Genomic DNA, 194026 nt, shown 5'->3' with positions numbered 1-194026 from the left:
GAACAAACACTCTAAACAGCGACCTATTGTAAATCATCACCATAAGATATCATTATTTTAGCCCGGTATCGGTTAGTATTAATCCACATTTACAGGCTCGATCACTTCGAATAAAAATGGATTACCATTTAAATATTCTCTTATGTATGCTTGGGCATACTTTTGTTCTTCGATTAAACTGGTTGTTTCTCTTGGATCAGAGGCGTGATGGCAGCAGTTCTCGATCATGAACATGACAAAAAAACATTCCAGATCCCGGATATAGTCGGTTTCCAACTTCCTAATACTCTCATAACCTTGGATAAGCATCCATCGATGCTTTGGCCAAAGCTCCAATATGGTGCCTGCCATATCGTAGAGATAATATCCGTACCCACATCTTCCAAAATCAATCGGATAGGGTTGATTATCCTCAAAAACCATATTACCGGTATGTAAATCAGCATGAATGAGCCCATAGTTATGTTCACTTGGATGCATCGTGGTAAGTTGGGATACAACCTTCTCAGCTGCATCTTGATACAGCTTCCATCCCTCTTCGGATAAAAAACGCTCATAGTAACGTTCCAACTTAGCCATTTCACGTTTAAAACTTTCTACTCCCCAAGTAGGTCTTACAAAATCAGAAGGTGGATTGAAATCCTTTGCTGCTTCATGGAGCCTGCTCATCAATACACCTATATTATATGCTTGACTATCTGTAAATTCACCTACAACTTTTTCACCCTCTATCCCATCGCATCATCGTTATATAAGGGCGCCTATATCCTGTCTCTGTTTCGATGTCCAATACATAAATACTATCACAATTTGCCATCCCTTCTGGTACTTTTAGATCTTTCGATTTGTTCAGTGCTTGTAACAGTAGGAGTTCCGAACGAATTTCCTCTCTGCTTAATCGGTCCGAATGAATGCGAAGTAAATAATTGTTATCTGTACTGGTTTCGATTTTATACGTGATCGTATCGCCGGATAGTTGAATAAACTGGATGTTATCCCATTCTACGTCATACTTTCGAATTGCAGATAAAGCGACTTTCCTTGCTCTGATTAATAACGCCCGCCGTTCTTCATCAGTATCAAATCTAAAAAAATCATTCATTTGTTATCCCCCTGCAATTTTTATATGAAGTAAATTAACTACTTCTCTTATATGTTATTATAACGATAGTAAAAGCTTGGAAATATGTAATAAACAATTTAATTTAAACTATACTTACGACAGATTATCAAACCAAGTGCGACAGTTCCTCTGTGAAAGATTCGTGAGCGGTTCTCCAACCCAAGCATTTTCGTGGTCTGTGGTTTATTAGATCTAGTGAACTCAAGATCTTCATCCTCGACTTGAGCGAGATCGGTGCCTTTCGGGAAAAACTCTCGAAGCAATCCATTCGCATTCTCATTGGAACCGCGTTGCCAAGACGAATATGGATCAGCAAAATAAACGTGCAGGTCATGGCTTGTTTCCAGATTGGCATAGCATGCAAACTCCTTTCCCCGGTCAGCCGTGGCTGTGAGGAAAGTGCCTGTGGGATACTGTGAGATGGCTACACCAAGCGCAATTTCCATAGACAGAGCAGTGCGATCAGGCATGAGAATGGCGGTATATAGACGGGTTTTGCGTTCAATGAGCGTGGCTATGCATCCTTTACTTTTCCCACGACTAGATACGACGGTATCCAGTTCCCAGTGCCCAAACGTTTCACGAGAACGAACCTCTTGGGGACGATCCGAAATGGATCTGCCAATGGCAAATTTACCGCGAGTTTCTGCGGGTTTCTGACGCTTTCCTTTGTGCCGAAGAACCTGTAACGTACCTTGAACCAGTCGACCTGCGTAGATCCAGCGATAGATCGTTTTGAAGGATAAGGGATACGATGAATTAGCACGATCTAGTTCGCGGCAAATCGTGGACGAATGTCTCCCCAGTTCTTATGCAATAGCTCTTGAGCTTTTGCCTTGTCTGTGGAGGATTTCTAGCTTGCTGCGTTCGATTATGCTAAGATGTGAATAACTCATGGACTGATTCTCCTTGTGTGAATGCTGGTGTGGTAACTTTCATTCTACACGAATCAGGCTGTGAGCCATTTTTTTATTTCAGTAGGGTGTCGCACTTCATATTACAATCCGTCATTTAGAAAAGAGCTTTTCACCGGACGTACCTCAGCCTGGCACGTACCAGGTGTTCATGAGCTGCATCGAGAGCGCCCGACACGCCGCCGCTCTCTTCGATCCGGACGAGATCCGCACAGCTCCATAGCGCTCACCGGCGCAGCTCACACCCAGGACGGCGATGGCCGTCTGTTTGCCGGTCTCCGGACGTTCCGCAGCCTGGTACGTGCCAGGTATTCACGAGCTGAAGCATTAGACTGGATGCTTTTTATTTTGATATAATAAGCCAAGAATATGTACTGCAATATACACCAGGAAGGTGATGAGGATATGACAAAAGTAAAAGAGTTTATAGCTCAAAATGACGGTGAAATAAGCATTCAGGCAAGCGGTGGTGAAGTATGGGCTATTGACGATAGTTGTTTACCAGATGTTATTGGGAAAATTGAGCGTATTGAATTATCTATCGAAGAGCCAGATGAAACACCAGGTGTATATCGTGTTGAGTATGTAATGATGTACGATGATAATGATGAAAGATTGCATGATGACCAAGATGTGGTAGATAATACCGAATATCATGATTACAATGATTTAATAGAAGCGCTTGCTACTAAGTATGGAGTTTCAAAGGATATAATAGATGTTGTATGATTCAAAATTTTAAATCTCAGTAGAAGTCCACTGAATTAGAGACCTTCTCTCTAATTCAGTGGACTTTTTTTAGTGCTAATCAACCTATCTAACGCTCTAATTCTGACCCTGATTTTGATTTTGGAAATTCAACTACATTGGATTTGTCTTGTCCTTTTGGTTTCTCATCTCGATCCGTAGATGCTGCGGCCACTTCTCTAGCTGCATCATCCATACGAGGAACACCAGGAACCATCTTTCCGTGAGAAACTACTTTTTCGTAACGATCAATATATTCGGCGAGAACCGCTCTCTTGGATTCGATTACTTCTGGTTTGTCCGATTTGAATATTTCATCATTAAGTTCTTGTCCTCAGCTTGGGACAAGAACTTGGTTCCTTAAAACAAAAAAGACGCTATAATAGCGACTTTGAATGGAAGAATGTTTTTGTCCCGCGACAAATTAGATATCAGCATCTATCAGACATATTGAAGAATTAGCTGGTAAAGCGCTATGGAAAGCCCTAGAAGAATGGCCTTCATTTTTGATGGTTGGTCTCTCTCTCTGTTTGATGGATACACCAAGCCGTAGACTTATCCATTGATGGGAATATTCAGACTGGTGGTTCTCCAGGCGAAGAACCTGTGGATATTTTGGATTACTTATGAGATCGCCGAGCAGATGTGCACATCACGATTTTCATTTTTGTTTCTATTTTTGGGCATGATGGATGAAAGCTATAAGCTGGCCCATTTTCTCATCAAGGTCTAGTTCCGAGAAATGCTTCTCTTCCCATAAAGCAGAAACAGCTCGAGCTATCTGAACTTTATCTACGTTTGATACACTTCTCACAACTGCATCAGTATATTCTTTGGTATCACTTTTTCGGGTATGGAGTTGGGCAAAGAATTGATCAAACGAGTGATTCCTACTAAAAATTTGGCAGTTTAATGAAGCAGGATCAGGATGGTGAAGTTTAACACGCTTGCCTCCATATTGAAAAAACTGCCGAACAACATTCTTCGTGAAAACCTCGATCATTAAGTCGTGTGGCACATAATTTTCAATTTCGCGTCCCTCAGAGATCCATAGCGATACATAACGTGAAAGTTCGGGCATTTGATCGAGACGCTCTTTGATTCTTAGTACACGCGGCTTCAATTTCATCCTGTTTCCACCAAGGTCACTGTCACACACGATAACCGAATAGCGGCTTGTCTTTAAAATATCAATAAAGCTATCTATATGGGTATCCTGATTATCGTCATCCTCAGCCAGCAGCCGGTAGTGATCAAGTAAAGCACCGCCATAATATACAAAACTGTAATCTTTGCCTTCTATAAAGCGAATGCCACTCATAGCAGCTTTACTTTCCAGCCACGTCTTAATGTATATCTTGTCACTCGGTCCCTCTACCCATATCACTACGTTGGATTGGAGCAGTTGCGAAGGTTTCATTCCTAGATCATCTAGGGCGCAGCGTAGATCAATTCGATTGGAGCAAAGGAATGCAGTAGTAGAACCATCTGTTCTTCTTTCTAGTCGATAGACTGTATAGTCATCAGAGATCCGATCCAATACAACCGAGGAGTGCGTAAGTAGGAAGAAACGGTGGTTTACAAAGTGATTTTCCAAAATCTGAATCAGTTGACTGAGCGCTCTGGCATGCATGTTGAGCTCAATCTCTTCTATGAAAATATTTAAATGCTCATCATGGTGCAAGTACAGTGCTGAAAGCAACAAGACAAATTGAAAAACACCCATGCCGAGATCATGAAGCTCAAACGGCTTCCAGTTGTTGTTGCGCAATAGATGAATTTCGAACTCAGCTCGCTCGGGGATATAATCAAACTTTAGCTCATCTATCCTTCTTTTAGTTGTTTCTACAACATCTCGAACTTCTTCTTCGCTTCCGTGTTCCTCGATATAAAAACCTTTAGTATTGGGGTTGAAAGATTTGACATTGAATAGCACTTCTTCCCCCAACAAGTCGGAGAGATGTACCTGCATTTGTTCTTTATAATGGTTAAACCATGCTCGATCATGGCGTGCTTTATCGAACACCCAATCGGCAGGACGATCACCGTCAATCTGCGGTTCGAGCTTATTTGCCGTATTTGTAACGTAACCTCTAGCGTCTGTAAAGACTTTAATATGCTCTCTAAAAAGATCCACCGCTGGTTCATTAGGTATTAATTCAGTAGGTCTCTTCTTTGTAATGATGGTTGCCCCATCGCTTCTTACATTATAGTTCATGCAAATTCCTAATTTAAGATCATCTGGCTTAACAAAAGTCATATCTGCGCTTATCGAACCTTCAACCTGCCATAAATCATTGGGATTATTTTTTTTATTTTCACGAATGAGATTCATAAAGCGACTCAAATTAGACTTTCCAATATTATTTGAGCCAATAATAAGATTCATTTTGCTGAATGAATTGAAGACTATGCCTGAATCCTCTGAGAAGGAGCGAAATCCACGAATAGCCAGCTGCTTAAGCCACATAAGGCAACTTCCTTTCCTAAATATCATGAATATTTTACTGAACAACTGTCGAGTTAAGAAATAATAAACGTGAATCTAGGTTTTAAGCTTTCCTTATTTATTATCAGTTTAAATCTAGAGTTTTACTATATTCTCCATTCAATACTACCCCCTATAGCATAGATTCGATTTACTTAACTGCACAGTCTTTTCGTAACCGGGTTTACATTCACAAGGGGTTCAAGTACATCTTCCTGTGTGAGTCCAATCCCTTCTGTTCTATAGAACCTACCCTCGTTCTATCAATTTCCCCTGCTTCGAATGTTTGGGTGTAATAAACTGTCTTCAAAGCCTCGTTGCCATCCCATCAGCAATGCCATGAAGTTTGCTTCTTAACCCATTTCGGAATCATCTACTGATCTAAAAACACTCCTCTCCTTTTCACTGAGTATATTAACTGTAGGTATATCCGCAGGAGCCCACCTTAAGTTTTCAATATCATCGCAAGAAACCCACTTTAAACGCTCATGTTCAGTTGCAATTGGAATCCCTGATATAAGTCTGGCATAATAAGTGACCAATCTAACTCTAAGGTTCGGATAGTCATACACAACTTCCTTAATGTGCTCACCAACTTGGATGTCGCAAAGCAGCTCTTCTCTAATCTCTCTAACTAGAGCTCTCTCCCTGCTCAATTTTACCACCAGGAAACTCCCAGTAGCCAGGCTGAGACATTTGTTGTGATCTAAGTGCACAAAGGACTTGAGGATGATCGTTGGTTATAACCGCCCTACTACATTAACTTGTTTCATCTTGTAAATCCTCCTGTAATGCAAGTTCACTAAGTTTGTTTACATCATCTTGTAAATCTAGAACGTGCATTTTTTTGTGGCAGTTCGGGCAGAGAGCTACCGTATTTTTAATAGTATCTTCTCCTCCCCTTGCCAACCAAATAATATGGTGAGTTTCTAAATAGGGTTCTCCCCATTTGTTTTGAAATGGAGCAGGTTGCTTACATAACTGGCATGTTCCTTTTGCTCGACGTTTTGCATATTCTGTAACATATGGGTCCCGTTCATACGTCGAGACCATCCCTTGTTTTTGAGCAGTGGTTTTACGGGAATGACACGCCCTCTTTTTTAGATCTGCGTTACTCATTTTTCTTGCTCTTTTCTCATGCTTTTCTTTAGCTGATCTCACTAAATCTTCAGAAGGCTTGTAATTCTCGGTTTCTCCAATGACGCTAACTGGAAAAATCCATACTTTTCTTAGTTCCCCTTTCTCGTCAGGCTGATTCTCCTGGTAAACCTCTTCAGCAAGCTCAACTCGTCCACGATATGTATACTCCATCTCTTTATAAACTTCAAAAAGATAAACTTCAACACCATTGGTTTTAGATTCATTCAGAGTTTTATTTTGAGTAGTTGTCTTGCTTTGATCTCCCCTAGTCCCCATGCCTGTGTAATGAAGAATATCATTTACCCATCGGTCATCATATAGAGACTTAACATGGTTCGATACGATTATTAATGAATTCTTTTTTAAGGATCTTCTCATCCCTCCTTGTGGAGAACATTGAAAAATCCCACATAATTGTTCGTTGTTAACTGTGTCACCAGCTCGAAGACCATGCCAACTCATTCTTTAATCTCCCTTCTATCTTCTGTACATATTATATATCATTTCCCGTTAAGCTATTACTGTAGGGGATGTAACTTATCTGTCGGTCTTTGGTTCATGCTTAGCTCTTTTACAGAGTCGAGATTTATAATTGGCAATCGGAACAAAAAAAGTCGCTAAAATAGCGACTCTAATGTGTCATGCTGTTGACCCTTGCATACATTTGTTCAAAGAGTAGGTAATACCTGTTTAACCATCAATGCCTGAACGGAAAACTTCTTTCCCTTTTGTATTAAAAATAACATACTTCTTGTTATTTCCCAGTAGAATCCCACTATACATGCCGTCTCCAAGGTAGTTTACAAATTCATACTTAGGAAATATCCGTTTACCGGTCTTAATATTGATAGCTGTAGTAATCGCACCATCTCTGGCTTTGGCCGCATAACGAATCGTTCCGATCGGATCAATATCGTGATAATAGTCGGCACGTTCAAAGACAAGATGTTCGTATTTCACATCCATCAGTATATTTCCGCGGCTGTCCACGATCCCATAGTTCTTTTTCAGTTTCACACGGTATAATGGATTATTCGTTGTAATTTTCTCTATACGGTTATTCATATAATTATCACGCTCGATAAGTGGTATAATTTCATCGTATTTGAGGGGCAGAATTGCTTCACCACGTTGCCCAATCAATCCATACTTGCCGTTCTTACGAACGATGGCACTTCCCTTTTGAAAAGGTTTGGTTTCTTCGTACTGAGCAGTTAGCCTGATGTCTCCTTCTTTCGAAACATAGCCCCATTTTTTATTGATTTTCACTGCTGCAAGGCCTTCCGAAAAAGCTTCAACCTCGGTATAATCACCCTCAAACAACGGCGTCTGATCTTTCTTGTAGAATTTCCATCTAGAGGATGGATCCTTCATATCTTTTAAAGCATAGCTACCATCTCCTGAAAGAATGACCTTTTGATCATCTAGAGGTTCAACGACTAAATGTCCGGATACATCAACGATTCCTTCGCCACTTTCTTGAATTTTCCAAAGCCCATTTTGTGGTTCACCCAACCGAAGGTAATATTTATCTAAAGGGAAAACTAAGCCATCTTGACGAACAATTGCACTGTAGTTGTCCCGATGAAGGCCCCAAGCTAATGTATTACTTGTAAACTCTATTTGATCTTGGAACTCTGCAGGTACGACCAGTTGGCCCTTATAATTCATGCTCCCCCACAGTCCATCTATTTTCACAGGAAATAACCCTGATTTACGATAATGTGTCCCATAATCCATGTCTTCTATGTTAAACGCCGTCAGCAATTTCCCTTTGGTATTGATTAGTGCCCACTTGCCATTCTTTTTCACTAACGCTGCTTGATTGTAGAAACTTGTTCCTTCCTCATATGTAGGCGGTATAACAAATTTTCCTTTGGTATTCAGATATCCGATTTTTCCGCTTTTCTTCGCTATTGCTAGTCCATCGTCGAACCACCCGATGTATTCGATCTTCTTGTCTTGAAATATCACTTTACCCTTACTGTTTATTAACTGGTTTCTATTTACGACTGCTACGTCTTGGTTAAAAGCATCTCTTGCTAATTGAAACTGTGGCTTAATTACAAACTTACCCTGGTAATTGATAAATCCCCAACTCCAGTTTTGACGAACGGGAATGCGTCCATTAGCAGCTCGGTCAGTGAACCATAGCTGGCTTAAGCCGACATGTTCCTGCTCCTTATCCCACTCATGATACTTTGGTTCAGTTGCTGCTAACGTGACTTTGGGCGAGATGAATATTGTCGCAACAAGAATTAAAATAAAAGCACAGATAATCCCTATTAGTCTTCTATACAATGGTTTTTTCTTCAACACACCACATTCCTCCAAATAAAAATTTCCAAATTAGCATAAATCAGAAGAACCCCCGGTACAAAGTGATGAGTTCTCTTTCTCATTAAAAACCACTTTTATCAGGGGGCACTTAGTCTAGTATAATAATTACTCAACTTCACTGCGTTTTACAGTAGTACCGTCATCGAAAATGATTTGGTCCATTTTAAATTCTACAGTGATCTTTTCCAGCGGAGTATCTCTAAGCTCGATATCTTCGTCCATAAATTGATTCACTTCAACGCTACCATCATAGGAAGTTGAATCCCCTGCTGTGATTACATTATCGTACTTCACGTTAAGTGATTTAATCTCATTATCAAACATGTCTTTGAATGTAATGATCCCTTGAAACCCCTTTACGGCCATGTCAGAATTATTACTTAGGTCAAGTGTCATATTGATAATGTCGCTGAATATCCATTTATCCGTATCCTTATACTTTACGTTTTTCTTAATCAAACTAACTTTTATCGACTCATCCAAAAGCTTTAACTGTGCTTGTTTTTCCTTCTCAGCTTCTTCCTGTTTTCGTTTAATCTCTTCCTGCCTTTTCTTCTCTTCTTCCTCAATTTTCAGCTGTCTTTCTTCTTCACCAGAGATGATTTGACTAACTGTTTTAGTGGAAAGATCTGTACTTTCACTGTTTGCATACTCAACCGCTTTACTGTAATAATCTTTCTCTTCTTGTGTGAGTTGAGTGCTCTCTTTCACATCTTGTGAGACAGTCTCCGAATACAGCTCTTCAGTGATGGGCTTACCGCAGGCTGACAATACAACGGTCATCAGGCCAATCATTATTGGTAAAGCTAAACTTTTCTTCTTAAACATCCCTTTCAAAACTACACAACCCTTCAATAATTTAAATTACTTGTAAGCAGTCCAACAAAGATATCCTCTACACTCTCCAATTTAGAAAAGCACTCCATCAGAGAGAAGCTCTCGCTTTACCTTTCACAGCCGATACCATCGCCATCTCGATCTAGTTTACGGCTGTATCCGGGTTCCCCTTTATAAATCGGATCTGCTCCTGCAGCTCTAACTGCATCACAATTTTTGTAATACACATCTGCTACCGCTGATTCTTCCTTTACTTTAACTTCAACTTTCTCTTCCACACTCGGCGCTTTAGTAATAACGATTGGTTCTTTAATTTCATGTAAAGGTTTAACAAAACCATTATCCTGCACATAATTCTCAATACTCCATATTCCTTTAGCTTCTGTACGTGCTTGCTTCTGGATTTCTTCAAATTGATCTACATATTTCGTATTCGGTGGATATATGTAAGCAACACGAGCTAATCCATATTCGAGTAACTGCTCATTCAGCATTTTATCGCCAATCCATACATAGGCTAGCAATCTTCCGTACTTATCCCGTTCAGAAACATCTAATTCAAGTGAGATATTCCCTTTTGCAACCTGCTTCTTAACAAAGTTAGATGCATCTTTACCAAACGGTTGTTCCTCCTTCTCAGGATGGACAGTTTCTGGTGTGTCAATAAGGAGTAAGCGAACCTTCTCCTCTTTACCATCTACCTTGACTTTCAAGGTGTCTCCATCTGTTACTTCAACCAAAGTAGCCGGAAGCCTATTGATTTGCTCTTGGGTTTCTTGAGTTGTTGTAGCAGCGGATTCTGATTTCTTCGATGCCGCTACAACTTCAGCAGCTTCGCTAGATGTCACAGTTTCGGTCTTCATTTCTTTTTTAGTTTCAACCACAGCTACCTGCTCTGTTGAATTCGCTGGCTCAGACGATAAAGAAACTAAAAAGAAAATGAGAAATAAACCTGCAAATGCACTGATGACATAGGTGAAAGTTTGTCTTCTACTCGTCTCTTGATTTTTCCTAAATTGCTTATATGCCCAGTATCCTAAAGCAGCAGCTACAAGAAGATAGAAAAACTTAATAATGACCGCGATGACGAGTACTGCAAGTACAACATATAGAATGGTTTTTCCCATTTTGTCCTCCTTAGTAAATTTGTACCGTTTGAATTATAACATAATTAGGTATTATGAAATATATATTTATAGGTCTTAAGGTTGATAGCAAAGTAGCTTTTCGTAATTTGTGAAAAAAAATCACTCATTTTTCTAAAGGTACTCTCTGAGCGTCAACTGCACACCACCAAAGAGGTGGGGTGCTTCTTGGTCAATAGAACAAACTGGTTCAAGTTTACCATTTAGTTGGCGAGTTGCAGCAGATTGTGGGCAGCATTCCGATCCCGATCATGTACGGTCTGGCTGGATGGACACAAAATAAAAAAGCATCGTATGAAACTTTGCTGGGAGTGTAAATCTCAACAAAATTCATACGATGCATTTCAATACTTAGACTGACAATATTAGCTCTAGATTATGTTTCACTTCTGTTGCGACGAGATCGATAATGGGCTGAAGATCCCCCTTATCACCTTGTTCTAAGGCTGTGTAATACTCCTCACGATTCTCGTTTCGTATGATTGCTGGTGGAAAGCCCTTTTTCATTAAAATTAAGTTCATAGCAAGTCTACTAACTCTGCCATTCCCATCTGTAAAAGGATGGATTGCCACAAGTCGGTGATGAAATAGTGCTGCTAACTCTATAGAGTGCATTTTCGTCTTCTGAGTATCGTACCATTTTATCAATTCTTCCATCTCTACTGAAACATGAATAGCCGGTGTATACTGGTGAATTTTACCTGAGATCGTCAATACGTGATTATCTTCCTTCTTATAGTCACCTGGAGAGAAGGTTATGTCTCTAACCCCTTGGAACAGAATCGCATGCAAATCTTTAATGAGACGTCCTGTAATATCCCTATCTATGATTACTTCCTGTAAGTAATCAATCGCCTCAGCATGATTCACGATTTCGAGATGTTCCCTGAGTGATTTTCCTTTTACAGTTAAACCTTCTCTTAGAAAAAATGCCGTTTCTCTATAAGTAAATGTATTACCCTCTATTGCGTTAGAGTGATATGTCCATTCTTCACGAAATTTTTGAGTAATAATATTCATCAAATCTGGCTGAAGTGGTCGTTTAGTATCTACTTCTTTACGCAGAGCATCAATCTTTTCAAACATGGCCTTTTCCCTTCCTACACAGTAATGATATTATTTTTTTAAAAATTACCCAGTTATGCTCTGTACTATACTCACTTCGACCAGAACAATCATCGGCTATTCAATGTCTATCGATTGAGTATAAGACACTTTCTAACCTACATTACAGCTGTCCCATCCCTAACAGGAGAATTCCTGTTGCTTTCCATACATCACAACTCGCAAGGAAAGAAACGATATACTTTCTTATAAAAAAGTCGCTAATTTAGCGACTTTAATAAAGCTATTTATCTCTTTAATTGAATGATTTCCTGTTCAGTCAATCCAGTTGCCTTGGCAATCGTTGATATATCCAATTTCAAATCCAACATATTTTTGGCCACTTCTGTGATACCCGCTTTCCGAGCTCCTTCTAGCATCGACGCTTCATCATGCAAATATTTCTGACGCGCTTCATACAAGCGACGCGCTTCGGAATCCTGGCTCAAAAATTGCAAGGTATCCATAGCCTTCTCTAATCCTGGTTCATTCATCTTCAGCACCTCCCAATGTCTAGTATCCACACCCTTCAGAAACAACAACCAGTTCTCTAGACCACCTTGTAACGGAATAACGTCATCTAACTTAGGTAATTCCAGAAAATGAATCTCGATATCATCAATTAGGGTTAAACCAGTCCGATCTTCTCGAAGATGAAATGTACTGTGGTAATCATCATTAGCTAAAAAAGCATAGTTCAGGATATTAATGGTGACGCATTTTTTCAACTCCTGGTACTTCTCTCCCTCATGAAGTTGACTGGAATAGCGTTTACTCCAATAAAATAAAGTTCTTTTCTCAATATCGTACTTATTAAATAGCTGCATTTCAATATCAATCAGTTTTCCCTCTGAAGTTTTAGCATAAACATCAAAGATGGATTGCTTATCGAGCGGGTCATCTTTGTCCGTGTAAGGATTCATGAGGATGATCTCTGTAAGTGGTGGATCTCCTGCTTCAGTAAGGACTCGATTCAGAAATGCGAGTAATACGTCTTTATTATTTTCACTGCCAAAGATACGTTTGAAGACAAAATCCACTCTCGGATCAAGCAATTCCATAACAGCAACTCCATTCTATATACACTTCCATTATACCAAAAATCAAAGCGTTCAAAGCAAATTTCATTCAGGCATCAACCTATTTATGCCTAGCCAGCATAAGGGTTGTTTCGCCAATTGCGTTCAAGGGAACATTTACGGTTGCCATAGCTCGTTTCTTTTGTTCATCATTAACGTATGTATAAATCATGTTTGTTTCAATCGAAGAATGCCCCATTAGTTCCTTCACAACGCGTATATCTACATCGTTCTTCCGTAACATAGTAGCGAAAGAGTGCCTTAATTTGTGCCATGAAAGTTTCATGTCACTAATGTTGGATTATTCAGGATTCCTCAAAACTTCACTCTGGTAAATAATCTCTAAGTCTCTCCACAATATTATGCAAGTCACTAAGCGCATCTTCTTAACTCGTTGCTTAAACGGACGTCCTCACTGAGTCAAGCGTAGAATGGCTCGAATTTCGTCATACGAGAGCAAAAGAAATGCAGATCTGTCTTTGATCATTTAATATCTTGAACCTTGTGCAATGGGATTTGGGACTTTAGAAACAATTCTTTAAAATCATCTAAATTATTATCAAATAACTATACAGTCAGATGTTTTGTTGTCAAATAAAAAATATTTGTGGTAATATTGTCCTAGTAAACCCTTTGATTCGACTACAAATTTCTACAAATAAAAGGAAGTGATGTGGTAATAAGCACTGTGAATAAAATACAATCCTTTTCGATGTATGCTGTATTGGAAAAACCTTTGAATGATTTTTTATCAGAGGGCGATGGCGTCAGTGTACTTGCAGTTTATGATGAGAGGTAGTTTCCCGAGGTCAAGGTGGTTGATGTAAGTCTCATTAATTTTATTAGGACAATTTCCACGGCATTCGGTCGTAAACGGATGCTGCAAGCCTATAAAATAATTGAACGTATCAAAGAGACAAATGGGAGAAAAAAAACGTTCCGTTTCCGTTCGCCACCTTCTCTTAACACGAATGGAACACCAAAAGACCAGAACTATTGCTTGATTAGTGCCATGGTGTATAGGAGATTCCTATCCTTCTTTATTTCGATGGTTTCAAGTAATAGGCAGAGATGAGATTCACCCATTGATTAGATATGATGAACTGGGAGATGCTCCAGTCCTTATTTACTAAAATGGTGAGGGCTTATTCAAAGAAGGAGTGAGGATCACTAATGAGAAGCTTACCCAAAACAAAACGCAGCGGGGTCCCATCATTTGCTGAACAGCAGCAGTTCATGGCGGAATCTCCCGCTATATTAAGAAGCATGCGTAAGTAAATAGCTATACTTCAGCAAATGACAAAAATTAAATGGCCCTTTATAGTCATCAATTAGAAGGAATCCATAAGCAAAACTATATTGCGGAGCGTCTCTTACATAAAGTTGACGAACTATTCCAGAACACCAAAGTCACAAATTTATTGCTTTCTTGCTATTCATCGAACGGTCGTTTCAGATGATACAGAGGGCCAGCGAGATTTTATTCTCGGTGAAGCACAGAGGCGCGCAAAAAAGGGGAATAAACTACAAGGTGGACAATTTATGAGGGGAAATACATATGTCTATATCTCTCAGAAGGAGATATGCAAATGAATAAAATTAAAATAGTCGCATTGATGATTATACTTTCCTTTGCGATGTATTCAACCAAAATATATGCCAATACTAGCATCAGTTCTTTTACAGCAACGGTTGAAAATTCTCAAAGTTCTTCTTGGTTTATGAAGTCAGTTAAACCAGGAGACGAAGTGAAAGTAAAAGTGAAGGTAAATAATATTAGTGAGCATGAAAAGGAGTTTACGATATATCCAACAGATGTGTTGTCCGATTTGAGGGGAGGATGGAAATACCCATTAAAGAATGTTACCCCATCTATATTTGGCACATGGATAAAAGAAGCTCCTGAAACCGTAAATCTCAAACCTTTGGAAAGTAAGGTTTTTACATTCACTGTGAAAATCCCAAAAGATACGAAGCCAGGTCAATACATTGCTGCGATAGTGTCTCAGGAATACACGCCTGCTGAAGAGGCAACCGCAACTACTGGCATGCGCACACAAACCAATTCTAACACTCAATTACCTTTGCAGATCGTATTGAATGTTGATCTAGAAAAGTCTGTTCGAAAAATTGAAATAGGACAGCTAACTCACATCATCAATAATAATGGATTGATAACTGTTTTGGTTCCCCACATCAATAAAGGTACTATTCTTGAGAAGCCTCAAGGTCTTCTAACCTTAAAGGACAAGAATGGTGCAGAAATCGTTAAAGAGATTTACACAATGGATTCTGTGTACGTCGAAACAACAGGTCTCTACGATTTAAATATACCCAATATTTTAATCCCTGGAACGTATTCTTTAGAGTACCTAGTTCAGTATGACCAAGAAATTTTAAGTGGTACATATGATTTCCAAGTAACCACTTCAGATCTAATGAACTCTATGGACAAAGCTGATAACGTAGGGAATACCTACGATTTAGGGTTTTGGGCATTCATTAAAGAGTTCTGGATTTGGATCATCGTGATTATATCAATCATTATTATTTTAATGATTGTCATAATAATATTGCTATTAAGGAGAAGAAAAAAGGATGAGACAGAAGAACATGTTAAAAAAGTTACCTAGCATCTTTTTATCAGCAACATTGGCACTGTCTTTGATCGGGTCAGGTCAAGCAGTTGCGGCAACGAATTTAATTCAAAATGGAGGGTTTGAGGGCCCTGCAGTTGGGGGTTCGGGAGCGAATTGGTCTTTTGGTACCATCGGCAATACGCCACAATCTATACAAGCCGCTGTGACTGGTGAAGATCCATTTGAAGGAAGTCAGGCCCAAATCTTAGCAGAAGATGGTGCTAGTTTGGCCGGTGATAATCTTAGAGTTATTAGCGATAGTTATCCAATCGCACAAGGTCAAGGTTTAACTCTTAAGTTTAAAAGTAAAATCGTAAATATAGCGGATGCAAGATTTAACTACTCAATCGCATTTTACGATAATGCCGATTCATTGGTAGGAGAAGTAACCAGCAGTCCAGTAACATCAGCTACAGTAGGTTACTCCGACTTCATTTTGAGAACAACGCCGCCTGCCGGCGCTACTAATTTCAAAATTAGATTTGATTCAATCATTTCACAAGACGGTGGCTCATATAAGTTATTTATAGATAACGTCGAAGTTAATTCAACATCCAACACTGTACCGGTATCAGGCGATACTCAGGTAGGAGTTATCGGGGGAGAACTTGAGTTTTACATATCAACAGGTACATTTAATGATGTGGAGTTGGATTACAATAAAACAATGATTAGCCAGACTTCAAGCAATGCTTCAGTGACAGACAATACTGGGGAAGCTAAAGGATGGAAGTTAAAAGTATCTTCAACTGATTTCATGAGTGGACCGCTCGTAGATCCTTCTGGAACTAATGCAACAATCGTTCTCAAGTTACCTGCCTCTGCGGTAATGTTGCAAGCAACAAACCTTACACACGTATCCGGTCAAGAAATAGATCCAAATTATGGTCCTAATGCAGGAAGCATTACACTGAGTAATGCAAGTAAAACTATAATTAGTGCTGATCCAGGGTTTGGATCGGGATCATATAATTATCGGATTGAAAATCATCTTACCCTACCTAAAACGTTAGAGGTAGTAAGCAAAGACGGCGACGGAAATATCCAAGTAGGACAGATGGTTGGTACTCGATCAGGAATATACAGAGCTACGGTTAACTATGTAATTGGGAATGGTTTATAAAAGGGAAATTCGTAAAATTGAAAGGTTAGCCTGCCAGCTATCCATTTGCTTTAGTTCATAATTATTTTGGATCAGTGATACGACCACTCTCTGCTTTATAGTGTTCAATACTTCGTTCTTCTGAACGAATGAAATGCTCATATACTCCCGTCCGTCAATGAAATGGTAGTTAACGCCTTTCCAAAAAAACTGAAACAGAGCCAAGTCTCTATTAGAGACTTGGCTCTGTTTTCAGTTTTGTCAATGTCCATGAACTCTTTTTGCCGATATTTATTATGGATTAACTTCTGATTGTATAGTTTGCTTTTCATTTTTGGTATGTTCTTAATATATCCAATAATCCGGAATTAAAATCCTCTTTACCCTTTTGACTAATTCCTCTGACTAAATTTTGAAGTTTTCCATCACCATAAATCGATGTCTCGTTTATATTTAAGGTATCTAAGACCTCTTTAACTTCATTAAAGCACTTGTAAGGAATGAATATTTTATACATGGATTTTCGTAAGATATTATAATCATCTAAAGATCTTACCTGAGTTCCATGAATGGTGAAGTTTCCTGATTGTCTGCAGATACGACGGTCTAATTCTCCACCTAAGGTACAAAGAGGGAAATTAAAATAGTTATCTGACTGATCAATGAAAGCTTTAAATATCCCATAATGTTTTTCATCAGCAATATTGAGAACATCTGTCATTTTTTCATTATTTTTTTCCCACACTACCTCAGAAGTTTCCTCATTTACTTTTTGTGGATTTATGATGTAAATAGCTGCCCCATATTCTGTATAAGAATTATCATGAAAATCTTGGATTGCTTCCTTTGGTGAGATATATAAAGATCGATCAGGTGTGCCTTGTGTTGCAAAAAACAAAGCTACTAATGGATCCGTAGTCCAATCTAAAAGAGTAGTTGGTATTCCATAGTGTTGAGCTAAAAAAAGCCATTCGAGATCATTTTTTGGCTCAATTCTAATTAGTTCCCCAAATTGCTCCATAGCAAGCGATTTAAAATCACGAAGCATTGCCTGATAAGGCAAAAATGCTACTGTCTCTCCTCTGCCTTTTTCATCCGAAGGATGTATTTTTTCACCAAATTGGTCACATAGACTATATTTTTCGCGCATAGCAGAAGGCAGTAACCGATTACTAGCTTTAAACTGCCCACGTAACCACACCTCTTCTTTTTCTAAGCTTTTAATCTCCTTAATAACTTTTATATAATCTGAAATACTCTGGATAGTGTACTTTTTGAAATCATAATTATCAGAATTCATAAAATTATTTCACTCCCTTTATATTTTTTTACATCATAGTCCCAGTAGTGGAGATAACACTTGAAAACAATATATATTCTCTCATTAAAGATTATCATTTTAATACTTTCAATATGATAATATTCTATTTTATTATTTTTTATTTGTCAACATGATATGAATCGACTTACTCCAGAAATCTTTCCGCATCTTAATCATCATTTTAAGATGGGGGTAGTCTACTTCATTCTGCTTTCTCTACAACTACCAACAATACTTGAAATAAAGGCTTATTAAGCAAAGGAGATGGTAATTAATGTGATGATCACCGGGTAATAATGGCTATATTCACGTGCTGTTATCTAACCATATGATCTCCATCATAATACTGTTTAGATATATAAGTAATCCGAAATGACACTATGTTCTTTTCCATTTCGGATTAGGAAGCAATCTTGTCCCCAGCTTGGGACAAGAACTCGGTTCCTTAAAACAAAAAAAGCCACTGTAATAGCGACCTTGAATGGAACAATGATCTTGCCCAAGTAAGATAATCAATTTTAGTCCACGTACCCCAACGGAGTGCGACAAGTAGAGGTAGAGTCAACATGTTGTTAGATGATATTTCAATCCGCGCACTCCATACAGAGTGCGACATGTATTTCTTCATCGCTAATTAACTTCAAAGGATTTCAATCCACGCACTCCATACAGAGTGCGACTCAAGATCACGACCGGGTCGCTCGTGCTTTTCGATATTTCAATCCACGCACTCCATACAGAGTGCGACAGCGAAAAGTGACGTAATAACTATGCTTCATAAACAGATATTAACGTATTTTCAGCATTTCTACTACTATACATTGATTACCTCTAGTTTTAGTGCTATATTTCATTGCCAAGAGGTCATGAATTAGAGCTTTTCGACAAAATTCGAGGTGCGAATCCCCCAGGGAAATCATGTGAGCTTGGCATTCGCACCTGTTAAAATGATCTCTGTAAGTGGTATATCTCCCACTGCAGTAAGGACTCGATTCAGAAAGGTAAGTAATACGTCTTTATTATTTTCACTGCCAAAGATACGTTTAAAGACAAAATCTACTCTGGGATCAAGCAATTCCATAACAGCAACTCCATTTTATATCACTTCCATTATACCAAAAATCAAAGCGTTCAAAGCAAATTTCATGCAGGCATCTACCTATTTATGCCTGTCCAACATAAGGGTTGTATTCGCCAATTGCGTTCAAGGGAACATTTACGGTTGCCATAGCTCTTTTCTTTTGATCATCATTTACGTGCGTATAGATCATGGTTGTTTCAATCGACGAATGTCCCATCAGTTCTTTTACAACGCGTATATCTACATCATTTTTCAGTAACATGGTGGCGAACGAATGTCTTAATTTATGGCATGAAAGTTTCATATCATTAACATTTGAATTGCCTTTCTTGAATGCTTCAAATGTGAGATTGACGATTTTCTGTATCTGCCTTATGGAGAGTCTTCGCCCTTTCTGAGATACAAAGAATGCTTCTTCTTGAAGCCTGTAAGGAGAAATCCTCTCCTTTTCTACCTTGAGTAGATATTTCAGTAATACGTCTGGTACAGGTATCTCATTCCACTTTCGACCTTTCCCAAACACTTCAATCGTTCCTCTAGTTTTTTTCAAATCTTTTAAATTCAACCTGTGAACTTCCCCTACTCGTAGTCCACAATAGGCCATTAGTAAAAATATCGCAGTGTTCCTGTTCTTATAGCGTCCCTCAATATATTTAAGGCTCTCGGATAGATCCTCTTCCTCTAGATAGATCGGTTTCTTATTTTTTTCGGTTTTAGACTTTTTTACTTCAGCAGCCGGATTTTTTGAAGCAAGTTCAAAATCAATCAGAGCCATATAGAATGTTCGAATGGCAGAAAGAGATCGATTACGAGTCTTATCACCAGCAGAATCCTGCTTATCACTTAGAAATTCCATGATGTGCAATTTCCCTGCATCTTGGGGTGACGATCCATTTAACGAGTTTAAAAAGATCAGGCTTTCTCTCATATACTCTTTCTGGGTTGATGCCGTATATCCGGATTGTTTTAGATAAATTCGAAAAGCCCGAATTTGTTCGCTATATAAATCCTCGAGTTCATATCGGTTACGCATTTCGCTCACTCCGATCTCGTTTAAACACTAATTTAGATGAAAATACTCGTTGAACGATTTCAAAAAAAAGCACATCTATTTAATACTATTAATTGAAATAAAAGGTCGTTTTCAAGAGCAAAGTTCGCCTATAATGAGTCTACTTCATACATTAAAATCAATTTAAAATAAAAGTGCGTCAAATTCATGTTTGGCGCTATTATTATAGCACATATGTTTCTAAATTATATGAAGTACATTAAACACATACTTAAAAATTTCCAATTAAATAACAAGAACATGAAATCAGTACGATATTTGAATATTCTCCTCCCTTGATTCAAAATCACATTCAGCTTCCTTTTCGTTGCTAAAGTGCTTGTAACGAACTTAATTATCTATTTCAAATAGGATTACAGTTCCAGTGAAAATACCTCTTAGCGTTGAAGCTAGTCTCTTGATCATACGATTATCTGTTAATCGCTCAAAAGAGACTCACTTCTACACGTAGATGTTTATCTAATCGGAAATGGTACCATGTTCCTTGCCTCGACAGATAACATATGACGCTTTCAGAGTTGTATTCCCCTTCAGAGACTATTTATCTCCTTAGTTCCTTGCACATAGCAAAAAACCAATTCCTAATTCTTTATGCAATTAGTTTTTTGTTTGATTATTCATACAGTTAACTAGTAATATTCGCTTCAATTAAATAAGCTTTACCATTAGGGGTTAACAATTGAGGCATTATTCTCTGAGGAAGTGGAATATCTTCAATAGGTTCTCCATCTGAAAATAATTCAAGTGCTTCTTAATCTTTCGATAGGTCCATACCTCAACCGTATGCAGACGAATGGCCCCTTGTTTGATCTTCTCCGAATACGTTTTAAACTTTTGTCCTTTAATCGCCATAAAAAATGCCCCCCCTAGAATTTCATCGGCTAAACCCAGAGGTTTTTCCAATGTCTATTCTAAGGGGGGCACTTCAGGCAAGATTAAGTCCATCTTAACAGATTTCTATTTTCTCTTGTCTACTAAAAGGGGATAATACCAAAATAGCGACTTCAATGTGAATATGTTCTTGTCAATTACTTTCAAACCTTCATCTAGTAGTCGTTTGTTTAGGACTAAAATGATATTATCGAGAATACTTATTAAAGAATATATTCAAGTTTACTATTAGTATCGTGAATGAATTTTGTGATTTTATTTTCCGGAAAGTTAACCTTCTGACCAATCACTCTTATACTGCAAATTTGAGCTCGAACATACATTATCTCGATGTTCCCTTCTGAACTCTCATCACCTTCAATATTATTCTCGATCCGGACTACATAATCACCTGACTTTGTAATTCCAGTAAGGTCCGCTTGAAATTTCTTTTGATTAGCTAGTTCTATCTCGATAATAAAGTCAGATAAGAAATAGAAGTAAAGTGTATAAATATTAGCGTACAATATACCATTAAAAATCGTTAAAGGAATTATGCTCTTTACAAGATCTATTGAAAACCAACCATTACTAATTAGCTCCCAGAGGTAATAAAAGAATAACCAGTCATTAATAAATACATAGGAGAAAAGAATTAATATCCAGATAGCTACTGATATTGGTGGTGGCAACTTATGTTCCCATTTACGATGAAGAACTACAATGATGATTCCGAAAATTATTAATCCCCATATCCCAATCACTATGTATTTTTGTACAATATTCATAATTTCATTGTGTTTAACCATCTGATTAAATAACTTAAATGATAAATAAAAGAATAGTAAAAATATAATTATAAAAAATAGCGTTGGTCCAGCTTTCCTTTTAATTTTCATTCTAGATTCTACTTTTTCAATTGGAGTCAAGTTAAGATCAATTTTACTAATTGCCTTAAGTACGGATGCCTCTAATGTTAATGCCATAAAGAAAACCCCATTCAATAATTTATGCTTGAATCTTCACAGTAATGTCTGTCGTTTGGATTGTACATAATACTAATTTTCCCTCGATCTGATCAATTGGACTTGTCCATTAAATATCAGTGCTTCCTTGAACTCGAGTGACTTCGTACGTTGTAATCTCTATCTCCACTGTTCAGAAGTAAACGCTGAACTCTTCACAATATACCTCCTTGTATTAAGAATTCATAAGTCGTCCTAAATTAATTTAATCGGAATTTCAACTTATATATTGAATGTGAAAAAAGTACTAAATAGAAATGTGTATTTGTGCACAAGCTTTTGGTAAAAAAGATTGTCCAGAATGCAAGCAACCGTTCTTCCCTTGAAACTTGGAGCAGAAACAAAAACGAAGAAAACAAGCAAAACTTCGCCCCCTAAGCGTTTGAATTGGATTACTGATCCATATGAAAGAAATAAACGAGGTCGACAAACCACCGATACTAGACGGCCCTCTTACTTTTCATACCAGATGCAAATCAGCTGGATGAGCAAACAATCACCGGTAAGCTCGTAACAAACCACGAAGATTTTGAGCTGGTTATGGTTGGAACTTTGTCCTACTCAGTTCCGGTTTCATCAATGATTTGTTCGTAGATCTCTGGTCCATGAGGCCGAGATCGAGGATAAAGTCGAGATTGCGGCCCACCAACGAAAGCGTCGTTTCATGGACGTCCCAAAGTAGAGAGACTTATGAATACTTGTGAGCAAAGCTAGAAAAACATTGTCAAACAAGATTCTGCTCCGGTTCGGTAATTCGATTCGAATAAGAGAGCTCCTCCTGCAATCACCGGTGAATGACGTTTGGTAACGTTAATACTTAACTCGGCTGCAAACCATCCTGAGCTGACAATTTGGGGTTTCCCAAGAGAAAGAGCACAGCGATTTCAGATCGGGATCGGGATGCGGCCCTCAATCTACTGCAACTCGCCAACTAAGTGGTATAAGTTGGGTGAGGAGCTCATCTGTGAGCATGGGTAAACTTTGGGGCAGTAGCTCTTGTGTCGATCTGTCATCAGGCTCCAACGCATCCAGGAAGATTGTTTCATACATTCCTATCTTCAGCAGCCTCCGAACGGGGTCGGAGGCTGCTTCGCCTTTTGATATTGAGTTTGCGAACATGTTTGTGGGTAATGTTTTTCCTAGCTTGAATAATCCGACGCGTTCATAGTACCTCTTTTGACACTGATAGCATAGGTCGTTCCTTCCGTTCTTAGATAGACATTCAGGAGCGCATCGGTATACGTACCAGAGGATGAAATAGAGAATCGCCCCGACGAATCGGTCTGCACTGGAGTTTTCTCAAGCATCTTCCCGCTTTGTACTTTATCCTTGTGTTGATCAATCTGAATCTCCAACTGCTTGTTCGCCTGATCAGCGAATTGTCCTTCCACCGACAGCGTGCCGTCCGTGTGGAATTCGACGATCAACGTCTTGCTGCCGAGGGCTGGTTTGATATACACTTCCGGAAACAGATGTTCAGGTAACTTCTTCTCGGACGTGACCGACTTTGGTGCGCCGACCAATTGCTTCATGCTGGACTGCAATTGCATCAATATCCCTGCAGCCTGTGCCCGAGTAACGATATCGTTAGAACCGAACATCCAGCTCTGATTGCCTTCGGTCCCGCGCATGTAATTATGAGCCAGCACGTAGTTCACCGCATTCGAAAAATCGAAATTCACGCCGTCCGCCGACGCGATCAGACCAGCCGCGCGATAACGGTTAATTGGCTTGTCCCGGAAGTCGCTTTTGCCCGGACTTGCACTGAACAGCAGCAGGTTGCGGCCCGTCGCCACTTTATAGGCGCCTTCCGCCCAGTGCTTCTTCTTCTTGGAAGCGTACGATTCGTCATCGACTTTGTAGGTACGCAGCAGCATGATGAGGAACTGCGCTTCGCTCACGGAATCTTCCGGGCGGAATTTGCCGTTTGCGTCCGCTCCAACGATGCCCGAACGAAGCGCCCACTCGATTGCCTCTTGATCGGTGCGTCCTGAGATATCTTTGACCTTAGTCGGATTAGTTGCTGGATAGCTCTTGCTCTTGAGGCGCTCAAATACCCGCACCGGCACCGTCCCTCGCACCGCCCCGGAGCTGAGCGTCACTTTGTAACTGCCGGGCTTAACCCCTTCGAGCGTGCCGTCCGCCGAGACTTTCAGACCGGCAGGCGAACTGCTGGAGTAGGCAACCGCCGTTTTTGGGGTCCCGAACGTGCCGTCGTCGTAAGAGGCCACAATCTGAATCGGCAACTTGTTTCCCGGATTCAGCACTAGTTCGTCATATTGGGCGGATAAGCCTTGAATCGTACGCCCTTTTCCTGTCGTGAACGTCCATGTCTTGCTGTGAAGCTGCGTCTCCTTATACAGCGTATAATTGAGCTTCACTGTATAGACGCTGTATCCGTCCAGCACGTCCTTCGGATAAAAGAACACCGTATCGCCTTGCAGTTCGCTGTTGTACGGGACTTCTTGCCCCTGTGAGTCCAGGATACTTGCTTCGAACGAATCGATGGCGAAGCCTGCTGTAGCCGAGATAATGCCACCCGAGTGTTCAACACCGAAGCGGACAAGCGGATTCGGCTTCTCGAATCCGTAGAATCCAACGTCGGCTCCTTTCATACCGTCATATGGATACACTTTGGCTTCCGGGCCCTTCTTCTGGAACTTCACGAAGGCCGGGTTCATAACCGCAGTACCTCCTTGCAACCCGATTCCGACCGATTTATATTGATCATCCAATATAATCCTGCGATGATAAGCGGTGCTTAGCCAGGAATCGATCGCTTCGCGTGTCGTTGCATTATTAAAAGACATGACTTCAGCTACCGAAGTGTTTGGCCATCCAGCTGCTTTGCCCCGTTCTCCGGCCGTCACTCCCGTAAATCCTACCGTACCCGGCTCCTCCCGATGGGCCGTCAGCCCTTCGAAGCGGGTGGTATTGTAATAAGCCGCGTGCGCCTGCGACGCCTGCGTCAATCTCGCATCCAGCTCCAATGGGCCTACGCCGACCTTCGCCCGAATCTCGTTCAGATAAGCCAATCCGTCAAGTTGATCCTGCGTGAATCCTCCTTGCAAGACCGTCGTAGCCGATGCCGCCGATGCGCGTTCTGTCGGATAAATCGGTACAACGACCGTTAGTGCCAAGACCGCGGCGAGCAAACAGGTTGCCCACCTGCGCCCCGGTCTCCGGCCGATCCCCCGATTCGGCCTGTTGTTCTTGCTGCGTTTGCTTGCGTTCATGGTGTTTCTCCCCTCATCTTCCCTTTTTAAAAATCTTGCTAAACGAATAGTCAGTATCGAGCTACTGATTGTCTTTCTCATTCAATCTTTGCGACTTACTTGATTGATGATAGCTACAGCGTAATCTTCCAAATCGCCATCGCTCAAAAGAACATAATCTGCCGAAGAAAGCTTGAACTTCGTGTAATCATAGTTCTCTACGAACTTTCCATATTGGAAGGGCTCCAAGCTACTTACTACTGGATAGTTATTCATTCCTGTTTTATCATCTTTATTTATAAAGCCGCATCAAGTACCTGACGCCCCTTTGTAAAACTATTCTTTACTAAGAACGAGATAGAATTTCCTCGGCTAATGGGAGATTCACCATTGGCCTGCCAAATTTCATAATCACCTTCTTGAGCCGAGGTGTATCTATTCCTTCAACTTTAACTTATTTTTGTTATATTTATTAATACCGCCTAATTTTGTTTATTGTATAGAGACAAAGCAGATCCATCATCCATATAGTACATACCAATTAACCCTTCTTGATCTATGTATTTGTTTTCTTTGATCCACAATTTCACACCTGAACTAGTACTATACTTTGCAAAGAACTGTTCTGATTTATAGGCTGGCAGCGTCAGGTAACCATATTTTTCAGGTAGTGAAGAAGGTGTAATTCTTTGTCCGCTCAATGCAGTTCTCAATCCAGTCCTAATATGATCAGAGCTAAAATTTTTCGCTTTAGGATAGATTGTGATTTCATGGAATACGGGAATAACATTAGTGTACTCTTTGTAGAAATCTTTATTTTCTTCCGATACAAAGAACGGTACATAAACGCTCTTTTTTTTTGTCCAATTAGTAGTGTTAATATAGATGGTTCGATGCAAGACTACTTTACCCGCACCATTTTTTAATGTTTTTGTTTTCCCAGAAATCACTGCATATGTTTTATCATTTGCTGTTGAAAAAGGTGTCACTTGACTCAAATTAGACTTAGTTATCCCAACGGCTCTTATCTCATTCAGATCAGAAAATGAAGAAGCCTGTTTACCTTCCATATTTGCGATTCTCAGCAATATTACAGAAGCTTCTGCGCGAGTGGTTGTTTTGGTCATCCCGAATGAGTTATCTGGATATCCAGTCATCACGCCTGTTCCGATAACCACTGAGATGTATGGAGCTTTAGCTTCTGAAATTCCTGGAGAGAATGATTCCTTAACTGGTACAAGCGTTGTTTTAGTATCTTCCAATGCTTTTTTGAAGTCAGTGTCGGCGGTTGCTAATCCAGAACTAATCCACTTAGCCATTTCTTCGCGGGTAATAGGAGTATTTGGTTTAAAACCATTTGGATAGTCTGCAGGATTTATGAATCCCAGAGAAACTGCACGATCAACTTCCTTTTTGCTCCAATGATTGGATAAATCATTAAATACATTGGATTTGTCGACGTTGGGATCTGCTTTAGACACACGTGCAAGCAACGAAGCAAATTCAGAACGTGTAACTGAAGCAGATGGTTTGAATGTCCCGTTGCTATATCCTTTGAAGTATCCTTTCGATACCGCTGAATCAATGGATGTTTTAGCCCAGTGATTGCTTGGAACGTCTTTAAACGATGTGGCTGTTTGTATGGATGCACCCCCCATTATTAGTGGTACAGCGGTCAGTCCCGCAATAAGAGTAACTAAGATTTTTTTCATGAATTATGTTCTCTCCTTATTTATCGGTTATCCTGGTTACTTACTTCAACATGTTTCTTCTCGAGTGCCGGTTGATCATGTGCCGGAAGAACGTACATTGCTTCTTGGCAACCTGCAGATAGCTCATTAAAAGCAGGGTGGCCATTTCGGGAACAGTCGGATCATCTCCCCATTCGATAGGGGAGTGTCGAACTGATGATCTCTTTCATTCAAAACATAGCCCTTATTTGAATGGATTGATGATGGCCACACCGTACTCGTCCAAATCTCCATCTCTTAAAAGAATATAATCTGCTGAAGAAAGCTTGAACTTCGTGTAATCATAATTCTCTACGAACTTTCCATATTGGAAGAGATCCAAGCTACTTACTACTGGATAGTTATTCATTCCTGTTTTATCACCATTATTTATAAAAGCCGCATCTAGCACGTGACGCCCCTTTGCAAAACTATTTTTTACTAAGAACGCGATAGGATTTCCTCTGACACTGCTTCTGATCTGTACCACATCTCCGCTACGTCCAGGACCTTTTACCAAATCAATGCTATATACTATTTGACTATTCGCTAGTTGGATGGGTAAATCACTCTCTTTGATGATCTTCACGCCAGGGTAAGTTTCATTTTTTATGTTTTTATAATATTCAATGCTTTGTGTATATGCTTTAAAATCACTTAACTTGGTTAACTTAAACGCCTTATCATCTGTACTCCGGAAGTCTTTGTTCCCGATCCATACCCAACGACCGATCTTATCCCACTCTACCTTCTGGCCAAGACCTTCACTCACCAGACGCAGGGGAACAAAGGTCCGGTTATGCTTCAGAATGATTTGCGTGCCATAGTCTTTCTTCTGGCCATCGACGAGGGCTGAAGTCTGCCCGATCGTCATATCTACCTTATGATCTTTGCTGACCATCCCAACCTTAGAAACTTTTCCTTCCTTGGAGTACGTCACTTTTGCACCCAGCGCTTCAGATACAAAGCGGATCGGAACCATGACACTACCTTGGCTATCCTGGAATGGCTTCGCATCTGGAAACTTCATTTTAACGGTATTTAGCAATACCTCTACTTGCTTCGGAGTACTTGCGGCTGCAACTGCTTCGTTTTCCGAACCTATCATGCTTACAGTCAACATACTTGCTATTACTGTTAATAAAAGTTTCTTCATGATGTAACTCCCTCTGCTTTCCATATGTACTACTTCTCACTTTCACTTCCCAGCAGCTTTTTCTTTAAAATTCTAAATATCAAACAAATCTACTACTGATGTGTCTTAAAACAAGAAAAGATTAGGACGGCTCGATGAATCACATCGAAAACCGACCTAAACTTTGTTGAATTGTTATTTAATGATATTAACTAGATTATAAATCATCATTGCTGCTTCTTCTCGAGTTAAGGAACGTTTCGGCATGAATTTGTTACCGGGGTACCCACTCATCACAGACTCTTGGGTCACAAGTTCTACACTCTCTTTTGCCCAAGTTGCGATGTTTGCTTGATCTTTATATTGAGCGGCAGACGACAGTGATGATCCATTTTTCAACAACACGTTTGAAAGCATGCTCGCAGCTTGCTCTCTTGAAATGACCTCATTTGGACGATAGGTATTATCATTGAACCCTTTAGTAATATTATGTTCAATGGCCGAGTTAAGCTCTGACACATACCAAGCTCCTGGATCGATATCTTTAAACGTTCCAGTATACGATGATGATGATGATGTGTACCCCAAGGCACGATTTAGGAAGATTGCAAATTCAGCTCTGGTTACTTCCTTCTTGACCCCAAAAGTCCCGTCGGCGTAACCTTTAACAATTCCTTTTGAAGCTAGAGAGAGAATTGCTTCCTTTGCATAACTACCATCTATATCAGAATAGGTTTTAGGCTCTGTTTCTTCTTCAGGAATAACATCAACGTCATGATCATCTTTGGATCCTGGAACCGCTACTGTTCCAGTAACTTCTGTTCCTCCATTGGCGTTGGTTCCACTTGGCGAACTCCCTCCGGACGATGGATTTGTAACCGCCCCACCAGTTCCTGGTGTTGCTGGAGTAGTCGGCGCGGTGCCACCACCATTACCAGTACCTGGGTTGGTTGGTGTGCCAGTACCCGGATCGACAATCGTTCCAGGAACAGTTGCCCCACCGCCATCTGCTGGTGCGGTGACACTGATGTCTTCTTTAGCTACAACTGATTCCGTTCCATCTGCATTCTTCACAACAGCAACGATCTCATAGTTGTATGTCCTGTTAGGATATACGTCTGTCTCGCTAAAATTCAGCTTGCCATTGACTGGGGAAACAATTCCATCGTCACGACTCTCACCAGTTGCAGAGTTAAGGAATGTTTTGCGATAGGTCCCGTCACCTAGAGGTGTGTACGTGGTTTGTGGGTTTCGCTCTACATATGTTACAGCACCCTCGATAGCATTAAAGTCAAAAGTAATCGTTCCTTCCATCGGTTGCGATGGCGTGATGACAATAGGCTTCGGTGCTGCTGGAGTGGTTACTTCGATGACGTTCGATTCCAATGTGCCATCAGCATTTCCAGCAACTACTTTATAGGAGTGGCTTTCTTCCGGACCCACATTCCCCACTGTCATTGAATTTATTGAACCGGTCCATACTTTGTTTGTGTCATCTTGAAATACATCGTAATACGTCGCGCCTGTAACTGTAGCCCAACTCAGTCCAACCCGATCATGGTAGACTCTATTCACCTTCAGTGCTAGATCACCACTCGGTGCTTGACCTTGCACTGGCTCATTGGGAATGGTGACGACCTTCATCGCAACTTTACCTTTAACACCTTTTCTAAGAGCAGCGACTCTGTAGGTGTAAGTTGCGCCAGACCAGATGTCTTCAAGATCCTCTGTCCACCATGTACCCATCGGAATACCAATAGTCATCCCGTCACGGGAGATCTCATATTCATCCGCTCCATCAACAGCATCCCAATCAACACGAATTTTATTATATTGTAATTCCGTCACTCGAAAGTTTTCAGGATACGGAAGTTGAGGTGGAATCAATGTTTTTACACTCGTATAGGCAGGTAAACCAGAGGTAAAATAATCCATTGCTAAGACAGAGTAATTATAGGTTTCACCTTCATTTAAACCCGTATCTACGAATGTAGTTAGAGGACCTTCATAAATGATTAATTTTCCACGCATGACCTTGTAAACGTCTGCTTTTTCAACAGCATCCCAAGATAGATTAACTGAAGTTGATTTAGGAATGGCTACAAAATTATTCGGTTCTGGTAATTTCTTTGTTACCCCCATGATCCTACCGGGCTCTCCCTGTATAGTAAAACTTGACGGAGATTTATTTAACCCGTACACATAAAGGGAATACGGATGATCCGGCTCCAAATCAGTGATCGTGTAAGACGTGTTCGGGCCTTCGTACAAAAAGCTATTGTTTTTTTGTACCCAGTATGTGTTCGCACCCTCAACAGGGTCCCATGAAAGTGTGATTGTGTTCCAAGTTGACTCCACCTTCAGCCCTTTGGGAGCGGGTAGTTTGTCTGGATCTTTTGTTGTTACAGTATCACGTTGTTCACCACTAGTTCCATGCTCATTTTCAGACCAAAAATCTACAACGTAACTCGTTTTTGGTATTAATCCTGTAAGGGTGTATGATAGATCAGTTCCACGATAAACTTCCTTGTTATCTACACGAACCACGTAACTTGTTGCTCTTTCAGCAGCTTCCCAACTTACAGTGAGGGAAGTTTCATCTGTAGTGACATTAAACTTTGGAGATTCAGGTGTTAACTTCTCTTTAGTTTTCGCGATCACTATTGATTTTTCACTTGCTGTACCGGCATGATCGATGGCCCAAACTGCGATTTCATAGGAAGTATTCGGAGGCATATATGTAATGAAGCTGGTTTCTTTATCTTCATAAACACGGTTTCCGTCTATGGTCATAATATACTTTTCTGCCCCATCTACTGCATCCCAAGTAGCATTGATTTCATGATCTGTTGTTTGTACTTGTAAGTTAGCCGGGCTCGATAATAGCACTCCTTCAGAAGTGACAGTATTCGTGTCCGCAGCGCTAACCTTCCCTTCCCCGAATGGTACACTTGCTACTAACATGCTAGCTGATAAAACTAATGATAATAACTTACTGAATTTCGCTTTCCTCATATTGCTGGTATCCCCTTTTTCTAATTTCGCATTTATGGTTTTGCGTAAACCTATTGAAAACTTCTAGTTAGAAGTTCACATAAAGCAAGAATCCAGTTTCTCCCTTTATGTCAATCTCTAAAATCCTACTTTTAGGCAAGTCGTTCATAGTTATGTAATCTTAAGTACTGCTAAAGCCTTTATCGAGTCCCAATCCACTGGCCACAGAAGTCGATGTTCCCGCCAATATACTAAAGAGGATCGCTAAAATAATGCTACTAAATTTCAACAGTTACCTACCCTCATAACATATGATGAGCGTAGGTAATTACGAATCCTAAATCCCACTTAAACTTGTCATTTATAAGAATATTTTACCATGTGCCATGTATAATAAATAGGTATTTTATCCCATTGTTTATTAAAAGTATATCTAAAGTCAGTAAACCAGCGTTAATTTATTGGCATTGCTAACTGCATTTTGCCTAAGGCCCAACATCTTTAGCAAAAAGGTGAAGAGTTTTTTTCCAAGCTAACAACTTTTTTCGATGAGACTAATCACTGTACATTTTTTAGTGAATCATGGTAGTCCTTATCTATGGCCAGCCAAAATCAGCTGGTGGGCTGAACACTTTAACAAATTTTTCGGCAAGATCATGAGTCACTTCCTGGTTACCCATACAAAACGGTACTAGTCTTTCATTACTGAGTCCTATTTCGCGAGATAAGTCATCCAAAACAATTCTGTTATCCGATAACAGTTCAATAACCTTATCCCCAAGAGAGATTACTTCAGGAGCAAGCATTCATTTTTCGCTTGTATTTTATCCCACTAAATTTAGTGACTAACTCTATTTTCCTTAAAGATGTGATTCGGGGTTCCTGACCAACACGATTGACGAACTCAATTACCCTAAATGAAGAAAAAACTGCTGAGAGCATCAGCAGTTTGATCTCTTCATTATTATTCTGACCTAATTACCATAATTCAGATCTTTTACTTCTTTTAGAACACCTTTTGTCCAATAATCTTCAGACCACACATAGTCAGGTTTAGCAATATCATCAACAAAATGCCTCTCAGCCCATGTACGGAAGCCGCTGCTGCTATTCCGCTCAATGAAATATGTAAAGAGTGAACGACTTCCCCGCGGTGGAGCGATGGAACCACTTGGATAATCAACTATTCTCGCCAGTCTCTTAACACCATAAAAATAATCCAATATGCAATATACAGATTCTTTACGCGACATATGGTATGCCAGCTTTAACCAATTGCTTGCTGCGCTAATCCTCTTCGTTACCCCATCCTCAACAATTTCTTGGGTGAAGGCAACCTCGAAGAAGGATTTAAATTCTTCTTTAAAGTTAATATATTCCTTACCCTTAATATGCCCAAAATACTTCTCGTTGAACTCATTTGAAACATTCACTCGACTATTTCTTAGGCGACCCATTGCTGTCGCAAAAACATGTACCTCTCCATGAAATTTGTCCCGCAAAGCTCCGTTCTCGATTCGAGCTAGCTCTTTAAGCTCTAGCTTGTATAGCTCCATCAGCTTGAACAAAGGTAGGCTAGGAATTATTTTATCAATATTATCGATTACCAAGTCGCTGATCTTATTGTTGGCTTCGGGCATAGGTGAAATCTTAGCTTCAAAATCGGCTTTAGCCTGAGTCTCTAGTCTGGCATCAAGAATCGGTTTCAAGTGAGCTTTAAACTTCTCTATGTACGTGCTGTTTACAAGGGAGGGGAATAAGATATCAAACCTATTCGCTTCAAAGGCTTCCTCGAACCCCCTATTAATGAGCGCGCGATACTTTTGGAACGCCTTCGGAATACGAATCTGTTCGTTGAACATCTCAAGATAAGATTCATATTCGCTGTTATCCGAGATGAATTTTGCACACCCCTCAACAGCATCGATACGACCAACATCAAGCTGTATCCAATCAGCTGACTGATCATTAACATAGAAGATGTGATCCCAAATACCTTCGTTTCTTGATATCCACTCAACTACCTTATCCTTCTCATTACTTTTAAGAGAAACGTCTGCTCGAAACTCGTCTATACGTTTTTGAATATCTTCTAACAGTGCTTTTTCAGCTTCATTCCTATTCGTTTTTAAATCTTGGTCGAGAGACAATCTTTCTCTGCAGAACACGAATAACTCATTCTGATCCTCATCTGCTAACACAGGGTCAGTATCGAAAGATGCTACACCGAGCGCTTCGGATAAAGCGGCAGAATCGGCTTCCACTAAGGCTATCTCTCCTGCTTCGGACTGAACTGCATTCGTAGCATTATTTTGAATAGCTTCCCACGCAGTCAGATAGTCATAAAGTTCGCTTACTCCCTGATCCTCAAGAGATTTAGAAAGTCGGGCGAGATACTTCTCTGCTTCACTTCTCATGGTCGTATACCGCTTCAAGATATCAGGCGATAAGATCGTGTTCCTTGAGGGTAAGTAGCTTAACATCGAACCAAGACAAGTGCCAATAGCATTGAGGAAGTTTAATGAACTCGTGTCAAAATAGCCAGAGCCAACAAGGAAGCAGTTGTAGATCGCTTCGCTCTTACTATTCAAACGATCAATCCGTCCGTAACGCTGCTCTAATGCCGATGGGTAAGCAGAGATATGGTAATTGACAATATGGTTATAACCTGGCAGATTGATACCCTGCTCTGCAATTTGATACGTCAAAATCAGAACGGTGGGAAGGTTATCTGATCTCGAGAAGTCTGTCAATTCTCGCGGATTACGTCCAGTGACCACATAATAAGTCGGCTTGTCAGGGAGTTCAGTAGTGGACTTCACGAAACCTGCTGAGTCCAGATACTCCGCAATGACGTCCACTTCTTTAACCAAGTATCTGGTGAATACTATAAAACGGTTATCATTAGACTTTTCATACAAGGTTTTCAAGTTCTCGGCTAGCACTTCATTCTTATTGCTACGCGATTGATAATGCCAAACAACGGACTCATACCGTTTAACATTTGTTTTATTATACCCCTCCGTCTCAAGGGATTTAATCGTATCCTTGAAGTAGCGTGTTACCGGAAACTTTACATCGAACTTGCTGCAGATCAACTGTTCAGGCTGCTTACCAATTGTCCGAAGTTGATCGATCCAGTCAGTATCGACCTGCTTCTTTAGTAAGGCGGATGCGATTTGTGGATAAACATGTAGATCAAGAACTCCCTGCTTTATCGGAGTTGCAGTTAGAAATACAACTTTCTTGGCAGTGATGTTATTTGTCAAGTTGTGATAACGCTGAGTCCCTTCACCCAAAAACAGGTGGGCTTCATCAATAATTACGAGACCATATTTTCTCGGAGTCTTGAATTTGGTATGGTGATTATTAACGACCTGAATCCTAGAGCCATACCTCAACTGTTGGAAAGGGAGCTTGTCAAACCAGTCATTGAGGAACTGACCCCTAGGTTTAACATCACTACTTCGAGCTAAAGCATTGGTCGTAATGACTAAAACATCTTCACCTGGATTGTGCTCCAGAAAATCAAGTGCCATGATACCGCTGCTTATTGTCTTACCGCTACCCACTTCATCAAATAAGTAAACTGCATCATTTCCATGATTGTTTAATCGTTCAGTATTAGCAAACTGAAGTGGATATAAGATCACTTCATTCGGATCAATCTGATTAATCCACTCTTTTTTGACAGCCAAAGTCACCCTATTTCCTCCTAGCTCTTTGTGGTGGTGAGAGATCTATATGAGCGAGACACTCCAACTTCGTCACCCTATTCTATTAATCGGTTTTAAATGATCTGTTTGATAGGGATGCCAGTTATACCCGTTAGTTATTTTCTCTTAAGGAAAAGAAACGTTTGCAATAAGCTTTTGCCACGCATGGACTGACCCACCGTTGATACTCGAATTTAGCCGTACTTCGCCATGGCTTAAGAGGTTCGTGTCCTTGGATTGGGACAAGAATTTGTAACGATAAATAAGCCGCTAAAAAAGTGGCTTCAATAAGGATTTTTTCGCAACTTACTCAATAATACATTCGATCCAATACTCATCATCTAATATTCTATACTGTTCCATGATCTTATCTTTGAATCTCTCGTTAATTTCAACTAGGTTGTCTCCACCAAAATACATGTGCTCTATGGCTCTATAGAGTAACCTACCTACCGAAGCTAAAATTGATACAGTATGCTGAGGATCATTATTATTGAGTTTCCTTATGTATTCGTATACACTTCGCAGTATTTTCTCAATTTCCAACATTCCATGGAGAACAACCAATGTACTTAGATTCTGTTCAGGATTAGTAATTACTATCATGATAACAAATGAATCACTGGTAAGAAACATACTCATTTCTGTAACCATTTTTAATACTAAAGGTGGATTAATTGACCAGTCAAAGTAGTTTGCCTGTTCGAGGGTCTTAAATCCCTCTATACGAAGATCAGCATATGAGCTCAAGTATTTATTTGTTAGTAATGTGATTTCCTCAGTCGTATTTATAAACATTTTCATATTAAATTCCTCCTATTTAAGCAAAAAAAGCACCACTTCAAACCCTTAGAGGGAATGAAGCGGTGCTTCCGCTTTTATAAGTATTAGATTGGATAGATCATAACAGCCAACTTAATTATTGTCAAACAAGATTCAGCTCCGGTTCGGTAATTCGATTCGAATAAGAGCTCCTCCTGCAATCACTGGTGAATGACGTTTGGTAACGTTAATACTTAACTCGGCTGCAAACCATCCAGTAAAAAATATTAAGGGTACACCTTATACTGTACTGGTTCCATATTTAACTGTTCAGCTAGGCTGCCTTGATAAATACAGAACTCGGGCTTGTTATTTATGTTGTAAACCCTGTATAAATAGTAGTTGTCTTTCTTTTCCTGAGAGAACAATACTTCTCTTAGTGTTAAATAGTACGGAGTGTGAACATCACCTACAGTTGTTTTAACTTCTATATATTTCACTTCTCCGTCAGGGGTATAGGATTTTATATCGTAACCCAAACCATCGCCAATAAGGTCTGAAGAATGCTCCACATCGTCTGCCAGGTCTGGTCTTCCAGCTTCTACAAGTTTATCTTTTTCGTACTGGACAACCAACTTTTCCCCGAGATCACCTACTATTTTATTCTTTGCATTAGTTTGAAGGAAATCAACTTTCCTTCCTCTAAAACTGTTCTCACCCTTTTTATTTCGTTTCTTATCAGGAGGCGGCGGAACTAAAGTAAGCTCTTGTACCAAACTGTCATGAACAATCGTTAAATCTGATATTTCATCAACAAGCTCTATCCCTAATAAAGATGCTCTATCTAGATCCCAATCAATTATCTGCCATTTAAAATATACTGGCTCTTCTTTCGTAGGATCATGCTCGACGTAAGCTAACTTTCCCATATAAATATATCTTGGATCATTGCCGTCTGTACGTAGTAACAAATAAATATTGCCTTTTTCATGATCGTGATCAATTAGCTTTTTTACGGTTTTAGAACTCAACTTTTGCTTAGGTTGAGATTGCCAATTCATTAGTCCATTAATGTTTATCTCTTCATCAAATGTATGGTGAGCTTCTTTTTTTCCATACGTTACAAATAAAACGAAATCGCTAGGTGTTTCTTTCAAAGGAATAATCCCTCTTATTCCCCATGTCCCTGTCTGTGGGGTAAATTTTGTATAAGGATCAAAAATGTCATGAACCTCTTTCCTGCTGTATTTCTCATATCTGACCAATGGTTTTCTCTCCAAAGTCATAAAATCACGAGAAAAATCACTTACGTTTGTGGAATTGAAATAGCCGTACTCCTCTAACAGAACCTGACTAGTCTCCGAATCAAGAACAGTAAACTTTTGAATCGGGTTAGCTATAGAATAACCAATGTGGCTGTTGAGTTCTTTCTTTGAAATATCTTGCTGGATAATATTATCTAGAAAATAAATGTATTCAAAAGGGTGCTCAGTTTTCGGCCACAACTCCTTTGCCAGATCAATATTATGTAGTTTTAAAGTTACTACTCCGGATGAGTAAATAGTCTTCCCTGCAAATAAAGCTACATCGCCTTTTTTAACTTTGTTCCACTGCCTTTTATTGCTTAGATCAGCGGACTTTGTTACACCCCATACTGGCACGCTGTTTTCCCCATAAATCTTTTGGACTTGGTGAAGCTCCTCTTTACTTAAAAATTCACCAAGAATGTTTTGGGGAACTTTTTGCTGAATTGTTTCGCTGAAATGTTTTAATGATTTTTCACTTGCTGCAGGCTGAAGTAAGATTTGAGTCATATTAATGTCCTCTCTAAAATTCGCTGTATTTCTTATTAGATCTAAAAAAAATCTGTCTACTGAGTACTTTTCGGCATTTTTTTGCAGTTTCTTAAGCAATGCTTCCTTTGGATCTACATCTATTTTATTGCAAATTAGAAGCACGTAATAAAGGACATCAGCCAACTCATCCTGTAGTTTATCTTGATTTTTCTCAATTGCCTCCCCACTACTCTTCCATTAAAAGAGCTCGAGCAATTCGCTTGCCTCCAGATTTAAAGAGATTGCAAGGTCCTTTGGATTATGAAACTGTCCCCAGTTTCTCTCATCTCTAAATGCTATTATTTTCCTGATTAGTTCATCCATGATTTACCACCTCTAACTACTCATTCGACAAACAGTGTCAAAATCCTCGCTTTTGAGATCACTAGTCTGAAGTTTAACTAAGGCATGTTGGCTCCTGTATTATGAAATATCACTTCGTGCTCAGCGACTTTAATGGAAATTCTTCTACACCTACCCCGTATACTTTTCTTTTCTTGTGTAAAGGAATAATTAAACTCTTATTGGGAATGCTCAATAAGAAGAAATTTTGTAAGGAGGAAAAAATGCTTAAAATAACTTTGGATATGTACTCAGGAAGACCTAACCCTGAGTATATACTTTCAGAAGATAAAGCTGTGCAATTACTAAAAGAGGTTGCATTAAATAAAGGGGCCATTACTGAAATTAACACAATCCCAAGTAGATTGGGTTTCCGTGGTGTTAAAGTTAATTTTCTATCAGACTACATCCCTCAATTTTATGATTTACCTTCTAGTTTTTCATTTGCTAATGGAGCTTCAATGCATGAATCCAAAGGCAGAGAAATCGCTGAACGATTAGTTAGTGGGTTGACAGGAGATCCATCAACTTTTGGTTATGAATCAAATTTCGAACTATTTCCAAGAGAATGGGTTTTAAAACAACTTAAAGTCTTGCCAGCATTAGCATTTCCTCAATTTAAGTCAAATGACATTAGACTTAAAACTGAAACGTTACCTTGTCCCTATGAAAAAGTGCAATTTGAGCCAGACTTTTGGAATGCACCAGAACATCTTCGAAAAAACAATTGTTATAATTTTGCAACTAACCGGAGAACAGATACCTTCGCGCAACCTGGACGTGCATCTGGCAAGCTTTACAGTAATATAAGCTGTGAAGAAGTTACAAACGGGGCGATCGCAGATGGTAGTCATAAAATAGATAATTGCTCCCCCGAAACAGAAATTCCAAGGTTTCTTATGGCATTAGTTGTTGCACCGGGGCCTGAGTTTGTAGATTATCATTGGTATCGTCAATGTAGCGACGGTAATTGGGCTCATAAGCCTGGGCAGACTCCAGCGCGATCAACGGACAATAGTAATCATCAAATAACTGATCCGAGTATCGCAGACAGGGGGCCATATAGTGAATTTTGCGGATATTTGTTGGCCCCGAAGAGTATGAACGTTAATTGAGCAGTAATAGCACGATCGTTAATTAATTGGATATGAGAGTTATGTAGTGTGATTCTTTAGAGTTATCAAGACAGAAAACGACTGCCTTCCAATACTGGAAGGTGGTTGTTGCCTATTCTTAACGGATCATACGCCCCCGAATTCCGGTTTACCGACTGATCAGACATTTCGCAGTAACGCATAAGTACCTACGATCAAGTCATCTTGGGGTCCTTACCTTCCCTTTATTAAAGGGAACCAAACCTCCGCAATTAGGGCGAAATAGCTTGTTCATCCTGGACAATACCTGTGGGCTGTTCTCCACAAATCGTCGCAATCAATACCTTGTTATCTTCTGTTACACTATCTTAACAATAAATTCCCTCAAAAAACGGTTTCCTTCCTTGCACTTATCGGAAGGTAAAATAAATAAACTGCTAGAATAGCGACTTTAGTGGTAATATGTTCTTGTTTTTTGCAGCTGGGATTGAAACCAGCGACCAAGCGGATAAAAGACGCTTATTTTTACTATCTAATTTAAATAAGTAGAGTATAAAAAAGTATTAAAACTAGGAATACTGAAGCAAGGAACCACGTACTATGTTCTATAGGCCAATCTATAAATGGGGGTATTATCATGAATTATCTAGCAGAGCTGCAACACGGTAACAAAACTTTCGCTATAAGCCACAACGGATTTCATTTGTTGTCTGCTAGTGGAAATGTAGAAAAAAGTTTCAGTTTTCAAGATGTAGCCATAAGTTCAGTCACAGACCTCAACCACTATCAAATTCATTTAATTCATGATAAAGAAGTTTATACTTCTAGTAATGACGAATTTCAAAAGTTTTTAGAAGTTTTTAATACACAAACAAAAAAAAATTAAGCACCAATTCGCCGCCTCTCTTTTATGGATAGGCGGCTTACCTATGTTATGGACGTCCAAATCATAGGTAGAGAGAATACCAGACTTATCAGTAACTTATCGCTCCTGAATAAAGTCTGCAGCTATAATCATTCAATCAAAAAGTAGTGATTTCTTTGAATCCAAAAAAACAATTCGCTGCTTGGATTTCTAAAGAGCTTGTCAGCATTGCTGAAGCCATGGAGATCCTTGACTGCACCCGTTAAAACCTGGACTCGTTTGTTAAATGAAAAAAAGAAACGAACGTAAACAGCTTTTCTGCGCTCTGACGACATTGTCGGTAATGAAAGAAGAAGCTGCGATCTACAATTATAAAGACCCGTCAATAGGCGGGGCTTTTCTTGTTCAATTGATTTTTTATTTAAAAGAAAAAGTATCCCGAAGCTGAACAAAAACAGCCGATTATGTTGGTCAGCTGTTTTTGAGTTCAGTGATTATCGTCCTTAGCCGATAGGCAGGACGTGAGGCAAGCACAGTCAGTTAATCCGAAGCGGTCAACCGTGTCCTACTTTACTCATCTTTTGTTTGTTTTACAAATGGAGTCAACTGGAACAGCCCTTCCCGAACCGTTGGATTTTCCCGGGTTGGCATGTCTTTTTGATCCTGGTCTTTTATCGGATAACTTGTCCATTCGTGCTTAGCAGAATTGGATCGCTCCTTCCAATGCCATTTACCAAATCGTTCACCAGGTTTAGGAAGCAATAACTGATAGTCATCTTTGTCCACCCCACACTTTTTGGTGGTAAGCAATGGCCCAGCATTGAAATAGACTTGAATTCTTTGCAGTGCTTCTTGTTTGAACTTTTGCGGGAGCTCGATTTCCTTCCATGGTAAACATCCACTCCTTGCATATACCTTAGCAAACGGGTCCATTAACATCGTAATGTACTGATTATGTTCTCGCCTGCTATCATTCAAGCTCAGTTTCACATAGGCTTCATCTTGCGTGCCGATCTGCTGGACATAATCAGTTTTCGCGCATGCTGGCTTCCCGTTCCCATCCAGTATTCGAAAGCATGGTTTTGCGACAGAATAAAATCGGGAGTATCCTTTATGGCCGGGTTTATAGAAACCCAGTAAACCATCCCGTTTCAACCAGATGTTTCCTAGATTCACTTCAAATTTCTTATCAAGGTAACGGTGATCTAAATTTTGGACGGAAGACATCGGTGCCCCGTACATTTCTAACGACAATTTAGCGTTCGCCAGTACTAACGGGCGGCCGATGTATGCTGCCATTGACTGATCAAACAACCTGTTTTTAAGGTCAATAACCCAGGAAGTTTCGTCGATCACGCTCATTAACGTTCCAAAGCCCTCATATTCAGAATCCAGTATCCCTTTCACAAACTGATATAACGCCGGGTATGTGCGCCTTAGTGCATCAGGAGTATCGTAATTGGTATCTGGTGCAGCATACCAGGCCACTTCTTGCCGATTTTCAATTCTTCCCTTAAATCGAATTTGTCCCAGCGGTTCTCCTTTTGGATTAAAAATAGCGAGGCCGCGGTCCAAATGGTTTGGAAGTACCCAACCATATACAGGACTTGATCCAGCCTCGAGCTGAATATCCTTACCTGTTTTTGTTGAAGCCCAATTATAGTTTAGCCTGGCCCCTTGCATCAGGCGGGGCTTTAATTCAGCCACACCGAGTTCTTCATTTTCGGTACGAAGCGCCTCACTGATCATCGGACTATGATCCCAATGCGTTAGACTAAGCGGGATATCTTCTACGCGACCAAATCCATCGATTACTCTCATGCGCTTGATGACGAACTGCCCGGAACGATACGGTTGAAAGTACTTGAAATCTCCATGATCGAAACTGTCCGCATCCGGCATCGAAAGTGGCTGATCCCCGAGTAACTTATTCAACTGTACCCAACTTTCATCAGGTAACGGGTGCATTCTCGTGTCCCTTTGTAGAAGGAGGTGTTGAAGCCCACCGAGCGTCTGGGATAGAACATCCAATTCAGTGAGATGATCAATAAATTGATAGACATGTTCTGGTGGTTTCTCAGCCAGCCCACTTGCAAATTTACACAACCGGTCTTTCAGAGAAAAGATGGCGTGAGGCCCAAGTAAAGTTCGACCTTTGTATATACGATCTGGAGTCTCATGATCACTGGCCTTTGCGTTTCGGTCATATCCGTCGAATGACCAGTTCTCATGTAAGATTGGTGTCCATACCACTTCCCATTCCAAGAATAAAGGAAGCCAGGGCTGCGTCCATACAGGAAATCCGGTCGTGTCTTGATGTTCGCAAAGCAAAGCAGATATTGCCTGAGGTACACGATCCAGCTTTAATTCCATACAGTTGTATGTTGTATCTGTTGTGTACGTCAAAATCGTGCAGAGGAGATTTCCTTGATCCGGTTCAAGGGATGACTTTTGTAATCCCGCTATCATGACGACAGGATCTTTTGGAGACCAGAATCTTGGCATAGCCGAATGCGTTAGCTTTTTCGGAGAGTTATGGTGCCGCTGATGTTGTATAATTTGCTCCATGTGCTCTTGAACGAGATACTCCAGTCGATCAACGCGTAATTGCTGCCTACTTAATTCTTCGAGTGGATGGTGATCCGGAATTCTATTTACAAATTTCCACCAAAGCTCATACGCATGCTGCTTTATCGTCTCGAGTTTACGTTTTTCTTTATCCAGTCGGACTTGGAGCCTGTTTAGATCCGCCAGCATTTCTTCTTCCTGTCGAACGATTCGCTGCACACGGGAAGGGTCCATGGTCTGGTCTTTATCTTCACGATCTTCAAATACCCAGACCGTTCCGCCACAGGAAGAGTGAAAGCCTGATTTATGTATTGACTCTTCCAAGGTTTCTTCTTCTCCAGGTTCGTCGAAGGTACGAAGTTGATTATATTGGTAAGCTTCTAATAGACGATCGATATCTTCGTTCCTATCTACATTATATGATCCTAACAGTTCTGCCATGGCATCTACAGAAGTAAGACCTACAACGACCTTCTGGTTGGGGTTAACATGGCTGGGATACAGGAGATGATTAACATCCCTTTTCCATTTCACCTGCTGCACGCCCCCAGAGAAGAAGGTCGATGTTATCGTATATGTGGTTTGATCCGCTGCTTGCCAGCCATATTCATCAGCAATCTTTCTCCATGCGTCAGGAGCGCTTGCTTGATTAAGCGGATCATATCGTGAATTCGAGTACCATCCTAACACGCTGTAGTCTACTTCAGCCTCTAGAATCTCATCATCATGTTGATCGAGTAGAGGATCGTGAATAGAGAACACATTATTGCAGTTAGGCTGGAAAAAGGAGAAAGTAACATCCCCTGCACCGCCAGCGGTTAAATACATCCTTTTATCTGGATCACGGTCTCCGTTCCATGAGGACAGAGGGTGTTTCTTTCCAATTTGAAAGGTTTCGATGCGTGAAGTACGTTCGTTGTACCGGCAAAAAGGGCTGCCGTCTGAGTTCCGATTATCGGTAATCCGCTCATCGCTCGTCACGATCCATGCCATCGTCTGGGTATTAGACCCAGAGGTGATTTTTCGAACAACCATCCATCGATTAGGAACGATTGGATATTCCATCGTGCCATCAGGATTCTTCTTTACTTCCGTTAAACCAGCAGGTAGATGCCAGTGAAGATATACGCCAATGTCAACCTGATCCTTTGGACGAGAGTCTGGATATGCTTTAGGCTCAGGTGACAAATGTTGATTCAACTTTCCATATTCCATCTGAAATCGGTTAAAGTTCGTTTCGTTTTGCACAAACGAATCCGTAACAAAGGCATGGACTTTTACAGGTACTACGAGAGCATGCTTCTGCAATGCAATAACCTCCTAGTTAAATTTAAATTCTCCGAGATCTGCTCCATTAATCATTTGAAGGACGAAATGAGCTGGCCGCCAAGGGTCGTGGGGCTGCGGCTGTACCATTGAATTCATATCTTGTTGAAGTTCGCGAATTTTGATGACCCCGATGTTATCCACGTAATTCATTATTGAGATACTAGGACCAGTAGGCTCCCCGAATTGTTGCTCGGAAATGTTTCGCAGCATAATCGTTCCGTCCGTATTCATTCCGTAAGTCAGAACGGTATGCGGTTCGATAATTTGGATACAATCCGGTACATCATCGAAAAAGTAGGCTGCGATCTGTTCTTGCAGTTGTACACCTGTAACCTTAAGATGTCTTGTTGTTCCTATCAACCCTTCGACCTGCAAACCTGGCCAACGGGAAACAAGTGAGGATCGAAGCAACATACCGAACTTTGGTCGGTCAGGATTAACCGAGCCTCGTATCCATCGGTTGATAAACACGTCAAACTCGTTCTGTACACCAAGGCTAGCTGCTCCATCTAGCAGAAATTCAATCCACTGCTGATCTACGTGAAAGAAACGGATTGCATTCATTGGGAGCATGCGCTCGTCCGATACAAAGTAGGGCAACAACAATGAATCAAGATTCGCCAGTTGTTCTAACCAGCTTCTTGCTTTATCAACATCATTCGTATTAGCTAAGCTAATTTTGGCGGCAATATCTTCGTTATCCGGATCTAAGTCTTCCATTACTCTTCGGATTCGTTCGATCGGATCTCCACGTTTGATCCTTTTCTTTTTCCTCCAAGCTTCTCTTTTAACTGTTGGTACTTTAACGTCTGAATTGTAGACCAGAGCTTGATGCACGTTTGATCCCCACCCACTATCACGGGTAAGGCCCTGAAGAAGATCAAGTTCTGGAGACGGTACTGGCGAAAGACCGTAAACAGACACCTGATCAAAATACTGTCCCCATAGCTTCCTCCAGTGTGCAAGTAACGCTGGAAAACTCTCATCGGCCAGCGCGATGCTTCTCCCCAACTGCCATGCTACACTCCAAGAATTATCAAACAATCCTACCTCCGGATCATAGATCATTCCTTCATAAGAGGTATAATTGGGCTTTTCAGACGGCCGCTCGATGTGATCTTTATTCGGAATTAGAGGACCTCGATACCATGTCATGGTCTCTTCCCCTGACCACGTATGGTAACACAAAGGTACATAACCGTCCTGCAGGCGAGGTCTAGCTTCCACTGGCAATTGATTAATTACTTCTTCGGGATATTTTAACCAAGCATCTTGCGGCTGCTCTTTCACACCCTTCAATAAGTGTTGCATCAACTCGCGAAACGATTCCCCTGATTCTGGCTGAGAAATAAACGACCAGTAATTGAGCACAATGAGCCCAATTTGCTTATCGTCTTCTGTTGTGGAGGTCAAGTGAGCCTCTTGCCCTTCTATAGAGACGAGATAGCATATAAAACGCTGTCCTTTCTCATAACTCTGGTCCACATAGGGCAGTCGTTTTGACAGAATAAGAGATACTTCCTGCTCTTTCGCTAACTGATCAGAAGGATCGCTGGCAAGCCGCGCTTGAGAAAGAAATTCCATCTCATCAGATTCAGGCAATAACGTTCTAGCTTTACCTAATGGCAACTGTACATATTTACAAATTTCACCGGGATCATAGTTGCCCTGTATAGAAGGAACTAAGATGTCATCACGTTTTAAAAACGTGCCGACCTCAGCAGATTCAGGCTGTCCTTCCTCTGTGTTCCACTCGTCTTCCCTAAGTACAAGCAGAGCCATCCAAGGCGTATTCTCGTAAGGTGCTTTGAGTTGACGTAACCATGGCAATTTAGGGTTTATAAATGTAATATTGGGTGTTACATTCCAATAGATGCCCTTTCCATATGGTTGTTTGGACTTAATTTCAAGCTCGTTGATTGAAAATCGCGGGCCATCGATTTGGAATTGCTGCTCCCTTACGCTAGAGGAAAATGGTACCTCACCAGTAATCTCTTGCGAATAAGTGACCGTATAGCTTCCTGCAGGAAGAGGGGGTCTGTTTTTGTCATATATCTGCACGTTACCGTTTTTAATTAATTTCTGGCTAGTTCGGGCCATCGTTTCACATCCTTATCGTTTTAGCAGAAGTGGGGGTTCAGTATAGACAAGATGTACTTGTTTCTTCAACTCTGACAATGGATCGTTTTTTCCGTTATAAATCTTTGCAGTCATAAGTTGTGAGATGAGATGATTCCTTTTCTTACGAACATCATCTCTATTTATCGTGTCTTGTATTATTTGAAGCATTTTATTTCCATCACTCTGGGCTTCCGGCTCACCTGGTGTTTGTCTGCTCCATACTTTATCAATCAAGCGGGTACCCAACTTATCGAAACCTAACCCATCTGGTAAAAGTAGTTCACCCACTTTTATGTCTTCAGGTTTCTTCGGCCATATGGTTATCTTGACGGTTCGTAGAATTTGGCTTTGAACCGGTCGCATTTCTTTTGGATCGATCGGCTCTCCCCAAAGAGCTTCCGGAACGTTCATACGCTCAAACACAAAATCCCAACATTTGTCATTTGTTCTGTCACTGTCGATATGAAGCACAGACACGGACAACGTAGAATCTTGCACATTGCTTACACCGAGAGGTCTGATACTAAGAGTTTTTTGACTTGGATCATTTTGATCACGCGCATCGTACGGATCTCCAAGAAACATAAGTTTGGTAAACGGAACACTTGTTTCGATTTCGAAGGACATGTCATCCGGTCTGACGATCCATCTATGATCGTTAGGCGTTTCTTTTAGCAACCCAGATTTAATGTGTGTGCCGACGAAATCTTCAGAAATTTTGCCTGTATTAGGAAGAAGCTCTAATAAACCTTCTATGCTTCCTTCTTTGGCACCACTCCGATCTGCCCCAAATCCTACCGTAAGTCGCAACGACTTAAATCGGATGCTTACTTTCCCTCCCGTTGGAGTCCCCCACATCTCCAAATCCGCTCCAAGCTCTACATGGAACGTTTTTGAGCCGACATGTTTGATACTAATCCGTAAACTAGCAGCGATTGTGACCCCGAACGCTGCTTCAAAATGAAATGGTTCCCACTGGATGAGGACATCTGCGTAAGCAGTCAGCGATAATTTAGCACCACTTTTGGCATACGATAATTCTAAATTTCCGCCTCCCATGGCAAATGAAGGCGTGAATGCAAAGTAGGATTCACCTTTAATTGTCCCTCCTGCGATAGGCCAATTTAGTGACAACCTTTGCACCTTGGGATAATGTTCAGGGATCAGAAAATGTGGATGGTATCCTCCAGAGGTTACAGCAAAATCTCCTTTATTCTCTTGGTCATACCAGAATGAAGCTGCAAACCCGCCCTTTATTTTGCTATTAGGATGAAGAAGGAAGGAATTATCCGTCAGTAGAGCTTCTCCGCCTACAAAGCCTTCTGAAGGTTTCCATGCTCCCTTTAGCGCAATTTCAATAAAGACATAAGGAGACGTATTGTTTTTTGGAATTTTTAGCTCTGATCGCCCTAAAAGTAACATTTCAAATTCTTTTGCAAATTGTCCGATTAGAAGTGCTTTAGATTCGATTAGACCAAAGCTAGTAAAATCCAATCCGACCGCAAGCCAATTCGTACCATGCTCTTCGACTATCCATTTCTTTCCTTCTAACTCAGAGAGAACCTTATCCGGTTCAAGATCGGAGAGCAATGGTACTTGGCTTACATCTTCAATTGCGGGCTCCAGAAACTTGCGGTTAATGCCAAAGCCAAGCCCTAAGCCTTTGACATATAAATAAGGCGGTCCACCCAGAGGCTGATTCGTTTTTGCGTATACAAATAAGGACGGAGTATGACCCGGGTTGGCCGAATAGGAACCGATTGCGGTTAGACTTCTGCCAAGCGTTTCTACAACTATTGCTCCTGCGTAAGATTCGTTGTCAGTATCGAGGATACTTTTGAGCAAACTGCCGGCCATGGATAGTGCTTCCATATCATAGCTTAAGTCAAGTCCAAGTAACTCCTGTTTTGGGTCCCAATAAAATAAAGGTGTTTTGACTCCGAGCCCTGCTAATTGCAATTTAATGCCGTCGTAAGCTAAAACAGCATCCAAAAGGAAGTGAAGATACCCTTGACTATATTTGAGCCCGATTCGCCGCAGTGTTATCGGTCCAAAAGTATATTGGGCATCTTGCCACAGTTCTCTTCGATAATCGGGTACATCCGAATTTAAATTGGAGAGGTTCATGAGCGACTTCTCTTCTCTAAAGCCTAGAAATAAGGATACCGAAGCGGCCAGGTTCGCAATATGCAGCGTTCCGAGTAAGCGTATCCCGTGAAATATCGCTTCATCTTCTGGTAAAGTGTACTCCTCTTGATCTGGTTCAGAGAGGATGATCTGATTCCACGCACGTATCGTGGCTGTACCAATTGGTGCGTTTTCTTCACTTCCATAAAGTGCTTCTGTCACGTCCAGAGAGATAAAGCCAAGCTCCTTGATCTCTTTGCCAAGTATCTTTACACGGTCTAGTTTGTAAGTCCCTTTAAATTTAAAAGAGAATACGTACTGATACTCAGTAGGCGATGTATTCGTCCGATTCGCACACAAGACAAATAAGCTACCGTGTTCAATCTCCTCAGCTGTGATAATCAGTTTTTTTCCGGAGTCAATATTTCGAATGCAGATGTTTTTCAATTCAATGTTCAAAAACTCGGTTGGAACGGATGGTAAACTGAAATCATCCAAATTCATTTGTTCCTTTAATAACTCGTTAAGTTTTTTTTGTATTTGTTCGCACGTGATCGTCATCGTCAATTCACCCACTGAAGAAGTTTTTTATATATTTTGGTTGAAAATAGCTGTATATATACATTAAATTTATCTATTTGTTGGGATAAAAGGAAAATTAATTTTTTAGCCATTGAAAGATAACTGTGAAGATTGCTATGTAAGCCTTAAAACCAGCAAGTAAGTGAATACATGCTACTTCTACAACCAGAACTGTTTTAGAAAAAACTAAACGACCGTTCCCCGGTTGAATACCAGGAACGGTCGCAGCTTAAATGTTATCTTTTTGACAGGATTCTGATCAGAATAGTTCGAAGCTATATACTCTTCATTTCATTCCCCCTTTGGGTCTTCTAAAATATCCCGTTAGCTAAATATAAGCAGCCAATCACATGGATCAGCTGCTTCCTTCATTTTTAGATATTATTCTAATAAAACCAAGCAGTCTTTAATGATGTCACCATGATATGATAAAGCACCTGGGTTTCATCATTGACAATAAACGTGATCGTATACACATCTTCAATATTTTGAATTGGATCATAGATCGAAATATCCTGATAGGTACCATCGTTCATCTTTATATAAAAATACTCTAAGATCCCTTGGCGGCTCACTCCAGCTGACCCATATCGTTCTATGATATCTGACAAAGTGCTTTTACCCAATACAATTTCTTTTTTGGTAAGTAGCGAAAAATCTCTAGTAGAAGAATCCTGAGTATCTGAATCAGTAGTCCAACCATCTAATTCCCCACTCTGGTTAAAGTGTGCATTGAATAACGGATAGATATTATAATTAAAGATATTCTGCTCTGTAGACTCTCCGAATTGTTCATCAATGGATTTTTTCGAGTCTCCAAATTTAAGATCTGAAAAACCGCCATGAATGAACAAATTCAAATCCTCATCAGTTACGGGCTCTGTACTGAAACCAGGAATCACTTTAGAAGGTAGATCAATTAGATCAGGAAGAAGGCTGAGGTCCGTAGGAACTTTTGGTCTTTCATAAATCTTAAGTTTTCCATGGAAAGCAAGCTGACGTATCCACTGAAGTGCTTCTGCCCTCGAAAGTGTGCTTTTCTCATCAAACTGCTCCGGAGAATTAGCTTTACTATTGGATAATCCATGTCCGATCAGATAGGTAACAGCATCTTGACCAGTATAATGAACACCTTGAGATGCACTGATAATTTCGGCAACACTTAGTTTTGTAATCGGCTTCATTCTCATCGAAAAGTTGTTTTCTCCCGCTGTCGGATGATTGTATAGTTTAGCTATCCTGTAGGGACCTTCTGTCCAACTCTCACTGGGAAGATATGCACTATTTGCACTTGCATTTGGAATGGCCACACCCATTGCTCTGTACAACATCTTAAGGAATTCAGCCTCTGTTATTACTTGGTCGGGCTTAAGGCTGTCATCAGAATATCCATTGATGATATTTTGAGAGATACCCCATTGAAATAGACGCTTGGCCCAGTGTTCGTTCATGTCCATCACTGGAATCCCCCTCCATTCCAGATTGGTCATATCGTTGTCATTCTGCTCATGTCTCTTGGATCCGGCTACTGCAGTTGTAGATCCCAATAGTAATGTGGCTAAAACTAAGCAAGCGGTCATACGTTTAAGACTTATCATTATCGTACCATCCTTCTTGGATATAATCCTAACTCTAAGTATTTATCGGGTGCTTGGGTTACTATGTAAAGAATCATATGAAAATAGAAGCGAATCAAGACTGAGAACAACTCCTTGCAATTGTTAATGGGTAACGTACCAGCTGGATTCACTAACTATATTCCCCTTTACATACCTACTCATTTCGGTTGCCTCTTCTCAAAATAGTGATGTAATGGCTGTGATGTATGAGCTAATCACCTAAACAGTAAACAGACTATGTGCTCAGGACACGCTTGATCTATAAAACAAAAAAAGTCGCTATTACAGCGACTTTGAATGGAACAATATTCTTGTCCTACGACATGACTGTCTAATCCCTTCCTTGGTTAACCCTCTTTTCACAACCATTAATCTGTGTGCTATTTCTGTTCCTGTTGCTCATAATGCTCATCTTCTGTAGAAATAGTAGATGCTCTTGGGGCTATTCGAAGAAATGCATCGACATCAACTCGGACTAATCCGAGTAAGTTACAATATGATGGATGCGGTGGATTTAAACGCTTGGTCAAATGATACCTCGCCTTTGATTTCTTAACGTGGAATACAAAGATTTCTTTAGGCGAATTGATCAGTTCTTCAAGAACCATTGCTGCCAGTTTAAAATACAACGGCAGAGGGAATTCATCTGGCATTCCCCAGGCTAATACAACGTAGTCTGAATCTTTTATTGTTTGGATAGCTAGTTCAATATTGGATTTAAGCAGTAGTTGCAAATACTCCTTCGACCGCTCATTGATAATAGTATCGAGGTCATTATTCAAACCCGTAGAATCGGGATTATATATAGATAATAAGTTCAAGATATTCAAGTACTTAATATCAGTTATCCTTCTGTTCCGTTCATTTAAAGGGGAAAGCGACGGTCCTATAAAAAAATCTATAACTTTGTTCACTGTTACATCTGACTTATCTGAATCGGCTTCTGATGGATTCATCATGATTACTGAAACAGATTTATTACCCTTCTTTTTCAATTCAATCTTTAATATTTCACGCTTCTCTATCAATTTAGCATCAGTCTGGACAATTACACCTCTATTGCAGATTGGTTTCCCAGAAATTTTGCTTACGTAGTTATAACTAACCAAGTATTTCACCCCTACTTTTATAAATGTCAGTAATATATTCACCAGAAGGTTACAGTGTGAACGTTGGTAAAATTCTTGTTTACTCACTTAATGTCTGAGAATGAGCTTCTTCCATCCCCGTTTGTAAATCGTGTATTTTCGTTGTAAGCTTTCTCGGACGGGATGATATACCAAATCGGTTCAACCATCAATACCTGAGCGGAATACCTCTTTTCCTTTTGCATTGAAAATAACATACCTACTATTGTTCCCTAGCGGAACCCCACTGTACATTCCGTCACCAAGGTAGTTTACGGATGCATATTTTGGGAATATCCGTTTACCCGTCTCAATATTGATTGATGTGGTGATCGAGCCATCCTTGACTTTTAATGCATATTGAATCGTTGCGATCGGATCAGGTGATCCTTATCACAAGCCTACACAGCAGTAAACAAAGCCTTTGTCCATAGACGAAGGCTTCATTTACTTTAACTTTATTCTGAGAACAAGTTAATTATTTTTGAATGAAAGCCCTGGAAATACAGCATAGGAATTGATATCTACAGTGCTTACCCGTCCCCAATTTTGTATTTTTCCTTTCACAATATCAAAATCCCAGATCTCTTCGCTTAGCTTCTCTTCATTAGATATAACCCGCACACGTACCTTGATACCATTTTTAGTAGTTTGGGCATCTATAATATTATAATCTATAATAGCCGGATAAATCCCACCAATCGGGATCATATCAAATCCATCAACTGTAACTGATTTGATTAACTCATCATTACGACTATCATAAGCAGCGATATAGACCGCAATAAGATTTTTAACGCCAGACCAACTACTTCCGCTTAGATCAAGTTCTTCTTTCCATACATCGTCCTGCTGAGGCTGATTGTTATCTGTAATGGTAACAGTTTGATTTTTTTGATTCCAACTTACATTAGCGCCTAATGCTTTTGAAACAAAACTGATAGGCACCATCACTCGGTTATCAATCATTCGTGGTGCTACATCAGGAGTAAGAGCTTGATTATCTACTACAATTTTAATAGTCCCTTTTGCAAAAGCTAGTCCTACTAATGCAGTAAGTGAAATAACGATTACAAAAAAGGGAATCAGAATTCTCTTCTTCATATATAACATCCTCCTCAAAATTAATTGGTTAAATGGCCTTTATATAGCCATTGATCCCCAGTTTTCACAAAATCAATATAGATGGCAACATTTCCATCATCTACTTTTGCCAAAAATAATTGAACCTCATTCTCACTCACTGGATCAAATCCGCGATACTCTAGGTTCCCTAACTCAATTGGTGATAAGAGAGAAACATTTTGCTTAGATTCATCATCTTGTAAAGTATACGTATCGTCCTGATCATCCCACGCTACTTCAGGGACAGATAATGTTGCCAAGGCTTCGTAATCTTTATTATTCATAGCGTCAATTATCCTGAATGCTGCATTCAAAGGGCCTCTAACTGTACTCATATCCATTTCATTCAAAGTATTCTGAGCCGCTTCTAATTCATCCTTAAGTTGATTGTTTTCCGCTTGAAGATCCTGAATTCCCTGATCATCTTGGGTAACAGGTAAATCTTCATTAGAATTATCACAAGCAGCCAATGCGAAAGCAAAAATAAACATCAATACAAATCTTCTCATTATATACCTCCTTGAATCAGTTGCCCTATATCTTGATAAACGAGCAATGAGCAAGTTTAGTTACACTAACCTGCCCGTTAACTTAAGAAAGCAGCCGATCATAATGACCGGCTGCTTTGTTGGTTTTATTGAGCCATCGGTTCTTTTAGTTTAACTTTTCTCCACAATCTATCCTTACCCTGACAGATCACACCTACACCTAGAATTTGTTTTTACTAAACTCAGGTAGTTTTAACGTAAATCCCAAATGTGAATCTTTGAAATCTTCATTGTTTGGTTTAGGCAATACAATTGTCAGCAGTCCGTCTTCAAATACATGTTCTGGTAGAGCTGCAGTTGTAAACTCATTACCTTTAAGTTTGATTGGGAGTACCATTAGAACCTTGCTATTGTCTGTACTGGTGATGAATACCTCTAAGGTCTCTTCGTAAGAATCAAATGGTGAAAAACTGATACTCAAGCTACGATTATGGTTTAGTACAGCTTTTACACCCTTGTACGTTGCACGATAGGAGCTGTTCTGCGTAAATGGAGTCTCTGTTGTAACAAACCCATCAGATCCATCCTCGGACTTTTTAAGCCGTTTTAGGATGGCTTGAAATTCAAGAGGTTCCCCCTTCATAGCAGCTTCTGTCTTTCTCAATTCGTCACTAATCTGGATCGTATAGCTAAACGCTCGCTTGCCTACCTGAGCTACTTTTAATCCCAGATCCTTATTCCATTGTCCCAGCGGAAGGAACACTTTACCATTAACAACAAGTCTCTTGCTCTGGCTCACAGCTAGTTTACTTGCTCGATCATTACGCTTAAATAGGTAATGCTTATCTTTCTCTTCATATTGGATATGGAATGCACTCATGAACTCCTTTAACGGAACGTAATAGAGTCCATTCATATAGAATGTGGGCTGTCCTTCATAATGAAGTACACCTTCACCAGACGTTATCGCAACTGGGAGTGTTAAAAAAAAGAGGTCATCATATGTAAAGGAATCCAAGTAATTCTCCCAATCTTGATATTGTGAGTACTCAATTTTAAAATGTTTTCCTTCCGGAATGTAGTAGAACGATGGCGGATAAGCACCTGGATTAGAAAAATAGTAGTCAATGATATAGAGATCATCTGAAAGCCACTGAATTCCTGTAACACCTGCATTATATAAAGAATTGTATTTCTGAACTTGTGCCATGGTTTTTAAATCATACACATATACCGTACTTGCCTTTGTCCGTTTAAAAGGGTTTGAAGGATCCACAATAATAACTAGATGCTTGCCACCAGGGGACACGAAGGTGTCCAATGATTGTGCCTTTCCTTTGAAGAAGGATATCGTTTTTCCGTTTCGAGTTCCAGATACATTCCATTGATACGGGGTGTTAATCTGAAAACTACTTTGGTTCCATTTTATTTTTGTGCCTCCTGCCATAAAGCTCTTGGAGGAAGCTTGCTTAGCATCATAAATTACGCTATTCTCAGTTACTTTTACTGCTTTACCTTTTACTCCGCCGAATTCGACGTTGTAACAGCTTGTATATTGGTATTTAGGACAGAAGACGCCAAATGTCTGAGAGGACGGAGCTGGTGAAAGACTAAAGCTGGTGTTGGTCACATCCTTGGAAGTGATAAGTCTACCTCCAGCCAACACTTGCTTGTTGTTTTCTAATGAGTAATATTGAAAACTGCCCTTTTCTGACTTCACGGAATACAATCCCAGCTGGGCTGCATCAAGATTTACCCTTTTCTCAGTAGGGATTTCTGTTACCTTTCTCAGAACGAGGTTGGAATAGTCAAATTCATAGATGATTTTGACTCCACTCTTTCCCTTTATGGTACTTTGTACTGCAACTGTGTAAGCCTTGATTCCCTTAGGTGTATCCACAACAATGCCATCCTGCTCATTGAAGCCGTTTGTGGAATCAAACTCGTAGTGTGATGGTAGCAACGCTGGATCGGTAAAGTTGTATTCGTTCATCTTTTGCATCCCGGTATCAAAACTGATCCGATTGGTTCGGATAGTAACTTGCTTGCTTTTTTCGTCAAAGCTGTAGGTTGACTTCTCTCTAATCTTATCTGTTCCTCCTTTAGCAGTCGGTGATTCAGTAATGTTCCCACTCACCCCCAAAGCATACGAATTACCTTCAAAAAGGGTGAATAGTGATATAATCAGCAGTACTACAGACGGTAAAAAAACTCTAGTAATCAATTTCATTATGTAGTTTCCTCTCCTATTCATGTGGTGCTTGGACATCATTCTTATATATTTGAGTTCCAGACTCATGTCAGAAGAGAAGTCTCTCTTCTCAAATTAGCCTATAACCCCTCCACTTTTATTATTTCATATCCAAATCCGTAAAACACCTATTGGGTATCGGTTACCTGGCACGGGCCTAAGGATGGTATGCGCTAGTCAATCTTAGGAGCAATGTAATAGTCTCATAATATGAAGGTAATCTGGTATTATACAACGGGCTCTGGGCTGGTATCTTGTCTGGGATTCCAGATGGACATTAGACTCCATAACAGACACTCATATAGAGTGCGACTTGGGTTACACCCGACAGATGACTGGAGCAGATATTTCAATCCACGCACTCTGTATGGAGTGCGACGACATGATTTGGTTGTTGCCGGTAATGATCTGCAATTTCAATCCACGCACTCCGTATGGAGTGCGACATGGCCCACTGGCGACAACATCGACACTCTGGCGTATTTCAATCCACGCACTCCGTATGGAGTGCGACTTTGCTAACTTTGCTGAAGGCATATTTGAGCACACAAAAATTTCAATCCACGCACTCCGTATGGAGTGCGACAGCGAAAAAAGACGTATCATCCCTATTACACAAATGATATTAACGTCTTTTCGGTATTTTAACTTCTCTAATTCCTTTGCTCAATCAACTTTGAGAATATTTCATTGCCAAAAGATCAAAAAATGGGTTTGTTCGACAAATTGTGAGGTGCGAATCCCCCGCGAAAATCATGTGAGCTTGGCATTCGCACCTGCTGCAGTATGAATAGATCACCCTTATCATAGGAATCTTTGGTTCCTACATGTTGGACTTTGCTTTTGTAATTATCACCTAAGTGTATAGCATCAAAGACTATCGGTCTCTTTATCCATTAACTCTTCTAGTTCATATCTTAAGCACCTGAACTACATAGCATCAAGTATACATTCAAACACCGAATTCTGCACTCGCTGACCGTGATTTACGCACTTTTGTGTCACTTATAGATAGCCTTCTTCGGCCTTCACTACCTATTTCATTCGTTACCAGCATAAGCAATCATTACACCTCACCAACTCCATACGGAGTGCGACAAGCAACAGTGGTAACACGCAACTGCCTGAATTTCAATCTACACAACATCGGAGCAGCAGGTTGGACATCTTTCTGGATCGCAACCTCCAACATCTGTTCGAATTGGACGTCACCTGGCGTCATATACTGGCGTAGACGAGTCAAAAATTCGAAACTTGTCGCTCATCCAGCATTCTAGGAACGCGTACTTGTCTTGGAAATGAGCATAGAACCACTAACCTGTCCGTTAGCCTAATCTCATTTGTTCCACAGTTGGTTTTAATTTTCCCGGGGCTATATATAATGCTTTCTTCTATCTTCTAAGACGGGCTCAACTTCAAGTGGACCGGGTATAGCCACATATTTATACTCTGCGTTATGACTATTCACTCTATCTGGATGCACCCTATACTTATCTGGGTTATTATTTAGATAATTGTTCACATAAGGGATACATGGGTGATCTACGAAGATCGCACTTTTTTCCAAACCCTTTTCATCAATTAAATAATCCATAATTCCATAGATCGAAGAATACTTAATACTTCGTAATCTTCGATCTTTTCGGCACCGAAAGTCATGAGGGAGTTCCTTTCTCTTAAAATACTCCTCAATGCTTTGTCCGTACTTCACTTCGAACTTTTTATATTCCAGATACCGATCCTGCCTACTTGGGGGCTGGTTCACATCTTTCTGAGAAACTGGTGTCTTCGGTAGTCGGTATTTTTTTGTGTGATCGAATAAGTACTCTTTATGTCGTCTAAGCAGCGGCAATCGAGCCTGAAGTAGACACTGAATCTCGCTTGGCAAATCCAGCTTATCCATATGCTCAAGAATAGACTGCGGCAAATTGATATCGTTCTGCTCAAATCTATGTAGTACCTCATCGAGTTCAATATTTATAGTATGTAGTCCCTTTGTTACGAGTCGTGCAATATGGTCAGGGATATCCAGTTCTCTTTGAAAGTGAGTCCTCCCGAGGCTAACGGAACGATTAGCACGTAAGTCTCTGAGAATGAACTCATAGCGTAATGACTTGCCACAAAGACACGTTACACGATCGCTGACCTCACCATGGTCGATAAAACCGTCAAAAGCATAGCGTTCAGTCCCTTTGTGCGAAGCGAGCACATTCGCAAAGTAAGACTTTTGAGATAGCTTTGAAAATACCCGCAATGCGTTTTTTTGGGGTTGAGTAAGTTTCAGTATAATTTCATGTCTTTCTTTAGAAGTCAGATACATGGTTGCTCCTCTCCCATCTCTTTGGCCCAACTGGCTTGAAGGCAACTATATACCATTTTTTCTCTCTTGAGAAGACATATGAAAACCACTTATTTTCACACGCTTTATCGATGAAAATAAGAATTTTGTTTGAAAAATAAAAGGATACATCATCTTACCATTGGACGGATTTTGAAGTGTAATGCCCGTTAGAGAACAAAAGCAGCTGATCACGTGGATCCGCTGCTTTAATCGTTCTATGATGCTATTAATTCCAAAAACAGCTTACGGCTGAGGAACAGCAGCGAGTTTAGCTAGAGGTTTTTATACAATTTATTACGAGCATGTTTTAATAGTTTATCGTACAATACTTCGCGATAATAAAGATTCACTTCTTCCATATATTCAATCCGTCGACGATCCGCTAAAGAAAGTAGCTCCTCAACACGATTAAAAGATGGATTATGAGTCCCTACTTCCTGGTAAACCTTCTCGCAAAGAGGAAACATTTCACGAAAAATCTCCTCATAACATTCCGCAAATTCAGGTTTGTTTTGTTTAACGAAAATTGTTGAGATATCAATATTAACTGCTTGTCTTAAAGCTCTAGGATAATAATTTTCTTGGTGAATATGTTGAAAATCAACAGCTTCTTCCTCAAACAAATAAAAGAATGAATTTGTTGCGAATATCCAAAACCGAAGTAAGTCATTAGCACTCCGTATTATTGGAAGATTCTGATCAAGATCAACGGACATGAATTTCCCAAATGAGCGTAATGTAGCATAAGCATCCGCGTCCATCTCTAGTGTTCTGCTTTCTAAGTGTTCCTCGTAGTCCAAATTCCTTTCAATCATTTTTCTGAATGGTCTAGAACAAGAATCAAATTCTAAGTGGCCGTGATAAAGGTGACCTAATTCATGAAGAATAATAAATTCGACTGCCAAAAACATCAGCACTTCTAACAATATATGTCGTTGCTTCTTTTCAACCACCCATTCAAAAATTCCGGTATTCAATGCTTTTGTAAAGTATGCTTCTAATTGATGAACTGTCCCGATATTCAAACCTATTACATCCGTTTTTTCATATATAAAGGCGAATGCATTTATCTCTGGGTTGTTGATATAAACAAATTCAAATTTGTGATCATGACTTCGAACTAATGCCTCAGGTTCATTGGCTGACTTCAGATGTTCGTAAGCCAAATTTTTATAGCTATCGTACACATATGAATTCGTAAAACCCGATGTATCAAGAATCGGATCTTCTCCATGATCCTTTAGGTATGTATACAAGTTGTTTGACATGTCATCTCCCCCTAACTCTTGTGCGTTCATCTATTGAGTCTATTACAGCTAATCTGAATCTGTATAGGGAAGAACAACGTTCGTATTATTCCTCTCTCTTACGGAAGATATATTTCCCATCTCTCTCAAGCCTAATATTTTTTCTTTCCTCAAGCATTGTCAACATTTTATATACGATGGAATAACTCCTCTCAAAAAGATTCGTGAGTGTTATCTCACCTCAACATTTTCTTGGCGAGTGTGATACACCGGTCTGGAATATGCAAAAAAGAAACTCGTTCCAGTGGGCTACTTCATTTCCAAAAAGCAGTGTTTTCCTACTGCTTGCCCTGTATAATGTACTAGATGACCTACGTAAATGACAAGGAGAGATACAATGGACCAGGATAGACAGCTTATAGAATCGGACATGGATTACATCATGGAACGTATTATGACCACAGAGGAAGCTGCGGAAGCTTGGGGTCTCTCTCCTGTTCGCATTAAGCATCTGTGCAGTAATGAGAAAGTTGTAGCACGTAAACGTGGCAAAACATGGCTAGTGTATAAAAACCAACCTAATCCAAAGCAAAAAGAGAGTGATTGAGATGACTAGACAAAAGAAGAAGAAAAACAATTCGATGCTCATCATGTGTATTTTATCAATATTCACTTCTGTAAGCTGTATGTTTATAGAAACCAGTAATGCATTTACAGGAGTAATCGTAAAGATAATCTGTTCTATTACTATTCTTTTATCTATATACAATTTATACAAATTCGGTAGACATAGCTAACAGTACATAAAGCCTAGCTATAATGGTTGTACGATATCGTGGATGATATGGATCAGTAGCTTAGAAGAAAGAACCCCGTTAGGCATAATATATGCGCCCTAACGAGATTCCTTTAAGTGAGGGGTATTTGAGAGAAAGAGACCACCTTTAGATTTGATTTAATCATCATTCAGGGGGCATCTAAACTAATCTTTAATATTTTTTCTTTTTATCTAATTGCATTAACATTTTTTCTCTTCTTGTTCGGTTATCTTTGAATATTTGCTCCTGATTCTTATGAGCCACTTTCTGAGGTTTTTGTAAAAAGGGTAAAATTTTATTTGTTTTCATTATGTACTAGCCTCCACATATCAAGTTTCCCAATGGCCGGACAGATCCGAATAATCTCTGCTTGGCTTGCTTGCGGACATTTCAGATTGAATCGATAGCCGGATCGGTTGATCACATACGTAAAGATGGATTTATCAACTTACGCGGGAAAATCCTCTACTTTACCCTCCCGCTGTCTTCGGCCACAGTTCCCGGATCTTTTATTTTTTGTGATGGGGCAGTAACCCCCGCCTCCCCCTGACTGAGAAGACAAATATATTGATTTTCCTTATACGCTGATTGAAACTCTTCAGAGTGGTTTTGCCCCATCTGAGTGAAAACTTTGGCTGTACCTGGTCTTAAGGGTTGTAGTTGGGCACCTTTTACTCCGATGATGTTGGGGTTAGAAATATTTTTTAGCTCTAGCTGTTTGTCTGAACTCTTCGCTTTTCTCATAAAGAACGTCAGGGTCAAGGTCCCCTTCATTGTCCCACTCTACAGCGCCAGCGTCTTCGATAACCCTAGCTGTCATAAGGAGTTCAACGTCATTGATCAACAAACGGAGATAATTTGCTGGTCAGATGTATGTTAGCATCATATATTCTATACTCTTCACCGTAATAAAGGATTAATTCAAATGTTTTTAGAGGATATACATTCTGAACTCTTTTGCCCATGTTATTCCTTCCCGCTAAATTTAGTCAATTTTGCGCTAGTCTGTCTGCATGATCAGTTGTGCTCAAGTGCGTTTGAATGCATTTGAATTCTTCCCTTTAAGAACTAATTACATATGGGGTGTATATAATGAAAAAATGTTAATGATTTGTCCTGTGGTTATTTACCATCTGAATCATCAACCTCTAGTTATAGTATATCATTCTCGGTTTTTTTGATGATTTACATAAAATCATCAAAATGATTAAGAAATGTATACTAATGTATATATTTTATCTTTTTCATGTAGTATTAACGATATTAAGGGTATAATAGATAAAAACATACCTAAAGGTGGTTTATACTCATGTTAAAGGCTAATGAGGTATTTATACCAGGAGCTTTTCCAACACATACCTACGTTACACGTTCATCACATACACTCCCGATTTCTTACGAATTGCGGTTAACTCAAGCATTAAGTACAACTGGTTACTTAACATCAATAATTGGGCCTTCTAAAACTGGAAAAACTGTCTTATGTGAGAGAGTGGTAGGTTTCCAAAGAATGATCTCACTATCTGGAGCAGATTTTAAAGGAAGTGAAGATTTTTGGTCTACAATAGCCAAAAAAGTTGGGATATCTTTAGAGAGCGGTTTAATAGACGAAAAATCTAAGGAAGGAAAAATTTCTTCTGGTCTCCAGGAGTCGAGAACAACATCCTTAACAGAATTCTATCGGTTAGGTAAGGATAAAATTATTGACTTCTTTAATCAGAATGACTTAGTGCTAGTTTTAGATGATTTTCACTACGCACCAGAGGCGATCCAGTTGGAAATGGCACATCAATTAAAAGATGCCATAAGGCAACGATTTACGACTATCGTTATTTCGCTTCCCTTCAGAGCAGACGATGCAATACGAAAAAATCCTGATCTGAGTGGCAGGCTTAGTCTAATAAACATTGAACCTTGGAATCAAGATGAATTAAGCGAAATTGCAATTACAGGATTTAAAGAGTTAGGTATGGAAATTGATATGTCATATGCAAAAAGTATGGCCGTCGAAAGCCTCGCTTCCCCTCAATTAATGCAAGCTATTTGTCTAAATCTTTCTCTAATTTTAGACATTGACAATAATAAGGATATAACAATTGAGGGACAGCAGCAGCTTATTAATGCATATAGATTAACATCTAGTAACCTTTCTTATGAGGAAGTCATTCGAAAGTTAAAGTTAGGGCCTTCGACAAGAGGAAATAAGAGGAAAGCTTACGTACTAGCCGAAGGGAACGAGGCTGACATCTATGAATTGGTCTTAAAATCGCTGGCAATTGATCCTCCTTCTATTAGTATTTCCTTAGAGAATATGAAGAAAAGAGTCGATGAGCTTGTAGATTCTCAATCTGAAAAACCAACCATGCAGAAGATTAAGGAGACACTATCACAAGTCCAAGCTATTCTACAGAGTAATGAGACGATTTATCAAGTACTTGAGTATAAAGATGATACCGTTTATATATTAGAACCTCTCTTCTTATTCTATCTACGTTGGGGAGTGCAATGATGGTTGCGAAAGTGCATTTTATCGGTGTCAAAGATGAGATCATTCAAAATATTCAGTCTCAGATTGAAGAAGGCTTGGCATTACAATCTAATGGTAATGATATGGAAATCAAGTTTGAATCTTGGGTGGCTTCAACCATTAGGATGCTTAATCAGACCTTTTCGGAAGATTCCATTGCAAGCGAATTTGCTATCCAAAGTATGGTATCGAAATCCCCAGGGGCCAGAGGCGCATTCTCAGGCCATCAGGTTAGTCTAAACATGGGGATTGCACACTTAGAAGGGTTGATTAGAGATATTGAGAAAGGCTATTTTGATAACGTTCCTCAAGAAGTGCTGAGGGATAATACGAGTCTTTATGATCCCATAACCTTTCATCGAATTATTTCCAGCATCATGCTCAATTTCATGAAGCATGTAGAGGAAATGTATCAAAAGCCTGTACACGGTAACGGTGGATTAAAAAAGGAAGATCTTGATAAGGTTGCTCTCGTAAATGAGTATGATGTCCAACGTATGTTATTCTCTTTGATCCGCCCTATTTTTCCGGATGCAAGACTTGAGGCAGACCAGGATGCCGGATACAAGGGAATCCGTTATGATATCTACTTGGGCAGCTATGATACTGTCATTGAAGTTAAGTGCACGAGGAAAACGATGAGAGAACGTGACTTATCCGAGGAGATAGGTTCCGATGTCTTCCACTATCCCCATAAGAACGTCTATTTTTTCATTTACGATAAAACAAAACTAGTCACAAACGTCGATGCATTTACAAAAAGATATTCTACCCCGCATGATGGAAAGAATATAAAGACTATTATTATCCAACCTCTCGTCATGTAAGGAATGAGGTGGCAACCTAGTGAGGTTGCCTTTTTTTATAGTGGGCCAGGTATCGCGAAACGGGGTGGCTGTACCGTCGTTTTTAATTTTTATAACTAAATCATCGTAACACTACTGCTATTTAAAACTAATTGCAAAGATGGTCGTTAAAGAAAGAAGCGGCAATCTAAGAATTGAAAAAGTCATAGATTGCCGCTTCTAATTGGATCTAATATCAAAAATAATAAAACATTAAACTGGAATATTTGTTTCATAATAGTCGAGAATATCGAGAATCAAGTTATTTAGTTCTTTTAAATATGTTTCTAATTCACGAATTTTATTTATTTCATCTTCTTTGTTTTTAAATGACCCGGTATGTACAAAATCACTTCTCATGCTATAACACTCTTTGAAGAAAATAAGTACATCCTTACCTAGATATTGCTTTTCAATACCGCATTTTACGATCAAGTTTCGGCATTTCTCACCTATGCTCTTTTTCTTAAGAGCGCCAATATCACTCTTTATTCGATTTATATATTTTTCAAGTTCAGCATCTGGGAGCTTTGACTTAATGTTATCTTTTTTAATCATTTTATTAAGTTGACTGATGATGTTACAATATTCTTCGTCTTTACGTTGCTCTTCTGGCACCAATGACTCAATTGCGCTAATCTTCAAAATAAAACTAACTCTCAGATCATTGACAACATTACTTGAGTTTATTAGTGAATAGGCGGTCTTAAGTTTGTCGTCTTCTTTATAGTCCACCATGTCAATAATTGGAGGCGGTATTTTCTTTAAAATTTGTATTTCTTGTCCTACAAATTTGACTTCGGAAATATCTTCATTGAAATGGTATATGCTCAATCCTAATATATCATTTTCCACTGTTTTATTAGTCAATTCAGGAAATTGCAACTTCATAATCTCTATGCCTTCTTCTGTTAATCCCCCAGTCATAAATGATTTTTGAGTTGTATCCAGAACCCGAAGTCCACCAGAAATATTTATAGGAATCCCAAGTTTAATAAAGCTCTTTTTCACATTAAAATAGAGCTTTTCGCCCTCTAGGAAAGCAATTTCTTTATTATCAAACCCGCCAAGGGTATATACAATCTGCACGTTCTCAAGTTCGCGCTTAACTTTAATCTTGCATACAGCGTCTTTTGTTTGAAACAAAATTTGCTCACCTTTAATGTCGAGGTCATAGTTATCCATAAGGAATAAACTAATTCGTACATAGAACATGGCAAGTATCACAATCCTCTCATTATCATCTTATTATTGAGTTCAATATACCATTTAAATGTCATCAGGTAATCGTACTACACACCCAGAAAACGCGCTGTTCGGTTTATTTAAAAGGATGGCATTACTTGGTGCTTCGGTCTAAACGATCAAAGTTATCATTTGCAAATTCAATGTTTTCCATGAGGTCAGTAAATGGACGGAAATCATGAATGTTAACTTTCACCAATATCATACTACCATGTTCTTTAAGAAAGAAACCTTTGTGACGATCGTTTTCTTCAGATTTTGGCACAATGAATGTCCAGGCGTAACCTCCAAACATAATGATATAAGCCATACTATGTATTAGTCCCGGTCGTTTATAAACTCTACCGTTAGTAATGAACTCATCGCATCTAAGGTTATCATCATCTGGGTCCATCAAGACTACGCCCACTATAGGAATAACGGATTCTGCAGGCGCTTGCCCACTTTTAATCGACTCCACAATAATAGCTGCTGTACTTTCATCTAATGTAATACCACCATGAAAGTTTTGAGCAATATGTGCCCTCCATAGAACGGAAAGTAGAAATATTTTGAGCCTATTGTAATCTAGTCCGGTCCAAATTATTTTCTCCTTATCCACATACGTCTCTTTATGCAAATCGTCTCTAATAACTTCAATTCCATACTTATCATATTTATTGCCTATAACATCACTATCACATTCTTTACATAAAAGCTTTTCTCTCTGACCCTTTTGCATTGTAATAAATGTACCTCTTGACTCTGATGAAAAATATACTCTTCGTTTATCATCATAAATCTTCTTATAAAACCCTTCAGGGACGATATGAGAATTTATTAGAATTTTATATTCACTACATAACCTACATTGTTGAAGCATTCGCTCTTCAGCCCCTCTGCTGAATTGAATTAGTTTCTATTTTTAGCTAATCACTCTCATTACTTTACCAGACCAATTTCCCCACAAGCTCATATCCATTCTCTTTCGACATACCTGGGATAATGATGTGGCCACTACATTATCTATTGTAGTGGCCACAATTCTATTTGAACATAGTGTTTAGTGCTGGATCAAGAGACAACATCCGGATAAGGAGCACAGTTGCCTCTGCTCTTGTAACCATTCCTTCAGGAACAAATTGATCAGCTTTCCGCCCCTCGATCAAGCCAGCAGCAAACGCCAATTCGATATTTCCCTGGTTCCAGGTATGATCAATATCGTGGAAAGGGACCGTCGTTGCTGTGAAGTTGTTAAGCTCAATAATTCTTCCAACCAACTCAACCGCTTCAGCTCGGGAAAGATACTGATCTGGCTTAAACGTACCATCCGCATATCCTTGAATAACTCCTTGCTCCGTGAGGTGGAGAATGCCCTCTTTAGCTCAGTGATTAGTCAGGTCGTCGTTAAACATTTTGGGTTGCGAGCTGCCTTCCGATGGCGAAAAGACGCGATCGATCATCATGCTAAATTCCGCTCTTGTGATAGCATGGTTTGGCCGAAAGCTTCCATCCGGATACCCGATTACACCCTGAACAGATTGGAGCTGCTGCACATATTGCTCTCCCTAATGACCAGGTAAATCAGTATAATCTCTACTTGGCTTGCTTGCGGTCATTTCCGATTGAATCGATTGTACTAAGCCGGATCGGTTGATCACATAGGTGAAGATTGACTTATCAAGCTTCTGCAGGTAATTCCTCTTCTTCAACCTCCCCGCCTTCTTCGGTCACAGTTCCCGAATCTTTTATATCTTGTGATGGGGCCGTGTAACCCCCGCCTCCCCCTGGCTGAGTAGGCAGAACTGTCGATTTAGCTTGTACACTGATTGAATACTCTTCAGAGAGGATTCCCCCAAACTGAGCGAATACTTCCACTGTACCTGGGCTCAAGGCTTGTAGTTGGCCATCTTGTATTCCGATGATGTTAGGATTAGGTTACTTTCTACGAAAAGCGCGGTTAAAAAGAAAATAAGTTCCATTCTTCTCTCTGTACACTCCAATAAAACATAGAACCACTAATTACGTTAGAAACACTGTACATACAAAGTCTTTTTTAATGAATCGTTACAGATCTATTCTAATCTATCGCTGTAACTGTATATTTGTTCCCGATATAACTCACTTCACACCCGAACTATTCAATTTTTTTGCGATAGAATCAGCACTCCGTATGGAGTGCGACATATGTGCCCATACAGTGTACAACAGGAGGTGTAGATTTCAATCCACGCACTCCATACGGAGTACGACGCTCTATTGGTTGTACTGGACATATAGGAGGGATAATTTCAATCCACGCACTCTATACAGAGTGCGACAGCGAAAAAAGACGTAACAAGGTTTCATTTCCATACCATTAATACGTGTTTCCGCTCTCTTTATCAATGAAAATCAGTCTCTAATCCAGATTATCGTTTCCAAAAGGTCACAAAAAAGACGTTTTCGACAAATTCCGAGGCGCGAATCCCCCAGGGAAATCATGTGAGCTTGGAGTTCGCACCTGCTTCAGACAGACTCATAACATTCTACAATATGAACCCAAATTCCGATGCCCGATCCTACATACACTCTGTTTAAAACCCCACATTGTTAAACAATCCGGATGACACAAGTCCTTTATACTCGCCACCCAGATCAATATCCTACTAAAACAATTTAATTTCCTTAAATCACATACACCTTTAGACCACATCGATCTGTCCACGGTCAGACATGTTTTCTGGCAGGTACGTTCATGGGACTACTTCAATTCTGATTTAGATCAAAGATTCCAAAGCATTGTACTACAAAACTAACGCAAGCCATTTGTAATTAACTCGCCGTACTCTATACAGAGTGGGACATCTGCCCGTTTGTAACCCTCTTCCTCCACCCAGCATTTCAATCCAGGCACCCCATACGTAGTGCGACGTCTGAACCGTGAAATCGATCATCTGAAATTATTTCAATCCACGCACTCGTATAGAGTGCGACTTGAACAACTCAAGGCAGACGTGAAGGCCCTTCAATTTCAATCCACGCACTCCATACAGAGTGCGACGATCCACTGTTGCAAGAGGCATCCGGTTTGATGGGGATTTCAATCCACGCACTCCATACAGAGTGCGACTGAGCCGCGCCGTATTGTTGTTGCTGGTATAACTTATTTCAATCCACGCACTCCATACAGAGTGCGACAGCGAAAAAGGACGTATCATCTCTATAACACAAATGATATTAACGTCTTTTCGGTATTTTAACTTCTTTAGTTCCTTAAATCGAACAACTTTGACAATATTTCGTTGCCAAAAGGTCACAAAATGGGCCTTTTCGACAAATTGTGAGGTGCGAATCCCCCGGGAAAAACATGTGAGCTTGGCATTCGCACCTGCAACAGTATGAATAGATAAATTGGACTTTACTTTTGTAATTTTTCAACTAAGTGTTTAGAATCCAAGACTATCAGTCTCTTTATCCATTATTTCTTCTACTTTAAATCTTCAACGCCTGAACTACTTAGTAACAAGTATACAATCTGACAACAACTTATGCACTCGCTGAGCGTGATTTACATACTTTTGTGTCACTTAGATAGCTCTCTTCGTCCCTCATGCCTACATCAATTCAGAGGACCGCACGCACTCCATACGGATTGAGATCTCACCGGTTATCATTGCAGGATACTACTTGCATGCATCTTCTCAGATTTAAACATCCTTAAATCAATTTGGTATATAAAATGACGTAAAGGAGTTACCGACCCTTATTGATGAACCGTTTAAAGTAACGTCCTCAGAACGATATCGATTGATAGATTGAGCCATCCAATATCGCCTAGAAACACCCTTCTTGAAAAATCCAGATTTCACATAATCTACTCTTGGTAAGTTTATTATGCCATATTTGTTTACAGCTCCACTTGTAAAATTACTAGCCGCACCACTGGTTAAGCGATATCCAGTTGAGTTAGCTAATGCTAGATTGCTAAGATTATCGCCATTAGGGGTAACTGTTACTTCCATAAAAACCATGTAGCGATCTTCATCAATGAATCTGTCAAAATCTTTATCGATAAACATTTTTCCATACATATTTCTCACAGTCTACGAAGTAGGTGCATCGGCTATTATCATTCGATGGACTATCATTTCTCCAAGATTATTACGAAGAGAAAAGGGTTTCTCCGTTATTAAGTCAAAAGTATTTAAATAGTTCGCGTTCTCATATTTACTGTAAACAAAAGGCGTGGCAGAAGTCAGATTCGTTCCTGTCAGACCAACTTCGCGCATTTCATTCAGATCTTTATACGTATCTGCTTTGCTCTCTTGAACCTGTGAATAACGTGATAAAATAACAGCTGCTTCTGCACGTGTCGTTGATTTCCCTGGACCAAAGGTACCGTCTGGGTATCCAGCCATCAATCCTGTGCCCAAGACCACCGATACATAAGGGTATGCAGCCTTCTTCAAGCCGCCTTTATAGAACTCTGCCACAGGCACCAACGTGTTTTTTGTATCCTTCAACGCCTGTTTATAATCTTCATCTTTCGCTGCAAGTCCTGAACTAAGCCACTTCGCCATTTCTTCCCGCGTCAACGTCGTGCCTGGCTTAAATCCATTCGGGTAATCCGAAGGCATGATGAAACCAAGGGATACTGCACGATTTACTTCTGCCTCACCTCAGTGACCGTTCAGATCCTTAAACACACTCGCTTGCGTCGTTTCAGGCGTTCCTTTGGCCACTCGGGCAAGCAATACTGCAAATTCTGCGCGCGTCACTGTTGCTCCAGGTTTAAACGTGCCATCACTATATCCTTTGAAATAGCCTTTCGCCACGGCCTCATTGATGGAGGCTTTCGCCCAATGACTCGTAGGTACATCTTTAAAAGAGGTAACTGCAGCCTGACTTGTACTTTCTGTGAAAGGGTATATACCTATTACCATTACACCGCTTAATAAGAGTTGAGTTATTTTTTTCAATTTTTTCACGCTCCTTAGATAAACATCAGACTGTTTTTCCTGAGATAAGTTATGTAATTCTTTTGGAGATAACCTTTAATTGGATTCAACCTTTTGTCCTCAATCAATATAGAAGGCTCGCAACGAAAGAAACCTTAATGATTATCTTATTTTCCGTCACCCACTGTACACACTCCCTCATATCTGCAAGCACTATCTTAAACCTATCTCGCTATTCACTCTCATTACTCTGTCAGATCAATTACTACACAAGCTTAACCTCATCAAAGTATCCGTTCTTTCTTCCAACCTACCCCGGACAAAAATGTGGCCACTACATATCTAACATGTAATGGCCATAATTCTATTTTAACATAGGGCCCAGATCTGGATCGAGGGATAACATTCGGATCAGGAGTGTAGTCGCTTCTGCCCTTGTAACCAACCCATCAGGAACAAATTGATTGGCTTTCCGTCCCTGAATTAGACCAGCAGTATAGGCTAATTCGATTTTCTCTTGGTTCCAAGTATGATTAATATCGCGAAACGGGCTGGCAGTATTCGTGAAATGATTTAACTCAACAATTCTTCCCACAAGTTCAACCACTTCTGCTCTGGACAGATATTGATCTGGTTTGAAGGTTCCATCCGCATATCCACGAAGTACACCTTGCTCTGCAAGCTGAAGAATACCTTCTTTTGCCCAGTGAGTATCAACGTCTTTAAACAGTACTGGCTGAGGGCTTCCCTCGGATGGCGAGAAGACTCGGTCTAACATGATGCTAAATTCAGCTCTCGTTATGGCATTGTTTGGCCTAAAGCTTCCATCTGGATACCCTATGATACCTTGCAGGGAATGAAGCTGTTGAATATAGGGCCCTCCCCAGTGATCAGCCAGATCCCGGTAATTTACTTTTGAAGGTTTGCCCTCTGTTAGTTCAGATTGAATGGTTTTCACCAAGTTGGATCGATTAATAACAAACGTAAAAATGGACTCTACACCTTGCGTGGGCACGTCCCCTTCTACACTTTCGCCAACGTCTTCGGTTACATTGCCCGGATTACTTATTTCAGTTGATGGAGAAGTATATCCTCCGCTTCCCTCGGTATGAGTAGGCAGCTCAGATGCTTTAGTTTGTACTGTGATCGAATACTCATCTGAATGTATGTCCCCGATCGTGACGGATAATTTAGCCTTACCTGGTCTCAATGCTTTTAATTGGCCCTCTCTTACTTCAACAATGGCCGGATTAGTTAGCTCCCACGTTAATTTGCTTGTGATTTCGGCTGTTGAGGAATCCGGAAAAGTGGCCTGCACAACCGGTTTGTTCGTTTCACCGACGATCATCGTTTGAGGCAATCCTGTAATCTGCAGCTTAGAGATATCATCGTCCGTCAAGGCTAGGACAGTTACTGTATACGACTGTACCGACCCATCCATTGCATGAATGGAGTAAATGACAGGTGAACTAAAGTCATTCTTGGTTTCCCCACTTACTTGTAAGTGTCCCGCCACCTCTGCGGAAACTCCATCCATTGTAAAGGTAGCAACCAATTCTTGGAGGTCGGTCCCATAGGGCATTCGGACACTAACGGTATGGTAATCTTCATCGATCGTTCCTTCAACCTCATTGATCTGGAAAGAGTGTAGCTGCTTATTATGACTGGTATCTGGCTTAACTTCGACCTGGATATCAATTGATGCATCATAGTAGTTCACAGTTATTGTAGATAATCCATCACGATGAGAAAGCACCGTACCATCTGACGCAATCGATGCAACATCAGGGTTGGAGGAGTTGTAAGACACAATACGGGTCAGATCCGCTTTACCGTTGTTGGAGTAATGCCCTTGAATATGTAGCTGCCGGATCTCTCCCGCGATGAGCTGAAGAGAAGGATCTCTGCTGGTTAAGGATTGAATTGGACTAGCAAGTTCGGGACGGAAGTCACGGATGACGGGCTCCGCTTCTTTCCCAACGGGATAATAGTTGTTTGAGTCATTGGATATTTGCCAAATGGAATATCCTTTAAACCAACTGTCTCCACCAAAAACATCTTGGTACGCTTCAAACGCATTCCGTTGTATTTCTTCATTAGGAACATCAGAAACAACTGGGTTCCAAGGAGCTGATGTCCCATAATTTACACTAGGAATTCCAAGCTCTCCAAAAAATATATCCCTTCCCCATACATCTGCAAAAGACCGGATTTCATCGTGAATCTTTTGATGCCTTGCATGGATACTTGAACTATTCAAATCTGTAATCAACTCTGCTGTGCTCGGGCCAGGTTTATCACTTAATTCGAAGTAGGCAGCAATGGTGATGAAATCAATGTATCCAAACATCAGATTACTCTTTTTTTCGTTGTAAGCATTCATCGTAGAGGAGTCCCAATCTGCCGTAACCCACCAAGACGTTTTATATGTTAACCTCCCTGTATATTCCTCTTTTATGTAATTGAATACACCGCGCCAGTACCACAGGTTGGATTCAAGTTTGGTGTAACTTGACCCAGCGATCACAGCATAAACATCTTTAGGTATCGCTATTTCCTGTAATAACGTGAACCACACTACCGTCTTATAGTTCCAAAAAAATTCATTCATGTCGGACGGATCATATTCAACTTCTGTGACAGTACCACCCGCAATCCACGGATAGGCTTCTAAAATGACGTTTACGCCTCTCTCATTGAGTACATCGATGAGAGCCTTCGCATGTTCTACATCGCCTGGATGCATGCTTAATTCATGGCTATGAGGATCCAGAACATCAAAACGTACTGGTACGACGACCGTATTCAAACCAAGTTTGTCGATGTTCGCGATGACTCGATCCGTATTTTCCAAGTCATCAGGTAAAACGGTTCCCGATTTCATTATGAGAATAGGTTCTTCTTCTACTTTTGACACGACGGTGTAAATGGTTTTTACCAGTTTACCCACACGTACATTAATGAATGTTTCTCCTTCACTGATCGCATGAATCACTCCAGTTGAACTAACATCAGCAATCGTTGGATCTTGTGAATCAAAGGTAGCTCTTGGTATAGCATCTTCTATGTAGTAATCATTCGTTAGGACGGCCTGTGCCGTAATTTGCGTAGAATCACCGATCGTTAACATATTGTTTGGAACTTGTGCTTCCAGCCTCAGATAGTCGACAATGCTTATTGAAGTCGAAGTGGTTTCGCCGTATACATCTACTGTAACTGTAACATCTCCTGGGGCTATCCCGAGTAGTAGACCAGGAGTACTGATCGTACCAATGGTGGCATCACTGGAAACCCAATTACTTAACGCAGTCACATCTTCAACACTGCCATCGTCATGAGAACGTACTGCCTTCAACTGCCGCTCCTCACCTACTAAAATGTAGTCCGGTGTTCCATGTTCAATAACCAAATTTGAGGTCGATTCTTCTGCAAATGCAAGCTGAGTAAAAGAAATACCACCAGACTGAAATATCATTATGAGAACAGTAGCTAGTATCATCATTTTAGTATAACGTTTCATCAGATTCTCTCTCCTTCTCCGTCAAAAAAAACCATAAAATAAGGGATCCACTCTATCAATCCCGCTTTTAAATGGTAGTAGTCTTTATTATATGAAGCCTATCAAAACATCCTAAATAACCAGTCGAAGGACTTTGTTCTACACTTCTAATGTCAGATCATCAGCTCAACCTAGCTGTAACGCTTTAATACTCAAATGATAATTCACTTTCGCGACAACCTGCTTAGATCTTGTTTATCAGAGCTGGCATGCTCAGGAAGTTTATTACTGCTCTTTTTCTACATGTTCCACTTCATGTACTGGAACCACGTTTCAAGCATTAGACTCGAACGCTTTGCTTTCAATCTTTGCTATTAATTCTATGTAGACTCTTTATGCAGTACTCCAAATTCTCCTTTGTTACGACTATCCTCCTCACTTTTTACAAACTAATTACTACTACCAAATGAATTTATTATCTCTTAAATTATAATTAAAAAACACTGTACATACAACACTTTAATATGTATTTTTAAAATTAACAATAACAAAATGTATAACATTTACCGAAAAATAAGTGTTTTATTTTAGGTGTTAATTTAGATCGGGAGTCATTTTTTCTCATCATTATTATCATTTCGCAAAGTACTCCATTTTCATTAAGACCTAAACGAAATGACGTATCTCGGGGTTTTCTCGTATGTCTATTGCCCACCCTGCAGCAAAAAAAGCAGCTAACCCTTTTATACTAGAGGGTAGCTGCTGAGTGCTTTTCATGGTCTATTATATTGAATAACTTCTATGGCTCAATCGATACTTTGGCTGAATAGCTTCATCGCCTAAGCCGTGTATGATCTAATGTTGCAGTGTATACTTACTTACACTACTTGCTTCCCAATTCAAAACGTATACTACTCCGTTTCCTCCATAGTATATTAGTCCGTCTTGTACATCCATTTTGAAATTGTATGAAGCTTTGTTCTTCAACGTTTTTCGATCCACAATTAGAAGTTTATCTTTTTCCTTGATGAGAAGTGACGTACCTTCATCCGATTCTTGAATGCTCCCCCACTTAGCTAACGCTTGAAGTGGTGGATTCTTGCGAACAGAAAAGGTTCCTCTTCTTTTTTAGCAAGCGATCCCTGCGTTCCCGCAGTTCTATCGTTTGGTTAGGTAGCGGTTAAACCGCTGCTTGTGCAATATTATGAGCGGCGTTTTCATCACGGTCATGAAGCGTACCGCAAGCGATGCACGTCCATTGCCGAACTGCAAGATTCTTTACTTCAGGGTGGATCATGCCACATACGTGACACCTCTGACTGGTCGGCTCGAACGGATCGGCGATCCGAAGGGTTCGTCCATACCAGAAGGCTTTGTATGTCAGTTGCCGTACCCACTCACTCCAAGATGCATCGGCGATGGATTTTGAAAGCTTGGGATTTTGAATCATACTGGCGACACGCAGATGTTCGATACTAATCGTTTGGTTTTCACGGATCAGTTTCGTCGTCAATTGATGAAGGAAATCATTTCGTTTATTCGCAATACGTTCATGAATACGAGCGACATGTTGCTTTGCTTTCTTCCAGTTGGAGCCGCCTGGAGTACGCCGAGCCATCCGTCGCTGCCAAAACGCCAGCGTTTTCTCATGTTGGCGGTAAAAGCGAGGATTAGCATACCGTTCGCCATTCGAGCATACAGCATATTCTTTCAAACCTAGGTCGATGCCAATATGTGCATCCACTTGCGGCAGAGGATTCTTTTCAACTTCGCAAACAAGCGAAACAAAAAATTTTCCACTGGCGTTTTGACGCACGGTAGCGGACAAGATCCGTCCTTCCAGTTTCCGGGAGTTTGCAAAACGCATCCAGCCAAGTTTAGGGAGCTTCAAGCGACTACCCTCAATGGCGATATTCCCGTTAGTGAATTTGGTTGTGTAACTTTGAATTGGATGCTTCCGGCTCTTGAAGCGTGGCGCTTGATTTTGCTTTTTGAAAAAGCGTTCATAGCTATCTGCTACATGACGAGCAGTCGACTGTAAAGCGATGCTATCGACTTCTTTCAGCCAGTCGTATTGTGCTTTTAATAAGGGGAGTTGTGTCGCACAAGCGTGATAGGACAAACCCTTTCCCGTTTCCGCATAGCTTTGAGTCCAAGTTTCCAAGAAGTAATTGAACACAAAGCGGCAGCAGCCAAACATACGCCTGATGAGTTGCTGTTGTTCCGGTTTGGGGTAGATCCGGTATTTATAGGCTTGATGAATCAGCATGTACGACATCTCCTGTATAGGGATCTTATCCATATTATAGCACATATGTTCTGATTGAAGTCGAAAACCGCTGATTCATCCCCACTCTATCGAGGGTGGAGTATTCTCAGCTTTTTTAGATAAATAACCATTAACGTATTTTCGATATTTCTACTTCTTTAAACGGTTATCACAAATTTCCAACCCTTAAATCATTGCCAAAAGGTCACAAAAATGACCTTTTCGATAACTTTCGAGGTGGGAATCCCCCATGAAATTCATGTGAGCTTGGCATTCGCACCTGCTACAGTATTAACGGATCACCCATATCATAGGAATCTTTGGCACCCACATGTTGGACTTTACTTTTGTAATTATCGCCTAAGTTATAGAATCGAAGACAATCTGTATCCTTATCAATCAATTCTTCCAGTTCAAATCTTAATCGTCTAAATTGAGTAGCGTCCAGTAACATTCAAATACCGAGTTCTGCACTCGCTGACCGTAATCCACACACTTTTTCGCCACTTTAGATAGCCTTCTTCGGCCTTCACTATCTATTGTGCTTACATCATACCTAATTAAAATAAGCAATCGTTACACCTACTTCCACAGAAACGGAGGATATTCATCCAGATCACCGCACGCACTCATATAGAGTGCGACGTTATCGGTGCTCCACCTCTCCCTAAAGAACTTCAATTTCAACTCACGCACTCCATACAGAGTGCGACTTGCAGATAAACCACAAAATATTGTGTAAAACGGAATTTCAATCCACGCACTCCATACAGAGTGCGACAGCGAAAACAGACGTATCATCTCTAATACACAAATGATAATAACGTCTTTTCGATATTTTAACTTCATTAAATTCCTTTACTCGAACAACTTTGACAATATTTCATTGCCAAGAGGTCTCAAAATGGGCCTATTCGACAAACTGTGAGGTGCGAATACCCCGTGCAAATCATGTGAGCTTAGGGTTCGCACCTGCTACACCATGAACAGATCACCAATGTCATAGGAATCTTTGGTTCCTACATGTTGGACTTTGCTTTTGTAATTATCACCTAAGTGTATAGAATCAAAAACTAGCGGTCTCTTTATCCATTAATTCTTCTAGTTCATATCTTAAGCACCTGAACTACTTAGCATCAAGTATACATTCAAACACCGAATTCCGCACTTGCTGACCGTGATCCACCCACTTTTGTGTCGCTTAGACGCCATAAGCATAGTCATGGTAGTCGGGCTACTTACGAGCTTAACGTTACAAACGCCATAAAGAGAATTTGTTAAGATTCGACATTGTGTTATGTTGATCGAAATGTCTAGTAGTGACGCTGAATACTGAGAATAAACCTTTTCGATCCTCGTTTTGTAAATTGTGTATTTATCGTTGTAAACTTTCATCGGTAAACCCTAATATTATTCGGCAAATCCATCATAGAAAATTTGTTCAGCATGGGTTCTAATGACACTTTATAGGTAAGGTTTCTCTTTACCCTATTTTTTCCTGATACCCTTCTCTTGTACACACCCAGCGTTGGAGAAAGGGCTGTACTTCCTCAAGGTAAGGACTAAATATCTGCTCCATCCACATCATTCGCTTCCCCTGCTTTTCCCAAATTGCAGTTGACGGTAACCAGCCGAGTGAACGAAAGACTGGGCTTGTTACCAAATGAACAGTACTACTGTAAGGAATTTTTTGTCCGTTAATATCCCTATACATATAGAACAGTTCTTACTACAGATAATACCTTCATTTTAATATTAACTTCTAGAAGTCGTCACTAAATTGATACAAAATAGGGAACGTTTTAGAGATTGATTCTCCCAAGAATTTTATATGAGCTCCACATTCACACTCTTATTGGAAACGATCAAGTCTTAAATTCATATCAACACGTTCTGGAGTCCATAACAGGACATCCGTAAGAAAGGTCAACGCATCCATTTCAGACAATCGATCCACAATGGATTCAATCAATACCCTAGCATCTCCTTGAGTTTTCTCGACGAGAATTATCCCTCCAGCATCTCCATTGATGTATATATTTCCTACGCGATCGACCTTGTACACATGGCGCAACCATAACGTACCTTCGTCAAGAAAGATGAAATAACTTTCATTCATAACGTATCCTTGATATAAGCTAAAATTCTCACCATCATCAAAAGAGTCAAGTATTAACGAAGCAAGTTTTAACTTTTTTGATGGTCTCATTGTTTCCCTACCTTATAAGAACTAAAATCTGAACTAAGCCCCGATTCACAAATCATAAACACGTTGTTACACGAATAAAAAGCGTCAATATGTAGGATCACTGCATTCTCCTCCTATTTGTACTTAATTCCTGTAATTCGAGGTACATTGCGAACGCTTTAGCTTTTCACAGTCAATTACTCTTTAAATAGATAATTTGTAGTTGCTAAAGACAGATCCTTTTGCTACGATTGGCCTAATAATCAGATTTTTTCCTTAAATGTCAACATGTTGACTAGCATTGTTTACACTCATCATAGTATCTTTTTGACTATATGTCAACATATTGTGCATTATATTTTTTCACTGGAGGCACTACCATGAATGAATTACTTATACGTTGTCGACTTGGCGACATCATGAAAGAACGTGGATTACAAAATAAAGATGTTGTAGAGCTGACTGGCGTAAGTCGAAATACTATTACTTCCCTGAAAGGCAACGCAACTAAGCGTATTGATTACGAAACTCTTGGTGCACTATGTAAAGGACTTAATGTTACACCCGGTGACCTTTTGGAATACATACAGTAAAATTATACGACTCTTTTATTCTGCAATTCTATGAAAAACTCTTTCATAAGAATATTAAGATTCCCTGCACTCGCCACCCAGATCAATATCTTGCCTAAAACATCTGCTTTTAACGCTCTTGCAGATAGCGGTCATAATGCATGCCTCCGGGCACGCTAACAAAAAAAGACTCCTTAACGGAGTTCTAAATTTTGTATGAGTTTCTTTGAAGCCACTTGGCCAGTGCTTCTACAGTCTAATCGTTCGTTGCTATTTTAATGGCTGTACTGAACAAGTCCTCGTCTGAAGCATCTAGTTCGTAACCATTGATATTTAAAAATACGTATGTACACAAGACTCCTGTGCGTTTATTAGCGTCATAAAAACAGTGTGATGTGATAAGTCCGGACATTAGAATTGCTGCCTTATTAAATAAACCAGAGTACTGTTCTTGTCCGAAAATTTCCGTGAACGGCTTTTCAGAAATGAACTCTAATACCCTGGTTCTTTAATTCCTGGTAATCCATTGGATGTAGCTAATTCTTGATCATGTATTGCTATGATTTGTTCCACCGTTAATCGTGTATACATTAATTTTTACTCAGACGATCTAACGTTTCTCTGTATTTGCTGGAACCTTTTTTTGCAATCTTCATTACGTCTGCATTGCTCAACACATTGGTTTTTTGTGCTTCTTGATGTTGTGTACTCATGTTCTCTTCATCCTCTCTTGACCGGTCCATATATACACCTCCAAGAATAACTTCTTGGTTAATAGTATATACCCCGTTTCGTAATCCCATAACTCTGTTCGAAGATATTTAACTGGTTATAACATAATATTCCTGTGCTATACAGCAAATATCAGATTAATAGTAACATCATAATTATTATGATGAGAACCATCAAAACTAATGTTTACCGCCGCACCCATAAAAAAGTCCATAACGCTTCAACTATAGGTTTTCTCTATGATCTGTGGCCAGTCTACTAATAGTTGTCCTCCACGGCCTTATGAAGCATACATACCCAGGCAGCGAGCCAGATCCGATTTGACCTATTTCTTATATAGCTTTGCCTTCTCCATCCCATCGTCTGTGAAATGATATAAAGCGATCTCTTGAAAATCTACAGATTGATCGTTACCCTTCAACTTTTTCGTGCGATAGATCTTCCAGGTAATGCGCGTTTATTGTTGCATGTCGGGACACGACTTCAATCTACGCGCTCCATACAGAGTGCGACGTGGGGGTATATTTTGTGTGGGTTATTTAGATCATACTTCAATCTACGCGCTCCATACAGAGTGCGACAGCGAAAACATACGTTATAAAGTCATAAACTTCAAAAGATATCACGTATCACCAGTAATTATAACAAATTCATATCTACATTTGTATTAAAAAACACCCTTCATCGAACACGAGTGTTGCCAAAAGGTCACAAATACGACGTTTTCGACAACATTTGAGGTGCGAATCCCCCAGGGAAATCATGTGAGCTTAGGGTTCGCACCTTCATATTTACTTTTCAAGCTGTTATTTATCTTCTGTAGACTTCAAAACCCAATCCGTTGGATACCCGCCTCCACTCGGCTTCCTGTTCAGATCTTTCCTTACTTCATTCATGTTACTCCAGTTCACATGGTATCTATCGGAAGATTTAAATTCTATTTCTATTCTACTTTGAACATACCGTTTGATATCCACTTGCTCCAACCTTGAGTCATGCTTCATCACTTCTCTATATGCCTTTACAAACAAAGAAGGGTCAACCTTACTTGCCTTAAACGGTGTAATGATTAATGACTCGAAACTATTCCCTTGCTCTTCCAGCATGATCTCCATCCGTTCGAACTGCACTTTGCCATAACCGTAGGCCTTCGCTCCGCCAATAAGCTCGTAGTATGGTTTCCCTTCAATATTATATTTTTCAGCATCAGGCAAAAGTTTAACATTCATAGCAAGTAATAGCAGCCCTAACTCAACGTCCGTTAAGTTTTTAAAATGTATTTTCCCCTCACAATGAAATGGCGATTGCGATGGATCATAGACTCGGCGTATACTATTACTTTTTGCTCCTTTTGAACCTTCCGGAAACGTTGGAATTGTCTTGGGTAACACATGATAATATTTGACTCCACGTAATGAATCTGGTGCATCTCCGTTCGGTTCTTTGTTCTTATTGCCGAATGATCTTTCATAGGTTGGAATTTCCCTGCCGTTAGACTTCAAGTACATCGCTTCGGCAGAAGCCTGTGGTGTTGCTAATAGAAACTCCTGTTCTTCCCCACGAATTTCTCCACACACACGAATGGGACTAAAGCGTAGACGCGACTTGTAGGCATATACTGCTTCATCATGAACCTGTTGGCTATCCATAGACACGTATCCAAACATAGCACTCGCAAAATCAATGCCTTCTGCGTCTTTCTCTCCTAACAACTCACTCAATTGGTAGTCATACGGTATTTTAAAGTAAGGAGTTCGGCCGACAGCAACCAGTTTATCTTTTGGATCATTTGTTTTACTAGGGTCCTGTTGTTCTAATTGATAAAAAACTACAAGAGGTTTCTCATATGAAGTATCTCCATCCTCATTAAATATATCGTAGTGATTTTTTTTCCCGATACGAATGTTCTTATAAGCACGCTTATAGCTTATGAGTATACTATCTGGCACATTAATTCTTACCGCATTTTCCTGCTCTTCTCCTATAAGATAATGAGAACGCTTTGATCCGACATTTGTGGAATTGAAGAGCACTCCGTCACTACCTCCTGGATCAGGAGAAGCAGCATCTTTAATGGACGTAACACTTTTTCCTGAAAGAAAGTATTTAACTTGCTTCTCATAAGGAGCCGAATTCTTTTTAAATGAAGACACACCTTTAGGTGTTTTTAGTTCATAGATATGAAACATGTGTGCTTTCAGTTTCCATCTTTCTGCATACTTTTCAGCTAATCCAATATCATACCCCTCTAGTATACCTTTAAGCTGTAAAAAGAGATTGCCGTGCAGATCCTCTATTCCTTTTTCTGAACCGCTTATTTTCTTTCCAATATTGTTTTCTGTAAAAGCAAATCTTTTGAACACTTTTTCGAGATATTCGGAGACAAGGTCCTTACCATTTAAACTGTATTGTTTCCTCAACTCACGAATTTCAATGTCCAGTTCTTTGATTCTACGGTTAAACTTATTCATAACTTGAAGCACATTCTCGCCGTTAAAAGAGTACCCCCAGTCAAATAATCGATGTGAGTTTGGTAGAACGTTACTCTTCATATTAATAATATCCAGTTCCTGCACTGACAGAAAATGTTGGTCTCTAATCATCACAGCAGGGATGATATAGAAACTGCCCTTGTCATCGCGATATAAGTACCCTGCCCTTACCGCTTGTTCTAGTCCTTGTTTATCTGTAATTCCGATCTTCTCTTTGTATCGCTTACCACCAGCAATTTTCCGATACAACATCTCGCTGTCATCCACAAATTCCGGGTAGCTGGCGCTTAACACTTCCACATTGGCGCGAAGCTTGCCTCGGATCTGACTTCCACTCAACCAATATTCTTTAGGGCCGTCAGCTTCAGACGTTTCGCGCAAGTCGAGAACAAGTGGCGAGTGCGGCTTGATCTGATAGGAGATGTAGCCAGACAGGTGCCCCGCTTCGTGCAGATCATGGCGGGGTGGTTTCTTGGCTTCATTCCGACGATGATATGGATAGTAGTATTCTGGCTTACCATTTTTACTCGGTAAGGAGATAAAATCGTAAGGCAGCGTAATCTCTTTTAACTTGGAATTATTCCCCTGTTCCTTGTTGTAGTTACTTTGAGGCTGCTGTTTCTGCTGGCCCTGACCACTGTTCTGGTTATTGTACGACTTTCCTCCGAATGACTGCTGGCTGAAACGATTACGATTGGAATGGTTTGCATATCTGTCGCTCATTGCACATCCCCTTTCTCCAAGCTAAACAGCATAGTCCGCTCCACGTAAGCCAGATCGTCCTCATAGGAGATTCTTTCAAGAACAGTCAATTGGGTATATCTGGTTTTACCCGCTCCCTCTATATTGTAGGGAGCTCGCTCCAACTCGTAACTACGCTGGATAATCGTACTCTCGGCATCTTCAGTTGCTTCAACAATGATCGGCTCATAGGCTACCAATTGCCCATCCTCGCGTGTCACGAATAACTCCTGTTTCCCATCAAAGAAATGCCCTTCCAATACCATATCTTTATCAAGTGCTTGAAGCAGTTTACTATACTCACTCTCATCATCAGTCCTGCCTAAAAGTACTTGATCGAACAAATGCACAATGAAGGAAAAGGGCTTTTCCGGAAAAAGCTTCATATCAAATTCAGCCGTACTCATATCAAACTTCCCCCTCTTTATTCAAAAATCCCACGAAAAGGTTATAGTACTTTTCCAGATTGGTTTGGCTATCTTCACTTAATGGACAGGTATTGCTGAATTTCAGTATATCTCCTTTATGATGAACCACCGTTTCCTTTGCCTCGAACTCCCCTAGTCCAATTACCGTTCTTCCTCCCAGAGGAAGCAGCCCTGATCCGATGCTACGCAGTAAATAGAGGAGTGGGAATAACTTGTTCTCAGCATCTTTACTGGCCTTCAGTTCCAAATGAATCTTCGCAGTGCCACGAACTTCATTCTGTGTTTTGAGTGCTCCATCAATGACACCGCCCGTAATTCGATCAATTCGATTGTATATTGATTTGGAGTTCGAATTATTGTTTCGCTCATGCGTTTGATTAATAACAACATCAGCTACCACAACCGACCCCATCTTATCCTGGCTCCCGAACCACTCCTGTAAAAGTGTGTCTACCCGTGCTTCAATTTCGGCAGACCGCTCCTGATCCTGAAGCATACGAAAAAGAAGTCGCCTCATCTCATGGCGCAGTAGCCCCTTAATACTGGAGCCAGGCAAATAATACTGGTTATCCTCTTCACGCAGTAGCCCTGTGATCTGGGCGGTCTGCTTGTCATCTCGTTTCTGGTCTGTGTAAGACTGATATACTCCGTAAGGAAAACGACCTTTCAAGTAAAGTACAGTTGTCGGATGAACCGAGACATGTTCTTCGTACTCTAGTGCATCTTCGGTGCAATCCTTCTCTTCAACAATGTCTCGATTAAAAATAAATTGGTCCAGTGCTGCAAAGCTATTGAATGTAAATTCACGACATGTTAATTGCTGTAATGAGAAACAGCCGTGACCATTGCTTTTTTTCCCACCAAACCGTAGTTTTCCCTTATGAATCGCTACTGCGCAGGTGTACATTAGTTTTTGAAAAGAAATTGGTTCTTGCATTGCATCCGACATAACTGTTCCTTCTGGCGATTTCATTGCCTCTGTCTGTGTATCGCACTCAACCGTAAAGACCAGCTCTGTCCCTTTTGGAAGGTCATCGCGTTTGTACTTGTGCTTGATGCGTGCTGATCCGGTCTTCGGATCAACTGCTGTTCCTTCCATAACTAAAAAACCACCATTGCTTTGAGCTACTCCTGAAGGGTTATTGGGCAATTTCAAGTAACCATCACTAATAAAAACCCGACTCTCTAAGAACTCTTCTGTTTCCTCAGCAGATCCGCCTAAGTAGTGATTGACATCAGCAGGTAACAATTTACTCCCATCTTTCAACCAACCTCGCAGAGCGCCGCCAATGCTGTTGCCACTGACAAATGGCTTGTCATCCCCATCCAGTAACAATTTACCAGGTGAATCACCGCCAAAATGAACTGGTGTTTTCGCCCGTAGTGTGAATGTAAAACTTTGTCTAATGTTCATTCGGAATCGCCTCCCCAACAGTAGACATTTTATAAATTTCTAATGCTTCGCAGATCAATTCAGCAATAAAGTGCTTCTGCCTCATGATCTCTTCCATATTCGGATCAGATACAGTCTGTACAGCCATATAATAAATCCGGCCATGGCTGCTATTAAGCTTCGTAGCTGCCAAACGGGACAACCCTTCATGTTCAGGGCCGACTTGATCATTCTTCAGAAACTTCAATATTCCATCAAAATGAACGCCTTCCAGAGAGAAAAATTGTTTATTCTGACGATATGTCTGTTTTCTAACCGTGTTGGTTTCTATACCGAATCCAAATTCCGATTTACTTTGAATATTAAGCCACCGTTTCAACAGATCGATCATTACCTGGCAATGGTGCGACTTGAGATTGTTCACCTTTAATTCTCCAAAACCATCAATTTTTGATGTGTCACCCATGTTTTTGGCCAGTATACGCAGCCAGTGCAATCGATTGTCGCCTAATCCCTTGCTAATTAATCGAATCGATTCGGCAATATGCAGGGCATTGGCGGATGCTGATTTTGTGTCGCTAGATGTTTCATCTTTGATCATATGTTTGGATTTCCCATCTTGAATCTGGACGGAATCCTCCCGACTCTCTCCCGAAACTGCCGGAATGGATTGCACCCGTAATTGAGAGGGATACGGAAGATTAACAGCAATCCAACCATAACCCTCCTGTGTACGCGCACCATACCGACGTTGCTCCAGCGCTGCAATAACTATTTTCCGTGTCTGTTCATCCACATGACCATCCATTTGATATCTCATAACAGAACCCGCTTTAATCGTTGTTTCCTTTGGATATCGCGCTTTCCAGGTTGCATTGTATCCTTCTGTCAGACCTGTCTGCACAAAATGTCGTTGTTCATCCGTTATGCGTTTAATTTTTATGCCACCGTACCTTTCGAGAACTTCCTCGGGCAAATAGGGCAACGGCTCACCATATCGACCACGTACAATTAGATCAGACAGACAGGTTAACGTCAGCACGTTCAGTTCCTCAGAGGAATCTGCTTCAGATTGCGACACGTTGATTCCAAGCTGTTGGCAAACCGCTGTATAATCCGATTTTGGTTTCCCTGTAGGTCTCACTTGGCAACGCCCATAGCCGGAACCTTTAGAACCGCCAAGATACCAGATGTCAGACCCATTCCACATGGACTCGATTTGTGATCTAATTCCCTCTGGATAACCAATCACCGAGCGGAAAATATGCCCAGGCTCCAGCGCTTGATAACTAAACAGATTAGCCCGCTCTTGCTTATCTTTGTTAAGCAGAGAACTGTGATGAAGACGATAATTTTTGCTTGGCTTAATCCCTTCCATATATCCGTCCCTAATAGTTACATAAGACTGGGGAAGCTGGTTTTTCGGCAACGTTTGATTGTCTTCACTCATTCCCTCCGATCTAGCAATGGTGTACAAATTAGTCAGGTCCACCATTCTATTGACATCCCCTTGATTCGTCAGGCTTCTCTGCCTTCTGTACTTATGCTTGTCCATGCGCAAATGCTGGGGTGATGGTAAATATAGCTGCCCGTTCTGATAAAGGTACGCATTGGAGCATTCCATATGTTGTAGAATAGATTTTGGATCTCCAAACAGACCCAGCCGCTGCATACGAGCTATTACTCCACCACGCAAGGTTGAGCCGGGAATGTAATCTTTACAAGGTTCATCCCAATGCGCTTTATTGCCGCCAGCACCAATCTTTAATGGCTCCAGATTACGAATCTCAATGACCTGATACCACATCATGCCGTACCTCTCCCTCCCAAATGTAGTACCTGCTGTGCATCTATCCCGTCGATCAGGAGTTTAGTCTCAATCTCTCCACGTCCCCGGTGAACTCCAGCTCCAATCCGATCCAACGAGTAAATGATACGTAACAAATCAGGCAGTACCTCGCTAGGGTTCTCCTCGAAGAAAATACGTGATTGGAAAACAAGCCCTTTTTTGACCGCTTGATAGGTATTCAGCATGTTGTCTTTAACAATACCTTCTTCCAGTTGTATTTCCGTCCGGAGATACGTCTGGGCAGAGGTCAAATCATGTGACGAGAACGCATTCGTATCAATCAGTTCACGGAAAGCATTCTTCACCTCATGAGGTAGCTCCAGATGAGTAAATCTCATTATTCCCTGACCTCGAAGCCCCTTCCCTGACTGTTCATGTTGCAAATAATCATTCATGAACTTCTCTAAATCCCATGCATTTACCAATTCCCAGGTATTAACTCCGAACAACACATCCATCGAATGAAGAAAAGCATACGCATGGGCGTAATCGTCCTTGCGATCAATGGCAATATATTGCCGCAGCAGCCAAAGTGCCTGACGCTTCAGTTGTCCCTTCAAGGACTTGGCATGAAAATAAACAAATCCATATTCATCACTGAGTACCCGAGATTGAACCAGGTTACGTTCTTTCTCTCCACTGGCAAAGACCGCCTCGCTAAGTAGTCGAAGCTCCAAAACGTATTCATTACTGTTTTCCATGGACAACCTCCTCCTGACCATAGACAAATGCCATCGTTTCCAGCACATCATTCAATACATATCGATATTCGTCGTACTTAGCCATCGTATTGCTTTCAATGATTGCCCCATATTGATGTCTGATCCATCCTCTGTCCGAATCTATATCAATGGATGAATAACCTTGCATAAAATGCTTTTCCACCAATTGCGAAAGACGGGCGCCAGAATTCGTCTGATCTCGTTCAAATAACAAACTGTAGCTCTCCCAGCCGTTGTATAGTTGCTTCTTGATTTTCTCTAGGAATGAACTGCTGACATCCAGTTCATTCGAGTTTTTCTTATTCATTATGCTATGTAGCTCAGCAACCAGATCACGGAATGCATTATAGCTATATACCCCACTGACTATGCCTGCTTCCTGATCAACCCGAAGTGGTCTAATACGAAAATGTTCATGCTTTCTGGCTCTTGCCACGCGCTTCTCGTAAGCAGTTTGGGCACTCACTTGACCTTGCACGATATCCCAGTCGATGAATGACGCAGAGGTCGCCTCATTTTCTGTAGAATGATGTAAAGCCTCTTTGGCCTGGTGACACAGCTTCTCCGCTATCCTGATAGCATCAAAGAAAGGATAGGTGACCCTGACAATAGCTACGCCTGCACATGCCGTAAGATAATGCTGTTGAGCAGAATGTGGTGTAGCCCCTGCATTCATCGCTTTGTCTAGCACTCCTCCTGCTTCCCTCTCCAACGATAACTTTTGAATCTGTTTTAGAATATCTGCTGTAATGTTCAATGCATCCTCTGCTTGCGTAACGAGACAGATATCGTCACCGGACATTAACACAGGTGTAACCTGCAAAGTCTTGTTATGTCGGACAGCATAGTGATAGAGCGCACGAGCCACAGCATCTGCGTAGATTTGCTCGATTGTACTGCTGAATTCCTTCATTTCATGAATCTCATTCAAACTGTGAAACATCTCACCCATTCGGTTACCGTCTAACGCGATAATGCCAATATAACCTTTTCGGTCATTACGAGCTTTGTAGTCCTCCAACTTCGTTGTGATCTGCACCGGATTATTATTAGCATCCATTTCTCTAAGACGTTCTTCGAGACGACCAAACAAAAAACGGCGAGCCTTGCCCAGGGTCTGATCGTTCTCCTCAGCTATTGCTCCAGATGCGATCTCAGGTTCATTGTTATGTTTATTGAGCCACTCCATCGGCTTGCCGTTCTCACCAATCTTCTCGACCCCGTAGCTCCAACGACGAAACATGGCTCGACGCTTATCCTTCAAAAGGTCAGCACGTTGGTTGAGCATTTGGCGGATCACCTTCATATTCCTCTTCGTTATTCCTAAAGAATTTTCTGCTGAAAGTTGCTCCTCTGGAAGCTCCTGATCTATCATTTTACTAATATACAGTTCAATCTCAGGGTAATGGCGTAGCACCTCTAAAGAATATTTTCTGCTAAATTGCTTGGCATGTTCGGCACGATTAAATTGAAGCATGCTGTTGCCACCGCCAGAATAAATCACAGTATATTCCCCTTGAAAATGCTTCTCCAGAAACGTTTTCAACATAACCCGAGATCCACCCACTTGAGATCTATCTTCTGTATATTCAGGTATTTCTGTAATGGCCTTAATCACATAAGAGTTGATTAGATTGTCTCGCAGACTTTTGTTTCGGTAAATGTATTCTTGCTTTCTCGACACATCGATAAAAACATATGTCTCCACGATCTATCTACCTCCCTCTTCTAACTTTGTTGTATAGATTCACGGTTTTTCACCTTACCAGACCTCAGCCCCATTAAAACAGTTCTGAAGACTTAAATCTTACGTGTTATTCTTTCTCTACGTTGGGCTATATTTCCTTTTGTTTCGATAATATTCAACAACATTTTACAAAACACAAAAAGCTCACTCTGCGCTACTAGCGTAAAGTGAGCTTAAATAGCCCTGAATGATTTGTTTTGAATGATCCGGTATCTAGCCCTCTTCTGAACATAGGTCAGAACTTTTGGAAGTTTGATCTATCCCTGTCTTTTCAACCATGTTATTAAAAGCTTTGGCGTAAGCATAATGTGGGAACATCATAGGGTTGTTAATCAGCATCAGTAGTTGATTCAATTGAAGATTGAGTGTCAGCAAGGCATTACCTGTTACCTCCAAGCCCTCCAGTGTACTGAGCATTTCAGTTTGATCACTGAAGCTTAGTTCAGGATATTTCTCTTTGAGATTTTTCTGCTGAGCTTCTCTGATTACTTTAATCTCAGATTCCAGTTCGAACATTTGTTGCCGTTCTGTTTCTGATAAGTTTTCCTTTCTGTTTAGGGCCTCTAACTCTTTCATTTTAGAGAATGCATCGTCTAAATGCTCCAGTCTCAAAGGCTTGGAGTCAGTGGGCTTTGTATCGGCAAAGCGGTTCAGTACCTCCCCCCACCAGCCTAATGTCTTATCTTTATGAGGAATATGTAGAACAAAACGTTTGTTCTTTTCCTTGGATGCAGCAGGTGGGCGATTTTCCTCCAGAATGAAGTCAAACGAGTCTCCTAAATCCTTTATTGACTTCAACTTTTCCTTATTCACAACACTTTCCTTTAACGAGACCAACATACGAATCGGTCGTGTTCTACTTTGAGAGCGATTCGTTATACCTGTTGCGTAGCCTTGGACGATTCGGGCAATGCCAGAGGCAACAGGTTCTAGTTTTTGTATGCTATTACACCAGTTTATTAACTCCTTTGGCTCGTAGCTCGTACTTTTACACTCAATCACCATAACGACTGCTTCAATTGGTATGAACTTCAGCGTATTGTACTGAAACACATAGGGAGTATATTGTTCGTCATACACAGCAATATCGACTTCTTGTGACACACGTCCACCTGAGTCAATAATAATAACTCCTTGGGCCATTTGATATTTCAAAGGAATAATACTACGGAAGAAGCTCAGCCACATCCCCTCTCGATATCCACCTGTAAGTCCTCCATGCTCCGTCGAGAGCTCCATTTCCTCTACCATTCTGCGGTTTGAATAATCGTAATTCATATAGATTCGTTTTAGCACGTCTCTGTGTTGCTTTTCTTCCTTTGAATCAACGGGCTCATTCTTAGTCATTACTTGTTCCTCCCACGATTGGTGACGTTTATCTATTTCTGCCAAGATGTATTTCTACATAAATACTTTGCCTGAAAACTCATAACTTTGCTTATGAATTCTCTAACTAGACACGGCCCACCACTCCATACAGAGCGCGACCAAGCGGTTCATCCACGTTGTCTTGATCTCTGAGATTTCAATCCAAGCACTCATATAGACTTATTTCAAATTGGCCACTTATCTATAAGGAAACATACATAGAAGACGACAACGGAAATGAATCTCAATCCACGCACCCCAAACGGAATGCGACTAGCCCTCGTAATCTGCCAGCGTTAGACGTAGTTGGATTTCAATCCACGCACTTCATACAGAGTGGGACTGCTCTAAACATGATTACTAGGACATATGGTGGTCTATTTCAATCCACGCACTCCATACAGAGTGCGACCCAGAATTAGATGAGCAGGAGATACAGCGGATCAGTATTTCAATCCACGCATTTCATACAGAATGCGACTATTACTATCGGAAAACGGGGTGTATGTAGGGATTTCAATCCACACATTCCATACAGAGTACGACAGCGAAAAAATACGTATCATCTCTACAACACAAATGATAATAACGTCTTTTTCGGTATTTTCACGTCTTTGATTCCTTTGCTCAATTCAACTTTAATAATATTTCATTGCCAAAAGGTCACAAAATGGGCCTATTCGACAAATTGTGAGGTCGAATTCCCCGGGAAAATCATGTGAGCTTGGGGTTCGCGCCTGCTTCAGACAGACTCAGAACATTCTACGTTATAAACCGCAGTTCCTATCCCCCAATCCAGATGACGCAAGTCCTTTATACTCGCCACCCAGATCAATATCTGCTAAAACAAATTAACTTCCTTCAATCACATGGACCTGTAGACCACATCGATCTGTCCACAACCAAAAGTTGAGTTCCTACCAATATGTAAAATCCGGGCAGCGTTCAGCCAAGGGATAAAGGGTGACAGTTCTCCCTCAAACGTTAGTGAACCCAGCATGCCACTCCAATCCACCGATTCCTTTTTCCGACTGGAGTATCGATGCATCTCGTTCAAATACATTCCGGCAGACGTCGGGCTAATCTGGCTTGCCAGTTCACATGCCTTCATAGCTACATCCGTGTTCATCTGACCTCCATAACGCTCCGTCAACAACTGAATTCTCTTCGTAATATTTCTAATGATGGTTGGAAAATCAATATGCTGTACCAGTGCCCCTCCTCGACGAATACGAACCGGAGTCACCATATGCACCGAGCACCAGGAGGCATGTTCTTGCAGGGCATAGGCAGACATGTTTTCTGGTGCTGCTGCATTCATATTGAACTGTCCCTGTTTCCAGATCTGGCCATACTGATCGCCATGAAGAATGTCGGTCAGTTCGAACGCCTTTCGCTCCGCTCCCATTCCAAAGATCTGTGCTTGATCCAACGAAGTCAAGATATCCTTGGCGTAACGAACAGCATCTCCGATTAAGATGAGCTTAAAGCATAATGGATCTCCTTTATAATAAACTGGCTTTGGCCGAGGTGGCTCAATGATATAAGGGTTGACGATATCCTGAATAGCCCCACCCAATCGACGATTCTCAAATATATACGTATAGGATTCCGAATGCCGAGTTAGCGCCCATCCTGTCACACCATGAAGCGTTGATCCGAGAAATGCGGGCAAACGTGTTGTTTCCTTACATTCGAGTCGAATAAGTAAAGGCAGGTATTCCAGCGAAAAAATAGGTGCTTGTCTATTCATGTAAATACTCCAATTCTGATTCAGATCAAAGATTCCAAAGCATTGTACTACAAAACTACCGGCAGGCCATTTGTTATTACATACAGAGTGCGACCAGAACAAATTCGTACAGATGACCGGCACATGCATTTCAATCCACGCACTCCATACAGAGTGCGACTATAAGGCAGTATTTCCTAGACTGTTCCCATTTTTATTTCAATCCACGCACTCCATACAGAGTGCGACTTGGGATAACAGAGGAAGGGAGACAAGACACACATATTTCAATCCACGCACTCCATACAGAGTGCGACGCAAGTAATGCGGCTCTGGGTGGTACCAGTGCACCATTTCAATCCACGCACTCCATACAGAGTGCGACTTAGGGTCTTCTTGATGCTCTTTGCTTCTTTGCGAATTTCAATCCACGCACTCCATACAGAGTGCGACAGCGAAAAAGGAAGTATCATCTCTATAACACAAATGATATTAACGTCTTTTCGGTATTTTAATTCCTTTACTCGAACAACTTTGACAATATTCCGTTGCCAAAAGGTCACAAAATGGGCCTATTCGACAAATTGTGAGGTGCGAATCCCCCGGGAAAATCATGTGCGCTTCGGGTTCGCACCTGCTACAGTATGAATAGTTCACCCTTATCATAGGAAACTTTGGTTCCTACATGTTGGACTTTGCTTTTGTAATTAATCACCTAAGTGTATAGAATCAAAGATTAGCTGTCTCTTTATTCATTAATTCTTATCTTAAGCGCCTGAACTACTTAGCATCAAGTATACATTTAAACACCGAATTCCGCACTCGCTGACCGTGATTCACCCACTTCTGTGTCGCTTAAACGCCACAACAGATCATATGCAAACATAGTCATGGTAGTCGGACTACCTACGAGCTTAACGTTCCAAACCCTGTAGTGAGAATGAGAATTTGTTCAGATTCGATATTGTGTTATGTTGATCGAAATGTCTAGTAGTAGCGGGATTCTTACATTCGCATTTTCCGAATATCACATTGTGTGGCTAAATACTGGGAATAAGCCTTTTTGATCCCCGTTTTGTAAATCGTGTATTTATCGTTGTAAACATTCTCGAACGGGAAAGTTACAACATCAGTTCAACCATCAAAACCTGAGCGGAATACCTCTTTTCCTTTCGCATTGAAAATAACATACTTACTATTGTTCCCTAGCGGAACCCCACTGTACATTCCGTCACCAAGGTAGTTTACTAATGCATATGTTGGGAATATCCGCTTACCAGTCTCAATATTGATTGATGTGGTGATCGAGCCATCCTTGGCTTTTAATGCATATTGAATCGTTGCGATTGGATCAATATCGTGATAATAGTCGGTACGTTCGAGTTCAAGAATTTCGTATTTCACATCCATCACGATTTTCCCCCGACTGTCCACGATCCCATAGTTTTTCTTCAGTTTCACCCGGTATAGTGGATTCTTTGTTGTCAATTTCTCAATCTGGTTATTCATGTAATTGGTCCGCTCGATAAGTGGAACCATTTCATCGTATTTGGCAGGTAGAATGGCCTCACCACGAGTTCCAATCAAACCATACTTACCATTCTTGCGTATGACCGCACTTCCCATCTGGAACAGGTTAGCCTCTTCGTACTGAGCGGGTATTTTGATGTCTCCCTTTTTCGAAATAAATCCCCATTTTTGATTAAGCTTTACAGCAGCCAGATCTTCTGAAAAAGCCTGAATATCTGTATAATTGGACTCAAATAGTAGTTTTTGATCCTTTTTATAAAATCTCCAACCGGAACTTTCATCTCTCATATCTCTTATAGCATAACTTCCATCTCCTGAGAGAATAATCTTTTGGTCATCTTGAGGTTCAACAATCATATGCCCGGATACATCAACGATACCTTCGCCATTGTCTTGGATTTTCCAAAGCCCATTTTGTGGCTCACCTATTTTGGAATATTGTTTATTGAAAGAAATAATTAAACCATCTTGCCTAACAATAGCACTGTACTTATCACGGTGAAGACCCCATTCTAGTGTATTACCTCTGAATTCGATTTTGCTTTTGAACTCTGCGGGTACCACGAGCTGCCCCTTGTAATTCATACTCCCCCACAGTCCATTTATTTTTACGGGGAATAGCCCTGATTTACGATAGGCTGTCCCAAAATCCTTGTCTTCGATGTTAAACGTGGTAAGCAATTTTCCTTTGGTATTGATGAGTGCCCACTTGCCATTCTTTTTCACCAATGCTGCTTGATTGTAAAAGCTTGTTGCTTCCTCATATGTAGGAGAAATAACGAATTTCCCTTTGGTATTTAGGTAGCCAATCTTCCCATTTTTCTTCGCGATCGCCAGCCCATTGTTAAAAAGACCGATATATTCAATGCTTTTGTCCTGGAATATCACTTTGCCCTTACTATTAATTAACTGATTTCTATTTACCACTGCTACGCCTTTGTAGAAAGCATCCCTTGCTAATTGAAACTGTGGCTTAATGACAAACTTGCCCTGGTAATTTATGAATCCCCACTTCCAGTTTTGACGAACCGGAATGAGTCCATTATCTGCTCGGTCAGTGAACCACAGATGGCTCAATCCCACATGTTCCTGCGCCTTGTCCCACTCATGATATATTGGCTCGGTTACTGCTAGCGCAACCCTAGGTAGTATAAATATTGTTGCGATGAGCATCAAGAATGAAATGCCGAGAATCTCCGTGAGTTTTCGATACATTGACCTTTTTTTCAAAACCATATTCTTCCTCCATATAAAAGTAATTATCTTACTCTTTCATTAATACATAAGTAAAAAGATCTATCAATAACTTAATGTATCAAAAAGAACAGTTGCCAAGGTGGCAGACTGTTCCTGATTTCTCATCAATTATTTTAATAACATAGTACATACTGTGGTCGGTATCAATATAAAACACGTAATCCGACCCTACCTCCTCCACATGCCCTGATTCTAAACAAACCTTCGAAGCCAAGCGAATAAAGATAGGCTATTAACCGTCTCTTCTACACCTCATCCCGATCAAATACTTCTTTCAAAATATTAAGTGCTTTTCTTTGCTCTTTCTCGCTTCTTTTTAGAAGTATTGCATGGATTGCCAGAATATCCTCGCTGTCTTGCTTTTTTCCTAAACTCATAAGATCAAAAAACTCAATTTTCAGGGCATTGGAAATCTTAATGATAGTCTCTAATGTGACGTTGCTTTCACCGCGCTCAACTCTGCCGACAAAGGAGAAAGATGAGCCGATTTCATCGGCTAAAGCCTGCTGTGTTAATCCCTGTTCTGTTCGTAATTTCCTTATGATAACACCAATCTGTTCAGCAATTGTTTGATTCATATATGTCATCTACTCCTCTTACTAAGAAGTCTAGACAATAGCTGTTATGTATTGGAGTCTTTACAAGATTCAAAATAATTAAACATTGTCCTTGTAAGTATCATCAGTTATACTGTAAATATATTCAAAAGAAACAATCTTCTGTATTCTGTCGTTATATAGTTTCATGATTAAACTTCTCAATACTAATTGAATTTGAATTTTAAGTATATTTGTAATTAAACGGAGGATATTACTGCGTGGTAACAATTAAGAGACTCCTTTATAGTGAATTAAATCTAGTTTATGGAGGCGTTAGCAGTGGAGAATGCTATAGACAATGGAGTTTATCTGCTTTCGGATCATGTACATGTTTTAGATAAAGGTTTTGAGTTATTCCGACTAAGCTATAGACAGAGCGATTGGGACGAAGCGGATCGTATTGCTAACCACATTTTATCCTTGGCAGAACGTATGTATGAAAATAAGAAAAAATGGGATGAACTTGTTATTCCATTAAATCAAATGATAAAGCGTCCTTTGATATATTATTTTGGCTATGGGTATTTAGCAAAGTCTATCGTTTTCCAAAAGCATGGTCATTTTGATCTCGCTAGAGAATACATAGCCAAATATGCAGACTTGGGATGGTACTACAATGCAACAGATGAGGACTTAGAGGTAATAGAACGTTTTAAAGGATTCGCGAAGGCTAACAGATACGCCGTTGATTTGTTGTCGGGCAAGAAGGAGATATTAAATGAATATATTGATTTTATACATGAGAATGAAGAGGAAGCACTGCCGGGATTTATTACAATTTTCGAAGCTGCGAACTTGAATAAGTGGAATGTAGATGAATATTACTTTAACTCTATTACTGAAAAGTTAGAAGCTTTTTCAGAGCTTGAAGACCTAGGGAATCGTGTATACTACGTAAAATTGCTTAATCAACTTGCAATATACAATTTGGGTCAGCGGCGGTACGATGTTGCTATAAATTATATCCTTGATTGTCTACAAGTAGGGGCTACAATGGACTTAGACAAGGAAATTATTGCAATTATAGGTATATTTGAAAATTTACGAAAAATTGCTACCACGGATCAGATCGTGAAGTACCAAACTATATTGCAGGGGGTATATGATGAAAAAAGCATTAGTAACTACATTTATGCTGATGACATTTCTTAGTTTTACGATTCCGGTTTCCTCTCCATCTTCCAATCCAACAATTTCTCCATTTAATCACGGTGTTAACGGGTAGAGTAAAGGCCACTTGCAATATGCGGGTGGCCTTTTGTAATTGGATTTTAATGTATAGCTGAATACTCTTTATGACTCGTAGATTTCGTTAGGTGCTCCTGGATTATCAGTGAGCGCTATTTTCATTTTCTGATCGGGATTATATAACTTATAAGTGGAAATTTTAAAAAAAGAGAACGTGCGAACAGGGAGCAAGCTGAATCCACTTTTTAATTCTCTAAAAAGGATGGCTCATCACTCCATACAAAGTGTGACTAAAAATAAAAAAGCGCCCGAGGGTATAGGGCGCTAAATGATTTCAATACACACACTCCGTATGGAGTGCGACAGCGACAATGCGCCGGACGTGCGCAGCTAATTGGCGATAACTCCTTGGGCCATTTGATATTTCAGAGAAATAATACTGCGGAAGAAGCTCATACACATCCCCTCTCCATATCCGTCTGTAAGTCCCCTATGCTCCATGGAGAGTTCCATTTCCTCCACCATTCTACGATTTGAATAATCGTAATTCATATAGATTCGCTTAAGCACGTCTCTGTGTTGCTTTTCTTCCTTTGAATCATTGGGCTCATTCTTAGTCATTACTTGTTCCTCCCACGATTAGTGAGGTGTATCTGTTTCTACTTACTCAACCTGAAAAATCGCAACTTTGCTTATTAATTCCCTAAAAAGACACAGCCCTCACTCCATGCGGAGTGCGACGTAGAGCTTAATAGTTCAAGTAATGGATCATCGGTATTTCAATCCACACACTCATATAGAGTGCGGCCACGAACGCTGCGTAATCTCGAACATCAATTTCTGATTTCAATCCACGCACTCATATAAAGTGCGACAATAAGGATTTGGCTAGATCCGTATAACCAGTTTTATTTCAATCCACGCACTCATATAGAGTACGACGATCACAGCGTTCATCATCAACTGGCCGGATATGCTATTTCAATCCACACACTCTATACGGAGTGCGACGTACAACAAAATCTATCTGGCTGAGGTTCAGGAATTTCAATCCACACACTCCATACGGAGTGCGACTGACTGTTCTCAATTTGTTCAGGAAATGTTTGATATTTCAATCCACACACTCCATACGGAGTGCGACTCCGTATAGAGCGTTTGCCACGCGTTTACATCGAATTTCAATCCACACACTCCATACGGAGTGCGACAGCGAAAACACACGTAATAAAGTCATAAAATTCAAAATTTATCACGTATCACCAAGAATTATAACACTTCATATCTACATTCGTATTAAAAAACATCCTTCATCGAACAAGAGTATTACCAAAAGGTCACAAATACGACGTTTTCGACAACATTTGAGGTGCGAATCCCCCAGGGAAATCATGTGAGCTTGGGGTTCGCACCTTCATATTTACCTTTCAAACTGTTAGCTATCTTCTCTTCAAAACCCAATTCATTGGATACCCGCCTCGGCTATTCTGTTGATTCATTTTCTCTCTCTTTTTATTCATAGTACTCCAATTCACATGCTTTTCATCAGTAAACTCGAACTCACTTCCCAGTTTGATTTGAACATACCGATTGGCATCCATTTGCTCCAACCAAGAATCACGCCTATCTCCCATACCATTGCTTTCGATTTCAATTCACACACTCCGTAATGCGTTCTGAAAGACTCTGCTGAGTCCATTCAGAACGCATTACGGAGTGTGGCGCAGGAAGCTTACGCCAAAGTGAGGTTGCATTGGAGCTCGCTGATCAGATAAGATGGACATTGCACTTAACTATGCGGTGAAACTTTTACGGGTTTTAGTAATACAGTTAGTGCAGATAAGATACGGGCGAAGATATAAGAAGCATGGGTGCAGTTGGACAAAATTCCTAATCAGCAAGTCATTGGTTGAGGGTTTTACTGGTGTATTATATTACTACAACATCACTTGTAAGGTACATTATCATAAAAAAACGCCTAATAATTTAATATAAACATAGAGCAGTAGGAATAACCTCACAGCTCTTTTACGTTCAGCCTACCTCTTTTATTAGATCCTCATTGTTATTCCTCACATTACCGACTTCCTTCGGCACCTCATATGCTCTCATCTCAGAAGCTCGATAAGGCTTAAGCAAATCGCTTAGATACTGCACATCATTATTGTTTCTTCCGAGCCACTCAGCCTCATCCTCAGGACGCAAGATGACCGGCATACGATTATGAATCTCTACCATCAGTTCATTGGGTTGGGTAGTAATAATGGTGCAAGTACTCAGTTTATTACCGTCTGGATCTGTCCAGGTATCATATAAGCCAGCCAATGAAAAGATGCTGTCGTCTTTCATCAATATACGCATCGGCTTCTTGGTAGATCCTTCCTTACGCCATTCATAAAATCCGTTCGTGGGGATGATGCAGCGCTTGGAGCTGATTAACCGTTTAAAGGCAGGCTTCTCTGCAAGCGTCTCAGCTCGTGCATTTATCATCTTATTCCCGATCTTATCATCCTTGGCCCATGAAGGAACGAGGCCCCATCTGAGCGCACCCAATCGATTACCATCCTTGCTACTGATAATTGTGGGAATGAACTGCATGGGTGCTGCATTGTAATTAGGTTTGTACTCAAATCCATCGGTAATAGATGCATAGTACCTGTCCATTATTGCATCTAAGGGGTCAGTGATCGTAAATCTACCACACATACAAAGCACCTCCTGTATTGTCTTTAATATATAATCACACGATAAACTGATCAAACACAGGTATACGCAGTAAGTCTGAATTGGCAAACGTGGCAGGAAGCGTCCAAGTGAGTTGTTGTATCTTACTATCCTGCTTAGTGTGAAGCCGCTCATGACTGCTTCGAAACATTCACCCCATTGTTGGATCGGCACATGCTACTTTACCGTCTAAGATACTCGACAATTGTAACTCTGGGTACCGAGGAGCGCAGTCATTATTGTGGCTTATATAAACCGAACAACTCCGGACTATTTCAAATATATTAACCGGTACTTTTGGTTCAAAAATGTAATCCGAATACGAGAAGGGACCCGGTGATATTTCAAGTAACATAGGACTTATGAACATAAAAACACCTCAACCCAATTATAGCGTTTTGCCATAAGGGATTGAGGCGGTAAGTTACGGTTACTGAATAATTCATACGTAATGTTTTACTGTGATTAAGAAACTCTGTTGAATATCTCAATCACTCAGAATTCAATATCATCTTATCCAAGCTGCTAGCCCAGCCTTTGATAGCTATGTACGGGAACTGAACGTGTTCAAGCATATGCTCAAATCGGATTTTCACCGCGCTATACACTATATCCAGCAACTCAAGGTGAAAGGATTATTCATGCGAGTAAACTACTCCACGCTAGGAACGGCGTCACTGATCAGGACGAGGGCAATGCCTTCTATGACATTGTTGCCGATGCCGTCTGCGGTGATATTGACCGTTTCCCTAGCATCATTAGTAACGATGCGTATAAGCATGGAGAGAGTCCAGGCGTTCCGATGGATATGGAGTTTTATGTAATCAAATATGGTACTCCTGTTATAGGCGTAACTGCCGAGTTCCTTATGACCTCTTTGAACTAGAAGGAAACAACAAGGTTAGCCCCCTACTGGAGATCGGGCGAGTTTGGCGTGCCTCAGGCTTTATTATGGTCAAAAACAAGCAAGGGCGCTCACAAAAAGATGTGAAGAGTTGTTCGCCAACCAAAGTATGAGTGTTCCAGATTTTACATATGCCGATGCGCCTGGAAGCGTCATCAAAAAGAAGCCCAGGCGTGATTAGCGTTTGAGCTTCTTTCGACTAAATATAAAATAAGCATATACTAATAATTGTAGCCTGACACCAATACACAAAACATATTTGTGAATTCTGGATATTTTATGAAATACTCATCATCTATTAATATATTGAATATTCTTGCTACGTCATCAATATTTTTTGATATATCAAAATGATGTAAACTCTTCTTCAAATCCTCTATTTTCAATATAAAATCTTCGTAGTAAGCTGCACCAATATCATCCTTCACCGACTCTAAAAAATTCAAACTTTTTTCGTAGTTCCCGCTTTTCAGGTAAGCCATCGACAACTTATCAATAATCCACAAGTTATTTTTATCATGCTGCCTAACCTTTTCTAAGATGTAGACACGCTTTATTGGAGGAAGCGAACTAAGTAGAGTTAATAATGGTAGTTCAGTTCCTATTTTATTCTTTTTAAAATAGACCACAAGCAAATCTTCAAAGATATTTACTGCATAATTAACAGCAGTTCTAATTTCATTAGCCGTAAATGTATTACCGGGATGAGCACCTTTATTACCTGTTTTTTTAATTTTAAAATATTTAGTAGCTACTTCTTTATCTATATGATTCTTAACCAGAACGATCTTTTTATCAAGGTCTTTCTTTTTCCATTCATTCTCTGAAATGTTAGACAAACTAATAAGTCTATCTTTCAGAAGTAAATCTATGGCGCCATCTAAATATCGACGTAAACAAGTAGCCTGAAGTACATCTCTTAATACAGGATTAATAAAATCTCTATATTCATCCATTAGTTCAGATGGAATCAAGGGCGGAATAGACACAGATAATATATTTTCTTGGCTCACTGTATACCAACCCTTTCTATAAAGATGAGAGATAGTTTCTTATTTAATCTGGTGAGTTGTGTCTCCCAATTTGCTACACATAAGTTGTATGGTTCTAGATCGTGAAAATAAAAAAGCCTATAGGATTCTTTCCAATAGGCTCACCAGTGCTTCTGATTTCTTACATATTACCATAAAAACAAATATTAAGTAAATCAATACACAATTTCGAATACGAGCAGTTTGTTTTCTCACGCCCAACAAGTAGCTAGTGCATCACTCTACAAAAAAGCCTTTTCTGTCTGACTCGCGCTAGACTTAATCAAAAATCCAGCCTAAGGACACTTTATGTGGTTGTAAATTCGTTTAATGCCGCTTTTAGAAATGCGATATCTCGATTTATGTCTTTCGGCTTTATCGCACTGAGAACTCTATGCCCGACCTCAAGTATACTTTCAGCTTTTCTCTAGCTCGGGTAATAGCTTTGCTACACCCTCTGGATCTATAATTTGTCTTAAACTCAATCCCAGGATTTTCTAATACTATTTCTTCATTGCGTACATCATGAACACAACAACCACTTCTATCTCCGTTTGAATAAGTTCTAATGAAATCCTTAAGTTAATTATATTCTAAAAAAATTGTGTGTACAATGATTTGGGTTTGTTTTCAATCAATTTGGAGAGCCTGTGAGTCGCACAAAACACTTCGTGAAAGATAAATTATGCGCGTCTTTAGGCTGCTGGTCACAATAGGACTTTTGTTTCGAGAGAATGTTTACTCTCTTCGTATCCTCGATTTCAAGAACTGGCGCATCGCATGCCGGTTCTTTTTTTCGTGGCGCTGTCTTTATTCAGGGTTACTGCTTAATGGGAGAGCAATAACTAAGAGTGTTCATCATAAATCTATATTATACTCTAAATTTCCTATTTATTCCTTCTGTCTCAGCTCTTAAATTGATAAAATATAGGAACGTTTGTTCTTTATTTTGGAAATTGGTTGTAAAAATGCAATTTCATTTCTCTATATTAAGTAGGAGCAATCTCTTTATTAGGAAGGGGGGCTTATATTGAATAAGGATGATGAGGTAAATCGTCGTTTTATCAAGTATATGGCCAATCTTATTCACTATAACTCTATCAATTATGACAAAAAGAGACGATTGAAAGACAGCCGATTTTCGCTGACTCTAGACAACGATGAGAAACAAGAATCTGCCTTACTTACTGTTTACGATTCAGAAACTGTGCCACCCAATTTAAAGGATCACATTACGGATCACTCACTTTATCAAGCTTATAACTCCCTGCCATCTCAACAACAACAAATTTTATCTCTCGCTTACATACAAACACTAAATGATAAGGAAATAGCGAAAATACTGGGAGTATCCCAACAAAATGTCTCGAAACACCGCTTAAAAGCTCTAGCTAAATTGCGCAGCTTAATAACGGAAGGGGCTGAATTATGATGGAAGGTGATATTGCTACGTTAATTGCTAATTTAGGCTTTCCGATTGCAATTACTTTGTATCTACTTATTCGATTTGAAAAAAAGATATCTGATCTAAGTGAAGCCATTAATGGCTTGAAGAATGAAATACAAAAAAACGTAAAGCGGTGATTTAATGTTTGCCCAACTTCTAGTACAAGCACAGCAATACCAGGATCAGGAGGCCACATTACATATCCTAGAATCTTTCATACCAAAGATCAAAGCCTCCTTACGACAAGTACCCTCTGATTATCGAGATGATTTAAAACAGGAACTCTATGTCAAAATGATTGAGGTCATACAGACTTTTGATATGAGTGAATTGAAATAAAATTTGGAGCGTGGTTGTAAAAAAAGAGACTCATTTCTCTCTATATATATGTGAAGGCAATACGGCATTGCAGAACACTTAGGAATGGTTGTTCTGGCGATGATTCCTCCTCATTGCTCTCATAACTAATAAAAATAACTTTAGGAGTGATTTATAATGGCAAATCTAAGCGCTAATGGAGTAACTTTTATGAAAGGGCATGAAGGACTTAACTTAAAATTCTATGTCGATACTAAAGGTTTTCCAACAGTCGGATATGGACATCTGATAACAAGGTCTAAAACATATACACCAAATACAACTTTAACCCAAGCACAAGCAGACGCTCTATCAAAATCTTTGGGACTCAGTTATACTTCTCCCATTACACAGTCTCAGGCAAATACATTTTTCACAAATGATACTGCAAGTGCTGTAGCGGCCGTAAATAAAGTAACCCTTCCTACAGGTATGTCTCTTTCACAAAATCAGTTTGATGCACTTGTTTCGCTCACTTTTAATGGAGGTTCTGGGGTACTTAATACCAATGATGTAAAAGCTCTGCTTGCATACAAGCTAATCTACGCATCTTTGCAGGGACCACGTTCAACTACGGAACTTGACAATTGTTCTAAACTAGTAAGTAAAGCATTTTCATATGAACGAACTTTGCAAAGACGCAGAAATGAAGAAGCTGAACTTTTCTGTAAAGGCTCGGGTTATACTCATAAATATCCAGTATATACACTATAGTTCCATCGTTTCACGACACTAACAAGAAAGGTCAGCCTTTATGGCTGACCTTTCTTTCTTTTTATTACCACATGCAAACTTATCTAGTCATCCGTTTTTCAAGCTCAAAAATAGTCCCCTCTGATAATAAGATCAGCCTATCGTTATTTACAACAAAGAAACTTACGCTAACAGATATACTGATCTTTGTTGATGGATCACTTATATCGATGGCTTTTACGACATCATTAGCATTCAGATCCGGAATTTCTATTTTATATAATCTATAAAATGCGTCATAGTTATCGCATGCTGATGTAATTTCATATAAAGGATTCTTCAGCTCATATTGATAATCTTTATAGTTTTTAAGTCCTTTAGATGAGAAAAAGTCTTTTTCGATAATAAGGTCATCCCCGATAAATTTTTGCCCTGTTGGGTATTCAGAAGCATCATTATAAGAATTCGCAAACCCAAGGTGCGTCTTAACTTTCCAAGTTCCGTAAATAAATTTCTCAGTTTCACTATCCAAATTTACATGTCCTTGCGAACAATACTCGGAGGTGCTAGCTGTACTGTTAGACTCTTCTGTTTCAGGTTTTGACTCACTAGATGTTGTCGTTTCAACATTTCCACAAGCCGATGCTAGCATCAACATTATCATAATACAAGCTAATAATGTTTTTTTCATACTTCACACTCCCACTTTAAAGTTATATTATAAAATCTGATATAATTTTCCATATGAGAAAATTATATCAGAGCAGTTGAAGCGATGAATGACATAAAATTAACATTTTTCATGAATAATGTTACCTTTATGTTATCTAAATTAATAGAAAATTATTCTCAACAAAGCCATAAGACTGACTTAGTGAAAACGACGCTGATATTACCACAATCCCTCCATTCAATTGAGCCACTCTTCCTCTCTCACATCAAACAAAACCAAAAAAAGTTATTCAGATGAATCTGAATAACCAGTAAAACAAATGATTCTGGTTGTAACCATCAATGTTCACTTAGATTTTAGCCTGAGGAAATAAATAGCTGCAGATCACAAGGTTCATACTGCTATATATAAAGGTTCGTACAGTATTTGTTACCGCTGGTGGTATATTTACACCATATACTAGATTAATTAGAGCCTACCTTTTTCGCAACTTAATCTATAATACATTCGATCCAATACTCATCATCTAATACTCTATATTGTTCCATTATCTTGTCTTTGAATCTCTCGTTAATTTCTACAACGTTATCTCCACCAAAATACATGTGCTCTATGGCTCTATATAGCAACTGTGAACTTGGCCCCTATTCTGATAAGCTTTGCTACCCTATGGGGGATCAAGCATTACAAGATGGCTTTGTGTACCTGCATCCAAAGGGAAACCTCAAGAGCTACTATATGCACAAGTATGGCGCTCACTTCCGGTAGCGTCTATGCCTTGAATGAGGCTGTTATTAGCAACATGATTCGGTTAGACTATTACTAAGGAGCTGATGATTATGCCTAAACCCATAAGAGCTTATAAAAACCGTCATGGTGTTGCCGTTAATATCGGGACAAAAAACATAGTTGCTGATGGTTTACTCACTACCCCTCGCCCTGCCGGATATACGGATGAGATGTTATCCAAAGATATTCGGTCTGCTAGACAAGCTATGATGACTGCAAATGGTCCAGCTATTATACAAGCAAGAAAAGACATTAAAGCGCATATTGAACATGTTGAAAATACGCGCAAACAGGGAGCTCGTGCATAGCGGGCTCTTTTTTATACCTAAATAAGCTAACTATTAAACAAGAGAGTGAAATTAATGAGTCGTGATACTAAAATTTAAGAATATAAGGATTTTCGATTACAAGGTCCTCCCCGATAATTTTTTGCCCTGTTGGATATTCAAAAGCATCATTATAAGAATCTGCAAACCCGAGGTGCTTCTTAACGTTCCAAGTTCCGTAAATAAATTTATCAGTTTCACTATCCAAATTCACACGTCCTTGCGAAAAAATATTTGGAAGTCTAGCCGGACTGTTAGACTCTTCTGTTTCAGATTTTGGCTCACTATATGTATTTACACCTGACATTCTTTCATTATTCCATAACGCTAATGCTAGCATTAACATTAGCATTAGCATTAGCGTTATGGATATTATTAATATTTTCTTTATAACTCATGCTCCTTCTATAAAATTACGTTCTCAAATCTGAAATCCCTCCATTCAATTGAGCAGCCCTTCCTCTCTCACATCAAACAAAACCAAAAAAGTTATTCAGATGAATCTGAATAACCAGTAAAACAATTGATCCTGTAGTAAACATCAATGTTTGTATGGATTTTAGTCTAAGGATATATATAGCTGCAGCTCACAAGGTTCTACTGCTACATAAAGGACATTATTAAATAATATGAAATGAAAAGAGGAATTCATATGGTATCAGATACTTTATTCTTTGAGGCCCATCTCGAAAACGTAGCGTACGACTTAGCCGTTTCACCACCTGTAATATATGGCGAAGAAGCTAAGCAAGCTGCAAAAAAATACGGTTCATTAGATCATGGCGCATATCTCTGGAAAAATAATGAGAACACGGTCGCGCTTAAAAACAAAAATTCTATTTCAATTGCAGCTCACGAGCTTCGTCATGCGTGGCAGCATAAGTATGAACATACACGCTTTAACTATAGTGTGCCCGCGAAACAAAGTCGTTTTCGTGCATTTGTTAGTCGTAAAATCTATCAGGCAACCTATCTCTTTAACTGTAAAGAGATTGATGCTGATAACTTTGCAGCTGATTACTGTAGACGTAATCGATTAACTTATGATCTTGGCGAAGTCCAAGAAAGAATCTTTATCAGTAGAATAAGTAGAATCAGCATATCGATTGGGCTCATTTGCATGTTAAGCTCCATTGCTTATCTGATAAATGTCTCGATCACCTAACTAAGGCATTTAACTCCAATCTAATGTTAGCTCTCATCTCTGGCATTATAATCAATCATCTTGTGGCATGGAAAGAAGCCATCTACCTTCGAAGTTAAAACAGATATAAACATTCAAAGACGAACCTATACGAGGGTTCGTCTTTTTTTAGATCACTTAGCATGTATAAACAACGTTTATCGGCATCATTCCCAAAGGCATCACCGCCTTTACGTCCTATATTCAATGAAAATCAAACAAGTTATCCTGGTAATCCTGGATAACCGGCAAAACATTTGATTGATATTATCTTCTATAGATAAGGAGAATTCATTTGAGGAAACCACGAGTTTTTATTGGATCATCCCGAGAAGCGATCCATTATGTTAATGAGATTCACTCACAGTTGAGTTACATTGCGGAAGTTACTCCTTGTCTGCTGGAGCCTTTCAAGCGAACCATTATCCAATGGAAGATCTAGAACGTCAAGTAGATTCAAACGATTTTGCTGTGTTTGTATTTTCACCTGACGATTTAGTCATGATGCGCGGAAAAACATACTTGCAACCAAGGGATAATACCATTTTTGAAATGGGGCTATTTTGGGGCAAACTTAGAAGAGCACGGGTATTTTACATAATCCCAGGTAGCGTGGCTCATGAAGTTAGAGAATTCATGGTGGAAGATTTCCATATCCAATCGGATCTTTCCGGACTGACGGTTCTTAGATATGAAATTAGAGATGATTCTAATTATAATGCTGCAGTTAATGTGGCGTGTCACACGATAAAAACTGCTATTTCGACACAGGGCTTATTCATTGACCCAGTTCATGAGCTTAAGGAGAAACAACGGGAGATTGAATCGAAGAATATGCTTTTGGAATTCTTCACCGAATTCATTGATCGAACCATGTTGGAAGATCGATATGATAAGTTATACGACGCCATGCGCAACTCCTACAATTTAAAAGCACTCCCCGGATTTAGAATTAGAGGTGGTGCTGTATGGAAAGCTGAAGGTTCTGATGGAATTAGATATGTTGCCGGAAATGTTGGTAAGGAGCGGTTCTTCACATTCAGTGAAAATGAATTAAAATCTGCCGGTGAAGAACGAATTATGGTTGTTGATTGTTTCTTAGATAGTACTGTGAAATTTCATCATTATGGCAGAGCCTCATTTACACACGAATATATATTATGTTATCCTTTGGGAACAGAATTTGTGATTACTCTTCATATTCGAGGTCAGAAAGAGGTTTCAATTGAAGAGTTTGCTACGTTGGATGAAGAAAATCAAGAACTGATTAGTACATTAAATTATCTCTTTGGAGGGGATTGAAATGAGTAAAACGAATAAAGAGTTTATTAAACAGCAAAAGCCTGTTGATGAGCTCTCGAAAGTTAAACTCATGGCTCCTTCGGCGGATGGTGGTCCGGATCGCGAGGTAACTGTTGTTTACCAACGAAAGGCAAACTATGGTATGCCGTCCTTCCTCAGAGATAAATAAATAAACGGTCTCTAATGGAAAGCCAGCGCTTATATGCTGGCTTTTTATATACGTGATAAAAGTACAATGTTCATGAGCCTCTTGATATCAAAGACGAACCCATTCACGGGTTTGTCTTTTTTTTGATCTCAATGCTATGTTCAGACGTTTACCAAAAAGATATCGGATTAGCAAGCAGCCATACCCGTGACTTCTTTGAGGTTTAGCCTTCACTCTCGTGGACGGTGAACTACCCCGACTTAACTACCGTTAGAAGTCGGAGCTTATGAGAAGGACCTTTACTTGACTCGGATGGCAACCATTCGAGCAGCGGTTAGGTTTATCGGCCAAGCGATCCTCGCAGTTCCTGCGAAAAAAAGTCCATACGGCGTATTTATGTTGGTGTAGCTACTACTTGATGGAGCAGAATAGCGAAGAATGATCATCTTAAACCTAATTTTTTCCCTATATATTCCTTTTAGATCAGCACTTTAAATGATAAAATATAGGAACACATGTTCTTTATTTTGGAAAATGGTTGTAAAAAAATGATTATATTTCTCTATATTAATTAGGAGCAATCTCTTCATTAAGAAAGGGGGGCTTATATTGGATAAGGATGATGATGTAAATCGTCGTTTTATCAGATATATGGCCAATCTTATTCACTATAACTCTATCAATTATGACAAAAAGAGACGATTGAAGGACAGCCGATTCTCGCTGACTCTAGACAACGATGAAAATTTAGAATCAGCCTTACTTACTGTTTATGATTCAGAATCTGTGCCAGCAAATTTAAAAGATCACATCACGGATCACTCACTTTATCAAGCTTATGACTCCCTGTCAGCGCAACAACAACATATTTTATCTCTTGCTTATATACAAAATCTAAATGACAAGGAAATAGCCACAATATTGGGAGTGTCCCAACAAAATGTCTCGAAACACCGCTTAAAAGCTCTAGCTAAATTACGCAGTTTGATATCTGAAGGAGGGTGAATGTGTGATGGAGGGTGATATTGCTACTTTTATTGCTAATTTAGGTTTCCCGATAGCAATTACTTTGTATCTACTTATTCGTTTTGAGAAAAAGATATCTGATCTAAGCGAAGCGATTAATGGCTTGAAGAATGAAATACAAAAAAATGTAAAGCGGTGATTTTATGTTTACCGAACTTTTAGTACAAGCACAGCAACACCACGATCAGGAGGCAACATTACATATTCTAGAATCTTTCGTGCCAAAGATCAAAGCCTCCTTACGACAAGTACCCGCTGATTATCGAGATGATCTAAAACAGGAACTCTATGTCAAAATGATTGAGGTGATACAAACTTTTGATATTAGGGCATTAAAATAAAATTTGGAGGGTGGTTGTAGAAAAAGAGACTCATCTCTCTTTATATAATGTGAAGGCAATACGGCATTGCAGAAAACTTGGGAATAGTGTTCTGGCTATGATTCCTCCCTATTGTTCTTCTACTAAAAATAACTTCAGGAGTGATTACTATGGCAAATAAAACTTTAGGTACTAGTGGAGCAACTCTTATCAAATCGCATGAAGGATTTTCCTTGAAATTTTATGGAGATCCTTATGGTTATCCAACCGTTGGATGGGGACATCTGATAACAAAGACTAAAACATATGCTAAAAATACAACCGGTAATCCAAATGATTCTCTTCTAACCCAAACACAAGCTAATACTCTATCAAGCTCTCTAAATCTAGGTTATACTTCACCAATTTCTCAGTCTCAGGCAAATGTATTTTTCACTAATGATACTGCAAGTGCTGTAGCAGCAGTAAATAATGTGACACTTCCTGCAGGGATGTCTTTGACACAATCTCAATTTGATGCACTTGTTTCACTAACTTTTAACGCAGGCCCTGGGGTGCTTAATACCAGTGATGTAAAAGCTCTGCTCGCATACAAACTGATTTATTCGTCTTTTCAAGGTCCACGTTCAGATGTAGAAAACGATAATTGTTCAAAATTAGTCAGCAAAGCATTTGCATATGATAGAAACTTAACGAGACGAAGAAATGAAGAAGCAACTTTATTTTGTAAAGGCATGGGTTACACTCACAAATATCCAGTATATTCACTATAATTAAATCGTTATGCAACTAAAACAGGAAAGGTCAGCCTTGAAGGCTGACCTTTCTTTTTTCCTGGATATTAGCAAAGATCTTTTGTATAGCTTTTTCATTCAGTAACTTTTTTTAGCTCAAAAATAGTTCCCTCTGACAATAATATAAGCCTGTTGTTGTTAACAACAAAAAAGCTTAAACTTACAGGTATGCTTATTTTTGTAGAAGGGTCACTTACCTCTATCGCCTTTATAACATCATTGTTATCTAAGTTTGGGATATCTATTTTATATAACCTATAGAATGAGTCAGAGTTATCACATGCCGTTGTAACTTCATATAATGGATTCTTTAGTTCATATTGATATTTACTATAGTTTTTAAGTCCTTTAGTTGAAAAGAAGTCTTTATTGATGATAATTTCATCGCCAATAAATTTTTGCCCTGTTGGATATTCAGAAGCATCATTATATGAATTTGCAAATCCCAAAAGCTTCTCAACTTTCCAGGTTCCATAGAAATACTCTTGAGTTTCACGCTCCAAACTTATACGATCTACAGTACAATTATCGGATGTGTTTTCCGAAGCAAAAGACTGTTCAGTCTCTGGTGTAAGCTCACTAGATGCATTAGGATTTGAAGTCGTTTTAGCATTTCCACAAGCCGATGCCAGTATCATCATTATAATAATAAAAGCCAATAATGTTTTTTTCATATCTCACACTCCCATTTTTAAATACGGGTGATATTTTTATTGCCTCAGTATTCTGTTCCGATTGTGATTGTACTGCAGCAGCTCATTAGCACTATATCCCCTCTCTCTCCTACCTAGGGGGATTATATCAGAGCAATTGAGGCGATGAGTGACATAATATTTACAACATTTATGGAAATAGTTAACTTTATGTTATCGAAATTCAAGAATAAGCCTCACAATCTCCCCCTATATAATCAAATAAATCAAGCAGCTACACCCGCCGATTAAATGAATGCTACATTAATTTAAGATTTAATTACACTTAAGACGAACTGAGTTTATGGTTTGTCTTTTTTTCGTCTGCTATCAAGGGAAATTCCCGCTCTTCTCACGGTCTTCATTTTTTTCAAGATAAAATTACAAAAGGAGAATTACATGTAAATAAATTTTCATTTTTAAACGTTACAGAGCGTAAGTAAGAATGGTCTCGTATCAGGAAATTGGATACAAGATGTTACAGGTACTAAAGAGGAAGCATTCAAACGCGCAAGAAATACAGAAAATGCAAATGGAAATCAAATTCAGGTAGCCATAGTGATACAAATTGTAATTATCACCCCTAACCATGAGTATAAAATCAAAATTAAGGAGGGTGATAGCGACCGATAATCGTCAGTGACGTGCTCTGAACATACAACACTCAATATAAACCAAATTCAAGTACAAAAGGAGATGCCATGAATGACATATGTCGAAACTTTTATAATGAACTCAACGTAATATACGCTAGGAGGTGAACAGAATAATGGCATTCAAATTTCAGAAACGTAACGCTCAAAAGTTTGTCAAAGAATTGTTGCAACAACAGCCAACTTTAGTTTTGATTCAAAGACTCAACTTTGCAATTTCATTTTCATTTAGTTTTTCGGCCAAAAAAATGTTCGAGAACAACCCTCATGAATGGTATGAATTGGGGCCGGGTAGCTTGATGATTACTTTTGCTTTACTTATTTCATTAATGAATACCTACATAGTCTTTACCCTTAATTTTTTGGATGTTTTAAGAGGAGATGTATTCCGCGGGAGATTTGCCAAACTAAAAGTAACAATACTACTAGGTAGGTATGTTACCCCATTCGTATTCCCTATCTACTCCCTTGTAATTCATCCTGAACTTTATTCGTTTCCTCTTTTTGCAATGGTAATAATCTTTACAACAAACCTGTTTAAACCGACAAGAACGTCACAAGCTTAAGTCAATACGGCGCCCATTATTAGGGCACCTTTTTTAATCCCCATCTTTCTGTCTGCATCCAAAAAGATAATTGCAGATTACATACTTCGAATTACACTATATTGGAACTGATGATTGGGATCGTCCAGTCTACAAAGACCAAAACGAAATGTTGTGGAAAGATATTGAGTTAGGCGATCGTGAAACGCCGTCTTTGTATTCGGCAGGCAAAGATTTTGAGGGGGAACCAAACTCTCCTATCCGAAGAGAATTTGTTATTTTTGTAAAGAATCAAAAAAAGTACGAAAGCATGATGCTAAACAGACTTCAGAACGATTGCAAGACCCATCTAGATCTTGAAAGCAAGTATGCATACCGACTCTCTGAGAGCGGAAAAAAGGCCACAATTGAAGAAATGAAGAAATTGTGGAATGGCTTTGAGGATCATGAAAAGCCAAATTCATTGCTTGGGAAGAGATCCTAATAAACTTTATGTTTGTCGAGATCCGGACGAATCCCAACAGGGGTTCGTCTTTTTTTCGATAACTCGATGTATTCGAATTATCCCGGTCTAATGTACTCAGCTGCAGCACTTCACACCTCTCCTTACCACTCTCGTTGTTTGGCCCTCCCCTATCATCAAAACTTACACAAGTTATCCTGGTAAAATTGGATAACCGAATAATATGTTGAATGATCCGAACTAATTATGTAGACCACAGGCTGAAATGACGGAATAATGAATAAATCAATGTTTGGACCAATCCTAAACAAATGGAGGCTATATGATGGCTTTTACAGGACAGAAGATTAAAGGTAGTCGAGTATTCACTCCCGAAAAAATAGAAAATCGCAAAAAAATTCCATCAAGTACTTAATGAAATAAGAGAAACGGACGAATCCGGATATAACATGCTAACTAAAGAAATGTTTAGCAGCATGTTTGAACATCTTTCACACCCTTCAGAGAACGAATTTATTAGATGGGCAGATAGAGTCCTTTGGAAAAAGATCCTGTCCTAAAAAAATCGTTTTAAGAACCTTCAGTATATAAAAGAGATGAGGAAACTTTATGGTATCAAATGATATTTTTTTTGAGGCACATCTTGATAACATAGCGTACGATTTAGCTATTTCACCACCCGTATTATATGGCGAAGAAGCTAAGCAAGCCGCGAAAATATATGGTTCATTAGACCGTGGTGCATATCTCTGGAAAAATCGTGAGAACACAGTTGTGCTGAAAAACAAAGATTCTATCTCTACGGCAGCTCATGAGCTTCGTCATGCCTGGCAGCATCAGTATTCACATACGAGCTTTAATTACAAACTACCGACGAAGAAACAAAGCCGGTTCCATGCATTTTTTAGTCGCATATTGTATTGGTTAACCTACTTCTTTAACCCCAAAGAGATTGATGCTGATAAATTTGCAGCTGATTACTGCAGAAGGAATAAATTAACTTATGATCTTCGTAAAGTCAGAGAACAGATCATTATCAGCAAAATAAGTCGGGTGGGCATACCCATTGGACTGATCTTTATGCTAAGTTGTGTTACTTATCTGATATATCTCTTGATCACCATTAATGGATAAGCACCCCGCTTCAATGTTGGCCAAGTTATAGCACGTGTGCTACATACAGCGGATACAAGGACCTATGAGAAGGAGAACCTGATGAAACTTACTGATAAGGTTTTATATTCGATTAGCCGGCAAAAAAATTTAAACAATCGCGTTTCACAATAATGTCGTATACATTTACTGTCATAAAAGAGAAACGATCTATCCGCTTAGATACCAGGAAACATCTAAACCGTCAAATACTACTAGCTGGAGAAGAAAAGATGGAGTACATATTTAAAATTGTGTATAACAACAAAGAACAGCGTTTATTCGTTGTGGGGTGTAATCCAGACCACAAACTATGGTATGCCGTCATTCCTCAGTGATAAATAAATAAACGTTCTCTAATGGAAAGCCAGCGCTTATATGCTGGCTAATTTTTTTGCGTGATAAAAGTACAATGTTCATGAGTCTCTTGATATCAACGACGAACCCATTCACGGGTTCGTCTTTTTTTTGATCTCAATGTTGTATTCAGACGTTTACCAAAAAGATATCAGATCAGCAAGCAGCCATACCCGTGACTTCTTTGAGGTTAAGCCTTCACTCTCTTGAACGTTAAACAAGTTATTCTGGTAAACCTGGATAGCCGAAAAAAGTGGAACTTTAAAAAACAAAGGAGCACCGAATAATGGACAATCAAGAGGCAGTGATTTACGGTTACATTAACTCATCGCTGGACAAAAATAAACACGTAAAATCGGGACGTTATCGATTCATTGTACAGGTTGGTACATCCGCCCTACCAGATACGCATTTAAGTGCGAAAAAGGCTCGTAGACCAGATGGTGAAAAACGTTTAGTCAAATCCAATGAACTATTTTCACAAATCTCGATCCTTCTTTCCGGATCGCAAAGCTATACAGCTCTCCTAAATGTTTCCTGCTCGCCTGAGGCATATCCTAATTCATTCGTTATGCATATCTCCGTGAATTTGCGGCCTTTTCACATATGGGCTCAAGAAGATTATAATCGAATGCCCTCATTGTCAGGAAAGCCGATCTCAAACGATGGAATGTACCCACATGCGGTGACTTCGGCGGTTGTGATATCGTCTCACGCTAATTCAGGGTACTGAAACGGTATCCCAATTGATCTGTCCCCTATTGTTACGAGGCATCGACATTTGAGCTGGGAGCAATCCCTACTATACGTAACCGTCAAGTTAATGCCATTTTACGTTTTAGAAAAAGTCGAACCCATACCCGGTTCGTTTTTTGAGTTCACGAACAGCCAAATATGTAAACGGTGACGTACTGCTAGATGCATTCGCTAGTTGTTTACTGCCGTCAACCCTTCTTCACTCTGGTGATGGTAGGGATATATTTCACATTACCTCATTCTTCCAGTAAATACTTCAAACTTGGCAAAAAGTGAAATTAAATTTCCATTTTTTTCGAGAATGAATTATAGATTTTGCCTAATACACCCCAAACCACACATTCCAAAGAATACAAGTCACGATACATAAGCACGCTATAAGGTATCAGTTCTGTGTAGAATCTTCTTTTTTAGCACGACTGCGTTTAGCACGAATTTCACGCAAGCGTTTCGCATATGCTGGGCTCGTTTGGAAAGCCATAGCTTCCCTTTCAGGTACTTCGAATTCTTCCAATGTTGAAGGATTTCTTCCTATTCTTGATTTGCGTTTTGATAAATAGAAAAGTCCTTTTCCGTGTAACTTTACCCAGTTACCTATTTCCAATTCATCCTGCATCACTGCCCAACAAGCTTCCCACGAAGTTTTAACCGTATCTGGATGAATTCCAGATTCTTCTGCAGCCCTCTCGATAATATAATTTTGTTTTCTCTCAACCCCGATACCATACTTCTTACCCTTACTTTTCGGAGAATCATCTTCTTCTTCTACTTCTAGTTCATCATCATGTTCGTTGATGTTTTTCTCTTTCATTAACTAAACCCCTCTCAGTCCAGTGTTTTTCCTGTTTTATAAGTATTAAATTTATCACGAAAAAATATACATTTACATTAAACCTCAGGTCCGTCGCTTTCCAATTCCTGATCATTTACAGCATACTGAAGATTAGAATTAATCTCTTTTTCTTCGTCACTACGAATGTATCCTGAAGCTGCCGGCTCGTAATCAAAATGAGCGACTGGAACAGTGGCTTGGGGTACGTGACCCATATACGACATTTTTGAATCTGTTTGTATACGTTCGATTTCCTTATTCGTTTTCCCTACCACCATAGATAACTCATCTTCTTGACCTTGAAAAGTTCGTTCATAATCAGCTACTAGATCCACGGTATCCCCCTGATACTTCGCTTCATACCTCTTAAACGTTCCCTCATAGAAATCAATGTGATCCTTGGTGAAACGATCAAATTCATGCGTGAATGCTTTCATCTGTAACTTTGTCGGTTCTGATCCGCCCAATTCTTTCATGGTTTCTCTGTAGGCGTCCAGCATTACTTCTCGGAGTAATTCTTGGCTTGGTCGATCCGATAGGAGCACATCGTGATCAATAAACGCTTTTTGAATTTGCTCACGCAGAATTTCATCGACTTCTGGATCGTTTGAGTCAACTGAGTAATAAAGCGACTCATAATTGTTCTTGACCCGAATTTCTGGCGACATATCCAATATCGTCATGCTACCATAACTCTCCTTTTATTGTCGAATTCATGTCGAATCCATGTCGAATATTGCCGAATAAAAGCGTATTATTTCTTGAATTTTCCCCATCTTGTAGTCTCTAGTTGTCACTTCAACTCAGTATAGCATGAAGGAAACTCCCATATATACAACATTTTAGCCGTTATTTTTCTGGGATATTTTGGGTGTTAACTTATCCTTTGAGACGAATTTTTGTGGGTTTATGGTTTATATATGTGAATTTTTCAGATAGTGTAATTATCATAATAAAGAGAAATATATAAAACCTACCTTCAAGATGTGACCGGTTTTGTCAGTTTAAAAGCTTTCTTGCGCCTTCATTCTCGTTAACTAATGTTCTTAATCCATGTAAAAGTGACCTGATCCGGCCTCCAACTCGTTAAGCTTAATCAGTCCATTGGTGCCGTTCAACCAATTCACTCTCTGTATACTAGTCATCATCATCTTATAGTTCTGGACTGACACGTGTTCCGTTTCTCTCTTGCTCTCAGGACAGTTTCCCCTGCTGACAAAGTGACTTATATTTTATCTATTGGTTTCTTCCTTGATTAAATCGGTTAATGATTAGTAGTTTCATTTGTATGTGTCATTCATTATTTAATAGACTTTAAATCGGATCAAATTAAAGTGCTGTTAGATCCTTAACAGTATACCACAAATAAATATTAACAAAAACACTGTGTGTACAACGTTTCTGATACTTTTCTATTATAACATTAGTGAAAAGCAGGTTGGCGAATAGTTCCACAAACCTGTATTTTCATTCTCACAGGGACTAAAGTTCCAACTATCCACCCTCTACTTTTGGACTACTCCTTCACTTCTTTAAGATATGTATTATAAAATTGATCCAAGCCATTGCTATCCAGTTCTTTGATTACATGTCTATTCACTGCGCTAATATGGTACTCGTACTGCTAATACGCGAGCATTCATCGTTTTTTATCATTTTACATATATTTTATAACAAAAACCGGGTTGGTGATTTGTTCACCAACCCGGTTTTTTCAATGATTTGAGGATTCTGCTTCAACGGAATCTGCTGATTATGAATACCCCTATCTAAATCAGATACCTGAAGAAAGGGTGATTGTAAACCTCGACTTATAAATACCAGCCATAAGACCTGTAGACTCTCCAGGAACAAATTTACTTCCAGTTCCGGAGGAAACAATTTTCACACGGTCGGGAACACTCAACGTAAAGTTAAGTGGGATCTCATTGTATCCCATACCCTCAAACGCTTTTGCCGTGGCTAACATTTCTGGGCCAGTACCCGTGAAGACATGTTTACCAACGTTAGATAGCTCCGCAGCCGGTCCGTTAATCGTTTTAGTATTTAACACATCCACGGATAATGCATTCGCCGGGATGCTCACGACAAGGCCTTGTGTATTGGTTGAGTTATCTTGCATGGATTCAGAGACAAAGTCAGTCACATCCATACTGTACTGATAACCTTTACCGTTACCACGGCTGTCTTCAATCAAAACGCGGCTTACTGAATTGATCGATTGGTACGGATTGGTACTGTCAATGATGATCGTAGAGAGATCCGCTCCCTCGAATTTTGCGCTAAGTCCACCGCTATTTACCGTGAAATCAACATCTTCTTGTCCCACCGGCGTGCCGGTACCTGGATTCGGTGTTGGTGTTGTGCCACCGTTACCCGGATTACCTGTATTTGGATCAGGCACAACGAGTGTGAACGGTCCTCCAACGTATACAACATCTCCAGAAGCATCTTCCCGAATCTCTACATCAAATGTGTAAGTTCCAGGCGGATAAGTTACAGGACCAGTATACTCAGTCCAAACTCCATTCACATTATCTTTGTAGTAATTTTTCAAAGTAGGTGCAATTACACCAATGTCAATCTTAAAGTCTCCATTGTCAAACTCAACCTTAGGATCAACCTTAGTAGTTACAAAGTCTACAACTTCACTTTCTTTTCCGTCAATTGCAACTACTTTTACTCTCACAGTGTGAACACCGTTCAGAACAGAGATTGTCCCCGTGGTTGCTGTCCATGTTCCGCCATCCACTGAGTATTGAGCTTCTCCTGCCGCACTATCAAACTGGACATCCAGGTTTAACCCATACGTACTGTTCAGTCCCGTTTGAGTTACAATAGGTTTAGCTATAATCACCGGAGTAGGATCATCTGCTGTTACAGTGAAGGACTTATTAATTAGTTCTTCATCTTTCGCATTCAACAATCGCACATCGATAGTGTGCGAACCTGGGTCAAGCAAAAGGCTGTTAGCTACGTTGTGATTCTGCCAAGCCGCACCGTCTACTCGAACTTGAGTTTTAACTGCACCTGTTGCTTTTGCAGAAACCTTAAACTCATTTGCAGATACCTTGGTAACGTTGGGTTCCCCTGAATCAATCACAATAGGGTTGCTTACTATTTGGAGGACCCCTTCATCGCTTATGTTACCTTTGCTATCTGCAGAACGAGCTAAGATTCTTACGGAACCTGTATCGGTTACTACAAACTCACCTGTGTAAGGAGTCCACCCTTTGCTGTTGATTTGATACTCTTTAACAGTAAGATCAGCGCTAGTTCCATAATTAATAGATACTGAAAACTGGTCGAACTTATCTTGAGACGTTGTTGTAAGAACTGGAGTCTCTGGCTTGGTTACCGGAACAACATAATCTGCAGGATAGACTACCGGAGAATTTGTATAAGGAACAAATTTCGTAGAATACCTATCAAATCTCCCCAGAGCTCCGTCTTCCCGGATAGCTAGGATTTCTGTTAGACCCTCTTCATTCTGTCTCATGGTGTACATCGACAAATACTTGTCAGGCAAGGTCGTTACAGCACCGTCCTGATTCCATGTAAGCATTGTACCATCCTCTTGCAAAGCGTAGACACTTTTGTCGGAGTATGAAGAGGTTGACACTTTAATACCGAAATCTTTGATATTTTTTATCTGATTCTCCGGTCCCGTAACTCGGATGGGTATCGCAGGTAAAGTGTCTGACGTGCCAGAAAGACGCTCATAATTTGTTCCGGAAACATAAAGATTTCCATTACTTTTCCGGAACATTATGGTTCCCAACCCTGTACCCTGTACCTTCTCAACTCCTGTGGCTATCTGCATTCTTGTGGAGGAAAAATTGGCAGGAAGCTTACCCCAAGAGGCAAAAGTAGTTCCCCAGTACTCCAGCTTACCCTGATCAAGATTCAGATAGCCTGTACTTACGTTTAAATCATTCTTAGAGTAGCTTTGAAAGCTGTAAGCTCCCATCTTAACCAGATTCTCCACCTTGATGTCCGCAGGTAGTTCTATCAAACCTTGGCTATGGTATGTTTCTCCCCAGCCATAGTAAATGTCTCTTTTATCGTAAGCGAAGAAATTTGTCAGAGAATACGACTTTCCATTAATAACAAACACCCTTCTAGAAGCTTCCTGAGACCCTCCGAAAGAGTTACCGTAAAAATGGTTTCCTTCTCTCAAAGCAGTCCTGTTTTCAACAGCTTTCATTTCGAATTGATCCGCTGTCGTGAACGCAGGAAATTTAGCGTTCATTTTTACAGGAGCCGCTGTTGTGAAGCTGGTAGTATTCAGGAAGATATTACCTACCATGTACACACTTCCATCTTTAATTAGGAGGAGGTTATCGGACGCGCTAGAAATGATTTTCTTAACACCTTCCATCGGATCACCGGTTTCGGGGTCAATAACTTCTGTTGGAACCGTTTTATCCTGCTTATACCCGATACCCAACTGCCCGGAAGTACCTTTGCCCCAAGCAAGTACAGTTCCATCATTCATTAGTGCAAAATAACTTGTATACAGGCTCTGTGCGTTTTCTGCCATTACCTCGAAGTCTTTGACATTATCTAACACTTTGACCGCGGGAGATCCTGACCACAACTCTCCTGTATCCGTCAGATAAATATTATTAGGGCCGCTGAGAGCTTTAGCCTTTTTTACTCCGGCGGGGAAACTTGTGCCGATGTAAAAATTCCACGAACTAACCTGAAAATAACTGCCATCGTTCATATTGAAGGAGTAACCAACCGTAGGCCCACTGTAAGCGTCGGTATAAGGGGTAACACTGTCTACTTTAACATATTCTGCTGCCTGAGCTTTTGGTCCAAAATCGGCGAAAGAGTAAGTCCCCACAAGTAACGCTATAACCAAAGTCACAATTAGACTTCGTTTCCATCCAACACGGATGGTGTATTTCTTTCTATCTTTCGTCTCTGTGTTATCCACTTTTCACCCTCCATTAAATTCCCGATGTAGCCGTAGTCGTAATTGTAGATCGGTACGTTCCTGCAACAACTCCAATTTCTTTTCCATCTGCCGCTTTTATAATCTGCGGCAATGAAAGTGAGTACTGGAGCTCAAAGTCGTATGCACCTTGTCCCGTGCTGACGTCGGCCGAGAATATTGGTGTAGACTGATGCGACAACACTTGATCTTTGGCTAAATGGCCACCATTAGTGAAGTCAAGTGGTATTCCTGAAATCGTATTTTTCAATGATGCCGTCACTTTTACGGCATCAATAGGGATATAGAATTCCTTCCCATCGATCGTTGTTGCAAAATCAGTAGCAGCCTGACTTATTGTCCAACCATTACCATTGCCCCTATCATCAATAACTCGCGTTGTTACAACTGCTTGAGACTTTTGCTGTTGACGAACTGCGAGATTAATATCCGCAAAATTCAGTTTGGATTGTGTGACCAACAGATTACCACCCGTCACCCGTACTTCTTTTTCGATGTCCTCAGCCGAGGCTACGGTTGGTAGCGCCAAAGCAAGAACTAACAAACCAGAAAACAATAATCTTTTCATACCTTCACATCCCCTTTTTTAGTCCAACACCGTCAGCTTCCTGAACTAACATCACATAGGTCCACCTCCCTTCTTAAATTAGCAGGGTCCTAAATACCTGATGAGAGTGTAAAGGTGAATTTCGATTTATAAATACCTGCCATAAGACCAGTAGATTCTCCCGGAATAAACTTACTCCCAGATCCGGATGAGGTGATTTTGACACGATCCGGGACACTCAACGTAAAGTTAAGCGGAATTTCATAGTACCCCATCCCCTCAAAAGAATTAGCCGTGGCCAACATTTCAGGACCAGTACCAGTGAACACATGTTTTCCAACATTGGACAACTCAGCTGGCGGTCCATTCAGGGTTTTCGAATTAAGAACGTCGACCGACAACGAATTAGCCGGAATGCTGACAACCAAATTTTGCGAATTTGTTGAGTTATCCTGCATTGGATCTGACACAAAATCGGTCACATCCAAACTGTATTGATACCCTTTTCCGTTTCCTCGGCTGTCCTCCAGCAAAGCACGGCTGACCGAATTAATGGATTGGTACGGATTAGTGTTGTCGATAATGATCGTTGAGAGGTCTGCTCCCTCGAAGCGTGAGCTAAGTCCTCCGCTATTTACCGTGAAATCAACATCTTCTTGTCCAACCGGCGTGCCGGTACCTGGATCTGGTGTTGGTGTCGTGCCACCGTTACCTGGATTACCTGTATTGGGATCAGGCACAACAAGTGTGAAAGGACCTCCACTATAAACAACATCGCCAGAAGTGTCTTCACGAACTTCTATATCAAATGTATAAGTTCCCGGCGGGTAAGTCACTGGTCCAGTATATTCAGTCCAGACACCATTCACATTATCTTTGTAGTATATTTTAAGATCAGGTGCAGTAACGCCCAGATCTATTTCAAGAGTGTCATTATCCATCGCTACTTTAGGGTCAGTTTTAGTTGTCACGAAATCAACAACTTCACTTTCCGTACCGTCTGTTGCAACGACTTTTACTCGTACAGTGTGTACATCGTTTGAAACAGAAATTGTTCCTGTTGTTGTAGCCCAAGTACCACCATCTACGGAATATTGCGCTTCTCCTGCAGATGTGTCGTATTGAACATCAAGGTTCAATCTAAAACTACTGTTCAGTCCTGTTTGAGTTACAGTAGGTTTTGGGACAACCACAGGTGCTGTACTATCTGCCGTTACTGTGAAGGACTTGTTAACCAACTCTTCGTCTCTCGCATTTAATAGCCGTACATCGATGGTATGTTGACCTGCATCAAGCAAAAGATTATTTGCTCTGTTGTGATTCTGCCAAGCCGCACCATCAACTCTAACTTGTATTTTAACAGCGCCTGTTGCTTGTGCGCTTATTTTAAACTCATTAGCTGAAACCTTAGTAACATTTGGTTCTCCTGCACTAATAACAATAGGATTACTTACGATTTGCAGCACACCTTCATCACTAATGTTACCCTTGTTGTCCGCAGATCTTGCTAGAATTCTTACAGCGCCAGTATCCGTTATAACAAACTCATCCGTGTAAGGCGTCCACGCACCACCATTGATTCGGTATTCTTTGACATTCAAATCGGCACTAGTCCCATAATTAACGGAGACCGTAAACTGGTCGAATTTGTCTTGCGACGTTGTTGTTAAGATCGGAGTTTCTGGTTTGACGACTGGAGCAATATAATCTTTAGGAGCTACTCCTGTCGCCATTGGGCTTCCAGTTGACTCGGAAGTACTCCACATCCGATATAATCCGAAATCTTCCCCCAGCCCTACCACCGTAAGACCACTAGGGGAATCTCTATACGATATCAAATCGATGTATTTTCTTTTGTGGGTAAAAATAGCCCCTTGTGTAGTCCAACCGAGCAATGTTCCATCTTTTTTCAAGTAGTAGTTACCCATGTTGGTGTGGTAGAACTTTTTAAGATCAGTTAGTTCGTTGGCCGGACCCACTATCTTTATGGGAGTAAGGAAAGGTCCTCCGGTAAGTCCAGAATTGTTTAATTGGTTGGTCCCTACATAAAACAAATTCCCGCCTTTAACAAAGTAAATGTGCCCTCCACTTGTCGCTGAAAAATAATCCACCCCTGTGGCTATTTGCTGTGGAGAGGAATTAAAAGTAGCGGTACCTGAAGTCACGAACTTATACGCATCTGAATATTGCTCTATAGGAGAGCCCCAGAGAGTAAGAACCTTGCTCTCTGACAAATGCACTAAAATATAACGGTTTTCTGATTTGCCAGAGTGAGGATTTGTCACCTGATTAGAGATCTTGATTACGTTCCTAGCATCTATTCCGTCTGGAACAGGGTAGAAATTGGCCGTCTCGGTCTCATAAGTATTTGCAACTTCAGGATTATACACTGACAAATCTCTTAAGGTGTATTGCTTGCCTTTTATCTCAAAGACCCGCATAACTTCCTCTTTAGAACTGTCCTCTCCATTTATACGGAACATATCAAACTCGTCCGCTGTATCAAATGCAGGGAAAATAGAGGTTACATCTACAGGTACTGCTTTAATCAAGGAATCCTTCCCAAAAGCCGTGCCTATCAAATAGACCTTTCCGTCTCCCACTAAAAGTATTGCACTTTTCCGTGTGATAGTTGAAAGAGATATCATCTTTTTAATGCCTTTGAGATCTTCTGTGGGGTCAGTAGGATCTACCACTTTGGTAGCCACAGTTTTATCTTGGCTATAACCTATGCCAAGTTGGCCATTAGTTCCTCTGCCCCAAGCTTCTACTGTTTCGTCCAATTTATGAGCGAAGAAGCTGTCAAAACTTGTACCAGTGTAGTAGTTATATCCTTGGAAATCTTTTACTCCCGAAGCCATCTTCTTGGGAGTACCTGTATCTTCCTGATAAAAGAGATCATTACTTGAGTCTATATACAAGTGTTTAGGTTTGGAGATAGTGAAAGGTTCACTATACCTTCTAACCTTCAAATAATCCCCCTGCAAAGGCTGACTTGCGTTAGAGCCGCTCAAACCTACTCTGCGACCCCCTTCAAGTTCTAGGAAATTAAAACTTCTTCCCGCAGTAGATTGTCCGTTACCTTCGTCATAGTTTTCAACCCCAATAATTCTACTGTACTCTGCCGCTTGCGCTTTTGGTCCAAAATCTACGAAGGAAAATGTTCCTATTAGCAAAGCTATAACGAGTGTCACAATTAGACTTCGCTTCCATCCAACACGGATGGTGTATTTCTTTCTATCTTTCTTCTCAATGTTATTCACTTTTCACCCTCCTTTAAATTCCCGATGTAGCTGTAGTCGTAATTGTAGATCGGTACGTTCCAGCAATAACACCGATTTCTTTTCCATCTCCCGCTTTTATAATCTGCGGCAGTGAAAGAGAGTAAAGAAGCTCAAAGTCATAAGCTCCTTGTCCCGTGCTTACGTCGGCCGAGAATATTGGTGTTGCCTGATGCGATAACGCTTGATCTTTGGCTAAATGGCCACCATGAGTGAAGTCAAGTGGTATTCCTGAGATCGTATTTTTCAATGTTGCCGTCACTTTTACCGAATCAATAGGAATATAATAGTTTACTCCATTAATAGTGGTTACAAAATCAGTAGCAGACTGGCTAACGCTCCAACCGTGACCATTGCCCCGATTGTCAATAACTCGTGATGTTACGACTGCTTGAGACTTTTGTTGCTGACGAACAGCAAGAGTAATATCTGAAAAGTCCAGTTTCGATTGTGTCACCAACAGATTGCCACCCGTCACTTGTACTTCTTTTTCGATGTCTTCAGCCGAGACAACAGTTGGTAGCGCCAAAGCAAGAACTACCAAACCAGAAACCAATAATCGTTTCATGCACGCACATCCCCTTTTTTTGTCCTTTTCCTTCAACTTCTGATCGAACATCACATCTAAATCCCCCCCCTTCTGAGAAAAGATTAGTGATGAGGGGGGCGAGTAGAACGACGTACTGGTTGACGAGCTGCCCGCCGGCGATTCTTAACTTCCTCTTCTTTTTCGTTCTTTTTCTTTTTGAGTAAAAGGATCAGGAGGAAGATAAACAGCCCTAAAATGAGTAAAAGTAACCCAGCTGCAGCAAAGATGACCCATGGATGATTCTTCAGCCAATCCATTAAGCCACGTCCTTGTAATAACCCTGCATTACTTAGGCTTTCCTGTGCCTTCTGTGCGTCCGCCTCGGTGATCGTAAAGTTAAAGGTTCGAGACACCTTTTTTTCGTTGAAATTAGCTTCAAAGTAGGCACTGTATTCACCAGGCCATAGGATTTGGTCTTCAACGTAATAGACCATATCAGCCGTTTTCCCGGCGTACATTGACTTTTCACTAGCGCCAGCATCATAAGCCTGGCTGTAAATCCCCTTACCGTTGGCGTCACGAATGATGATCACACCATTGGGTCGTTGCAGGACCGTTCCAGTGTTTGTCAGTTTGACGGTCAGCTGTGAGTAACCGTTACTTATGTAGCTGTGCTTAAAATCATCGATACTCATATCTTGAACAGCCAGCTCTTTCTGTTTCTCCATCACAATCTGTACCCCTATTCTGGGGATTCTTTCGATCAAAAGGACTGCTTGGTTTTTGCTGGCTTCAACTGCTTTTTGATCCTCTTTTGGAATCTGCTCCGCTACGACACCACCAACGTATTCCCCAGGTTTCAGATCCTTAGGTACGTTGACCGTGTAGACGTATTTTTTCTTTTCAAGGGGTTTTAAATGGACCATTTCTTCTTTAGATGGGGATATCCAGGAACCTACTGAGGTATTTTTCTCGCCTTTTAACATGAAGCTTTTCCCCCCGTTAACCATAGGGACTGCATCTGCAGGATAGATCCACAAATCAATCGGTTCTTTGATGAGATTTTCCACATAAAAGGTGTACTTTTTCGTTTCCCCTCCGCTAACCTTGTCTCGGTAATACCCGCTTGATTGCTCAACTTCCTTGACTGGTGAAATAATAAAATCCACATTGGAAGCGGCGCTTGCCTGCTTTTGCAGAACAACGATAGATAAAAAGACGAAAAAAAATAGAAGCAGGCTATATTTACTTAAAAATTTCATTTCATTCTCCTTTCTTTAGAAAACCGGGCGGGCTTGCTTATGGCCTCACATTTATATGGTGATACGTTCTTTTTCTTTCTCAATAACGAGTCGGTCGGTGGGACCGGATAATCGCCTATTCACCACTACGATCCAAAACCTATCCCCCTTAGAGAATATCAAATAAATATTTTTATAAAAACACTGTTCATACAATGTTTTATTAATATTTTCAATAAATATAAATCAAAAAAAAGTCGAGCGGATGGAATTTCACCAGCTCGCTTTTTTTCAAATCCTAAAGGCTCATTCCTACTTCTTCTACATCCGCACCATTCGAGTCCAACTCCAAGCTCGGCGTAGCGATGGATGGTTTAATTACGCGCTGCGTATCCTTCTTCGCAAGCCTCGTCTGCTCATTCGCATTTCGCATAGAGAATGGAGCAAACAACTTGTTTTGCTCTCCTTGCAGGAGTGATTCACCATTAATCGCAAGTCGCTTCAGCTCCTCATAACCCCCGCCATATGCTACACGATCCATCGGGGAACCTTTGATTGTCATAGCCTCTTTGAGCGGAATAATCTGTCCCTCATAGGTCAGCGTATCTGTAACGGCTTGAATGTACTCTTCGTTAACGTCAACCTTCATTTTATTCTCCATAATATTAGTGAGCTGCGCTTTAAACATGTTTGGCGTTAGCGATCGTTTCGGTTTGGTGATATCCTTTCCCCGGAACGTTTTGTTCATGTCGTCGGTTAGAATCTCATTGACCGTTCTCGCATGCTCCGCATCATGTTTGATTTGCAGCGTACCTTGTGTCAACGGATACATCGACTCAAGCGCAGCCTTAATATTATCGTTACGCATAATCGCAACAAGCTTTTGACTGAATGCGCCAGCAAGGCCCGTATCATCAGATTTAACGCCTGTTGCGTACTGGATTCCGCGAGCGTCCGCATCCGTTTTTGCGCCCATATGATATTTCATGTAATCCTCAAGCTTTTTCGGATTCCCTTTCGCCCCGTTATCAACCATTTGCTTAAACGAACGATAAACGGACTTGTCATCTACGAGCGATACGAAGTCGCCACCAAAGCCATGTTCACGGAAACATTTGTGACTGTATGCTGTTAAATCACGAAGGGATTGTTGCAGCACTTTAGGATTAGAGGATTTCGCATTTTTCTCCGCCCGATCGTACAGTTCTTTCGGCGAATTGTCGCCAAGTTTAGCCGCTCTCGCTTCAGCTGAAGCCAAATCCATACCAGTCTGGTAATACAACTGCTCTTTACCATTACCTTTATCGATCATATTCGCCCAATGGGAGAACTTCTCAACAAGATCCTGATTTGCAGCTGACGTATCAAATTTGATCAATCCCACGGAATCACCATCAAAGTCCATATCATGAGACTTATCTGCAATTGGATTGATGGCCACACCATGCACACTATCATCTTTAACGACGGTGATTGCACGAATTGCACCATCGCGCCAAACCGGGTCACGCCACATCATGACGACATCCCCTTCTTTAGCTCCCAAGGCATCCATCATCTCTTGGTTCATAGCACCTTCACCAATTTTAAGGCGGGGATCAACCATCGCGACGCCCGTTGCCGAATTATGTTGGCGTTTGCCCATAATCTTTTCCCGAAGGAAGCTATGCTTACCGTTATGGCCACCATTGAATTGACGGTCTATAATGGTCGATTGAATCTTATCGAACTGTTCCTGAGCCTTCAATTGAGCTTTGCGGCGACCTTCATCATCGCCGGATGCTTCATATTCTCCAACCGCCTTATAGATATTTGCATAATAGTTCGTAAAATCAGAACGCCGCATTGAACCATCTATCAACTCAACATTCTGCCGCAAGCTGGCAGACAACACCGGGATACTGGATGTTGTTTCACCTGACTGGAACGAAACCTCAAACGGTATATCCAGGAAGCCACCTTGTGACTTAATTTGGTCGAGGAAGCTGGATGCTTCCGTATTCGTATCAAACTGAAAATGATTTCGCTCCTCATCTGCTTGTGGCTGGTAATCATTAACGATCGTCCCGTCCGCCTTCATGTCTAAACCCGTTGCAATGAGATACTCACGGTACGTGCTCCATGCTGCATCATTTCGTCCGTAAATCTCATTTAGAATTCCTGTCGCATGTTTAGATTGAAGCGCCCAGGCAAGCTGTCCACTTGCTTTACGACCCTTCCCACTTAGTACGTCTTCCCGGCTGTATGCATGCGTCTTATCATCAACCTTCATATCCGTGACGATGATGTTGAGTTGACCCATCGCTCCTTTGAATACTTCGCCCGTATCCGGATCTACCAGGTCTTTTACGTCCCCGCTCATCAATTCTTTCACAACACCTGCGTTATGACGCGAGAGCATAGAATAAGGAGCACTCACAACATCCAAACCCGGATTCGCTCGCAAGAACCGAACTTCTTTGTCGAGCTTCTGCGCTTTCGCTTCATCATCCGGCATATGCCGGTCGATCACGATACCGATCGTACCTTTGTTACCACCGAAATCAGACAACTTGTCTCCACGTTGCAATGGACGAAATCGACCCTGTGTTTCCAAGTAAGCATCAAACGAAACATCTTCGTCTAGACCTGCGCTCCATGCACGGACTCCTTCAGCCAGCACTTCGTCCGACCAGATCATTCCCGTACCATTCAAAATATCGAGTTTATCTCCGCCACTCGCAATGTGAGCAACCGTTTCTTTTAACACATGCATGCTTTCATCATTGGATGTATTTCCGAAAATCTTATTACGTTCCGCAAATTCTTTGGATACGGCATAGCTGTCGTCAAACGTCCAACCGCCAAAGCTCATGAGAGCCGTACCAACACCTTCATCGACCTTCAGTGCCGTCATCAGCTGATTTGAGGACATCTGGTTACGATCCCATGCATTATGTGCCTTATTATCGAAATACGGAAGCTTTTGAAGCGCCGTTTTGTCCGGAATGATTTTTTCACTTTCCGTGGTGATCCCTTGAGACGGAATTACACTTCCATCAGGGTTTAGTTGAACGCCATCAGCCAAATACCAGATCAATCCTTGCGTTTTGCCGGTACCCGTCATCGTCATGTCGGCATAATTCTCAAGGTCTTCGCTCAATACCCGCATATTCGTTTCGCCAGCGGCTTTCCAGTAACTGAACGATGCCAAATCATCACCAGCGCCCTGATCTCGTTTAGCTTGCGTCTCTGCACTCGTCGTTGCATGATCCGAAAACTGATTATTGAAACGAACACGACTCGAGAGAGTCTTCAGAATGGCTTCTTTGGTTTTCGTATTGAGCTGGCTCACTTCCATGAAATCCAGTTCTACGCGCTTACCGTAGACATCTCCGTGATACAATCCATTGATGCTACTTGCATCCAGTGTTGTCGGAATATTATTGATCGTTTTATTAAAAGGCCGTGTCAATTGATGCGTAACCTGCGCACGAATTTTCTCTGTTAAGTGATGTTCAAAACCTTTGACCCGGAAACGACTCATCCGGTTTTCGTATTCACCTTCAAAAGAGAAGTACCCTGTATATCCAGGCACAATCCCATAGTTATTGCCGCCTTGGAATTTGGTTTCGATGATGCCATGTTCATTCGGAACGAAAACCTGCCCGACTTCACCACTAATTTTTTGCCATCTCTGCATCTCTTTAGCGGAACCCGTACGCCGGTTCCCTTCCCACTGAATGATGCCGTTCTCGTCAATTTTTACCGAGGGACGTGTCTCATATCCTTCAACGCCGGTCACTCCGCTCTCTTTCAACGTATCCTGTACGGTTTGAAGCGCGTGTTTCAGCATAGGATCTTCAAGTTCATCTAGGGTCTTAGCTGTTTTAGCATTGAATGCAATCAACCGATCCCGAGCAGCACCAACCGCAAAATCGTTACCCTTAATTTTCGAGATATCATACTGCACCATCTTTAGCGCGGACATCATCGCATCTCGTTCATTGCCCCGATCGGTTTGCATCATGTGATTCATAACAACTTCCGGATTAAATCCCTCACCGTAGCTACCGACGAGTTCATTCTGCACTCGCTCCAGGTAATCCCGGCCACCATGTTCCGAATGGAACGCCATCATCGCTGCTCGCTCCTGCGCTTCCTTAATCATGTCGTCCGCCGAGAACAATGTCTCAAGTTCACCTTGGAATTCAGGACCTGTAATCAACATCTCTTCATCATCTAAAGCTTTATCAATTAACGCTTGAAGCTCGTGCGCTTTAAATTGATTGTTAATTGAACGCTGAGCTTCCGCTATTGCGGTTTCAATATACGCTTGAGCTTCAACCTCGTTACCAAAAACAAATGAACGATACCGTCCTGCGATTGGCGTTACTTGCAGGGATTTTTTTGAATCCACACCCGTAAGTTGGACGCTACTCGAATCTGTACTAACCGATTTCGTTACACGACCCGCTTTGTTCCCTGTCACGTAATCAAGAAGCGCAATGGAATCAGCAGACGTAAACTTTGTGGCTTGTTTCACGTCTCTGGAACCTTTTACATTGAAGTAGTATGCGTTCGATGCGTCGTAAACCCGGCCAATATAGCTGCCGTTCGCTTCCGGATCAAACACCCGGACATTTGTTCGATTCCCGACCGTCATTTGAACCTCAATTTGATTTCGGTTGCCGTTATCCCGGACACTGAAATCGTATCCATTCGAGCGCATGTGTCTCAGCAGGTCTGCACTGTTGTGAGCCAGTTCAGCATCGAACAACATATGGCTGTCGATATTCTTTGCCACTTCCAATGCATCCGCTTTTGTAATATAAGCCCCTATAATATGTCGGAGCCCACGATACACCCTATCCTCAAAAACACCACCATCCCAGCCAAGAAGCCGCTCTTCGGTCACATATTCGTTCAGGTTCTGATTATTACTAACTGCTGGTGCTGGAACGCTTGCTGGACTGGAAGCTGGTTGCTCCGCTCTCACTTGGACACGCTCTGGTGCTACGCCGCCTGTAACGTGGCTGGTATATTGATACGTCGTGTCTACCCGATCATAGAGCGTAACCGGATCTCCTGGGTTCATCTCCCGAAGAGATTTCTCCCGATGAACAAAGAAAGCCTTACTCATCGGGCCTTGTCCATTACGGAGCACATGCTGACGAATTTCAGGGTCCGTTACGACGTGTAAGAAATTGCCCTGTGCTGCTGCATTGTCATATTCCACAACGCATTTCTTCCAAAAATCTTTCACACCCGCTTCAAGAGAGTCATTTCCACCCATTTCTCCGAACGAAGTAGCCCCGGTTCCACGTAGCAACCGTACGACATCACTCGGTTTCACGAGCATGGTGGTAAAATCAAGCGGCTGACCATTTCGTTCCCATCCATCTCGAAAACGCTGCATCATTGACGCAGTGACCGTGATTCCCTTTTGTTTTAAGTCCGGCACAACCTGAGTAAGCATTCGCATTGTTATGTATTCCGCAAGATCGCGATAACGTCTATCGTTTGTATTTTTTCCATACTGCCCAATCATGGTTCGCAAACCCCTTCCATACCCAATATTGCATTCGTATCGCTCTGTATTCAGCGTTTTCAAGTTAATTATGTAGGTATATTATACCATAGAAAAAAGGAGCTTTCGCTCCTTGTATCCTTGCATTTGTTAAACAATTAGTAGGTCCGAGGTAACAAAACACCCATTCTTCACAACCTCATGTTTATTTGTATCTTTACTTATTGCATATGTCGTTGATATGCACGACTTGCTTCTTGATCGAAGCGGCCCTGTGCCAGATCCCGCCATGATTCAAGACCTGATAGATACTTTATAAACGCATCCGTTACTTCGTAGAAAGTCTCGTTTCCGGTAAAGTCGTCACCGAATACACGTGAATCCTCGTCCCGCTCTGCTTCTTGCAGAGCATCGATATCGGCTTTATTGGACCCGCTTGAGCTGCGAACGTATAATATACCGCTATCGCTTACCAGCTCCCCGTTTTCACTTGTACGGAATCCCGGTGCATCTTCAAAATATGATCTTGATTCTGCATAAGCAGCTGCGAGCACTTTATCCAGTTGGCGATTAACCTGGCCACCGATCGAAATTAAATCATCACGACTGAGTAGACCATCCGCATAACGCTTTTGCTGGTGTTCGCTTTGTAGGTTCAGCGCTCTAGCCACCTCTTGCACGATCTCTACGTTATCCACCGCTGTATCTAAGATGTTACCGTACTCATCCATTTCCTCTATATCTTCAAAATCCTCCATGCTGGCTACAGATCGATGTGAAATGTTATAGAGTCTGCTGTTAATCGCATGCATGATATCATCCGCTACAACGTTCTGATCCTGGCGAATCAAATCGGTTTCGCTGAGTCCGTACGCCTCCAAATATGCTTGTTTCATTGAATCGGCCATTCTAGCTTGTTTCAGACGTTGCTCCAACATATTAAAGAAATCTGGCTGATTTTTTCTAACATCAAAATCTTTGGCCGACGAATTTGTTGGAATGGTCTGCAGGCTAAACTTCTTGCCTGGAAGAGTGATCTGATTTTGAAAGAGACGGTATGACATCGGGTAGGCGGATTCATTACGGTTCCAGATGGGGCTCGTTCCCGCCTTAATGATGATCGAGTTACGTGCCTCAATAAACATGAAATCATTAAACATAAGGACTGGACGCTCTCTGGTCTGCATCGTGTAACTGATTTTGCCTTCATTCTGATATAAAATCCGCTCGTTATCCCGCGTAACCGTTTTTTGATCGACCCGCGCCTCGTGCGTTGTACCACTCATTTTCACAAGCGTGTCGATCATAGAATCGTCAGTCGATTTAAGGAATACAATGTTTTCCGTATTACCTTGAATGATTTTATCGACAGAGTCCCCGTATACGTCCCGTAGCTGCTGCAGTGTTTGTAAGATCAAAGTGAACTGCTGATCCTGGCCCAGACCGATCGAGAGCATGGTTTGCAGGGCTGGAATACCATTACCCTCCGATTGTAAGTTTCCGACCTCATCGAGCATGTAGCGGGTCTTATAGAGTGGCTTTTGATTGTCTTTCGTCATATAGGAGCTCTCGAAGTTCACATCAACCATTTGCTTCATCAAAATCAAAATCAATTTGGCATAACTCATAAGGTGCGGCGGTGTAATAAAGAAAATCGCTTTCGGACGCTCAGTATACTTCACCATCCTCTGACTGAACGCAGGGATTTCAACCACTTGCTCGCCAAATTCCTGGTTCAGGAGATCATGATAACGACGCTTCACTAATGTATCTTTGTATTCGTACTCACCTTTTTTTCGATTTAACCGCATTTCGCGGAGTGCCCCATCTTTAATAATCTTCTCATTCAATACTGGATCTTTAACATACCGGCGTCCTGAAAGATCGGTCTTATACGTCAGTTCCACTTCAAAGTAAAACGATCTTACGAGAAGCCGGGTTTTCGGATTGCGTATTTCAAGTTTGATATAACTTTTACGATTTGGAAATTTACCATCGAAGAAATAACGCGCCCATCCTTCACGGTCAATAATTTGAGTGTGACCAAATAATTTGTTATCCAGTTGCTTTTCAAATTTCGGATCTTCATATGCCGACCAAACGGACTGCAAACCAACTAAACGATATTTATCCAAATACTCTGAAGCGAACCGAACGCCAATACGGCGCGGGAATGACAATCCTTTCGCATCGAAATTCTGAGAAGGTTTACCACTTGTCAGCGTAGAAATCGTTGGGTCCGTGAAAAATGACATAGCCGTTAGAGCGATCCCATAAACCGATGCGATCGTTTTGTCGGAGCCAGCCATCGCGCGTAGCGCATTGTCCGTATTCTGAACAAGCTTCCTCATTTCATTTAGTGGTAACTTTGCCGTTGCATCAAAAAAGAGTGTTAGGAAGTCCTTTTCCTTTGCCGTATCATCCTCATCGATGCGGATTGTCTCTAGATCCGTTGATTTTTTTGCTGATAATACAACGAAAAGCTGATACGCATTGTAAAGCGTAACGCCTCCCCACATATCATCCAATTTCTGCATCAATTTTTTTTCAGGCCAGCCCTCTAATTCAGCCTGCTTACGTATTCTTTTTTCTTCTTCCAGATAGAAATCGATCAAACCGAAAGACGAACGTTTAAATGCATTGTTTGCCGCGTTTGGCCACATGGGATCTTCTGCGCCTTCCCGTGGGAAAAAGATATCACCGATATTCTCGATGTATGCTGCAGCCTTCGTGAAGTCACCTTCCCTCGCACTTTCGGCCGCAAAACCAAGGGGATTATAAATGTCGGTGTTAAGTGGGTTGATCAAATTAAACTGAACAATCTCATATCCCCGAATTGTCGCCGGGATATAAAACTTAACAAGCAGTTCTCCTTTGGGATCATTGATAACAATATTGTTTTTGCGCTTTTCGCGGGTCCACATATCAATCGTCGGTTCAATCACCGTTTGACCTTTACCAGCTCGCGTGATGGCCAGGACCATCGTATTGACTGGTGCGGTATCAACGAGGTACGCACCTGCAGGCCGCTGCACTTCATGATCCTCGAATGTCCAGTCGTTATTAATTAAATCCACAACCATATCATACGGCTGCTTATCCCGATCGCTTCGTCCACCCGAATCGTCGATTTCGTTGTATTCGATCTTACGAACATCAACGGGAGTCCGGATATCTTTTTCCGATAGGGGTATACCGCTCGCCGTAAATAGATCACGCCCGAATTCCTCGTCTATGATTGGCATTTTTTTCGTGATCGGCTGACCATTGTCATCGTACATGATATCACCTTTATAGGCGACGATTTCGCCATCTTCTATAAGGTCTTTCTTGTAACGCTGAACCATATCTATACTTTTGAGGCCCTTGTTGCTGATCATAACGTGGCTCAGCATACTTGATACCTGGACATTGGATTCGGCCCCTGCATCTGGAAACCAATCATACATTCGTCTCATTTCTTCCGGAAGCGCGATATGCTGATCATTCTCATATGTATTGATGTCTGTCGAATCGATCATGCTGTTTTTGGATCGCCACAACGCCATCATCCGGTCATTAATGATCAACCAGGACACGAGAAAAACAAAACCGGTCCATACGAACAACTGCCAAGTCGTAAAAACGTTATACTTACTTGCATCAAAACCAGTAAACGAGGCAGCACCCACCTTCTCGAAATAAACATAGAAGTGCCTGCCTATGACAACCAAAAGACCGACAACATAACCCATGGCTGCAAATATTATCGCAAAAAATACGGCTAAGATTCGCTCTTTAATGGGTTTATCAACTTCGCCCCGTTCACCGCGCACCATATTTTGCGTTTCATGGACTTCTCGGTTTTTTACTCGTTCCTTATATTTCTGGTTCTTAATCTGATTCCAGTTTTTCGATGTGTTTTTCTTCGGCACGGAACCACTCCTTTATTTGCTATAACGTCCGCAGCGTGTCGCCTTGAATCAACAAAAGAAAACCGCCCCACGTAGGAGCGGTTCTAATCAAAACGAAAGCGTTAGGCTACGCTGCCGTTCATAGGCCCATTGTCCACCGACGGAACATCAGCTCCATGAATTATGCTAACCGGCTGTGTCAGCGCCGCTGGAGCTGCAGGCGCTTGTTGATGGGTTGAGTTGGCTCCGAAGATGAAGCCGAAGAGGATACCAATTGCAAGAGCAGCCCCTCCGATCGCAGCATAAACCAAGAGCAATTGCTTTTGACTTTTACCCGCCCGTTCACGCGCAAACGCTAGATCTTGCTTTTGAGACTCAATTTGATCCTTATAGACCTTCATTGTATGCTCAACCTCACGTTCTTTTTGCTCACCAATTTTCGAGGTGTTTTCGTTTGCTTGATTCAGCAGTGCTTTGAGGCTATCACTTTCCTGCTTTTCACGATCAATGGTACGCTCGTAATCAGCCTTCAACTCATTCAGCTGATCTTTATGCTTCTCTTCCAGTTGCTGAATTGCCAATCTAGCCTGTTGCTCAGCTTTTACAAGCATCTCCTCACTTGTTGTAAGCATTTGCTTATATTCACGACGAACATGATCCGCTTCCTCATTCTGCTTAAGTCTCTCCGCTTCCGCTTTTGCACGTAGTACTTCGTTGGAATATTGCTCACGGAGATAAATTTCGATATTTTTGCGGAACTTGTCATGCATATGCAATTCTTTTTCCATGATTTCTTGGAATTGTTCATGCAAATTCACAAGCAGTGCCGTAGTGGCCTTATCGTACAACGTCGCTGCAACCGTACGGCGATCACTGAACAACTCACCTCGAGCCATATCTCGATTCGACTTAATCTCACTTTTCAGCGCATCTTTCACGCCTTCAATTTTTCTATTCCGCTCATCACGATAACGAGTATCGTAAACCGCTAATGCTTCTCGCTTTGCATTCTCGCCGTAAGCTTCCCGTTCTTCGTTATATGTAGCATGAATGGTTTTAGCTTCGTTTGCGGCCAATCTATCCATATCAGACATCGCAGCGTCGTACACTGTATCAATCTCATGGAATCGTCCTCCGTACGTCGTATTTTCATCATTGTGATCGAGTGTACTTACTAATTGAGAATGAATACCACGAAGGTTTGTAATGTAAGTATTACGAAGGTTTAAGTATTCAATTTCGTGAAATTGTCTAATCTCAGCATTCGCATCTCTACGTAAATTCGAAACGGTACGCTGGAGCTCACTATCGTCCGTAGGATTTTCATCAAATTTAACAATGGTGAACGAACTAAAGTAATCATCAAATTTGACAAGATCAACGGATAAATTCAATTCTGAATTATTGAAGGTATGTTCAAGTGCCTTCGTGATTATCGATTTCGATTCCTCAGCCGTCAGATCCGTATGGTTTACAACTGGATCTGAGGAAAAACCACCACCTAAATCTAGTTCTTCTTCACTGTTGCTATAGAACGGATCACTAGCCGGAGTGGTGTCGAATTCGTCCTCCTCATCATCTGTATATTCACCAAATTCTTCATTTTCAAAATTATTTTCGTCAAAGCTAGATTCTGTATAACTCTCGGTTTGAGTACCAAAAAGATCATTATTTTCGGCCGAGAAAGCGTCGTATGTATACTCCATATCCTCTTGATAACTGTTGATATCATTTTCCGATTCATCCATATCATTATCGTCAGCTCTGTCATCCTGATCTTCGTCATCTTCATCTTGCCATTCACTTTCTCCGTTATCTACAACTTGGTTGCCTTCGATTCGCAGTTCAATGGATGGTGATTTAGCAATTTCTATCAAACGATCTAAATGGACAGTCGAATCCATAAGGATTAACCGAGACTCGTCCGTCAAATCAAAGGGTACAATCGCCCATTGAAGTGGCATATCGTGAATAAATTCATACTCATCAAGCGAAGCCAGCGTATCACTTGAAGGAATGATACCAATGATGTCATTTTCATAGTCTGCAGCTAAGGTAAGTGACTCAATCGATTCTGAGCTTAGCGCTTCGGCAAAAGAACCATAATCTTCGCCAGATGGATCTACTCCCGATGCAACGAGCATGTCGTTCGTAATAACCACAAGCAAAAAGCCGTCATCCACTTCTCGGACCGCTGAGTTGCCAAGCCCTACTAGTTCATGAAGAACCTCCAGCGAAGCTGAAGCAACCGATTCGACGAGCTCCATCCGTTGGACTAGTGTCCTATCTTTTTGCTTCCCACCAAAACGTTTTCCTTTACCCCTTTGATTGTTTTTTGCTCCACGACCAAAAAGTTTGGAACCGGAACCAGACTCATCGTCATCTTTACTCGCGACCGCAACTGCACTTTCTTCTGAATCATTCGGTTTATCTTTTTTACTTCGTGTGAAAAATCCCATTAAACGAAACCTCTCTTCCTTAAATCAGCTAGATCGTGTAAGTAACCTCAAATACCTCAATCTACTGTTTGTTTCCCCGTCTAATTTAACCGAACCATCCGTATACTTTTCATCGTCTTCGGTGGCGTCTAGGACTGAACAAATCGCTTAACATCTGATCTTTCAACTCGATCAAACCGCGAGATTCCTCACACATTGCCCCTCACTCAAATGAAAAAATACGACATAATACCTAGGAGTATTTTACCATACAAAACATGTTGATACAATACGAATTTCACTGTACACACAACGTTTTTGATTTATTTTATAAGTATTATATAATTCATATTCCATCTTAATTCGGTCCATTTGGCCCGAATTAAGATAGAATATAAACCTGTCATTTCTAGTTCCCTAACGTCTTACTTGCTTAGAATCAATTTTCCCGACTTTGATAGACGCAGTTGACTTCAACTTACTTTTATCCCCATGAGCCATTTCCCCTGCTACCAATACCCCTATATGTTTAGCATCTGGATAGCTATTGATGAAACGAGAAATTTCCGCCACAACATGTGTATCCATTAAGGAAACCAATCCACGCGCTCCCCCGGAATTTGTGTCTATATCGAACTTATCATGAACCAAATATGTAACAACATCTTGATTGATCGTAACGGCTATACCATGTGTTCGATACACCACATCTTGTAAGTCTTTAAGCTTCTTAATCACAATGTTTTCATACGTCTGCGCACTTAGTGGATGAAACGGAATAATGGCATTCATCCGGTTGATAATTTCCGGTGCAAACGAAGGGTGATTGATTAAAGATTGACGGATAACCTTCCAATATTCTTGCATCCCATCAGCCCCATCATCACTTTTCGCGTAATGAGCAATGCCCTCATAGACTTCGTTACCTGCATTCGTTGTTAAAATGATATACGCATTGAGGAAACTTACTTCTCTTCCCTGTGCATTGGACAGACGACCATCGTCCAAAACTTGAAGCAATATTCGCGTAATAGACCGGTGAGCCTTCTCAATTTCATCCAGTAGAATGATGCTATGCGACCTGTTCCAAACCCGATCTGTCAGCTCTTCACGGAAATAATTAAGGGATGACTCCAATCCATATTCGGACATGTCGAAGCGAATCATTGCACGGTCATCCCCAAACAGAATCCCCGAAAGAGCTTTAGCTGTTTCCGTTTTACCGACACCTGTGGGACCAGTAAACAGAAAGCTCGCCATTGGACGGGTTTTATCGTGCAAGTCAGCCACCGCGATTTGCAATCTGTTTTCCAAGGTTTGCATCGCGAATTGTTGGGAAAGGACCCGTTTATTCAACTGCTCTTGGATCTTTCGACCATCTGCTTTAAAGGATACTTGTACACCCGTGCTATCATAAATTACATCTCCGAGAAGTTTCCTATCCATTTTGTATTCCTCTGGAAAAGTTCGCATCCAGCCGATCATACTATCAAGCATCAAGATACTTTTACGCGGCTGTGAATCTGCGGGCACATATCGGTTACTGAGTTCGTAAATCAGATCATATAAATAATCGTCATAAATCGCATCCGCAACCTTATGTGTTTTTGCGATTGATCTTAAGATGGACACAACCGTTTCTTTCTTAGGCTCGCGAATATTGATCCTTTGCAACCGCTGCATGAGGGCCTGGTCTTTTTCGATATATTCATGAAACTCAGCAAACGTCGTAGCTGCAATTACTTTAATCCCCCGACGTCCGCTTTCAGCAAGCGCTGGTTTGATCGCCTGTGCTGCAGCTGGAGAGAGCTGCACCAGCAGATGGAACTCATCCATAAACAGAACAAGCTCTGAGGATTGTTTACGAGTAATCTCGCTACCTTCGAAGTCTTTATTCACTTGCTCGACTTCACGCCTGAAATTCTCAGCGTCATCGAACAACCCTTTTATCCGAGAAGCCATTTGCGTAGCTCCATCTTCACCGTTGTCACTCGCCGCCATCTTCGCGATATCCACTTCCACATATATTCGATCCGTATCCCGCGCAAGCGTCCCTTGTACCAGCATCGTTTTACCAGATCCCGCTTCTCCCAGCAAAAATGCATTAGATACCTCAGCGCGGTTCAGCGAGGCAAGCAGTCGACGAATTTCGGGTTCACGGCCAAGCACCGGGCGACTGGGAGGCTGCATAAATGTTGCGTATTTTGAAAGGAATCGGTATTTCTCTAGGTTGAATCCTTTTTCTTGTTCTAATCCCCTTTGCAGTTCTGGGGATTCAAGAATCATACTCATAGGTGTCTCTCCTTCATATCTGTAACTCATTGGATAAGGAACCCACATTCTTTTTTCACAGCGGAGGATTCGGTAAAGATCCATGAGAAGGGCCACATGACAAGACACTAAAATGTCTATGCGATGTGGCCGTATACGTTACATCGGTTAAATAACAATCTCTATTCTATGACGACATTCTGCACACCTACGTTATAAGCTGGTCGCAACTTGAGAATATCAGCATCTATTAATCCCGGAACAAGCTCAGGATTCTTTCGAGTGAGATATTCATTAATAGGAATGTCCGCACCCTGGTGCACTTCTCTGTCGGTTAGTTCATCTGGTCCTACATGCTCGATTGGTGTTGTATGGTTAGCAACCGACGGGAAATTCTCGGGCAAAAGATTTAAATCATTGTTATTAGATTCGACCGAAGCTGCACTTTCCATTGACCCTAAAAGCATTTCGAACGGACGATCATTCTCAGGCAAATGTTGGGCGATATCACGCGGGGCAGTTTTTGAGTATTCTTCCAAAATTTCATCGGCTCGCTGCTGTGCTGGGGACAACGTAGAAACAGGTACCGTGGCTACTGACAAATGCTGATCCTGCTCCACAGTGTCTGGATTAATCCCTTCTGTTTCTGACACACTCGTGTTTACTGGTACCTGCAACCAAGATGTATCTTTGACTTCCCCCCTATGTTCACCGTAATGCGAAAACAGTTTCCATTCCGGACTTTCTTTAAGGGCAGCAAATAGTACATTCAACGTATCAGACAAGTCGTTGACCTCACCAATACGAATGGATCGTTCCTCTTGTGCTGCAGGATCATTTAAATCTTTGGACTCAGTATCCAATCTTGAAAATTCTCGCGCAAAATACTCACTCAGCCGCTGCGTGGCAGTCATCATGGCAAGATCTTTCATTGTGCTCACCCTCTCTTATTTTTGATAGTTAAACTCCATCGAAGTTTTATATAAAACGCTCACCATTCAATGTTATGTATAACTTATTATAAAACATAATCCAGTAACAACGCATCCATAGTTCTCGTGTTTTGTTTAACAAACAAAATCGTTTGTTACCCCAATTCTTCCTCTTGTTCTTCTTGTTCCATCATTTCTATGTGCTCAATACTTTGACGGACCTGCCTTGCCACATTAAGCGATCGATCAAGTGGTAATGTGTAGAGCTGCCGTTCATCCTCCGAACTCCAGTCTTCAAGCGTCACCGTTTGAATCAAACCTTCATCTACAGCTTTTTGGAGAACCTCTTCCATATCACTAATATCACGCTTTGCGAACTCCAGTGCGTGAAGGTTTTGCTCCGTACCCTTTACATATATTTCTGCCGCTTCCGCTCGTCTTTTACGTGATTCAAAAACACTAGCGAACGATAATGTGTTCTTTGTATCAATCCGAGCATCGGGCTTATTATAGTAATCGAGTCCCAGGTGATGCACATCCCATGCTTTCACCGTATCAAAGTGTATCGGACTCAAATTTTCAGCTCGCGTTTTTGGACGAACCGGTAGAACAAACCGGGTTTCGACCGTACCCGCTTCTCGATCATAATCTGTAATCGCCCTCCACTCTTTCAACGATCCTACGCCTTGCTGGAAACATTCGAAGGTGTAGGCTCTTAAATCACGCATATACTCGTCTCGAACCCGCTGGTCAACGCGCAGCGTCTCTCTTTCCATCTTGGCAACGTCCCCATACCTGGAAACCAGTGAATCAAACCTTGGGACCATTTGCTGAACACTCTCGACATCCTTGCTATGATGGAAGGACAGAAAAGTACGGTATTTGTCGGCCAGCCCCATATGAAATTCCAGTTCTTCTTCATAAAAAAGACGCATAACGTGAGCAGTATCATCGACCAGCCCACCTACTTTCGCCATGTCATATTCTGTAGCAAGCGAATAGAACGCACCCACGCGTCCTGTGTGTACATCTTGCCGCTCGTTGTAGCCGCGTACTCGCAATGCAAAGGCCGCCGGATCAAACGTACCTGGTTCAGTCGTTTGTCTAAGAGCCTTTGCCAGATCTTCATCAGAGCTCGACTGAATATCCGTCATCGTTGTACGAGTCGTCAATTCTGCAGGATCAACCCCTTTAAGCATTTTATATAGCCCATTCACGGAACGCTCGATAATCCGTTCGCGACCTTCCTTGATCAGCTTTCTTTTGGCGCGATCGTTCAACTTATTTTTCACGCTGGATTCTTCAGCATAATCTAAAACCGCCTGCATGGCTTTGTTATATCCACTTTTATCCGGATCGTCTGCAAACAATTTCTCTACCATTTTCACAGCGAGGGCATTCGAATGTTTCATTGCTTTTTGATTGGTTCCATATCTCCATTGTTTCTTGTTCTTCGGCAATCCTGCGACTAGGAGCTGAATCGATGAATTCTCCTGCATCGTTGCATAAGCGTAGTCCTTGACGTAAGAGACAACGTTACGACGCTCTATGGACGTTTGTCCGTGAAATGATTTCAACTGCCGCATGTCTTCTAAACTGTAATGAATTCCTTTACGCAGCATTGCTTTTTCTCGTTCATTGATTTTGCCTCGATCCGCCCCATCACTTTTCATACGCAATTCCGAAAATTGTGTATCGGTCAGAGCAATATGGACGTGTACGTGACTCGTATCAAGCTGAATCGTTCCAACCCATTCTGGATCAATAAAGCGTCCAGTTTTCGTCATTCGCTCAACACCGTTCATAACAGCATGCCTTAATTTGAGCTGGTCCACATGCCCTTTATATGAACCTCGACCTTTATGTACAAATTTAGGATCAAGCACACCTGTTTCTCTTAAATATTCCTCAGTGAAGCTCAGAACGATTTTCTGAACGGAATGCCCTTCGTCAAATGCATTCTGAATGTTTTCGGAGGAACGATTTAACTCTGCATGCGACAAGCTGATGCCATTCCGCCCAAACGCTCGTCCTGCCAACTTATCGATCTGTCGGAATTTATGTTTCAAAACGAGCGGAGATCCATACTCATCCGCGTTTAGTAGATCTTCATCATCTTTTGCTATCAAACGCTCTGTAGCCTGATCGCGAGCCATGTACCTGGTAAACGCTGCGCTGTCATATGCGGGGTAATCTTTTCCCCCCGCCGCGACTGACATTCTAACCGGCGCAAGAACTTCTGTAGCATCCTCTCGCGTCATATAACTCATCACGTATTGTCCAGGAGATGATCCTCTTGATCCTTTTCCAGAGTGGCTGCGTGCATTGTTTGTGTATTCACTCTTAATTACGATGTCTTGTTTCATCCCCATAGCGGAATCTCCTTTCTCACAAAAAAAGTGATAAGGTTAACCCTTATCACTTTCAAAATTATTAGGAGCTACTCTATAGCTTAGGACCATCATCATCGTTTTCGCGATCATCATCCTGATCCCACGTCCGCCGGTTTGAGATAATCCCTCCATCGAATAACTTCGGATCAAGCGTTTCTGCTTCGGTTATGTTAACTAAGGTTAGATTTTGCTGATGAACCTCATCCGATTCTAACTGCTGCTGTTGCAATTTTTCATGCCGATCTCGCTCTTTAAGATCGCGAATGCGATCATCTTCACTTAAATGATTAAGGCTCAATGCACCTTTGATCTTGTCTGTTACATCGATATCCTGACCGAACAGAGTTGATGAGGCCCTAATTAATGAATTGTCTACTTCATCGATAATCTGCTGTTCACCGATAGCTGCAACCACGTCTTCCATTGGAGAGTCGATGATCAGCTGCTTCGGTTCTTCTCGTTCTGGTCGTACCAAATCTTCAAGTTTAATGCCTTCATCTTGTAATTCAATTACGTTCTTTGCCGCTAAACGAACCAAATCTGCTAAATTTGTGCGTTCTGATGGATCATGCTTGTCATGGACAATGTTTACTGGATCAACTAGAACCACTGCAGCCATTTTTTTTGAACCAAGGTCTTCTGCTACATCCATATGCTCAAGGTGCATATCCCCTTCAGCGTCAAACGTCTCCCCGGCCATGAACTTGCCCATTAACTCTTCGAATCGATCCTCACGGTACAACCCAGCATCGATTAATACCTTAAGCGTTTCGTCTTCTAACGGCTGCACATACGTAAGCAAAAGCTCTTGTTGTTCATGCTTAAAATTCAGAGCTGTAATATGGTCAGAAAAATCTCCCCATGCCAGCTCCACATCTGCTTCTACGTGAATCTGAGGACGTTTAAAACCAGACAAATTGCTTTCGAAAATAAATTTTATCTTATTTACCCGGCTATGCATGACTGCAGGGACCTTGTACTTGTCAAATGTTTTAGTTTTACCGTTTACGTCTAGATGGCTTGCATTATATTGGACATCGAACAGCCGGCGCATATTCATTCCTTGATTACTCGCTCGATTATACGAGAGCACTTCCATTTTTAATTTCTTCCCTTCTCTTTCGACAGCTTGTCGATGGTATGTAGCTTGGTTCGTTCTTGAATCTATCATATCATTTCAATTCATAAATTTTTAGTTGATAAAATTTAAAAACACTATACAACCAGCGTTTTTTACTATTTTTAAATATAATTATCTTCTATATCCAAAAGATACCGGGCAAAAAGGGCCCGTGTCTTCTTAACTTTCACATGATCAGACTATTGTCATTTAGATGCTAAGTTCCGATTCATCCTCTTTTTGTATTTCTTGTTCTTCCCTTTTCGCTTTCTTAGCCTCGCGTGCAGCTTCCGTTATGGCCATATGTTTTTCTCTATCAAAAGGGATCTCAGGTGTTTTTAACGTATTTGTGTTTACCACAAGGCCAGGACCATTACTATTTGGCATCAAATCGGCGTCAATCACCAGGTTGGGACCTTCTTTATTCGCAGCACTCATGATTTTTTCCCATTGACTTGCCGAATACTCTGTCTTGTAATATTTTTTCTCTTGCCCGTCTTTCATAAATTTATCGTATACCAGCATAGGGTCCGTAAATACGTCATCTCCTTCACGAGTGTCGTTAGCAATACTAAACGCCACATTCATACCATTTCTGTTTGCCCCTGTTTGTTCACTGAAATTGGCGACGTACACTCTCTGATTTTTAAAACTCTGCCCTTTTTTAAATTTCACCATGATAAATTCTCTCCTCTATTGCATTGATTTACTCAACTTCTACGTCAATTATACTTTAATATCGCTGAGCATCAAGGCGTTTATAAGTAAATTTGATCGCATTTGTTTAACAACCAAGCCCAAAAAAACCACCATGAATGATCTGATAAGGCTCACGGTACGGGCTCTAAGTGTCCAGTGAAAGGAAATTTCTACACTGAAAAACTTGATCTGACAGGGTTTATAAGATTGACTATCGTTAGATTCAGAAAAATAAGCATTAGACTGCCGCTGTCTCTGTTAAACTACCGTTTCCTGTTAGCTTAATTCTAACCAGTCTACAAATATTACTTCATTCCGTATGATGAGAGGAGCGACGATATTCAAAAAGTTATCTCTATGTAATAAGTAAAAATAGGATTTTGTATATATGTCTGTTTTTGTTCGCTCTACATATTATCTATTATCGCTTGGTCAACATAGAAAAGGCCTTGGAGTTTTTCTCCAAGGCTTTAGTATATCGTGTTTCATGATTTGCAGCGTTTCATCAATAAAACCTGCACAACTCTTCTATAACTACTTCACAATCTGAAGCTCTCTCCATTCTTCGGAAGCGAGTTTGTTCGATTTAGTCAATAGTTTTAAACCTAGGCCAGTTAGAATATCTCTAATCGGATAATAGGTGCGGTTCTTCCAAACGATTTGTTTTTTGGGATCCAGATTATATGACTTTTCTTGATAAGCAAGGGTGATTTCACCGTTTTTATTACCAATGGTTCCTCCTAAGAGACTCATCAATTCCGCAATAGGTGTGTAAGTAGTTAGATCAGTATGACGGAACGTCCCCTGACTATTATATTGCATGTATTTCCCCTCAAAACTCACCGGAATAGGATCATTTATACTCAAGTAGTCATTCAGTGAAAATGTATAATAAGGTTTAGTAAAGTCGCCAACAACATTTCCATATCTGCGAGGTGTCGTTAGATCGGTCCCTATGACACGATAAGCACCATGATTTAATATACCTGATTGGAAGATATGATCTGTATCTGCCATCCAACTGATTCCGAAATTAATAGCAGAAGATGATCCAGTCGTATTGATAGGGATGGTTTGAACTCGTTTCCCTGTCTGCGTGTCAAAAATCCGATATTCTTCTTTTCCTTTGACCGATCTATTGTTTTCAACAAAGTTCACCCAGAGCACGACATACTTACCATTTGGACTTGATTGAGCGATGGCAAAGGCATAACTTGGACGGCTCGTGTCTGTCTCAAAAATGGTCTTTTTCTTTCCATTAATAATGAGCTCGTGCTTGAACTTCTTTTTTACTTTTGTTTGAAGGAGAACAACCGTGTCATTCAATGTTCTCTTGTAAACATAGTCATCTGAGGCGTTATTTCTAGTTGTATGGAGCTTTACTATTTTTCCGTTAGGCTTGATCTCGTAAGGATACTCACCCGGGTAAGGAACATATCCATACTGCTTTGGATCATAGTACTTACCTGCTTCCACATACAAGGCTCCTATGGACAACTCTGGATCAAAGTAATTATGGTACAAGTAGTTTGTTACAAAAATATTAGAGTTTTCTTGGGGGCGTTCTTTTGCTTTATGTATCAGTTTGTTGGTAGCTAAAGAATAAACGAGGTATTCTCTGCTTCCCTTCTCTACGACATACATCCCTGCATCCGGATAGACTTCATCAATTATGCCATCGTTGGTATTTCGATCTATGAGGGTAGTAACGATTTTCTTCTGGCTATCATACTTTAGAATTTTTTCTGTAATTCCACTCTTCAATATCGCATAAGTGATTAATGGATTTTTCGTGTTCATCCCACTTATCGAATTGAAAGAATATCCGGAAGAAGTGTCTACGAAGTCCAACACAGTGTCTTCATTCGTAAATAAACCTGTAGTATAATCGACTGTCGTTTTCCTGATTATAGGTTCTCCTGTTCCATTTATCCTATAGTTGTGAGGGATCCACTGGAGGTTAATTTTGTCTTTTGTCTCTGCATTCGAATTAACGGCACTACCGTAAACGCTGTCCCAAGGAGTCATTGTTCCCGTGAAAAGCAATAACAATACCATAGATAGAATCAGATAACGCTTAATGTTCATAAGACCTCCGAAGATGATAATAGTAATTTGCTATATGGTTCTACATTAAGAATGATTTTAAGACTCCGTTCCAAAACAGAGAACATTTGAAACGGAGTATTCTTTAGGGGCACTAAAAATGAATACTACGAAGCAACAACCAGCCTAAATTGCAACACTAAGTGAAAGCGGACACGTGCTCCAAGTGAGACGCAAGGGCTCGATCAGTGCAATCTATGGACTTAAAGCAGGTTGTCGCGGTTGCGGACACCTGGATGGCTCACTGGTCTGACGAACGTCTGACAGTAGTAGCGAAGGATATGTAATTCCGTTTTTTCATATCAGCTAATCTAATCATGGTTCTAAATCTTGCTCTTTCGTTTTTTGTATATCTTCGCGTGCAATCTCGTCCGCATGAGTGTGATCTTGTTCTTTCTCCGATCCTTTTAGAAAGGCACCTTTAACCCACTGGGGAATATCTTTGGATAAAGTTTGAACCTTTCCTCTTTCTAACTCCATTACTAATCTAAATTTTGAGGTGTTATCAAAAATAAAAGAGCGATCGGATAACGTTAATGCTTCAGGTAAGTTAGCGATCGATCGGTCATATCGTCTTCGGATATCCTCTTCTGGAATATGATGTCCACCATTCCTAACTCGCGTTTCTACTCGCTCGATGTGATATTCCACGTTTTTAAGACCTACGTAATACAGGTTTATTTCAAATCCTGCCTTTTTGGCTTGATCCATTTGCCGTATTGCATTTTTACCGGCCAGCGTTGTTTCAATGGAAAAGCTCTTTCCGTTCTGTATACATTCACGGACGCGTTTGATAGCTTCTCTTCCAGCTGATGGAGAAACTGATTCCGGATGACGAGGATTAATCGTTTTTGCAATGGCATCCGGATCAATAATCTCTCCCAACTGATCGTTAAATTTTTTGGTTAGTGTGCTTTTCCCTGCTCCATTCGTTCCAGCAAAAACAGTCATGACGGGTTTATTCATGGGTATTCAATTTCCTTTTTGTTACCATTTTCGTCATATATGATCTCTGTTTTTCTGCCATCCGGATATTCCTTGATCATTTTTTCATTTTCTTCATATACAATGGGCACACCATTGCTTTTAGCCTCTTCTCTGGCCGATAATGTTGCTTTTTCTAAAATTTCATTCAATTCAGAAATTGACATACGTTTCATGTGAATATACCCTCCTTAAATAATTGTACGTAAAAGTTTCACACTGTTATGGACGGATCATTTTTTTCAAGTTTAGCTACGCCTTTTGCCATCCTCAAGAATATTATAGCCCGGGCTAATCCAAGAGGGAAGACCGTTGCCTTTCATCCCATCTTTATAAGTGAGGGTATTCTGAAAACTTGGAGTTAAATTTGGATCTGGGCTACGATGTCGCAACAGGTTGCACATTCCTTCTCCTCGCTTCACGCAAGCACGGAGCGAAAAAAGAAAGCCGATTACTCGGCCCCTTTCTTACTACGTTTGATCAGTGAGAAAATCGATTTCGGTTGGCTGATCAAACGACGCCATAAAAACTTCATCCAAGTTATAAATCCGTACACGGTCACAAGCATGATCGTAACACAAGTTAGAATCCAAACCATTGAGTTCATATTGTTTAGCGATTTGTCAGCAGGAATACCGATGTAACCTGCAACAAAAAGAAATAAAAATGGTACAAGTTGTACAAAAAGAGAAAAGCTTATACCCAGCGATATGAATCCGAACGCTCTGGTCACAAAGAGTGATCCTTTACTCATGTTTCGATCATCAGCAGGTAGGCTGCTGTCCTGTAGGGCTGATGGAGAAGAAACCACATTCAGCATGCGTTCCGCCTGAGGTTGAGCTTTGTTATTTTTCATTGAACCTGAGTCCCCTTTGTCCTACCCACTTTAATTATCTAGAAGCCCTGCACTATACCCAGCTCTAGCACTGACCTCTGTGATCCGCCGATCTCCCTCAGCAGGGTTGCCGGCCGCCGTAAACTCAATAATAGCTTCACTTCGTTCCAGTGCATCCGTATTCGCTAAATCACTGCCATCTTTATGCATGATATATTGAACGAAAGCTACATAACGTACACGGTTACCCTCCGCTGTTATCGGCACAACATAGATACTATCCATGGTTGTTCGTAACTTTTTAAAATCGATGAAGGACAGCATCCCATCATTCGTTTCGATCTTCGTATCGGGCGGCAAATATGTTTTTGTGAACGAATTATCTTCGCCCAGCGATTCAATATACTGATTTCGTACACCTTCATATTCAGTCCCATTGCTCCAGCTGAACGCTGCTACAAAGTATTTTTCGGCTTCTGTCGAATCCGATTGAATAAGCTCTGGATCGAGACCAGTCACTTTTTTGACGGACTCTGCTTTTTCTGATGTTACTTCATCCTGCTTTGCTGCAATATCCTGCTCTGTTTGATTAAGCTGACTACTAAGCTTGGTATATTCAGCGTCGAGCTTTTTAATTTGGTTTAAGTTCTTTGAATATGTAAACAAAGTCAGCACCACTAAAATCAAACCTACTGTCATTGTAATCCAAAACGGTTTACGATTTTTCCTCATTCGTTATGCCCCCCCAACATCGGCTTCATCATCCAAACCATCCGTCGTGTAGTGCCGGCTAATATTTGTTAGCTTGTAGTTAGCCACATCATATATGGCATAGATAAGACCCGCTGATTTCCCACTTTTCGTCGTCATACTGAACAATACAGGAACGTTATCGGTATCCTGGTATGTAACAATTGATTCAAGCTTGAGTGTCCATTCAGGATTCAACTTCCATGTTTGAATGTGATCACTCTCTGTAGCATTTGTTAACCGAGTGTTCTCGGCTTTCGCCTTTTCGAGATTGTTGAAAAGCTCATCATAAGCGGCTTGATCCTCGGGTAGATCCTCGTTCGTTTTATAAAACGAAGCAAGCATATCTTCCACCGCAATAATTTCCCCTCCGATCTTTTTTGCAGAGACTGTTCGTGATTGGAGAATCTCTTCATGTTCTTTTGAATCGAACGGCTCATCCACATTTTCTTTCGTGACCTCCGCACCCTGTATTAATTCCTGAGTACCTGCGATATCGGATTCAAGCGTATCGATTTTTTTGTTCTGCTGCCAGATCAGAACAACCATGATCAAAGCAATCAAGCCCAAAACGATCGGTATCCCATATGCTTTCAAAACACCAACGGCACGACTCTGCATATGTACAAACCCCTTCCTATTCTTCATCATTTATTGCACATAAATGTCATATTTTTTATCGATTTTTTTGTTTAATTTATGCAAATAAAATATTAACAATTTTTAAAATCATATAATTTTCGTATTTAATATCTAATTAACTGCACATTTTTTGCATAAAAATATCGATAAAATATGAATTTCCACGAACAATGTTCCAATTATACTGTACACCCAGCGTTTTATCAATCATTTAGTATATCTCTAGTTCTGTCCATTGCGGTACGGCATTTGCCGGCTTGAAGAATTTCCAGTGATCTTTTTCATATCGATCTTTCTTAATTACACGCCAGCTCCACGAATAACTAAGACCGCCATTTCGTCCACTAACCCCGCGAATGTTCTGTTCATTAACAAGAATATCTCCGTTCGCAAAGACGTGCTGGACGACACCCGTATGTCCATATCGGCTTGTTGTTGCATCACTGAATACAGCACCAGCAGCCGGTATGGCTGAAACCACCTGATCGTAATGTTCAGCCCATCGATCGGCCACGTCTTTCCCATCACCATACGGCCGTTCTGTTGGCCTTCCACCTTGGTTCCAGTCCGGATATAGCCGCATAAAGTAACTATGCGCAAGGGCAGCGCACTGGTCCGGCACGATCCCGTTGGCCCATCCTGTTGCATTCCCCCAGGCAAGCCCTGCATCTTCCGGATTCTTGGCATAGACTCGAAGGGATGCAGGAAGTGTTTCGCGTGACCAAGGTATCAAAACCAAATCGGCTGGAACCTCACCTGTACCATCTATGGATTGATTTCCATAATGGCTCTTAATTGGATTGCCACAGCCATCATCCTGGTAATAGGCAGCCACAGCACTGTTACCTTCAGATCTTCCTATGTTTACATCGCTCAAAATACTATCGGCATACGCCGTATCTGTGGTTGACCGCTCAAGAACAAACATAAAATTCGTTGAATTTTGTAGACGCTGTGAGAGCGATTTATTAGGAGAACTTAGGCCAATCCATGTATTCATAAATCGTTCTGTTTCTTTTTCTACATTGCTCGGTGGTGTATGTAGGAAATTGATTAATTGCTTTTGACGAAGAGAATCATCGCCTTCAAGCATAAACTTTATCTGAGTGTCAAATTCATACCAATTTGAACCTTGTGACGCTGCGTAATTAACCAATAACGTATTCCGTCCGTTCGTCCACTGCCCGAGTCCGATACCAACATACTTGATTGCCGGATACTTCGCAGCATATTTTGCATCAATTTTGCTGACGAGAAATTTTACACTCATCGCAGTCTCTTTTCGAGGACCAATCTGAAAAGGCTCATTATAAATGGTTTCAACCCCCGTTGGATCTAGGCCACTTTCATGCTGTAAGTTACCCAGAACTGCTGCCGTCTGCTCTTTCGACCCACCAAGTCGCTCGTACACGGACCACACTTTCACAGCGTTCGCTTCACGAACGACTTCGAGTTCCCCACCTAATAAATAATCCTGTGAGCCGGATCTTACGGTTGTTCTCTCCGGAACACAACTTCCAAACGAATCATCCTTTAAAGTTAGATCATCGATAACCCCATATCCCAGTACACTCGTTACAGTAATTGAAACGGCAGCCACACCCGCAGTGATGGCATTACCTATCGCAGCCCCGACGCCAAGCAGTCCTGAAACAAATGAACTAACGGCATTAAAAACCGTTCCAAGAACGCCCATGACCTTACTTATAGCCGCCATTGCGACCCCTTTGGCCATCATCATCATTTTCATCATCATGACGCCCAACAAAGCTTGACCAGCAACGTTGCTTCCGGCAGCTGTAGCTCCTATGACCTTCACTGCTTTGATCCCTTTATCTACCGCTTTATCAGCTGCTTCCTCTGCTTTATCCGTGATACCGTCATCTCCGCCGCCGGCCTGTCTTTTTAGTTTATTAAACTCTTTCAATTTTTTTCGAGCACTGTTCGCTTGAGCGAGTCCTGGTGTCGAATCCATTGCTACGTCCGCCGCTTGGTGTTCGAGCTGATCTTTCATGCTCTTGTCACTATAATCAACACCAGTAGCATTCGAAGTCAGGCCTTTCGCTTTGTCCATCAAACCATCTTTCTTGCCCGAATCCTCTGCACTACCATTTTTAGAAGCAGTTCCTTGGTCTTTCTCTTTAGAATCCGGATTGGACCGCTCTCCTTTATTTCCATTTTTGGACTCGTCCGTTTTTTCTCGGCCTAAGTTAGCGCTATTGACGCCATCTGATCCACCTTTATTCGAAGGAGAAGCCCCCTTGGTACTGCGATCCCCCCCTGGCTTGCCTGTAGCAGTCCCAGATCGATCTCCATTTGCTGATTTAGATGATGATGGATTGGATTTCCCATCGGTTTCTCTTTTACCCGCCGCATTCGAAGCGTTAGAAGATCTCTGCGATGCGTTTCTATCGCCCTCTTCTGACTTTGACTTTGCGTTACCCGCTCTCGAATCACCTATACCATCTGTACTCCGTGACGATGATCCGCTTCGAACACCGCTCGCAAGTTTCGATCTAGCATCACCGCCAGCCTTCGGCTTCTCAATCGTTCTGCCCGTCGGTTCCGGAGCCTTGTTCCGTTGCGGTTTCTGAGTTGCTCGACCTCCAGATGGCGAGCTGCTACCCATGCCACCGCCCCCTGGCGGTTTCATTCCCCCCGTTCCCCCACTCATTCCCATGCTGCCTAACTCCTCTCTATCCACGATGCATTTGAGCAAAAGGTGCGTTTAGTAATACGTTACACTTTTATCATTTTGCTGCTCTGAGAAACCCAGCTCTTGGGACAACACATCCGCATCGAGCACCAATAAACTACGCATCAAATCTCGCTGAACCTTTTGTTTGATTGAGAGATAAGAACGCCACGTTTGGAGAAGCGATTCCGTTGAATCTTTCGCTGCTACCTGTGCAGATGGGCTGCTGCCCGTCGATACTGATCTTAATTCAAGTGTCGATCCATCTTCATTTTTCAAACTGTCCACTTGCTCAACCTGCTCTTTACGAACCACATTATTGCTGCCGTTTCCTAAGTTTTTCGACTCTGTTTTCTTTTTCATATACGAATCGAACTCGGAAAGACCGCCCATTACTTGTTTGATATACCCGTCCCGAATCTTCTTCGTCGAATAGTCAATAAGGTGTGCCCCAGTCAAATTCTTTGCGGCAACTAATCCGCCATTTTCGTCTATGTAGTCACCTTCGACAAACCACGGTGTCTTTGGAGCTTCATATCCGGCTGACACTAAGCGGTTCGTATACTCTTTTGCTCGATTCAACAGATTTCCCATCTCGCTTATTTGCGTTTTAAGTTCTTCATGAATCTTCTCATCTTTAGATTCTGCTACCAAAGCCGTATACAACTTGGCCGGATTCTGTTCCCCGGGAGCAAGCCAGTCCAATATTGTAATGTTATCTGCACCAGGATTTACATAAAAACGGCCCTGATCATACTTAGCGAATGACTCATCAGTGTTGTTCTTATCTCCGCTCGTTCCTGTTCCGCTTTGAGCCGTTAATTGTTCGTTTGCCCGAATCGTCACATCCAAAATCTGTTTCGGAATGGGCTCCTCACTTTGGAAACGAATCACTCCATAACCAGTAGACCCGAACAACGAGAAGGTCGTTTTGGGTCCTGATTCCATACTCTTGTCATACCCTGTGATAAAAAGCTGATAATTGCTCGCGTCTACAGACATCCCCTTTGGATCTTCTAAGCGCAGAAGTATCATGACATCCGTATGATTCGAATCACCAAACACGCCATCCACATACATTTTCTGACCAGACAACGAGAACGTGAAACTCTCCGTATATCGAGCTTGCGTCGATGCCTGCTTTGCTACATTCGATTGGTCTTGTGCTAATGACAAGCCTGAAAACAACAGAAGAAAAGCGAGCGTCGCACTAAGTGTAATCGTAAAACGTTCCATCCGATGATGAGGCCCAAATTTAAGCCGGTCACGTAATTGGATTATACGTTCAAGGAACGGGACTTCATCTGCACCTTCCACTTCAACTTGTTCAGACCCGCGGTTTCGGAGTCCTTTTAAACGTACTTTGGCCAAACTATATACTCCCTTTCTTCGTTTAAATAAAATCTTTAAATAACTTTAAAAATGCTGTATGTATAGCAATTTTTAAAAATATTATTTAATATATCATGCCACCTCCCATTTGAGTAATTGCAAATTAAATAATATAAAAACATATTCCTTTGCTCGTTTAACCAAAAAAAGAGAGCGAATAATCCGCTCTCTTTCATTTTGGTAGCGAATATTGAAATATTACTTGAAGAAGTAAAACTTCGAATACTCAAACAACATAATGGCGCCGCCAGTACCGCCCAAATCCGTGATCGTTTTCTTTCCGCCGCCGGCAATCCCCTGAACAAAGTCAAAAGCTTGATCCGCTACTAACACGCCACCCAAGAGCAGCAGAATAATTGAAATGGCCCAGTTCGTCTGCTTTTTCCCATGAGACATCAGCCCAGATGCAATTTGCCAAATCGATATAAAAATACACACTATCCCGATGAGAGCAACCGCTAAACCAGCCCAACCTGTTAGGGCAGTTCTGGCGTTGGCTAGAAAACTCCCCAGGTCCCAATCACCTGTCAAAAAAACGACCTCATTCAAAAGCATCACCCATTTGCCCCTCTTTCACTGATCAAATATGAATAAATAAATTTCGTAATTATGTACAAATCGCTGAGCATACAGCGATTTAATAACGGAATCATTATAACATAGCCCTTTTGGGAAGACAATACGATTTGGGTAACAACGTGCATGCTTAGGTTAACAAATCGCACAATCTTCCTTACTAAGGACTATCCATTGGTATCTAATTTACTCCATGCTTTTACCGTGGATAAACGCTTCCCACGATTGCTGCATTTGCTTTGTACTCTCCACAATTCGAGCCCGATCCCGAAGCGCATCTTCGCGAATACCTGCTCCGACCAAACCCTTCCGCATGTTCGAAAGCCGATCGCTCAATGTTTCAAGCTGCTTACGTCCAGATTGTGTAATTGTGCCTGCTTTATCCTGATGGGCAAGTCGATCATGCAAAGCTTGTGTGTGACTCAAATTAACCAATTGATTAATGATCGATGCGCCATCCTTACGAATTGGACGACTTGCGACTACTGGCTGGAAGTCGCCCGTTTTCAGCAGTCCGTGCGCATGATTCATTAGATGCCCCATTTTACCTTGCGCATTTTTTATCAATGTCTGCAGTCCAGTAATTTCAGCTTGTGCATGCTCGATTTGAAGCGGTGAACGGGACTCACCACGTAGCGATGCCAAACGTTGCTGAGCTTGTTTCAGCTTGGATTGGCTTTGTCTTATCGCTGACGATTGTTTCGTTACCTCCCGGCTATAATCACTGTAGTTATTGATTCCAGAAGAAGCTAGTTCCGTGAAGCTCTTATTTGCCGTTACTTTAGGCGTCGCTTGGACCGTTGGGGATTGCATGTTATTCCATCCCGCTGGACTCGTTACATTCAACTTTTCCGCGTACGCTTTTGATTCAGCCCGCTTCGCTCGCGCTTGTTGACGCTGAGCAACTTTTATCTCATTCTCTGCAGCACCACTTTGAACGAGGTGTTCCAACTGGCGCTGGGCATTCTTATACAGTACCTGAGTATGTTCAAACCTCGCTGTAGCCTGGTCGATCTGTGCAGGCGTACCGCTAGGTGCCTGAGACACACGATCTAAGTTACGCTGCGAATCGGACAAGACTCTCGAAGCTTTGTTAAGCCGCTTTTCTTGCTTTGCAATTACTTCTTGTGGTGCTTTGGCTGCAACAGCCTCAGCATGAGCAGCTTGAGCATTCATGAAGACCTTCGATGCTTTGTCAACTCGGTTTCTTGCACCGCTGACTTCACCGAATGAACGGCCCACCGCTTGAGCTGTTTTCACATCTTGCTGAGCTGATACAGCTCTTTGTACCGCTTGACGCTGTTTATCAATTCGTTGCTGTTGACGTGTGATTTCTTTCGCCGGAGCCCCCTGTGCTTGCAATTGATTCAGCTGACTTACTTCTTTTTGAAGCGCTCCTTGTTGTTCGCTCACATAGCGCGCTGCGCTGGCCACATGATCTTTAGTCACACGTGTAACAGGAGCGGATTGCGCAGCAGCAGGGGACATTGTGCTACTGCTTTCCATCGCTTTATTAAATGCCCCCTGAGCTACTTTAGCGTCTTTACCTGCTTTATCAGCAAATCGTTGTGCCTGCATTACTGCATACGGCGAAGCACCACTTTTCTTCATTTCTTCCACTCGCGCATTTGCTCGCTGAGCGATTTCATTCGCTCGATTCGATTGCTTCGCCAGGGCCGTCAAGTTTTGAGCGCCACCTGCTGCAGGTCCATTTACTGTAGCTGCAGATCGGATCGCTGCATCCCCTTTATGCCGCAAGTGAGTCTGTCCAGATTCTGGGTCCGTGACTTGTTCAAAACCTCGAGCATCAACAGCTCCGACAATCGCTGAAGCAGCTACACGGTTACCATTTCGATCCGTCACGAATCCTTTTTCATCAAGGGCAACCGGCACCGTACTATTACCCGTCCGGTGTTTCAACACTGCGCCATCTGTACCGACAACATTCCCATCTTTGTCCATACCGAAATGTGTAGCATCTTGCTGAGCTTTCATTGCAGCAAAATTCTCAGCGTTGAAACGCATTTTATCCAGCTTTTTCGCTTCTTTTGAGGCGGATACCGGCTTACCGTTTCCACCAGGAACGTCTGTGATAGGAGTAAGTACACCGTCTTTGCCCAGTGCTACGAACGCACCATTCTGATTAACAAGTTGACCTTTTTCATTCTGACGGAATGCATTCCCCGCTTCATCTCTGTACGTATTCCCCTGGCTATCCATGAGTGAGCCGTCATCCGCTACCATTGCTCTCGCACCAATCACATCTAGCGGAGACATCGCGCTGATCGGATTGCCTTCGCGATCCAAAGCATGTCCTTGAGCATCCTGGACAATTTCCCCGTTTTCATCGATCAATTGACCATTTTTAGTCGTTTCCGGTGATAGACCACCGAGTTTGCTATGTTCTTCATCATATTTATCCTCTGCATTTTTACTGTACGGCAGCGCATTAATCCCAGCTTCCTTAGCCTGCAATTCCCGCGCATATGATTCACCATCAATGCCGAGTAGGCCCTTGGCCATGTCCTTCCCTTTCGCACCAGCTAGGTCTTTAGCTGTCTTCAGACGAGCTTTAATTTTATCTCTAGGTGATCCGTCTTCCTTATTCAATTCTTGGCCAAGGTTTTCTCGTCTGGATTCAACACCGTGAGCCGCACTCAAAAGACCAGCCACTCCACTTTTATCCGCATTTTTGGCATCCTGCGTGAGTCGTCCATCACCACCGACACGACCGTTGGTCATCTGCCCCAAGTCGAGACCTTTACCTCCGGTTCCAGTATCGAGTGCTCCCATCATACGATTAATCGCACCAGACACAACTTCTTCCATCATTTGATTAAACACGGTTTTGTTCTTAATCATGAAGAAAGTAACACCTGCCGTAATTGCAATGGTTAGGAAACTACCGACAAAGTCGAAAATGACTCCTGAACCGAAGAATGTACCTCCTGCATCAATGAGATCACTAAAATTGAGGAGAATCGTCATAATCAAGTTTTCGCTCAGTGCATAAAAGAATATCATGGCAATAATCTGAGCAACCAACACTGCGGTAGAAATAAGTAATTTTGTTATAAACGCTATTGAACCGAGTGCTGTTCCAAATACACCAGAGAGAATACGCGGAATGCTCTTCATCGCTATACTGATCATGGCGATACCGTACATGATCGAAAGAATCGCTAAGCTAAGCATTACGGTTACGTTTTCGATCCACCTTGTAAACGAAGCCATGCCCGAACCACCAAATGCAACAGCTGCGTACGAGTCACGAGATAAATCACTTGATGATTTAGAAGGCGAATACACAGTCAAACCCGTATTAGAAAATGTCGTATTCAAGAAATTGTACATTGCAATTGGTGACAGACCACCTACCGCGCTCGAATCTCTACCAATTGGGGCTACTTTTTTGGTTACGATCGAATCCATGTCTGGCGCATAATAACCTTTGTCCGCGCTGTACTGCAAATTACCTGAATTATAGATGTTGTAACTATAGATACCGAACTGAAACAAAGGATACTTGGCTGCACCTTTCGTGAACAGCCCCTTAGCACTATCAAGAACATTGTTGTTTTGACCATTCCAATAGATCGGTTCCAACCAATCCGGATTATTACTCCAAGGATTTAGTTTAGAACTCCACGTCCGGCTGTCGCTGGCTGAGAGGGAATACATGTGTGCGATTTCTTGATCATTTGCTTCGGACGGATTCGCCGCACGCATCTTTTGTATCTGGCCGGCGACCTCACCGTCATAGTCACTACCTGTGTAGAGGGCGCTAAACATATGGCGGCTTAACATACTATATACCTTTGAAAACGAACCTCGATTCAACTCTCCCGGTGCAGGTGTACCTGGAGCACCGGGCGGCATTCCCGGAATCGTTGATGTAGGCGTATCTACGTCCGTTTGAGCGCCGCCTTCTTTAAAAATTTCACTGATATTGGATGTACCTGAATACCGATTTTTCAGTTCTTCAGCTCTTGTATTGGCCGCCCTCGTTCCATTGATCTCCAAAATAAGCTTCCGGTTGCTCAACGTTCTCCGCTCATCTTCTTCGTAGCGGGGATTGTGAATCCCACTTCCTTCTGGGGGTGCCAAACGGGAGTACTTCACCCAGTTTTCGAAATCAACATAGGAGGACAACACTAGATAATCTGCATATTCAGAACCGACCGCGACTTTATTGTTCAAATCTTCGACGACACCCGTATAACTGGCACCGATCAGCGGAAGGCCTGCAAAAAGCATAAATATACGGACACCATAACGGCCGAACTTTTTCAACACTGAACCCTTTTGGTTAAAGACCAATACACTAAAGGCCGTTAGAATCAAAAGCATTGGAAACAATATCATAATCGAAAAATCTTGAACCGTTGTGTATATTGATCCGACGTATTCCGCAGCACCTGACAGAATACCTAGATCTGCACTCGCCGTCCCATTGATTGCCGTTTCAAAAAGCTTAAATGGATTTAATGCACTTAACAGCATGAGCGCGGCGCGGAATAAAAATGGTGCGGCATTCGCCAGAAGATACACGAACAGCATAATTCCCGATGCCAGTAATCGGCCCATCGATGCAAGCCCTGGTCGGACTGTCGTAATTAAACCCATTTCCGTTAGCACTTCCCCATAACCCGCGTACTGAAAGAATGGATTATTTAACCCTGCATGATAAATCGTGTCTCCGCCGTTATTCACGACGTTCATCAACTGATCGTATGTAATCGTTGCTGAAGCTGCAGTAAACGTACTCATCAGCCAGCCTTTTATTCCTGTATCATCTGATAGAATCTCAGCGTAACCGAGCAATCCCCCAGCATTACCTGCTGGTAACAGGTCCGTGGTTCCGTTGGCTTCAAGCATATACATGTGCTTGGTTTCAGATCCCGGCGCAAGCGCCGTCGCAAATTCACGCGTTAGCTCACTACCTCGCTGGTACAGCGATAAATCGGACACTCCATCATTTGCGGCAAGCACGTTGCTTACCGGAATGATAATCGAAAGAGCTAGCAAAAGACTCATGACGCCTAAGAGCGCTACACGTCCGGTCGTTCGCCCTAAAAATCTCAATCGCATACCTCTCAATCTCCTTGCCCCCTTTCTTTCTCGATATATGGAGCAATCGCATGCTAAATTGCTACACGTTCTTTTACATCTAAGAATCTAACTTTTATTGTTCAAAACCCATTTGAATATCATTGGCGAACACAATGTTATCGAATCCCCGGCGTAAATAATATCGAGTTCGCTCCTTGTGTTCCAAAAGCACCTTGAGGTCACTTGGCACTTCATGTTTCATAGCTTCTTCATAATCAACTATCGTGGACTTCGACATGCCACCAAGAAGAGTGTAATCTGCACTATCAAACTGATTGAATGCTCGATCTTGAATCATACGATCAATTGATGCATAGATGTAGACAACCCGAACACCATTATCATGGAGTTGCCTGAATTGTTCACTGACGTAATCCTTGACACTTTCGTCCAATTGATCGACACCATGTAGTAGAACGACATCTCCCGTAGAAAGATTCCCTACCGAATAACCTAGCGCGTTTACGAATTGGGCCATCATGACTCCACGTCCTCGTCTCAGCAGAGAACTAAAATCATAAACCACTCGGCTGGAGACAGCAGCCCTGTCGATCACCTTTGATGTCGTCGTATTAAACAAATCACCATTCGTATCGAGCATGCCTTTAAATGCCGTTGTGAGCGTTCCATACGCATTCAATACAGCCGGATCATTCTTATCGGCATATACCTGACCTTGATAACCAGAGTTCAAATACGCTAAAAATTCAGGGAGTCTCGGAACTTCTTGGTGGGGTATCCCAACCAATCGTAGCTTATCCCGGTTTTCCATCGCATTTCTATGCCACATCCGTTTATCGACGTAAAATTGGGTCAACGCTTCATCTAATTGACCTTCTATACGGCCCACTTGATCTTCAGGCATTTTCTGTAGCATCTGAATCATTAATTTTAATTTCAAGAGATGCGCCGCAAATATCGTTGGTTCATCTTCAACAGGTCCAAACAATTCAAAGGGGTTAATATCCCCTCGTGTCATGTCGACATTTGAAGTGATATCTGATAGATCTCGGCCGATGGCTGAAACCTTTGCTCCGTTCAACACTAAATGAACAACTCGTCGATTTCGGACCAAAGCACTCATACCCAGTTTTGCTCCCCACACATCGACGCCTTTTTGCCCCTCAAAAGGCCAATCGGAAAGCGTCTTGGCCTCTCCCCTTCCAGCAATGACCACGTGAGAATCATATCTGTCCACGTTCAGAATAACGGCCGAGTTATTTACGTCACCTTCCATTTGCCCGACATATTCGCCATCCGGATCTTCAATTCCACGCGTGACTAAACTATAACTGCCAGCAAACTCACGAGAGGTGAACATAAAATTTCGACCCATTTTGTTCTCTACTTTTCCAAACAGGTTTGATAACTCACGCTTTTGTTCACCGGTATATGGCGCTGCTGAGACCGTCTCAAATCGGTCTTTATACTGTCGATTGATTTTATTGACTGCATCATCAAGCTTTTCCAGGGTCGGCGCCTTGATCATTAATCGAAATGCCACCCGTAGATAACTCGACCCATTCATTAAATCTGTCGCTACCTCAACGAGCTGCTGCTGCTTTTTACTCAGCTTTTGTTTAGATGTAAACGACCCATTTTTTTGGGTTTCACCCGCTTGGTTATTGAGGAACCCTTCAGCACGACCTTGATGTTGGCCGATCCACGATTCACTCATACGTCCAACGTGTTCAAACCGCCGGACACTGACGTCATTATCGAGATTTCGCGGAATGAGATGGATACCCCAATAATAATTAAGCGCATCATCTGCACCGCTTTGATGTAAAATCGTCAATATCGTGGCATACGAATTATCAATTTGAAAATAATCCGATTTAAACACAAACTTCGCTTTTGGCTTGATTGCTTTAAAAAACGGAAAATCACGAATCATTGAACTAATAGTTTTTTTATTTTTCTGTTCGCCTTCTTGTCTTTTCTTTTTCTTCATGACACTGCTTAATCCCCGTGCTGGCGCATTACTCAACGAGCTTCCTCCTTTCATCCGGTTTTCCGCTACCTACGAATGATTTGCTTTTATAATTGAACCGAAATAACGTTCCACTTCTTCATAACTAAGCGTCTTCGCGAGCCGGAACATTAACCCATCGTTTTCTACATCACCGATTAGCAAGTTTTCGAACTCCGTTAGAGCAGCTTCATTCGGTGCACGAACGATCAAATATTGATGAAGCGACGTTAAACCTTGCTGGTCATTAATCGCATACTTCAAAATGTCACGTTGCTCATTAAGCAGGGCCATGAGCCCCTTGGATTTGATCTTCAAATTTGCTCTAAGCTCCTCTACCGCTTCTAACTGTTCATCAACCACATGCCCTTCTTTTACGGTGTCATAAATCACTTCAACACCCACCGTTAACTTTCGGTAAAAACTGTCCACTTTGTCTAAGACTCTCTGCGTGTCCTGTTCAAACATCAAAGCAGAAGCAGAACCCACAATGTGATAAACGTGACCAATCTGTCCATCCTTATAATGGATCAACCCATCTTCGGGATCGACATCATTGATATTAAGTAGTTCTTGTAGCTTATACACGGAGTCACTCATACGTACTGGAACATATCGACCACTTTTAGGCAGGTAGTTAAGCATTGAAAAAATCAATTCTATGCCCATTCGATTCGTCTTGTCTGCTTTAATCAGCAAAAACGACAAAATTGCCCACGAGATCGTGAAGCCAAGAATTACAGGGATTCCACCTCTACCGATGAATGTTTGAGCGACTAAATAGAACCAGCCAAACCCAGAAAGCAAGACGGATAGAATAATTTTAGCGGATACTGGTTTATTGATACCGACCCCATTTTTCGATTGCAGATTGAACTCCATATCAAAGTATGTAGCATCTAACGTCGTCGGGATTTTGAAGCTTTTTTTTGCCACAGCAGCCCCCTCTTTTCTATGAAATTATCAAGGAAAAATCAAAGTTATTCAACACCCCTACTTCGATCATAATATTGATTATATCATATAAAAACACTGAGTAATCAATATTATTGAGTTCATTTCAAAGATGAATTTAAACAATTTGCACTAAGATATCGTTTATGTTCCACATATGAAGTTGACAACAACCAAGGAATGAAATTTGTTCATAAAATTAAGTTTTTTGTTGAGATTCGCGATCGATTTCAACTCCTAAATCTTTCAAACCGTAATACCCCATCCTTGAGAACAACAATTAAAGAAAGTCATCATCTATTCATGACAGGATCATCAACTCCAGGGTTAACTTAACGGCAGTTCATATAACTATTTGGAGTTGATCTACTTATGTACACCCCTCATTCAGTGAACTCTTAGTGATCGCATCAGCATTCAATAAAGAAAACAAACCTTTCATTAAAAACATATAAAACTATTACTATTTTACTTAAATCATTTGTGTATACAGTCTTTTGATTTATATTTATAATTCATTTGAACTATATTTTATGATATAATAGTCGGGCCAATCCTACATAACAAGAAATGCTAGATACTTAACATACATCGTTTGTTACCTACGCATTTATATCAAAGGAGGAATCAACATGAACACCATGATTGAAGCGCCAAGCACACCTGGCATACCATCCTGGCTGCATGAATTCTTCGAGCAGTATCCCAAGCCTCAACTCGTAACAAATTCGTTCTTGAGCGAATGGGGTCCCTCCCTGCTCGATGCAAAATTAAAAAATCGTAAATATCTTGATCCTATACACCGCCGAGGATATCCTCCAACAAAGCTTTCCTTTGATGAAATTGCTGCAACACTTATGCACTTGTTCTCATTCAAACGGATGGTCATGCCATCCGAACAGGATGCTCTTGGCATTCGTATCGAAGGACAGGAAGGCATCTGGGAGACGACTTCAAAACGAATCGGTGAATACCTAACAGACAAACAATTCATCCATCAGGCTACGCTCCTAATCACGCCAAATCATAGAACACCAGACGACTCAAAAGTATTTCGATACATACGAATTCACGCGCCAGAAATGATACTACCCACCCCCTATCGAAACGGGAATAACAAAGACACCCTCTCGGATTTTTGGAGTAACTTTGAGGAAATATACAATTGGGATATGATCCCTCTAGAACTGCTGTACCGTACTTATCAACGTTGGTTCACCATTTTTGGAATCGAAGTTAAGGACCCTACACCGATGAATCCATGTCTATTTAAAGAGCAAGTTCGCCTCCTCTCCTCCGATCGTTGGGTTATGTCCGGCAGACGGATGAATAAGATATAAAGCACAAAAACGACCTTACCCAAATCAATCGAGTAGGTCGTTTTTGTTATCTACTTAGCAGTGCTCTTATGATTTTGGCCGCGATTTTTGTATTCCCTTCGGCGCTGCAATCTTCGGTCCCTCTTTAAAGTGTGGCTTGATTTTCCAAGACGTTACACCCTTGAATGTTTCCACTCCAAACGTTACCTCCGCCTCAAAAGGCTTTTTCGCTTTACTGATTGCTTTAATCTTAATCTTCTCTCCAGCCCGTAAACGGAGTTGATCGTCTGCCTTGAATGTATACCCCGACCATTCAAGTGGGAACGGAGCCGTTTGGGCCGTATACGCTTCCGCTTCAATTCTCTTGAATCCCCAAAATTTGTTTCCTTTGTACTTATCTTGTCCAAGCTTACCTTCGGTCCGATATGGTTTCCCCGAGGTCGGATGCTTCCCTTCAATTGTAATTATTTCACCCCGTAGAAGCTTTTGGACTTCCAGATCAGAAAACACATATCCATTCCACTCTCGGTTGAAAATCACTTTTTCGCCCATCGGAACGTAAACACCTTCCACTTTCTCCTTCTGGACGATAGGGTCAGGCGCCCCTATTTCACTATGAAGTCTATGCGCATTCCGGTAAAAGACTTCTTTATCGTGCGTAATTACCTGAGTAGCCGAATGTAGCACCGCTTCTGGTTTCATTTTGAACTGGCCAGCAGCTTTCATCGCGTTGAATAACTTTTCCGTAATTGCCGGATCTCCAATCATGGAACCATCCAGCATAACTGCGGCAATTTGACCAATTGTCGTCAGGTCAAGTTTACCTCGCGTATCGGTAAGAAGAGCCGTCTTGCCCGTCGTTACTTCAGAAAGGGTACTTACACGCGTTGCACCCGTGCCGACTTCGTATCTGCTCAGCTGCTTCTCTAGCCACTTGTGCGTAGGATGCGGCGGTTTCTTATTTACACCTTCAAAAACAAACCGATCTGCAGATTGGCCAAGTCCCTTGCTCAATTGATCGCCAATTTGCTCATCATCTGCCGTTTCTTTATCTGCATCGAAGATGGCCTTGAATCCAAGAGAAACAGGAACACTAATTGTCGCTGTGAACTCTGGATACTTTTCAATGTGACCCTTAATTGAATCGTATATGTAATTCTCACCGAACATCGCAAGAAAGTTCTTTGCTAACGTTTCATAGATCACCATAGCACTCGGCCCAAAAGCTTTTAGATCTGCAAGCGATTTAGGAACGGTTAGCCCTGGACGGTTCGCTCCGTGGGCCCCACCATCTTTCACATGCGTCTTACGGATGCTGCGATGTGTCAGAAGCTTAGCATCAGCCCCAACAACAGCTGCAATTTTAGACACTAGTGGTAACATCTCTTTAAACTGCTCTGTAGAGATAAACTTGTCTTCCGTACGCGGATAACTGACAATCTTCGCTTCGTACATTTTCTGATACGTCGCAAGCACTTCCTTCGGCTTGAAACCCTGTGCACCGAGAATCGATGCCAGTCCCCCGAGGTCAAGCAATTTGCCTGGAGGCGTTTCCTTGCGGGTCACGCTATCTTGCACGACCTTTGATGGGCCATATTTCTTTGCATCCGCTTCCGCATCTGCCTTCTTTTCAAAACGGAACTGATCACGATCTTCGTCGAACGTCCGAGAAAAAACGTTCTCATTGTTGTCTCTATATTTAACTTCATAGAATGGCTTCTTCTTATATGCTTGAACTAGCGCAATCTGGTCGGCAACAAGTTTAGTCATAACGGATTTCAAGCGGCCCTGCCGGACGACAACATGGTAACCTTGAGTTCGGGCCGCATGTGTGGAAAGTCGTGTAAGCTGCAGGCTCAAATAGTCCCACCTACTCCGTACATCGGCCTTCACATACTCACCATCTTGATTATATGAAGGCAAGTCCTGAATGTTCGTGAAGCCCTTTTGTAGTTCTTTTTCAGATTCATCGATAAAATATAGGCGCTTTACCGGTCCTTTCCATCGTATCGCCTGAATGACTTCCCATCCGATAAGCTGTCCTTCCCCGGAGGGATCTTTATCTGTCGCAATGACAATCGCACTCACGCCCTTTGCTGCAGCTGCTACATCGGCGATCGCTTTGGCTTTAGACGACTTTTTCCCTTTGGCGTCCGTCGTCACCTGTGCTTGCTTCTTCCACGTCAGCTCCGAGGGGTCCCAAGGCATCGTTTCCGGAGTCCATTGTCGGAATCGTTCTTTTGCATCGTCCCCATTTACCATTTCATGAGGTTCAACGAATTCTAACATGTGACCATAAAGCGTTTGTACTTTATACGGCTTACCGTTAAACGTACCACTCATTCCACCGAACGCTTTTGCAAAGTTCTTAGCCGCACTTGGTTTTTCCGCAAGTAATAAATACGTCATTCATTGTCCATTCCTTCCTTAACAAGTTCAGCCGCGTCTACTGTTGTGATACTGCCGCATCCGTTCATCTCGAAGCAACGTCTTTTTTCGTTCCTGCTCTGCTTCCATATGTTTATCGACGGCACCGGTCGTTTGTCCGATCACATCCCGGTTTACTTCCAGCATTCGAATAAACTCACCGATGCCACGAGGGAGTGACCCGTCAAGCATCCCCATCCGTTCGAGTAGCATAATGGTTTGAACAATATCACTTCGTTCTGAATTTTCTTGCATTTTCTGTTCCTGCGCTGTCAGCTTGGTGAGCACACGATCCACATTCGCATTCAGCATTGCGAGCCGATCCATCGCTTCACGATCAAAGCCCCCTTTGTTCTCTGCTAAGGCAGCACGCTCTGGTTCAGCAGAATGTGCCACGGCTAAGAGGGCATAGACATCAAGCTCATCACTGCTAGGGTTCATATCACGTTTCGGTTTGAAATCCGATAAAAATGAAGACGGATACTGCAGAGCAAACCATTGAAACGCATACTGAACATGCGTACCAGCTTCATCCCGGAGCGAATCAAACAGCAAATACCGGAAAAATGACGTTTTGGTCGTGAATACCTTGTTCGTCGCTTCAATCTCATACGTTCCCCAGGGGAAATCAATCACAGCTCCAAGATGCCGCTTTTTGAGCAATTCTTGTATGATCGTGACCATGGGTTCCGGCACGCCCGAAACCTGTAGCCTTTTAATGTTGTCATTAAGCACTACAGGACGATCTCCCCCAACATGTTCAAACACACCAGGTAACGTTTTAAACTGCTTCCACTTGATCGGATGCCCATTCGTTTTCTGAACCGATCCATCACTTCCACTCTGATTTTCGTTGTGAGCCTGCTTCATCTCTATTTCAGGTCCGTCAGAAAGTGGCACCGGGGTTGTCGCATGTTCAGATGGAACCGGCTTCTCAGTTATTGGCTCTGGTGCCGGAGCCTGCACTGGAGGTGCACTTGGCAACGGTGATGCAGCTGCTGAGCCGCTATTCCCTTGAACCTGACCTTTCTGAGGCTCTACATGCGGCTTTAGTACATTCACTGGTGGTTCTTTTGGTTTTTTCGGTGCCGGCGAGTTCCCCGAACCCCGCATATTTTGGAGTTCACGACTAAAATCAAAGTCAAACTCTGACATGTTGCAAGCTACCCCCTTTCGTCTACGAGATCCCCGTTCTCTGGTTCAATGAGATAATTGTCTCCACGCATGATGCCTATCATCGCATCAAATCCGTTTGTCACGGTATTTGCCAACCTCTCGTTACTCGAAACCATATTTTCCATCGCATCAATCAATTGATTAAGCCGCTGCATTTCCGCTGTCGGCAAATCGTAGTCCTGATTCCTCCAAGCAACATAATGTTGCGCTGCTCTTATCATGAAATCTGTAGTTGAATCAAACTTAAACATCTTCGTCCAATACTCGATAAACGCTTTGTCTTCTTCCAGAAGACGCATCGATTGTCTCGCTGTTTTTGTTTCCTTCACTGGACTGGTGTGCTTCTCTTTCTTGCTGGTCGCTATATGTACATCCTGGATCTTCCCCTGATCTTCACTCATACCTACACCTCTCGTTGTCCATAAATCATCAATTTTAATTCTATATTTCGTTGATGTATGTACAATTATATACTCCAAAACACTTTGTGTACAAGGTTTTTGTTAACTTTTGTCATACATATCAAAGAAATTTATTCTCTTCTCAATTCAAAAGATATAAAGACCGAGTGACCGCTTGCCACAAGACGCAGTCGGGCTATTGATTGTGTCAAATGAGAAACCAAAAAAAGCGGCTTGATCGCCGCCGGTAAAACAAGTGAAGGATTGAGACAAAATCAATTCGATCTCAGACCAAATTTTATACAAGGAGTGGATTTTAATGACAAAGAAGAAAATCGTAGAGGTTCGAAGCAGTATCACTGATAATGTGGTGCTTCAGTTTGAACACACGGAGGAAAGTTCCGTAAACATCTTCACAGCAGGATACAAAGCGATCTGCAAACACTTACGCATTAACCGTGTCCAAGCAGAAGAACGTTATTACGTGACCGAAGGCAAGTAAACCTTAATGTAGTAGATCGAGTCATCCCTGATTATCGTCGGATGACTCGATTTTTTCAAAAACTTATTCGTATTGCAAAATAAGTTAAGGGGAATCATTCAATCATGCGAAAGGCTCCTTTGTTATTATGGTTCAATGGAGAGCCGCGTCGACTTGTCTAACATGATTACATTGAGAAAATCATTGAGAAAATATAATCCACGCGACACATGGTCGCCAATTTGACGTGTGATGGTGAACCAAGAGCGTTTGTGAGTTAAAGCGGGGAGCAGCCACGGGTTCGAATCCCGTTGCGTCGGTAAGTGCGGTTCGAATACCTTAAAGCCTGAGAACCTTTAAGCATTCGGCATAATTCTGTCTCTCAACAGAATTATGGCATGTAGACCCGGCGTATCGCTTAGCGGTGAAAGCAGCTCTCGTCTTTAGCTCACAAACGAAAAATCCTTGAATTCAACCTGAATGTCTCTTTAGGCTAAACCCTTAAGGATAATAGCGAATCGTTGCAGAAATGCATGCGATCCCTTAGGTATACTTTTAATTGAACAAACAAACAACATCATGTATACTATATAAGTAAGATAAAAAAGAAGATGTGGAGCGAAAGCTCGCACCATAGGCAACATGGTGTTCCCTGCCGGAGGGACCATAATCTCCGTGTTTACCGACCTTTTAGTTGTCTCATGATATAATTTTAGCATTTAGGGAATATTATAATAATGGAATCGTCAACGACGATTCGCACCACAGGGTAGCGTGGTGTTCCCCGCCGGGGGGACCATAATCTCCGTGTTTACCGACCTTTTGCTACCCATGATCTTAATAAGATGGCTCTGATGTTTCCACATCAGAGCCTTTTTTTGTGCAAGGAGACAATGATTCTATGACACTAACGATGGAAGAATTAGTTACTCGAATGACTAAACCAGTCATTGCAGACATTAGCTTACAAGTTCTTCAGCAGCTTTATGAGCAGCATCTCCTCCCTTATATGTTTACATATGAACTGGAGAATCATGATCCAGTTAAGCTGCATTTTGAAAAAGATAACTTCAGCCATCTATTAGGATTAGAAAAAATGGTCGAAGGAAAAGTAGGTAATCTTGCTCAATATCGAGGTCTTGAAGGGTGGAAAAACATTAAAAACGGAACTATTAATCGAGAACATATGAGGTCTCGCGCAGGTAAACCGAATTTTAATAGTTTGAAAGGGAAATGGATTTATTTCCTTGCTCTTCCTCGCATCCTTACATCCGATACATCAATGATTAAATTTAATAAATTAGGGGCGGAACTGCTTATATACGGCAGTTTTGATAACGCAATTGTACATCTTGGAATATCCAAAAGACGAGAAACCGAGCTTAAAACGTGGTGTCCACGGACAATTCTCGAGGAAGGTAAGACACCTCCTCGCTATGGAACCAAACATATTGATGGTCAACCCTCACTTCGTGTAGTTTCCATTAAAAGAGCAATAAAATAGTTTATAACAATCGTTATTCTCACACAGCGAAGGGCGCTCAAATTAGAGCGCCCTTCGCTCTTTTAGGCCATTTTTAGGAAAATTGCATCCGAGGTTTGTATTCCGTCTTCTTTAAAACCATTTTGATCAGTAAACAAAAAGAAGCAGCTCATAAATAAGCTGCTTCTTACTTAGAAAACGCCTCTCCAACTAATGGAGAGGCGTTTATTTTTTATATTTCGAAGATGGGTTCCCCCTCTCCACCAACTATCACTATATAGGTGTGTAGTTGGTAAATGAGACTTTTGAATCACCTAAATCTTTTTCTTTGGCGTTAGGTGCTTTTTGTTTAACAACTTAATCACCCAAAACCTGAGAAATGTAACATTGTGCAACAAACCCTCATTTACTAAGTTGATGAATTGATATAAACTAATAAAAGTTAAAAATCATTGTGTGTAGAGGGGAGTTTAAATAATTTAAAGTATAAATCAAAGAAATATTGAACCAAAAAATTGGTCGCAGAACCCTTATGTTTATCGGACTACGACTTAAGAATCATAAGATCGTGGAAATAACCATACACGATTGAAGGGAGAAAGCAAATGGCGAAAATTCGCTTGCGTAAGAACAAACAGCTCGTCCCTGCCATCATTGGGGCGGCTATTATTTTTGTCCCTTTAGCGGGATTCGGCGGATTCTACGTGTATCACCAGAATCAGCAACATGCACAAGAAACAGCTCAATACGAAGCTCAAATTGCTCAACTTTCCAGTAGTCAAGCTATTGTCTACGGATTGGCCAACGACGTCCAAGCCAATACAAAAATCAGAGCTGAAGATCTTCAAAACGTATCGATCGATGCAAGCCGAGTTCCTGTTGATGCAGTTGTCGACGAGAGTGCAATCGGTAAAGTCATCAAGATCACCCTTACAGCCGGCACCCCTATCACCAAAGAGATGTTTTATGAAGACGGGATCACACCACAAGACTTGCGGAACCAGGAATTCCGCTTAATTGAATTGCCGACCAAGCTTCAGAAAGACGATTTTGTTGACGTCCGGGTCAAATTCCCGAGCGGGGAAGATTTTATTGTTCTTTCCAAGAAACAAGTTGAGGATCTGAACAACGGAACCGTTTGGCACACAATGACGGAAGAAGAAATTCTTAGAATGTCCTCAGCTATCGTTGATGCATGGATGAACGATGCCTCAATCTACTCACTGAGTTACGTCGAACCGGGTCTTCAACAAGCAGCCAAGGTTACATATCCAGCAAACCAAGCAGTTCTAGATCTAATCGAAAGCGATCCAAACATCGTTCAAAAGGCAACCACAGCATTAGAACGTAAGCTTCGTCAGAAACTTGAAAACAACTTGAACGAGTTGACACCAGAACAAATTCAGAAGTATCTCAACAACAAGCAAAACGCATCTACCATTAATCCGGATACGCAAACTAATCCGCTTACGGAAGGTCAAACGCCTGATCAACAGTACGTAGATGACGGAAGCACTACTACTCCATAAGTGAAGATCGTGAGGTGATACGGTGAAAAAAGCGTATTTTATCGGCGATTACGAGAAAAGTGACTTGCTGTTTTATTTGGCAAAAGTACTGTCGATAACCCGCCGTGTTCTTCTCGTGGACGCTACGAAGAACCAAAATTATCAATATGTAGTCCCTAGAATCGACGACGAGCCGGGTATCGTCACATATGACGGCTTCGATGTTTTTACAGGTAACGAGGATGAATTACAACAGCAACGACTTGGTGCGTATGATCATGTGATTTACGACATCGACGATCCCAAGCGCTTGCCCATCTACCGGTCAACGCATCGATTTTTCTTTGTTACGAGTATGGATAAAACATCGATTGTTCGCGGTGAGCATCTAATTGAAGCTTTTACGAAGCATCTAGCAACGCCAGATGCCCTTCCCTTTTACAAATTGCTCATCGAAGATGCGCTGCAGCCAGGTGAAGCTTATATTGATGAGCGCTTTGCTGGCTACCCCGTTATGTGGGAAGAAAGCATTGTATACAGCGCGGATGAACGGGATCGCATGCAGAAAATTAACAATCAATATACAGGCAAGCTTCATATGAAGCGGTTAACGTCGGATATGCGAAATGTGATAACGGATCTTGTTCAACTCGTCGATGGGATCAGTGCTAAAACCGCAGCCCAGCTTTATAAGCAGGCAGAAAGGAGGAAGTAACATTGGGACAAATCGCATTCTGGAGTCCGTTTAACGGCAGCGGCCAGACCAGTAGTATGGCCGCCCTTGCAGCTGTTATGGGCAGTGAATATCACATTCGGTGTTTAATTGCACAGACTAAAAATCGTGATTCATCACTCGAACAAAGCTTCTCTCGCTCGATGAATAACTTTAGCCGGACTCTAAGTCAAGTAACGGGAGCTCGTAATGTATCCGGAACCGGACTTGACGCCGTGCTCCGAATCGCAAGAAGCGGTAAGCTCGAAGGCGGAACTGTTAAAAACAATGCTCAAATTATCGAAAAAGATAGACTTGATCTGCTTAGCAGTTCAGATCAAAAAGACACCGCTAAATTTGAAGCAGCATCCGATTTGATTCGCTCGATTTTCGATCAAGCAAGAAAATATTATAACGTGATCCTGCTCGACCTCCCTGCTGGAGATGATAGTGAGCTAAGCAGGAAATTGATTGCTTCATCGGATATTGTGGTCGTCTGCTTACCGCAATCGAGGCGCTCGCTTGATGCTTACTTCAATCAAAAAAATTGGCCAAGTACACTGAGAGGCAAAAAGACCGTGCTTCTATTCACCCAGCACGATCCCCACTCCAAATACAAAGCTGCTAACGTAACGCGAAAATATAAAAGTTCTAAAGGCTTAATCGTTCCTTATAACACCAACTTTAAAGACGCGTTTAATGAAGGTGATACGAAAGGTTTTTATAAAGCGAACAAAGCAGCCGAACGCCGACACCCCAATTACGATTTTGTATCTGAGGTGCAGCGGGCAGCAAAGCAGTTGCTCGATGAAATCGGCATTGATTCCAGAACAAAACGAATCGACGCTGAAGAAAGAGGGGCTTCCTGATGCCTTGGCTGAACTTGCTTATTATCACTGTCATCGTCACAGGGCTTGTTGTGGGTTTGTTTTTATTCTTACGTAAGAGTCCAAACGCCGAAGTCGGAGACCAGGATGCTGATGCTGATCACTTGAATATTGAGTCGATAACCGAATTCGTAACCGAAGTGACCAATGACTATGTGAACACAAACTTACTGGATCTCGGACTCTCGCTAGAAGAATACGAACGTCGTAAAGAAGACCTTGCTGTGCTTAATACATCATTAAATAAATGTAACTCTGGCAGCATCGAAGACAAGAATTATGTGAAAGAATTCATACATGACATCCTGTCTCGAAACTATGGCATTACTGAACGAAATATCAATCAGATTTTGCCCTTCCACGACGAGCATTTACTAACCGATCAAGACAAATTTGAAATTTTGCTCTATCAGTATAAACAAGAACATGGCATTAACGGACTCAGCAAGCTAATTGAAACGTATGATCTCGCGCGACTCAAGCGAGTCATTGAGAACGGACAAACGCCGTCCTATATCATCACGGGTGAGGAGATTCAAGAAATTTATCTTCAAGAAAACCCTCAACTCTCGTTTGAAGACAAATTCCATATTATTGTCCAGCGCGTGTATCAGCGATACAAAGGCTTTGGTCCAATTGATGAGATTCGAGATCAGACCATTGACGGTGTTTCCGGCGGTGTTTCCGGTATTCCGGTCAATATGAATTCCGTTGAACACGAAATTGACATGATGAACAGTATGCATGAAAGAGTACCGTTAGCTTATGAAAGCATTTGGATGTTCTATCGAGGTAAATCAGTCCACCTTTCCTTCTTGAGCTTCGGTTCTGAATTAGAACTCCGACGTGTTTGTCAAAACGTGTACAAACACGGTAATCCTGGACAACTCTCTGAAGCAAAGGCATTTATCGTTAATGATATGCATGACGGATCACGCGTTGTTGTCGTTCGTCCTCCATTTGCCGAAAGCTGGGCCTTCTTTATCCGGAAGTTTGACTTACCGAATCTAAAAATCGACCGTCTACTTGCTGCAGATCGTGTAAAAAACGCCCATATCGTGATGCAATATCTTGACTTCTTGATGAAGGGTGAGCAGATTACCGCAGTGACTGGCGAACAGGGCTCAGGTAAAACAACTTTAATGATGGCGCTCGTCAAATCCATTTATGGCATGTTCCCTTTGCGGATTCAAGAAATGGCCTTTGAGCTTCATCTTCGCCGGTTATATCCCTTACGAAATATACTCACTTTCCGAGAAACCGATAAGATTACAGGCCAAGAGGGTATGGACGTTTCCAAAAAAACAGATGGTTCCGTGAGTATTGCCGGAGAGGTTGCAACCGATGCTGTTGCTGCTTGGATCATTCAAATGGCTCAAGTCGCCAGTAGATTTACCATCTTCAGTCATCACGCCAAAACCATCAGAGATTTAATTGAATCACTGCGGAACTCCCTGCTTAAAACTGGAACGTTCAGTGACGAACGAAGCGCAGAAGAACAAGTTGCTAAAGTGATTAACTTTGATGTGCATTTGGAGAAAGAGCAAAATGGTACGCGATACATTGAACGGATCACAGAGTGTGTTCTTCTCGAGCAAGATAGTATCCGATTCTCAAAAATAGCTGATGACTTGAAAGAAAATAAAATCGATCATCACAAAGCTATTGCGCTTGGACAGCTATATTACTATGAGACACAGACCAGCAAGCCATGGAAAGCAAACAACATCATCGAATATAAAAACGGCGGCTACGTTCCGGTCAACCGTCCGACAGCAAAGAAAGTCGAATTTATGGCTAGTAAAATGACAAAAGAAGATGCCAAAGCGTTCCTTGCTTTCCTCGATAAGTATTGGGGGCCAGAAGCCGCATGAAGATAACTACAATCCTCTGGCTCTCTGTCGTTGCGTATCTCCTTATTTTCGGAATCATTATGCTGATTTTGTATCTGAATAAACGGAAAACAAGAACCCAGTTCGAACGAATAAATGCTGGGGAATGGATGGCTCAAAAAAGAAGAGGTAACCGTAAAGACCATCCGAAACTCGTTGAGTTTTATCAAAAGTCCTATGTCCATTCTTCTCGTATTCCATTTTTCGGTACACAAGTGCGACGCATTCGGCAAAGACTTGCTGTTGTGAATCCATACAACGAATTCACACTCCGAAAAGAAACCATGCGCATCACTTACATTACGCTGCTGATTATGTTTTTCCTGGTCCTGGCCTTAGCCTTGTTCGGAAAAAGCTTACTCATCATCATGCTCGGTATTATCGGCTGTATCGTCTTAAATGGAATGCTGATCGATGTGTTTGTACATAAAATCGAAAGGCAACTGCTACGTAATTTTCGTGACTTTCTGGAAGACAACCGTGCCCAATATCAGTCAACGAAGATGATTGATGATTCAGTGTATCAGGCAGCTCAGGTTGCCTCTCATGATATGAAACTACACGGGGAACGGATACATCGTGTGCTTACCGCCAGGAACCCGGAGCGGGCCCTAAACGGATACTATGAAGTCGCACCGAACCGGTATTTGAAAGTCTTTACGGGTATCGCACATATGATTGGAGAATTCGGAGATAAGACCACAGACAAAGGTTCCCTTTATCTAGGAGCCATCCGAAAATTCGTGCAAGACATCAACTATGATATTCTTCGGCAGGAACGCCTTAGCTATCTGCTCAATAGTTTAACTATTATCGCCTTGGCGCCAATCCTGCTCTCCTTTCCTATTCAAACGTGGGCAGAAACCTATTTTCCGAGCATGAGCTCCTTTTATAGCAGCCGTATCGGGTATATTATCCAGCTCACCATGTTTGCCGTGTCCCTTATTGCCTACCTCTTAGAACGCAAACTGGCCGAAACGGAAGAATCAAAATATATCCCAAAACCCTCTCGTAAACGATGGGAGAAAAAGATATATGAGTACAAGTTCGTCAAATTGGTGGTCGATCGCTTCATTCCAAGTCCACACACCAAAAAATATTTTCTAACCACACAACTTATCAAAGACTCCAATTCACCGTTGCTAATTCAATGGCTAACGTTCCGGCGCTTGTTGCTCGCGCTAAGTACCATACTTATTACGATTGTTATAGCCATTGGTCTGCACTGGAATACAACGCATCAAATTCTGAACGCGCCGACGTATAACAAAGGCGGACTGATGACCGGAAAAATGACGCCGGAAGAACAAGCATCTGCTATGGCACAAACCGAATTTGATAGACGTGTAATGGATAGCTTGAAAGGAGGCGATGCAGCGCTCAAAGAACGCGTCAGACAAGAAGTCGATCTACAGGGCGAGATCACGAGCGCCGCGGAAATCAACCAAACGGTTAACCGAATCGTTGCCAAAGTGGAGCAACTGGATGCGGAGTATTTTAAATGGTATGAGCTTGTCATCGCTTTAGTACTTGGTACTCTGGCTTACTACACACCCATTTGGATGATGCTATTCCAACGAAAATTCCGCCGAATTGACATGCAAAATGAAGTTGAGCAATTTCGCATGTTGATCTCCATTTTAAGTCAACTAGACCGTATTGACGTTCGAATGATTCTTCAATGGATGGAACGATTTAGCACAATCTTCAAACCAGCATTACAACGGTGTATGAGCGACTATGACAGTGGAGCTATCTTTGCCATTCAAAGACTCAAACAAGACGCTCCATACCCTGAGTTTGTACGACTCGTGGAACGTCTGGAAAATAGCGTAGAGCGTATATCGATTCAAGAAGCCTTTGAAGATCTAGAAAGTGAACAAGAGTACTATCGTGAACAAAAGAAAGAAACGATGAACCGCTTAATTGAAAGTAAAGCAAGTTGGGGGAGAGATATTGGATTCATTCCGATCTATTTCATGCTTGGGGGATATATCGTTGTGCCTTTCCTTTACACATCGTTTGGGCAAATGAAAGACCTTCTTGCTACGCTTATGCGTCTCTAGAAAACCCTAATTTTTAATACTTAGTTTAAACCATACTTATATCTAAAGGAGATTATCATTAATGGGAAGTAATGCAACTGCAGCACTAAAACTCGGAGCCGCTGTATTTTTAACAATCGCTTTTATTACAATCGTCGTAGCCCTCTTCATTTCGTCAACCGACGCCGTTAAAGAAGGTCAAACGCAATTTTCTAGCATTCAAACTCAGCTCTCTCAAACGCGTTACAACATCTACGAAAACACTACTCTCTCTGGCAGCCAAGTTATGAACGCTGTTCGTCAGTTTAACAACGAAACACAATTCGGTGTCTATGTTAAAACAGGTAAAAACGGATTGACCTATTACGGGAACACGTTTAACCAAACCACAGGTGAGATCGATGGAACCGCAAAAAATACAAACTTACTTCCTGCACAGGATGAAGCCGACAGCAACTACATCAATCCATCAGGTAAATTTAAATCTTCAGTAGTACGGGATGCCAATAATATGGTTCGTGGTATTGTATTTGTTCAAACTAAATAGTACATACCCCTAACCCGTCGCTTCCCCGAACATAACCGGGGAGGCGACTCTCTTGTATAGCTAACATTTGAGGAGGTCCGAATGGGCAAAAACATTCGCAGCTTCATGATCCTATCTGCTCTCTTTTTTCTCTTTCTCGGAGCTAGCACATATGCCGTAAATACCGTCACGGCTATCAACGATGGTACCGAACTTGCGTATAAACTTAACGCTGATAATGATAGACAGGTTAAAGCTCAGCTTGCTATACCTGGTGAAGAAGTCTATAGCGGCGCGATGATCGTCAATTTGATCCGAACCGAAGAACGAGATATGGATATTGAAGTGGGTGGCGTACTGTACAGCCGGCTTGATAATTACACATCTTTTAACCCTGTAGCCATTAACTTAACTCAGAAATATAAAGCAACTTACAGCCGTGATGAGTCAGGCTTTATACTTAACGTTTCTTTTACTAGCTTTTAGGATCAAAAAGGAGCCTTTGACCTTATGAAATATGTAACCGGCGCATTCGCTGCCATAATGGCCGTTCTTCTGCTCTACTTTTACCCGCTCTATGAGCAAGCTCGAAGTCAGGATAAGATCGCCAATACGATTGTACAAAGCGCCTCTACTCAATTTATTGATAGCGCACGAACCAAAGGATATATCACACCGCAAATGTGGGACGATTTCAACACCCAGCTTGCGGCAACCGGTAATCAATACGATGTGAAGCTCGAGCATTTGCATAAACTAACAAGTCCAAATTACAGTGATCCGGCTAACCCAGCAACATTTCAAGGCGATTTTACAACCTACTATACTGCCTATTACAACGATCAAATCATGCCCGTCATGTTTCCTAATAACACCATGCCGATTGACGATAAGTCACGGCGCTACATCATGCAGATGGGCGACTATATCGGTATCAATTTGACCAATACCAATCGGACAGCAGCTACGGAGCTCTGGGATTTTCTCATGAATGATAACACGGAGCAAGCTGCAACCGTCTTAATGAACTATAAAGGGATGGTTCTGAATGAAGATTATTAACTTCGCACTCGTGTTCGTTATGATCTTTCTACCTTTATTTCAAATTTCATCGATGCGATTGAATGATCTAGAGATAGCCATTCAACTTACTAACCGATATGACGTGATGATGAAAACAGCCGTTCAGGACGCCGCCAATGTAATGAACGATACCGTCGATCAGGATTATGAGCCGGGTTATGGCTCGAAGAAGTTTTTCAGAGCAAACAAAGAACGAGCAGTCGAAAGCTTTTATCGCACACTGGCTCTAAATTTCGATATTAACGGCGATGCAGTGGCCGTCGGAAATCTTGCCGGATACATACCAGCAATCCTGGTGATCGATTATGATGGATATTACGTCTATTCGACCGAGTCATTCGTCGACACCAAAGGTGATACTCAGCTTCGCCCGGTTTGGTCACCAAAGAAACCATACTCATATTCCGATCCACAAGGGAACATCATACAGTTTTCTCTCGACGACTTCGTAAAAAGCTTTGATAAGAGCTCGAACCGCTGGATTCAAGGAAAACGACACGAAGTCGTGGGCCAAACACAAATCAACTTGCTGAAAGATCCTCAAACATTTGATAACGTCCGTCGCCAGACGATTATCAACGGTATACAAAATGATCTGGCCTATGTGATCAATCGGCATAATCAATATGCCACACGCTACGGGGTCGATTACATCTTCACGCTGCCGCAAATCTCTCAGGAGGAATGGGATAACGGAATCGACGATATTGGTATTGTCGCCTTCGTTCAAGGCATTCCCATCGGCGATCAGGCGTACAACAACTACGCGTTTGGCGGCGGCCGGCTGCAGAAGAAAAAAACGCTTTATGCTGCGACAGATCCGGTAACCGGGATCAAATATTACGATCGTGACGCATCGAAGCTGCCGGGCCGCGTAGAGGAACGATTTGATAGCGAAAGAGACGCGGCAAGGTATGGTTATTTTCCTCTTACCAAATAGAGGCAAATAATAGAGCTTATGATGACGATATAAGAATAAGTGAGTGATGTTCTCTTCATGTTAATTTGCCGATAACAAGAGTTCACCCCTCGTTGCCCCCAAGGGTGCAACCGAATAATAGAGAAAAGTAGGATTTCTCCCATTATGAGATCCCTAATAAAAAGGAGCGAGTAATATGAAAAAAACAATGACTAAAATCGCAGGAATTGCACTGGCAGCAGCACTTACCGTAGGTATGATCAGCAGCGCCCCTTCCGAAGTACAGGCTGCTACCGCAGCATCAACCCAGTTCTCCGATGTTAAAGCGACTCACTGGGCCGCTAGCGCCATTGAGAAAGGTGTATCCAAAGGGTATATCGAAGGTTATGAAACTGGTAAATTCAAGCCGGATGTTAGCGTTACACGCGCTGAGTTCGTCAAAATGGTCGTTTCGGCTATGGAACTCCAAACTACTCCAGCGAGCGGTAAATGGTACGTGCAGTACGTTAACGCTGCAAGCAACGCGGGTCTTTACGCTTCTGCTGATTACACCAACAATGATAGCGCTTGGAATAAAGTAATGACGCGTGACGAAATGGCTCGCGTAGCAGCTCGTGCGATCGGTGAGAAAACAAACGAAGATGACAAATGGATGTATCTAGCTACGAAAGCGGGTCTGATCGAGGGCGTCGGTAAAGGTCAAATCGCTCCAAAAGGACTGACCACACGTGCACAGGCGGTTGTCATTATCGAACGCATTCTTTCGAAAAACTCCGGCGCATACCTCGAGGCTGATAAGTATGCTGTTGGCAGTGCTGAAATCCTCTGGCACGGTACGAACATCTTTACCGTGATGCCTGAAATGTGGGTTACTCCGGAATCCGATGTAAAACGTGCCGGTAAGACGTCAATCGAGGAAATGTGGGACGAAAGTAAAATGACGCTCACATCGAAAGATGGGCTCTATCAAGCTAAGCTGGATGCTCTTGTCGCTATTGACCTTGCTGATCCGAACGATCCTAATCGATCCCTACTACCCAATATCAATCAATTGAAATGGTCAAATAATAGACCGAGCATTACTGATTTGATGGTTAAAGATCAAAAAAATAGCTATATCCTGTATTTCAAAGGTGGACAAGTTTACAACAAAGCATCGAATAAATATCTGGATAGAAAACGGGTAACATTCCGAGTGGATGGCTTCAACAGCCCCGATCTTAATGCCTTTTACTACAAACGTACCCTCAACGGCAGCGCGATGGTTTATCAAAACAATTTAGAAGATCTCCCCGCTATGATCATTCCAAAGTCTGGAACTGTCCAAAAAGGTAATGATCTTGTTGTGAGACTTGAAACTCCTACAAGTGGTTCCCTTGCAAGTGATAGCGTAATTCTTCGACTACGGGGTATCCAGTAATGAATAGCCCCCGCCGACGCTTAAAATTTGTCGGACTCAGTATACTGCTCCTAACGAGCAGTATACTGGGTGTTTTTTTGCCGTTACAGGGTAAAGTTGAAGCCGAACCGATCAAAAAAGAAATCGTATATAATAGTGAATCTGGCGTTAAACCTCACCCAAACCGAACTGCGCTCAGCTTTGGTAAAAGTCCAACCGCTACGACATCAATCAGCGAAAATGTCGGTTCCGGAAATACAATTAAAAAAATTGTCTTTTACAAAGGAAACGAAATCGTTAGATCTATCGATGTTAATGCGCAAACCTTTAACCAAACCGTTTCCTTTAATGGTTCACAAGTCGAAGTTGTATCGAAAGAGAACGGATCAAACGGTTCTTGGTTCGCTTGGTCACGCGCTGAAACAACAGGTGATTGGAGTGCGACTGGAAAAAACGTTTCGTGGTGGCACGTAAATGATCTTAGTAATATAGGAAACGAACCTGGTACAAATTACAAAATTGTTCCAGGAGAAAAAATTAAAATGGCCGTCAAATATGCAAGAACTCAACCTTTTTATGACGATGACGGACTAATGTTTCCAAAGGAATTCATTGATGACCGATCTAACATCATTCGAACAAAAAATCCAAGTACACCAAGCGAAGATAGAGTACGGGACATACCAGGTAAAGAAGTTACGAACGCAGGGCTCGGGATAACAGGACGTTCCCATCCATCAACGACAGTTACAGAAATTGTTGTTGGATTAGAACAAGGAGCGACTGACGGACCAACGCGGAGTCTTGATTTTGCAAGAATTACCTTCACCCAAGAACATGATTTGGATGCAAGGAAATATTACATGCGTCCAGCTGATAGTACCGCCGCTATGGTCCCTTACAATGAAAATAACCCACGTGCTCAAGCAATGGCCTTTTATTACGCGGCGTATAACTATAGTGTTCTTTCTTTTTCGTATCAATACCCGGATCACTACTGGGTATACACTGAGGATGGTCCTGATCCCGATCCACCGACGAATAGCTGCACCATCACCGACGGCCGCGTGATCGAAGGAGAAAAAATGAATCCAAACGCAAGCGCCGTAATCAAAGCAGATCAGCGGGATCGAGAAATCTTTGATGTGCTGCTAGGCATTCCAACATCCGAGAGTTTATATGGAAATGTGCTCGCAAATAACTATTTACATCAATACAAATTCCAAGAGAAGCTCGGAAAATGTACATATGATTTAACCGTCTCACGGGATTATACGCTCACATGGGACCCCGGAAAACCCAATCCAAATGGAAATGGTAGATTGCCCGATCCACAATCTGAACCGGACAACCGGGACTATCCAATACATGTGGAAAGGACATTCTCTTATTGGGTTGTAGATAAATTAGGTGTATACTCTATCGACAGCTCACAGCTCAGAAATTACGCGTTTAATGGAGAGATTATAACGATACATCCCGCTGGCTACGTCCCTCCTGTCGTTACACTGACTCGCAACGGCAAGTACGTTCCAGATCCAGGCCCAGGTAACTATACGGCTCCACATAAAACGATACCTGGTACAACAACAAGACCTTCAATACCAGAGAGTAGCGAAAAAGCTGAGATCCAAGATATGACTGAACAACGAATTAGAGAAGTCAAAGTAAATAACGATACTCTCGTGTTTAATAACCAGACACTTATGAACGGCAGTGTAGTCGACAAAAAAACGCAAGACCCAACACGAGTTCCGGACCCAACGACAATCAGTCGAGATGTCCTTTACAGCCCGGGAAATATGATTCCGAGCAGTAAGATTAATAAACAGAGCCAGGCAAGTAGCGGGACTATCACGTATAAGCCCCTCAGCGCCAATTATAACGCCGCCCCGGGCGATACCTACCCAATAGGTGGGATCAACCCTGTGACCGTGCATACGCCAGTTGTGAACTACTCGTCGGCATCAGACGATCAGGCTCATAACCAGAAGACGACACCGAACTACAGCCGGATGGCCTTCATTCTAGATCGTCCGTTCACCGTAACGATCCCGACGAGCGGTCAGCATTTGAACTACCCGGGATACGGAAACCGTGATTACGCGAAATATTTCAAAAGCAAAGAAGTCTACTTCGAGTTCGATGTCTATTCCGGAGACAAGCAAACGTTCTATCCAAAAGAAACTTGGATCAACATTCCGGTCGGGCAGCTCACAACTGAATTCTTCTTGCCCGTATGGGTCGATGAAGGTGACTACACGGTTTACTACAGGAATATCGCTGAAAACGCGCCAGACGTAAAGCCAACGCAGCAGGACGCAAACTTTGATCTCATCAACCATGTAGCTTCAGATACCGTCAATGTTGAGGTTATCGGTCGTCTGTATGACTTCCATATCACCGACATCGCGGATTATAACTGGGAAATGGTCTTCCGGACGCAAGCCGGCAGTGTAACACCTACCGGAAATAGTTACTGGACGGGCCTACTCGGTATCGATGGCGCCACACGCGGCAATAGACAGCCGTTTACGCTACCGATTTTACCAGGTAAAAACCCGCTTGAAGGAACCAAAAACGTAACCGTTAAGACAGGCTATCACGTTAAATTTGATTTAAAGACCAAAGGTAATATGTTTAGCAAACAAGACGGAATCCGCATCACACCAAGCTTCATGTATGTTAGCCGGGATGGTAAAACAAAAACACCGGTTGATCTCTACTACGACGATGATCATCGGAAATTTATCAAAGTCGGTTCGAAAGAAGATACCGAAGAACGATACGTTATCTTGAACGATCGTCTCCGCAATGTGCCTGAAGAAGAGCTGACGGACACCGCTCGGTATAAGTATGACAATTACTATACCTTCGCCGAAATGAACGGTGTGAGCCGCGATCTATTTATCTCAGATTACATTCGACGCTTCACCAAGGAGAAAACGCCGGTTGGCGGCTTTAATCTGATGCTCCTCCCGGAACAGATCCGGACGTTCATCGGACCGAAAACAAACTTACCGGGTTCAGTGGATAACGCAAGGGCAAACGCCGCCATTCAAAAATGGTATGCTCAGTATTCCTTACCAGGTGATCCATACGTCGTCAAATCCGGAACTAACTTAGCCGAGTATAGTCGTACAAACGGAGCCTTAACGAAGCGTGACCCGATCTTCCTGAAGGATGGATATATCATCCTCAACTTCAATATTGAAAGTATTAAAAACGGTAACCTCACCCAGCCTCACCTGCAGTACATCAACGCTCCTCTGATGAACCAGTGGAACATGGAAGGCTTTAGCCGTAGCGTGCAGGACTCCTGGGGGCGGACATTCACTTTGAAAGATGGAGACATTGTATTCTTTAACGCTGACAAGTCCTACAAAGATGATTTCCAAGCCGAAGTTACACACTAAATGGAATAAACAAAAGAAACCACCTAAGAAGGTGGTTTCTTTGTCTAACCTCATAAGATATTTGCAGCATATTTCATTGTAGTGACATGTAATATGCACACTCTCTTCCCAAATAACAAAGGTGCCCCAGCCATATAGACCAGCGCACCTTTTTATGTGCTCACACTGTAAACTTCTTCTAATTTGATAAAGCTATACTTCTCAACACCTCGAACATGTCTGATTCCTTCTTAGAGTGTTCATCAAGGTGAAAATTCTCAACGATCTAAGCCGAACGAATTGCGAATATTTTTTTACAATTAGGCTAAACTATAGAATGTTCAATATTCAAACAAAAACTATACTTTCCTGTATGAATATTATACAATTAAGTAAAGAATTTTAGAAAAGGTGATGAATATAATGTCTACTTTAACTGATAAAGTAATCGGAAAACGGTTGCGTCAGTACAGAGACGAAATTGGATTTACTCAAGAGGAATTGGCACATGGAATTGGAACAACGCGTAGTGTCATATCTAATTATGAACTCGGTCACTCCTCTATTAAGTTATCTGAAGCAAAGAAAATAAGCGACTACTTAGGTATTTCTTTCGAAGAATGGACTTCTGTAGATGAGTCCGAATTTGATTCACTCATTTTGTTTAGGAATGGTGATCAGGATTCAGTTTCAAATGAGGAGTTATTAGATAGATCTGATCTCATCATAAAAGAGCTCTTCGCCCAGCTTGAGCTTTGCACAGTTAGTTAGGAGTGAAGTCTAATGTTTAAGAGATCGTTTAAGTATACTGATGTACCTGACCCATTAAAGATCCAACTTGAAGCAGAAGCCGAACAATTTGCCTATAAAATCCGGACTGAAATTGGAGTACCTCTAGATCAACCACTTGATATAATAGAGATTATTGAAGAAAAATTTAATGTATACGTACTTCAGATTAAAGATTTAAAAGTATCTGGTTTTGTTCGAATGTCTGGTAAGCAAAAGCTGATCTTTATTAATGCATCTGAACCATTAGGAAGACAATACTATACTGCCGCTCACGAATTATGTCATATATTGAGAGATCTTAATAAAGTCAAAGAACATGAAAAACTTGATGAAAATGAAAAAAAAGATGCTATTAATAAAATGGAGTTTTTTGCAAATAAATTTGCTGATTATTTTATATCTCCTAGAGAAGCCCTTGCTAAAAGTGTTATTGATACTGGTATAACCAATTTCAATGAAATAAAGCCTAAACACATATTTACTATTCAGGATAAATTTAAAACCAGTTACAGACAAACAGTTCGTATGCTAAATAAAATTGGGGTTCTTAGTGATTCACAGCGTGATGATTTATCATCTGTAAGTAATGCGAATGATCCAGATTTTCTTATTAATTTGATGAAAGATGCAGGATATAATCCTTTGTTATCCCTTCCATTAGCAGAGAGTCGTGTACCTGATAAGTTTATTAATAGCATTAAGAGCAATATTACTAATAACCGTATCTCAACAAAAAAAATCGAATACTTAAAGGGAATTTTAAGTATAGATTTCAATAGTGAGGATGGTCCTCACAATGAATAAAGTGGTGATTTCAGATACTGACATTATAGTTCATCTGGTCAAAGGAGATGTTTTCAAGCATATCGTTCCATCAATCATTGATAAGCTTTATATCACCCCAAAAGTTGATGAAGAATTAAGAACACATTCCGCTATCTACTCTCAAATATCACATTTGTTTGAAGTAAATCTTTTTAAAACTAAAGATATGTGGGGAAGTATAGAACCTGCAAAAAGAATAGCTATTAATGAAGTTAGGAAGAATAATCGGGCGAGACTTGACCCTGGGGAACTAGATTGCCTCGCTTATGCTGTTGGGCTAGATATAGATGTTATAATAAGTGACGATAAAGGCGCAAAAGAAATTATCAATGATGTAACTGATAAGAAAACTGTAGTAATTACCTTTTGGGATCTTCTTATCATCGGAGCAATGAAAGATAAGTTTTCATGGGAGACTGCGGCTACATATTACACTCAAGTTGTTGATCGCTGTGATTTGACGCTAGCAAACTTCAAAAGGCAAAATGCACTATTTGAGCAAAATACTTTGAATCATCCATGGGTTCAACAGTATTTAAGCACATAATAATATCAATTCCACAAAAGGACCAGCTTGTATAACACTAGCTGGTCCTTTTATTTCTCCACACATATGAAATTTTGGGTACTAACTATTGCCAAAATGTAGCTTTAACATTCCATTGTGTTTTGAGAACTTCATATAGCATGAATTTTCACCAACGAACTATCAGTAATGCGATTCATTCGGGAAAATATGTATATCCCTATCGGTATGTCGGTGGCTGAAACCCATTCATATCTGTCATCGGCACATCTGGCGATACCACCTGCTGAACAGGCTGTAATTCCGTATCCGTGTTGTGATATTCACGGATGAGTGCGTAACCAACAAGCGAAATACAAAGAATTAAGAATAGCGTACGTATAGCATTGATAGGATCAGTTTGAACTGCCCTCTCTGTCTCTTTAGGCTGCTGCTTAGACGACGCCTGCCCCGCGTTCTCACGTTCTTGCACGATCTTTTGTTCATCAGGACGCACGCGTGTACTGCGGTATTGACGCTGTGGGCGATCGTGCTGTGTTTGTGGTAGATCCGCCGGCACATAGAGTCCCCCTTTTTCATCCGAAAATAATTAATACTAGAAAAGGAGGGCTAAAACTCGCGCCCCCCTTTTCAGTACATTCTTATTTTGCTGCAGCTACTGCAGCATCTTTACGATTAGGACGTAAGCGAAGCGCTACTTGATACAAACCCTGTACGTTCAGGAAGCGAGAGAACGCACTGTCCAGATAAACGATTGGAATCAGATTGTTTTCACCAAATTCAGCAATACGTTCCTGTAGTTTGCCGAAAAGGCTCCATTCGAGCGGTGTCGCACCGCCACCGAAAACAAAAATGACCTCGATAAAACCGGCAACCTTATCAAAAACCTTACTAATCTCACTCGATATCGACGCTGCAAAGCGATCTTCTTCGCTCTCATTAATATTTTTGATATGATTCCATTTCATTTTACCTAACGCTGAAGGCTTGGAATGTAGAAACTCAGAGAGTTCTTTTCTAGAACGGTAAGGATACCCCTGTTCAATCAATTTGCTCAGTGTAGATTCTAGAACGATGCCGTAGCCCTGTTTGAGTGTGGAACTAGCATCCGGGTTGAATTTGCGGTTTGTGAAAACGGCCCAGTCAATGGTACCTTCACCAATGTCAATACCGAGCGTATTCGGTGCTCCGACAAGATCTTTACCCGTAATCCCATCCAACTCTCCGTTCGGGTAACTTTTGAGTGCTTCTTTAAGGATCATATCTAACATTTCTTGTTTTGCAAACATCAAGCCGTACTGTGCGGACTCCCCTTCGTTGATGACGATTACGTAATCGAAAATGATTTCAACACGAACCGGATTTTCGAAGTTGTGGAAGGTGACAATATGAGCTTGTCCACTATTCAAGTACGCATCTTTGTAACGCTTCATATGATATTTATGCTCCTGGATCGGTAATGCCGTCGCGAGATCAACATTAACTTTCATTACACCACCATCTGGTAAAGCTCCTGTCTTCTCATAATGATCTTGCAGACGGTCTGCCGCAATTGTAGCCAGAGCAAGTACCCCAGATAGATCTACTTCAGACTTACCAGTCCGAGCATACACATCAAATTCTTCTAGGCTTTTACCTGTTTTTAGTGCTCTTTCACCGAATAAACGACGCTCAGTCGATTTAATCAATGGACTGATAAAACTCAAATCCATTTGATTGATGACGTCATTTACCACAGAGCCTATTCCATCAGCAGTAACCGCAGGCGCATCTGGATTAAACTGTTTAACGGCGATACTTGGAAATACTCTAACTCGCCCATTAAGATTTGCTTTAACGTAACCATTTCCCAAATCGAGTCCCGCTTTAATTGGTTCAACAGCCGTTTTCGCCATAGTAATCTCTTCTCCCTTTTTGCACATGCATTTTAATAAAAGTTCATGTACCAATCATTATTTTCCGGAACCGTCGAATTTGATGTCACACTACGACTTTTCATATTGAATCGTTTCCGTTCTAATCTAAACGACTTCCCGCATCGCCGAGTAATATTGCGATTGGATCGTAATCATCATCGTCGTCATGATCATCGTTGTTGTTGCCAATATTCTGATCTTCTGAGTGATTATCCTCTGTGTACAGATTCCTTTCTTCTCTGAAGTCACTAGGTTTAGGTTGTTCTGTCGAATTCCTTTCTGGCTCTATAAATCCACCAGAACTATGTTGAGCATTTGACATGCTCTCACCCTGAGTGAATGTATCTCTGTTCAGATTAAGATCAGGCTGTGATTGATTTGTTGCTGGATTTGATTGGCTTGAAGACGAAATAACCTGACTCGCTTCCGACGAAGTAGGTATAGCAGCTGGCGGGAAATAATGTGGCGCACCCTTTGAGTCCATTTCCATCGCCCTAAAATTTAAGTACGCGCTAATCACGTCGCCTTTTCCATAGTTACGTATTGCATCTACTATAATAAGTTCAAGACTCTTTCCCAAAGAAGACTGATTTTTGCACCAATTTCTAATTTCCTCTGACTCTGATTCATAGAACGAAAGACGCTTACGAGTCTCACTCATTGTATATCAATTCCTTTCTCCAAATTCACCTTTCCGGAACCCATCCGTTCGTCCTGTATCCTTCTGGCGTATTCTGTCAATTTAATGGCCGTACCGAAACGTATAGAATGCATAGAAGTCTCACCGTTCGATATACGTGAAAGTGTCGATTCTCCTATTTTGGATTTCTTACTAATTTGGTAGCACGATACACCACTTTGATTTAGCAGCCAATCGATCAATTGACTATCTGCATAACCTTTCTTTTCAGGTACGCCCTTCTGACACTCAACTTGATCTCCAAGAGCTTGTACACTGATGGCTAGTGAAGTAATGGCTTCATCTGCAGAAACTTCGCAACCATCCAAAAAATAACGCCCCTCTTTAACTTCAAATCGGTTCGCATGTAATTGTCGTAGATCCACTGAAATCGGATTAAGCATGACGGATCACACTTCTGCTTCTCATTGAACAATCGCTCCAAGTAGTTACAGAGGCGAAGTTTGAGATCATTTTCGTCTCTCCTTTTATATGTAAGGAGTCATGAAGACTCTAGATACTTGCCTTCCACAGACTCTTACTCGCTTCAGGAATATTGTACCATGGTACTTCCGTCCAAGCAAGTAATGTGTATTGAATGTGGAATATTTTTCATTATTTATTTCTAACAAATTGCAACAAATTACTGCATTATTTGAATCGAGTAATAATTTCATTATATATATCACATTATATTTCATATAATATTTCAAATAAATAAAATATGTATATTTATATGATAAAATTGCTCATTAAATATCACATTAATTAAGTTTTTATTTCATAAATAAAAACACACGTTTTATATTTCGCGTGTGTCTCTCTGCTTTCTCATACTCTAGTGACTAAGTAAAGATGCTTTTTTACTCATTCCACTTTCGCAAAACGAGCTGCCGTATTGACCAATATTTGAGTTACTTCATCCGAGTAACCAAATCGCTTCCTGTTCTCCAAAATCGAGAGAACGATATCCCCATCCCCATGCTCCCTACACGCAACCATCCAGTCACAAAACATTTCTACGATATCCAGGAGATCCATACCGGCTACGCCATTTTTGTAATGCTCCGGGTGGTGAGAATTCATTGCGTAATGATGATCAAGCGCAACCTTTACTTTTTTCAAATGAGCTTTATATTCCGGGCTACCAATCTTATAACTCTTATACTCTACTGTGTTCTGATGGAGAATACTTTTTTCCGGTTCTTCCAGTTTGGATTTATCATGAACCATCGATCTAGCATGGAGTTGAGCTGCGAACACCTGCATATATCTCTGCACATTTTCAATATGAGTATGAGTGTCTCTTACATAGTCCTGCTCGGTATAGACCACTTTTTTGGTCATTTCCCTCATCGTTCTTTCATCCTTTCAGTGTTTTTTGGGTGGGTTAGAACCATTGAATCGGCGTGTATGTAGCCTTTCGTCTTTCTACCTTCCCTCACATTGGAGGTTCTTGAATGTATAATCATTGCACAATGTCTATCTCTCAGTATACTTAAATAATCTAAATTCTCAACAAAATATAAATCTAAAACGTTGTTCACTCAACAATTTGTTAAACAATTGAAGTATATTTATGATTATTTTATTTAAAATCAGCATGAAGAAAATCCGCACCAGCGAACCATTCAAAAAAGATATAAAATTCGAAGATCTGTGTCCGGTGATTACTTCATACTGACAAAAGAAGAAATTCTATATCCAGACCAGATTCGAGTATGATGACATTTTCCAGATGTGGTTTGTCTGGGTATGAACACGTCAATGCATAAAGCCTAAACACATTTTAAATATCCAGAAAAGAAATTGAAAAATGAACGTATTCCACGAATGCATAAGAAGCCCATACGGTCCTCCGTATGGGCTTTTTATCTTTGCCAGCAGAAAAAAATAATGTGTATTTATAACAGCTTTTAACAAAAATTCCGATATAGATAAAATGGGGAATATGACCTATTGCTAAGTAACATTATTCGCAAACATTGTCAAGATATTGGTATTAACATCTTACGTTCGCAAATGTTAGGAATTGTGGTAATATGATGAACAAAGAAAAAGAGCCATCCCCTTTCGCAGTAGGGAATGGCTCCGGCGATGATCATCGCTATACTCACCAACCTAAAAACGACTAAATTTAAAGGAAGGGAGAATATAAACATTCAACTTTATAGTTAAGGTAAGTATAGCGGATAAATCGCCCTTTTGTCAATTTTGGGAGGGTAATTCCGTGAAACAACAAGGTAGTGAAAGTGTCACCTATTTCCGCTATGTCGATACTGGAGAAAAGGTGTCACGTAAGAGAAAACGCAATAATCAAGAGATCGAGGATCTTGTAACAGTAAACAAAAAAATCTATTACACAGCCAGCGAAGTTGCCCAATTCAGTCTTGAAGGATTCGGCCAATCGTTAGTCGCAAGAACCGGGAATAAAACCATCATCGAAAATTATATCCTGGATTACTGGCAGCCCATTCTGGGATTTCAAGCTACAATGGTTTATATCAATTACCATCGCATGTGCATCAACAACGATATGCCATTCCGGTCTATCGATAATATGGCCGAAATGATGGGAATCAGCCGGCAGACACTTTCGAAATACCTGGACATCTTAGAATCGTATGCCTTTGTTATGCGATTTTGGGCAGAAAGCAAAAAGAAATCAGGTATGAATGAGTCTACACGAGTCAAAGTCCGAGCAAGCATTCCAATGCTCAGTGAAGATTTAGTTGCTCAGTTACCAGAATCTATTCGAGAAAGTCATAATGCATATATTTTAAATTTGAGCGAGTCCTATGATATTGAACTCGCCGAAAATGTTCCAGAGGTTTCCCCAGTTAAAACGATCGAGAATCAAGGTTTCGAACGTAAACCAGCACCCGTTGTTATTGGAACGGGCATCAAAGAACACCTGGAGCGACAAAGTGAAGAAGCCAAGGCATCGCGATCGGTCGAAGAAATTCGGTTATGGGAAGAAACTTGTTCCTTCATACAGACCAAGATTACTAAAGTGTCTTTTCAGACCTGGTTCGGAGGAGCCTATCTCCTTATTCAGGAAGGCAAAAACTTTATCATCGTCAGCCACGAGATGGCTAGCGAATGGCTCAACCGAAATTATAGGGATTTGTTGGAGGATAGCATCAAAAACTACGCTGGACTCGAACGTCCTATCGTTATTAAAACAGCAGAACAATTCTTTATTTAAAAAAAGCGGGAGAATCTTCCCGCTTTTTTTATTTTTTCATTCTGCTTGTCTCCCCTTTCCCCCCTCATCTTCATTTGGTTAAAAATTTTAACATAATGAAACTGGGGATAAATTTTGTTTGGTTAAAAATTTTAACATAAGTCTTGGTTAATTTTTTTAACATAAGGAAATTCGTTTGGTTAAAATTTTTAACACTAGTTATCCACAGAAATGGTTTCGTTAATTTTTTCAACATAATGATTCCAATCGTTTGTTTAGTTAAAATTTTTAACGAGGGGGGTTGAAAAATTTAACACAAAGAAGTACTTATTTAAGAATTACTTAAAAGAACATCTCCATATTCACTACGCTCTGGTCTGGAAAAGTAAATTTCTCTTTCTCTTTCAAACGATACCCTATAGAGTAGAAATTCAGATAAACCATACTCGCTCCAGATCAGCATGATCATAAAGGACTTGCCTTTCTTGATTTTCTTTTTTACGATTACTACATAATCAGAATGACATTTTATTACACCGAATCTAAACAAACGACACGCCGATCATGGCGAATACACACGGCTCAAGCCGAAAGGAGAATAATTTTTATATGCAAACTATCACTTATCCCCAGCTCTTCAAAGGGGTTAACAATGGGAATATTTTGATCATCACGGAATCTGAAACAGCTAACCAATTCAACATTTATCAGTTGTTTGATGATTTTAATGACTATGCAACCGCTTCTGATATCCGAGCTGCGCAACCATTGTTCAAAAATATTCCACACGAACAGATCATCGTCTCTATTCCAGGCGAAGGACGAAATGCTTTTCTCGTAAAGTATCACATCGGTATCGAAGAAATGAATGACTTTAAACGCACTCTCGACGAAATCTTGTAATAAACCCCAAAAAAAACGGCCCTGCAATTGGGACCGTTTTTTTTATAAACTGGAATAAAAATGCCTACAAATCTCCCCTTCTATCCCACCAATACCTGGAACTGATCGCGAATTTATCCTCGACCGGTTCTTTTTTGTTTGGAAAAAAATAATGACAAAACTAGGTCTCAGGACTATAGGACTTTGGTGCGTTTTGTTTAACAAATCTGAACAGGTGTGTATGCAAATTTTCATAAATCTATTGGCTATCTACACAAAAAAATAATATAATGTGTTGATTGTACAATGTTTTTGAATGAAGTTAATAGATTTGTTTCTTCATTTCTTGTTATTTTGTGTTGGTTCTATGTGCCTACGTATAGATCGTATTGAAGGGAGTTTTGTGACAAAACCAATACATAAAGGACTAGATCTTACTGGAAATTGATTCGAAATTTTGTGTAAGGGAGATTTTAACGAATGAGGAAAAGGCTTGGTAAGATTTTAGCTGTTACTTTGTCAGCAAGCTTAGTGTTAGGCAGTGCACCCTTCTGGGGAGAAAGTAAAGTAAGTGCAGAGAACGGCTCATTCAGAGCGGGAGATAATCTAGTCCAACTCAACTCTAGCAGCGAGTCTATGTTAACTGCTGCAGCAAGCAAACCTTCAGCTCCTAGAAACTTCAAAGTAACTACAGACGAAACCTCACTTACTGTAAGTTGGGATTCTGTAGAGGAAGCAACCGAATATAAAGTCATGGTAGATGGTCAAGTCGTGTACAGCGGTCCTGACTTGGCTTATACATACACTGGATTAACGCCAGACAAGTATTATGTGGTTACTTTGAATGCTGTTAATGCTGAAGGCGAAAGCGGACAACAATTTCAAACCGTAAAAACAAAAGACCCAGATAAGATGCCGGCTCCAACTGGATTAATAGCAGAGACAACTCACAACTCCGCCTCGATCAGTTGGAATGCCGTGGAAGGTGCAACCGCATACTGGGTTATGGTAAATAACAATCAAGTTTACAATGGTCCTAACCTTACTGTAACCGCAGAAAACCTGGGCTCGGATCGTCCATATACCGTTTACGTAAGAGCAGTTAAATACACCGAAACTAGTATTGAAGAAGGCGAGCAAGCTTCGATGCAGATCGTGACAAAGCCTGAGCCCATGCAAGTCCCCGGCCAACCTACAGTGGTTAGCACAGAAGCAGGTAATGTGAAAATTACTTGGCCAGCCTCAAATGGTGTAGTGACTTACAA

The 194026-nt window shown here is 41.1% G+C and carries 150 protein-coding genes, 1 tRNA gene, 8 pseudogenes and 1 CRISPR repeat array (1 of these 160 running past the window's edge); of the genes and pseudogenes, 48 read left to right on the top strand and 111 right to left on the bottom strand.

Features of this window, described 5'->3' with window-relative positions; translation table 11 throughout:
- Positions 1 to 78: 78 nt before the first annotated feature.
- The 3 genes and pseudogenes from NST38_RS31590 to NST38_RS31580 form a co-directional block, all read right to left on the bottom strand.
- A complete protein-coding gene (locus tag NST38_RS31590) occupies positions 79 to 669 on the bottom strand; it encodes a phosphotransferase enzyme family protein (RefSeq protein ID WP_341344477.1) in 591 nt (196 codons plus the stop codon).
- A 52-nt stretch (positions 670 to 721) separates the two neighbouring features.
- On the bottom strand, positions 722 to 1102 hold the full coding sequence (locus tag NST38_RS31585; protein ID WP_341344476.1) for a hypothetical protein: 381 nt from the start codon (positions 1100 to 1102) through the stop codon (positions 722 to 724).
- 127 nt (positions 1103 to 1229) lie between these two features.
- Positions 1230 to 2019, bottom strand: a pseudogene (locus NST38_RS31580) (IS30 family transposase).
- Positions 2020 to 2442: 423 nt separating this feature from the next.
- Here NST38_RS31580 and NST38_RS31575 point away from each other — a divergent pair.
- Positions 2443 to 2766 (top strand): hypothetical protein, encoded by a 324-nt coding sequence (locus tag NST38_RS31575; RefSeq protein ID WP_341344475.1) that lies wholly within the window; start codon positions 2443 to 2445, stop codon positions 2764 to 2766.
- An 88-nt stretch (positions 2767 to 2854) separates the two neighbouring features.
- Here the strand turns inward: NST38_RS31575 and NST38_RS31570 are convergent, their stop codons facing one another.
- The 10 genes and pseudogenes from NST38_RS31570 to NST38_RS31525 form a co-directional block, all read right to left on the bottom strand.
- Positions 2855 to 2980 (bottom strand): hypothetical protein, encoded by a 126-nt coding sequence (locus NST38_RS31570; RefSeq protein WP_341344474.1) that lies wholly within the window; start codon positions 2978 to 2980, stop codon positions 2855 to 2857.
- A gap of 477 nt (positions 2981 to 3457) precedes the next feature.
- Positions 3458 to 5254: an ATP-dependent nuclease gene (locus NST38_RS31565; RefSeq protein WP_341344473.1), complete on the bottom strand. Its 1797-nt coding sequence runs from the start codon at positions 5252 to 5254 to the stop codon at positions 3458 to 3460.
- Positions 5255 to 5625: 371 nt separating this feature from the next.
- Positions 5626 to 6016: pseudogene (locus tag NST38_RS31560) on the bottom strand ((deoxy)nucleoside triphosphate pyrophosphohydrolase).
- 15 nt (positions 6017 to 6031) lie between these two features.
- Positions 6032 to 6874, bottom strand: a complete 843-nt coding sequence (locus tag NST38_RS31555; protein WP_341344472.1) for an HNH endonuclease — start codon at positions 6872 to 6874, stop codon at positions 6032 to 6034.
- Between the two features lie 228 nt (positions 6875 to 7102).
- A complete protein-coding gene (locus NST38_RS31550) occupies positions 7103 to 8728 on the bottom strand; it encodes a WG repeat-containing protein (RefSeq protein WP_341344471.1) in 1626 nt (541 codons plus the stop codon).
- 129 nt (positions 8729 to 8857) lie between these two features.
- Entirely contained in the window at positions 8858 to 9580 is a 723-nt protein-coding gene (locus NST38_RS31545; RefSeq protein ID WP_341344470.1) for a hypothetical protein, read from the bottom strand.
- A 116-nt stretch (positions 9581 to 9696) separates the two neighbouring features.
- Positions 9697 to 10716, bottom strand: a complete 1020-nt coding sequence (locus tag NST38_RS31540; protein WP_341344469.1) for a thermonuclease family protein — start codon at positions 10714 to 10716, stop codon at positions 9697 to 9699.
- A gap of 369 nt (positions 10717 to 11085) precedes the next feature.
- Positions 11086 to 11820: a Fic family protein gene (locus NST38_RS31535; RefSeq protein ID WP_341344468.1), complete on the bottom strand. Its 735-nt coding sequence runs from the start codon at positions 11818 to 11820 to the stop codon at positions 11086 to 11088.
- 266 nt (positions 11821 to 12086) lie between these two features.
- Complete coding sequence (locus tag NST38_RS31530) at positions 12087 to 12899, bottom strand: Rpn family recombination-promoting nuclease/putative transposase (protein WP_341344467.1); 813 nt, start codon at positions 12897 to 12899, stop codon at positions 12087 to 12089.
- A 79-nt stretch (positions 12900 to 12978) separates the two neighbouring features.
- Complete coding sequence (locus NST38_RS31525) at positions 12979 to 13203, bottom strand: tyrosine-type recombinase/integrase (RefSeq protein WP_341344466.1); 225 nt, start codon at positions 13201 to 13203, stop codon at positions 12979 to 12981.
- A gap of 1303 nt (positions 13204 to 14506) precedes the next feature.
- Here NST38_RS31525 and NST38_RS31520 point away from each other — a divergent pair.
- Both NST38_RS31520 and NST38_RS31515 read left to right on the top strand, forming a co-directional pair.
- Complete coding sequence (locus NST38_RS31520; RefSeq protein WP_341344465.1) at positions 14507 to 15550, top strand: WxL protein peptidoglycan domain-containing protein; 1044 nt, start codon at positions 14507 to 14509, stop codon at positions 15548 to 15550.
- Positions 15516 to 16679, top strand: a complete 1164-nt coding sequence (locus NST38_RS31515) for a WxL domain-containing protein (protein WP_341344464.1) — start codon at positions 15516 to 15518, stop codon at positions 16677 to 16679. The genes NST38_RS31520 and NST38_RS31515 overlap by 35 nt, the downstream gene beginning before the upstream one ends.
- A gap of 307 nt (positions 16680 to 16986) precedes the next feature.
- Here NST38_RS31515 and NST38_RS31510 read toward each other — a convergent pair whose 3' ends face one another.
- From NST38_RS31510 to NST38_RS31440, 15 genes and pseudogenes are all read right to left on the bottom strand, one after another.
- Positions 16987 to 17958, bottom strand: a complete 972-nt coding sequence (locus tag NST38_RS31510) for an FRG domain-containing protein (protein WP_341344463.1) — start codon at positions 17956 to 17958, stop codon at positions 16987 to 16989.
- Between the two features lie 964 nt (positions 17959 to 18922).
- A pseudogene (locus tag NST38_RS31505) lies at positions 18923 to 19060 on the bottom strand (PD-(D/E)XK nuclease family transposase); the annotation flags it as partial.
- An 82-nt stretch (positions 19061 to 19142) separates the two neighbouring features.
- Positions 19143 to 20093: a tyrosine-type recombinase/integrase gene (locus NST38_RS31500; protein ID WP_341344461.1), complete on the bottom strand. Its 951-nt coding sequence runs from the start codon at positions 20091 to 20093 to the stop codon at positions 19143 to 19145.
- A 726-nt stretch (positions 20094 to 20819) separates the two neighbouring features.
- Positions 20820 to 20984, bottom strand: coding sequence for a hypothetical protein (locus NST38_RS31495; protein WP_341344460.1), 165 nt, complete (start codon positions 20982 to 20984; stop codon positions 20820 to 20822).
- 242 nt (positions 20985 to 21226) lie between these two features.
- A complete protein-coding gene (locus NST38_RS31490; protein WP_341344459.1) occupies positions 21227 to 21988 on the bottom strand; it encodes a hypothetical protein in 762 nt (253 codons plus the stop codon).
- A 1178-nt stretch (positions 21989 to 23166) separates the two neighbouring features.
- Entirely contained in the window at positions 23167 to 25263 is a 2097-nt protein-coding gene (locus tag NST38_RS31485; protein ID WP_341344458.1) for a CAP and S-layer homology domain-containing protein, read from the bottom strand.
- 81 nt (positions 25264 to 25344) lie between these two features.
- A complete protein-coding gene (locus NST38_RS31480; RefSeq protein WP_341344457.1) occupies positions 25345 to 25518 on the bottom strand; it encodes a hypothetical protein in 174 nt (57 codons plus the stop codon).
- Between the two features lie 206 nt (positions 25519 to 25724).
- Entirely contained in the window at positions 25725 to 26954 is a 1230-nt protein-coding gene (locus NST38_RS31475) for an S-layer homology domain-containing protein (protein WP_341344456.1), read from the bottom strand.
- A 223-nt stretch (positions 26955 to 27177) separates the two neighbouring features.
- Positions 27178 to 28128 (bottom strand): stalk domain-containing protein, encoded by a 951-nt coding sequence (locus tag NST38_RS31470; protein WP_341344455.1) that lies wholly within the window; start codon positions 28126 to 28128, stop codon positions 27178 to 27180.
- A 174-nt stretch (positions 28129 to 28302) separates the two neighbouring features.
- Positions 28303 to 31122, bottom strand: a complete 2820-nt coding sequence (locus tag NST38_RS31465; protein WP_341344454.1) for an S-layer homology domain-containing protein — start codon at positions 31120 to 31122, stop codon at positions 28303 to 28305.
- Between the two features lie 575 nt (positions 31123 to 31697).
- Positions 31698 to 31907, bottom strand: a complete 210-nt coding sequence (locus NST38_RS31460; protein WP_341344453.1) for a hypothetical protein — start codon at positions 31905 to 31907, stop codon at positions 31698 to 31700.
- A 168-nt stretch (positions 31908 to 32075) separates the two neighbouring features.
- Positions 32076 to 34805 carry a helicase-related protein gene (locus NST38_RS31455; RefSeq protein WP_341344452.1) on the bottom strand — a complete coding sequence of 910 codons (2730 nt, stop codon included), beginning with the start codon at positions 34803 to 34805 and terminating at the stop codon, positions 32076 to 32078.
- 318 nt (positions 34806 to 35123) lie between these two features.
- Positions 35124 to 35621 (bottom strand): hypothetical protein, encoded by a 498-nt coding sequence (locus tag NST38_RS31450; RefSeq protein ID WP_341344451.1) that lies wholly within the window; start codon positions 35619 to 35621, stop codon positions 35124 to 35126.
- Between the two features lie 245 nt (positions 35622 to 35866).
- Positions 35867 to 37393 (bottom strand): DUF3427 domain-containing protein, encoded by a 1527-nt coding sequence (locus NST38_RS31445; RefSeq protein ID WP_341344450.1) that lies wholly within the window; start codon positions 37391 to 37393, stop codon positions 35867 to 35869.
- Positions 37394 to 37406: 13 nt separating this feature from the next.
- Positions 37407 to 37738: pseudogene (locus NST38_RS31440) on the bottom strand (nucleotide pyrophosphohydrolase).
- 242 nt (positions 37739 to 37980) lie between these two features.
- Here NST38_RS31440 and NST38_RS31435 point away from each other — a divergent pair.
- Both NST38_RS31435 and NST38_RS31430 read left to right on the top strand, forming a co-directional pair.
- Positions 37981 to 38871, top strand: a complete 891-nt coding sequence (locus NST38_RS31435) for a hypothetical protein (RefSeq protein WP_341344449.1) — start codon at positions 37981 to 37983, stop codon at positions 38869 to 38871.
- Between the two features lie 616 nt (positions 38872 to 39487).
- Positions 39488 to 39736 carry a hypothetical protein gene (locus NST38_RS31430; protein WP_341344448.1) on the top strand — a complete coding sequence of 83 codons (249 nt, stop codon included), beginning with the start codon at positions 39488 to 39490 and terminating at the stop codon, positions 39734 to 39736.
- A 549-nt stretch (positions 39737 to 40285) separates the two neighbouring features.
- Here NST38_RS31430 and NST38_RS31425 read toward each other — a convergent pair.
- The 11 genes from NST38_RS31425 to NST38_RS31375 form a co-directional block, all read right to left on the bottom strand.
- The gene (locus NST38_RS31425; protein WP_341344447.1) at positions 40286 to 43591 is read right to left on the bottom strand and encodes a hypothetical protein; all 3306 of its coding nucleotides are present in this window, start codon (positions 43589 to 43591) and stop codon (positions 40286 to 40288) included.
- A gap of 12 nt (positions 43592 to 43603) precedes the next feature.
- Positions 43604 to 45712 (bottom strand): hypothetical protein, encoded by a 2109-nt coding sequence (locus NST38_RS31420; RefSeq protein ID WP_341344446.1) that lies wholly within the window; start codon positions 45710 to 45712, stop codon positions 43604 to 43606.
- Between the two features lie 12 nt (positions 45713 to 45724).
- Entirely contained in the window at positions 45725 to 48421 is a 2697-nt protein-coding gene (locus NST38_RS31415; RefSeq protein ID WP_341344445.1) for a DUF6603 domain-containing protein, read from the bottom strand.
- Between the two features lie 407 nt (positions 48422 to 48828).
- Positions 48829 to 49899 carry an S-layer homology domain-containing protein gene (locus NST38_RS31410; RefSeq protein WP_341344444.1) on the bottom strand — a complete coding sequence of 357 codons (1071 nt, stop codon included), beginning with the start codon at positions 49897 to 49899 and terminating at the stop codon, positions 48829 to 48831.
- 542 nt (positions 49900 to 50441) lie between these two features.
- Positions 50442 to 51257 (bottom strand): DUF1643 domain-containing protein, encoded by an 816-nt coding sequence (locus NST38_RS31405; RefSeq protein WP_341344443.1) that lies wholly within the window; start codon positions 51255 to 51257, stop codon positions 50442 to 50444.
- A gap of 405 nt (positions 51258 to 51662) precedes the next feature.
- Entirely contained in the window at positions 51663 to 52292 is a 630-nt protein-coding gene (locus NST38_RS31400) for a copper amine oxidase N-terminal domain-containing protein (RefSeq protein WP_341344442.1), read from the bottom strand.
- 20 nt (positions 52293 to 52312) lie between these two features.
- Positions 52313 to 52822 carry a hypothetical protein gene (locus NST38_RS31395; RefSeq protein ID WP_341344441.1) on the bottom strand — a complete coding sequence of 170 codons (510 nt, stop codon included), beginning with the start codon at positions 52820 to 52822 and terminating at the stop codon, positions 52313 to 52315.
- Positions 52823 to 53021: 199 nt separating this feature from the next.
- Positions 53022 to 55031 carry a hypothetical protein gene (locus NST38_RS31390; protein ID WP_341344440.1) on the bottom strand — a complete coding sequence of 670 codons (2010 nt, stop codon included), beginning with the start codon at positions 55029 to 55031 and terminating at the stop codon, positions 53022 to 53024.
- A 951-nt stretch (positions 55032 to 55982) separates the two neighbouring features.
- Entirely contained in the window at positions 55983 to 56057 is a 75-nt protein-coding gene (locus NST38_RS31385; RefSeq protein WP_341344480.1) for a CRISPR-associated endonuclease Cas2, read from the bottom strand.
- A 367-nt stretch (positions 56058 to 56424) separates the two neighbouring features.
- A complete protein-coding gene (locus NST38_RS31380) occupies positions 56425 to 57372 on the bottom strand; it encodes a hypothetical protein (RefSeq protein ID WP_341344439.1) in 948 nt (315 codons plus the stop codon).
- A 293-nt stretch (positions 57373 to 57665) separates the two neighbouring features.
- Entirely contained in the window at positions 57666 to 58661 is a 996-nt protein-coding gene (locus NST38_RS31375) for a hypothetical protein (RefSeq protein WP_341344438.1), read from the bottom strand.
- Positions 58662 to 59037: 376 nt separating this feature from the next.
- On the opposite strand from NST38_RS31375, the gene NST38_RS31370 reads away from it, so the two are divergent.
- Positions 59038 to 59247: a helix-turn-helix domain-containing protein gene (locus NST38_RS31370; protein ID WP_341344437.1), complete on the top strand. Its 210-nt coding sequence runs from the start codon at positions 59038 to 59040 to the stop codon at positions 59245 to 59247.
- 382 nt (positions 59248 to 59629) lie between these two features.
- Here the strand turns inward: NST38_RS31370 and NST38_RS31365 are convergent, their stop codons facing one another.
- Both NST38_RS31365 and NST38_RS31360 read right to left on the bottom strand, forming a co-directional pair.
- Positions 59630 to 59767 carry a hypothetical protein gene (locus NST38_RS31365; protein WP_341344436.1) on the bottom strand — a complete coding sequence of 46 codons (138 nt, stop codon included), beginning with the start codon at positions 59765 to 59767 and terminating at the stop codon, positions 59630 to 59632.
- Positions 59768 to 59923: 156 nt separating this feature from the next.
- Positions 59924 to 60202 (bottom strand): hypothetical protein, encoded by a 279-nt coding sequence (locus NST38_RS31360; RefSeq protein WP_341344435.1) that lies wholly within the window; start codon positions 60200 to 60202, stop codon positions 59924 to 59926.
- Positions 60203 to 60767: 565 nt separating this feature from the next.
- Between NST38_RS31360 and NST38_RS31355 the strand changes: the two genes are divergently transcribed.
- Both NST38_RS31355 and NST38_RS31350 read left to right on the top strand, forming a co-directional pair.
- Positions 60768 to 61967: an ATP-binding protein gene (locus tag NST38_RS31355; RefSeq protein WP_341344434.1), complete on the top strand. Its 1200-nt coding sequence runs from the start codon at positions 60768 to 60770 to the stop codon at positions 61965 to 61967.
- Positions 61967 to 62812: a PD-(D/E)XK nuclease domain-containing protein gene (locus tag NST38_RS31350; RefSeq protein WP_341344433.1), complete on the top strand. Its 846-nt coding sequence runs from the start codon at positions 61967 to 61969 to the stop codon at positions 62810 to 62812. Before NST38_RS31355 ends, NST38_RS31350 begins: the two co-directional genes overlap by 1 nt.
- Before the next feature lie 231 nt (positions 62813 to 63043).
- Here NST38_RS31350 and NST38_RS31345 read toward each other — a convergent pair whose 3' ends face one another.
- The 14 genes and pseudogenes from NST38_RS31345 to NST38_RS31290 form a co-directional block, all read right to left on the bottom strand.
- The gene (locus NST38_RS31345) at positions 63044 to 64015 is read right to left on the bottom strand and encodes a hypothetical protein (RefSeq protein ID WP_341344432.1); all 972 of its coding nucleotides are present in this window, start codon (positions 64013 to 64015) and stop codon (positions 63044 to 63046) included.
- 154 nt (positions 64016 to 64169) lie between these two features.
- A complete protein-coding gene (locus NST38_RS31340) occupies positions 64170 to 64937 on the bottom strand; it encodes a hypothetical protein (RefSeq protein ID WP_341344431.1) in 768 nt (255 codons plus the stop codon).
- A gap of 163 nt (positions 64938 to 65100) precedes the next feature.
- Positions 65101 to 65334 carry an S-layer homology domain-containing protein gene (locus NST38_RS31335; RefSeq protein ID WP_341344430.1) on the bottom strand — a complete coding sequence of 78 codons (234 nt, stop codon included), beginning with the start codon at positions 65332 to 65334 and terminating at the stop codon, positions 65101 to 65103.
- 18 nt (positions 65335 to 65352) lie between these two features.
- Positions 65353 to 65427 (bottom strand): annotated as a pseudogene (locus NST38_RS31730) (S-layer homology domain-containing protein); the annotation flags it as partial.
- A gap of 12 nt (positions 65428 to 65439) precedes the next feature.
- Entirely contained in the window at positions 65440 to 65610 is a 171-nt protein-coding gene (locus NST38_RS31725; protein WP_445933733.1) for an S-layer homology domain-containing protein, read from the bottom strand.
- A 124-nt stretch (positions 65611 to 65734) separates the two neighbouring features.
- The gene (locus NST38_RS31330) at positions 65735 to 65947 is read right to left on the bottom strand and encodes a hypothetical protein (protein ID WP_341344429.1); all 213 of its coding nucleotides are present in this window, start codon (positions 65945 to 65947) and stop codon (positions 65735 to 65737) included.
- Between the two features lie 1811 nt (positions 65948 to 67758).
- Positions 67759 to 68136 (bottom strand): hypothetical protein, encoded by a 378-nt coding sequence (locus NST38_RS31325; RefSeq protein WP_341344428.1) that lies wholly within the window; start codon positions 68134 to 68136, stop codon positions 67759 to 67761.
- 3 nt (positions 68137 to 68139) lie between these two features.
- Positions 68140 to 68616 (bottom strand): S-layer homology domain-containing protein, encoded by a 477-nt coding sequence (locus NST38_RS31320; RefSeq protein WP_341344479.1) that lies wholly within the window; start codon positions 68614 to 68616, stop codon positions 68140 to 68142.
- A gap of 6 nt (positions 68617 to 68622) precedes the next feature.
- Positions 68623 to 68694, bottom strand: a pseudogene (locus tag NST38_RS31315) (hypothetical protein); the annotation flags it as partial.
- A gap of 21 nt (positions 68695 to 68715) precedes the next feature.
- On the bottom strand, positions 68716 to 69024 hold the full coding sequence (locus tag NST38_RS31310) for an S-layer homology domain-containing protein (RefSeq protein WP_341344427.1): 309 nt from the start codon (positions 69022 to 69024) through the stop codon (positions 68716 to 68718).
- A 334-nt stretch (positions 69025 to 69358) separates the two neighbouring features.
- Complete coding sequence (locus NST38_RS31305; protein ID WP_341344426.1) at positions 69359 to 72514, bottom strand: S-layer homology domain-containing protein; 3156 nt, start codon at positions 72512 to 72514, stop codon at positions 69359 to 69361.
- Between the two features lie 1159 nt (positions 72515 to 73673).
- On the bottom strand, positions 73674 to 74762 hold the full coding sequence (tnpB, locus tag NST38_RS31300; protein ID WP_341344425.1) for an IS200/IS605 family element RNA-guided endonuclease TnpB: 1089 nt from the start codon (positions 74760 to 74762) through the stop codon (positions 73674 to 73676).
- 283 nt (positions 74763 to 75045) lie between these two features.
- Positions 75046 to 75335: pseudogene (cas2, locus tag NST38_RS31295) on the bottom strand (CRISPR-associated endonuclease Cas2).
- Between the two features lie 1279 nt (positions 75336 to 76614).
- A complete protein-coding gene (locus NST38_RS31290) occupies positions 76615 to 76971 on the bottom strand; it encodes a hypothetical protein (RefSeq protein WP_341344424.1) in 357 nt (118 codons plus the stop codon).
- Positions 76972 to 77330: 359 nt separating this feature from the next.
- On the opposite strand from NST38_RS31290, the gene NST38_RS31285 reads away from it, so the two are divergent.
- A complete protein-coding gene (locus NST38_RS31285) occupies positions 77331 to 77543 on the top strand; it encodes a helix-turn-helix domain-containing protein (protein WP_149847027.1) in 213 nt (70 codons plus the stop codon).
- Positions 77544 to 77778: 235 nt separating this feature from the next.
- Here NST38_RS31285 and NST38_RS31720 read toward each other — a convergent pair whose 3' ends face one another.
- From NST38_RS31720 to NST38_RS31225, 13 genes and pseudogenes are all read right to left on the bottom strand, one after another.
- Positions 77779 to 77985 (bottom strand): type II toxin-antitoxin system death-on-curing family toxin, encoded by a 207-nt coding sequence (locus NST38_RS31720; protein WP_445933734.1) that lies wholly within the window; start codon positions 77983 to 77985, stop codon positions 77779 to 77781.
- A gap of 127 nt (positions 77986 to 78112) precedes the next feature.
- Positions 78113 to 78265 carry a hypothetical protein gene (locus tag NST38_RS31280; protein WP_341344423.1) on the bottom strand — a complete coding sequence of 51 codons (153 nt, stop codon included), beginning with the start codon at positions 78263 to 78265 and terminating at the stop codon, positions 78113 to 78115.
- Positions 78266 to 78512: 247 nt separating this feature from the next.
- Positions 78513 to 78690 (bottom strand): annotated as a pseudogene (locus NST38_RS31275) (Replication termination protein); the annotation flags it as partial.
- A 370-nt stretch (positions 78691 to 79060) separates the two neighbouring features.
- A complete protein-coding gene (locus tag NST38_RS31270) occupies positions 79061 to 81469 on the bottom strand; it encodes a hypothetical protein (RefSeq protein WP_341344422.1) in 2409 nt (802 codons plus the stop codon).
- Positions 81466 to 81894 carry a hypothetical protein gene (locus NST38_RS31265; protein ID WP_341344421.1) on the bottom strand — a complete coding sequence of 143 codons (429 nt, stop codon included), beginning with the start codon at positions 81892 to 81894 and terminating at the stop codon, positions 81466 to 81468. The genes NST38_RS31270 and NST38_RS31265 overlap by 4 nt, the downstream gene beginning before the upstream one ends.
- Position 81895: 1 nt before the next feature.
- A complete protein-coding gene (locus tag NST38_RS31260; protein ID WP_341344420.1) occupies positions 81896 to 83329 on the bottom strand; it encodes an RAMP superfamily CRISPR-associated protein in 1434 nt (477 codons plus the stop codon).
- Complete coding sequence (locus NST38_RS31255) at positions 83319 to 85118, bottom strand: hypothetical protein (RefSeq protein ID WP_341344419.1); 1800 nt, start codon at positions 85116 to 85118, stop codon at positions 83319 to 83321. Before NST38_RS31255 ends, NST38_RS31260 begins: the two co-directional genes overlap by 11 nt.
- The gene (locus tag NST38_RS31250; RefSeq protein ID WP_341344418.1) at positions 85115 to 85858 is read right to left on the bottom strand and encodes an RAMP superfamily CRISPR-associated protein; all 744 of its coding nucleotides are present in this window, start codon (positions 85856 to 85858) and stop codon (positions 85115 to 85117) included. The genes NST38_RS31255 and NST38_RS31250 overlap by 4 nt, the downstream gene beginning before the upstream one ends.
- A complete protein-coding gene (locus NST38_RS31245; protein WP_341344417.1) occupies positions 85845 to 87587 on the bottom strand; it encodes a Cas10/Cmr2 second palm domain-containing protein in 1743 nt (580 codons plus the stop codon). Before NST38_RS31245 ends, NST38_RS31250 begins: the two co-directional genes overlap by 14 nt.
- Positions 87588 to 87839: 252 nt before the next feature.
- On the bottom strand, positions 87840 to 88973 hold the full coding sequence (locus NST38_RS31240) for a DUF6602 domain-containing protein (RefSeq protein WP_341344416.1): 1134 nt from the start codon (positions 88971 to 88973) through the stop codon (positions 87840 to 87842).
- Positions 88974 to 89859: 886 nt separating this feature from the next.
- Positions 89860 to 90747: a CRISPR system precrRNA processing endoribonuclease RAMP protein Cas6 gene (cas6, locus tag NST38_RS31235; protein ID WP_341344415.1), complete on the bottom strand. Its 888-nt coding sequence runs from the start codon at positions 90745 to 90747 to the stop codon at positions 89860 to 89862.
- A 127-nt stretch (positions 90748 to 90874) separates the two neighbouring features.
- A CRISPR array of direct repeats spans positions 90875 to 91179; the repeat unit is 33 nt; unit sequence ATTTCAATCCACGCACTCCATACAGAGTGCGAC.
- A 681-nt stretch (positions 91180 to 91860) separates the two neighbouring features.
- A complete protein-coding gene (locus NST38_RS31230; RefSeq protein WP_341344414.1) occupies positions 91861 to 93492 on the bottom strand; it encodes a WG repeat-containing protein in 1632 nt (543 codons plus the stop codon).
- Positions 93493 to 93758: 266 nt separating this feature from the next.
- The gene (locus NST38_RS31225) at positions 93759 to 94091 is read right to left on the bottom strand and encodes a helix-turn-helix domain-containing protein (protein WP_341344413.1); all 333 of its coding nucleotides are present in this window, start codon (positions 94089 to 94091) and stop codon (positions 93759 to 93761) included.
- Positions 94092 to 94391: 300 nt separating this feature from the next.
- Between NST38_RS31225 and NST38_RS31220 the strand changes: the two genes are divergently transcribed.
- Positions 94392 to 95264 carry a DNA-binding protein gene (locus NST38_RS31220; RefSeq protein WP_341344412.1) on the top strand — a complete coding sequence of 291 codons (873 nt, stop codon included), beginning with the start codon at positions 94392 to 94394 and terminating at the stop codon, positions 95262 to 95264.
- 426 nt (positions 95265 to 95690) lie between these two features.
- On the opposite strand, the gene NST38_RS31215 is transcribed toward NST38_RS31220, so the two are convergent.
- The 4 genes from NST38_RS31215 to NST38_RS31200 all read right to left on the bottom strand — a co-directional run bounded on the left by NST38_RS31215 (position 95691) and on the right by NST38_RS31200 (position 99941).
- A complete protein-coding gene (locus NST38_RS31215; RefSeq protein ID WP_341344411.1) occupies positions 95691 to 95921 on the bottom strand; it encodes a hypothetical protein in 231 nt (76 codons plus the stop codon).
- A 910-nt stretch (positions 95922 to 96831) separates the two neighbouring features.
- Positions 96832 to 96954: a hypothetical protein gene (locus tag NST38_RS31210; protein ID WP_341344410.1), complete on the bottom strand. Its 123-nt coding sequence runs from the start codon at positions 96952 to 96954 to the stop codon at positions 96832 to 96834.
- A 380-nt stretch (positions 96955 to 97334) separates the two neighbouring features.
- Positions 97335 to 98006 carry an SOS response-associated peptidase gene (locus tag NST38_RS31205; RefSeq protein WP_341344409.1) on the bottom strand — a complete coding sequence of 224 codons (672 nt, stop codon included), beginning with the start codon at positions 98004 to 98006 and terminating at the stop codon, positions 97335 to 97337.
- A gap of 1143 nt (positions 98007 to 99149) precedes the next feature.
- Positions 99150 to 99941 (bottom strand): hypothetical protein, encoded by a 792-nt coding sequence (locus tag NST38_RS31200; RefSeq protein ID WP_341344408.1) that lies wholly within the window; start codon positions 99939 to 99941, stop codon positions 99150 to 99152.
- A 1048-nt stretch (positions 99942 to 100989) separates the two neighbouring features.
- Here NST38_RS31200 and NST38_RS31195 point away from each other — a divergent pair.
- From NST38_RS31195 to NST38_RS31185, 4 genes are all read left to right on the top strand, one after another.
- Entirely contained in the window at positions 100990 to 101391 is a 402-nt protein-coding gene (locus tag NST38_RS31195; RefSeq protein WP_341344407.1) for a sigma-70 family RNA polymerase sigma factor, read from the top strand.
- On the top strand, positions 101388 to 101543 hold the full coding sequence (locus NST38_RS31190; protein ID WP_341344406.1) for a YvrJ family protein: 156 nt from the start codon (positions 101388 to 101390) through the stop codon (positions 101541 to 101543). Before NST38_RS31195 ends, NST38_RS31190 begins: the two co-directional genes overlap by 4 nt.
- A 4-nt stretch (positions 101544 to 101547) precedes the next feature.
- Positions 101548 to 101745, top strand: a complete 198-nt coding sequence (locus tag NST38_RS31715; RefSeq protein ID WP_445933732.1) for a helix-turn-helix domain-containing protein — start codon at positions 101548 to 101550, stop codon at positions 101743 to 101745.
- 156 nt (positions 101746 to 101901) lie between these two features.
- Positions 101902 to 102477, top strand: a complete 576-nt coding sequence (locus NST38_RS31185; protein ID WP_341344405.1) for a lysozyme — start codon at positions 101902 to 101904, stop codon at positions 102475 to 102477.
- A gap of 79 nt (positions 102478 to 102556) precedes the next feature.
- Here NST38_RS31185 and NST38_RS31180 read toward each other — a convergent pair whose 3' ends face one another.
- Positions 102557 to 103147, bottom strand: coding sequence for a hypothetical protein (locus NST38_RS31180; protein WP_341344404.1), 591 nt, complete (start codon positions 103145 to 103147; stop codon positions 102557 to 102559).
- 821 nt (positions 103148 to 103968) lie between these two features.
- Between NST38_RS31180 and NST38_RS31175 the strand changes: the two genes are divergently transcribed.
- On the top strand, positions 103969 to 104226 hold the full coding sequence (locus tag NST38_RS31175; RefSeq protein WP_341344403.1) for a hypothetical protein: 258 nt from the start codon (positions 103969 to 103971) through the stop codon (positions 104224 to 104226).
- A gap of 67 nt (positions 104227 to 104293) precedes the next feature.
- Here the strand turns inward: NST38_RS31175 and NST38_RS31170 are convergent, their stop codons facing one another.
- A complete protein-coding gene (locus NST38_RS31170; RefSeq protein ID WP_341344402.1) occupies positions 104294 to 104590 on the bottom strand; it encodes a hypothetical protein in 297 nt (98 codons plus the stop codon).
- Positions 104591 to 104878: 288 nt separating this feature from the next.
- Here NST38_RS31170 and NST38_RS31165 point away from each other — a divergent pair, with 288 nt between their 5' ends.
- From NST38_RS31165 to NST38_RS31140, 7 genes are all read left to right on the top strand, one after another.
- Positions 104879 to 105409, top strand: a complete 531-nt coding sequence (locus tag NST38_RS31165) for a hypothetical protein (protein WP_341344401.1) — start codon at positions 104879 to 104881, stop codon at positions 105407 to 105409.
- A 411-nt stretch (positions 105410 to 105820) separates the two neighbouring features.
- Positions 105821 to 106729, top strand: a complete 909-nt coding sequence (locus NST38_RS31160; protein ID WP_341344400.1) for a TIR domain-containing protein — start codon at positions 105821 to 105823, stop codon at positions 106727 to 106729.
- Position 106730: 1 nt separating this feature from the next.
- Positions 106731 to 106898: a hypothetical protein gene (locus NST38_RS31155; RefSeq protein WP_341344399.1), complete on the top strand. Its 168-nt coding sequence runs from the start codon at positions 106731 to 106733 to the stop codon at positions 106896 to 106898.
- A 588-nt stretch (positions 106899 to 107486) separates the two neighbouring features.
- Positions 107487 to 107882 carry a sigma-70 family RNA polymerase sigma factor gene (locus NST38_RS31150; protein ID WP_341344398.1) on the top strand — a complete coding sequence of 132 codons (396 nt, stop codon included), beginning with the start codon at positions 107487 to 107489 and terminating at the stop codon, positions 107880 to 107882.
- A 7-nt stretch (positions 107883 to 107889) separates the two neighbouring features.
- Positions 107890 to 108042 (top strand): YvrJ family protein, encoded by a 153-nt coding sequence (locus NST38_RS31145; RefSeq protein WP_341344397.1) that lies wholly within the window; start codon positions 107890 to 107892, stop codon positions 108040 to 108042.
- Between the two features lie 4 nt (positions 108043 to 108046).
- Positions 108047 to 108244 carry a helix-turn-helix domain-containing protein gene (locus NST38_RS31710; protein ID WP_445933731.1) on the top strand — a complete coding sequence of 66 codons (198 nt, stop codon included), beginning with the start codon at positions 108047 to 108049 and terminating at the stop codon, positions 108242 to 108244.
- Positions 108245 to 108393: 149 nt separating this feature from the next.
- On the top strand, positions 108394 to 108996 hold the full coding sequence (locus tag NST38_RS31140) for a lysozyme (protein WP_341344396.1): 603 nt from the start codon (positions 108394 to 108396) through the stop codon (positions 108994 to 108996).
- A gap of 95 nt (positions 108997 to 109091) precedes the next feature.
- Here NST38_RS31140 and NST38_RS31135 read toward each other — a convergent pair whose 3' ends face one another.
- Positions 109092 to 109691, bottom strand: a complete 600-nt coding sequence (locus NST38_RS31135) for a hypothetical protein (RefSeq protein WP_341344395.1) — start codon at positions 109689 to 109691, stop codon at positions 109092 to 109094.
- Between the two features lie 787 nt (positions 109692 to 110478).
- Here NST38_RS31135 and NST38_RS31130 point away from each other — a divergent pair.
- The 4 genes from NST38_RS31130 (at position 110479) to NST38_RS31115 (ending at position 113612) form a co-directional block, all read left to right on the top strand.
- Positions 110479 to 110928 carry a hypothetical protein gene (locus tag NST38_RS31130; protein WP_341344394.1) on the top strand — a complete coding sequence of 150 codons (450 nt, stop codon included), beginning with the start codon at positions 110479 to 110481 and terminating at the stop codon, positions 110926 to 110928.
- Between the two features lie 148 nt (positions 110929 to 111076).
- Entirely contained in the window at positions 111077 to 111391 is a 315-nt protein-coding gene (locus NST38_RS31125) for an LPD11 domain-containing protein (RefSeq protein ID WP_341344393.1), read from the top strand.
- A gap of 588 nt (positions 111392 to 111979) precedes the next feature.
- Complete coding sequence (locus NST38_RS31120) at positions 111980 to 112504, top strand: hypothetical protein (RefSeq protein ID WP_341344392.1); 525 nt, start codon at positions 111980 to 111982, stop codon at positions 112502 to 112504.
- A 661-nt stretch (positions 112505 to 113165) separates the two neighbouring features.
- Entirely contained in the window at positions 113166 to 113612 is a 447-nt protein-coding gene (locus tag NST38_RS31115) for a hypothetical protein (protein WP_341344391.1), read from the top strand.
- 408 nt (positions 113613 to 114020) lie between these two features.
- Here the strand turns inward: NST38_RS31115 and NST38_RS31110 are convergent, their stop codons facing one another.
- The 28 genes from NST38_RS31110 to NST38_RS30975 form a co-directional block, all read right to left on the bottom strand.
- Positions 114021 to 114446, bottom strand: a complete 426-nt coding sequence (locus NST38_RS31110) for an HU family DNA-binding protein (RefSeq protein ID WP_341344390.1) — start codon at positions 114444 to 114446, stop codon at positions 114021 to 114023.
- A gap of 77 nt (positions 114447 to 114523) precedes the next feature.
- Positions 114524 to 115150, bottom strand: a complete 627-nt coding sequence (locus NST38_RS31105) for a hypothetical protein (RefSeq protein ID WP_341344389.1) — start codon at positions 115148 to 115150, stop codon at positions 114524 to 114526.
- 363 nt (positions 115151 to 115513) lie between these two features.
- Positions 115514 to 115639, bottom strand: a complete 126-nt coding sequence (locus NST38_RS31100; RefSeq protein WP_341344388.1) for a hypothetical protein — start codon at positions 115637 to 115639, stop codon at positions 115514 to 115516.
- A gap of 602 nt (positions 115640 to 116241) precedes the next feature.
- Positions 116242 to 119412 (bottom strand): RCC1 domain-containing protein, encoded by a 3171-nt coding sequence (locus NST38_RS31095; RefSeq protein ID WP_341344387.1) that lies wholly within the window; start codon positions 119410 to 119412, stop codon positions 116242 to 116244.
- A 13-nt stretch (positions 119413 to 119425) separates the two neighbouring features.
- Entirely contained in the window at positions 119426 to 119974 is a 549-nt protein-coding gene (locus NST38_RS31090; RefSeq protein WP_341344386.1) for a hypothetical protein, read from the bottom strand.
- A gap of 113 nt (positions 119975 to 120087) precedes the next feature.
- The gene (locus NST38_RS31085; RefSeq protein WP_341344385.1) at positions 120088 to 123240 is read right to left on the bottom strand and encodes a hypothetical protein; all 3153 of its coding nucleotides are present in this window, start codon (positions 123238 to 123240) and stop codon (positions 120088 to 120090) included.
- 13 nt (positions 123241 to 123253) lie between these two features.
- Positions 123254 to 123826: a hypothetical protein gene (locus NST38_RS31080; protein WP_341344384.1), complete on the bottom strand. Its 573-nt coding sequence runs from the start codon at positions 123824 to 123826 to the stop codon at positions 123254 to 123256.
- An 83-nt stretch (positions 123827 to 123909) separates the two neighbouring features.
- The gene (locus NST38_RS31075) at positions 123910 to 125049 is read right to left on the bottom strand and encodes a WxL protein peptidoglycan domain-containing protein (protein ID WP_341344383.1); all 1140 of its coding nucleotides are present in this window, start codon (positions 125047 to 125049) and stop codon (positions 123910 to 123912) included.
- Between the two features lie 277 nt (positions 125050 to 125326).
- Complete coding sequence (locus NST38_RS31070; protein ID WP_341344382.1) at positions 125327 to 130558, bottom strand: hypothetical protein; 5232 nt, start codon at positions 130556 to 130558, stop codon at positions 125327 to 125329.
- Positions 130559 to 130758: 200 nt separating this feature from the next.
- Entirely contained in the window at positions 130759 to 134451 is a 3693-nt protein-coding gene (locus NST38_RS31065; RefSeq protein ID WP_341344381.1) for a type IV secretory system conjugative DNA transfer family protein, read from the bottom strand.
- A gap of 101 nt (positions 134452 to 134552) precedes the next feature.
- On the bottom strand, positions 134553 to 136889 hold the full coding sequence (locus tag NST38_RS31060) for a hypothetical protein (RefSeq protein WP_341344380.1): 2337 nt from the start codon (positions 136887 to 136889) through the stop codon (positions 134553 to 134555).
- 396 nt (positions 136890 to 137285) lie between these two features.
- The gene (locus NST38_RS31055; RefSeq protein ID WP_341344379.1) at positions 137286 to 139160 is read right to left on the bottom strand and encodes an AAA family ATPase; all 1875 of its coding nucleotides are present in this window, start codon (positions 139158 to 139160) and stop codon (positions 137286 to 137288) included.
- Positions 139161 to 139321: 161 nt separating this feature from the next.
- On the bottom strand, positions 139322 to 140071 hold the full coding sequence (locus tag NST38_RS31050) for a hypothetical protein (protein WP_341344378.1): 750 nt from the start codon (positions 140069 to 140071) through the stop codon (positions 139322 to 139324).
- A 155-nt stretch (positions 140072 to 140226) separates the two neighbouring features.
- Complete coding sequence (gene mobL / locus NST38_RS31045; RefSeq protein WP_341344377.1) at positions 140227 to 142443, bottom strand: relaxase MobL; 2217 nt, start codon at positions 142441 to 142443, stop codon at positions 140227 to 140229.
- A 73-nt stretch (positions 142444 to 142516) separates the two neighbouring features.
- Positions 142517 to 143563, bottom strand: coding sequence for a hypothetical protein (locus tag NST38_RS31040; RefSeq protein ID WP_341344376.1), 1047 nt, complete (start codon positions 143561 to 143563; stop codon positions 142517 to 142519).
- 231 nt (positions 143564 to 143794) lie between these two features.
- Positions 143795 to 144262 (bottom strand): hypothetical protein, encoded by a 468-nt coding sequence (locus tag NST38_RS31035; RefSeq protein WP_341344375.1) that lies wholly within the window; start codon positions 144260 to 144262, stop codon positions 143795 to 143797.
- A 555-nt stretch (positions 144263 to 144817) separates the two neighbouring features.
- A complete protein-coding gene (locus NST38_RS31030; protein WP_341344374.1) occupies positions 144818 to 146371 on the bottom strand; it encodes a hypothetical protein in 1554 nt (517 codons plus the stop codon).
- Positions 146372 to 146704: 333 nt separating this feature from the next.
- Entirely contained in the window at positions 146705 to 147355 is a 651-nt protein-coding gene (locus tag NST38_RS31025) for a zeta toxin family protein (protein ID WP_341344373.1), read from the bottom strand.
- Positions 147352 to 147549 carry a hypothetical protein gene (locus tag NST38_RS31020; RefSeq protein ID WP_341344372.1) on the bottom strand — a complete coding sequence of 66 codons (198 nt, stop codon included), beginning with the start codon at positions 147547 to 147549 and terminating at the stop codon, positions 147352 to 147354. Before NST38_RS31020 ends, NST38_RS31025 begins: the two co-directional genes overlap by 4 nt.
- A gap of 275 nt (positions 147550 to 147824) precedes the next feature.
- A complete protein-coding gene (locus tag NST38_RS31015) occupies positions 147825 to 148229 on the bottom strand; it encodes a hypothetical protein (protein WP_341344371.1) in 405 nt (134 codons plus the stop codon).
- Positions 148230 to 148259: 30 nt separating this feature from the next.
- Complete coding sequence (locus NST38_RS31010; protein ID WP_341344370.1) at positions 148260 to 148940, bottom strand: hypothetical protein; 681 nt, start codon at positions 148938 to 148940, stop codon at positions 148260 to 148262.
- 3 nt (positions 148941 to 148943) lie between these two features.
- The gene (locus NST38_RS31005) at positions 148944 to 149579 is read right to left on the bottom strand and encodes a hypothetical protein (RefSeq protein WP_341344369.1); all 636 of its coding nucleotides are present in this window, start codon (positions 149577 to 149579) and stop codon (positions 148944 to 148946) included.
- 232 nt (positions 149580 to 149811) lie between these two features.
- Positions 149812 to 152253: a phage tail tip lysozyme gene (locus NST38_RS31000; protein ID WP_341344368.1), complete on the bottom strand. Its 2442-nt coding sequence runs from the start codon at positions 152251 to 152253 to the stop codon at positions 149812 to 149814.
- 75 nt (positions 152254 to 152328) lie between these two features.
- Positions 152329 to 153666: a hypothetical protein gene (locus NST38_RS30995; RefSeq protein WP_341344367.1), complete on the bottom strand. Its 1338-nt coding sequence runs from the start codon at positions 153664 to 153666 to the stop codon at positions 152329 to 152331.
- A 219-nt stretch (positions 153667 to 153885) separates the two neighbouring features.
- Positions 153886 to 154242, bottom strand: a complete 357-nt coding sequence (locus tag NST38_RS30990) for a hypothetical protein (RefSeq protein WP_341344366.1) — start codon at positions 154240 to 154242, stop codon at positions 153886 to 153888.
- Positions 154243 to 154449: 207 nt separating this feature from the next.
- Entirely contained in the window at positions 154450 to 159354 is a 4905-nt protein-coding gene (locus tag NST38_RS30985; protein WP_341344365.1) for a hypothetical protein, read from the bottom strand.
- Positions 159355 to 159448: 94 nt separating this feature from the next.
- Positions 159449 to 161365: a hypothetical protein gene (locus NST38_RS30980; RefSeq protein WP_341344364.1), complete on the bottom strand. Its 1917-nt coding sequence runs from the start codon at positions 161363 to 161365 to the stop codon at positions 159449 to 159451.
- Positions 161366 to 161398: 33 nt separating this feature from the next.
- Positions 161399 to 162283: a hypothetical protein gene (locus tag NST38_RS30975; RefSeq protein WP_341344363.1), complete on the bottom strand. Its 885-nt coding sequence runs from the start codon at positions 162281 to 162283 to the stop codon at positions 161399 to 161401.
- 650 nt (positions 162284 to 162933) lie between these two features.
- Here NST38_RS30975 and NST38_RS30970 point away from each other — a divergent pair.
- Positions 162934 to 163641: a hypothetical protein gene (locus NST38_RS30970; RefSeq protein WP_341344362.1), complete on the top strand. Its 708-nt coding sequence runs from the start codon at positions 162934 to 162936 to the stop codon at positions 163639 to 163641.
- A 66-nt stretch (positions 163642 to 163707) separates the two neighbouring features.
- Here NST38_RS30970 and NST38_RS30965 read toward each other — a convergent pair whose 3' ends face one another.
- From NST38_RS30965 to NST38_RS30955, 3 genes are read right to left on the bottom strand one after another with little or no spacing between them, the layout of a single operon-like run.
- Positions 163708 to 166029, bottom strand: a complete 2322-nt coding sequence (locus NST38_RS30965) for a DNA topoisomerase (protein WP_341344361.1) — start codon at positions 166027 to 166029, stop codon at positions 163708 to 163710.
- 27 nt (positions 166030 to 166056) lie between these two features.
- Positions 166057 to 167202, bottom strand: a complete 1146-nt coding sequence (locus NST38_RS30960) for a hypothetical protein (RefSeq protein WP_341344360.1) — start codon at positions 167200 to 167202, stop codon at positions 166057 to 166059.
- A gap of 8 nt (positions 167203 to 167210) precedes the next feature.
- Positions 167211 to 167624, bottom strand: a complete 414-nt coding sequence (locus tag NST38_RS30955; protein WP_341344359.1) for a hypothetical protein — start codon at positions 167622 to 167624, stop codon at positions 167211 to 167213.
- Positions 167625 to 167943: 319 nt separating this feature from the next.
- Between NST38_RS30955 and NST38_RS30950 the strand changes: the two genes are divergently transcribed.
- The 18 genes from NST38_RS30950 to NST38_RS30865 all read left to right on the top strand — a co-directional run bounded on the left by NST38_RS30950 (position 167944) and on the right by NST38_RS30865 (position 186118).
- On the top strand, positions 167944 to 168126 hold the full coding sequence (locus NST38_RS30950) for a hypothetical protein (RefSeq protein WP_341344358.1): 183 nt from the start codon (positions 167944 to 167946) through the stop codon (positions 168124 to 168126).
- Between the two features lie 222 nt (positions 168127 to 168348).
- Positions 168349 to 168425: transfer RNA gene (locus NST38_RS30945), tRNA-OTHER, on the top strand.
- Between the two features lie 581 nt (positions 168426 to 169006).
- The gene (locus NST38_RS30940) at positions 169007 to 169609 is read left to right on the top strand and encodes a PBECR4 domain-containing protein (protein WP_341344357.1); all 603 of its coding nucleotides are present in this window, start codon (positions 169007 to 169009) and stop codon (positions 169607 to 169609) included.
- 584 nt (positions 169610 to 170193) lie between these two features.
- Positions 170194 to 171117 (top strand): SAF domain-containing protein, encoded by a 924-nt coding sequence (locus tag NST38_RS30935; RefSeq protein ID WP_341344356.1) that lies wholly within the window; start codon positions 170194 to 170196, stop codon positions 171115 to 171117.
- A 22-nt stretch (positions 171118 to 171139) separates the two neighbouring features.
- Positions 171140 to 171811 (top strand): hypothetical protein, encoded by a 672-nt coding sequence (locus NST38_RS30930; protein WP_341344355.1) that lies wholly within the window; start codon positions 171140 to 171142, stop codon positions 171809 to 171811.
- 2 nt (positions 171812 to 171813) lie between these two features.
- Positions 171814 to 172677: a MinD/ParA family ATP-binding protein gene (locus NST38_RS30925; RefSeq protein WP_341344354.1), complete on the top strand. Its 864-nt coding sequence runs from the start codon at positions 171814 to 171816 to the stop codon at positions 172675 to 172677.
- Positions 172677 to 174569, top strand: coding sequence for a pilus assembly protein CpaF (locus NST38_RS30920; protein WP_341344353.1), 1893 nt, complete (start codon positions 172677 to 172679; stop codon positions 174567 to 174569). The genes NST38_RS30925 and NST38_RS30920 overlap by 1 nt, the downstream gene beginning before the upstream one ends.
- A complete protein-coding gene (locus NST38_RS30915) occupies positions 174566 to 176653 on the top strand; it encodes a hypothetical protein (RefSeq protein ID WP_341344352.1) in 2088 nt (695 codons plus the stop codon). Before NST38_RS30920 ends, NST38_RS30915 begins: the two co-directional genes overlap by 4 nt.
- Positions 176654 to 176714: 61 nt before the next feature.
- A complete protein-coding gene (locus NST38_RS30910; protein WP_341344351.1) occupies positions 176715 to 177179 on the top strand; it encodes an ABC transporter permease in 465 nt (154 codons plus the stop codon).
- An 81-nt stretch (positions 177180 to 177260) separates the two neighbouring features.
- A complete protein-coding gene (locus NST38_RS30905) occupies positions 177261 to 177644 on the top strand; it encodes a hypothetical protein (RefSeq protein ID WP_341344350.1) in 384 nt (127 codons plus the stop codon).
- A 24-nt stretch (positions 177645 to 177668) separates the two neighbouring features.
- Positions 177669 to 178220, top strand: a complete 552-nt coding sequence (locus NST38_RS30900) for a hypothetical protein (protein ID WP_341344349.1) — start codon at positions 177669 to 177671, stop codon at positions 178218 to 178220.
- Positions 178207 to 179181: a hypothetical protein gene (locus NST38_RS30895; protein WP_341344348.1), complete on the top strand. Its 975-nt coding sequence runs from the start codon at positions 178207 to 178209 to the stop codon at positions 179179 to 179181. Before NST38_RS30900 ends, NST38_RS30895 begins: the two co-directional genes overlap by 14 nt.
- Before the next feature lie 175 nt (positions 179182 to 179356).
- Complete coding sequence (locus NST38_RS30890) at positions 179357 to 180580, top strand: S-layer homology domain-containing protein (RefSeq protein ID WP_341344347.1); 1224 nt, start codon at positions 179357 to 179359, stop codon at positions 180578 to 180580.
- A gap of 288 nt (positions 180581 to 180868) precedes the next feature.
- Entirely contained in the window at positions 180869 to 181033 is a 165-nt protein-coding gene (locus tag NST38_RS30885) for a hypothetical protein (protein ID WP_341344346.1), read from the top strand.
- Between the two features lie 68 nt (positions 181034 to 181101).
- A complete protein-coding gene (locus NST38_RS30880; protein WP_341344345.1) occupies positions 181102 to 183975 on the top strand; it encodes a DUF5704 domain-containing protein in 2874 nt (957 codons plus the stop codon).
- A gap of 402 nt (positions 183976 to 184377) precedes the next feature.
- Positions 184378 to 184725: a helix-turn-helix domain-containing protein gene (locus NST38_RS30875; protein ID WP_341344344.1), complete on the top strand. Its 348-nt coding sequence runs from the start codon at positions 184378 to 184380 to the stop codon at positions 184723 to 184725.
- A 12-nt stretch (positions 184726 to 184737) separates the two neighbouring features.
- Positions 184738 to 185550, top strand: a complete 813-nt coding sequence (locus NST38_RS30870; RefSeq protein ID WP_341344343.1) for an ImmA/IrrE family metallo-endopeptidase — start codon at positions 184738 to 184740, stop codon at positions 185548 to 185550.
- The gene (locus NST38_RS30865; protein ID WP_341344342.1) at positions 185543 to 186118 is read left to right on the top strand and encodes a hypothetical protein; all 576 of its coding nucleotides are present in this window, start codon (positions 185543 to 185545) and stop codon (positions 186116 to 186118) included. The genes NST38_RS30870 and NST38_RS30865 overlap by 8 nt, the downstream gene beginning before the upstream one ends.
- 199 nt (positions 186119 to 186317) lie before the next feature.
- On the opposite strand, the gene NST38_RS30860 is transcribed toward NST38_RS30865, so the two are convergent.
- From NST38_RS30860 to NST38_RS30840, 5 genes are all read right to left on the bottom strand, one after another.
- A complete protein-coding gene (locus tag NST38_RS30860; RefSeq protein WP_341344341.1) occupies positions 186318 to 186656 on the bottom strand; it encodes a hypothetical protein in 339 nt (112 codons plus the stop codon).
- Between the two features lie 82 nt (positions 186657 to 186738).
- A complete protein-coding gene (locus NST38_RS30855; RefSeq protein ID WP_341344340.1) occupies positions 186739 to 187992 on the bottom strand; it encodes a ParM/StbA family protein in 1254 nt (417 codons plus the stop codon).
- Positions 187993 to 188113: 121 nt separating this feature from the next.
- Positions 188114 to 188674 carry a hypothetical protein gene (locus NST38_RS30850; RefSeq protein WP_341344339.1) on the bottom strand — a complete coding sequence of 187 codons (561 nt, stop codon included), beginning with the start codon at positions 188672 to 188674 and terminating at the stop codon, positions 188114 to 188116.
- The gene (locus tag NST38_RS30845; RefSeq protein WP_341344338.1) at positions 188671 to 189096 is read right to left on the bottom strand and encodes a hypothetical protein; all 426 of its coding nucleotides are present in this window, start codon (positions 189094 to 189096) and stop codon (positions 188671 to 188673) included. The genes NST38_RS30850 and NST38_RS30845 overlap by 4 nt, the downstream gene beginning before the upstream one ends.
- A gap of 463 nt (positions 189097 to 189559) precedes the next feature.
- Entirely contained in the window at positions 189560 to 190048 is a 489-nt protein-coding gene (locus NST38_RS30840; RefSeq protein WP_341344337.1) for a DUF5662 family protein, read from the bottom strand.
- A gap of 874 nt (positions 190049 to 190922) precedes the next feature.
- On the opposite strand from NST38_RS30840, the gene NST38_RS30835 reads away from it, so the two are divergent.
- The 3 genes from NST38_RS30835 to NST38_RS30825 form a co-directional block, all read left to right on the top strand.
- Entirely contained in the window at positions 190923 to 191900 is a 978-nt protein-coding gene (locus tag NST38_RS30835; protein ID WP_341344336.1) for a DnaA N-terminal domain-containing protein, read from the top strand.
- Positions 191901 to 192488: 588 nt separating this feature from the next.
- The gene (locus NST38_RS30830; protein WP_341344335.1) at positions 192489 to 192782 is read left to right on the top strand and encodes a hypothetical protein; all 294 of its coding nucleotides are present in this window, start codon (positions 192489 to 192491) and stop codon (positions 192780 to 192782) included.
- Positions 192783 to 193277: 495 nt separating this feature from the next.
- Positions 193278 to 194026: the 5' end (the start) of an S-layer homology domain-containing protein gene (locus NST38_RS30825; RefSeq protein ID WP_341344334.1), read on the top strand. 2077 nt of this gene lie beyond the right edge of the window; 749 of the gene's 2826 nt are visible here — the first part of the coding sequence; the start codon lies at positions 193278 to 193280; the stop codon falls past the right edge of the window.

The sequence above is a fragment of the Paenibacillus sp. FSL H8-0104 genome (assembly GCF_038050215.1).
Lineage (GTDB): Bacteria > Bacillota > Bacilli > Paenibacillales > Paenibacillaceae > Paenibacillus > Paenibacillus amylolyticus.
Note: the sequence above shows the minus strand (reverse complement) of the source record. Positions and strands in the feature narration are given on the sequence as shown.

What these genes read in the sequence shown, in the direction of transcription:
- NST38_RS31165 (WP_341344401.1), top strand. Translation starts at nt 104,879, where the DNA reads ATGAAAAGAGGAATTCATATGGTATCAGATACTTTATTCTTTGAGGCC.
- NST38_RS30940 (WP_341344357.1), top strand. Translation starts at nt 169,007, where the DNA reads ATGACACTAACGATGGAAGAATTAGTTACTCGAATGACTAAACCAGTC.
- NST38_RS31540 (WP_341344469.1), bottom strand. Translation starts at nt 10,716, where the DNA reads ATGGGAAAAACCATTCTATATGTTGTACTTGCAGTACTCGTCATCGCG.
- NST38_RS31555 (WP_341344472.1), bottom strand. Translation starts at nt 6,874, where the DNA reads ATGAGTTGGCATGGTCTTCGAGCTGGTGACACAGTTAACAACGAACAA.
- NST38_RS31115 (WP_341344391.1), top strand. Translation starts at nt 113,166, where the DNA reads ATGGACAATCAAGAGGCAGTGATTTACGGTTACATTAACTCATCGCTG.
- NST38_RS30865 (WP_341344342.1), top strand. Translation starts at nt 185,543, where the DNA reads ATGAATAAAGTGGTGATTTCAGATACTGACATTATAGTTCATCTGGTC.
- NST38_RS31175 (WP_341344403.1), top strand. Translation starts at nt 103,969, where the DNA reads ATGCCTAAACCCATAAGAGCTTATAAAAACCGTCATGGTGTTGCCGTT.
- NST38_RS31020 (WP_341344372.1), bottom strand. Translation starts at nt 147,549, where the DNA reads ATGAAACGTATGTCAATTTCTGAATTGAATGAAATTTTAGAAAAAGCA.
- NST38_RS31590 (WP_341344477.1), bottom strand. Translation starts at nt 669, where the DNA reads ATGAGCAGGCTCCATGAAGCAGCAAAGGATTTCAATCCACCTTCTGAT.
- NST38_RS31475 (WP_341344456.1), bottom strand. Translation starts at nt 26,954, where the DNA reads ATGAAAAAAATCTTAGTTACTCTTATTGCGGGACTGACCGCTGTACCA.
- NST38_RS31170 (WP_341344402.1), bottom strand. Translation starts at nt 104,590, where the DNA reads ATGTTAATGCTAGCATTAGCGTTATGGAATAATGAAAGAATGTCAGGT.
- NST38_RS31355 (WP_341344434.1), top strand. Translation starts at nt 60,768, where the DNA reads ATGTTAAAGGCTAATGAGGTATTTATACCAGGAGCTTTTCCAACACAT.
- NST38_RS30960 (WP_341344360.1), bottom strand. Translation starts at nt 167,202, where the DNA reads ATGTCAGAGTTTGACTTTGATTTTAGTCGTGAACTCCAAAATATGCGG.
- NST38_RS31070 (WP_341344382.1), bottom strand. Translation starts at nt 130,558, where the DNA reads ATGATTGGGCAGTATGGAAAAAATACAAACGATAGACGTTATCGCGAT.
- NST38_RS31410 (WP_341344444.1), bottom strand. Translation starts at nt 49,899, where the DNA reads ATGGACATGAACGAACACTGGGCCAAGCGTCTATTTCAATGGGGTATC.
- NST38_RS31345 (WP_341344432.1), bottom strand. Translation starts at nt 64,015, where the DNA reads ATGGATAACTATGACCTCGACATTAAAGGTGAGCAAATTTTGTTTCAA.
- NST38_RS31290 (WP_341344424.1), bottom strand. Translation starts at nt 76,971, where the DNA reads ATGAGACCATCAAAAAAGTTAAAACTTGCTTCGTTAATACTTGACTCT.
- NST38_RS31135 (WP_341344395.1), bottom strand. Translation starts at nt 109,691, where the DNA reads ATGAAAAAAACATTATTGGCTTTTATTATTATAATGATGATACTGGCA.
- NST38_RS30970 (WP_341344362.1), top strand. Translation starts at nt 162,934, where the DNA reads ATGAACACCATGATTGAAGCGCCAAGCACACCTGGCATACCATCCTGG.
- NST38_RS31145 (WP_341344397.1), top strand. Translation starts at nt 107,890, where the DNA reads ATGGAGGGTGATATTGCTACTTTTATTGCTAATTTAGGTTTCCCGATA.
- NST38_RS31530 (WP_341344467.1), bottom strand. Translation starts at nt 12,899, where the DNA reads ATGGAATTGCTTGATCCGAGAGTGGATTTTGTCTTCAAACGTATCTTT.
- NST38_RS31030 (WP_341344374.1), bottom strand. Translation starts at nt 146,371, where the DNA reads ATGAACATTAAGCGTTATCTGATTCTATCTATGGTATTGTTATTGCTT.
- NST38_RS31205 (WP_341344409.1), bottom strand. Translation starts at nt 98,006, where the DNA reads ATGTGTGGTAGATTTACGATCACTGACCCCTTAGATGCAATAATGGAC.
- NST38_RS30910 (WP_341344351.1), top strand. Translation starts at nt 176,715, where the DNA reads ATGGGAAGTAATGCAACTGCAGCACTAAAACTCGGAGCCGCTGTATTT.
- NST38_RS31485 (WP_341344458.1), bottom strand. Translation starts at nt 25,263, where the DNA reads ATGAACGCAAGCAAACGCAGCAAGAACAACAGGCCGAATCGGGGGATC.
- NST38_RS31040 (WP_341344376.1), bottom strand. Translation starts at nt 143,563, where the DNA reads ATGGAAGTGCTCTCGTATAATCGAGCGAGTAATCAAGGAATGAATATG.
- NST38_RS31490 (WP_341344459.1), bottom strand. Translation starts at nt 21,988, where the DNA reads ATGGCATTAACATTAGAGGCATCCGTACTTAAGGCAATTAGTAAAATT.
- NST38_RS31260 (WP_341344420.1), bottom strand. Translation starts at nt 83,329, where the DNA reads ATGAACATTAGACAAAGTTTTACATTCACACTACGGGCGAAAACACCA.
- NST38_RS31240 (WP_341344416.1), bottom strand. Translation starts at nt 88,973, where the DNA reads ATGACTAAGAATGAGCCCGTTGATTCAAAGGAAGAAAAGCAACACAGA.
- NST38_RS30915 (WP_341344352.1), top strand. Translation starts at nt 174,566, where the DNA reads ATGAAGATAACTACAATCCTCTGGCTCTCTGTCGTTGCGTATCTCCTT.
- mobL (WP_341344377.1), bottom strand. Translation starts at nt 142,443, where the DNA reads ATGGGGATGAAACAAGACATCGTAATTAAGAGTGAATACACAAACAAT.
- NST38_RS30985 (WP_341344365.1), bottom strand. Translation starts at nt 159,354, where the DNA reads ATGCGATTGAGATTTTTAGGGCGAACGACCGGACGTGTAGCGCTCTTA.
- NST38_RS30990 (WP_341344366.1), bottom strand. Translation starts at nt 154,242, where the DNA reads ATGCTTTTGAATGAGGTCGTTTTTTTGACAGGTGATTGGGACCTGGGG.
- NST38_RS31050 (WP_341344378.1), bottom strand. Translation starts at nt 140,071, where the DNA reads ATGAAAGATCTTGCCATGATGACTGCCACGCAGCGGCTGAGTGAGTAT.
- NST38_RS30850 (WP_341344339.1), bottom strand. Translation starts at nt 188,674, where the DNA reads ATGAGTGAGACTCGTAAGCGTCTTTCGTTCTATGAATCAGAGTCAGAG.
- NST38_RS31430 (WP_341344448.1), top strand. Translation starts at nt 39,488, where the DNA reads ATGAATTATCTAGCAGAGCTGCAACACGGTAACAAAACTTTCGCTATA.
- NST38_RS31215 (WP_341344411.1), bottom strand. Translation starts at nt 95,921, where the DNA reads ATGACTAAGAATGAGCCCAATGATTCAAAGGAAGAAAAGCAACACAGA.
- NST38_RS31360 (WP_341344435.1), bottom strand. Translation starts at nt 60,202, where the DNA reads ATGAGAAAAGCGAAGAGTTCAGACAAACAGCTAGAGCTAAAAAATATT.
- NST38_RS31105 (WP_341344389.1), bottom strand. Translation starts at nt 115,150, where the DNA reads ATGACGATATTGGATATGTCGCCAGAAATTCGGGTCAAGAACAATTAT.
- NST38_RS31545 (WP_341344470.1), bottom strand. Translation starts at nt 9,580, where the DNA reads ATGTTTAAGAAGAAAAGTTTAGCTTTACCAATAATGATTGGCCTGATG.
- NST38_RS31370 (WP_341344437.1), top strand. Translation starts at nt 59,038, where the DNA reads ATGGACCAGGATAGACAGCTTATAGAATCGGACATGGATTACATCATG.
- NST38_RS31350 (WP_341344433.1), top strand. Translation starts at nt 61,967, where the DNA reads ATGGTTGCGAAAGTGCATTTTATCGGTGTCAAAGATGAGATCATTCAA.
- NST38_RS31035 (WP_341344375.1), bottom strand. Translation starts at nt 144,262, where the DNA reads ATGGTGAAATTTAAAAAAGGGCAGAGTTTTAAAAATCAGAGAGTGTAC.
- NST38_RS31140 (WP_341344396.1), top strand. Translation starts at nt 108,394, where the DNA reads ATGGCAAATAAAACTTTAGGTACTAGTGGAGCAACTCTTATCAAATCG.
- NST38_RS30870 (WP_341344343.1), top strand. Translation starts at nt 184,738, where the DNA reads ATGTTTAAGAGATCGTTTAAGTATACTGATGTACCTGACCCATTAAAG.
- NST38_RS31320 (WP_341344479.1), bottom strand. Translation starts at nt 68,616, where the DNA reads ATGGCGAAGTGGCTTAGTTCAGGACTTGCAGCGAAAGATGAAGATTAT.
- NST38_RS31060 (WP_341344380.1), bottom strand. Translation starts at nt 136,889, where the DNA reads ATGGGATTTTTCACACGAAGTAAAAAAGATAAACCGAATGATTCAGAA.
- NST38_RS31130 (WP_341344394.1), top strand. Translation starts at nt 110,479, where the DNA reads ATGGCATTCAAATTTCAGAAACGTAACGCTCAAAAGTTTGTCAAAGAA.
- NST38_RS30950 (WP_341344358.1), top strand. Translation starts at nt 167,944, where the DNA reads ATGACAAAGAAGAAAATCGTAGAGGTTCGAAGCAGTATCACTGATAAT.
- NST38_RS30830 (WP_341344335.1), top strand. Translation starts at nt 192,489, where the DNA reads ATGCAAACTATCACTTATCCCCAGCTCTTCAAAGGGGTTAACAATGGG.
- NST38_RS31075 (WP_341344383.1), bottom strand. Translation starts at nt 125,049, where the DNA reads ATGAAATTTTTAAGTAAATATAGCCTGCTTCTATTTTTTTTCGTCTTT.
- NST38_RS30885 (WP_341344346.1), top strand. Translation starts at nt 180,869, where the DNA reads ATGTTAATGCGCAAACCTTTAACCAAACCGTTTCCTTTAATGGTTCAC.
- NST38_RS31415 (WP_341344445.1), bottom strand. Translation starts at nt 48,421, where the DNA reads ATGACGATCACGTGCGAACAAATACAAAAAAAACTTAACGAGTTATTA.
- NST38_RS31480 (WP_341344457.1), bottom strand. Translation starts at nt 25,518, where the DNA reads ATGAATAACTATCCAGTAGTAAGTAGCTTGGAGCCCTTCCAATATGGA.
- NST38_RS31180 (WP_341344404.1), bottom strand. Translation starts at nt 103,147, where the DNA reads ATGAAAAAAACATTATTAGCTTGTATTATGATAATGTTGATGCTAGCA.
- NST38_RS31285 (WP_149847027.1), top strand. Translation starts at nt 77,331, where the DNA reads ATGAATGAATTACTTATACGTTGTCGACTTGGCGACATCATGAAAGAA.
- NST38_RS31265 (WP_341344421.1), bottom strand. Translation starts at nt 81,894, where the DNA reads ATGAGTACGGCTGAATTTGATATGAAGCTTTTTCCGGAAAAGCCCTTT.
- NST38_RS31585 (WP_341344476.1), bottom strand. Translation starts at nt 1,102, where the DNA reads ATGAATGATTTTTTTAGATTTGATACTGATGAAGAACGGCGGGCGTTA.
- NST38_RS31185 (WP_341344405.1), top strand. Translation starts at nt 101,902, where the DNA reads ATGGCAAATCTAAGCGCTAATGGAGTAACTTTTATGAAAGGGCATGAA.
- NST38_RS31080 (WP_341344384.1), bottom strand. Translation starts at nt 123,826, where the DNA reads ATGAAACGATTATTGGTTTCTGGTTTGGTAGTTCTTGCTTTGGCGCTA.
- NST38_RS31280 (WP_341344423.1), bottom strand. Translation starts at nt 78,265, where the DNA reads ATGGACCGGTCAAGAGAGGATGAAGAGAACATGAGTACACAACATCAA.
- NST38_RS31715 (WP_445933732.1), top strand. Translation starts at nt 101,548, where the DNA reads ATGTTTGCCCAACTTCTAGTACAAGCACAGCAATACCAGGATCAGGAG.
- NST38_RS31015 (WP_341344371.1), bottom strand. Translation starts at nt 148,229, where the DNA reads ATGAAAAATAACAAAGCTCAACCTCAGGCGGAACGCATGCTGAATGTG.
- NST38_RS30935 (WP_341344356.1), top strand. Translation starts at nt 170,194, where the DNA reads ATGGCGAAAATTCGCTTGCGTAAGAACAAACAGCTCGTCCCTGCCATC.
- NST38_RS31190 (WP_341344406.1), top strand. Translation starts at nt 101,388, where the DNA reads ATGATGGAAGGTGATATTGCTACGTTAATTGCTAATTTAGGCTTTCCG.
- NST38_RS31435 (WP_341344449.1), top strand. Translation starts at nt 37,981, where the DNA reads ATGCTTAAAATAACTTTGGATATGTACTCAGGAAGACCTAACCCTGAG.
- NST38_RS31570 (WP_341344474.1), bottom strand. Translation starts at nt 2,980, where the DNA reads ATGGATGATGCAGCTAGAGAAGTGGCCGCAGCATCTACGGATCGAGAT.
- NST38_RS31450 (WP_341344451.1), bottom strand. Translation starts at nt 35,621, where the DNA reads ATGAAAATGTTTATAAATACGACTGAGGAAATCACATTACTAACAAAT.
- NST38_RS31400 (WP_341344442.1), bottom strand. Translation starts at nt 52,292, where the DNA reads ATGAAGAAGAGAATTCTGATTCCCTTTTTTGTAATCGTTATTTCACTT.
- NST38_RS31055 (WP_341344379.1), bottom strand. Translation starts at nt 139,160, where the DNA reads ATGAGTATGATTCTTGAATCCCCAGAACTGCAAAGGGGATTAGAACAA.
- NST38_RS31495 (WP_341344460.1), bottom strand. Translation starts at nt 20,984, where the DNA reads ATGGCGATTAAAGGACAAAAGTTTAAAACGTATTCGGAGAAGATCAAA.
- cas6 (WP_341344415.1), bottom strand. Translation starts at nt 90,747, where the DNA reads ATGAATAGACAAGCACCTATTTTTTCGCTGGAATACCTGCCTTTACTT.
- NST38_RS31025 (WP_341344373.1), bottom strand. Translation starts at nt 147,355, where the DNA reads ATGAATAAACCCGTCATGACTGTTTTTGCTGGAACGAATGGAGCAGGG.
- NST38_RS30900 (WP_341344349.1), top strand. Translation starts at nt 177,669, where the DNA reads ATGAAATATGTAACCGGCGCATTCGCTGCCATAATGGCCGTTCTTCTG.
- NST38_RS31420 (WP_341344446.1), bottom strand. Translation starts at nt 45,712, where the DNA reads ATGGCCCGAACTAGCCAGAAATTAATTAAAAACGGTAACGTGCAGATA.
- NST38_RS31465 (WP_341344454.1), bottom strand. Translation starts at nt 31,122, where the DNA reads ATGAGGAAAGCGAAATTCAGTAAGTTATTATCATTAGTTTTATCAGCT.
- NST38_RS31375 (WP_341344438.1), bottom strand. Translation starts at nt 58,661, where the DNA reads ATGTCAAACAACTTGTATACATACCTAAAGGATCATGGAGAAGATCCG.
- NST38_RS31470 (WP_341344455.1), bottom strand. Translation starts at nt 28,128, where the DNA reads ATGAAGAAACTTTTATTAACAGTAATAGCAAGTATGTTGACTGTAAGC.
- NST38_RS31155 (WP_341344399.1), top strand. Translation starts at nt 106,731, where the DNA reads ATGAGTAAAACGAATAAAGAGTTTATTAAACAGCAAAAGCCTGTTGAT.
- NST38_RS30845 (WP_341344338.1), bottom strand. Translation starts at nt 189,096, where the DNA reads ATGCTTAATCCGATTTCAGTGGATCTACGACAATTACATGCGAACCGA.
- NST38_RS31500 (WP_341344461.1), bottom strand. Translation starts at nt 20,093, where the DNA reads ATGCGTAACCGATATGAACTCGAGGATTTATATAGCGAACAAATTCGG.
- NST38_RS30875 (WP_341344344.1), top strand. Translation starts at nt 184,378, where the DNA reads ATGTCTACTTTAACTGATAAAGTAATCGGAAAACGGTTGCGTCAGTAC.
- NST38_RS31365 (WP_341344436.1), bottom strand. Translation starts at nt 59,767, where the DNA reads ATGAAAACAAATAAAATTTTACCCTTTTTACAAAAACCTCAGAAAGTG.
- NST38_RS31225 (WP_341344413.1), bottom strand. Translation starts at nt 94,091, where the DNA reads ATGAATCAAACAATTGCTGAACAGATTGGTGTTATCATAAGGAAATTA.
- NST38_RS30890 (WP_341344347.1), top strand. Translation starts at nt 179,357, where the DNA reads ATGAAAAAAACAATGACTAAAATCGCAGGAATTGCACTGGCAGCAGCA.
- NST38_RS30965 (WP_341344361.1), bottom strand. Translation starts at nt 166,029, where the DNA reads ATGACGTATTTATTACTTGCGGAAAAACCAAGTGCGGCTAAGAACTTT.
- NST38_RS31340 (WP_341344431.1), bottom strand. Translation starts at nt 64,937, where the DNA reads ATGCTTCAACAATGTAGGTTATGTAGTGAATATAAAATTCTAATAAAT.
- NST38_RS31445 (WP_341344450.1), bottom strand. Translation starts at nt 37,393, where the DNA reads ATGACTCAAATCTTACTTCAGCCTGCAGCAAGTGAAAAATCATTAAAA.
- NST38_RS31575 (WP_341344475.1), top strand. Translation starts at nt 2,443, where the DNA reads ATGACAAAAGTAAAAGAGTTTATAGCTCAAAATGACGGTGAAATAAGC.
- NST38_RS31305 (WP_341344426.1), bottom strand. Translation starts at nt 72,514, where the DNA reads ATGAAACGTTATACTAAAATGATGATACTAGCTACTGTTCTCATAATG.
- NST38_RS31270 (WP_341344422.1), bottom strand. Translation starts at nt 81,469, where the DNA reads ATGAGCGACAGATATGCAAACCATTCCAATCGTAATCGTTTCAGCCAG.
- NST38_RS30895 (WP_341344348.1), top strand. Translation starts at nt 178,207, where the DNA reads ATGAAGATTATTAACTTCGCACTCGTGTTCGTTATGATCTTTCTACCT.
- NST38_RS30855 (WP_341344340.1), bottom strand. Translation starts at nt 187,992, where the DNA reads ATGGCGAAAACGGCTGTTGAACCAATTAAAGCGGGACTCGATTTGGGA.
- NST38_RS31255 (WP_341344419.1), bottom strand. Translation starts at nt 85,118, where the DNA reads ATGATGTGGTATCAGGTCATTGAGATTCGTAATCTGGAGCCATTAAAG.
- NST38_RS30840 (WP_341344337.1), bottom strand. Translation starts at nt 190,048, where the DNA reads ATGAGGGAAATGACCAAAAAAGTGGTCTATACCGAGCAGGACTATGTA.
- NST38_RS31510 (WP_341344463.1), bottom strand. Translation starts at nt 17,958, where the DNA reads ATGAATTCTGATAATTATGATTTCAAAAAGTACACTATCCAGAGTATT.
- NST38_RS31520 (WP_341344465.1), top strand. Translation starts at nt 14,507, where the DNA reads ATGAATAAAATTAAAATAGTCGCATTGATGATTATACTTTCCTTTGCG.
- NST38_RS31110 (WP_341344390.1), bottom strand. Translation starts at nt 114,446, where the DNA reads ATGAAAGAGAAAAACATCAACGAACATGATGATGAACTAGAAGTAGAA.
- NST38_RS31395 (WP_341344441.1), bottom strand. Translation starts at nt 52,822, where the DNA reads ATGAGAAGATTTGTATTGATGTTTATTTTTGCTTTCGCATTGGCTGCT.
- NST38_RS31380 (WP_341344439.1), bottom strand. Translation starts at nt 57,372, where the DNA reads ATGTATCTGACTTCTAAAGAAAGACATGAAATTATACTGAAACTTACT.
- NST38_RS31005 (WP_341344369.1), bottom strand. Translation starts at nt 149,579, where the DNA reads ATGCAGAGTCGTGCCGTTGGTGTTTTGAAAGCATATGGGATACCGATC.
- NST38_RS31390 (WP_341344440.1), bottom strand. Translation starts at nt 55,031, where the DNA reads ATGAAATTGATTACTAGAGTTTTTTTACCGTCTGTAGTACTGCTGATT.
- NST38_RS31230 (WP_341344414.1), bottom strand. Translation starts at nt 93,492, where the DNA reads ATGGTTTTGAAAAAAAGGTCAATGTATCGAAAACTCACGGAGATTCTC.
- NST38_RS31010 (WP_341344370.1), bottom strand. Translation starts at nt 148,940, where the DNA reads ATGAGGAAAAATCGTAAACCGTTTTGGATTACAATGACAGTAGGTTTG.
- NST38_RS31515 (WP_341344464.1), top strand. Translation starts at nt 15,516, where the DNA reads ATGAGACAGAAGAACATGTTAAAAAAGTTACCTAGCATCTTTTTATCA.
- NST38_RS31565 (WP_341344473.1), bottom strand. Translation starts at nt 5,254, where the DNA reads ATGTGGCTTAAGCAGCTGGCTATTCGTGGATTTCGCTCCTTCTCAGAG.
- NST38_RS30905 (WP_341344350.1), top strand. Translation starts at nt 177,261, where the DNA reads ATGGGCAAAAACATTCGCAGCTTCATGATCCTATCTGCTCTCTTTTTT.
- NST38_RS31120 (WP_341344392.1), top strand. Translation starts at nt 111,980, where the DNA reads ATGGTATCAAATGATATTTTTTTTGAGGCACATCTTGATAACATAGCG.
- NST38_RS31460 (WP_341344453.1), bottom strand. Translation starts at nt 31,907, where the DNA reads ATGCTTGCTCCTGAAGTAATCTCTCTTGGGGATAAGGTTATTGAACTG.
- NST38_RS31125 (WP_341344393.1), top strand. Translation starts at nt 111,077, where the DNA reads ATGTTGTGGAAAGATATTGAGTTAGGCGATCGTGAAACGCCGTCTTTG.
- NST38_RS30920 (WP_341344353.1), top strand. Translation starts at nt 172,677, where the DNA reads ATGCCTTGGCTGAACTTGCTTATTATCACTGTCATCGTCACAGGGCTT.
- tnpB (WP_341344425.1), bottom strand. Translation starts at nt 74,762, where the DNA reads ATGCTGATTCATCAAGCCTATAAATACCGGATCTACCCCAAACCGGAA.
- NST38_RS31525 (WP_341344466.1), bottom strand. Translation starts at nt 13,203, where the DNA reads ATGAAACTTTCATGGCACAAATTAAGGCACTCTTTCGCTACTATGTTA.
- NST38_RS31000 (WP_341344368.1), bottom strand. Translation starts at nt 152,253, where the DNA reads ATGAAACCGCCAGGGGGCGGTGGCATGGGTAGCAGCTCGCCATCTGGA.
- NST38_RS31710 (WP_445933731.1), top strand. Translation starts at nt 108,047, where the DNA reads ATGTTTACCGAACTTTTAGTACAAGCACAGCAACACCACGATCAGGAG.
- NST38_RS30880 (WP_341344345.1), top strand. Translation starts at nt 181,102, where the DNA reads ATGGCCGTCAAATATGCAAGAACTCAACCTTTTTATGACGATGACGGA.
- NST38_RS30955 (WP_341344359.1), bottom strand. Translation starts at nt 167,624, where the DNA reads ATGAGTGAAGATCAGGGGAAGATCCAGGATGTACATATAGCGACCAGC.
- NST38_RS31535 (WP_341344468.1), bottom strand. Translation starts at nt 11,820, where the DNA reads ATGTTTGAAAAGATTGATGCTCTGCGTAAAGAAGTAGATACTAAACGA.
- NST38_RS31250 (WP_341344418.1), bottom strand. Translation starts at nt 85,858, where the DNA reads ATGGAAAACAGTAATGAATACGTTTTGGAGCTTCGACTACTTAGCGAG.